Annotated in this window: 216 protein-coding genes and 3 pseudogenes (1 of these 219 running past the window's edge); 124 read left to right on the top strand and 95 right to left on the bottom strand. The window is 68.1% G+C overall.

Features of this window, described 5'->3' with window-relative positions:
- Positions 1–19 precede the first annotated feature (19 nt).
- Entirely contained in the window at positions 20–673 is a 654-nt protein-coding gene (locus ACWDUM_RS08010; RefSeq protein WP_450133555.1) for a serine protease, read from the top strand.
- 6 nt (positions 674–679) lie between these two features.
- Positions 680–1,462: a DUF6319 family protein gene (locus tag ACWDUM_RS08005; RefSeq protein WP_450133554.1), complete on the top strand. Its 783-nt coding sequence runs from the start codon at positions 680–682 to the stop codon at positions 1,460–1,462.
- A gap of 86 nt (positions 1,463–1,548) precedes the next feature.
- Here ACWDUM_RS08005 and ACWDUM_RS08000 read toward each other — a convergent pair whose 3' ends face one another.
- The 5 genes from ACWDUM_RS08000 to ACWDUM_RS07980 form a co-directional block, all read right to left on the bottom strand.
- Positions 1,549–2,574 (bottom strand): adenylate/guanylate cyclase domain-containing protein, encoded by a 1,026-nt coding sequence (locus tag ACWDUM_RS08000; protein WP_450133553.1) that lies wholly within the window; start codon positions 2,572–2,574, stop codon positions 1,549–1,551.
- Entirely contained in the window at positions 2,567–4,264 is a 1,698-nt protein-coding gene (ilvD, locus tag ACWDUM_RS07995) for a dihydroxy-acid dehydratase (protein WP_450133552.1), read from the bottom strand. Before ilvD ends, ACWDUM_RS08000 begins: the two co-directional genes overlap by 8 nt.
- Positions 4,254–4,853, bottom strand: a complete 600-nt coding sequence (locus tag ACWDUM_RS07990; RefSeq protein ID WP_450112039.1) for a TIGR03086 family metal-binding protein — start codon at positions 4,851–4,853, stop codon at positions 4,254–4,256. Before ACWDUM_RS07990 ends, ilvD begins: the two co-directional genes overlap by 11 nt.
- 8 nt (positions 4,854–4,861) lie before the next feature.
- Positions 4,862–5,644 (bottom strand): VOC family protein, encoded by a 783-nt coding sequence (locus tag ACWDUM_RS07985; RefSeq protein WP_450133551.1) that lies wholly within the window; start codon positions 5,642–5,644, stop codon positions 4,862–4,864.
- Positions 5,645–6,095: 451 nt separating this feature from the next.
- Positions 6,096–7,544 (bottom strand): MFS transporter, encoded by a 1,449-nt coding sequence (locus ACWDUM_RS07980; RefSeq protein WP_450133550.1) that lies wholly within the window; start codon positions 7,542–7,544, stop codon positions 6,096–6,098.
- Positions 7,545–7,699: 155 nt separating this feature from the next.
- Here ACWDUM_RS07980 and ACWDUM_RS07975 point away from each other — a divergent pair, with 155 nt between their 5' ends.
- On the top strand, positions 7,700–7,852 hold the full coding sequence (locus ACWDUM_RS07975) for a hypothetical protein (protein WP_450111810.1): 153 nt from the start codon (positions 7,700–7,702) through the stop codon (positions 7,850–7,852).
- Between the two features lie 65 nt (positions 7,853–7,917).
- Here the strand turns inward: ACWDUM_RS07975 and ACWDUM_RS07970 are convergent, their stop codons facing one another.
- Both ACWDUM_RS07970 and ACWDUM_RS07965 read right to left on the bottom strand, forming a co-directional pair.
- The gene (locus ACWDUM_RS07970; RefSeq protein WP_450134181.1) at positions 7,918–8,766 is read right to left on the bottom strand and encodes a 3-hydroxybutyryl-CoA dehydrogenase; all 849 of its coding nucleotides are present in this window, start codon (positions 8,764–8,766) and stop codon (positions 7,918–7,920) included.
- A 51-nt stretch (positions 8,767–8,817) separates the two neighbouring features.
- Complete coding sequence (locus ACWDUM_RS07965) at positions 8,818–10,431, bottom strand: acyl--CoA ligase family protein (protein ID WP_450111811.1); 1,614 nt, start codon at positions 10,429–10,431, stop codon at positions 8,818–8,820.
- Between the two features lie 116 nt (positions 10,432–10,547).
- On the opposite strand from ACWDUM_RS07965, the gene ACWDUM_RS07960 reads away from it, so the two are divergent.
- Complete coding sequence (locus ACWDUM_RS07960; protein ID WP_450133549.1) at positions 10,548–11,411, top strand: response regulator transcription factor; 864 nt, start codon at positions 10,548–10,550, stop codon at positions 11,409–11,411.
- Here the strand turns inward: ACWDUM_RS07960 and ACWDUM_RS07955 are convergent, their stop codons facing one another.
- Positions 11,412–12,032 carry a TetR family transcriptional regulator gene (locus tag ACWDUM_RS07955; RefSeq protein WP_450133548.1) on the bottom strand — a complete coding sequence of 207 codons (621 nt, stop codon included), beginning with the start codon at positions 12,030–12,032 and terminating at the stop codon, positions 11,412–11,414.
- Positions 12,033–12,174: 142 nt separating this feature from the next.
- On the opposite strand from ACWDUM_RS07955, the gene ACWDUM_RS07950 reads away from it, so the two are divergent.
- Genes ACWDUM_RS07950 through ACWDUM_RS07940 form a run of 3 tightly spaced genes read left to right on the top strand, consistent with a single transcriptional unit; the run spans position 12,175 to position 14,602 of the window.
- The gene (locus ACWDUM_RS07950; RefSeq protein ID WP_450133547.1) at positions 12,175–12,426 is read left to right on the top strand and encodes a ferredoxin; all 252 of its coding nucleotides are present in this window, start codon (positions 12,175–12,177) and stop codon (positions 12,424–12,426) included.
- Positions 12,423–13,703, top strand: a complete 1,281-nt coding sequence (locus ACWDUM_RS07945; protein WP_450133546.1) for a cytochrome P450 — start codon at positions 12,423–12,425, stop codon at positions 13,701–13,703. Before ACWDUM_RS07950 ends, ACWDUM_RS07945 begins: the two co-directional genes overlap by 4 nt.
- 59 nt (positions 13,704–13,762) lie before the next feature.
- Positions 13,763–14,602 carry a mycofactocin-coupled SDR family oxidoreductase gene (locus tag ACWDUM_RS07940; RefSeq protein ID WP_450133545.1) on the top strand — a complete coding sequence of 280 codons (840 nt, stop codon included), beginning with the start codon at positions 13,763–13,765 and terminating at the stop codon, positions 14,600–14,602.
- A gap of 84 nt (positions 14,603–14,686) precedes the next feature.
- Here ACWDUM_RS07940 and ACWDUM_RS07935 read toward each other — a convergent pair whose 3' ends face one another.
- The 7 genes from ACWDUM_RS07935 to ACWDUM_RS07905 all read right to left on the bottom strand — a co-directional run bounded on the left by ACWDUM_RS07935 (position 14,687) and on the right by ACWDUM_RS07905 (position 21,041).
- Positions 14,687–15,139, bottom strand: a complete 453-nt coding sequence (locus tag ACWDUM_RS07935; RefSeq protein ID WP_450133544.1) for a MaoC family dehydratase — start codon at positions 15,137–15,139, stop codon at positions 14,687–14,689.
- 54 nt (positions 15,140–15,193) lie between these two features.
- The gene (locus ACWDUM_RS07930; RefSeq protein ID WP_450133543.1) at positions 15,194–15,646 is read right to left on the bottom strand and encodes a nuclear transport factor 2 family protein; all 453 of its coding nucleotides are present in this window, start codon (positions 15,644–15,646) and stop codon (positions 15,194–15,196) included.
- Positions 15,647–15,666: 20 nt separating this feature from the next.
- Entirely contained in the window at positions 15,667–16,482 is an 816-nt protein-coding gene (locus ACWDUM_RS07925; RefSeq protein WP_450133542.1) for a mycofactocin-coupled SDR family oxidoreductase, read from the bottom strand.
- Between the two features lie 64 nt (positions 16,483–16,546).
- Complete coding sequence (locus tag ACWDUM_RS07920) at positions 16,547–16,777, bottom strand: DUF3263 domain-containing protein (protein WP_450111820.1); 231 nt, start codon at positions 16,775–16,777, stop codon at positions 16,547–16,549.
- Positions 16,778–16,831: 54 nt separating this feature from the next.
- On the bottom strand, positions 16,832–18,259 hold the full coding sequence (locus ACWDUM_RS07915; protein WP_450111821.1) for a FadD3 family acyl-CoA ligase: 1,428 nt from the start codon (positions 18,257–18,259) through the stop codon (positions 16,832–16,834).
- Entirely contained in the window at positions 18,256–19,437 is a 1,182-nt protein-coding gene (locus ACWDUM_RS07910) for an amidohydrolase family protein (RefSeq protein WP_450111822.1), read from the bottom strand. The genes ACWDUM_RS07915 and ACWDUM_RS07910 overlap by 4 nt, the downstream gene beginning before the upstream one ends.
- A gap of 38 nt (positions 19,438–19,475) precedes the next feature.
- On the bottom strand, positions 19,476–21,041 hold the full coding sequence (locus ACWDUM_RS07905; protein WP_450133541.1) for an AMP-binding protein: 1,566 nt from the start codon (positions 21,039–21,041) through the stop codon (positions 19,476–19,478).
- A 137-nt stretch (positions 21,042–21,178) separates the two neighbouring features.
- On the opposite strand from ACWDUM_RS07905, the gene ACWDUM_RS07900 reads away from it, so the two are divergent.
- Positions 21,179–21,895 carry an enoyl-CoA hydratase/isomerase family protein gene (locus tag ACWDUM_RS07900; protein WP_450133540.1) on the top strand — a complete coding sequence of 239 codons (717 nt, stop codon included), beginning with the start codon at positions 21,179–21,181 and terminating at the stop codon, positions 21,893–21,895.
- Positions 21,896–21,968: 73 nt separating this feature from the next.
- Here ACWDUM_RS07900 and ACWDUM_RS07895 read toward each other — a convergent pair whose 3' ends face one another.
- Positions 21,969–22,211, bottom strand: coding sequence for a (2Fe-2S)-binding protein (locus ACWDUM_RS07895; protein ID WP_450133539.1), 243 nt, complete (start codon positions 22,209–22,211; stop codon positions 21,969–21,971).
- 23 nt (positions 22,212–22,234) lie between these two features.
- Entirely contained in the window at positions 22,235–23,065 is an 831-nt protein-coding gene (locus ACWDUM_RS07890; protein ID WP_450111826.1) for an SDR family oxidoreductase, read from the bottom strand.
- 80 nt (positions 23,066–23,145) lie between these two features.
- Here ACWDUM_RS07890 and ACWDUM_RS07885 point away from each other — a divergent pair, with 80 nt between their 5' ends.
- The 4 genes from ACWDUM_RS07885 (at position 23,146) to ACWDUM_RS07870 (ending at position 27,235) form a co-directional block, all read left to right on the top strand.
- Positions 23,146–24,723 carry a methylmalonyl-CoA mutase family protein gene (locus tag ACWDUM_RS07885; protein WP_450133538.1) on the top strand — a complete coding sequence of 526 codons (1,578 nt, stop codon included), beginning with the start codon at positions 23,146–23,148 and terminating at the stop codon, positions 24,721–24,723.
- On the top strand, positions 24,723–25,124 hold the full coding sequence (locus ACWDUM_RS07880; protein ID WP_450111827.1) for a cobalamin B12-binding domain-containing protein: 402 nt from the start codon (positions 24,723–24,725) through the stop codon (positions 25,122–25,124). Before ACWDUM_RS07885 ends, ACWDUM_RS07880 begins: the two co-directional genes overlap by 1 nt.
- A 102-nt stretch (positions 25,125–25,226) precedes the next feature.
- Entirely contained in the window at positions 25,227–26,183 is a 957-nt protein-coding gene (locus tag ACWDUM_RS07875) for an LLM class F420-dependent oxidoreductase (RefSeq protein WP_450133537.1), read from the top strand.
- On the top strand, positions 26,180–27,235 hold the full coding sequence (locus ACWDUM_RS07870; RefSeq protein ID WP_450133536.1) for a CaiB/BaiF CoA transferase family protein: 1,056 nt from the start codon (positions 26,180–26,182) through the stop codon (positions 27,233–27,235). The genes ACWDUM_RS07875 and ACWDUM_RS07870 overlap by 4 nt, the downstream gene beginning before the upstream one ends.
- Before the next feature lie 108 nt (positions 27,236–27,343).
- Here the strand turns inward: ACWDUM_RS07870 and ACWDUM_RS07865 are convergent, their stop codons facing one another.
- The 3 genes from ACWDUM_RS07865 to ACWDUM_RS07855 are packed head-to-tail and all read right to left on the bottom strand — an operon-like array spanning position 27,344 to position 29,592.
- Entirely contained in the window at positions 27,344–27,535 is a 192-nt protein-coding gene (locus ACWDUM_RS07865) for a ferredoxin (RefSeq protein WP_450133535.1), read from the bottom strand.
- Positions 27,535–28,302: an SDR family NAD(P)-dependent oxidoreductase gene (locus ACWDUM_RS07860; protein ID WP_450111831.1), complete on the bottom strand. Its 768-nt coding sequence runs from the start codon at positions 28,300–28,302 to the stop codon at positions 27,535–27,537. Before ACWDUM_RS07860 ends, ACWDUM_RS07865 begins: the two co-directional genes overlap by 1 nt.
- 21 nt (positions 28,303–28,323) lie before the next feature.
- Positions 28,324–29,592 (bottom strand): cytochrome P450, encoded by a 1,269-nt coding sequence (locus ACWDUM_RS07855; protein ID WP_450133534.1) that lies wholly within the window; start codon positions 29,590–29,592, stop codon positions 28,324–28,326.
- Between the two features lie 328 nt (positions 29,593–29,920).
- On the opposite strand from ACWDUM_RS07855, the gene ACWDUM_RS07850 reads away from it, so the two are divergent.
- Together ACWDUM_RS07850 and ACWDUM_RS07845 are read left to right on the top strand one after the other, a co-directional pair.
- Complete coding sequence (locus tag ACWDUM_RS07850; RefSeq protein ID WP_450133533.1) at positions 29,921–30,460, top strand: hypothetical protein; 540 nt, start codon at positions 29,921–29,923, stop codon at positions 30,458–30,460.
- Between the two features lie 239 nt (positions 30,461–30,699).
- Positions 30,700–32,328, top strand: coding sequence for an FAD-dependent oxidoreductase (locus ACWDUM_RS07845; RefSeq protein WP_450133532.1), 1,629 nt, complete (start codon positions 30,700–30,702; stop codon positions 32,326–32,328).
- 64 nt (positions 32,329–32,392) lie between these two features.
- Here the strand turns inward: ACWDUM_RS07845 and ACWDUM_RS07840 are convergent, their stop codons facing one another.
- Positions 32,393–33,418 carry a 2Fe-2S iron-sulfur cluster-binding protein gene (locus tag ACWDUM_RS07840; RefSeq protein WP_450133531.1) on the bottom strand — a complete coding sequence of 342 codons (1,026 nt, stop codon included), beginning with the start codon at positions 33,416–33,418 and terminating at the stop codon, positions 32,393–32,395.
- Positions 33,419–33,493: 75 nt separating this feature from the next.
- On the opposite strand from ACWDUM_RS07840, the gene ACWDUM_RS07835 reads away from it, so the two are divergent.
- From ACWDUM_RS07835 to ACWDUM_RS07815, 5 genes are read left to right on the top strand one after another with little or no spacing between them, the layout of a single operon-like run.
- Entirely contained in the window at positions 33,494–34,954 is a 1,461-nt protein-coding gene (locus ACWDUM_RS07835; protein WP_450133530.1) for a class I adenylate-forming enzyme family protein, read from the top strand.
- Entirely contained in the window at positions 34,932–35,837 is a 906-nt protein-coding gene (locus tag ACWDUM_RS07830; protein ID WP_450111837.1) for an acyl-CoA dehydrogenase family protein, read from the top strand. Before ACWDUM_RS07835 ends, ACWDUM_RS07830 begins: the two co-directional genes overlap by 23 nt.
- Complete coding sequence (locus tag ACWDUM_RS07825; RefSeq protein WP_450133529.1) at positions 35,824–36,912, top strand: acyl-CoA dehydrogenase family protein; 1,089 nt, start codon at positions 35,824–35,826, stop codon at positions 36,910–36,912. The genes ACWDUM_RS07830 and ACWDUM_RS07825 overlap by 14 nt, the downstream gene beginning before the upstream one ends.
- 1 nt (position 36,913) lies before the next feature.
- Positions 36,914–37,681 (top strand): enoyl-CoA hydratase/isomerase family protein, encoded by a 768-nt coding sequence (locus tag ACWDUM_RS07820; RefSeq protein WP_450133528.1) that lies wholly within the window; start codon positions 36,914–36,916, stop codon positions 37,679–37,681.
- Between the two features lie 5 nt (positions 37,682–37,686).
- On the top strand, positions 37,687–38,406 hold the full coding sequence (locus ACWDUM_RS07815; protein ID WP_450133527.1) for an alpha/beta fold hydrolase: 720 nt from the start codon (positions 37,687–37,689) through the stop codon (positions 38,404–38,406).
- A gap of 119 nt (positions 38,407–38,525) precedes the next feature.
- Here ACWDUM_RS07815 and ACWDUM_RS07810 read toward each other — a convergent pair whose 3' ends face one another.
- Positions 38,526–39,419, bottom strand: a complete 894-nt coding sequence (locus tag ACWDUM_RS07810; RefSeq protein WP_450133526.1) for a TIGR03619 family F420-dependent LLM class oxidoreductase — start codon at positions 39,417–39,419, stop codon at positions 38,526–38,528.
- Positions 39,420–39,617: 198 nt separating this feature from the next.
- Between ACWDUM_RS07810 and ACWDUM_RS07805 the strand changes: the two genes are divergently transcribed.
- The 3 genes from ACWDUM_RS07805 to ACWDUM_RS07795 all read left to right on the top strand — a co-directional run bounded on the left by ACWDUM_RS07805 (position 39,618) and on the right by ACWDUM_RS07795 (position 42,587).
- Positions 39,618–40,397 carry an enoyl-CoA hydratase/isomerase family protein gene (locus tag ACWDUM_RS07805; protein ID WP_450133525.1) on the top strand — a complete coding sequence of 260 codons (780 nt, stop codon included), beginning with the start codon at positions 39,618–39,620 and terminating at the stop codon, positions 40,395–40,397.
- A gap of 33 nt (positions 40,398–40,430) precedes the next feature.
- Positions 40,431–40,910: a pyridoxamine 5'-phosphate oxidase family protein gene (locus ACWDUM_RS07800; RefSeq protein WP_450133524.1), complete on the top strand. Its 480-nt coding sequence runs from the start codon at positions 40,431–40,433 to the stop codon at positions 40,908–40,910.
- Between the two features lie 240 nt (positions 40,911–41,150).
- Complete coding sequence (locus tag ACWDUM_RS07795) at positions 41,151–42,587, top strand: FAD-dependent oxidoreductase (RefSeq protein WP_450133523.1); 1,437 nt, start codon at positions 41,151–41,153, stop codon at positions 42,585–42,587.
- 70 nt (positions 42,588–42,657) lie between these two features.
- Here ACWDUM_RS07795 and ACWDUM_RS07790 read toward each other — a convergent pair whose 3' ends face one another.
- The 7 genes from ACWDUM_RS07790 to ACWDUM_RS07760 all read right to left on the bottom strand — a co-directional run bounded on the left by ACWDUM_RS07790 (position 42,658) and on the right by ACWDUM_RS07760 (position 51,920).
- Positions 42,658–44,883, bottom strand: a complete 2,226-nt coding sequence (locus ACWDUM_RS07790; protein WP_450133522.1) for an arylsulfatase — start codon at positions 44,881–44,883, stop codon at positions 42,658–42,660.
- Between the two features lie 44 nt (positions 44,884–44,927).
- On the bottom strand, positions 44,928–46,586 hold the full coding sequence (locus ACWDUM_RS07785) for a dipeptide ABC transporter ATP-binding protein (RefSeq protein WP_450133521.1): 1,659 nt from the start codon (positions 46,584–46,586) through the stop codon (positions 44,928–44,930).
- A gap of 29 nt (positions 46,587–46,615) precedes the next feature.
- On the bottom strand, positions 46,616–47,485 hold the full coding sequence (locus ACWDUM_RS07780) for an ABC transporter permease (protein WP_450133520.1): 870 nt from the start codon (positions 47,483–47,485) through the stop codon (positions 46,616–46,618).
- Positions 47,482–48,441, bottom strand: a complete 960-nt coding sequence (locus tag ACWDUM_RS07775) for an ABC transporter permease (RefSeq protein WP_450133519.1) — start codon at positions 48,439–48,441, stop codon at positions 47,482–47,484. Before ACWDUM_RS07775 ends, ACWDUM_RS07780 begins: the two co-directional genes overlap by 4 nt.
- A 7-nt stretch (positions 48,442–48,448) precedes the next feature.
- Entirely contained in the window at positions 48,449–50,023 is a 1,575-nt protein-coding gene (locus ACWDUM_RS07770; RefSeq protein ID WP_450133518.1) for an ABC transporter substrate-binding protein, read from the bottom strand.
- A gap of 80 nt (positions 50,024–50,103) precedes the next feature.
- Positions 50,104–51,069, bottom strand: coding sequence for a TauD/TfdA dioxygenase family protein (locus tag ACWDUM_RS07765; protein WP_450133517.1), 966 nt, complete (start codon positions 51,067–51,069; stop codon positions 50,104–50,106).
- Between the two features lie 44 nt (positions 51,070–51,113).
- Positions 51,114–51,920, bottom strand: a complete 807-nt coding sequence (locus ACWDUM_RS07760) for a TauD/TfdA dioxygenase family protein (protein ID WP_450133516.1) — start codon at positions 51,918–51,920, stop codon at positions 51,114–51,116.
- Positions 51,921–52,119: 199 nt separating this feature from the next.
- Between ACWDUM_RS07760 and ACWDUM_RS07755 the strand changes: the two genes are divergently transcribed.
- Complete coding sequence (locus ACWDUM_RS07755; RefSeq protein WP_450133515.1) at positions 52,120–52,782, top strand: TetR/AcrR family transcriptional regulator; 663 nt, start codon at positions 52,120–52,122, stop codon at positions 52,780–52,782.
- 79 nt (positions 52,783–52,861) lie between these two features.
- Here ACWDUM_RS07755 and ACWDUM_RS07750 read toward each other — a convergent pair whose 3' ends face one another.
- On the bottom strand, positions 52,862–53,518 hold the full coding sequence (locus ACWDUM_RS07750; RefSeq protein ID WP_450134180.1) for a TetR/AcrR family transcriptional regulator: 657 nt from the start codon (positions 53,516–53,518) through the stop codon (positions 52,862–52,864).
- A 162-nt stretch (positions 53,519–53,680) separates the two neighbouring features.
- On the opposite strand from ACWDUM_RS07750, the gene ACWDUM_RS07745 reads away from it, so the two are divergent.
- The 3 genes from ACWDUM_RS07745 (at position 53,681) to ACWDUM_RS07735 (ending at position 56,336) form a co-directional block, all read left to right on the top strand.
- Positions 53,681–53,941: a hypothetical protein gene (locus tag ACWDUM_RS07745; RefSeq protein WP_450133514.1), complete on the top strand. Its 261-nt coding sequence runs from the start codon at positions 53,681–53,683 to the stop codon at positions 53,939–53,941.
- Between the two features lie 139 nt (positions 53,942–54,080).
- The gene (locus tag ACWDUM_RS07740) at positions 54,081–54,596 is read left to right on the top strand and encodes a hypothetical protein (protein WP_450133513.1); all 516 of its coding nucleotides are present in this window, start codon (positions 54,081–54,083) and stop codon (positions 54,594–54,596) included.
- 372 nt (positions 54,597–54,968) lie between these two features.
- Positions 54,969–56,336 (top strand): ABC transporter substrate-binding protein, encoded by a 1,368-nt coding sequence (locus tag ACWDUM_RS07735; RefSeq protein WP_450134179.1) that lies wholly within the window; start codon positions 54,969–54,971, stop codon positions 56,334–56,336.
- 226 nt (positions 56,337–56,562) lie between these two features.
- Here ACWDUM_RS07735 and ACWDUM_RS07730 read toward each other — a convergent pair whose 3' ends face one another.
- A complete protein-coding gene (locus ACWDUM_RS07730) occupies positions 56,563–57,183 on the bottom strand; it encodes a twin-arginine translocation pathway signal (protein WP_450134178.1) in 621 nt (206 codons plus the stop codon).
- Positions 57,183–58,025 (bottom strand): hypothetical protein, encoded by an 843-nt coding sequence (locus ACWDUM_RS07725; protein WP_450133512.1) that lies wholly within the window; start codon positions 58,023–58,025, stop codon positions 57,183–57,185. Before ACWDUM_RS07725 ends, ACWDUM_RS07730 begins: the two co-directional genes overlap by 1 nt.
- A gap of 251 nt (positions 58,026–58,276) precedes the next feature.
- On the opposite strand from ACWDUM_RS07725, the gene ACWDUM_RS07720 reads away from it, so the two are divergent.
- Positions 58,277–58,627 carry a hypothetical protein gene (locus ACWDUM_RS07720; RefSeq protein WP_450133511.1) on the top strand — a complete coding sequence of 117 codons (351 nt, stop codon included), beginning with the start codon at positions 58,277–58,279 and terminating at the stop codon, positions 58,625–58,627.
- A 133-nt stretch (positions 58,628–58,760) separates the two neighbouring features.
- Here the strand turns inward: ACWDUM_RS07720 and ACWDUM_RS07715 are convergent, their stop codons facing one another.
- On the bottom strand, positions 58,761–60,404 hold the full coding sequence (locus ACWDUM_RS07715; RefSeq protein WP_450133510.1) for a 4Fe-4S binding protein: 1,644 nt from the start codon (positions 60,402–60,404) through the stop codon (positions 58,761–58,763).
- Positions 60,405–61,074: 670 nt separating this feature from the next.
- Here ACWDUM_RS07715 and ACWDUM_RS07710 point away from each other — a divergent pair.
- Positions 61,075–61,515 (top strand): hypothetical protein, encoded by a 441-nt coding sequence (locus ACWDUM_RS07710; protein WP_450133509.1) that lies wholly within the window; start codon positions 61,075–61,077, stop codon positions 61,513–61,515.
- Between the two features lie 101 nt (positions 61,516–61,616).
- Here the strand turns inward: ACWDUM_RS07710 and ACWDUM_RS07705 are convergent, their stop codons facing one another.
- Both ACWDUM_RS07705 and ACWDUM_RS07700 read right to left on the bottom strand, forming a co-directional pair.
- Complete coding sequence (locus ACWDUM_RS07705) at positions 61,617–61,892, bottom strand: ferredoxin (RefSeq protein WP_450133508.1); 276 nt, start codon at positions 61,890–61,892, stop codon at positions 61,617–61,619.
- Positions 61,889–63,211, bottom strand: a complete 1,323-nt coding sequence (locus tag ACWDUM_RS07700; protein WP_450133507.1) for an NADH-ubiquinone oxidoreductase-F iron-sulfur binding region domain-containing protein — start codon at positions 63,209–63,211, stop codon at positions 61,889–61,891. The genes ACWDUM_RS07705 and ACWDUM_RS07700 overlap by 4 nt, the downstream gene beginning before the upstream one ends.
- A gap of 73 nt (positions 63,212–63,284) precedes the next feature.
- On the opposite strand from ACWDUM_RS07700, the gene ACWDUM_RS07695 reads away from it, so the two are divergent.
- Complete coding sequence (locus tag ACWDUM_RS07695; protein WP_450133506.1) at positions 63,285–63,758, top strand: hypothetical protein; 474 nt, start codon at positions 63,285–63,287, stop codon at positions 63,756–63,758.
- Positions 63,759–63,796: 38 nt separating this feature from the next.
- On the opposite strand, the gene ACWDUM_RS07690 is transcribed toward ACWDUM_RS07695, so the two are convergent.
- From ACWDUM_RS07690 to ACWDUM_RS07665, 6 genes are all read right to left on the bottom strand, one after another.
- The gene (locus ACWDUM_RS07690) at positions 63,797–64,666 is read right to left on the bottom strand and encodes an alpha/beta fold hydrolase (protein ID WP_450133505.1); all 870 of its coding nucleotides are present in this window, start codon (positions 64,664–64,666) and stop codon (positions 63,797–63,799) included.
- Between the two features lie 16 nt (positions 64,667–64,682).
- A complete protein-coding gene (locus tag ACWDUM_RS07685) occupies positions 64,683–65,075 on the bottom strand; it encodes a Rieske (2Fe-2S) protein (RefSeq protein ID WP_450133504.1) in 393 nt (130 codons plus the stop codon).
- Positions 65,076–66,221, bottom strand: coding sequence for an amidohydrolase family protein (locus tag ACWDUM_RS07680; protein WP_450133503.1), 1,146 nt, complete (start codon positions 66,219–66,221; stop codon positions 65,076–65,078). It abuts the gene before it with no gap.
- Between the two features lie 69 nt (positions 66,222–66,290).
- Positions 66,291–67,379, bottom strand: a complete 1,089-nt coding sequence (locus ACWDUM_RS07675; RefSeq protein WP_450133502.1) for an amidohydrolase family protein — start codon at positions 67,377–67,379, stop codon at positions 66,291–66,293.
- Positions 67,379–68,749: a cytochrome P450 gene (locus ACWDUM_RS07670; protein ID WP_450133501.1), complete on the bottom strand. Its 1,371-nt coding sequence runs from the start codon at positions 68,747–68,749 to the stop codon at positions 67,379–67,381. The genes ACWDUM_RS07675 and ACWDUM_RS07670 overlap by 1 nt, the downstream gene beginning before the upstream one ends.
- Positions 68,750–68,842: 93 nt before the next feature.
- Entirely contained in the window at positions 68,843–69,703 is an 861-nt protein-coding gene (locus ACWDUM_RS07665) for a mycofactocin-coupled SDR family oxidoreductase (RefSeq protein WP_450133500.1), read from the bottom strand.
- A gap of 453 nt (positions 69,704–70,156) precedes the next feature.
- Between ACWDUM_RS07665 and ACWDUM_RS07660 the strand changes: the two genes are divergently transcribed.
- The 19 genes from ACWDUM_RS07660 (at position 70,157) to ACWDUM_RS07570 (ending at position 93,850) form a co-directional block, all read left to right on the top strand.
- Entirely contained in the window at positions 70,157–71,734 is a 1,578-nt protein-coding gene (locus ACWDUM_RS07660) for an AMP-binding protein (protein ID WP_450133499.1), read from the top strand.
- A 265-nt stretch (positions 71,735–71,999) separates the two neighbouring features.
- Positions 72,000–73,685: an FAD-dependent oxidoreductase gene (locus ACWDUM_RS07655; RefSeq protein ID WP_450133498.1), complete on the top strand. Its 1,686-nt coding sequence runs from the start codon at positions 72,000–72,002 to the stop codon at positions 73,683–73,685.
- 70 nt (positions 73,686–73,755) lie between these two features.
- Positions 73,756–74,619: an alpha/beta fold hydrolase gene (locus ACWDUM_RS07650; RefSeq protein WP_450133497.1), complete on the top strand. Its 864-nt coding sequence runs from the start codon at positions 73,756–73,758 to the stop codon at positions 74,617–74,619.
- Between the two features lie 2 nt (positions 74,620–74,621).
- Positions 74,622–76,298, top strand: coding sequence for a bifunctional 3-(3-hydroxy-phenyl)propionate/3-hydroxycinnamic acid hydroxylase (locus tag ACWDUM_RS07645; protein ID WP_450133496.1), 1,677 nt, complete (start codon positions 74,622–74,624; stop codon positions 76,296–76,298).
- Positions 76,255–77,235 (top strand): 3-carboxyethylcatechol 2,3-dioxygenase, encoded by a 981-nt coding sequence (locus tag ACWDUM_RS07640; RefSeq protein WP_450133495.1) that lies wholly within the window; start codon positions 76,255–76,257, stop codon positions 77,233–77,235. Before ACWDUM_RS07645 ends, ACWDUM_RS07640 begins: the two co-directional genes overlap by 44 nt.
- Positions 77,232–79,013, top strand: a complete 1,782-nt coding sequence (locus ACWDUM_RS07635) for an FAD-binding protein (protein WP_450133494.1) — start codon at positions 77,232–77,234, stop codon at positions 79,011–79,013. The genes ACWDUM_RS07640 and ACWDUM_RS07635 overlap by 4 nt, the downstream gene beginning before the upstream one ends.
- A gap of 2 nt (positions 79,014–79,015) precedes the next feature.
- Entirely contained in the window at positions 79,016–80,332 is a 1,317-nt protein-coding gene (locus ACWDUM_RS07630; RefSeq protein WP_450133493.1) for an LLM class flavin-dependent oxidoreductase, read from the top strand.
- A gap of 88 nt (positions 80,333–80,420) precedes the next feature.
- Positions 80,421–81,233 (top strand): coniferyl-alcohol dehydrogenase, encoded by an 813-nt coding sequence (locus ACWDUM_RS07625; RefSeq protein ID WP_450133492.1) that lies wholly within the window; start codon positions 80,421–80,423, stop codon positions 81,231–81,233.
- A 55-nt stretch (positions 81,234–81,288) separates the two neighbouring features.
- The gene (locus tag ACWDUM_RS07620; protein ID WP_450133491.1) at positions 81,289–82,278 is read left to right on the top strand and encodes a cyclase family protein; all 990 of its coding nucleotides are present in this window, start codon (positions 81,289–81,291) and stop codon (positions 82,276–82,278) included.
- Positions 82,279–82,289: 11 nt separating this feature from the next.
- Positions 82,290–82,904 (top strand): NADPH-dependent FMN reductase, encoded by a 615-nt coding sequence (locus ACWDUM_RS07615; RefSeq protein ID WP_450133490.1) that lies wholly within the window; start codon positions 82,290–82,292, stop codon positions 82,902–82,904.
- A gap of 44 nt (positions 82,905–82,948) precedes the next feature.
- The gene (locus ACWDUM_RS07610; protein ID WP_450133489.1) at positions 82,949–83,869 is read left to right on the top strand and encodes an alpha/beta fold hydrolase; all 921 of its coding nucleotides are present in this window, start codon (positions 82,949–82,951) and stop codon (positions 83,867–83,869) included.
- A 5-nt stretch (positions 83,870–83,874) separates the two neighbouring features.
- Positions 83,875–84,711 carry an SDR family NAD(P)-dependent oxidoreductase gene (locus ACWDUM_RS07605; protein ID WP_450134177.1) on the top strand — a complete coding sequence of 279 codons (837 nt, stop codon included), beginning with the start codon at positions 83,875–83,877 and terminating at the stop codon, positions 84,709–84,711.
- Positions 84,712–84,733: 22 nt separating this feature from the next.
- Complete coding sequence (locus tag ACWDUM_RS07600; protein WP_450133488.1) at positions 84,734–84,928, top strand: ferredoxin; 195 nt, start codon at positions 84,734–84,736, stop codon at positions 84,926–84,928.
- 67 nt (positions 84,929–84,995) lie between these two features.
- Positions 84,996–86,237 carry a cytochrome P450 gene (locus ACWDUM_RS07595; RefSeq protein WP_450133487.1) on the top strand — a complete coding sequence of 414 codons (1,242 nt, stop codon included), beginning with the start codon at positions 84,996–84,998 and terminating at the stop codon, positions 86,235–86,237.
- A gap of 431 nt (positions 86,238–86,668) precedes the next feature.
- The gene (locus ACWDUM_RS07590) at positions 86,669–87,838 is read left to right on the top strand and encodes an amidohydrolase family protein (RefSeq protein ID WP_450133486.1); all 1,170 of its coding nucleotides are present in this window, start codon (positions 86,669–86,671) and stop codon (positions 87,836–87,838) included.
- A gap of 39 nt (positions 87,839–87,877) precedes the next feature.
- Positions 87,878–89,113 carry a M24 family metallopeptidase gene (locus ACWDUM_RS07585; RefSeq protein ID WP_450133485.1) on the top strand — a complete coding sequence of 412 codons (1,236 nt, stop codon included), beginning with the start codon at positions 87,878–87,880 and terminating at the stop codon, positions 89,111–89,113.
- Positions 89,103–90,227 (top strand): M24 family metallopeptidase, encoded by a 1,125-nt coding sequence (locus ACWDUM_RS07580; protein ID WP_450133484.1) that lies wholly within the window; start codon positions 89,103–89,105, stop codon positions 90,225–90,227. Before ACWDUM_RS07585 ends, ACWDUM_RS07580 begins: the two co-directional genes overlap by 11 nt.
- A 121-nt stretch (positions 90,228–90,348) precedes the next feature.
- Positions 90,349–91,311: an enoyl-CoA hydratase/isomerase family protein gene (locus tag ACWDUM_RS07575; RefSeq protein ID WP_450133483.1), complete on the top strand. Its 963-nt coding sequence runs from the start codon at positions 90,349–90,351 to the stop codon at positions 91,309–91,311.
- Positions 91,312–91,345: 34 nt separating this feature from the next.
- The gene (locus tag ACWDUM_RS07570) at positions 91,346–93,850 is read left to right on the top strand and encodes a CaiB/BaiF CoA transferase family protein (protein WP_450133482.1); all 2,505 of its coding nucleotides are present in this window, start codon (positions 91,346–91,348) and stop codon (positions 93,848–93,850) included.
- Between the two features lie 85 nt (positions 93,851–93,935).
- Here ACWDUM_RS07570 and ACWDUM_RS07565 read toward each other — a convergent pair whose 3' ends face one another.
- A complete protein-coding gene (locus tag ACWDUM_RS07565; RefSeq protein ID WP_450133481.1) occupies positions 93,936–94,775 on the bottom strand; it encodes a mycofactocin-coupled SDR family oxidoreductase in 840 nt (279 codons plus the stop codon).
- A 39-nt stretch (positions 94,776–94,814) separates the two neighbouring features.
- A complete protein-coding gene (locus tag ACWDUM_RS07560; RefSeq protein WP_450133480.1) occupies positions 94,815–96,017 on the bottom strand; it encodes a cytochrome P450 in 1,203 nt (400 codons plus the stop codon).
- Positions 96,018–96,901: 884 nt separating this feature from the next.
- On the opposite strand from ACWDUM_RS07560, the gene ACWDUM_RS07555 reads away from it, so the two are divergent.
- The 11 genes from ACWDUM_RS07555 to ACWDUM_RS07505 all read left to right on the top strand — a co-directional run bounded on the left by ACWDUM_RS07555 (position 96,902) and on the right by ACWDUM_RS07505 (position 109,643).
- Complete coding sequence (locus ACWDUM_RS07555) at positions 96,902–97,513, top strand: TetR/AcrR family transcriptional regulator (protein WP_450134176.1); 612 nt, start codon at positions 96,902–96,904, stop codon at positions 97,511–97,513.
- Between the two features lie 591 nt (positions 97,514–98,104).
- A complete protein-coding gene (locus ACWDUM_RS07550; RefSeq protein ID WP_450133479.1) occupies positions 98,105–98,914 on the top strand; it encodes an MlaE family ABC transporter permease in 810 nt (269 codons plus the stop codon).
- Between the two features lie 54 nt (positions 98,915–98,968).
- Positions 98,969–99,775 (top strand): MlaE family ABC transporter permease, encoded by an 807-nt coding sequence (locus ACWDUM_RS07545; RefSeq protein WP_450133478.1) that lies wholly within the window; start codon positions 98,969–98,971, stop codon positions 99,773–99,775.
- A gap of 8 nt (positions 99,776–99,783) precedes the next feature.
- The gene (locus ACWDUM_RS07540; protein ID WP_450133477.1) at positions 99,784–100,938 is read left to right on the top strand and encodes an MCE family protein; all 1,155 of its coding nucleotides are present in this window, start codon (positions 99,784–99,786) and stop codon (positions 100,936–100,938) included.
- Entirely contained in the window at positions 100,935–101,960 is a 1,026-nt protein-coding gene (locus tag ACWDUM_RS07535; protein WP_450133476.1) for an MCE family protein, read from the top strand. The genes ACWDUM_RS07540 and ACWDUM_RS07535 overlap by 4 nt, the downstream gene beginning before the upstream one ends.
- Positions 101,960–102,994 (top strand): MCE family protein, encoded by a 1,035-nt coding sequence (locus ACWDUM_RS07530; RefSeq protein WP_450133475.1) that lies wholly within the window; start codon positions 101,960–101,962, stop codon positions 102,992–102,994. The genes ACWDUM_RS07535 and ACWDUM_RS07530 overlap by 1 nt, the downstream gene beginning before the upstream one ends.
- Positions 102,991–104,235, top strand: coding sequence for an MCE family protein (locus tag ACWDUM_RS07525; protein WP_450133474.1), 1,245 nt, complete (start codon positions 102,991–102,993; stop codon positions 104,233–104,235). Before ACWDUM_RS07530 ends, ACWDUM_RS07525 begins: the two co-directional genes overlap by 4 nt.
- Complete coding sequence (locus tag ACWDUM_RS07520; RefSeq protein ID WP_450133473.1) at positions 104,232–105,377, top strand: MCE family protein; 1,146 nt, start codon at positions 104,232–104,234, stop codon at positions 105,375–105,377. Before ACWDUM_RS07525 ends, ACWDUM_RS07520 begins: the two co-directional genes overlap by 4 nt.
- On the top strand, positions 105,374–106,879 hold the full coding sequence (locus ACWDUM_RS07515; protein ID WP_450133472.1) for an MCE family protein: 1,506 nt from the start codon (positions 105,374–105,376) through the stop codon (positions 106,877–106,879). Before ACWDUM_RS07520 ends, ACWDUM_RS07515 begins: the two co-directional genes overlap by 4 nt.
- A gap of 56 nt (positions 106,880–106,935) precedes the next feature.
- Positions 106,936–108,441: an aldehyde dehydrogenase family protein gene (locus ACWDUM_RS07510; RefSeq protein ID WP_450133471.1), complete on the top strand. Its 1,506-nt coding sequence runs from the start codon at positions 106,936–106,938 to the stop codon at positions 108,439–108,441.
- On the top strand, positions 108,438–109,643 hold the full coding sequence (locus tag ACWDUM_RS07505; RefSeq protein WP_450133470.1) for a CaiB/BaiF CoA transferase family protein: 1,206 nt from the start codon (positions 108,438–108,440) through the stop codon (positions 109,641–109,643). The genes ACWDUM_RS07510 and ACWDUM_RS07505 overlap by 4 nt, the downstream gene beginning before the upstream one ends.
- Positions 109,644–109,916: 273 nt before the next feature.
- Here ACWDUM_RS07505 and ACWDUM_RS07500 read toward each other — a convergent pair whose 3' ends face one another.
- Positions 109,917–110,666 (bottom strand): SDR family NAD(P)-dependent oxidoreductase, encoded by a 750-nt coding sequence (locus tag ACWDUM_RS07500; protein ID WP_450133469.1) that lies wholly within the window; start codon positions 110,664–110,666, stop codon positions 109,917–109,919.
- Positions 110,663–111,427: an SDR family NAD(P)-dependent oxidoreductase gene (locus ACWDUM_RS07495; RefSeq protein ID WP_450133468.1), complete on the bottom strand. Its 765-nt coding sequence runs from the start codon at positions 111,425–111,427 to the stop codon at positions 110,663–110,665. The genes ACWDUM_RS07500 and ACWDUM_RS07495 overlap by 4 nt, the downstream gene beginning before the upstream one ends.
- A 53-nt stretch (positions 111,428–111,480) precedes the next feature.
- Between ACWDUM_RS07495 and ACWDUM_RS07490 the strand changes: the two genes are divergently transcribed.
- Genes ACWDUM_RS07490 through meaB form a run of 3 tightly spaced genes read left to right on the top strand, consistent with a single transcriptional unit; the run spans position 111,481 to position 115,059 of the window.
- A complete protein-coding gene (locus tag ACWDUM_RS07490) occupies positions 111,481–112,980 on the top strand; it encodes a class I adenylate-forming enzyme family protein (protein WP_450133467.1) in 1,500 nt (499 codons plus the stop codon).
- Positions 112,973–114,112, top strand: a complete 1,140-nt coding sequence (locus ACWDUM_RS07485; RefSeq protein ID WP_450111855.1) for a thiolase family protein — start codon at positions 112,973–112,975, stop codon at positions 114,110–114,112. Before ACWDUM_RS07490 ends, ACWDUM_RS07485 begins: the two co-directional genes overlap by 8 nt.
- Positions 114,109–115,059 carry a methylmalonyl Co-A mutase-associated GTPase MeaB gene (gene meaB / locus ACWDUM_RS07480; RefSeq protein ID WP_450133466.1) on the top strand — a complete coding sequence of 317 codons (951 nt, stop codon included), beginning with the start codon at positions 114,109–114,111 and terminating at the stop codon, positions 115,057–115,059. Before ACWDUM_RS07485 ends, meaB begins: the two co-directional genes overlap by 4 nt.
- Before the next feature lie 35 nt (positions 115,060–115,094).
- Here meaB and ACWDUM_RS07475 read toward each other — a convergent pair whose 3' ends face one another.
- From ACWDUM_RS07475 to ACWDUM_RS07465, 3 genes are read right to left on the bottom strand one after another with little or no spacing between them, the layout of a single operon-like run.
- Positions 115,095–116,165 carry an NAD(P)H-dependent amine dehydrogenase family protein gene (locus ACWDUM_RS07475; protein WP_450133465.1) on the bottom strand — a complete coding sequence of 357 codons (1,071 nt, stop codon included), beginning with the start codon at positions 116,163–116,165 and terminating at the stop codon, positions 115,095–115,097.
- Positions 116,166–116,192: 27 nt separating this feature from the next.
- Complete coding sequence (locus tag ACWDUM_RS07470) at positions 116,193–116,993, bottom strand: acyl-CoA thioesterase (RefSeq protein WP_450133464.1); 801 nt, start codon at positions 116,991–116,993, stop codon at positions 116,193–116,195.
- Positions 116,994–117,041: 48 nt separating this feature from the next.
- On the bottom strand, positions 117,042–117,695 hold the full coding sequence (locus tag ACWDUM_RS07465) for a TetR/AcrR family transcriptional regulator (protein ID WP_450111859.1): 654 nt from the start codon (positions 117,693–117,695) through the stop codon (positions 117,042–117,044).
- Between the two features lie 181 nt (positions 117,696–117,876).
- Here ACWDUM_RS07465 and ACWDUM_RS07460 point away from each other — a divergent pair, with 181 nt between their 5' ends.
- The 4 genes from ACWDUM_RS07460 to ACWDUM_RS07445 all read left to right on the top strand — a co-directional run bounded on the left by ACWDUM_RS07460 (position 117,877) and on the right by ACWDUM_RS07445 (position 121,563).
- Complete coding sequence (locus tag ACWDUM_RS07460; RefSeq protein WP_450133463.1) at positions 117,877–118,893, top strand: acyl-CoA dehydrogenase family protein; 1,017 nt, start codon at positions 117,877–117,879, stop codon at positions 118,891–118,893.
- Positions 118,884–120,059, top strand: coding sequence for an acyl-CoA dehydrogenase family protein (locus ACWDUM_RS07455; RefSeq protein WP_450111861.1), 1,176 nt, complete (start codon positions 118,884–118,886; stop codon positions 120,057–120,059). The genes ACWDUM_RS07460 and ACWDUM_RS07455 overlap by 10 nt, the downstream gene beginning before the upstream one ends.
- A 10-nt stretch (positions 120,060–120,069) precedes the next feature.
- Positions 120,070–120,855 carry an enoyl-CoA hydratase gene (locus ACWDUM_RS07450; protein ID WP_450111862.1) on the top strand — a complete coding sequence of 262 codons (786 nt, stop codon included), beginning with the start codon at positions 120,070–120,072 and terminating at the stop codon, positions 120,853–120,855.
- A 192-nt stretch (positions 120,856–121,047) separates the two neighbouring features.
- Complete coding sequence (locus tag ACWDUM_RS07445; RefSeq protein WP_450133462.1) at positions 121,048–121,563, top strand: hypothetical protein; 516 nt, start codon at positions 121,048–121,050, stop codon at positions 121,561–121,563.
- An 82-nt stretch (positions 121,564–121,645) separates the two neighbouring features.
- Here ACWDUM_RS07445 and ACWDUM_RS07440 read toward each other — a convergent pair whose 3' ends face one another.
- From ACWDUM_RS07440 to ACWDUM_RS07405, 8 genes are read right to left on the bottom strand one after another with little or no spacing between them, the layout of a single operon-like run.
- Positions 121,646–122,899 carry an amidohydrolase family protein gene (locus ACWDUM_RS07440; protein ID WP_450133461.1) on the bottom strand — a complete coding sequence of 418 codons (1,254 nt, stop codon included), beginning with the start codon at positions 122,897–122,899 and terminating at the stop codon, positions 121,646–121,648.
- Positions 122,900–122,926: 27 nt separating this feature from the next.
- On the bottom strand, positions 122,927–123,661 hold the full coding sequence (locus ACWDUM_RS07435) for an acyl-CoA dehydrogenase family protein (protein ID WP_450112042.1): 735 nt from the start codon (positions 123,659–123,661) through the stop codon (positions 122,927–122,929).
- A 50-nt stretch (positions 123,662–123,711) separates the two neighbouring features.
- On the bottom strand, positions 123,712–124,803 hold the full coding sequence (locus ACWDUM_RS07430; protein ID WP_450111865.1) for an acyl-CoA dehydrogenase family protein: 1,092 nt from the start codon (positions 124,801–124,803) through the stop codon (positions 123,712–123,714).
- Between the two features lie 6 nt (positions 124,804–124,809).
- Positions 124,810–125,235 (bottom strand): nuclear transport factor 2 family protein, encoded by a 426-nt coding sequence (locus ACWDUM_RS07425; protein WP_450111866.1) that lies wholly within the window; start codon positions 125,233–125,235, stop codon positions 124,810–124,812.
- Positions 125,213–126,433, bottom strand: coding sequence for an amidohydrolase family protein (locus tag ACWDUM_RS07420; protein WP_450133460.1), 1,221 nt, complete (start codon positions 126,431–126,433; stop codon positions 125,213–125,215). The genes ACWDUM_RS07425 and ACWDUM_RS07420 overlap by 23 nt, the downstream gene beginning before the upstream one ends.
- A gap of 4 nt (positions 126,434–126,437) precedes the next feature.
- Positions 126,438–126,782: a hypothetical protein gene (locus ACWDUM_RS07415; RefSeq protein ID WP_450111868.1), complete on the bottom strand. Its 345-nt coding sequence runs from the start codon at positions 126,780–126,782 to the stop codon at positions 126,438–126,440.
- On the bottom strand, positions 126,775–128,106 hold the full coding sequence (locus ACWDUM_RS07410; RefSeq protein ID WP_450133459.1) for an aromatic ring-hydroxylating oxygenase subunit alpha: 1,332 nt from the start codon (positions 128,104–128,106) through the stop codon (positions 126,775–126,777). Before ACWDUM_RS07410 ends, ACWDUM_RS07415 begins: the two co-directional genes overlap by 8 nt.
- Before the next feature lie 4 nt (positions 128,107–128,110).
- Positions 128,111–128,701: a carboxymuconolactone decarboxylase family protein gene (locus ACWDUM_RS07405; RefSeq protein WP_450133458.1), complete on the bottom strand. Its 591-nt coding sequence runs from the start codon at positions 128,699–128,701 to the stop codon at positions 128,111–128,113.
- 381 nt (positions 128,702–129,082) lie between these two features.
- Between ACWDUM_RS07405 and ACWDUM_RS07400 the strand changes: the two genes are divergently transcribed.
- The 15 genes from ACWDUM_RS07400 to ACWDUM_RS07330 all read left to right on the top strand — a co-directional run bounded on the left by ACWDUM_RS07400 (position 129,083) and on the right by ACWDUM_RS07330 (position 143,543).
- On the top strand, positions 129,083–130,429 hold the full coding sequence (locus ACWDUM_RS07400) for an ABC transporter substrate-binding protein (RefSeq protein WP_450112043.1): 1,347 nt from the start codon (positions 129,083–129,085) through the stop codon (positions 130,427–130,429).
- Positions 130,430–130,435: 6 nt separating this feature from the next.
- The gene (locus ACWDUM_RS07395; protein ID WP_450133457.1) at positions 130,436–132,559 is read left to right on the top strand and encodes a branched-chain amino acid ABC transporter permease; all 2,124 of its coding nucleotides are present in this window, start codon (positions 130,436–130,438) and stop codon (positions 132,557–132,559) included.
- Positions 132,537–133,250, top strand: coding sequence for an ABC transporter ATP-binding protein (locus tag ACWDUM_RS07390; protein ID WP_450111872.1), 714 nt, complete (start codon positions 132,537–132,539; stop codon positions 133,248–133,250). The genes ACWDUM_RS07395 and ACWDUM_RS07390 overlap by 23 nt, the downstream gene beginning before the upstream one ends.
- Entirely contained in the window at positions 133,247–133,954 is a 708-nt protein-coding gene (locus ACWDUM_RS07385) for an ABC transporter ATP-binding protein (protein ID WP_450111873.1), read from the top strand. The genes ACWDUM_RS07390 and ACWDUM_RS07385 overlap by 4 nt, the downstream gene beginning before the upstream one ends.
- Complete coding sequence (locus ACWDUM_RS07380) at positions 133,951–134,298, top strand: hypothetical protein (protein ID WP_450111874.1); 348 nt, start codon at positions 133,951–133,953, stop codon at positions 134,296–134,298. The genes ACWDUM_RS07385 and ACWDUM_RS07380 overlap by 4 nt, the downstream gene beginning before the upstream one ends.
- A 2-nt stretch (positions 134,299–134,300) precedes the next feature.
- Positions 134,301–134,609: a hypothetical protein gene (locus ACWDUM_RS07375; RefSeq protein ID WP_450111875.1), complete on the top strand. Its 309-nt coding sequence runs from the start codon at positions 134,301–134,303 to the stop codon at positions 134,607–134,609.
- Positions 134,610–134,640: 31 nt separating this feature from the next.
- Positions 134,641–135,960, top strand: a complete 1,320-nt coding sequence (locus tag ACWDUM_RS07370) for an amidohydrolase family protein (protein ID WP_450111876.1) — start codon at positions 134,641–134,643, stop codon at positions 135,958–135,960.
- Positions 135,961–135,982: 22 nt separating this feature from the next.
- Entirely contained in the window at positions 135,983–137,149 is a 1,167-nt protein-coding gene (locus ACWDUM_RS07365) for an acyl-CoA dehydrogenase family protein (protein WP_450111877.1), read from the top strand.
- The gene (locus ACWDUM_RS07360; RefSeq protein ID WP_450111878.1) at positions 137,149–137,916 is read left to right on the top strand and encodes an SDR family NAD(P)-dependent oxidoreductase; all 768 of its coding nucleotides are present in this window, start codon (positions 137,149–137,151) and stop codon (positions 137,914–137,916) included. Before ACWDUM_RS07365 ends, ACWDUM_RS07360 begins: the two co-directional genes overlap by 1 nt.
- Positions 137,916–139,172: a CaiB/BaiF CoA transferase family protein gene (locus ACWDUM_RS07355; protein ID WP_450133456.1), complete on the top strand. Its 1,257-nt coding sequence runs from the start codon at positions 137,916–137,918 to the stop codon at positions 139,170–139,172. The genes ACWDUM_RS07360 and ACWDUM_RS07355 overlap by 1 nt, the downstream gene beginning before the upstream one ends.
- Positions 139,169–140,032, top strand: a complete 864-nt coding sequence (locus ACWDUM_RS07350) for an enoyl-CoA hydratase/isomerase family protein (RefSeq protein ID WP_450133455.1) — start codon at positions 139,169–139,171, stop codon at positions 140,030–140,032. The genes ACWDUM_RS07355 and ACWDUM_RS07350 overlap by 4 nt, the downstream gene beginning before the upstream one ends.
- Positions 140,032–141,174 (top strand): thiolase family protein, encoded by a 1,143-nt coding sequence (locus ACWDUM_RS07345; RefSeq protein WP_450133454.1) that lies wholly within the window; start codon positions 140,032–140,034, stop codon positions 141,172–141,174. The genes ACWDUM_RS07350 and ACWDUM_RS07345 overlap by 1 nt, the downstream gene beginning before the upstream one ends.
- Positions 141,175–141,188: 14 nt before the next feature.
- Positions 141,189–142,337, top strand: a complete 1,149-nt coding sequence (locus tag ACWDUM_RS07340; RefSeq protein ID WP_450133453.1) for an acyl-CoA dehydrogenase family protein — start codon at positions 141,189–141,191, stop codon at positions 142,335–142,337.
- Positions 142,338–142,428: 91 nt separating this feature from the next.
- Positions 142,429–143,046 (top strand): TetR/AcrR family transcriptional regulator, encoded by a 618-nt coding sequence (locus ACWDUM_RS07335; RefSeq protein WP_450111883.1) that lies wholly within the window; start codon positions 142,429–142,431, stop codon positions 143,044–143,046.
- A complete protein-coding gene (locus tag ACWDUM_RS07330; RefSeq protein ID WP_450112044.1) occupies positions 143,043–143,543 on the top strand; it encodes a hypothetical protein in 501 nt (166 codons plus the stop codon). Before ACWDUM_RS07335 ends, ACWDUM_RS07330 begins: the two co-directional genes overlap by 4 nt.
- A gap of 162 nt (positions 143,544–143,705) precedes the next feature.
- Here ACWDUM_RS07330 and ACWDUM_RS07325 read toward each other — a convergent pair whose 3' ends face one another.
- The 5 genes from ACWDUM_RS07325 to ACWDUM_RS07305 are packed head-to-tail and all read right to left on the bottom strand — an operon-like array spanning position 143,706 to position 148,589.
- On the bottom strand, positions 143,706–144,467 hold the full coding sequence (locus tag ACWDUM_RS07325; protein ID WP_450133452.1) for an SDR family NAD(P)-dependent oxidoreductase: 762 nt from the start codon (positions 144,465–144,467) through the stop codon (positions 143,706–143,708).
- Between the two features lie 56 nt (positions 144,468–144,523).
- Positions 144,524–145,492 carry an NADPH:quinone oxidoreductase family protein gene (locus ACWDUM_RS07320; protein WP_450133451.1) on the bottom strand — a complete coding sequence of 323 codons (969 nt, stop codon included), beginning with the start codon at positions 145,490–145,492 and terminating at the stop codon, positions 144,524–144,526.
- A gap of 6 nt (positions 145,493–145,498) precedes the next feature.
- Entirely contained in the window at positions 145,499–146,275 is a 777-nt protein-coding gene (locus ACWDUM_RS07315) for an enoyl-CoA hydratase/isomerase family protein (protein ID WP_450133450.1), read from the bottom strand.
- Positions 146,272–147,261, bottom strand: a complete 990-nt coding sequence (locus ACWDUM_RS07310; RefSeq protein WP_450134175.1) for a phosphotransferase family protein — start codon at positions 147,259–147,261, stop codon at positions 146,272–146,274. The genes ACWDUM_RS07315 and ACWDUM_RS07310 overlap by 4 nt, the downstream gene beginning before the upstream one ends.
- Positions 147,262–147,287: 26 nt before the next feature.
- A complete protein-coding gene (locus tag ACWDUM_RS07305) occupies positions 147,288–148,589 on the bottom strand; it encodes an acyl-CoA dehydrogenase family protein (protein ID WP_450133449.1) in 1,302 nt (433 codons plus the stop codon).
- Between the two features lie 391 nt (positions 148,590–148,980).
- On the opposite strand from ACWDUM_RS07305, the gene ACWDUM_RS07300 reads away from it, so the two are divergent.
- Entirely contained in the window at positions 148,981–149,640 is a 660-nt protein-coding gene (locus ACWDUM_RS07300) for a TetR/AcrR family transcriptional regulator (protein WP_450111889.1), read from the top strand.
- Positions 149,641–149,666: 26 nt separating this feature from the next.
- Positions 149,667–151,190, top strand: a complete 1,524-nt coding sequence (locus ACWDUM_RS07295) for an acyl-CoA synthetase (protein ID WP_450134174.1) — start codon at positions 149,667–149,669, stop codon at positions 151,188–151,190.
- Here the strand turns inward: ACWDUM_RS07295 and ACWDUM_RS07290 are convergent.
- Positions 151,187–151,828 carry a TetR/AcrR family transcriptional regulator gene (locus tag ACWDUM_RS07290; RefSeq protein ID WP_450133448.1) on the bottom strand — a complete coding sequence of 214 codons (642 nt, stop codon included), beginning with the start codon at positions 151,826–151,828 and terminating at the stop codon, positions 151,187–151,189. The two genes, ACWDUM_RS07295 and ACWDUM_RS07290, sit on opposite strands and share 4 nt — an antisense overlap.
- 114 nt (positions 151,829–151,942) lie before the next feature.
- Between ACWDUM_RS07290 and ACWDUM_RS07285 the strand changes: the two genes are divergently transcribed.
- The 5 genes from ACWDUM_RS07285 to ACWDUM_RS07265 are packed head-to-tail and all read left to right on the top strand — an operon-like array spanning position 151,943 to position 157,887.
- Positions 151,943–153,256, top strand: coding sequence for a hypothetical protein (locus tag ACWDUM_RS07285; RefSeq protein ID WP_450133447.1), 1,314 nt, complete (start codon positions 151,943–151,945; stop codon positions 153,254–153,256).
- A 7-nt stretch (positions 153,257–153,263) separates the two neighbouring features.
- A complete protein-coding gene (locus tag ACWDUM_RS07280) occupies positions 153,264–154,658 on the top strand; it encodes an acyl-CoA reductase (protein WP_450133446.1) in 1,395 nt (464 codons plus the stop codon).
- Positions 154,651–155,649 (top strand): aldo/keto reductase, encoded by a 999-nt coding sequence (locus tag ACWDUM_RS07275; RefSeq protein WP_450133445.1) that lies wholly within the window; start codon positions 154,651–154,653, stop codon positions 155,647–155,649. The genes ACWDUM_RS07280 and ACWDUM_RS07275 overlap by 8 nt, the downstream gene beginning before the upstream one ends.
- A 16-nt stretch (positions 155,650–155,665) precedes the next feature.
- Positions 155,666–157,102, top strand: a complete 1,437-nt coding sequence (locus tag ACWDUM_RS07270; RefSeq protein WP_450133444.1) for an aldehyde dehydrogenase family protein — start codon at positions 155,666–155,668, stop codon at positions 157,100–157,102.
- Positions 157,099–157,887 (top strand): SDR family NAD(P)-dependent oxidoreductase, encoded by a 789-nt coding sequence (locus ACWDUM_RS07265; RefSeq protein ID WP_450111895.1) that lies wholly within the window; start codon positions 157,099–157,101, stop codon positions 157,885–157,887. Before ACWDUM_RS07270 ends, ACWDUM_RS07265 begins: the two co-directional genes overlap by 4 nt.
- Before the next feature lie 86 nt (positions 157,888–157,973).
- Here the strand turns inward: ACWDUM_RS07265 and ACWDUM_RS07260 are convergent, their stop codons facing one another.
- The 11 genes from ACWDUM_RS07260 to ACWDUM_RS07210 form a co-directional block, all read right to left on the bottom strand.
- Positions 157,974–158,789: a mycofactocin-coupled SDR family oxidoreductase gene (locus ACWDUM_RS07260; protein WP_450111896.1), complete on the bottom strand. Its 816-nt coding sequence runs from the start codon at positions 158,787–158,789 to the stop codon at positions 157,974–157,976.
- A 120-nt stretch (positions 158,790–158,909) separates the two neighbouring features.
- Entirely contained in the window at positions 158,910–159,707 is a 798-nt protein-coding gene (locus ACWDUM_RS07255) for an NAD(P)-dependent oxidoreductase (protein WP_450133443.1), read from the bottom strand.
- Positions 159,704–160,522: an NAD(P)-dependent oxidoreductase gene (locus ACWDUM_RS07250; protein ID WP_450134173.1), complete on the bottom strand. Its 819-nt coding sequence runs from the start codon at positions 160,520–160,522 to the stop codon at positions 159,704–159,706. Before ACWDUM_RS07250 ends, ACWDUM_RS07255 begins: the two co-directional genes overlap by 4 nt.
- Positions 160,522–161,082: a DoxX family protein gene (locus ACWDUM_RS07245; RefSeq protein ID WP_450133442.1), complete on the bottom strand. Its 561-nt coding sequence runs from the start codon at positions 161,080–161,082 to the stop codon at positions 160,522–160,524. Before ACWDUM_RS07245 ends, ACWDUM_RS07250 begins: the two co-directional genes overlap by 1 nt.
- A 4-nt stretch (positions 161,083–161,086) precedes the next feature.
- The gene (locus tag ACWDUM_RS07240; protein ID WP_450133441.1) at positions 161,087–162,046 is read right to left on the bottom strand and encodes an alpha/beta hydrolase; all 960 of its coding nucleotides are present in this window, start codon (positions 162,044–162,046) and stop codon (positions 161,087–161,089) included.
- Positions 162,043–163,725, bottom strand: coding sequence for a thiolase C-terminal domain-containing protein (locus ACWDUM_RS07235; RefSeq protein WP_450134172.1), 1,683 nt, complete (start codon positions 163,723–163,725; stop codon positions 162,043–162,045). Before ACWDUM_RS07235 ends, ACWDUM_RS07240 begins: the two co-directional genes overlap by 4 nt.
- 19 nt (positions 163,726–163,744) lie before the next feature.
- Positions 163,745–165,112, bottom strand: coding sequence for a cytochrome P450 (locus tag ACWDUM_RS07230; RefSeq protein WP_450111900.1), 1,368 nt, complete (start codon positions 165,110–165,112; stop codon positions 163,745–163,747).
- Between the two features lie 55 nt (positions 165,113–165,167).
- Positions 165,168–165,359: a ferredoxin gene (locus tag ACWDUM_RS07225; protein ID WP_450111901.1), complete on the bottom strand. Its 192-nt coding sequence runs from the start codon at positions 165,357–165,359 to the stop codon at positions 165,168–165,170.
- Between the two features lie 31 nt (positions 165,360–165,390).
- Complete coding sequence (locus ACWDUM_RS07220; protein WP_450133440.1) at positions 165,391–166,251, bottom strand: mycofactocin-coupled SDR family oxidoreductase; 861 nt, start codon at positions 166,249–166,251, stop codon at positions 165,391–165,393.
- Between the two features lie 37 nt (positions 166,252–166,288).
- Positions 166,289–166,993 (bottom strand): SDR family NAD(P)-dependent oxidoreductase, encoded by a 705-nt coding sequence (locus tag ACWDUM_RS07215; protein ID WP_450133439.1) that lies wholly within the window; start codon positions 166,991–166,993, stop codon positions 166,289–166,291.
- On the bottom strand, positions 166,990–167,799 hold the full coding sequence (locus ACWDUM_RS07210; protein ID WP_450133438.1) for a TauD/TfdA dioxygenase family protein: 810 nt from the start codon (positions 167,797–167,799) through the stop codon (positions 166,990–166,992). The genes ACWDUM_RS07215 and ACWDUM_RS07210 overlap by 4 nt, the downstream gene beginning before the upstream one ends.
- Before the next feature lie 207 nt (positions 167,800–168,006).
- On the opposite strand from ACWDUM_RS07210, the gene ACWDUM_RS07205 reads away from it, so the two are divergent.
- The 11 genes and pseudogenes from ACWDUM_RS07205 to ACWDUM_RS07155 all read left to right on the top strand — a co-directional run bounded on the left by ACWDUM_RS07205 (position 168,007) and on the right by ACWDUM_RS07155 (position 180,200).
- Positions 168,007–169,503 (top strand): aldehyde dehydrogenase family protein, encoded by a 1,497-nt coding sequence (locus ACWDUM_RS07205; RefSeq protein WP_450111905.1) that lies wholly within the window; start codon positions 168,007–168,009, stop codon positions 169,501–169,503.
- Positions 169,500–170,729 (top strand): CaiB/BaiF CoA transferase family protein, encoded by a 1,230-nt coding sequence (locus tag ACWDUM_RS07200; RefSeq protein ID WP_450111906.1) that lies wholly within the window; start codon positions 169,500–169,502, stop codon positions 170,727–170,729. The genes ACWDUM_RS07205 and ACWDUM_RS07200 overlap by 4 nt, the downstream gene beginning before the upstream one ends.
- A gap of 18 nt (positions 170,730–170,747) precedes the next feature.
- Positions 170,748–171,941, top strand: a complete 1,194-nt coding sequence (locus tag ACWDUM_RS07195) for an OB-fold domain-containing protein (protein ID WP_450133437.1) — start codon at positions 170,748–170,750, stop codon at positions 171,939–171,941.
- Positions 171,938–173,098, top strand: coding sequence for a thiolase C-terminal domain-containing protein (locus ACWDUM_RS07190; RefSeq protein ID WP_450133436.1), 1,161 nt, complete (start codon positions 171,938–171,940; stop codon positions 173,096–173,098). The genes ACWDUM_RS07195 and ACWDUM_RS07190 overlap by 4 nt, the downstream gene beginning before the upstream one ends.
- Positions 173,099–173,112: 14 nt before the next feature.
- A pseudogene (locus tag ACWDUM_RS07185) lies at positions 173,113–173,526 on the top strand (carboxymuconolactone decarboxylase family protein); the annotation flags it as partial.
- On the top strand, positions 173,500–174,504 hold the full coding sequence (locus ACWDUM_RS07180; protein WP_450134171.1) for an NAD(P)-dependent oxidoreductase: 1,005 nt from the start codon (positions 173,500–173,502) through the stop codon (positions 174,502–174,504). The pseudogene ACWDUM_RS07185 and the gene ACWDUM_RS07180, both read left to right, overlap by 27 nt.
- Positions 174,505–174,693: 189 nt before the next feature.
- Positions 174,694–175,647 (top strand): ABC transporter permease, encoded by a 954-nt coding sequence (locus ACWDUM_RS07175; protein WP_450133435.1) that lies wholly within the window; start codon positions 174,694–174,696, stop codon positions 175,645–175,647.
- Entirely contained in the window at positions 175,644–176,546 is a 903-nt protein-coding gene (locus tag ACWDUM_RS07170; protein WP_450133434.1) for an ABC transporter permease, read from the top strand. Before ACWDUM_RS07175 ends, ACWDUM_RS07170 begins: the two co-directional genes overlap by 4 nt.
- A gap of 40 nt (positions 176,547–176,586) precedes the next feature.
- Positions 176,587–178,155, top strand: a complete 1,569-nt coding sequence (locus ACWDUM_RS07165; RefSeq protein WP_450134170.1) for an ABC transporter substrate-binding protein — start codon at positions 176,587–176,589, stop codon at positions 178,153–178,155.
- 32 nt (positions 178,156–178,187) lie between these two features.
- Entirely contained in the window at positions 178,188–179,162 is a 975-nt protein-coding gene (locus tag ACWDUM_RS07160; RefSeq protein WP_450133433.1) for an ABC transporter ATP-binding protein, read from the top strand.
- Positions 179,163–179,222: 60 nt separating this feature from the next.
- Positions 179,223–180,200 carry an ABC transporter ATP-binding protein gene (locus tag ACWDUM_RS07155; RefSeq protein ID WP_450133432.1) on the top strand — a complete coding sequence of 326 codons (978 nt, stop codon included), beginning with the start codon at positions 179,223–179,225 and terminating at the stop codon, positions 180,198–180,200.
- A 99-nt stretch (positions 180,201–180,299) separates the two neighbouring features.
- Here the strand turns inward: ACWDUM_RS07155 and ACWDUM_RS07150 are convergent.
- The 7 genes and pseudogenes from ACWDUM_RS07150 to ACWDUM_RS07120 all read right to left on the bottom strand — a co-directional run.
- Positions 180,300–180,659, bottom strand: a pseudogene (locus tag ACWDUM_RS07150) (response regulator transcription factor); the annotation flags it as partial.
- A 65-nt stretch (positions 180,660–180,724) separates the two neighbouring features.
- Positions 180,725–181,765: a hypothetical protein gene (locus ACWDUM_RS07145; RefSeq protein ID WP_450133431.1), complete on the bottom strand. Its 1,041-nt coding sequence runs from the start codon at positions 181,763–181,765 to the stop codon at positions 180,725–180,727.
- 80 nt (positions 181,766–181,845) lie between these two features.
- Positions 181,846–183,054, bottom strand: a complete 1,209-nt coding sequence (locus ACWDUM_RS07140) for a sensor histidine kinase (protein ID WP_450133430.1) — start codon at positions 183,052–183,054, stop codon at positions 181,846–181,848.
- 25 nt (positions 183,055–183,079) lie between these two features.
- Positions 183,080–183,301 (bottom strand): annotated as a pseudogene (locus tag ACWDUM_RS07135) (LuxR C-terminal-related transcriptional regulator); the annotation flags it as partial.
- A gap of 189 nt (positions 183,302–183,490) precedes the next feature.
- Positions 183,491–184,570: a hypothetical protein gene (locus tag ACWDUM_RS07130; RefSeq protein WP_450133429.1), complete on the bottom strand. Its 1,080-nt coding sequence runs from the start codon at positions 184,568–184,570 to the stop codon at positions 183,491–183,493.
- Positions 184,567–185,748: a sensor histidine kinase gene (locus ACWDUM_RS07125; protein ID WP_450133428.1), complete on the bottom strand. Its 1,182-nt coding sequence runs from the start codon at positions 185,746–185,748 to the stop codon at positions 184,567–184,569. Before ACWDUM_RS07125 ends, ACWDUM_RS07130 begins: the two co-directional genes overlap by 4 nt.
- On the bottom strand, positions 185,745–186,434 hold the full coding sequence (locus tag ACWDUM_RS07120) for a LuxR C-terminal-related transcriptional regulator (protein WP_450134169.1): 690 nt from the start codon (positions 186,432–186,434) through the stop codon (positions 185,745–185,747). Before ACWDUM_RS07120 ends, ACWDUM_RS07125 begins: the two co-directional genes overlap by 4 nt.
- 565 nt (positions 186,435–186,999) lie before the next feature.
- Between ACWDUM_RS07120 and ACWDUM_RS07115 the strand changes: the two genes are divergently transcribed.
- From ACWDUM_RS07115 to ACWDUM_RS07090, 6 genes are all read left to right on the top strand, one after another.
- Positions 187,000–187,527, top strand: a complete 528-nt coding sequence (locus ACWDUM_RS07115; RefSeq protein WP_450111917.1) for an alternate-type signal peptide domain-containing protein — start codon at positions 187,000–187,002, stop codon at positions 187,525–187,527.
- Positions 187,528–187,699: 172 nt separating this feature from the next.
- A complete protein-coding gene (locus ACWDUM_RS07110) occupies positions 187,700–188,311 on the top strand; it encodes a SipW-dependent-type signal peptide-containing protein (RefSeq protein WP_450133427.1) in 612 nt (203 codons plus the stop codon).
- A gap of 7 nt (positions 188,312–188,318) precedes the next feature.
- Positions 188,319–190,067, top strand: a complete 1,749-nt coding sequence (locus tag ACWDUM_RS07105; protein WP_450133426.1) for a hypothetical protein — start codon at positions 188,319–188,321, stop codon at positions 190,065–190,067.
- Positions 190,068–190,127: 60 nt separating this feature from the next.
- The gene (locus ACWDUM_RS07100; protein ID WP_450133425.1) at positions 190,128–190,655 is read left to right on the top strand and encodes an alternate-type signal peptide domain-containing protein; all 528 of its coding nucleotides are present in this window, start codon (positions 190,128–190,130) and stop codon (positions 190,653–190,655) included.
- A 5-nt stretch (positions 190,656–190,660) separates the two neighbouring features.
- Positions 190,661–191,200 carry a hypothetical protein gene (locus ACWDUM_RS07095; protein ID WP_450133424.1) on the top strand — a complete coding sequence of 180 codons (540 nt, stop codon included), beginning with the start codon at positions 190,661–190,663 and terminating at the stop codon, positions 191,198–191,200.
- Between the two features lie 19 nt (positions 191,201–191,219).
- The gene (locus ACWDUM_RS07090; RefSeq protein ID WP_450133423.1) at positions 191,220–191,921 is read left to right on the top strand and encodes a signal peptidase I; all 702 of its coding nucleotides are present in this window, start codon (positions 191,220–191,222) and stop codon (positions 191,919–191,921) included.
- 558 nt (positions 191,922–192,479) lie between these two features.
- Here ACWDUM_RS07090 and ACWDUM_RS07085 read toward each other — a convergent pair.
- A complete protein-coding gene (locus ACWDUM_RS07085) occupies positions 192,480–193,652 on the bottom strand; it encodes an Ig-like domain-containing protein (protein WP_450133422.1) in 1,173 nt (390 codons plus the stop codon).
- Between the two features lie 551 nt (positions 193,653–194,203).
- Between ACWDUM_RS07085 and ACWDUM_RS07080 the strand changes: the two genes are divergently transcribed.
- From ACWDUM_RS07080 to ACWDUM_RS07050, 7 genes are all read left to right on the top strand, one after another.
- Complete coding sequence (locus tag ACWDUM_RS07080) at positions 194,204–195,274, top strand: magnesium and cobalt transport protein CorA (protein ID WP_450112052.1); 1,071 nt, start codon at positions 194,204–194,206, stop codon at positions 195,272–195,274.
- A 291-nt stretch (positions 195,275–195,565) separates the two neighbouring features.
- Positions 195,566–195,772 carry a dodecin gene (locus tag ACWDUM_RS07075; RefSeq protein ID WP_450111924.1) on the top strand — a complete coding sequence of 69 codons (207 nt, stop codon included), beginning with the start codon at positions 195,566–195,568 and terminating at the stop codon, positions 195,770–195,772.
- Between the two features lie 47 nt (positions 195,773–195,819).
- A complete protein-coding gene (locus tag ACWDUM_RS07070) occupies positions 195,820–196,866 on the top strand; it encodes an ATP-dependent DNA ligase (protein ID WP_450133421.1) in 1,047 nt (348 codons plus the stop codon).
- Positions 196,866–197,942, top strand: a complete 1,077-nt coding sequence (gene ligD, locus ACWDUM_RS07065) for a non-homologous end-joining DNA ligase (protein ID WP_450133420.1) — start codon at positions 196,866–196,868, stop codon at positions 197,940–197,942. Before ACWDUM_RS07070 ends, ligD begins: the two co-directional genes overlap by 1 nt.
- Positions 197,943–198,033: 91 nt before the next feature.
- The gene (locus ACWDUM_RS07060; RefSeq protein ID WP_450111927.1) at positions 198,034–198,621 is read left to right on the top strand and encodes an HdeD family acid-resistance protein; all 588 of its coding nucleotides are present in this window, start codon (positions 198,034–198,036) and stop codon (positions 198,619–198,621) included.
- Entirely contained in the window at positions 198,621–199,832 is a 1,212-nt protein-coding gene (locus ACWDUM_RS07055; protein ID WP_450133419.1) for a serine hydrolase domain-containing protein, read from the top strand. The genes ACWDUM_RS07060 and ACWDUM_RS07055 overlap by 1 nt, the downstream gene beginning before the upstream one ends.
- 612 nt (positions 199,833–200,444) lie before the next feature.
- Entirely contained in the window at positions 200,445–201,392 is a 948-nt protein-coding gene (locus tag ACWDUM_RS07050; protein ID WP_450133418.1) for a L,D-transpeptidase, read from the top strand.
- 70 nt (positions 201,393–201,462) lie between these two features.
- Here ACWDUM_RS07050 and ACWDUM_RS07045 read toward each other — a convergent pair whose 3' ends face one another.
- Complete coding sequence (locus ACWDUM_RS07045) at positions 201,463–202,038, bottom strand: TetR/AcrR family transcriptional regulator (protein ID WP_450111930.1); 576 nt, start codon at positions 202,036–202,038, stop codon at positions 201,463–201,465.
- 78 nt (positions 202,039–202,116) lie between these two features.
- Here ACWDUM_RS07045 and ACWDUM_RS07040 point away from each other — a divergent pair, with 78 nt between their 5' ends.
- Positions 202,117–203,889, top strand: a complete 1,773-nt coding sequence (locus ACWDUM_RS07040; RefSeq protein ID WP_450133417.1) for an ABC transporter ATP-binding protein — start codon at positions 202,117–202,119, stop codon at positions 203,887–203,889.
- Positions 203,890–203,944: 55 nt separating this feature from the next.
- A complete protein-coding gene (locus ACWDUM_RS07035; protein WP_450111932.1) occupies positions 203,945–205,306 on the top strand; it encodes a DUF2252 domain-containing protein in 1,362 nt (453 codons plus the stop codon).
- A gap of 13 nt (positions 205,307–205,319) precedes the next feature.
- Here the strand turns inward: ACWDUM_RS07035 and ACWDUM_RS07030 are convergent, their stop codons facing one another.
- The 6 genes from ACWDUM_RS07030 to ACWDUM_RS07005 form a co-directional block, all read right to left on the bottom strand.
- Positions 205,320–207,287, bottom strand: coding sequence for a M13 family metallopeptidase (locus ACWDUM_RS07030; RefSeq protein WP_450112053.1), 1,968 nt, complete (start codon positions 207,285–207,287; stop codon positions 205,320–205,322).
- A gap of 73 nt (positions 207,288–207,360) precedes the next feature.
- A complete protein-coding gene (locus ACWDUM_RS07025) occupies positions 207,361–208,380 on the bottom strand; it encodes a protocatechuate dioxygenase (RefSeq protein ID WP_450133416.1) in 1,020 nt (339 codons plus the stop codon).
- A gap of 150 nt (positions 208,381–208,530) precedes the next feature.
- The gene (locus tag ACWDUM_RS07020; RefSeq protein ID WP_450133415.1) at positions 208,531–209,220 is read right to left on the bottom strand and encodes a DUF4190 domain-containing protein; all 690 of its coding nucleotides are present in this window, start codon (positions 209,218–209,220) and stop codon (positions 208,531–208,533) included.
- Positions 209,221–209,313: 93 nt separating this feature from the next.
- Positions 209,314–210,219 carry a PaaI family thioesterase gene (locus ACWDUM_RS07015; protein ID WP_450133414.1) on the bottom strand — a complete coding sequence of 302 codons (906 nt, stop codon included), beginning with the start codon at positions 210,217–210,219 and terminating at the stop codon, positions 209,314–209,316.
- 35 nt (positions 210,220–210,254) lie between these two features.
- Positions 210,255–211,025: an SDR family NAD(P)-dependent oxidoreductase gene (locus ACWDUM_RS07010; RefSeq protein ID WP_450133413.1), complete on the bottom strand. Its 771-nt coding sequence runs from the start codon at positions 211,023–211,025 to the stop codon at positions 210,255–210,257.
- Positions 211,026–211,871 (bottom strand): enoyl-CoA hydratase/isomerase family protein, encoded by an 846-nt coding sequence (locus tag ACWDUM_RS07005; RefSeq protein ID WP_450133412.1) that lies wholly within the window; start codon positions 211,869–211,871, stop codon positions 211,026–211,028. It lies immediately after the preceding gene.
- 123 nt (positions 211,872–211,994) lie between these two features.
- Here ACWDUM_RS07005 and ACWDUM_RS07000 point away from each other — a divergent pair, with 123 nt between their 5' ends.
- On the top strand, positions 211,995–212,534 hold the full coding sequence (locus tag ACWDUM_RS07000; RefSeq protein WP_450133411.1) for a TetR/AcrR family transcriptional regulator: 540 nt from the start codon (positions 211,995–211,997) through the stop codon (positions 212,532–212,534).
- A 7-nt stretch (positions 212,535–212,541) separates the two neighbouring features.
- Here ACWDUM_RS07000 and ACWDUM_RS06995 read toward each other — a convergent pair whose 3' ends face one another.
- The 6 genes from ACWDUM_RS06995 to ACWDUM_RS06970 form a co-directional block, all read right to left on the bottom strand.
- Positions 212,542–213,474 carry a hotdog fold thioesterase gene (locus ACWDUM_RS06995; protein WP_450133410.1) on the bottom strand — a complete coding sequence of 311 codons (933 nt, stop codon included), beginning with the start codon at positions 213,472–213,474 and terminating at the stop codon, positions 212,542–212,544.
- Between the two features lie 76 nt (positions 213,475–213,550).
- Positions 213,551–214,327, bottom strand: coding sequence for a pirin family protein (locus ACWDUM_RS06990; protein WP_450111940.1), 777 nt, complete (start codon positions 214,325–214,327; stop codon positions 213,551–213,553).
- Between the two features lie 135 nt (positions 214,328–214,462).
- Positions 214,463–215,209, bottom strand: a complete 747-nt coding sequence (locus tag ACWDUM_RS06985; RefSeq protein WP_450111941.1) for a pirin family protein — start codon at positions 215,207–215,209, stop codon at positions 214,463–214,465.
- Positions 215,210–215,211: 2 nt separating this feature from the next.
- Positions 215,212–216,177: a pirin family protein gene (locus tag ACWDUM_RS06980; protein ID WP_450111942.1), complete on the bottom strand. Its 966-nt coding sequence runs from the start codon at positions 216,175–216,177 to the stop codon at positions 215,212–215,214.
- Positions 216,178–216,260: 83 nt separating this feature from the next.
- The gene (locus tag ACWDUM_RS06975) at positions 216,261–217,016 is read right to left on the bottom strand and encodes an SDR family NAD(P)-dependent oxidoreductase (RefSeq protein ID WP_450133409.1); all 756 of its coding nucleotides are present in this window, start codon (positions 217,014–217,016) and stop codon (positions 216,261–216,263) included.
- Between the two features lie 134 nt (positions 217,017–217,150).
- Entirely contained in the window at positions 217,151–218,092 is a 942-nt protein-coding gene (locus ACWDUM_RS06970) for an NADP-dependent oxidoreductase (RefSeq protein WP_450133408.1), read from the bottom strand.
- A 110-nt stretch (positions 218,093–218,202) separates the two neighbouring features.
- Between ACWDUM_RS06970 and ACWDUM_RS06965 the strand changes: the two genes are divergently transcribed.
- The 4 genes from ACWDUM_RS06965 to ACWDUM_RS06950 all read left to right on the top strand — a co-directional run bounded on the left by ACWDUM_RS06965 (position 218,203) and on the right by ACWDUM_RS06950 (position 221,609).
- Entirely contained in the window at positions 218,203–218,802 is a 600-nt protein-coding gene (locus ACWDUM_RS06965; RefSeq protein WP_450111945.1) for a TetR/AcrR family transcriptional regulator, read from the top strand.
- Positions 218,799–219,449 (top strand): DedA family protein, encoded by a 651-nt coding sequence (locus tag ACWDUM_RS06960; RefSeq protein ID WP_450111946.1) that lies wholly within the window; start codon positions 218,799–218,801, stop codon positions 219,447–219,449. Before ACWDUM_RS06965 ends, ACWDUM_RS06960 begins: the two co-directional genes overlap by 4 nt.
- Before the next feature lie 93 nt (positions 219,450–219,542).
- The gene (locus ACWDUM_RS06955) at positions 219,543–220,865 is read left to right on the top strand and encodes a YhgE/Pip domain-containing protein (RefSeq protein ID WP_450133407.1); all 1,323 of its coding nucleotides are present in this window, start codon (positions 219,543–219,545) and stop codon (positions 220,863–220,865) included.
- A gap of 6 nt (positions 220,866–220,871) precedes the next feature.
- Positions 220,872–221,609, top strand: coding sequence for an SIMPL domain-containing protein (locus tag ACWDUM_RS06950; RefSeq protein WP_450133406.1), 738 nt, complete (start codon positions 220,872–220,874; stop codon positions 221,607–221,609).
- Positions 221,610–221,616: 7 nt separating this feature from the next.
- On the opposite strand, the gene ACWDUM_RS06945 is transcribed toward ACWDUM_RS06950, so the two are convergent.
- The gene (locus ACWDUM_RS06945) at positions 221,617–222,051 is read right to left on the bottom strand and encodes a heme-binding protein (protein ID WP_450133405.1); all 435 of its coding nucleotides are present in this window, start codon (positions 222,049–222,051) and stop codon (positions 221,617–221,619) included.
- Positions 222,052–222,276: 225 nt separating this feature from the next.
- Here ACWDUM_RS06945 and ACWDUM_RS06940 point away from each other — a divergent pair, with 225 nt between their 5' ends.
- From ACWDUM_RS06940 to ACWDUM_RS06920, 5 genes are all read left to right on the top strand, one after another.
- Positions 222,277–223,800 carry an ABC transporter substrate-binding protein gene (locus ACWDUM_RS06940; protein WP_450133404.1) on the top strand — a complete coding sequence of 508 codons (1,524 nt, stop codon included), beginning with the start codon at positions 222,277–222,279 and terminating at the stop codon, positions 223,798–223,800.
- Positions 223,801–223,836: 36 nt separating this feature from the next.
- A complete protein-coding gene (locus tag ACWDUM_RS06935; protein ID WP_450133403.1) occupies positions 223,837–225,378 on the top strand; it encodes an ABC transporter substrate-binding protein in 1,542 nt (513 codons plus the stop codon).
- A gap of 86 nt (positions 225,379–225,464) precedes the next feature.
- Positions 225,465–226,994 carry an ABC transporter substrate-binding protein gene (locus ACWDUM_RS06930; RefSeq protein WP_450133402.1) on the top strand — a complete coding sequence of 510 codons (1,530 nt, stop codon included), beginning with the start codon at positions 225,465–225,467 and terminating at the stop codon, positions 226,992–226,994.
- A 28-nt stretch (positions 226,995–227,022) separates the two neighbouring features.
- On the top strand, positions 227,023–227,970 hold the full coding sequence (locus ACWDUM_RS06925) for an ABC transporter permease (RefSeq protein ID WP_450111953.1): 948 nt from the start codon (positions 227,023–227,025) through the stop codon (positions 227,968–227,970).
- A protein-coding gene (locus tag ACWDUM_RS06920; protein WP_450133401.1) for an ABC transporter permease crosses the window boundary here: on the top strand, positions 227,967–228,102 show its 5' end (the start). Its footprint extends 770 nt past the window's final position; the window shows 136 of its 906 coding nt (coding positions 1–136); its start codon is at positions 227,967–227,969; its stop codon lies off the right edge, out of view. Before ACWDUM_RS06925 ends, ACWDUM_RS06920 begins: the two co-directional genes overlap by 4 nt.

Below are 228,102 nucleotides of genomic sequence, written 5' to 3'. Positions count from 1 at the left end.
TCTCCCGGAGGGTCGGACGATGGCCAAGAAGATTGCATTCGTGTTCGCGGTGGTCGCGGCGATGTTCGGATATCTCGGGGTCGGTGCGTCGGCCGCGGCCTCTCCGGTGGTGCTCGGGGGCGGGTCGGGGATCATCGTCGGCGACGAGGCGCTCTGCACGCTGACGGCGATCGGGCACGACGGTGGGAACCGGCTGGTCGGGATCACAGCCGGCCACTGCGGTGAGCCCGGCTATTCGATCGTGTCCGAGGCGAGACAGGACGCCGGCACGGTCGGTCAGATCGTGGGTAAGAACAGAAGCCTCGACTACGCGGTGATCCAGTTCGATCCGGCCAAGGTGGTGCCCGTCAACCGGGTCGGCGGGGTGACCATCAACGCGGTGGGATCGCCGGCGGCGTTCCCCGACGTGGTGTGCAAGCAGGGGCTCAGAACCGGGAACACCTGCGGGATCGTGTGGGGCGACCTGCTGCAGAGCAACGAGACGTGGACCCAGATGTGTGTGATCGAGGGTGACTCGGGAAGCCCGGTGGTGCGCGGTACTACATTGGTCGGCATGGTGAACGCCTACGTGGGGGTCGCATGTCTCGGCCCCGAACTCGGAACCGACATCGACATAATCATGGCGGACCTGAACGCGCACGGCGGTGTCGGCGCGGGCTTCAGGCCCATCTGATCGCAGATGCCCCCTCGCGCACGACTCGGTGACCGCCTCACCGAGCAGGATCTGATCGACCTGGCCGCCGCACTTTCCGCGGGCAAACGGGCCACCGTGTACCTCAACGAAGCGACCCCGAGCCTCGGCCTGCCCGCCGGATGCTCGGCGAAGGTGGTGTCGGTGGACGGCACCACCGTGCTGATTCGTCCGAAGGGTGTGAACGACGAACTCCCCTTCGAGGCAGACGAATTGCGGTTGACCCGCAATCCGGCGCAGCCCGCTGCGAAGCCGAAACCCAAGCCCGCCCCCGCGGCACCCCGCACCCGCTCCGCGTCGGCCCGGTCCGCGCTGGAGCGTTCGGCCGCCTCGGCCCCGCCGGCGAAGAAGGCCCCGGCTGCGCCGAAGTCCGATGCCCGGCCCGCGCCGAAATCCGATGCCCCGACAACCACACCGAAGGCTGCCGTGACCGCACCGAAAACCGATGTCCCGCCGACCACTCCACCGGCCCCGGCGCCGAAGCGTCCCCGCCGCACGAAGGAACCGTCCGGCATCAGCGTGACCCTGCACGGCGAAGCCGGTGGGGAGTGGACCGTCACCGTCACCCACGGCGCCAAGCGGCCCGGTAAGGCCGCCCCGGTCGCTGCCGACGCCGCCGAGCGGGCCGTTCGCGAACTCGGCGATCCGGCCGCGCAGGAAGCGGTCGCATCCGTGATCTCGGCTGCCCGGGAGGCCGCCGCCCAGCGGGTCGAGGAGCTGAGCCGACAGCTCGAGGAGGCTCGCACCGCCCTGGAATCGCTGGGCGCGTAGCCCGGCACCCATCCTCTGCGGGTTCCCGAATGGCCCATTGGTTCGGCCAGTGCGAACCAATGGGCCATTCGGGAATCGAGGGGAGGTCAGCGGCGCAGGGCGTACGCCTTGAGTCGGCTGAAGCCGCGTACCCGAAGGGTGCGCAGCGGCCGCAGATGGAAGTCGCGGACCGCCCCGAGGGCCTCGGCCACGTTCTCGTCGACCAGCACGGTGCCCGGGCGGGCGGCGCTGGTCAGGCGCGCGGCGATGTTCACCACCGAGCCGTAGACGTCGCCGAATCGCATCAGCACCTCGCCGCGTGCGAGTCCGACCCGCAGGTTCGGCAGCTCCTCGGTGCTCGCCGCCGCGTCCTGCAGCGCCAACGCGATTCGCGCGGCGTCGGCGGGGTCCTCGACCGCGAACAGCACCTCGTCGCCGACGTTCTTGATCACCCAGCCGTGGTTCTGGCTGATCACGTTGGTGACGGTCGACTCGAAGAACTCGAGCAGCTCGGTCAGTTCGGTGATGTCCAGGCGGCGGGTCAGGCTGGTGTAGCCGACCATGTCGGCGAACCCGATCGTCAGGGCGCGGCTGGCGACGTCCTCGCCACGGTTGTCCAGGAAGCGGGCGGCGTTCGACGCCAGGTGCCGCCGCCACACGTACGACTGAAGTCTCTCCAAGGTCGGCAGCATCTGCTCGGCCACGAGCGTCGCCTCCGCGGCGACCGCGTGCACGTCGACCGCCTGGTCGGCGCCGTGGCTGCGGACCCGATCGACGATGTGACTGTTGAGCAGGCTCAGCTGCCACTCGGCCAGACGCGAGAACGACTGCCCGAGGGCGCGGGTCACCGACACCTCGAGGTCGGGGTCGATGATGCCACGGTCCACCAGCGACGTGATCGCCTGCAGGGCAGCGACATCGGCGTCGGTGAACATCGGGGTGCCGGGATCGGAATCGACGGCGAATCCCATCGCCACCCAGAGCCGCTGCGCGCGGGGGAGCGGGACCCCCGAGATCTCGGAGACCTGCTCCCGGGTGTACTTGATCTCGCCGCCGAGGAGGTTCCGCTCGACCTCCGCCTGGATCATCTCGAACTCGCGGGCCTGCCGCCGTTCGCTCGCCCGATCAGCCACACACGGCCCCGTTCGAGGCGGATCCCACCAGCTTCGTGTATTTCGCCAGCACTCCGCGAGTGTATCGGGGCGGCAACGGTTCCCACCCCTGTGCGCGGTGTGTCAGCTCACCCTCGTCGATGACCACGTCGAGCCGGCCGGATGCGACGTCGAGCCGGATGGGGTCGCCGTCCTGCACGAAGGCGATCGGCCCGCCGTCCACCGCCTCCGGTGCGACGTGCCCGACGCACAGGCCGGTGGTGCCGCCGGAGAAACGGCCGTCGGTCAGCAGCAGGACGTCCTTGCCGAGCCCGGCGCCCTTGATCGCGGCGGTGATGGCGAGCATCTCCCTCATCCCCGGCCCGCCCTTCGGGCCCTCGTAACGGATCACCACCGCGTCCCCGGCGGTGATGGTGCCGTCCTCCAGTGCATCCAGTGCGGCCCGCTCGCGGTCGAAAACCCGTGCCGTGCCCGTGAACACGTCGGACTCGAAGCCGGCCGACTTGACCACCGCGCCACCGGGGGCCAGGGATCCGGACAGGATGGTGATGCCGCCAGTCGGATGGATCGGTGCGGTCATCGCCCGCAGTACCTTGCCGTCCGGGTCGGGGGGTGCGATGTCGGCGAGGTTCTCGGCGACCGTGCGTCCGGTGACTGTCAGGCAGTCGCCGTGCAGCAGGCCGGCGTCGAGCAGGGCCTTCATGATCACGGGGACACCACCGATGCGGTCGACGTCCTTCATCACGTACGCCCCGAACGGTTTGACGTCCGCCAGGTGCGGGACGCGGGCCCCGACCCGTTTGAAATCCTCCAGAGTCAACGGAACACCGGCCTCGTGGGCGATCGCGAGCAGGTGCAGCACCGCGTTGGTGGACCCGCCGAACGCCATCACCACCGCGATCGCGTTCTCGAACGCCTCGGTGGTGAGGATGTCGGACGGGGTGATGCCGCGGCGCAGCAACTCGACCACGGCCTGTCCGCTGCGCCGCGCGTAACCGTCGCGTCGGCGGTCGGTGGCCGGTGGGGCGGCCGACCCGGGCAGCGACATGCCCAGCGCCTCCGCCGCACTGGCCATCGTGTTGGCGGTGTACATGCCGCCGCACGCACCCTCGCCGGGGCAGATGGCCCGCTCGATCGCGTCGACGTCCTCGCGGCTCATCAGGCCCCGCGCGCACGCCCCGACGGCCTCGAAGGCGTCGATGATCGTCACGTCCTTCTCGGTGCCGTCGGACAGCTTCGCGGTCCCGGGCAGGATCGAGCCGGCGTACAGGAACACCGAGGCGAGGTTCAGTCGGGCCGCGGCCATCAACATGCCCGGCAGCGACTTGTCGCAGCCGGCGAGCAGGACCGAGCCGTCGAGGCGCTCGGCCTCCATGACGGTTTCGACGCTGTCCGCGATCACCTCCCGCGACACCAGCGAGAAGTGCATGCCCTCGTGGCCCATCGAGATGCCGTCGGAGACCGAGATGGTGCCGAATTCGAGCGGGTAGCCGCCGGCGGCGTGCACGCCGTCCTTGACCGCGCGCGCCAGCCGGTCGAGGGACAGGTTGCACGGGGTGATCTCGTTCCACGACGAGGCGACACCGATCTGGGACTTGCCCCAGTCGTCGTCTCCCATCCCGACGGCCCGGAGCATGCCGCGGGCCGCGGTCTTCTCCAGTCCGTCCGTGACGTCCCGGCTGCGGGGCTTGATGTCGTGCTCACTCGTCATCACGTACCTCCCGGGGCGGCTGGTTGTCGGACGGTCGCGGATCGCGGCCGGTCAGTGCGATGAGGCGGTCCTGCGGTGAGGCGTCCTCGGACACCGGGACGGGATCGGCGAACAGGCCGCTGGCGGCGAGCATGTCCCGTTGCTCGTCCAGGACCTCCCACACCCCGGCGACGAGCCGAGAGTCCAAGCGGTCGTCCAGGCCGGCGGCGCGGGCCAGATCCCAGGCGTGAATCGTCACGTCGGAAACCTGCTCGCGCAGATAGTGTTCCACCGTCACCGTGGCGTAGGACAGGTGCACCGGCGTCGCCGGCGGCGCGGCGTCCCAGGCGGCGATCGCCAACCCGGAGTAGAGGTCCCACTCCGCCGCGAGGTCGTCGCGGAGCGGCCGGATCCGGCCCTCGGCCTCGTCGATCGACAGCCCGCTGAGCAGTGGCGGCACCCACTGCTGTTCGACGATGACGTGGCGCACCAGGGCGGTGACGTTCCACTCGGTGTCCGGGGTCGGGGCGGACCAGTCGGTGACCGCCTCGATGCGAGTGGAGAATTCGTGGTGGGCTCGGCGCAGCAGCGCGAGCCACTCCAGTGCCACGGCCACGCCTACTGTTGTGCGGGGTCGGGTCGCAGGACGCTGAACACGCCTCCGGTCGGGTCCGCGAGCACCGCCATGCGCCCGGCGCTCGGAACGTCGAACGGCGCGACCAGCACCGATCCGCCTGCCGCGGTCGACGTTTCCACCGCGGCATCGGTGTCGTCCGTGGCGAAGTACACGTGCCAGTGGGAGGGGACCTGCGGTGCACGGGGGGTGGAGCAGCCGCCGAAGTTCTCGCCGCCCGCGTGCAGCAGCGTGTACGAACCCTCCGGCATCGGCGCGGAGGTCTGGGTCACGCCGATCACGTCGGCGTAGAACGCGAGCGCCTTCGCCGGTTCCGGGGTGATCAACTCGGACCAGACGAGGGTGCCCGTCTCCTTCTCCAGGGTCGCGCCGATGTGCCTGCCCGCCTCCCAGAGTCCGACGACCGCGCCGGTCGGGTCCGTCACGAATGCCATTCGCCCGGCGTCACCGACATCGTCGGGCCCCATCACCACCTGCCCGCCTGCCGCCGCGACCTTGGCCGTCGTCGCGGTGACGTCGTCGGTGGCGAGGTAGGTGTTCCAGTGCGACGGCGTCCGGGCCGGGGTGCCCGGTGGTTGCCCGCCGACCGCGCCGACGGTGTGGCCGCGCAGGTGGGCCATCGAGTAGACCCCGCCCCCGGGGTTCGGCATGTCCTCGAATTCCCAGCCCAGCAGCCTGGAGTAGTAGTCCTTCGCGGCAGTGGGATCGCTCGCGGACAGGTCGACCCAGCAGGGGACACCCTCCGGGTAGCTCGAACGGATGGGCATGGTGACGTCCTTTCGCGGCGGAAATTCGGTCCAGCGGAACCCCGCCCGCAACCGGTGCCGGGCGAGGTCCACCGCTCACGTTTCCAGCCCGCGGCCCGTTTGGAAAGAGCAGCGGCCGTGACCTGTCCCGATCTCCGCCCGCTACCGGGGGTTCTCGCCCAGCACCAGCGGTAGCGACCGGTCCGCCTCCACGCGGTCGGGGACCCGTCGTACACGGCCGCGTCGGTGCGGCCTCATAGGTCGCCCGCCCCGGTTCGACGGAGTACGGCCCGTCCTTCGCCAGGGTCAGGTGGGTGCTCGAGTCGACTACGACGAGCGCCGGGTCTGCGAGGTGTTCGCGAAGCCAGGCGACGGAGACGGTGTCGGTGAACTGATGGCCCACGATGACCTCCGAGGTTCGGGAAGGCACGGCACTGCGCACGCCGTCGCCGCACCGCGGGGTGAAGCGAGGTCAACGCTCGCCGCGAGCGGAATCCTCCGGTGCGAGCGCCGGCGCAGAGACATCGCAATGTGGTCGGCACTCGATCGAATCCGGCTGTTCCGCAGGGGGCTTCACTGTAGGGACCATCGCTGCGGCGATGGCGGCACCGGCGAGCATCAGTCCGGCACAGATCAGCATCGCGACCCGGAACCCGTCCGAGAACGACGCCGGGTCGCTGTAGCCGGTGATTCCCGCGAGCCCCGGCAGGGCCGCGACCGCGAGGAGTTGAGCGCTGCGGGCCACGGCATTGTTCACACCCGACGCGATGCCGGACCGCTCGGTCGGGACCGAGTTCAGCACGGCCCCGGTCAGCGGGGCCACCAACGTGGACAGGCCGAGCCCGAAGACGAGAACCGCAGGCAGTACCTCCGTGAGATACGAAGCGTCCGGACCGATCCGGAGCATCAGCAGCAGGCCGGCCGCGCCGATCAGCGGACCGGCCGTCATCGGCAGCCGTGGCCCGTGGTGCTGCGCCCAGCGCCCGGCCCGGGCCGACAGGACCAGCATCAGCACGGTGATCGGCAGGGTCGCCAGCCCGGACGCCATCGGCGAGTATCCGGCCACGATCTGCAACTGCAGGACGAGCAGGAAGAACACCCCGCCCAGTGCGGCGTACACCGTCAGCGTCACCAGATTGGCGGCGGTGAACACCCGGGAGCGGAACAGCGACGGTGGGACCAATGGGTCGGGGGAGCGGCGTTCCGCGACGAGGAAGGCCGCGAAGACTGCGATCCCGCCGCCCACGGGAAGAGGTTGCCCGGCGATCAGGCCGTAGGTGAGCGCGGCGAGCGCGACGATGCCCAGCGTCGTCCCGGGCAGGTCGAGCCGGCCGTGCGCCTGCGGGTCGCGGCTGTCGGGGACATGACGCACGGACACCCACACCACCGCGATCGCGAGCGGCACATTCAGCCAGAACACCGCACGCCACGACGCCACCTCGACGAGCCAGCCGCCGACCAGCGGCCCCGCAGCCGACGCCACGCCGCCGAACCCGGACCACAACCCGATCGCCGTGCCCCGGTCGTCGGGGTCGATCGTCGCCGACAGCAGCGCCAGGCTGCCCGGTGTGAGCAGGGCGGCGCCGATGCCCTGCAGGATGCGTGCCGAGACGAGCGTTTCGATGGTCGGCGCGAGCGCGCACGCGATCGAGGCGAGCGTGAACCAGACCGTTCCCCAGACGAACACGCGCCGACGGCCGAGCCGGTCGCCGAGCGCGCCTGCGAGCAGGATCAGGGAGGCGAGGGTCAGGGTGTAGCCGCTCAGGACCCACTGCAGTCCGGAGACCGTGGCGCCGAGGTCCTCACCGATGCGGGGCAGCGCGATGTTGACGACCGTCGCGTCGAGCATCGCCAGCGACGAGCCGAGCACGGTCGCGAGTACGACTGCGCGTCCGGTTGGCGATCGCAGCTGGACCGTCATGGAGTCGAGGCTACGCCGTGAACATTTGCGGCAGCCGGATTCAAACCCGTCACCTGCGGTTACGGGCGAGATTCGTTCTCGGGAGGGCGATTCGGGCCGAGTGGTCCGGTTACATACATCCCGCTCACCCACTCACACATTCGAGGAGTAGTTCAATGGCAGTAGCACGTGCAACCCGCGCCGGTTCGTCGGAAGAGGATCTCGCCCTCATCAAGCAGATCCAGCCCGTCGTGTCCGGTCTGGGCACGATCATCGGTGGCGTGGGCGCGACCCTCGCTGTGGTCGGTGCGCTCTCGGCGTTCAGCTGACTCGCGGCACCTGTGCGCGCTTCTGGTGGTCCCAGCCACCGGAAGCGCGCACAGGCGCGTAACGCCTACTTGTAGTCGTAGAAGCCGCGGCCGGTCTTGCGGCCCAGGCGGCCGGCGTCGACCATGCGGCGCAGCAGCGCCGGCGGGGCGTAGTGCGGTTCGGCGAACTCGGCGTACAGCGACTCCGCCGCGGCCAGCGCGATGTCCAGGCCGACGGTGTCGAGCAGGGTCAGCGGGCCCATCGGGTAGCCGCAGCCACCCTTCATCGCGGCGTCGATGTCGTCGGCGGACGCGTACCCGGATTCGAGCATCCGCACCGCCTGGCACAGGTACGGGATGAGCAGCGCGTTGACGATGAACCCGGACCGGTCACCGGCCTGCACGGTGGTCTTGCCGAGGGTGCTGCTCGCGTAGTCGGTGACCGCGGCGGCGGTCTCCGGGGAGGTGACCAGGGTGGAGATGATCTCCACCAGCGGCATCACCGGCACCGGGTTGAAGAAGTGCACGCCGACGACCTGCTCGGGGCGCGTGGTGGCGCCCGCGACCTTGATCACCGGGATCGAGGAGGTGTTGGTGGCGAGGATGCCGGCCGGCTTGACGATCTTGTCGAGCTTGCCGAAGATCTCGTACTTCAGTGCCTCGATCTCCGGGGCGGCTTCGATGACGAGGTCGCGGTCGGCGAACTCCTCGATGTCGAGGGTGACCCGGACGCGGGCGATTGCCGCGTCGGCCTCTTCCTGGGTGATCTTGCCCTTGGCGACGCCGCGGGAGATCGACGAGGCGATCCGCGTGGTGGCGGCGTCCGCGAACTCCTGCTTCGTCTCGAGCACCAGGACGTCGCTCCCGGCCTTCGCGCATACCTCGGCGATTCCGGCACCCATGGTGCCGCCACCGATCACTCCGATCAGCTGCACAGTCATCTCTCCAAACCTGAAATGCTCGTCATCTTGTCGTGGGCCATTCTGCTACGCGCCGGTAACCGGGCTTCCGCCCGCCCGCAGCTCGTTCTTGCGGATCTTGCCGGTGGGGGTGCGCGGCAGGTCCGACGCGAACGCGATGTCACGCGGCACCTTGTACCCGGCGAGCAGGCTCCGGGTGTGTGCGATCAACTCCTCCGCCGTGAGCTCCGCACCCGGCCGGAGCAGCACGAACGCCTTCGGGCGCTCCCCCCACTTGTCGTCCGGGACGCCGATCACCGCGACGTCCGCGACGGCCGGGTGGGAGACGATCGCCTGCTCGACCTCGACGGTGGAGATGTTCTCGCCGCCGGAGATGATGATGTCCTTCGCGCGGTCCTTGAGCTGGATGTACCCGTCCGGGTGCATGACGCCGAGGTCGCCGGTGTGGAACCAGCCACCGGCGAACGCCTCCGCGGTGGCCTTCTCGTCCCGGTAATAGCCCAGCATCACGTTGTTGCCGCGCAGCACGATCTCGCCGAGGCTCACCCCGTCGGCGGGCACGTCGTTCATCTGGGGGTCCACCACCCGCGCGGTCTCGGCCTGCAGCATGCCGACGCCCTGCCGGGAGATCAGCACCGCCCGCTCCGCCGGATCCAGGGCCGCCCACGACTCCTGCGGCTCGCAGATCGTGTACGGCCCGTACACCTCGGTCAGCCCGTACACGTGTACGACGGTGACGCCGAGCGCCTCGAGCTTGCCGATGATCGTCGGCGACGGCGGGGCGCCTGCGGTGGTGATGCGCATCGGGTGCGCCAGCGGGTGCGCCTGCTCGGCGTCGGCGATGATCGAGCAGACGGTCGGGGCGCCGCACAGGTTGGTGATCCCGAGGGTGTCGATCGCGTCCCAGATCGCGTCCGCGCGTACCGCCCGCAGGCACACGTGGGTGCCGCCGGCCGCGGTGACCGCCCAGGGTGTGCACCAGCCGTTGCAGTGGAACATCGGCAGCGTCCACAGGTACTTCGAGTCCCCGGTGAACCCGTTGTGGAAGGTCTCACCGAACGAATTGAGGTAGGCGCCGCGATGGGAGTACATGACGCCCTTGGGCTTTCCGGTGGTGCCGGAGGTGTAGTTGATCGCGATCGGGGACAGCTCGTCGTCCACCGCCCACGGCAGTTCGGCGCCGTCGACCGCGGTGGCCAGCAGTTCGGCGTACGTGGTGGTCGCGACGCCGGCGACGGGCTCGTCGACGATGTTCGTGGAGTCGGGGATCTCGACGATCTCGCGCACCGTCGGCACCGCCTCCCGGATGGTGGCGGCGGAGCCGAGCAGTTCGGAGTCCACGAAGAGGATCGAGGCCCCGGAGTGATCGAGGATGTACTCCAGTTCCGGGCCCGCCAGGCGCGAGTTCAACGCGATCAGCACACCGCCGGCGAGTGGCACCGCGAAGTGCGCCATCAACATCTCGGGGGTGTTGGGGCACAGGTACGCGATCCGGTCGCCGGGGGTGATGCGGGCCCGCAGCACCCGCGCCAGCCGCTGCACCTCGTCGCCGAACTCGCGGTAGCTGTAGCGGCGGTCGCCGTGGATGATCGCGGTGCGGTCGGGGAACACCGCCGCCGAGCGCTCCAGGAAACGCAGCGGGCTGAGCTGGGAGTGGTTGGGGGCGAGTACGGCGGTCATGGGCGGTTTTCTCCAGGTCCGGACGGTGCCCGTCGGGTGTGACGGGGCTTACAGGCGTTCCCCCCGACGGTAGGGGCCACTGCGGGTGGGCCGCTACCCTACGAAGTGGGTAGGCGATGACAGAGACGACGAGAACGAACGAGGTGCTGCGGCCGAGCGACGAGGACGCGCTGCGCGCCGAGCTGCGGGCACTGAGCACGTCGAGCGCGTTCCCGGTCCTGTTCGGTGGTGCCGTCGCCGAGGGCGCGATGCTGTTGTCCGGGTTCGCGGGCACCCGCAGCTCGATCCTGCGCGGGTTGACCATCGACTTCCGCTGCGGTCTCGGCGGTCGGGCGGTCGCCGAACAGCGGCCCGAGGCCGCTCCGGACTACTTCGACTCCGACCACATCACCCACGAGTACGACGTGCAGGTCGCCGGGGAGGGCATCGAATCGCTGCTGGCGGTGCCGGTGGTCGTGCGCGGCGTCACGCGGGCCGCCCTGTACGGCGGGCTGCGGACCCGGCGGCCGATCGGGGACGCCATGACCGACCCGGTGCTGAGGGCCGCGTCGCGGTTGGCGCGTGAGATCGAGATCCGTGACGAGGTGGACCGGCGGGTCGCGCTGCTCGCGAACGTGGTGCCCCGGGCCCCCCGCACAACGTCGGAGTCGGAACGGATCACCGAGAGCTATCTGGCCCTGCACGAGCTCGCCGACCGGGTCGGCGACGAGACGGTGGCCGCGCAGCTGCGCGAGGTGGAGGCCTCGCTCCGATCGCTCACCACGCCCGTCACGGCAGACGACTCGATCAGGTTGTCTCCCCGGGAATTCGACCTGCTCTCGCACGTCGCGCTCGGTTGCCGCAACGCCGAGATCGCCGAGAGGCTTTCCCTCAGTGTGGAAACCGTGAAGACCTACATGCGCACCCTGATGGCCAAGCTCGAGGTGGGCAGTCGGCAGGAGGCGGTGTTCGAGGCGCGGCGGCGAGGCTTGCTGCCGTGATCATTCGCGTCGAGGCGGCGCAGGCAGTGACGGGTCCCGAAGCGATGCCTGATAGCCGGTGGTCAGCCAGAAGACGGTGCGGTCGATCGTCGGCATGATGTCGGTGACCTCGATCAACCCGTCGCGGCAGCGCCCCACCAGGCCGTAGACGACGCTCGAGAGGATCGATTCCAGGTCGGCGACGAAGTCGGGGTCCACGTCGGACAGGACCGCCATGCCGACCGGCACGACGGCATCGAAGCTACGCACGGCGAAGCCCTCGCCGCCGGGCGCGGCACTCACACGGAAGTACGCGAAGAGCATCGCCGGGTGTTGTTCCCACGGTTCGAAGATGGCCCGGATCACGCGCATCATCGCCGGGTGCAGCGGCTCGTTCGGGTCGCGCGGCTTGGTGACGAGCCCGGAGTGGTTCCCCGCCATCCAGCGTTCGATCGCGGCGAGGATCAGCTCGTCCCGGGTTGCGTACCGCTTGTAGATGGTCGACAGAGACGTGCGGGCGCGGCGTGCGACCTCACGCAGCTGGACCGCGTCGTATCCCTCGTTCTCGAGTAGGTCGACGACGGTGTCGAGGAGTCGGTCTCGAGTCGGGTCCACCCCATCCACAACATCGGAGTTCTCCATTTTTGCGAATTTCCTTGCCGTCGGTGAGTAACAGAGTTACCGTGCTCCCGGTAACACGGTTACTCACAGTACCTCCAGCGGCGGCCGTGGGGTGAATGTCCGCCCCGCCGCTCGAGACCGAATTCACCCTGGGGAGCGCCCGATGACGGGATCACCGAAGCGCCTACACGTCGATCGCGACCTGTGCGAGGCGCATGCACTGTGCGTCGAGATCGCGCCCGAGATCTTCACTCTCGCCGACGACGACGTTGCCGTCTGCGACGAGAGTCCGCCGGAAGCGTTGTGGCCCAAGGCGCGGTCGGCGGTCAGCGCCTGCCCGCGCCAGGCCGTCAGTTTCTTGGAGGACCCACCTGCCACCTCACCTCGTTCACCCGAAAGGCCAGTGATCCCATGACCGATCTCGCATCAGTCGACTACTTCTCCGACGGAGAGGTCGCGCAGAATCCCTTCGAGTACTTCGACCACCTCCGGGGCCGGAACCCCGTCTTCCGTGAGCCGCACCACGGCGTGGTTGTCGTCACCGGCCACGACGAGGTGATCGAGGGGTTCAAGAACACCGAAGCCCTCTCGGCCGTCAACGCGATCGGCGGACCGTTTCCCCCGCTGCCGTTCGTGCCCGAGGGTGACGACATCACCGCTCAGATCGAAGCCCACCGCCACCAGTTCCCGATCTTCGAGCACATCGTCACGATGGATCCCCCCGATCACACGAAGGCCCGGTCGCTGCTGGGGCGGATGCTGACACCGAAACGACTGCAGGAGAACGAGGAATTCCTGTGGACCCTGGCGGACCGCCAGTTCGACGAATTCATCGACAACGGTCGCTGCGAGTTTCTCGGCGAGTACGCGAAACCGTTCGCCACCCTGGCGATCACGGACCTGCTCGGCGTCCCCGAGGAGGACCGCGAGGAGTTCCGCCAGGCACTGGGTGCCGACGCACGACCCGGTGCCCGCGTCGGAGCGCTCGATCACGAGCCGGTCGGGATCAACCCGCTGGAATACCTGGACGAGCGTTTCGGCGGTTACATCGCAGAACGCAGGCGTGAACCCCGCGGCGACATTCTCAGCGGCCTGGCCTCGGCCACGTATCCGGACGGATCGACTCCCGCACTCCTCGAGGTGGTGCGGCCGGCGACCTTCCTGTTCGCGGCCGGACAGGAAACGGTGACGAAGCTCCTCAGCTCGGCGCTGCGGGTCCTCGGTGAGCGGCCGGAGTACCAGCAGATCCTGCGTGAGGATCGCAGTCTCATCCGGGCTTTCATCGAGGAGTCGTTGCGCTTCGACAGCCCGACGAAGGTCGACTTCCGCCTCGCCCGCAAGTCCACCAGAATCGGCGATCTCGACATCCCGGCCGGGACGGTCGTGATGCTGGGTCTCGCTGCCGCCAACCGCGATCCGCGCAAGTTCGACGACCCGAACGAGTTCCGGCTCGACAGGAAGAACGCACACGATCACGTCGCGTTCGGGCGGGGGCTGCACACGTGTGCCGGCGCGCCGCTCGCCCGCGTGGAAGGTCACGTGACCCTGAACCGGCTGCTCGACAGGATGAGCGACATCGGCATCAGCGAGAGCGCGCACGGACCGACGGACGACCGTCGGTACGCGTACGAGCCCACCTTCCTGTTGCGCGGACTCACCGAACTCCACATCGAGTTCAGCCCGACCCGTTAGAGGCAATCCGGCAACACCGCTTCGGGCAGTCGCCCGAAGCGCGACGAGAGAGGCAAGTCATGGCAGGGAGAGTTGAAGGCAAGGTCGCGTTCGTCACGGGTGCGGCCCGCGGTCAGGGGCGCAGTCACGCGGTACGGCTGGCGCAGGAGGGCGCGGACATCATCGCGATCGACATCTGCGGACCGATCAGGGAGAACGCGCAGATCGAGCCGTCCGGACCGAATGATCTGGCCGAAACCGTGGAGCTGGTCAAGGGTCTGGGCCGTCGCATCGTGGCGGCGGAGGTCGATGTGCGTGATTTCGACGCCCTGAAGGTGGCCGTCGACAACGGAGTCGAACAGTTGGGTCGGCTCGACATCATCGTCGCCAACGCCGGGATCGGGACGGGTGGTGTCACCCTCGACCAGACCGACGAGTTCGACTGGCAGGAGATGCTCGACATCAACCTCTCCGGCGTCTGGAAGTCGGTGAAATCCGGTGTCCCTCACATGATCGCGGCAGGAAACGGCGGATCGATCGTCCTGACGAGCTCGGTCGGCGGGCTGAAGGCCTACCCGAACATGGGCCCGTACATCGCCGCGAAGCACGGCGTGGTCGGACTGATGCGCACGTTCGCGGTCGAACTGGGACAGCACTCGATTCGGGTCAACACCGTCCACCCCACGAACGTGAACACCCCGATGTTCATGAACGAGGGGGCGATGAAGATGTTCCGCCCCGACCTCGAGAATCCTGGACCGGAGGACCTCAAGGTCGTCGCACAGCTCATGCACGTACTGCCGGTCGGCTGGGTGGAACCCGAGGACATCAGCAACGCCGTGCTGTTCCTCGCTTCCGACGAATCCCGCTACGTCACGGGCCTTCCCCTCACCGTCGACGCGGGGAGCAACCTCAAGTAGTCACGCGCTGAGAACGACTCGGCACCCGGTCCTGAATCTCGCGGTGGATTCAGGACCCGGTGCCGGCGGTGCAGGCGGTACGGGTCACGACAGGTAGCGCACCAGATTCTCCGCGACGCAGGCAGGTTTCTCGGCGCCCTCGGCGGTGATCGTGACGGTGCGGGTGACCTGGATGCCGCCCGCGACATCGGCGACGTCGGTGAGCTCGACCGTGCCACGGACGCGGCTGCCCACCGGGACGGGCGAGATGAACCGGACCTTGCCGAGTCCGTAGTTGAGCGCCATCCGCGCGCAGCTGACGGTCATCACCTGCTGGGTGATCGGGGCCAACAGCGACAGCGTGAGGAAGCCGTGGGCGATGGTCCCGCCGTACGGTCCGTCGATTGCCCGATCGGTGTCGACGTGGATCCACTGGTGATCGTCGGTCGCGTCGGCGAAGCCGTCGATGCGGTGCTGATCGACCGTGATCCAGTCACTGGTACCCACCGTGGTGCCCACGGCGGTGCGCAGCGTGTCGAAGTCGGCGAAATCGGTCATGGGAGGTTTGGCTTCCTGTTCTGTGTCCTGGACCCGGAATCACCACTGCCGCGCTCACGCGCTGCTCGCGGCCCCCGCCGTTGCGGCCGGCCGGGGCGGCCGGTTGACGAACCAGAGGTTCTCCTCGACGAGGCGCTCGCTGCGCCAGCCGTCCGGGGTCCGCACCACGGTGTGGTGGTAGTTGCCACCGCAGATGCTGAGCCCGTCGAGTCCCGGGAACTGCATGGGGTTGACGAACATCGCGGTCACCTTTGCCCGGTCGCCGTCGAGCTCGACCTGGACGTTCGTCACGAAGTGCTGCTTCATCGTCAGCACGGACAGGGTCGACCCGAACACGGCCGCCATCTGGTGTCGGTCACCCGGCGGGTAGCCGGCCGAGCTGTAGTCGAGGACGGCGTCCTCGGTGAAGACGTCGACGTAGCCCTCCCAGTCATCTGTGTCCACCGCCCGGGCGTATCGGTACAGCAGGTTCTCGATCTCCTGCCGATCGCGAATGTCGTTGTCCAAGTTCGTCTTCTCCTCGGGCGTCAGAACTCGGTGACACCGGCGTCCGGTGCGAGTTCGTGGGCGGTCATGTACTTCGAGTCGTCCGAGGCGAGGAAGAGCACGGTGCCGGAGACGTCTTCGGGTTCGGTGATGTCGACCGGCATCATGTTCATCATCATCGGGCCGAGCCGGGCGTTGTCGGGGAGTGCCTGGGCGATCGCCGGCCCGACCTCGGTGACCATCGGGGTGTTCACTCCGGTCGGGTGCAGGCTGTTGACCCGGATGTGGTGTCGGGCCAGTTCCGCAGCGAAGGCCTTCGCCATGCCGCGCACCGCCCACTTGCTTGTGGTGTACGGAACCATGAACGGCTGCGCCTTGAGCCCGGCGGCGGAGCTGACCAGGATGATCGATCCGCCACCCGCGGTGACGAGATGCGGTGCACCCACCATCATGGTGTTCCAGACGCCGGTGACGTTCGTGCCGACCACGTCCTCGTACATCTGCGGGGTGACCTCGGACCAGGGTGCCGCGACGCAGATGCCCGCATTGGCCACGACGATGTCCAACCGTCCCAGCTGCGAGACGGCGCCGTCGACGATCGAGCGCAGTTCGTCCAGATTCCGGACGTCGACCACTCCCGAAACCGCTCGCTGCCCGGTCTTCTCCACCAGGCGAACGGTCTCCTCGAGGTCCTCGACGGTCGCCGGCGGATAGCGCACGCTGTCCGGAAGCGGCGCGCAGACGTCGACGACGACGACGTCCGCCCCCTCCTCCGCCAGTCGGACTGCGTGTGCCCGCCCCTGTCCGCGTGCGGCGCCCGTTATCAGTGCCACCTTGCCGGCGACCCGCTCACTCATCGATTCTCCTGTGGTTCGTTCCCGCCCGGAACGGCCCCGAGGGACGGGCGGAAGGGCAGGCCGCTCAGCTGGCGTGTGCGGCGGGTGGGGTGATCCGGTTGTTGCACAGCGTCATCAGTTCGACGACGAGGGACGGCTCGAGGCTGTGCCCGCGCGGGTCGGTGAGCATCCGGCGGACCCGGTGGTAGTACTGCTGCGCGGACACCCCGAACTCGACGAAGATGTCCTCGTCGTCCCCGCCGTTCCAGTGCCGCCATTTCAGGGCATGTGCGAGCATCGCGACGTCGTTGGTCATGTGTACCCCCTTCAGGTTGTGGGCCGGGCGGGCGTCGGGCCCGCCCGGCGCCGTTCAGCGCAGCAGGTCCTTGACCACCTTGCCGGTGGCGTTCAGCGGTAGTGCGTCGAGGAATTCGACGAACCGTGGTGCCTTGAAGCCGGCCATCCGCTCGCGACTCCAGGCGATCAGATCATCGGCCGAGACGGGACGTTTCGGCACGACGAACGCCTTGCCGACCTGCCCCAGCCGCTCGTCCGGGACGCCGATGACCGCGACCTGGTCGACGTCGGGGTGCTCGAGCAGGAAACCCTCGATCTCCGCAGGGTAGGCGTTGAACCCGCCCACGATGAACATGTCCTTCTTGCGGCCGACGATGCGGAGCCGCCCGCCGTCGTCCAGGCTGCCCAGGTCGCCGGTGTGCAGCCACCCGTCCGCGTCGATCGCCTCCGCTGTGGCCGCCGGGTCGTCGAGGTAGCCCTGCATGACGTTGTAGCCACGAATCAGCACCTCGCCGTCGTCGGCGATGTGGACTTCGATTCCGTCACAGGGTGTTCCGACGGTCGTCGCGATCTGTTCGAACGTGTCGCCGGGGCGGGACGCGGTGGCGGTGCCGCCCTCGCTGAGCCCGTAGCCGGTCATGATCGTCTGGAACGGCAGCTCCTCGCGGACCCGCCGGATCAGTTCGACCGGGATGTCCGCGGAACCGGTGACCGCCGCGCGCAGGGACGACAGGTCACGACTGCGATCCGCGGCGAGCAGCGACTGGTACAGCGTCGGAGGTCCGGGAAGCATCGTGATGCGTTCGCGCTCCACCAGATCCAGCACCTCGTCGACGTCGAGAACCGGCACCGGGTAGACGGTGGCGCCGCGAATCATCGAGGCGATCAGCCCGGCCTTGTAGCCGAACATGTGGAAGAACGGGTTGACCACCAGGTACCGGTCACCCTGACGCAGGTCGGCCAGGTCGCACCACTCGGCGAACATCCGCAGGGTCTGACGGTGGTTCATCATCACGCCCTTGGGGCGGCCGGTGGTGCCGGAGGTGTACATGATGTCGGCGATGTCATCGCCGTCGATCTCGCACTCGAAGTGCTCACCGGCGGAGAGGAAGTCGGACTTCAGGTCGATCACCGGGACATCGGCGTCGACGGTGTGGTCGAGTCCGAGGAAGCCCTTCTGGGTGAGGACCAGTTTCGCGCCGCTGCGCCGCACGATGTCGGTGGCCTCCTCCGTGCGGTACCGGGTGTTCACCGGTACCAGGACACCGCCGGCGGTGAGCAGGCCGAAGGCGGCGACGATCCACTCGGCGGAATTGGGTGCCCACAGGGCGACCCGGTCGCCCTTGCGAATGCCTGCGTCGGCGAATGATCCTGCGGCGCGGCGGATCCGGTCGGTCAGTTCGCTGAAGGTGATCCGCGTCTGCCCGTCGACGATCGCTTCGGCAGAACCGAAGCGATCGCCGACGCTCAGGACCATCTCGGGGATGGTCTTCCAGGTCATAGGGACATCAACCTCGCGAGGTTGCCGCCCATGATCTTTGCCTGGTCCTCCGCGGGGAGGTGGTCGAGCATGTCCGCGAAGTGGGTCGGCTGGGCGAGCCCCTCGGGGTGCGGGTAGTCGGATCCGAACAGCACACGGTCGACGCCGACCAGTTCGATCAGGTCGGCGACGCCCTCCTCGTAGAACGGGCTGACGTGGATGCTGCGCTTGATCGCCTCGACGGGGTCCTGCATGCCGAAGCCCTCGGGGGCCTTCTTGAAGGTGTCGGCGAGCGAGTCGAGCAGCGGCGGCAGCCAGCTGGCGCCGGACTCGATGACGGCGATCTTGAGGTCCGGGAAGCGGAACAGGGCGCCGTGGCAGACCCAGGAGGCCACGGTGTCCTGCACCGGACGCCACTCGTTGATCATGCTGAAGGTGTTGGTCTGGAAGGGCAGCATCTCGGTGTCGCTGCCGTCCCATTCGGCGGTGTAGCGGGCGTAACCGCTGTCCGAGGAGTGCATCGCGACCAGGATGTCGAGTTCGACGACGCGCTTCCAGAACGGGTCGAACTCGGGCAACGCGAAGGACCGCGGGCCCTTGAACCCGGGAACCGGGGCGGGGCGGATGAGAACGGCGCGGGCGCCGCGCTCGGCGACCCACTCGAGCTCCTCGATCGCCTTGTCGAGGATCGGCAGACTGATCACCGGGGTGGTGAAGATCCGGTCCTTGTAGTTGAAAGACCAGGTGTCGTACAGCCATTCGTTGAGAGCGTGGGTGACCGCGTGGATCAGTTCGGGATCGTGACGCATGCGCTCCTCGACCACGCTGGCGAGTGTTGGGAACATCAGGGTGCGGTCGACCTTGAGTTCGTCCATGAGTTCCAGGCGGGCCGCGGGGTCGCGGAAGGCCGGGATGGCCTTCATCGAGTCGCCGAAGATCTCCCGCCGGCTCTTGCCCTCGGGATTGCCGTTCTTGAAGTACTCCTCCATCGCGCCGGGCCGGGCCACCACCTCGAACGTCGGGTTCGGGATGTACTCGCTGATCTGCCCGTTGATGGCGATCTTCGTCCGGCCGTCGACCTGCACGTACCTGATGGCGTTCTTGTACTTCTCCGGGAGGTATTTCGTCAGGGCCTCCTCGGTCTCGTAGAGGTGGTTGTCGGCGTCGAACAACGGGTAGGGCAGCTTGCTCGCAGGCATGTGATCCTCCTTCTCGATTTATGAGAATACTATTCTCTCTACTTGAGTGTCGCAATATCGTTCCGGACGACGAACTTCTGGATCTTGCCGCTTGCGGTGCGGGGGAAGTCGTCTACCTGGTGCAACTCCTCGGGCCACTTCTGCTTGGCCAGTCCGGCCCGGTCGAAGTGCGTGCGCAGGCCGTCCATCGAGGGGGCTTCGCTTCCGGGGCGCATTCGGACGACGGCCGCCGCGCGTTCTCCGAGTCGGGCGTCCGGAACGGCCACCACCACCGCCTCGGCGACGCCGGGCACGGTGAGCAACACCTCCTCGACCTCGAGCGCGCTGATGTTCTCGCCGCCGCGAATGATGATGTCGGACTTGCGATCCGTGATCGTCAGGTAACCGTCCTCGTCCAGCACTCCGATGTCGCCGGTGTGATACCAGCCGTCCTCGTCGAAGACCTTCGCGGTCAGCTCCGGATCGGTGTACCCCATGCACAGTTCCGGTCCGCGACTGAGGATCTCGCCGTCCTCGGCGAGACGGATCTCCACCCCGGACAGCGCGTCGCCGTCGGTGAACAGCCGCTTGTCGGTCGGGGCGGTGTGCCGGGACCCGGTGATCGACGGGTGCTCGGTGCTGCCGTAGGAGCGGAACACCGTGATACCGAGATCCTCCAGTCGGGTGGTCACGGCCGCGGGCACCGACGACCCGCCGAGGCCGGCGTACCGCATGAACGGCAGGTGCTCGGGGGTGAAGTCCGGGTGGTCGAGCAGGCTGGTGACGAAGTAGGTGGCGCCGCCGCCGACGGTCAGTCCGTCGCTACGCATCAGGGCCAGCGCCTGTGCCGGGTCCCAGACGTCGGTGAGATTGACGGCGGTGCCGTCGAGCACCGGGATCAGGAAGGCGTTCACCATGCCGATGAAGTGCCCGACCGGAGCCGCGGTGAGTTGATGGCCGCGGTCCGGCGGGTATAGGTCGGAGAGCTGACGGGTCTCGTGGCCGAGTGTCTGGTGGCTGTGCACCACACCCTTGGGAGTGCTGGTCGTCCCGGAGGTGAACGCGATCAGCGCCGGCTCCGCCGCATCGACCGGGAGCAGCCCGAGCATCGGCTCGGTGGCGAGCAGGTCGTCGAAGTTGTCACCTCGGGCGGAGCCTCGGGAAATGTTGGAGCCGACCACGCCGACGATCGGCACTGTCGCGCAGAGGTCTTCGTGCACCTCGGTGCGGCCGAAATTCTCGGTGGTGACGAAGACCTTCGGCTTCGTGTCTCCCAGGATGAACTCGAGTTCGCGTCGGCCGTAGAAGTGCACGATGGGTACCACCGCCGCGCCGAGGAAGGACGACGCCCAGAACACCGCCGCCGCCTCCATCCAGTTCGGCAGCTGGAAGGCGACGATGTCGCCGGGGCCGACGCCGCGCTCGCGCAGGCCGGCGGCGAGGCGGCGGGCGACGAGCTCGACGTCGCGGAACGTGCCGGTGTACGGGCGGACCGCGGAGTGGACGCGGAACTCGGTGTCGGGCGCCGCGTCCAGGCCGCGGGTGAGCAGATCGCCGATCGTGTCCTTGGTCCACCACCCCTCCGACTCGTAACGGGTGACCAGTTCGCTGGGGATGTTCCGCATGTGGCGAGCTCCAATGCCTATGTCGGCGCCGCACCCGGGCATCGTGCCGGCGGGGTCGGTCCGGCCGATGTTCCGTCAACTGCGGATAGATTATTCTCGTAGCAAGAGAATGCCAATATCAGTTGGGAGAATGAAAGATGGTCGACCTCGAATTCGACGAGGGGCTGGCGGTCATCACCATCGACCGTCCGCACGCCCGCAACGCCATCGCGCCGGAAACCATGGACCAGTTGGACAAGGCGCTCGACGAGGCGGCGGGCGCGCAGGCCCTGGTCGTCACCGGCGGGGGCGACCGGGCCTTCGTGTCGGGTGGTGACCTCAAGGAGCTGAGCAGGCTGCGGACCGAGGAGCAGGCCGCGGACATGGCGTGGCGGATGCGGTCGATCTGCGACCGGATCGCGAACTTCCCGGCCCCGGTGGTCGCGGCGCTGAACGGCCACGCCCTCGGCGGTGGTGCCGAGGTCGCCGTCGCCGCCGACATCCGGGTCGCCGCGGACGACATCAAGATCGGCTTCAACCAGGTGAGCCTGGCCATCATGCCCGCCTGGGGTGGCGCCGAGAGGCTCGCCGCCCTGGTCGGTCGCGGTCGCGCGCTGATGCTGGCCGGGTCCGGGGCCGTCCTCGGTGCCGACGAAGCTCAGAGCGTCGGTCTGGTGGACCGGGTGCTCCCGCGCGAGTCGTTCGCCGACGGTTGGCGCACGCTGGCGAGGTCGCTGGCCAACCCGTCGTCCGGCGCGATCAAGCAGGTGGTCGGTGGCGCCTCCGAGTCCGAGGCGGTCGCGGCGTTCGCCCGGTTGTGGGTGGCGGACGCGCACTGGGAGGCCGCGGATCGAGTCCTCGCCAAGGGCAAGTGATCCGTCGAGGCGGGTGATCTCGGTGGCGCCCTCCGTTCGGGAGGGCGCCACCGAGCAGGGTCACCGAGCAGGGTCACCGTGCGGGGGCGTGATGCCGCCGGGCATGCGTGGTGGCGATGGTCGCCCCCGCGTCCGCCGCCGGCCCGGTGGCTCCGCCCGCCGCCGCGGCGATGATCGCCTGCACCGTGCGGCGGCACCGTCCGCAGTCCGAGCCCGCGCCGCATGCGGCCGCGACCTCCTTCGAGGTGCGTGCGCCGCGGGAGACGGCCTCGTCGACCGTGTGGTGCGTGATGGCGTGGCACAGGCAGATGTACACGGCTACCTCCCCTGGGGAACGGGTCAGTCGAGGAACAGGTCCAGCTGCGGCTGGTCGCCGCCGCCGTAGCGGGACAGGTCGGCGACCCCGGACTCGGTGAGCACGTCGGCGTCGATGTAGCAGTTGCCGGTCGTCGTGCGCGCGGGCCGGGAGACGATCTCGACCGCGGCGTCCGCCATGATCTCCGGGGACCGCGACGAGGAGAGCAGGTTCTCGCCGTCGACCATGTTCGCGACGGCGGAGGTGGCGATGTAGGTCTGCGGCCACAGGCAGTTCGCGGCGATGCCGGCGTCGGCGAACTCGTCGGCAAAACCCAACGACAGCAAGGTCATTCCGTACTTGGACAGCGTGTAGGCGGGGTGCGCGCCGAGCCATCGCGGGTTCATGTTCACCGGCGGGGCGATGGTGAGCACGTGCGGGTTGGACGATGCGCGCAGGTGCGGCAGGCACGCCTGGGTGAGAAGGAACGTGCCCTTGCAGTTGATGTCCTGCATCAGGTCGTACTTCTTGCCCGAGAGCTGCTCGGTCGGTTCCAGGGCGATCGCGCTGGCGTTGTTGACGCAGATGTCGATGCCGCCGAACCGTTCCACGGCGGTTGCCGCGGTGCGCGCCACGTCCTCCTCGTTGCGGACGTCGCCGACCACCGCGACCGCCTTGCCGCCCGCGGCCTCGATCTCGGCGACCGCGGTGTGGACGGTGCCCTGCAGCCGCGGGTGCGGCTCCGCCGTCTTGGCCAGCAGCACCACGTTCGCGCCCTGCCTGCCCGCGGCCACCGCGATGGCCAGGCCGATTCCGCGGCTGGCCCCGGAAATGACCATGGTGCGGTCGGTGAGGGTGTTCTCTCGGCTGGACATCGTTCTCCCGTCAAGGTCTGATCAGTCTATTCTCGGTGATGATATTGGCATTCTCATTTTCTGCAAGTATCGTTGTCGCCGTGACTGACAACGTTGAGACCTCGTCGGGCATCCCGCTGGAGGCGGTCTACGGGCCGACCGACACCGGTGTCGACCCGCCTGCCCCGGGCCAGTTCCCCTTCACTCGCGGCAACTTCTCGTCCGGCTACCGCGGCCGCCTGTGGACCTTCCGGCAGTACTCCGGCTTCGGCACCGCCGAGGAGTCCAATCGCCGCTACCGCTACCTCCTCGAACAGGGCGGTACCGGGCTGTCGGTGGCGCTGGACCTGCCGACGCAGTGCGGCTACGACTCCGACGACCCCGAGGTCAGCGAGGAGGTCGGCCGGGTCGGGGTCGCCGTCGACACGCTCGCCGACGCCGAGGTGCTGTTCGACGGGATCCCGCTGGACAAGATCAGCACCAGCTTCACGATCAACGGGACCGCCGCGATCCTGCTCGCCTTCTACGTCGCCGCCGCCGAACGCAAGGGCGTGCCGCGCGAGAAGCTGACGGGCACCATTCAGAACGACATCCTCAAGGAATACGCCTCTCGCGGCACCTGGATCTGGCCGCCGGAGCCCTCGCTGCGCCTGATCGCGGACACCATCGAGTTCTGTGCGGCCGAGGTGCCCCGGTTCAACGCGATCTCCGTGGCCGGAGCACACTTCCGTGACGCCGGGGCCAACGCGGTGCAGGAGATGTCCTTCACCCTCGCGGACGGCGTCACCTACTGCGACACCGTGGTCGAGCGCGGCCGGATGACGATCGACGAGTTCGCGCCCCAGATCTCCTTCTTCTTCTACACGCACGGCGACTTCTTCGAGGAGATCGCCAAATATCGTGCGGGACGGCGGCGTTGGGCGACCATCGTGCGCGAGCGGTACGGCGCGACCACCGAGAAGGCGTCGATGTTCCGGTTCGGCTGTGTCGCGGGCGGCGCCTCGCTGTATGCGCCGCAGGCCCAGAACAACCTGGTCCGTGTCGCCTACGAGTCGATGGCCTCCGTGCTCGGCGGCGTGCAGTCGATGTTCACCGCCGCCTGGGACGAGCCGTTCGCGCTGCCCAGCGAGGAGTCGGCAACCCTGGCGCTGCGCACCCAGCAGATCCTCGCGTACGAGACCGGCGTGACGCGTGTCGCCGACCCGCTCGGCGGCTCCTACTTCGTCGAAGCGCTCACCGACGCCACCGAGGCCAGGATCATCGAGATCATGGCCGACCTCGAACAGCACGGCGGCATGGTCCGTGCGATCGAGGACGGCTACCTGCAGGGCCTGATCGCCGACGAGGCGTACAAGCTGCACCAGGAGATCGAGGCCGGCGAGCGCCCGGTCGTCGGTGTCAACAAGTTCACCTCGAACGAGCCCGCACCCGAGATCGGAACGTACGAGCTCGACGCCGAGGGCCGCGAACTGCAGCTCAAGCGGCTCGCGAAAGTCAAGGCCGAACGCGACCCCGAGGCGGTCCGCTCCAGCCTCGCCGCCCTGTCCCGCGCCGCGGAAGGAACCGACAATCTGATGCATTCCCTGATCGACTGCGCCAACGCGTATTGCACCGTCGGCGAGATGGTGTCCGCGCTCAAGGCCGTGTGGGGCGAGTTCGTGCAGCCGGTGGTGTTCTGATGACCGCGCGCATTCTCGTCGCCAAGCCCGGACTCGACGGTCACGACCGCGGCGCCAAGATCGTCGCTCGCGCGTTGCGCGACGCCGGATTCGAGGTGATCTACACCGGCATCCGCCAGCGGGTCGAGGACATCGTCTCGATCGCGCTGCAGGAGGACGTCGCGGTCGTCGGCCTGAGCATCCTCTCGGGTGCGCACGTGGCACTGACCACCCGGGTCGTCGACGCGTTGCGGGCGGCCGACGCCGGAGACATCGACGTGATCGTCGGCGGCACTATCCCGCAGGCCGACGTCCCGCGTCTGCTCGAGGCGGGTGCGGCCGCGGTGTTCCCGACCAGCACGCCGCTGGACGTGCTGGTGACCGAGGTGCGCAAGCTCACCGGGTCCCCGTCCCCGTCCTGACCGAATGTGGGATTCGGTCGGTTCACGTGACCGAATCCCACATTCGGTCAGGGTGGTTTCGCGCAGTGCAAGACAATTCATCTCGTCAAACCTGGAGGTAACGTGCGGATCGGTGTGATGGTCGGGCCGGAGCGGGGGGACTCCGCGCGCAAGGTCGCCCGGATGATGGCCGACGTGGAGTGGGCGGAATCCGCGGGGTTGGACACGGTGTGGGTGCCGCAGGTGCCCAACGATTTCGACGCGTTGACGGCCGTCGCGCTGATGGGTGCACGGACCTCGACGATCGAGATCGGAACCGCGGTGGTGCCGTTGCAGGCGCAGCACCCGATCGCGCTGGCGCGTCAGGCGCTGTCCGTGCACGCCGCCATCGGTGGCCGGCTGTCCCTCGGCGTCGGGCCCTCGCACCATTGGATCGTGCAGGACATGCTCGGCCTGCCCTACGAGAAGCCGGCGGGGTACACCCGCGACTACCTCGAGGTCCTGAACGCCGCGCTGGCGGGATCGGGCAGCGTCGACGTCGAGAACGGCACCTTCGCCGTGCACAATCCGCTCGACCTGCCGCCGGTGGCCCCGATGCCGGTGTTCGTCGCGGCCCTTGGGCCGGTCATGCTCAAGATCGCCGGTGAGCGCGCCGACGGCACCGTGCTGTGGATGGCGGACGACCGCGCGATCGCCGACCACATCGCGCCCAAGATCACCAAGGCCGCCGCCGACGTCGGCCGCCCGGCGCCGCGCATCGTCGCCGGGCTGCCGGTGTGCCTGTGCCGGCCGTCCGAGGTCGACACCGCCCGTGAACGCGCGAACCGTATCCTCGCGGAGGCCGAGGTCTCGCCGAACTACCAGCGTCTGCTCGACCACGGGGATGTCCGGGACGTCGGCGACCTGTGCATCGCGGGGGACGAGGAGGCCATCATGGCCGGCTTCCGTCGGTACGCGGAGGCGGGCGCCACCGACATCTCGATGCGGTTGCTGCCGATCGGTGACACCCGGGACGAGCTCGTCGCATCCAAGTACCGGACCCGGGAAGTGGTGGCGGAGTTGGTCAAGGACCTCCGATGACGACGGCGGGCCCGCTGTCGGGTATCAGGATCCTCGAGGTGGGGCACATCCTGGCCGGGCCGTACGCGACCATGATGCTCGCCGACCTCGGCGCCGAGGTCACCAAGATCGAGCCGCCGACCGGCGATCTCTCCCGGCAGGTGAGCGACGCCTACTTCGCCAGCCTCAATCGGGGCAAGCGAAGCATCTGCCTCGACCTCGGCACCGACGAGGGACAACGCCGGCTCGGCGAACTCGCCGCGCAGTCGCACGGCCTGATCGTCAACCTCAAGCCGTCGGCGATCCGCAAGTACGGGCTCGACTACGGGTCCCTGCGCCGGTGGAACGAGAAGATCGTCTGTGTCGCCCTCACCGGATACGGACTCGACGCCGGCGACGACCCGGCATTCGACTACGTCATCCAGGCGCAGACCGGCGTCGCCGCACTGACCGGTGACCCGGACGGCCCGCCGACGCTGCCCGGCTACTCGGCGGCCGACAACTCCACCGGTCTCACCACCGCACTCGGCCTGCTCGCACAGATCGTGTCCGGTCGCGGCGGGCAGGTGGACGTGTCGCTGCGCGACGTCATGCTGTCCCAACTGAACTACCGCGCTTCGGCATACCTGAACGAGGGAACGACACCGAAGCGAATGGCCAACGGTGCGCATTCCTACTATGTTCCGGCGCAGCTGTTTCCGACCGCCGAGGGTCACCTGGCCCTGTTCGTCACCCACGACGGGTTCTGGCGGTCGTTCTCTGCGGAGGCCGGGATCGACGGATTCCCCACCATGGCCGAACGCGCGCAGCGGAGGGACGAGGTGCTGGCCGTGGTGACCGCCGCCCTGGCCGCCGACACCGCGCTCGGCTGGGAGAAACGCCTGCGGCCGCTGGGGGTTCCGGCGGCGGCGGTGCGGACGCTGCCGGAGGCGCTGGCGGAGACGCCGGAGGTCGTGGTGAGCGCCGGGGACTTCAGACTGATCGGAAGCCCCATCCGGGTCGAGGGTTTCGAGCCGGAGTACGGACCGCCACCGCGCCTCGGCGAGCACGGTGAGGTGCCGACCCGGGCCTGAGCCTCCCAGCGCATGAACACGAAGTGCGGGGCCCGCCGGACGATCGTCGTCCGGCAGGCCCCGCATCGTGTTGTGGCTCAGCTGCTCTCGTGTCCGTTGGTCGCAGTGCTACCCGATCTCGCGAAGGGCCGCTCGGGGACACTGGTTGACGGAGTCCCGGACGGCCCGCTCGAGGTGAGCGGGAACCGGTCCGGGCGCCACCGAGAGTTCTTCGTCGTTGTTCAGGTCGAAGATGTCGGGGGCCAACCCGACGCAGATCGCGTTGGCCTCGCACCGCTCGAAGTCGGCGACGACGCGCATCAGAGGTACCAGCCGCCGTTGACGCCGATGACCTGGCCGGTGATGAATCCGGCGGCGTCCGTGCACAGGAACGCGGTGGCAGCGGCGACGTCGTCCGGGGTGCCGATCCGCCGGACCGGCGTCATCGACGCCAGTGCGTCGAGGTTGATCATCGCGTCGTGCTTCGCCCCTTCGCGCGCCATCGGGGTGTCGATGATCGACGGCGGGATGGTGTTGGCGGTGATGCCGAGCGGTGCCAGCTCGAACGACAGCGCCTTGGTCAGCGCGATGACGCCACCCTTGGATGCGACGTAGTGCGCGCGGTCGGGGGCGCCGGACTGGGCGCTCGAGGACGAGATCGTGACGATCCGGCCCCAACCGCTCTCCTTCATGTCCGGAAGCGCCGACTGCACACTGTGGAACGTGCCGGTCAGGTTGACGGCGAGGACCCGCTCCCAGTCGTCGGCGGCGATGTCGCCGAACGGCGCGGTGGTCTCGATGCCGGCGCTGGTGACCATGATGCGCACGGGTCCGAGCTCGCCGCGCACCTGATCCATCGCCTTGTCGACGGCGCCGCGGTCGGTGACGTCCACCTCGCAGGCCAGTGCGGTGATCCCGTCGCCGCGGAGGCCCTCGGCGGCCTGCTGCAGGGTCTCGCCGGGTAGATCGAACAGGGCGACCGGGTGTCCGGCCTCCCCGAGGTGACGGGCGACGGCCAGGCCGATACCCGAAGCGCCGCCGGTGATCACGGCAACGCGGCCGGCCGCCGCGGTGTTGTCGGTGCTCATGAGGTCCTCTCGTGGGGCGGATCAGGAAACGGGCGTGAACTCGAGGTGGAGTTCGGTCAGGCCACGCAGAATGTAGGTCGGTTCGTAGGTGTAGCGGCGGGAGCCGGCGGGGCCGTGGTGCTCCTCGGAGATCCGGATGTCCTCGGTGCGGTCGAGGAAGCGCTCGATCGTGATGCGGGCTTCGGTGCGGCTCAGCGGACCACCGGGGCAGGAGTGGATGCCCCGGCCGAAGGCGAGGTGCTCGCGGGCGTTGTGCCGGTCGGCATCGAACTCGTGCGGATCCTCGAAGCGGCGCGGATCCCGGTTCACGGCACCGGGATTGATCATCACGGTGGTGCCGGCCGGGATCTCGACCCCGGCGACGGTGGTGGTGCGGCGGGCCAGCCGGAAGTCGCTCTTGACGGTGCCCTCCATCCGCAGCATCTCCTCGACGAAATTCGGGATGCGGGACCGGTCCTCCCTCAACTGCTTCTGCAACTGCTGGTCGTCGCCGATCTTCTGCAGCGAGGCGGTGATCAGCCGGGCGGTGGTGTCCTGGCCGGCGCCGAACAGGAAGGTCGCCAGGCGGACCAGTTCGATCACCTCAGGCATCGAGCCGTCGGGGTAGGTGGACTCGGCGAGGCTGGTGAGGACGTCGCCCTGGGGGGAGTTACGGCGGTCCTCGAGATAGGCGCTGAACTTGCCGTCGAGGAACTCCAGCGGGTTGTGCGCGAGCGCGTTTTCCTCGCTCATCGCGCCGGGCTTCTGCGCGCCGAGGTGGATGCGGAACGCTTCGCGGTCCTCGACCGGCACACCGAGCAGGTCCGCGATCGTCAGCAGCGCGAATGGCTGTGCGTACTCCTTCATCAGTTCGCACCGGCCGTTGGCGAGAAACTCGTCCATCTGCCGGTCGGCCAGGCCCCACAGGAATTCTTCGTTCTCCTGGATCCTCCTCGGCGTCAACAGCTTTCCTAGTAGCGACCGGGTGCGCTGGTGCTGCGGCGGGTCGAAGGTGACCAGGTGCTCGGACATCGGGAACTCGCTGCGATGCGCCTCGATCTGGGCGCTGATGTCGTCGCCCTCCGGCTCGAACGGCAGCGGGGGGAACGGCCCGATCGGCGCGATGATGTTGGAGAAGGTGTCCGCGTCGCGGAAGATCTCGGCGGCCTCCTCGTATCCGGTCACCGCGATCACGTTGTACACCGGCAGTCGCGTCACCGGACATTTGGATCTCAGATGGTCGTAGTAGGGGTGTGGATCCGGTACCAGGGACGGATCCGTGAAGTAGTCGATCGTTTCGAAGTCGGTCACCGCAGCCTCCTGTGAAGTGTCTACGAACCCCCAATGCTGAGCACTCGATCAGCATTTGTTGGGCACATGCTTAGCACCAGCGCCGGTATGTGGTCAAGGACACATTCGCGGCGCCGAGGCGCGGTGACGGTCCGCGCGGCCCGCCCTTTGCCTCGGCGTTCCCCAACTTCGTGGATTTCCTTGCCGCGGGTGGGGCGCCTTGCTACCTTCCTGCGGTAACCCGGTTACTGCCGGTGGCTGAAGGCTCGCGCTTCCTCGGAGAAACGGAGACATGATGGCTGCTCGATCGATCGTCACCTCGCGACGAGGTCTCGACCGTGTTCATTCGGTGGCTCAGTCGACGGCGCACGCCCGTCAGCACAGCCTCAGGAAGCGACTGGTGGTGTTCGGGCCGAGTGTGCGCGATGTGGTGCGACTGGCCGGTGGGTGGATGTTCGATCGGGTGACCTCGGGTTGGGATGTCACGGCCGTCGTCGCCGACCATCCGGATCTTCGTCCGTTTCAGATTCTCGGTGTTCGAACACTGGATCTGGATGCGGCGCTCGCGACGCCGGCAGGTCCGCATCCGCACGAGCTGGCCGTGTCGGTGGACTTGTTCGTCAGCGACGAGCGGGTGCGAAGTGGTCTGCTGGGACTCCTCGAGAAGCAAGGTGACATGAGCATCAGCATGTGGGGTGAGGCGTGGTCGGGGGATCTGGATGAGTGGTTCCGGCCGGGGGAGCATCGGCTCAGCGGTGCCGCTCGGGCGTTCAAGGGTCGGGCCCTCGCCGCGGCGTCGGAGTCGGTCGCAGCGGCGGGGGTGACGGAGTCGATCTGGACAGATCTGCGTCGTGGTCCGGGCGATGTGGGTCTGGCGTCCGCCAGCTGAGGGCGTCGGCGCCAGATCGATACGGCCGGAACGGAAGCGGATTCCAGCGGTCTCGTCGACCAGTGATCGGTGCACGGCTTTGCGCCCGGTTTGTCCGTTGTTCGGGTGAAAACAATGTTCTACAATATCAGAAACGTCATTCTCGCGATTGGTGAGGCAGCGCGGTACGCCGTTGTGGAAGGCGGACCGCAGCCGTTCGAGTCGCGATGCTGATCCTTCCGAGATGCCCAGGATTTCCCATGACCTTCGTTATCACGCAGCGTTGCTGCAACGACGCCAGTTGCGTTCCCGAGTGCCCGGTCGACTGCATCCGTCCCCGGCCGGACGACCCCGATTTCGGCACCACCGAGATGCTCTACATCGACGCGGACACCTGCATCGACTGCGGCGCGTGCACGGAGGCCTGTCCGGTGGACGCGATCTACTCCGATTTCGACCTGCCGGCGTCGCTGGAACGGTTCACCGACATCAACCGCGCGTACTTCGAGAGGCACCCGCTCGACAACTCCCTCCTCGTCCCGCCCTCGGCGCCGCGCCGCCTGCCCGCGGAGCTCGGCACGCTCCGTGTCGCGATCGTCGGTTCCGGTCCGGCGGGCTGCTATGCGGCCGAGCAGTTGCTCCGGTACGGCAACGTCGAGGTCGAGATCTTCGACCGCCTGCCCACGCCGTGGGGTCTGATCCGCAACGGCGTCGCGCCGGATCACCACGAGACGAAGGGGGTCACCGACCGGTTCTCGGCGGCGTTCCGGTCCGATGCGGTGCGGATGCACCTCGGCGTCGAGATCGGCGCCGATGTCACCCTCGACGAGCTGCGCGCACACCACCATGCGGTCGTCTACGCGGTCGGCGCTCCCGGCGATCGGCGTCTCGGCGTTGCCGGCGAGGACCTCGACGGCAGCCATTCGGCAACCGAGTTCGTGGCCTGGTACAACGGCCATCCCGACCACGCGGACCGGCAGTTCGACCTGACCGCGGAACGGGCGGTGATCATCGGCAACGGCAACGTCGCGCTCGACGTCGCCCGGATCCTGGTGATGGACCCGGACGAGCTCGCGCGCACCGACATCGCCGACCATGCACTGAAGGCCCTGCGCGACAGCAACATCCGCGAGGTTGTCGTGGTCGGTCGGCGGGGACCGGCGCAGGCGGCGTACTCGACCTCGGAGTTCCTCGCGCTCGGGCACCTGCCCGGTGTCGACGTCGTCGTCGACGAGACGGAACTGGAGTTGGACGCGGCGAGTGCGGCGATCGTCGATGATCCGGAGGCGGAACCCTCGGTGCGGCTGAAGATGGACCTCGCCCGCGAGTACGCAGCGTCGGGCGGCTCGGGGGCAGGGAAGCGGATCGTGTTCCGATACCTGGCCTCGCCCACCGAACTGCACGGTGACGGCAGGGTCGAGTCGATCACGCTGGTGCGCAACACCCTTGACGAGGATCTGAACGCGGTGCCGACCGGGGAGATCGAGACGATCCCAACCGCGCTGGTGCTCCGGTCGGTCGGCTACCGCGGGCGTCCGGTCGACGGACTGCCCTTCGACGAGGCGCGCGCCGTCCTCCCGAACGACCGCGGCCGGGTCGAGGGGGCGGACGGGATCTACGCCACCGGATGGATCAAGAGGGGTCCGCGCGGCGTCATCGGCACCAACCGGACGGACTCCGAAGAGACGGTCGCCGCGTTGCTGGAGGATTTCCAGGCAGGCAGGCTCACTGCGCCCGAGGGTGACCGGGACGCGCTTGCCGCGCTCGTGACCGGACGGGTGCCGGGCGTGATCGACAAGGCGCGCTGGCAGGCCGTCGACGCGGCCGAGCGGGCGGCGGGCAAGGCCGCGGGGCGCCCTCGTGTCAAGGGTGTCCAGCCGGACGCATGAGACGCAGGCGGGGACACGAAGTCGGGGGCCACCGGACGGTGGCCCCCGACTCGTTCGTTCCGGCTCAGTCCTCGTAGACCACCGTGACCGCCGCGCAGTCCGGGACGGCCTGACAGGTCAGGACGTAACCGTCGGCGATCTCCCCGTCGCTGAGCACGTCGTTGACCCGCATGGTCGCGGTGCCCTCGGTGAGGGTGGCGATGCAGGTGCCGCAGTTGCCGGCCTCGCAGGAGAACGGCGGCGTCAGGCCGCCGCGGCGGGCGCTCTCCAGGATGGTCTCGCCGTCCTGACGCTGGACCGCGACCTTCTGGCGTCCCAGGGTGACGGACACGGTGCCCTGGGCCGATGTCGCGTCGGCGTCGGCGTCGGCGGCGGGCGCGGGGGCCGCGGTCACCGGTTCCGCCGGGGTGCCGAACTTCTCGCTGAACACCCGCCCGGGACCGGGGAGGGCGGACTCGACCAGTGCCATGAAGGGCTCGGGGCCGCACAGGTAGCTGTCCGCGGCCACGTCGTCGCCGACGAACTCCCGCACGGCACCCGCGTCGAGGAATCCGCCGCGATTGTCGAGATGGCGGGTCACCGACAGCCGGTCGGGGTACCGCTCGACGAGTTCGGCGAGAACCGACTCGAAGATGACCGACGCCTCGTCGCGGTCCGCGCACAGCAGCCGGACCCGGCGGTTCGTGGTGGCCAGGGTGCTCTTCGCCAGGGCCAGGATCGGGGTGATGCCGCTGCCGCCGGCGAAACCGAGCAACGGCGCCTCGCTCGGCTGCAACAGGAAGGTGCCTGCCGGGGTGGTCAGTTCCACCTCGTCGCCCTCGACGAGGTTGTCGTGCAGCCAGTTCGACACCCGGCCGCCGGGCACCCGCTTGACGGTGGTCATCAGTTCGTCATCGGTTTCCGGGGCGCTCGACATCGAGTAGGAGCGGTACAGGTCCTGGCCGTCCACGCGCACCTTGAACGTGCAGAACTGCCCGGCCTGGTAGGAGAACGGGCCGTCGTGCGGGGCGAGGACGTACGTACGTGCGTCCGCGCACTCCTTGACGATCCGCGTCACGGTCGCGCGCTGGAACAAAGGGGGTCTCGCCATGGACCGTAGCCTCCTGGTATTAAGGTTCTAGCAATCAGAGAATACTATTCTCTCTGACGAGATAGGATCTTCTCAATGTCGAATTCGAACAACGCGGGCGACGCCTCGGTGGCGGTTCGGCCGGACGATGCGGAAACGGGACCGACGGTGCTCGCGTTCGAGGACCGGGAGTACACGCTCGCCGACCTCGACGCGCTGGCCGACGGACTGGCCGCGACGATGACCCGCGGCGGTGTACGCGCAGGCGACCGGGTCGCACTGATGTCCTCGAATCGGCCGGAGTTCGTGGTGGCCGTGAGGGCGATCTGGCGGCTCGGCGCCGCGGTGGTGCTGATCAGCCCGGCCTGGAAACGCAACGAGGTCGAGCACGCCCTGGCCGTCTCGCAACCCACCTACGCGGTGGGGGACAACCCCGTCCTCGGCGAGCTCGCCCCCATGCTGCACCTCGACGAACCGATCGTCCCCGAGCACGGATCGTTCCCGCAGCCCGACCCGAACGCGGACGCCGTCCTGGTCTTCAGTTCCGGTACCACCGGGATGCCGAAGGCGGTCCGGCACACCTTCGGCTCGTTCGCCGCCGCGGTCGGGCACTGGCGGGAGGCGCTCGACCTGTCGTCGAAGGACCGGATGCAGATCGTCACGCCGCCCTCGCACATCCTCGGCCTGCTGAACATCGCGACCGCGCTGGACTGCGGGGCGTGGCTCCGGCTGCACCGGCGATTCGACCTCGACCGGATGCTGCATCACATCGAGACCGACCGGATCACGGTGGAGATGGCCGTCGCGCCCATCGCGCTGGCGATCGCCTCGCATCCGGACCTCGAGTCGTACGACCTGTCGTCGCTGCGCTACATCATGTGGGGCGCAACACCGGTCACGCCGAGCGTCGCCGAGCAGGTCACGCAGCGGACCGGGGTCGGCTGGATGCCGGCCTACGGCGCCAGCGAACTGCCGGTCATCGCGTGCAATCCCGTCGAGCGCGCCAGACTCGACAGCGTCGGCCGCCCCGTGCCGGGTGTCGAGGTCCGGGTGGCGTCCCTCGAATCCGGGCAGCCCGTCGGCCCCGGCGAGATCGGCGAGATCCAGACCCGGTCCGAGTCGCTGATGGTCGGGTACCTGCCGGACGAGGCGACCGCCGACGCGTTCGTCGACGGCTGGTACCGGACCGGCGACGTCGGCTATCTCGACGCCGACGGCTGGCTGCGGATCACCGACCGGCTCAAGGAAATGATCAAGGTCAAGGGTTTTCAGGTTGCCCCGGCCGAGATCGAGGCCGTCCTGCACGGTCATCCCGCCGTCGTGGACTGTGCAGTGTTCGGCGTACCTGATCCGGTCAGCGGGGAGGCCATCGTTGCCGCGGTCGAGACGGCCGGGGCCATCGACGAGGCCGAGCTGATCGCGTACGCCGGCGAACGGCTGGCCACCTACAAGCGGCTGAGCCGCATCGCGATAGTGCCCGAAATCCCGCGCCTGCCTTCGGGCAAGGTGCTGCGCCGAGAACTCAAGGAGCGCCATGGACGTACGTCTGACGAGTGAACAACGGCAGCTGCGTGACGCGGCCGCCAAACTGGCCGACGACCTCGGACCGGGATCGGTCCTGGATCTGGACGACGCGGCGAGGATCGCCCGGCTGGAGAAGACGGTCGACACCACCGGCTGGCGGTCCCTCCGCTCCGACGGAGCCTCCGGCGTGGAGGTTGCGATCGTGGCCGAAGAGTTCGGCCGTGGCCTGATCGACGTGCCGTTCCTCGGTCCCGTCCTCGCCGACGACCTCTACCGGCACGTTGCCGACGGTCAGCAGTCGCGGGCGATCGGGGTGAACGGCGAGGCCTTCGACGCTCGCGGTCTCGACAGCGTGGTCACGTTGCGGGACAACGTCGTCACCTCCGCCGGGGTCGGCGCGGTGGCCCCCGCCGCCGACCTGACCCGACAGTTCGCCGAACTCGCCGTGCCGTCCGAGCGCCTCGGGGAGGTGTCCGAGGACGACGGACAGCGGTGGTACGCGCTCGCCCTCGTGGCCACCTGTGCCGACCTGGTCGGCACGTCCCGCGGTGCGCAGGCGACGGCCTGCGACTACGTGAAGGTGCGTGAGCAGTACGGCAAGACGATCGGGTCGTACCAGGCGGTGGCCCACCTGCTCGCCGAGAGCGAGGCCCTGATCGAGGGATCGGTGAGTGTGCTGCGGCACGCGGCCTGGGCCGTCGACGAATTGCCGCCGGCCGAGGCGGTGCGCGCCGCGCGGATCGCGAAGCTCTACTCCGCCCGGGCCGCTCGCACGGTGTGCGAGAGCGCCATTCAGGTGCACGGCGGCATCGGCAACACCTGGGAGTGCCTCGAACACGTCTACCTGCGGCGGGCGCTGACGTCCACCGAACTGTTCCCTGTGAGCCTGGAGGAGATCGACCTTGGACTTTCGTGACTCGCCGGACGAAGCCGCATTCCGGGAACGGTTGCGCGCCTGGCTGACCGACAACGCAAAGAAGTTCCCGACCTCCGGGGACGAGTACTGGGCGCGGCAGGGGGAGTGGCACCAGGCGCTGTACGGCGCCGGGTTCTTCGGACTGTCGTGGCCCAAGGAGTACGGCGGACAGGAGCTTCCGCCCGTCTACGACGTGATCCTCGACGAGGAACTCGCGATCGCCGGGGCGCCGCCGCGACCGAGCCTCGGCTACCTCGTCACCGGTCTCGGCCACCACGGCAGCAAGGACCTGGCCGCCCGGTTCCTGCCCGGCATGATCAACGGAACCGAACGCTGGTGCCAGGGCTTCTCCGAGCCCGGCGCCGGCTCCGATCTGGCCTCGCTGACCACGACCGCCACCCGTGACGGCGACGACTACGTCATCAACGGCCACAAGATCTGGACCAGCTACTCCGATGTCGCGGACTGGTGTCTGCTGCTGGCACGCACGGACCCGGATGCGCCTCGGCACAAGGGCATCTCCGGGTTCATCGTCCCGATGAACCAGCCCGGCATCGAGCAGCGGCCACTGAAGATGATCAGCGGTGTCACCAAGGAGTTCGGCCAGGTCCTGTTCGAAGGTGCCCGGGTGCCCGCCGATCAGATGGTCGGCGCGCCCGGTGACGGCTGGAAGCTGGCGATGACCGTCGTCGGGCACGAACGCGAGCCGTCCACCCTCGGCTACGCCGCCCGCTACGGCAAGCTGGTCCGGCAGCTCGCGGCCCGGGTCGACGGCAGGGTTCCGGAGGAACTGGCCTGGGCCGCGGTGCAATCGGAGATGCTCCGGCTGCACGTGCGCCGGCGCCTGTCCGAACAGCTCGACGGGGTCACCCACGGGTCGGAGGGTTCGCTCGACAAGCTGCTCATGACGTGGGTGGACCAGTCGGTCGGGCACGCGGCGCTGACCGTGGGCGGCACCCGGGACGAGGAGATGCTCGGCTCCTACCTCTACAGCCGCGCGCAGTCCGTCATGGGCGGGACCTCGCAGATCCAGAAGAACATCATCGCCTCACGCATCCTCGGATTGGGAGTCTGACATGTACGACATGCCCGCAGAAGTCGACGTCCGCGCCGAGGGCTCGCTCCGGATCATCACGCTGAACCGGCCCGACGCACTCAACGCCGTCAACGACGAACTGCACAGCGGCCTGGCGCGGCTGTGGCCGCAGCTGAGCGCGGACCGCGGGGCGCGTGCCGCGGTGCTGACCGGCAGCGGCAAGGCGTTCTCCGCCGGCGGCGACTTCGCGTACCTCGCCGAACTGGCGGAGGATCCGGACCTGAGGGCCAAGACCATCGCACACGGCCGCGACATCGTGCTCGGCATGGCGCGGTGCCGGATTCCGGTGATCGCGGCGGTCAACGGGCCCGCGGTCGGGCTGGGCTGCAGTCTCGTCGCGCTCAGCGACATCGTGTACATGTCGGACAAGGCCTACCTGGCCGATCCGCACGTGCAGGTCGGTCTGGTCGCCGCCGACGGCGGACCGCTCACCTGGCCGCTGCAGATCAGCCTGCTCCTCGCGAAGGAGTTCGCCCTGACCGGCGCGCGCATCCCCGCGGAGCGGGCCCGGGAACTGGGACTGGCCAATCACGTGGTCGCCGACCCGTTCGCCGAGGCGCTCGCCTGCGCCGAGAAGATCGCCACTCAACCGCAGCAGGCGGTCGAGGCGACCAAGCGGATGCTGAATCTGCACATCGAACGCGCCGTCCTGGCATCGCTCGACTACGCGAACGCCGCCGAGGACCAGTCCTTCCAGACCGAGGACTTCCGCGCCAACATCGCCCGGCTGACCACGGTCAAGAGCTGACCGACATGGCAACGTACGTGCTGGTGCACGGCGGGGGTCACGGTGGGTGGTGCTATCAGCGGGTCGCGCGAATCCTGCGGGCCGCGGGACACGAGGTGCACACTCCGACTCTGACCGGTCTCGGAGAGCGTGCACATCTTCTGGAACCCGGTGTCGATCTGGACACCCACATCCGGGACGTGGGCGCCGTCCTGCACTACGAGGACCTGCACGAGGTGATCCTGGTGGGGCACAGTTACGGGGGTATGGTCATCACCGGTGCTGCCGACAGGACCGTGGACCGGGTTGGTCACCTCGTGTACCTGGACGCGGCGACACCGGTCAACGGACAGTCACTGGTCGACGTCGCAGGGGAGATCATGGCGGCGGCCAGGTTCGACAGCCGGGTCGTCAACGGGGTGGAGTTGGTACTCCATCCATTCGCCGAGGCCGGAATGTTCTACGGAATAACCGATCCCGACACTCTGGCCTGGATGGCGGACCGCCTCACGCCGCACCCCTGGAGCTGTTTCGAGCAGCCACTCGAACTCGCGAACGAGGCAGCGGTGTGGGGTCTTCCGCAGTCGCACATCGTGTGCAGCTCCACCGTGCCGACACGTGATGCGGACCTGGTTGCCAAGGCTCGGCGGGAAGGCAGGTTCTGGGAGATCGACACGGGACACGATCTGATGATCACCGAGCCGCGTGCCGTCGCAGACGCATTGTTGGAGATCGCGCTCCGGTGACCGCTCTGGGCGCCGAGGGTAGGGGTCTCGCGAGATTCGAGGCCCCGACCTGCCGGCCCAGGCAGGTCTCCCAATCCCCGTTTCGCCAGGTGCGTCCGAGAGGGATTGGGAGACACGCCCTAGCCGAACACGGACAGGATCTCGTCCGCGAACTTTTCGATCGGGGCGCGGTACTGCTCGGCGGGTGCCCTGAGGTGGTCGTGGTCACCGGAGTGGGTGAGTTCCCAGTTCGCCCACGGGTTGCACATCACCGAGGTGACACCGATGTCCTCCGCTCGCCGGTACAGGTCCGGCGACGGCCTGTCTCGAAGGCCCATGACGAACTCGAAAGGTTCTCCGTCGCGGCCGTACTCGCGGCGGAGCCGATTGATCCGCCCGATCCACTGTTCGGCATCCTCGAGTGTGTAGGCGGTGCCCACCCAACCGTCGCAGTGGCGTGCCGCCCGCCGAAGTGCGGGAGCGGACTCTCCGCCGCACAGAATGGGGACCGGCGCCGGGGGATGTGGTTCGATCATCAGCTCGGGGATGTCGTAGTGCTCCCCCTTCCACGCGACCCACCCGCCCTTCCACAGGGCCCGCAGCGCCTCGATCATCTCGTCGAGGCGGCGGCCACGATTGTCGAATTCCTGCCCCATCATGTCGAATTCCTCACGCATCCACCCGGCGGACAGTCCGATCGAGACTCGTCCCCCGGACAGTTCGGCCGCCGTCCCGACTTGCTTGGCCACTTCGAGAAGCGGTCGGGCGGGGGCGATGTACACGTTGTTTCCGAACCGGAGACGTTCGGTCACCGCGGCCAAGGCGCCGATGAGCACCCAGGCATCCGGCCACTCGGTATCCGGCTGCCAGTACGGCTTTCCGTCCGCGCTTGCCGGATATCGGGTGGTGAGCTGTCGGGGGTACGTGAGGTGGTCCGAGACCAACATGCCGTGATAGCCGTTCTCGTCCAGCATCTTTGCCACTGTGGGCATCTCCGCCGTCTTCATGAATGCGGTACCGCACCAGAATTTCATGCCGTGGACATCCGTTCACCCTGGCCGTGGTCGTCGTGCGGTTGCCACGGACGTTGGAAGACTGTGGTGTCCCAAGAGAACATGATTTACATTGTGTGGCAATAGGTTGACGTCGGTTCGGTCTCGAATGCGACTAGTGCCTTGCGCCCTGGAGGTCACGGAATGACCGGAATCGGAGAACCTGCTGTGTCGTCAAGTGTGGGAGATGATCTGGGGGCCGCGGGGCTGCGCTTCGAAAGGCAGGGGCCGATCGGCTGGTGTGTCATCGACCGGCCGGCGGCCCGCAACGCGTTCACACCGGCGATGTACTACGGACTCAGACGTGCCGTCCGCCTGGTGAACTCGGATCCGGATCTGGCGGCGCTGATCATCACCGGCACTGGCGACGTGTTCGCGGCCGGCGGTGATCTCGGCGGCCGCGCGGAGCCGGGGGACCGGCTTCCGGACGGGCTCGGGCACGACATCCTGCCGTTCCTGACCATTCGCGACAGCCGGGCGCCGGTGATCGCCGCCGTCAACGGCATCTGCCAGGCGGGCGGGCTGCTGGTGGCGATGATGGCCGACATCGCCGTCGCCAGCGACCGCGCGACGTTCCGAGTGCCGGAGCTGCTGCGAGGCATCCCGGACGCGACGTTCGCGGCCGCGCTGCCCGCCCATGTCGGCATGGCGGTCGCCCGGGATCTGCTGCTATCCGCCCGCCGGTTCGACGCCGCCGAGGCGCAGCGGCTCGGTGTCATCTCCCGGGTGGTGCCGCACGAGGATCTGCGCACGGCGGCGCTCACCGCCGCCCGCGAGGTGCTGCAGACCGCGCCCGAGGCCCGGGTGCAGGTCAAGCGGATGCTCAACGAGCGGTACGGTCTGATCGACTACCAGACCATGAACGCCGCGCTCGAGACGTCGCCGGAGCCTCGAGAAGGCATGCGTGCCTTCATGGAGAAGCGTGAACCGAACTGGGTGCCGGACAATCTTCCCGGTTGACCCGGCGACCGGAACGATCGAGAGGAGCCTGCGATGCCGGTTGGCCTGGGGACACAGCGTCGCGGTCGGGCCATCGCCATGACCGCGGTCGAGATCGACGACTTCCTGGCCGAGGAGCGGACCTGCCGGGTCGCCTCGGTCGACGGCGACGGCCAGCCCCACGTGACGCCGCTGTGGTTCGTGTGGGACGGGACGTACCTGTGGCTCAACTCGCTGGTGCGCAGCCGGCGCTGGACCGACCTGAGCCGCGACCCACGGGTCTCCGTCGTCGTCGACGGCGGCGAGGGGTACGGCGAGCTCCGCGGCGTGGAGATCGTGGGCACTGTGGATGTCGTCGGTGAGACCCCACGTGGGACGGAACCGAACGTGGAACTCGCGGACCCGGAACGCCGGTATGCCCGCAAGTACCAGGGCAGGGACGAGTTCGCCGCCGACGGCAGGCACGGCTGGCTGCGGGTGACGCCGCGACGGGTGGTCAGCTGGGACTTTCGCAAGATCCGGCGCGACCGGTAGCGCTCGGTCGATTCGGCCGAATGACCCACCGGCGCAACGAACCCGCGGACAGGTGGCTGTCGACCCGCGTGCCGAGACCCCGGTCGAAGGTCTGGTCCGGCCTGGCCGCGTCCCGGCGGCCCGTGCGGTGTCCCGTTGTGTGGGAGGCCTCTCGCTCCCCGCATCCCACTCCTCGACAATGGCCTGCATCACAGCGAATCATGGTTGAGATGTGGATCACATGGGTCGAGAGGGGTGAACGTGGGCATTGCGGGTTTCGATGAGGAATTCGATGTGGTCGTCGTCGGATCGGGGGCGGCGGGTTCGGCTGCGGCTCTCGGTGCGCACCAATCGGGAGCGAGCGTTCTGGTCGTCGAGAAGTGTGACGCGGACACCGCGGGCGGGAACACGCGAGTCTCCGGCGGCGGTTGGTGGGTGAACCGCGACCCGGAACGGGCGCGCACCTTCCTGAACTCGCTCAGTGCGCCCTTCCCGGTGGCCGATGACGTCGTCGCGGCGTGGGCCACCGAGACCGCCGAGAACTCGCGATGGCTCGAGGAACTCGGCGCCGACGTCGCGCTGAGCCCCGACTATCACACGGAGCCGGAGTATCTCGAGCTGGACGGCAGCGACTGTTACGCGGGCATGGACACCGTCGGCGGCCGCATGGGCAATGTGCTGCTCTACGACTTCCTGCGCGGCGCGGTCGCCGAGCGTGGCATCGAGACCCGATTCGGGACCGCGGCAGTCGAGCTGATCAGCGACGGCGGTGCCGTCGTCGGTGTCGAGGTCGAGGGCGCCGAGGGGCGGCGTCGGATCGGTGCACGCGGCGGGGTGGTGTTGGCCACCGGCGGATTCCAGGCTGATCCCGCGATGGTTCGCGATTACCTGCGGGTCGAGGACCACGTGCTGTGGGGCTCACCCGCATCGACCGGCGACGGTCACCGCATGGCGCAGGCGGTCGGCGCCGACCTGTGGCACATGGGCAACATGATGACCATCACCGGTGTGCGCGGCGACGACGAGTTCGGCCACTACCTCGCGCTGTGGAACGCGCACAACTACCTGTGGGTGTCCGAGGACGGCCGCCGCTTCGTCGACGAGACGGCCGCCCCCAAGCACGGGCACATCCTCCGGAACGGCGCCTACGAACTGTTCCCGCTGCGTTCGTTCCGTCTGATCTTCGACGAGCAGATGCGCACCGCCGGCCCGCTGAGTCCCACTCCCGATGTCCTGCCGGTCGGATGGAACATGCTCATGAAGGGAACTCGGTGGAGTTCGGACAACAGCGAGGAGATCGAGAAGGGCTGGATCCGGCGCGCGGACTCGATCGCCGAGCTGGCCGAGGTCGCCGGACTGGACGCCGCGACGCTCGAGGCCACGGTCGCGCAATACAACGCGGCCTGTGCGGCAGGCTCCGACGATCACTTCGGGCGCGATCCGCAGACCCTCGGGGCGGTGTCGCAGGCGCCCTTCTACGTCCTCGACGTCACCCCTCTCCTCGGGTGGAGCAACGGCGGACCGCGTCGCGACGGCCGGGCCCGCGTGGTCGACACCCGCGGCGTCGCCATCGACGGCCTGTACGCGGCGGGCGAGGTGAGCTCGACCTACAGCTGGACCAAGGATGGCGGATTCCACATCGCCGACGCCCTCGCGTTCGGTCGGGTGGCCGGCCGCGACGCCGCGTCCCGGGCCTGACGAGTGCCGGTGGTTCGGCCACACGGGCGGAATCACCGGCACTCGGGCTGCGCATTACCCCGACAGCGGACTACTCCACCTGCAGCGCGATCCGCAGATCCGCCTCGTCGAGCGGGGCGGGCCGGGGCGTCTCGACGGTGACCGTGTGCAGCGTTCCGGTCCACGGGAACGGCGGCCGGTAGCGGTCCGAGACCGGAAGTCCGCGGTCGTGGCCGAGGGTGATCGACGTGCCCCCGTGCTGCCAGGCGTGTGGCAGGGCGTGCGGGCTGTCGGTGGCAGCCACCGGCAGGCCGTCGAGGGCGTAGCCGATGCGCAGGCCGCCGTCCGGGCGCGGCTCCAGCTGCCAGGACAGTTCGTGACTGCCCGGTGGAAGCTGCTCGGGGGCGGTCACCGTGATCTCGCCGCCCGCCGAGGCCACGGTGAGCGAGGCGGTCCCGTCGATGACGTAGGCGGCGAACCCGCCGTTGTGGTCACCGAGCGCGAACAGCACACCAGCGGAGCCGTTTTCGGGGACCTCCACCGATGCCCGCAGGGTGCCGCCGGCGTGTAGCCGGGGCAGCGCCTCGTCGGACACCGCGCCGCCCGCCGGGCGCAGAGTGACCGACGGACCCGGCGGGTAGGCGCGCGGCGTGACCCGGACGACGCGCGCGACCAGGTTGTCCGCGAGAGGCCGGACACCGTGCCGCTCGGCCTCGCGCTCCCACTGTGCCTCGAGATCGAGCACGACATCGGGATGCTCGTCGGCGACGTCGTGGGCCTCGGAGAAGTCTTCGTCCGTCCGGAACAACGCCCAACGGTCCTCGGCGAAGTCGCGGCTGCCGGTCATCAGCAGCTCCTCGTCCAGGACCCCGGCGGACACGTGGTCGGTTGTGGCCTTCCAGCCGTCGGCGACGATGGAGCGGGATCCGAGCATCTCGAAGTACTGGCTGGACCGGGGCGCCGGGGCGGCCGGATCGGTGAATGTCGCCAGCAGACTCGCGCCATCCACCGGCTGCTGTGGCACGCCGCCCACGATCTCGGGTGCGGTGACCCCGCACGCCGCCAGCACAGTGGGGGCGATGTCGACCGCATGCGCGAACTGTGTCCGTACCGAACCGGATTCGGCGATGCCGCGCGGCCAGTGCACGACCAGGGGAACACGGGTACCGCCGAGCCAGGTGTACCGCTTCCACAACTGGAACGGGGTGTTGCCGGCCCACGCCCAGCCCCATGCGTAGTGCGGGTACCCGTCGACCCCACCCCAGTCGTCGAGCCGGTCCAGGTTGTCGGCGAGGTCGTCCCGGATGCGGTGGGTGAAACGGTGCTCGTTGTAGGTGCCCGCGACGCCGCCCTCCGCGCTCGCCCCGTTGTCCGACATCACCATGATCAGGGTGTTGTCGGTGACTCCGAGATCGTCGAGAGTGTCGAGGAGCCTGCCGATCTGGGCGTCGGTGTGGGTGAGGAATCCGGCGTACACCTCGTGCATGCGGGCGTAGAGGCGCCGCTCGCCGTCGGTGAGGTCGTCCCATGCAGGCACCCAGGACGGCCGCTCGGTCAGCGTGGTGCCCGCCGGGACCACACCCTCGGCGAGCTGCCGCTCGAAGACCTGCTCCCGCCACCGGTCCCAGCCGAGGTCGAAGCGACCGGAATAGGCGTCGGCCCAGGACTTCTCGACGTGATGGGGGGCGTGCATGGCGCCCGGCGCGAAGTACAGGAAGAAGGGTTTGCCCGGTGCGGACTGCTGCTGGTTGACCACCATCCGGATCGCCTCGTCGGTGAGATCCTCGGTCAGGTGGTAGCCCTCGTCCGGCCCGGCAGGCGGATCGACGTAGGAGTTGTCGCGGACCAGTTCCGGCGCCCAGTGGTTCGCGTCGCCGCGCAGGAAGCCGTAGTAGCGCTCGAATCCGAGCCCGAGCGGCCAGCGGTCGTATGGTCCCGCGGAGGACCTCTCACCGGAGGGCAGCAGGTGCCACTTGCCGACCGCCATGGTGTTCCACCCGGCGTCCCGGAGCACCCGCGGCAGCGCGGCGGCCGAGTCCGGGATCTTCCCGGTGTAGCCCGGGTCGTCGGTGGGGACGTCGCACAGGAAACCCATGCCGACGGAATGGTGGTTGCGCCCGGTGAGCAGTGCGGCGCGAGTCGGTGAGCAGAGCGCGGTCACGTGGAATCGGTTGTACCGCAGTCCGCCCCGAGCGAGACGGTCGATGTTCGGCGTGGCGATGTCGGAGCCGAAGCAACCGAACTGCCCGAAGCCGAGATCGTCGAACAGGATCACGACGACGTTGGGGGCGCCGTCGGGTGCCTTCGTGGTGGTCATCGACGGAGGGGGTCCTTTCACGAGACCGGAGGAGGGGTGGGCGGTCACACCGCGACGGGGCGACGGCCCTCGGTGCGGCCGGATCGCCGGGCCGGGTCGGGGACCGGCACCGCGTCGACCAGGGCGCGGGTGTACGGATCACGCGGGGCGGCGAAGACGGATTCGACCGAGCCCGACTCGACCACGGCCCCGGCGCGCAGCACCGCCACCCGATCCGCGACCTGGTGCACGACCGCGAGGTCGTGGCTGATGAACAGGCACGCGAAGCCGAGGTCGCGCTGGATCTCGGCGAACAGTTCGAGGACCTCGGCCTGGACGGAGACGTCGAGCGCACTCGTGGGCTCGTCCGCGACCAGCAGACGCGGACGCAGGGCCAGAGCTCGCGCAAGGGCAACCCGCTGGCGCTGACCTCCCGAGAGCTGGTGCGGCAGGCGGCCGGCGAAAGCTGCGGGCAGCCGGACGGAGTCGAGCAGGTCGAGGACTCGGCGGCGGCGCTCGACGGGGGAGCCGACTCGGTGCACGTCGAGCGGTTCGCGGATGCTCGCCGCGATCGACAGTCGGGGATCGAGCGAGGTCGCGGGGTCCTGCTGGACGACCGCCACGTCGCGGCGGAGTTCACGCAGCCGGCGGGAACCGACCGTGGCCAGATCCTGGCCCTCGACCAGCACCCGGCCGTCGGTGGGCGACACCAGACCGGCGGCCACCCGGCCCAGGGTGGTCTTGCCGGAGCCGGACTCGCCGACGAGCCCGAGCACCTCGCCGCGCCGGACGGTCAGACCGACCGAATCCACCGCCGGGAAGGCGGAATTGCCGCGAGTTGCGGGAAAGGTGACCGATACCCGGTCGAACTCGAGCACGACGTCCCCGGCGGGGACGGACCCACCGGCCGGCCCCGCGGCCGCCGCGACGATCGGTGACGAGTTCTCGGGCAGCCGCGGTACCGCCGCGAGCAGCGCCCGGGTGTACGGATGGGTCGGGGAGTCGAACAGGGAATGCGTGCTGTCGGCTTCGACGACATCGCCGCCGCGCAACACCACGACACGGTCGGCGTGCTGTGCGACCACGCCCATGTTGTGGGTGATGAGCAGGACACCCATCCCGGTGCGTGCACGCACCCGGTCGAGCAGGGCGAGGATCTCCGCCTGCACGGTCACGTCGAGCGCGGTCGTCGGTTCGTCGGCGATCAGCAGGTCGGGATCGCCCGCCAGCGCGAGCGCGATCGCGACGCGCTGCTTCTGCCCGCCGGAGAGTTGGTGCGGGAAGTAGTCCACCCGGCGCCCCGGGTCCGGGATCTCGACCTGCTCGAGCAGATCGATCGCCGCGGCCCGCGCGTCGGCTCTGGAGATCGTGCGGTGCGCGCGGATCGCCTCGCGCAGTTGCCATCCGATCCGGCGGACCGGGTTCAGGGCGCTCTGCGGTTCCTGGAAGATCAGCGCCACCTTGGTGCCGCGCACCCGATTGAGTTCCACCTCGCTCGCGCCGAGGAGTTCGATGCCGTCGAGCAGGATGGAGCCGCCCGCGGTCGCGGTCTCGGGCAGCAGGCCGAGGACGGCTCGGGCCGTCATCGACTTGCCGGAGCCGGATTCGCCGACCAGGGCGACGATTTCGCCGCGCTCGACTTCGAGGGAGATGTCCTTGGCGGCGGGCCGAGCGCCGCCGAAGTCGATGTTCAGGCCACGGACGGTGAGCAGTGCTGTGGTCACGGGAAGGTCCTTGCCTTTCAGTGGAGGGATCACCGCTGGCGCGACCGGGCGGCCAGTGCTTGCGAGATCAGGAGCAGACCGAGAACGAGGACCAGAACCACGGCCAGCGGCCCGACGACGAAGGCCGGCGAGTGGTAGGCGTTCTGCGTGCCCGCTTTGATCAGCGATCCCAGGGAGGGAGTCGGCGGGGTGACACCGAGGCCGAGGAAGCTCATCGCGCCTTCGATGAACACGCCCACCGACATCGCCAGTGCCAGCTGGACGGTCAACGGCTCCAGGCAGTTCGGCAGCACGTGCCGGCGCAGGATCCAGTTCTCGTCGGCGCCGATCGTCCGGGCCGCCTCCACATAGGGGGCCTGCCTGACCGTCAGCACGGAGGTACGGGTGAGCCGGCCGAACACCGGGACCTCTGCGAGCACGATCACGGCCGCGATCGTCCACACCCCGGGGCCGATCACCATCGTCAGCGCGATCGCCAGGATGATCGTCGGAAACGCCAGGATCAGGTCGAAGGAACGCTGCATCGCGGTGTCGAGCCAGCCGAAGCGGGTCGCGGCGAGGCCGAGCAGGGATCCGATCGCCGCGCCGACCGGCACCGCGAGGAAGATCACCAGCAGATCGATCCGGATGCCGTACAGGGTTCGGGAGAGCACGTCGCGTCCGACGGAATCGGTGCCGAGCAGATGCTCGCCGCTCGGTCCCTGGAGGCTGGCGCCGGGAATCTGCTGGTCCGGTGCGTAAGGCGCGAGCAACGGGGCGAGCAGGCCGGCGAGGACGACGACGCCGACGAGGATCACGCCGACCAGGCCGCGTCCACTGCGCAGGGCCGCCCACCGGCTGTCGCGATCGGCGTCGGTCGAGTCGTCCTCGGCGCGGGAGATGTCGGTTACTGCGCTCATGCCCCACCTCCCAGCCGGATTCGCGGATCGAGCCACGCGTTGACGAGGTCGGTGACCAGCTGGATGACGACGAACAGGGCGACGGAGAACAGCAGCATCACCTGGACCACCGGGTAGTCACGGCTGGAGATCGCGCGTTCGATCAGCTGTCCGAGACCGGGCCAGGCGAAGATTGCCTCGACGAGGACTGCGCCGCCGAGCAGGTGGCCGATCTGGATGCCCAGCACCGTGATCGTCGCGGGCAACGCGTTCGGCAGCGCCTGGGTGAGGACGATGCGGCGCCGCGAGATACCCAGCGCCCGTGCGGTCGTCACGTACGGCTCGGCGAGCTGGCTGCGCAGACCCTCGGTGAGGAACCGGGTGAGCGCGGCCGCGATCGGCAGCGCCAGGCAGAGCGCGGGCAGCACCAGGTACTGCACCGAGATGCCCGGGTCGTCGAGGAAACCCTTGCGGGGGATGCCGCCGGCGGGCAGCACCGCCCACACCACACCGAAGAGCACCACGAGAATCGCGCCGGTGACGAAGTTCGGGATCGCGACCGCGACCGTGCCGAACGCGGTCACCGCCGAATTGAGCCACTTGCGGTCCACGATCACCGACACGGTGCTCAGGGTGAAGGCGATGCCGATGGCGAGCACCAGCGCCGACAGCGCGAGGACGAGGGTGTTGCCCAGCGCATCGAGCAGGAGGGTACCGATGTCGCCGCCGATGATGAGCGACTTGCCGAGGTCGAAGGAGAGTATCCCGCCGATCCACGAGAAGTACTGGGCGATCTGGGATCCGTTCAGGCCCAGATCGTTTCGCAACGCGGCAAGGGCCTCGGGGGACGCGTCCGGGCCGGCAAGCACGAGGGCCGGATCACCGGGCACCAGGCGGAGCAGGGTGAAGATCACCACCGATCCGACGGCGAGGACGATCAGCGCGGACGGCAGCCGCTGCAGGGTGTAGCGCACCATGTCCGGATCACCCGCCCAGATAGGCGTTGCTCAGGTCGAGTTCGGCCTTCTTTGACCACTCGACACCGTGGACGTCGGCGCCGGCCGCGAGCTGCGCCTCGCTGTTGTGCAGGCCGATCACGAAGGCGTTGTCGAGCAGTTCGGTGTTCAGCGTCCGGTAGGCGGCCTCCGCCTCGGCGCTGGTCGGATCGACGATCCTCCACGCCGTCTCGACCGCGCGCTGGTAGTCCGGGTCGACGAAGTTCGAGGTGTTCTTGTTCGCGTTGAACGGGTACGCGCTGGTCGGCAGCGTCACCGGGGTGTACTGGGCGTAGGTGTGGGCGGTGATCCACAGCCCGCCGTAGGTGCCGCCGATGAGGTTCTTGAGGGTCGTCGCCTGGTCCAGTGGAGTCAGCGTCGTCTGGATCCCCACCGCAGCGAGATCCGCCTGGATGATCTGCGCGGTCGCCTCGGATTCGGTGGATCCGGTGGTGTAGGAGATCGGAATGACCGGGACGGTCCCGATCTCGGCGACCAGAGCCTTCGCCCGTTCCGGATCCTTCGTGTAGGTCTTGTCGAGCTCGGCGTCGTACGCCGGGGAGTACTCGGGCCACGGCAGACTGCCGGTGTCACCGTGCCCCTGGTACACGTCGGTGAGGATCCGCTCGCGATCGATGGCATAGGCGATTGCCTTGCGCAGGCGGACATCGCTCAACCCGGGTGCCGCCACATCCGCACCGACGTACCAGGTGCGTTCGACACCGTGCTGGTCGATCACCTGGAAGTTCGGATCCGAGGCGAGTTGGTCCGCGTCCCGCGGCGATGCCGTGAGCAGCAGGTCGAGCTGACCCGAGCGCAGTTGCGAGACACGGGTCTGGGCGTCCGGGACGATGACGTACTCGACGCCGTCCAGGTGGGGTGCGCCGTCCCAGTACTGCTTGTTGGCCTCGAAGGTGATCGACGATCCGGGCTTCCACCCGGTGAAGCGGAACGCCCCGGTTCCGTTGTACGCCTTGCCGGTTTCGAAGTCGGCGATCGTGTTGCGGTCGATGATCGGCACGATGTCGAAAAGGTCGAGCAGGTTCGCGGCGGGCTGGGACAGGGTCAGCACGATGGCGTTCGGGTCGGTGGTGTCGTAGGCGCTGATCAGCGCGGCGGTGCGGGCAAGCTGTCCGGCGCGGCGCGGGTCGGCGTAGTTGCGGAGGCTGAACTCGACGTCCTGGGAGGTGAGCGGCCTGCCGTCGTGGAACGTCACGCCTTCGCGCAGTGCGAGCCGCACCGTCAGACCGTCGGGGGAGATTTCCCAGGACTTCGCCAGATCCGGCTGTGCGTCTAGGCCCTCGGCCGGGTAGCGGATCAGGGTGTCGTAGACCAGCCCGGTGACGGTGGCCTGCGCGAGCGCGCCCGCGTAGATCGTGGCCGGGATCAGGTCGCCGCCGTCGCCGATCCGGAGGACGCCGCCCTCGGTGACCTCGGCGCCGGCATCGGCCGCCGCCTGGTCGACCGCCGAGCTACATCCCGCGACGGCCAGTGCACCGGCGAGGGACATCGCGATCGCACCGAGCACGGGGCGACGCAGGCGGGAGGATGAGCGGCTGAACACGGGAGGGTTCCTTTCGAAGGGTGCGGCACCGGCCGCCACGAGGGGCGGGGCGGCCGGTGCCGCGGATCGGGTGGGGAGGGTCAGGCGTCGAAGCCGGGGAAGCGGTCGGGGGTGTCGACGACCGAGAAGTGCGAGGCGTCGCCTTCGATGATGCGGCTGGTCTCGCCGTCGACGGAGACCGGGACGTCGCCGGCCAGGGTCACCCGGTGCACACTGCGCTTGCCCTCGCCGAAGTCGGCGATGCCGTAGTGCTGGGTGGCGCGGTTGTCCCAGATCACCAGGTCACCCGGGGTCCAGGCCCAGCGAAGGGTGTTCTCCAGCTTGATGATCCGGTCCTGCAGCAGCTGGTACAGCGCGGCCGATTCGTTGGTCTTGAGACCGACGAAGTTCTTCACGAAGTGGCCGACCAGCAGTGCCTTCTCACCGGTCTCGGGGTGCACACGCACGACCGGGTGCTCGGTCTCGAACTTCAGGCGGGTGAAGTTCTGCATCGTCTCGTGACGGTTGACTGCAACGCCTTTGCGATCGGCGTGCACGCCGGCGTAGTCGTACTCGTTCGAGTGCACCGCCCACAGATTGTCGACGAGGGCCTTGAGCGGAGCGGGAAGCTGCTCGTAGGCGGCGGTGGTCGAGGCCCAGGTGGTGGCGCCGCCGTAGGGCGGGATGTCGACGGCCCGCAGGATCGATGCCTTCGGGATCCGGTCGATGAAGCTGACGTCGGTGTGCCAGCTGTTGGCGGCGCCCTCGATGACGAGCGTGCGGTTGTCCTCGGAGGTCAGCGTCGGGTGGGTGGTGGTCTGCGACCCGAGGGTGCCGGCGAACTGGTACTGGATGTCGTCGGTGACGTGGTGCTGGCCGCGGAAGACGACGACCTTGTTCGCGGCGAGGGCGTAGCGGATCGCGAAGGCGGTCTCGGCGGGGATGTCCCCGGAGACGTGCACACCCTCGATCAGGGCGCCGATGTTCTCGCCGAGCTTGGTGACGGTGATGCCCCCGGCCGCGTAGATGTCGGCTGCGGTGGTGGGACGAATCTCGGTGGTGGTCACGGGTTCTCCTGTGTGCGAGCGGGAATGGGAGTGGACGGGCCGATTCAGCGTGCCGGGACGGGCGCTTCGGGGGCGACCTCGATGCGATGGATGCGCCGCGGCGCGTCGCCGTAGTCGTAGATCGCGTTGTGCTGCACGAAATGGTTGTCCCAGATCGCGATGTCACCGACGCTCCAGCGGCGCCGGACGGTGAACTCGGGCCGGATCGACACCGACTTGAGCAGACCGAGCAGCGCGCTGCTCTCGTCGTCGGAGAGTTCGTTGATCCGTGCGGTGAACAGGTCGTTGACGAACAACGCCTCGCGGCCGGTTTCGGGATGGCGGATCACCAGGGGATGGGATGCCTCGGGTACTCCCGGCTGCGGGGCGATCCGGTGTGTGGCGGTCAGCCCGTACAGCGCCTCCCGGATCGGAGCGGACAGCGCGTCCAGTGCGGCGTACTGGTTCGACCACAGGGTGTCGCCGCCTGCCTCCGGCAGAACCTGCATGTGCAGGACGCTGAACCGAGAAGGGGTGGCGCGCCACGCGACGTCACAGTGCCAGCGATTGGCCTGGTAGGCACTGCCGTTGTCGGTGCTGATGACGCTGATCTCGCGGTATCCCGCGTCGCCGAGATTCGCCAGGTGCTCGTGCGGGTACACGATCTCGCCGAAGTGCTGCGAGAAGGCCCGGTGGATGGCGGGATCGGTTCCCTGCCCGGGGAAGAACAGCACGTGGTGGGTGTAGAGGGCGTCCTTGACCGCCGCGATGTCGGCATCGCTCAGGTTGCCGACCTGCAGGCCGTGCACCTCGGCGCCGATCGCGCCGGCCAGCGGCACGATGGTCAGGGTGGGCAGTTCGAGCGTCGTCATCGTCGCGTCCTCGGGTCTCTCGGGCTGGACTGGATGACGCAAAAGTAATCAGCGGGCATTAATTTGCGAACGCATCCGATCCGGATGCGAAGAACCGTTTACAAGTCGTCGGATCTGCGGTAGTGCGCTGGAACGGAGGGTTTTCGGACGGGTTGTTCGGGGGAGGACGGGTTGCGGCGTTGCGATACGGTGGTCGCCCATGACCGCCAGACGTGGCCGCTACAGCGCGGGTGAGGAAACACGGGTGCTGCTGGTCGAGACGGCCGAACGGCTGTTTGCGCGGCGCGGGTACGAGGGCGTCACCCTCGCCGAGATCCGCAGTGCCGCAGGCCAGAACAATGCTTCCGTGATCAGCTACTACTTCGGCTCGAAGGAGAACCTGCTGCGCGCAGTCTTCGAGCACCGATTGCCGGCGATCAGTGCCGACCGGGATGCTCTCGTTCGCCGGATGAGTGCGGGTGCACGCCGGTTGACCCTGCGCGAGGCGCTGTGGGGATTCGTGCAGCCGCTGGCCGACAGCCTTCGGAACGGCAACCACTACGTGGGTCTGCTCGACCGTTTGATCGAAACCGACTTGCTGGGCGACGCCTTCAAGTCTGCGGACCCCACCATGACCGCCAGCGGAATGGCGATCGACCGGGCACTGCAGGCAGCACTCACCGACGTTCCGGAGGAGTTGCGCCGGCCGCGGATCTCGATGGTGTACGAGAGCGCGCTGCGGACGCTGGCCCGCTACGACCGGGCGGGTGGGGCGCCGAGCCGGGCCGAGTTGTCCACACTCGTCGACGCCTGGGAGGGCCTGCTCCGGGCGCCGCTGTCGGAGGAGACGCTCGCCACCCGTCGTGAGGACGCCGAGCGCTGAACTCCGCGTAACGCACCGGCACGCCGGGGCATCCACGTTTCGAACTCGCCGAGCGCCCTCGGTCGTGAGAGCGTCGTTCTCACTTCTCGCCGGAGAAGCCCCTGGAACAGAAGTCCCACACCTCGTGGGCGTCGATGGGGTTGGCGGCTTCGCTGTCCGTGGCGCCGCCGGACTGGGCGATGAACATGGCGGTCTGCATCGTCATGGCCGCAGCCCGTCGCGGGTTGACGCCCGCACGCAACCGACCCGCCGCGGCGACCGCCTCCATCAATTCCGTGAACAGTGTCAGCATTGCCGAGTGCGCGACCTTGACCTCGGCCGGGTGCGTGAGCAGCAACTGCGGAGCGAATTCGGTGAACAGCGGGCGATACGCGGTGGGATCGGGGCGGCACAGGTCGAAAAGCAGCTCGACGGCGACCCGCAGCTGTTCAAACGGGTCCTTCTGACCGAATGCGGCGGCTCGGATCTGGTCGGCCGAACGATCCAGTGCGTCCTCGAACAGTGCGAGGAGTAGTTCGTGTTTGCCGTCGAACTGCAGGTAGAAGCTGCGTAGCGATTGCTTGGAGCGGTCGACGACTTCCTGCACCGTGAAATCGGTGCTTCCCTTCTCCGTGATGATCGCCTGGGCGGCATCGAGGAAGCGCTGCACGCGTTCCTCGGCGCGGAGCTTGGCCGGCCCGATGGACCGTTCGACCGCGCGCTGTTTCCAGGCGGGCTCTTCGCCGGGGCTGGTCATTGCCGAGTAGGCCCCGCTCCGCATGTGGAGAACATGCTTGCACTATAGCGGAGAACGTGCTGCTACCTGCCTGGCGGGGCAACCTCGGGAGATCGATCATATCAGTTGACGAGAATGCTATTCTCCTCGAGTCGTGAATGCAGCTCCGAGAAGGAGATCCGGATGCACTTCGAACTCGACTCTGATCGGTGCCTCTGGCGCGGCGCCGTCCGCGACGTTACGGCCGATGAATGCCCACCCACGCTGAATCGAAACGTTGTCGACCGCGGCGCCGATTCCACCTTCTGTCTCGCATCGATGATCCAGTTCGTTACTCTCACAACAGAATTCGTGACGCCGAGGTTGGCTGGAATGGATCCGGCAGTCCACGAGCCGGGCCGAGTGTCGGCGATGCGCCGCCGGACACGGTTGGTGATCACCTGAATACGTTGTAGACGAATGGGACTCAATGGTCATGCGACCGATATCCGGCGGTGCGAGTCATCGGCCGGCTGCCGAGTCCGCGAAAGTTCGAACACACCAATGCGGACAGAACCCGTCCGTCCACAGGAAAGGATCCGCTATGCGCGAATGGACAACCCGTCGAGTCCTGGCTGTCTGCGCCCTGGTCGTCGTCGCGACTGCCGGTGTCGCAGGATGCAGTGATTCCGACGACAGCGCAGCAGACAGCGCTGCCACGGTGGCGACATCCGTGGCAGCGACCACTTCCGCGGCCGCCGAGGCGTCCGAGGCGACGACAAAAGCCATCACCGACACCTACGTCGCATTCTTCGACGGGACGAACACGCCGGCCGCACGTGCAGCGCTAGTGGAGAGCGGCGAGTCCTTCCTGGCCCCACTCGAGGGAATGGCGGCGAGCCCGAACGGTCAGACCTCCGCGACGGTCTCGTCGGTCACCATGACCGGCGCCGACACCGCGGATGTCAAGTACACGATCTACATGGGTGGTGCTCCGGTGCTTCCCGACCAGACCGGCCAGGCCGTGGAGGTCGACGGCCAGTGGAAGGTCGCTGCGACGACATTCTGTGCGCTCCTGGCGATCCAGGGCGGCGCGGAGGCCAATCCCGCCTGCCAGTAGGGTCGGAATACGGTGATCGTCGGTGTCTGCACCGGATGTGTCCCGTGTGGACGCCGACGATCATCCACTCGCAACATCCGCAGCCGCCTCAGCAGGTGAATGATCAACCGCAGGAATGGCTTCGGTGGTCGGAGTCACGACAGTCGGCAGCACGGGACCGCGCTCCGCTCTGAGCGGTGAGTACCTGAATCGCGCTGTCGTTCTGATCAAAGGGACACGCTGTGTCTCGCGTACAGAGAAGATGGCTCCCCGATACCCAGATCGACTCGGAGAGGCCCGGATCGGACCCTGGGCAGACGCGACAGCGGAGATCTTGCCAGTCCGACGGGCCGATGTAGCCCAGTGGAGGAGGATCACGTGAAACAGCAGCGAATGCTTGTCGCTCTTGCGGCGGTGGCATTGCTCGTCGCGGGATGTAGCGGCCGCGGTGAGAGTGGTGGCGGTGGTGAGGAGGCGTCCGGGGAAGCGGTCGCCTCGAGCTCGTCGGGGGACTTCGGTGATCTGACCGATGTCTGCCAACCCGGCAATGCGGACAGCGCAACCGCTCAGGGAGTCACCGCCGACGAGATCTCGGTCGGCGTCTTCACAGACATGGGGTTCAACAAGAATCACGAATTCGAGGACGCGGCAAAGGTCTTCACCTCATGGTGCAACGACGCGGGCGGCATCAACGGACGCCCACTCGCCTACAAGATGCGGGACGCGAATCTGATGGAGGTCCGCCCGCGGATGGTCGAAGCCTGCCGCGAGGACTTCGCCCTCGTCGGTGGTGGTGCTGCGCTGGACGGGCTCGGAGTCAAGGATCGGCTGAACTGCATGCTGCCGAGTTTCCCCGCGCAGGTCACCCAGGTGCAGGCCGTGGGAGCGGACCTGGAGATCAGCGCGTCACCCAGCCGAACCCCCGGCTACGACCCGAACTTCGGGTTCCGCACCTGGGCGCTGAAGGAGGCGTACCCTGCCTCGGCGGGAGCCGTCGGCCTCATCAACGGAGACTCACCCGTCACCAAGGTGCTCGGCGAAGGGGCCGCGGAGGCCCTCGTGGCCGCCGGCGCAACCATCGTCTACGACGACCTCTACCCGCTGGCGGGGGTCTCGGACTGGACGCCCTACGCCCAGGCCATGAAGGCCAAGGGTGTCAAGGGTCTCGTGTTCTTCGGCGACTTCCGGCAGCTCGCCAAGCTCGAGGACGTTCTCACCTCGATGGACTACAAGCTCGACTGGATCGACGCGAACAACAATTCGTACAACCCGGCGTTCCTCGAACTTCTGGGCCCGTCCGCGGGATTCCAGAACAATCTCGTCGACCTCGGCGGCAGCGCGGCGATGAGCAGCATCGACGAGGTTCCCGCGGTCCAGCAGGTGGCGGACATGTTCGCCGAGTACGCACCGGATGCAACGATCACGTTCCCGGTGATGCGTGCCATGTCGGCGTGGTTGTTGTTCGCGAAGTCGGCCGCGAGTTGCGGAGACGATCTCACTCGCCAGTGCGTGTACAACGCGGCCCGCGAGCAGACTGCGTGGACGGGTGGAGGTCTGCACGCTGCGACCAACATCGCCAATCCGGTTCCGCCGCAGCCGTGCTTCAACATCGAGCAGGCGACACCCGATGGTTGGAAGCCGGCCGACTTCCATCCCGACACCGGGCCCTACCGATGTGACATTCCGCCCTACAAGTACCAGAAGGACTACGGGACGCCGATGACGCTTGCCGAGGTCGGCAAGAGCATGGACGACTTCTGATGACGGCGTAGCGGCAGCTCATCGGTGGGCAGGGCCGGTGTCGGTGGCGGTGGCCTCTCGTGCTGCTGTTCCGGCATCGGCTCTCGCGCCCTGATCGGGCGGTTGATGTGGTCCGATCACCCTCGCCGGCGATGCCCGTCATGGGGCGGATCTCCCTGCTCTGGAACAACATCGCGGTGACCGGTGCTCACGTCATCCTGCTGTTCGGCAGGAGAGCGAAGAGGTGTCAGACCGGATCGAACGACGAGATGAGCCAGCTGTCGTCGTCCTTCGTGAGTGTCACCAACACGCTGCTCGACGTGATCGTGGGATCGGGCTTTTCCGAGCTTGTCGTGGTCTGATTGGTGAAGATCAGCACCTTCGCGGCGTCCTGTTGGAGTTCGGAAACCGCCGACCGAACCACCTCGGCTGTCGTCTTCACCGACTTCTCGCGTGCGGCCGGTGCGACGATCTGTTCCGTGAACTGGGTGTAGTACGTCAGGAAGTCGCCGGTCAGATACGACTTGGCAGAGGCGAAATCATGGTCGAGGGTATCGGGGGCATAGGACAGCAGCGCCGTTGCGCCGTCCACGGCGGCCTCACGCGCCGCCTGCCCCGCGGAGGCGTCGATTCGGGTGTCCGGCCGATACTGGAAGACGTACAGGCCGGCCGCCGTCGCCGTCGAGGCGACGACGAGCAGCGTCAGCAACCCCGCGCCTGGTCTGATCCGGATACGGCGGGTCGCACGTGGGACCGCGCCCGCGGTCTGCTCGGGATCCGGGACTCCCAGAGTGTCCTCGCTCCGCGAGGCCGTCTGTCCGGCGGTGGCATGCTCGACCGTGTCGTCGGAAGGTATGCGGTCTGTGATCACGGTACGAACTCGACTTTCGACATCTTGAGTTGACCCTCGTCTCTCGTCACGGTGACGCTGAGCCGCCATGCGCGCGGTTCCTGTTCCGCACCTGCGGAATTGGTCACCTTGGACGATGCGGCAACGAGAACGACCGCGGAGTCCTCGGTCATCGACTCGACAGCGGCGGCGTTGACCCGGCCCTCGGTCGCGACGTTGGCCTTCTGGATCATGTCGGTGAAATCTCCTGCCCGGGCCTGGAAGTCGTCTCGGAATGCGCCAGTGGAGTTGTCGAGTACGCGTTGGACGTCTGCCTCGGCGTTGTCGGAATCCAGGGTGGTCAATGTGACGACACCCTGCCGTGCCGCTGCGGCGAACTCGGCCGCGCGCTGCTGCTGGTCGGTGACATCGTGGTGATGCCACAACAGGTATCCGCTCGCCGCAAGCGCAGCGCCGGAGACGAGTGCGCAGAGCGCGGCCGGAACTGTCGCGGGCCGAGGCAGACGCCGCCCGCCGTGGCGGGGCCGGGGTCCGTCCGATGGCGAGGGTCCGACTCCCTCGCAGTCCGGAACGTCCTCGTTCTCGGCCTTTCCGGCCGCGGCCGTCGGGAGGTCCCGAGGGGCCGGGCCGTCCGTGGAGTCGAGTGAGCTCTCTCGCGCCCCCGTCGCGGGGCCGGCCTCCGCGGCCAATGCCTGCCGTCGCAATCGTGCGGAACGAGCACGCGCCTGTGCCGCAGCGGTTCTGGCCTCCGCGGCCTCGGCCTCGGCTTCCGCTTCGGCCACTTCCAGGGCCAATGACTCGGCGGTGCGAGCGGTTTCGTTCACGCTGGTCGGCGGCGGGCCGTCACGTCCCTCCCCCATGTCCACCTCCCGGTACCTGTGGCTGGTCCCCCCGGACGAGAACGAAGCTAGCACCATTGCCGGAGATCGGCATCGAAGTGTGATGAATGCGTTCGGTCATGGCGTCCAAATGCGGGGAATTTCCGTCTCGCAACGGAATTGCGGCATCCAGTTGTGGTTGGCGGGGTAGCGTGAAGGTGGCCAAGTCGCTGTCGGACGGCGACTGGCACGGACTTCGTGTACTCCTGTCGACGACCCGAGAAGGTGCGGACGTGACTGATTCGAAGATGCTGGTGTATTCCAATGCTGTCGAGGGGCAGGAGGACGCCTTCAACGATTGGTACGACACGAAGCACATGTCCGATGTCCTGGCCGTCCCGGGCGTGGTGGCCGGACAGCGTTTCGAGGTCGTGCCGGCGGCGGTCCCCGGACGAGCCGCGTCCGATCCGCCGACACACCGGTATCTCGCGGTGTACGAGCTGGACGAGGACGCGGAGTCCGTTTTCAGAGCATTCCGGGAGCGCGCTGCCTCCGGAGAGATCCCGCTCAGCCCCTCGCTCGACCTGACCACCCTCTCGGTGTCGATATGGCGCGCTCACGGCGAGCGGCGAGTCGCCGACTGACTTCGGGCGCGGTCGGTCACCCACGCTCGATTCCACAGCGGATCGGTGTCGAGCAGGGTGAACAGTTTCGGCGGCATTCCGGGAATCGGCATGCCGCTGAAACAGTTCCAGGTTGTCGGTCACGATTGGTGCGCTAACCCCGGGCGGCGGCGAGCATCTCGTCGATCGAGACGAACTTGACCCGCGGGCGCTCCTCCACGGCGCCGCGCCGGCGTTCGGTGGCATCGATGGCGCGCCATCCGCGCCAATCGATCGGGTCCGCCCCACGCTCGATCATCACCCGGCGCAGCGACTCCCTGTCGCCGACGTCCCTGGCCAGCGCACCCTTGTCGAAGTCATCCAGCAGCTGGGCGACCGTCTCCTCTGCACAGCTGCGGTTGGTGCCGATCACACCCCGCGGCCCGCGTTTGATCCAGCCGGTGACGTACACGCCGGTCTCCGGATGGCCCTCCTCGTCGATCACCCGTCCGAGATCGTTGGGGACGATTCCCCTGCTCGCGTCGAAGGGAATGCCGTCGATCGGTCTACCCAGGTAGCCGATCGACCGCAGGACGAGTGACGTGTCCAAGACGTCGGTCCCGTCGGCCGGATCGCGCGCAACGATCGCATCCGTGTCGACGAGGTGGTTGCGAACCACCCGCAGCCCCTCGACGTGCTCGGAACCGACCACCTCGACCGGGGAGGACAGGAAGCGGAAGACGATCCGCTTGTTACCCGGGTGCGGCGTGCGCTGGGCGTATTCCCTCGCAACCTCCAGCTTCAGCGCGGTCTCCACGTCGTCCTCCGGCCGTGGCTCGAGGTCTCCGCCGTCGATGATCACGTCGATCCTGTCGAGGTTCCCCAGCGCGACGAATTCGCCGACGGAGAAGGCGCCTTCGCGAGGGCCGCGCCGACCGAGGATGACAACTTCCTCGATGTTGCTGTCCGCCAATGCGTTCAGAGCGTGCTCGGCGATGTCCGTCCTGGCGAGTTCGTCGGGGCCCTTCAGGAGCACACGCGCGATGTCCAGCGCGACGTTGCCGTTGCCGACGATCACGACCCGTCGCGCTGACAGATCGAAATCGTGCCCCACGTGGTCGGGGTGGCCGTTGTACCAGCCGACGAAGTCGGCGGCGGCATGATGGCCAGGCAGCTGGTCACCCGGAATGCCCAGATCGCGGCTGGCCGGGGCACCGACGCCGTAGATGACTGCATGGTGGTGGGCGAGCAGGTCTGCATGGGTGATCGTGGCGCCGACCTCGACGTTGAGGTGACCGGCGAACCGGCTGCTTGCGAAGGCGTCCTCGAAGATCGAGACAACGGACTTGGTTCGCTGATGGTCCGGCGCGACACCGGCCCGGATCAGGCCGAACGGCGTTGGCAACCGCTCGAACATGTCGACCTCGACACCCTTGATCGTGAGGAGTTCGGAGGCTGCGTAGCAGGCCGCCGGACCGGCCCCGACGATCGCCACCCGAAGCGAGCCGGGCTCCACCGCGGGACGCTGGCGCGGAGGCTCGATGATTCCGGGCTCGAGTGGATGCTTCCGGAAATAGGCGGCATTGATGTCCCGGAACCGCTCCTGCTCCTCCGGTAGGTCCCACTCGGACACGACCGCGTCGACCGGGCATTCGTCCGCGCAGGCCCCGCAGTCGATGCAGGTGTCGGGATCGATGAACAACATCTGTGTGTCGGCTGGTGTGTCGCTCGCGTCCGCACTCGGTCGGATGCAGTCGACCGGGCACACAGCCACACAACTGGCGTCCTTGCAACAGTTCTGCGTGATGATGTATGCCACCGCGGAGCCTCCTCTGTAGACGTGGCTTGTCCGATCTCGACAGGGGAGTGCGTCGCGCTCGGCATCTGGAAATGTGTCGACCCTGAATCGGGGGCACAGGACGCGGCCCCACTGAGGAGCGGTGGTTCGCGCGTGCGGCGTCCGCTGCTCTTCATAGAAGTGTAGTCGATTCTCCATTCAAAAGAATGTGATTATCGCTGGTTACAGGCAGGTTGGTCGTGTCGGGTGAGAGCCTTGTCACATCTCCAAAACCAACCTACTGTGTGTTCACTAGGTTCGTGGGCGACATGGGGGGCTTCGTGGACGCACCTTGGATATGTGACTCTCGTCAAGTGAGGATGCGAATGCCTCTTGCGAAGGGCGCCGTGCTCCTCGCGAGGAGTGCTGTCCGTCCGCGGTGGGTTGGAGAGGTCGTTCGGCGCCGTGTCCCCGTACCGGTGCTCGATTCTGTGTGTGCATGCACGTCGGTTGTGGACCATCGAGGGAATTCGGCCAGATCAGCCAGAAGGGATCCGCTATGACTGTTCGACGCTTCGCCACTGTTCACCGGCAGGACGACGTTCGGGTGGGTACCGACTCGACTGCCCGAACCGCCAAGCCTGCGACGCCCCACCAACTCGACCTCGTCGCCCCCAACATCGCGGATGTGGTCCGACATGCCGGAGGTTGGGTGTTCGATCGGGTGGTTGCAGGGTGGAACGTCACGGTCCTTCTCGCGGAGGACTCCGATCCCAGGCCCCTGGAGATCTTGGGCGCAACGACGGCAGACCTGGAATCCACGTTGGCAGCCAATGGAAGTGGGCGACGCCCCACGACTGTCGCGGTCGCGGCGGCCCTGTACCGAACCGATGCCCGCGTACGTCAAGGTGTGCTCGACGCACTCGGGCATGGGCGGACCGAGGTGACGATGTGGGGTGAAGGGTGGCCTGCCGAACTTGACCGAGACGTCCGCCTCGTCCAGCACCGGTTGAGTATGGCCGCCCGCGCGTTCAAGGTGCAGGCTCTCGCAGCGGCGGCGATGTCGGTGTCGTCGGTCGATCCTGCCGAGACCTTCTGTACGGGGCAGATGTCGCGCCGCACGGTGGTGGCAGACCTGCTTCCTGCCGGCTGAGTAGGGCCCGATCGGCCGGCCCGCAGTGAATGTCCGCACCCGAGCGCCTGCAGGTGGGCCGGGGCGGTCATTCGTGTGCGCGGGCGGTGGCCGACCCGCTCCTATCGATTGCCCGACGGGGCGTCGGGAGGCTGCGCTTCAAGCCGGCCGGAGAACCGACCGGTTGTCGGCGCCGGGTACTCGCCGGTCATTTCGATGATCGCGTGCGCGGGGCAGTCGAGGAGCGCCCGCATGGCGGCATCGTGGTCCTCGGGCGGCACCGATCCGTCACCGATCAGCGTGGCGTATCCCCAGTCGTCGAGCGAAAAGTACTGTGGTGCATGACGGGCGCAGATCCCGAAGCCGTCGCACACGGTGCGGTCGAGGCGAATTCTCATTGGTGTCCCACCGTCTCCACCTCGAAGGGGCGGTCGGCGCTGAACACGCCGACTCGGCATACTTCGCAGTGATCGTCGAGGTGATCCGCGACCGCCTCGGGAAACTGATTCAACAAGCTCGCCGCGATGTTGGCTGCACCGTCGATCGTCGCGCAGGCGCCGCGGCCGCGTAGGACCACGGACCACCGTTCGAGGCGGACGAGGTCCTCCGCGGACGCTGTGCCCTCGCGCAGAGCCCGTACGGCCGTGGCCATCGCGGCCGTCCCGTTGAAGCACGAGCCGCACTGGCCGGCGTTCTCCCGATCGAAGTAGCTCAACACCGAGGCGGCGACGGCGACGGGGCACTCGTCGGTGAGGAGCGAGATCGCCCCACATCCCAGTGCGCTGCCGAACTGCGCCAGTGTCTCGTGGTCCAGGGTTGCGTCGAGGACGTCGCGGTTGACCAATCCCGCGAAGTAGCCACCCATGAGTACGCCGCGGACCGAGTCGGCCGCAACCCCGTGTACGGCGAGTAGCTCGGTGAAAGGCAGGCCGTGCGGAATCTCGTACAGCGCAGCCGGTTTACCTGCTCCCGTGACCGTCGCGAGATATGTCCCCGGTGATGCGGCAGTGCCCTCCGCCCGGAACGCTCCGCCGCCGTGCCGGTGCACGAACGGAAGGTTCGCCAGCGTCTCGACGTTGCTGACGACCGTGGGTCTCCCCGCCACTCCCCGCTCGAAGGGGCGTGGCGGCTTGTCGGTCGGTTTGGCGGGTCCGCCGTCGATCGCGCGGACCGCCGCGGTCTCCTCGCCGGCCACGTACCCGGGCTCGACTGTCACGACGGTGATGCACAGCGAACCGCGGATCGAGTCGTCGAGCTCGTCCAGCGCCGCGTGGATGCTCCGAGCGGACTCGGGATCCGAGACGTAGACGTAGGCCCGGTCTGCGGCGACGATCCGAGCGGCAAGCCGGATCCCGTCCAGCACCAGGTGGGGGCGATTGCGCATCAGCCACTTGTCCTTCGCCGAGGCCGGTTCGCCCTCCTCTCCGTTCGCGACGACGACAGTGCCTCGGCCGTCGCGACCGGCGTCGTGAACCGACCGCAGTTTGACGCTCAGGGGAAACGCCGCTCCGCCGCGGCCACGCAGACCGCTGAGCTCGATCTGTTCGAGCAACGGCTCGGTCGCCGCAATCTCGCGATAGCCGCCCTGGTCGTGATACTCGGAGGAGGTCTCCGGGCGTGGCGGCACGGCGATGCCGGGAGCCCGCAGCAGCCGCGGCGTTCTGCCCGGAAGCACGGCGACGGCAATCTGCGTCGCCGGGTCAAAGGTCGTTGGCATTGCCGCCTCCTCTGGCCGAGATTTCGTTCCGCGAGGGGTATCGGTGACGACCCGCGCGGTTATGCTCGCCCGCATGAGAACTGCCGTGGTACGCGTCGGCGTCGATCCGGGAGACGAACTGACCCCCGGCCAACTTCGCGAGGGCACGGAAATCCTCCGAGCCCTCGCGCGCGATGCCGGTTCCGACCTGATCGATCACGACATCAGCGCACTGCCCGCAGGACGACGCGAGGTGCAGTTGCTGATCGCGGGCGACGAGCAGGAAGAGGTCGAGCGGGCCGCACTTCGACTGTGCGCCGACGCATTCGGTACGTGCCCGATCGTCGGGGTCGTCACCTACGTGAGCCGGGGAACGGACGACGACGCTCACGGTGTGCTGTCCGGATTCGGGCTCACCGCCCACATCGAGCGTGTGCTCGGCGCCGACGGACTCGATGTCGTGCACGTGCGTCTGGCTCGAGAGGACCTGGACCGGGTGCCCGAAAGTCGTGTCCACACCGCACTGGAGGCCGCGCTCAACTGCGAGGTCCGCATCCTGGCGACGTGAGTGCACGTTCGGCGCCGTTCCCGGCCGCGAGTGAGCGGTCATCGGCTTTCCAGGAAGTCCAGGATCGCGGGGGCGGCCAGAACCCACGTGTCGAACATGTTGGGTCGATCCACCTTTCCCGTCGACCGTTCTTCGAACGCTCGTTCCCAGGCATCTTCGGGCCACGGCGGGTCGATGAGCGTGGAACCCTCGATGAGGCAACTGACCTCGAGTGATGTGCGCTTCGGATGGTCCAGATCCTTCGCGCCGCCCCGGATGATCAGGGTCGGAACCTGGATGCGGTCGAACATCTCGTCATCCACGCCGGGGATGGTCTGTCCGGGCCTGGGCACGTAGGAATTCAGCCACCGTAGGGACAACTTGATGAACTCGTCGCGATCAAGATCGAGTAGCCGTTGCTTGTTCGCCGGGTTCTTCTCGATGCGCTCTCGCCACTCGCGCATGTGCAGAAGTCCTTCCACACCCTTGCCTCGCACCACCTGCAGGCTCGGCAACACGTAGTAGGCGCCGAGGTTGAAGGTCCCGTACACGCCCCCGACGATGTTCCACAGGACCAGTCCGGTGACGAGTTCGGGATACAGCATCGCGGTCAGCATGGAATCACGGGCTCCGCCGGAACCTCCCGCGAGGATGCAGGGACCGGCCCCGAGTGACGAAAGGAGGCCGCGAAGTGTCTCCGCTCGCATGTGCGACTCGGACACGCCATAGAACTGCACGTCCGAATCACCGCAATTGGGGCGGTCCCACAACAGAACCGAGTAACCGCCGTCGACCAACGCCTGAGCCAGCGGTCGCAGCCCGGGAACATCCATGCCGAACCTGCCGCCGGGCGTCAGCACCACGAGTTTGCCTGATGTACCGAGAATCTCGTAGACGACGTTCCCGCCGTTCACCTCCACCGAGGGCATGATGTTCTCCTCCGTGTCAGGCCGTCACCAGGACGTCGTCGCCGACGACCCGGACCGGATAGGTGCGAATGCTCCATTCCGGCTTCACCGCGGTTGTCCCGGTCGCGAGCTCGAATCCCCATTGATGCCAGGGGCAGTAGATGAACTCCAGATCGCGAACCATCACCGCGTCCCCCGGCACGCCGGTGTCGACGATGTTGCGTCCACGAGGGCGCCCGGCGCAGAGCGGGCCTCCCTCGTGCGGACAGTAGTTCGCGATGGCGTAGAAGGTGCCGTTGACGTTGTACACGCCGACGCCGTGCCGTCCGATCGGCACCACCTTCGACGAACCGGGGGGAATTTCGTCGACAGTGGCCACGACGTGCTCGCGGCCCTGCGCCAGCCTCGACGGCTGCTGTTCCTCGCTCATTCAGAACACCCGAACCTGGCCGGGCAGTGCGGGCACCGTCTCCGGGAGATGGTAGGTCTCGATGCCGTTCCGGAACATGATCCGCTCGCGGGCGGCCGGCGGCAGGTGCTTGACGAGCCAGCGGGGGTCGTCGAACGTCCAGTGCGGGTAGTCCGAGGAGTACAGCAGGATCTTCTCCGCTTCCATCCACTCGAACGCCCGTGTCAACTCGGTCTTGTCCTCCGGATAGTCCAGCGGCTGCGTGGTGAACTTGATGTGTTCCTTGACGTATTCGGACGGCTTGCGGCCGATGTCCATCCAGGACCTGCGGGCCTCGTAGATCGCGTCCATGCGCCACATCAACGGCAGGATCCAGGTGAATGCGTGCTCGACGAACACCATGCGCAGCGTTGGGAATCGGTCGAAGACGCCGTCGAAGATCAGGCTCATGATCTGATTCGCCGCCAGCAGGGAGTAGCTGACCATGAAATCGTGGTTGTAGCTGGGGAAGCCCACCGGAGGCATCGGCATCGTCTCGAAGGCGCCGCGGCCGAGATGACAGCTGACCGGCATGTCGTACTTGGTGGCGACTGCCCAGATCGGGTCGTAGCGGGGATCGCCCCAGGCAGGTCGAGGTTCGGCCTTGATCAGGATCTGAGACATGTACGGGTGCTCGGCCCAGGTCTCGATCTCGCGGACGGCGCCCTGCGGGTCGTCGACTGCGGCGCAGACCGATCCACGCCAGCGCTGGTGCCAGTTGTTGTGACCGTCGAGCCAGTGGTTGGCCTGCCAGTGATTGATGCCGGTGGCGAAGGCCTGGGTCGCCTCGGGCAGTCGAGCCGCCTTCACGGTCGGTTCGAGGATCACGATGTCCGAGCCCGCCTCGAGGATCAGCTGCTTGAAGGCGAGGTCTGGGTCGCTGCCGGGGAACTCGCCTCCGGACGGGAAGGTGTCGATGCGCATCGCGTAGGAGTGTGCGTAGTCGGGCGCGTCGTAGATGATCGTGTCGCCGACCTTGTGGCTGAGGAAGTACTTGCTTCGGTGCGGCTCGGGGAGGTATTCGGCGAGCTCGCGGCGCCGGGGTACCGGGTGCATGTCGGAGTCCACGACCCGGACGGCGACCAACTCCGTCGACGGCACCCGTTCGTGGATGTGCGAGAGGGTCATCGTGGTCTCCTTCTTGCCGCCGTTCCCGGCGGCTGGGACCGGTCCTCGTCGAGCGACGAGGACGCGGGACTACTGGACGGCCAGGGCCGGAATGTCGATTCCATAGAGCTGGGCGGCATTTCGCCAGCACACCTTCTCGCGCTGCTCGGCGGTCAGGGCCCGGGGCAGGGAGTCGACGTCGCCGCAGTGCCAGTGTGGATAACTCGACCCGAACATCACCATGTCGTCCTTGCCCGTGAATGCCAGCCAGTCTCCGGCGAAGTCGACCTCACCGGGGCCGTCCAGGCCGCCCTGTACGAAATACACGTGACCGGGCAGGTAGTCGCTCGGCATCCGAGGTGCCCACGGTGTCTGCTCGAGGTGCGGACGGCCGAAGCAGTCCATCCGCCAGATGAACGGGGTCACGAGGTCGGCGCCGCCGTCCGCCCACACGAACTTGAGGTCGGGGAGCTGCTCGAACACGCCCTCGGCAATGAGATTCATCAGGTGGTAGACGTAGTTCAGTGACATGAAGCCCAGGTACTGCTCGTACGTCCGTGGGTGGCCCGACGGGGTCGGCGGGAAGCCGACGCTCTCGCCGCACTCGATGTGCGCAGCGACCGGGAGTCCCGCCCCCGCCGCCGCCTCCCAGAGCGGCCAGAACTGCGGCTTGCCGTATGGCTCGCGGGACTGCAGGGGAACACCGATCTGCACGACCCGAGGATGATCGCGCCATCTCTCGATCTCGCGGAGCGCCCCGGGAATGTCCTCGGGGTTGACCCGGATCGTGCCGCGGAAGCGCTCGCCGTGCGCCTCGGGGTCGAGCCAGCGGGTCACCATCATCTCGTTGTGCGCGGAGAGCATCGCGGTGGTCAGGTGCCGGTCCGGCAGGATCCCTCGTGTCATCGGGTGCAGAATCGCCACGTCCACCCCACGATCGACGAACAGATGCTGGGCCACCCGGTCGGGATCCGAGCCGGGATACTCCCGGTTCGGACCCGCTGTGCCCTGGGCATATTCCCCGCCCGGCGCGCCGTACCAGTCCATCTCGACGTCGGGGATTCCACGGCTCTTGAAGGGCTCGCGCAAGTGGGCGCGCATGTCGGTGTTGGATGCGAAGAAGATGTGCACGCTTGCATCGATGATCGGCATCGACGTGCCGTCGGGGAGTCGCTTCATCAGAAGCCCCTGATGTCGGCCGCCTCCCGGCGAACCGTGACCGGAGCGGCGAGTTGCTGTTCGTCGCAGATCTTCTGGAGCTTCTCGAGCGTTTCGTCGAGGCCCGGTCCGAGCCGCCTGCCAGGAGTGAAGGTGGCAGGCAGATGCCGCATGCCCTGGATCACGCCGACCGTGTCGTAATGCACGGCGCCCTCCGGGTCGCAGCGGTAGTCGGGCATCCGGTCAAGGACCTCGGTGAGCATCGACTTGAAGACGGTGCGCGCAACGTTGGAACCGATGCACCGGTGGACGCCGAGGCCGAAGCTGAAGTGCCGGTTGCCCCTGCGATCCAGAATCACTTCGTTCGGATCGGGAAACTCCGCGGGATCCCGGTTGGCCATCGCCCAGGAGAGCCACAGGCGTTCGCCCTCCCTGAATCGGGTTCCGTCGACCTCGCAATCCGCGGCGATCGTGCGACCGTCACCCGGGGCAGGGGTGAAGTAGCGCAGGAACTCCTCGGTCGCCGAGTTGAGGAGGGTGTCCCGCTCGCGGCTGAGTCGATCACGCTGGTCCGGATTCTGCGAGAGCCACTCGAGCGAGTGCGCGGTCAGTGCGGTGCTGGTGTCGAAGCCTCCGCCGATGATCAACCCGAGCATGCCGAGCAGCTCCATGTCCGGAGCCGGCTCGCCGTCGATGCGCAGGTCGACGAGAGCGTTCACCAGTCCCGGACGCGGATTCTCGCGGATGTCGGCCAGGTTGGTCAGCAGGTCGATGCCCATTTCACGGTGCATCTCGGCAACCCGAACCGAATCGGGGGAACTCTCCGGCGTGTACACCGCGGCGTGCGTCGGTTCGCTGTACATCGCCCAGTTCTTCAGCGGGATGCCCAGCATTGCGAGGGTGAGGACCGCGGGGACGATGTTCGCGAGGTCGTCGACGAAGTCGATCGAGCCGGTCTCGATCCTCTCGTCGAGACTGGCACGAACGACCTGGTGGATGAACGGCTCCCAGCGCGCAACCGCCGCCGGAGAGAGATACGGGTTCAGGACCGCGCGATAGGTCCGGTGATCGGGGTCGTCCATCTCGAGGATGCCGCCGCGAACGAGCGCGGCGCGCTTGGCCGTCGGAATGGAGATGCCCTTGTAGCCGCGACGCTGCTTGTTGATGTCGTGGTCGTTCGAGACGTGCGGGCTGCGTGCCAGCTCGAAGACCGCACTGCTACCGCTGGCGACCCAGTGGCCGTCGTACGTGTCCGTCCATGCCACCGGACATTTGGCGTGCATCTCCTCGGTGATTGCCTCGAACTGGTGCCGGTATTCCGGGGTGTGCCGGTCGAAGTGGTACCGATTCTCTTTGCGCCCGTCGTCGGCCACGACGTTGTCAGTGCTCACGATGCTTGTCCCCTCGACTGGTCACGTGCTGAGCTGTTCGAATGCCGAAGCGGCGGCGTGAGACCACTGAGTCACACGCCACCACAATGGGTTTCACTTCTGGTAGTCGTACCACTTGAGGTACCCGCCGCCGTCGACGCGGTGCTGGGTGCCGGTGACGTAGCGGGCTTCGTCGGAGGCGAGGTAGAGGACTGCGTTGGAGATGTCGATGGGTTCGATGTAGGGGATCTTCATGGCTTGTTGGACGCCGAAGGCGGGTTCGGCGTCGGCGCGGGTCGGGTGTTCGAGGTCGGGGCGGAAGGAGCGGTACATGGGTTCGCTCTGGAGCATGGGGGTGTTGCAGTTGGTCGGGTGGATGACGTTGGCGCGGATGCCGCGTGTGGCGAGGTGGGTGGCGAGGTCGTAGACGTAGGCGGAGAGGGCTCGTTTGGAGTGGACGTAGGCGATGCCGCCGAGGTCGGAGCCGGGGTTGGGGACGTTGCTGGTGTCCATGAGAGCGGCGGTGGAGCCGGTGGCGATGATCGAGGCGCCGTCGCTCAGGTGGGGAAGGGCCACCTGGATGGCGTTGATGGTGCCGATGAGGTTGGTGTCGATGACGTCGCACCAGGCTTGGATCTGGGGTTCGCCCTTCATGCCGGCAATGCCGGCCTGGGCGACGACGATGTCGAGTTTGCCGAGTTCGGCGATGCCGGCCTCGAGGGCGGTGCGGAGGGCGTTGACGTCGCGGACGTCGGCTTGGGCGGTGACGATGCGTTGGCCGGTCTTCTCGACGAGGAGTGCGGTTTCATCGAGGTCCTCGGGGCGGGAGAGTGCGTAGCCGAGGGTGGGGATGTCTTCGCAGAGGTCGACGGCGATGATGTCGGCACCTTCTTCGGCGAGTCGGACGGCGTGGCTGCGCCCCTGTCCGCGGGCGGCACCGGTGACGAATGCGACTTTGCCTTCAACACGTCCCACAGGATTCCCTTTCCGTAGCTTCCATGCAGAGGTGGCTCCGGCGCCGTGCGCGGACGCGGGTCCCGGCCCGGAGGTGTAGCGCCCGATTGGGTCATGGCATTCGGAACTTGATGTGCAGCAGTTGTTTTGGCTGGATCGAGTACGGCGTCGGCAGGTGTCCCGTGGCTGACCGGGACACCCCGAGGGCGCCGTGGAATCCCTGTTTTCAGTGTCAAGAATTGCACTTACAGTAGCGAGAACCATACTCTTCACCTATCGGTGCTGCAAGGAGATCGGATCCGGGCGCTCGTCGGACGGCTCCATCTCGTGGGAGCGCAACGGTGCGGTGTACCCCGGGTTGTTCGCGCGAGCGGGGTTGCCGTGAATTCCGGCCCGCTTCCGCTGATCCCATTCCCGGGCCCATCGGTGCGATCTACGCCGGTCCGGCCCCTCGATGCCAATGAGGTAATTCGAATGCGTGCGATACCTGCCGATCTGCGAAAGCGCTACGAGGAGGAGGGCTGGTGGAGCGACGACACGATCGGCGATCTCCTCGCCCGTGGACTGGCGGCAGCGCCGGACACCGCGTTCACCGTGCACTCGGACGTGCGGCCCTGGCACGGCACCTTCGGTGAGGTCGAGTCGGTCGCACGGCGGCTGGCAGCTGGGCTGCGGGCCCGCGGCGTCGGGCCCTCGGACGTGATCGCATTCCAGTTGCCGAACTGGATGGAGGCGGCGGCCACCTTCTGGGCTTCCGCGCTGCTTGGCGCGGTGGTGGTGCCCATCGTGCACATCTACGGTCGGGCCGAGATCGGCCACATCCTCCAGGTGGCGCGGCCGAAGGTGTTCATCACCGCGGACCGCTTCGGCCGGATGGTCCACGACCCGGAGGTCTGTGCGGGCGTGCCGGTGGTGGGCGTGGTCGGCTCCAACATTTCCCGAGGCTCCGCCCGAGGTTGTGACTTCGACGACCTGCTCGCGGCCGAGCCGATGAGCGGCACCGCCGCGGTCGATCCTGCCGGCCCGGCCCTGATCGCCTTCACCTCGGGGACCACCAGCGTCCCGAAGGGGGTGGTGCACAGTCATCAAACCCTGGGTTGTGAGACGCGTCAGCTGGCCGACCGGAACGCGACGGATCGCAGTAAGCAGCTGACCGCGACCCCGGTCGGGCATTTCATCGGAATGGTTGGCGCATTCCTGATTCCGGTCTTGCATGCGAAGCCGGTGAATCTCGCCGACGCCTGGGATCCGGGAAAGGCTCTGGCGTTGATGAAGAGCGACGGCCTTGCCGTCGGCGGTGGCCCGCCCTACTTCGTCACCAGTCTGCTCGACCATCCCGACTTCACTCCCGATCATCTGGCCCATGTCCAGTACGTGGGGTTGGGTGGGGCATCCGTGCCGGTAGCGGTCACGCAACGGCTCGCAGGCCTGGGGATCGTCGCATTCCGCGCGTACGGCAGCACGGAGCATCCTTCGATCACCGCCTCCCCGCATGACGCCCCCGAGCGGATGCGTCTGCTCACTGACGGTCGGCCGATGCCAGGAGTGGAGATTCGATTGGCGTCCGACGGTGAAATCCTTAGCCGCGGACCAGATCTGTGCCTGGGCTACACCGATGACGCCCTGACCGCGCAGGCATTCGACGAGGAGGGCTGGTATCGGACCGGCGACATCGGGGTGATCGACGACGAGGGCTGCCTGACGATCACCGACCGTAAGTCCGACGTGATCATCCGCGGCGGCGAGAACATCAGTGCGCTCGAGCTCGAGGAGGTGCTGCTCGGTGTGCCGGGCGTGGGTGAGGCTGCCGTGGTTGCGGTTCCCGACGTAGTGCTCGGCGAGCGCGCGGCCGCGGTCCTGTGTCTTCTTCCGGGCCATCCGGTGCCCACGCTGGGCGAGGTGTGCACCTACTTCGAGCGGGCCGGTCTGGCCCGACAGAAGTGGCCCGAGCTCGTCGTCGAAATGGCGTCCTTCCCCCGCACGGCAAGCGGGAAGGTGCGCAAGCACCTGATCCGTGGGGCCGTGGCCGAAAGGGTATTGAAGTTTCCGTAGAGCGAGAATATTATTCTCGCACGCCCGGCTTCCGGTCTGGCTCGTGTTCTCGCACAGGACGTGCGACCCCCGAGCCGGCCCGCACTGTTACCGCCGGTGGCAGGTTTCGCTGTGATCGATCGTTCTTGTGGGGTACCAGGGGTACCCGGGGGTGGAGCGAGTCACCTTCTGATGCATCTGTTTCCGGAGAGTTCGTCACCGAAGATTCGCCCCGGGGGTTCGAGACCGGAGCGACCGGCGGTCGGCCGAAAGGATCACGCACGCGATGTCATCGCACCAGCAGAAGTTGTCCGAAGGAGTTCGCGCAGAGGATCTTCCGGTGCAGTCCGCGGAATCCGGATGGGATCACCAGGTCGACGTCGTCGTTCTCGGCAGTGGAGCGGCAGGCCTGACTGCCGCACTCGCGGCCTCGGTCGCCGGGGCTTCGGTGGAGATCTACGAAAAGGCGCCCACCGTGGGTGGAACCAGCGCGGTGTCCGGGGGCATCGCGTGGATCCCCGCGCATCGTCGTGCCCCGGACGGAGAACTGACCGTCACGGACGCGCTGAGCTACCTGCAGGCACAGTCCCTCGACTCGATGGACGACGAACTGGTCGAGACCTTCGTGCGCACCGGTGCGGGAATGGTCGACTTCGTCGAGCAGAACAGCGCGCTGCGCTTCGAGATCGCCAGTGGTTTCCCGGATTACAAGCCCGAGCTGCCCGGAGGCCGGCCCTCGGGCGGGCGGTCACTGAGCCCGGTTCCCTACGACGTGACCCGCCTGGGTGAATGGGGCGGCCGGATCACCTCCTTCCCCGAGGACTGGAGCAATGTCGGCTTCGACGCAGAGACGCGGGCCCGGCTCAACGCCGAGGCCGACGGTCAGGCAGACCTGAGTGTCGCCGGCGCCGCACTGGTCGGCGGACTGCTCGAGGGCCTGCTCGCCCGCGACGTCGTGCCCCGGACCGGGGCCCGTGCCGTGGAGTTGATCGCCGACGCGGCGCAGATCTCCGGTGTCCGCCTCGACGTGGGCGGCGAGACCGTCCGGGTCCGGGCCCGATCCGGGGTGGTTCTGGCCACCGGGGGATTCGAGTGGGACGAGGCGCTGGTCAAGGCATATCTTCGAGGTCCGATGCGGGGGGCGGTTTCACCGCCGAACGACACCGGTGACGGCCTGCGCATGGCGATGGCGCACGGCGCCGACCTGGCGAACATGAGCGAGGCCTGGTGGGTGCCGATCGTGCGCATCCCCGGCGACACGATCGAGGGAAGGCCCCGCAGCCGCAGCGTCCGGCTCGAGCGAACCCGGCCGCGCAGCATCATGGTGAACAGGTCCGGACGCCGCTTCGCCAACGAGGCCGGTGAGTACAACTCCATGGCCGGCGCTTTCCACTACCTCGACCCACGAGGAGGCTACGTCAACGATCCGGCGTGGATTGTGTTCGACTCACTGCATTTCAAACGTTACGGATTCCTCGGGGTGCCGCCGGGCGGCACTGTTCCGGAATGGTTCTCGCAATCGGAGGACCTCGGGGAACTGGCTGCGAGGACCGGAATCGACTCGCGCGGCCTGGCCGCGACGGTCGAGGCATGGAACGCCGCCGTAGCCCAGGAGGTCGATCCGGACTTCGGGCGCGGATCGAGTGCCTACGACGGGTGGTGGGGCGACGAGAACGCCGACACCGTCGCCGGTCGCACACTCGGCCCGATCGACGCGCCGCCGTACTTCGCGGTCCCGGTCACGGTCGGGGCGATGGGGACGAAGGGTGGACCCCGCACCGACCGGGACGGTCGGGTCCGGCACGTCAACGGTGAGGTGATCCCCGGACTCTTTGCCGCAGGCAACGCGATGGGAGGCGTGACCGGCCGCGCCTATGGCGGTGCGGGCGGAACCATCGGCCCCGGGATGGTCTGGGGCTACCGGGCGGGTCATGCCGTGGCGACGGGTTCGTCGGTCCCACTGGGCAACTGATCCGAACCGGCGATCGTGCGACAGCACCACCGGGAACATCCCATCGGTCGGACCGAGCAGGAGGTAGCGAGTGTCGGATTTCGAGAGCATCTGGAGCGATCTCCAGGGTGTGCCGTTCTCACAGGGGTACCTGAACGCTGGGGGAGTGCGGACCCGATACCTGCATGCCGGCGAGGCGGACAAGCCGGCGCTCGTGTTGCTGCACGGGTCCGGTGGCCATGCCGAGGCCTACGTACGGAATCTGCATTCGCATGCCGAGTACTTCTCCACCTGGGCGATCGACATGCTCGGCCACGGGTACACGGACAAGCCGGGGCACCCGCTCGAAATCGACCACTATGTCGACCATCTGATCGCGGTACTCGACGAGATCGGCGCCACACGAGTGCGTTTGAGCGGCGAGTCCCTCGGTGGCTGGGTGGCGGCACGCGCGGCGATCGACCATCACGACCGGATCGACCGTCTCGTGCTCAACACCGCGGGTGGTTCACAGGCCGACCCCGAGGTGATGGCGCGGATCGTCACCCTCTCGATGGCTGCGGCGAGTGAGCCGACCTGGGATACGGTGCAGTCCCGAATCACCTGGCTGATGGCGGACAAGTCGAAGGGATACGACGACATCGTCGCGAGCCGACAGCGCATCTACCGGCAACCGGGGTTCGTCGATGCAATGCGTGACATCATGGCACTGCAGGATCCTGAGATTCGCCATCGAAACCTGTTGGGGCCTGCGGAGTACGGTGCAATCGTCGCGCCGACCCTCGTGCTGTGGACCAGCGACGACCCCACCGCCGACGTGAGCGAGGGCCGGCGCATCGCCTCGATGATCCCGGGTGCCCGCTTCGAGGTCATGGCCGGCTGCGGACACTGGCCCCAGTACGAGGACCCGAAGACGTTCAATCGGATCCACCTCGACTTCCTGCTGGGGCACTGACAGTGTCGGCGCGACGGCGGAGGGCCGGAGACCGGGACTCCTACGAGGTGGTGGTGATCGGGGCGGGTCCGGTCGGCCTGACCCTGGCGAACATGCTCGGCCAGTGGGGAGTTCGAACCCTCGTGGTCGACGAGCGAACCGAACTCATCGACTACCCGCGCGGGGTCGGACTCGACGACGAGTCCCTGCGCACCTTCCAGTCGATCGGGCTCGTCGAACAGGTGCTGCCGCACACGACGCCGAACCAGATCATGCGGTTCGTCGACGGAAGGCGGCGCCTTCTCGTCGAGATCGCGCCGACGGACACCAGTTTCGGCTGGCCGAAGCGCAACGGCTTCGTCCAGCCCCTCGTCGATGCCGAACTGCTCGCCGGACTCGATCGGTTCCCCGAGGTCGATGCCCTGTGGAATGCGCCGATGCTGTCCTGTGCGGACAGCGGTGACGAGGTCGCCGTCGAACTCGCTGTCGACGGGACGCCGAGGACGGTCTTCGCCCGGTACGTCGTCGGGTGCGACGGCGGCCGCAGCGCCACCCGACATCAGATGGGTGTCACGTTCGAGGGCACCACCTCTTCGACCAGATGGCTCGTCGTCGATCTCGCCACCGACCCGCTCGGCCATCCGAACATCGAAGTCGCCGCTGACCCCACCCGTCCGAACGTCTCGGTCTCGATCGCGCACGGCATCCGGCGCTTCGAGTTCATGATTCACGCAGACGAGTCGGACGAACTCGCAGAGGATCCCGCGTTCGTCGCGAGGATGCTCGCCCCGTTCGTCCCTCATCCCGACAGGTTGGACGTGATTCGACGCAGGGTCTACACCCATCACTCCCGGATCGCGGGGGCGTTCCGTTCCGGCCGGATCCTGTTGGCCGGGGATGCAGCGCATCTGATGCCCGTGTGGCAGGGGCAGGGCTACAACAGCGGTATCCGCGATGCCGCCAACCTGGGCTGGAAGTTGGCTGCCGTCGTGACCGGCCGGGCGGAGGACGCGCTTCTCGACACCTACGACCTCGAACGGCGCAAGCACGCGCGGGCGATGATCGACCTGTCCACGATGGTCGGTCGGGTGATCTCGCCAACCAACCGGAAGGTGGCCGCGGTGCGTGACGTCCTCGTCCGCGCTGCAGCGGCGATTCCTCCGGTGAAGAGCTACGTGCTGGGGATGCGCTTCAAGCCGATGCCTCGCTATGACGAGGGGGCCGTCGTCCACACGGGGCCGCGCTCACCGGCTTCCTCGGTGGGCACGCTCTTCGTGCAGCCCACGGTCGACACCCGGGAGCGTGCGGGCGTGCTCCTCGACGACGTTCTCGGCAACTGGTTCGCGGTGCTGTGCTGGAACAACGATCCGCGCCGGGTGCTCGGGGACACCGACTTCGAACGGTGGAAGTCTCTGGGCGCGACCTTCGTCGCCGCTCGGCCGGCGAGCCAGCTGCACTGGACCGGTCAGGACGACCCGGATGTGATCGTCGTCGGTGACCGCAGCGGGAGCCTCAAGCGTTGGTTCGACGCACAGTCCGATTCTGTGCTCTTCCTCCGCCCCGATCGCTGCGTGGCCGGTGCCTGTATCGCCCAACGGGCCCCGGAGCTGAGCCAGGCCCTGTTCGACGCATTGACGTTGAAGGTAGGAGGTCGTGATGACGCTGGCACTCTGCTGCATCTCGCACAGCCCCCTGCTTGACCTTCCCGGACCGCCGGCCGACCTGCTGAAGGAGGTCGCGTCGGCGACCGGGCTGGCTCGACAATTCGTGCGGCACTTCGATCCCGAGTTGGTCGTCGTCTTCTCACCGGATCACTACAACGGCTTCTTCCACCGTCTGATGCCGCCGTTCTGCATCGGCACCGCGGCCCGCGGAGTCGGCGACTACGGGACCTACGCGGGTGCCTTCGACGTCCCGGAACAGCTCGCCGCGGGCTTGGCGCAGGCCGTTCTCGACGCCGGAGTCGACATCGCGGTCTCCGCGGACATGGAGGTCGACCACGGTACCGCGCAACCGCTCGCGCGGCTGTTCGACGACGTGACGGCGGTGCCGATCCTCCCGATATTCGTCAACTCGGTCGCGCTGCCGCTCGGTCCGCTCAGCCGCACCCGCGCGCTCGGGGCCGCGGTCGGACGACACCTCGAGAGTCTGGGCAAGCGGGTGCTCGTGGTGGGGTCCGGCGGCCTGTCCCACGATCCGCCGGTGCCGAGCAGGACAACCGCCACCGGGCGGGTGCTGGACCGGATCGTCCACGGCACCCCGATGACCTCCGGACAGCGTCTCGCCCGCCAGGAGGCGGTGATCGAGGCCGCACGCGAGTTCGCTTCCGGCGGTGGGCAATCGAGACCACTCAATCCGGACTGGGACCGACGGTTCCTCGAGGTTGTCGACGAGGGTCGACTCGACGTACTCGACAGCTGGAGCAACGCCGTGATCTCGAAAGAGGCGGGCAATTCGGCGCACGAGATTCGCACCTGGGTCGCGGCCTACTCGGCGCTCGCAGTCGCCGGGCCCTATCGGACGGACGTGCGCTACTACCGGCCGGCGCCGGAACTCATCGCCGGGTTCGCGGTCCGAACCGCCGCTTCCGAGGCGGCGGGCGTCCGAACATCCACGTACAGCAGGAGCCACTCGTGACACCCACTTCGTCCGATGCCGTCGACCAAGCCCACGACCACACGGTCGACGTCCTGGTCGTCGGATCCGGTGGCGGTGGCATGACCGCCGCACTGACCGCCGATGCCGCGGGTCTGGATGTCCTCGTGATCGAGAAGTCCTCGCATTACGGCGGTTCCACCGCGCTGTCGGGTGGCGGGATCTGGGTTCCGGGCGCACCTGCCCAGCGTCGTGACGGCTACTCACCGTCCCCGGAGGGGGTGGTCGAGTACCTTCGCGCGATCACCGGAGGACTGGTCGACGAGGCCAGGCTCCGTCGGTACGTCGACGCGGCGCCGCGGATGATGGCGTTCCTCGAGGAGTTGAGCCCGCGACTCGAGTTCGTCTGGAAGCCCGGCTACGCCGACTACTACCCGGAGCTACCGGGTGGGTCCGCGCTCGGCAGCACGATCAACGTCCCGCCGATCGATCTGCGTGAGCTGGGCAGCGAGGAAGAGAATCTGATCAAGCCCCTCGCGCTTGCGCCGAAGGGAATCTGGCTGGGCCCGAAGGATCTCCGCTCGTTCTACCAGATCAGACAGTCGTGGCGCGGCAAGGTGGTGCTGCTCAAACTGCTCTGGCGGATGTTCCGGGCACGGGTTTTCGGCGACAGGATCGCAGCGATCGGGCAGTCGCTGGTGGCACGTCTGCGCCTGGCAATGACTGAGCGGGACATCCCCCTGTGGCTGGACGCGCCGATGCAGTCGCTGATCACGGACGCCGCCGGTGCGGTGACCGGGGCGGTGGTGGAGCGGGAAGGCCGGGAGCTGAGGGTCCGCGCCCGGCGCGGGGTGATCCTGGCCAGCGGCGGTTTCGAGCGCGACCTGGCCTGGCGGATGGAGCACCAACCGGTGATCGACCAGGACTGGAGTTTCGGCAATCCCGCCTCGATGGGCGACGGAATCCGTGCCGCAGAGAAGGCCGGGGCGGCCACCGAGCTGATGGACGAGTCGTGGTGGTTTCCCGCGATCCAGTGGCCCGACGGCCGAATGCAGTTCATGCTCAACGAGCGGATGATGCCGTCCCAGTTCGTGGTGAACGGTGCTGGACGGAGGTTCTGCAACGAGGCCGAACCGTACATGGACTTCGGGCACGCGATGATCGAGGGTCAGAAGTCCGGCGTGACCCACATTCCGTGCTGGCTGATCACCGATCAGCGTTCGTGGAAGCGCTATGTCGTCGCCGGACACCTTCCGATACCGAGGATTCCGTGGGCTCCGGTTCCGACGGGCAGCAAGATTCCGCAAGCCTGGCTCGATTCGGGAGTCGTGCACACCGCCGGGAGTTGGGACGAGTTGGCCGAGAAGATCGGCGTTCCGGCAACGGAACTGCGGGCCACTGCGGATCGATTCAACGTGATGGCCGGCAGGGCCATCGACGACGACTTCCGTCGTGGCGAGAGTGTCTACGACAACTACTACGGGGATCCCACCCTGCCCAATCCCAATCTCTTTCCGCTTCAGGGTCCTCCCTATCTCGCGTTCCGCATGGTCTTGGGAGATTTGGGGACTTCTGGGGGAATTCGTACCGACGAGGACGCCCGAGCGCTACGGTCCGACGACACCGTCGTCCCGGGGCTGTACGCGGTTGGGAACACCTCAGCGCCCGTGATGGGACGCAGTTACGCCGGTGCCGGAGCAACCATCGGACCGGCCATGACGTTCGGGTACGTCGCGGCGAGGCACATCGTGGGCCGGGACGAGTCCGGCGACTCCAGCTCCACCCGCACTGATTCGACGCTCGATTCCAATCGGAGGTAGCTATGAAGGTTTCTCTGTTCTACGAGTTCGCCCTGCCCCGTCCCTGGGTCCCGGACGACGAGCGAATCATGTTCCAGGACGGGCTGGACGAGGTCGAGGCGGCCGACAAGGCCGGCTTCTCGACGGTCTGGCTCACCGAGCACCATTTCCTCGAGGAGTACTGCCACTCGACCGCACCGGAGATGTTCCTGGCCGCGGCGAGCCAGCGGACCAAGGACATCCGACTCGGGTTCGGGGTCATGCACCTGCCGCCGGCGATCAACCACCCCGCTCGGGTCGCCGAGCGGGTGGCCACTCTCGACCTGCTGTCCAACGGCCGAGTCGAGTTCGGCACGGGCGAGTCGTCCTCGGTCGGTGAGCTCGGCGGCTTCGGCATCGACCCGGCCGACAAGCGCGGACAGTGGGAGGAGGCCATCGAAGTCGCCATCCGCTGTATGACGGAGGAGCCGTTCACCGGGTTCAAGGGCGAGCACATCGAGATGCCGGCCCGCAACGTCATCCCGAAGCCGATGCAGGCCCCGCACCCGCCGGTGTGGGTGGCGTGTACGCGCCCGTCCTCGGTGCAGATGGCCGCCCAGCGGTGCATCGGCGCGCTGAGCTTCGCGTACACCGGTCCCGGCCCACTCGCCGACCGAGTCCAGGGCTACTACAAGGAGTTCGAGGAGCGCGGCGTTCCCTCCACCCCCGTGATCAACCCGAACATCCTGGCCATCGGTGGAGACCTGTCGATGATGGTCGCGCCCACCGACGAGCAGGCACTGGAGCGTCTCGGAGTGGGTGGCGGCTTCTTCTCGTTCGGGATCATGCACTACTACATGACCGGCGAGCACATTCCCGGCCGGACCGGCGTCTGGGACCGCTACCTCGGCGAGGTGAAGAACGACGAGACACTCGCCTACGGGCCGGGCCGCGGAGCGATCGGCTCACCCGAGACCGTCCGTGAGTTCCTGAGGGGCTACGAGGAGAGCGGCGTCGACGAGATCATCCTGCTCCTGAACCCGCGCAGCCACGAGGCGACGATGGAATCCATCGAGTTGATGGGCAAGGAGGTCCTGCCCGAGTTCATCGAGCGGGACGAGAAGGCGGTTGCGGCGAAGGCCAAGCGGCTCGCCCCGATCATCGAGAAGGTCGAGGCCCGGCGTCCCGTCTCGAACGCCCCGGAGTTCGACGAGAACTACTCCTTCGGTGGCCTGCCGACCGGTCGCGGGGGCAGCTTCACCGCGAGTGAGATCCCCGAGGCGATGGCGGAGATCAACGAGGGCCGGGTGCAGGCGGCCCAGCTCGCGAAGGAACAGGCGGAGCAGGAGCGAGGGGCCTGATCCCGCGCCCGGGTGTGGGGCGAGTGGCCCGCCGCGCACCCCACACCCGTGGCGTCCGTGGCCGGAACGAATGTGAAAGGCGTTGGGAATGACGCGAATTGACGGACTGTGGCGCTACGACGACAGGCGGGTGGTGGTCACCGGATGCGCCTCGGGGATCGGTGCCGAGCTCGCCCTGGAACTCGCGGGGCTCGGTGCCGAGGTGATCGGACTGGACGTGCGCGAACCCACCACGCCGCTCGGGGAGTTCGTGCCGGTCGACCTGTCGGACGCCGACTCGATCGACGGGGCCGTCGCCGCGGTCGGTTCCAGGGTCGACGTGCTGTTCAACGTGGCCGGGGTGTCGTCGGGAATCGGTGACCCGCTGCGCGTCGTGACGATCAACTTCCTCGGCCTGCGACAGCTGACCGAGGCGCTCGTCCCGCGCATGCCGTCCGGGTCGGCGATCGTGAGCGTCTCGTCCCTGGCGGGTTCACGCTACCTCGACAACCGTCCGGAGGTGCTCGGCCTGCTCGACACCGCCACGATGAAGGACGGGATCAGTTGGTGCCGAGAGCATCCGGAGGCGCTGGCGGACGGCGGCTACCGGCTGTCGAAGGAGGCGATCATCCTCTACACGATGAGTCGGGCCGGTGGTCTCGGGGCCCGCGGCATCCGGGTCAACTGCACCGGGCCCGGAGTCACCGAGACCCCGATCCTGGACCAGTTGCGGACGGCATACGGACAGGGCTTCCTCGACGGGGTCACCACTCCGCTCGGTCGCGTCTCGGACCCGATCGAGCAGGCGGCGGCACTGCTGTTCCTGGGCAGCCGCGCCGCGAGCTACGTGACCGGGCAGGTGCTGTGGGTGGACGGCGGCACCGTGGGCAGCCGCGTGGCAGGTGACCCGGCGTACCAGTGACACGAGCGCCGGCCGTCCGGCGGATGCTCATCGACAACGTGGAAAGGATCGAATCGTGGCTTCACTGAACGACTTCAGGCGCGTCGCCGGCGACGTCCGGAACTGGGGACGCTGGGGCGCTGCCGACGAACTCGGCACCCTGAACTTCATCACATCGGAGAAGGTCGCCGAGGCGGCGAGCCTCGTCAAACTCGGGAAGGTCTTTCCCCTCGGAGTCGACTTCGGTTCCTCGGGGCCGCAGGGTGCTTTCAAGTTCCGTCAGAACCCGGTGCACGTGATGACCGTGGACGGCGGCGACGCGCAGACGCTGGTCGAGTACATGCCCAAGTGGACGGAGAACTCCGTCGGTCGGGAGTTGAGTGGATTCTTCGAGGACAACCCGTTCCGCTTCAACGACGACATGATCATCATGCCGCTGCAGGCGGCAACGCAGTGGGATGCGTTGTCCCACGTGTACTACGAGGACAAGCTCTACAACGGATTCCCGGCGAGCTCGGTCACCAGTCTCGGTGCCTATCACTGCGGTATCGACAAGGTCGACGGCAAGGGAATCACCACTCGCGGTGTCCTGTTGGACCTCGTTCGTCATCGGGGCGCCGAGACCTTCCTCGAGATCGGCCGGCCGATCTCGCCGGAGGAACTGGACGACGTCGCCAGGGCGCAGGGCGTCACGATCGGCAGCGGTGACATCGTGCTGATCCGCACCGGATGGTGGGGTCGTTTCCTGGAGAACGGTGACGGCACCGAGCCCGGTGCCGGTCTGGACTGGCGCTGCGCCTCCTGGCTGCACGACCTCGAGGTGGCCGCCGTCGCCGCCGACAACCTGATGGTCGAGGACCCGGTGTCGGGCGTCGAGGGAACCTTCCTTCCGATGCACATGCTCTGCCTGAGGGACATGGGTCTGATGCTCGGCGAGTACTGGGATCTCACCGCGCTGGCGGCGGACTGTGCCGCCGACGGGGTGTACGAGTTCCAGCTGATTGCGCCGCCGCTGCGGGTGGTGGGTGCGGTCGGTTCGCCGGTGAACCCGATCGCCATCAAGTAGGGGTACGGACAATGACCGGAAGCACGATCACCGAGGCGGGGACGGCGGCGCCGTTCGCGGAGGCGCCGCTCGTCGTCGGGCTCGGCGGAACCCTGCGATCGGGCTCGTCCACCGAGCGGGCCCTTCGGGCCTGCCTCGCGGCGGTCGAGCGCCAGGGCGGCCGGACCAGGCTGTACGCCGGCGCGGACATCGACCTGCCGATGTACAGCCCTCACGAGACGAGCCGCAGCGCGAAAGCCGTCGAACTGGTCGAGGCGCTGCGGTCCGCCGATGCGGTGATCGTGGGCTCGCCGGGCTATCACGGCGGCGTCTCCGGTCTGGTCAAGAACGCCCTCGACTACATCGAGGACCTGCGGGAGGGGCCGAGGGTCTATCTCGACAACACGCCCTGGGGATGCATCACCTGCGCGTACGGCTGGCAGGCGGCCGTCGGCACGCTCGGCCAGTTGCGCGTCATCGGCCATGCGCTGCGCGCGTGGCCTACCCCGCTCGGGGTGGCGATCAACTCGGCGGAGCCGGTCTGGGACTCCGCCGGTGAGATCGTCGATGCCGAGGTCCGCGGTCAGCTCGAGATGCTCGCGACCCAGGTCCTCGCGTTCGCGCGGGCCGGTGGGGGTCGCACGTGAGCCCCCACCCCGACGGTCCCGGGACCGACGTGGACAGGACTGTCGTGCCGGAGAGCACCGAACCCGCCGGCACAGAGTCCGGCCGCGTCGAGCGCAGGACCGTCGTGGTGGACGGGCTGTCGACCAGCTATCTGGAGGCCGGCGCCGGAGACCCGGTGGTCCTGCTTCACGGCGGCGAGTTCGGCGCGAATGCGGAACTGGCGTGGGAGAACACGATCGGGGCGCTGTCCGGGTCCTACCGGGTGCTTGCGCCCGACCTGCTCGGATTCGGTCAGTCTGCGAAGGTCGTGGATTTCGTTGACGGGAGGGGGACGCGAATCCGGCATCTGGCCCGCTTCTGCGCCACCCTCGGCGTCGATCGCGCACACTTCGTCGGCAACTCGATGGGGGCGATCATGTTGTTGGTGGACGCCACCTCCGAGGTGCCTGTGCTGCCGGTGCGCAGTCTGGTCGCCATCTGCGGTGGCGGGGAGATCCAGCGCAACGAGCACATGCAGGCACTGTACGACTACGACGCCTCGATGCCTGCGATGCGCCGGATCGTGGAGGCGCTCTTCGACGATCCCGGTTATCCCGCCGACGACGATTACGTCCGGCGCCGGTACGAGTCGAGTACCGCGCCGGGAGCCTGGGAGGCGGTCGCGGCGGCCCGATTCCGGCGTCCGGCCGGATCGGCGGGACCGTTACCGTCGAATAATCTGGCATACCAAAGGATCTCGTCTCCAGCGCTGATCGTCGAGGGTGGACGCGACAAGCTGCTGCCCCGGGGTTGGGCGGCGGAGATTGCCGGACGGATCCGGTCGGCCGGGTCGGCGGTGATCGACCGCGCCGGACACTGCCCGCAGATCGAGAGGGCAGATGAGGTCAATTCGCTACTCCTGGAATTCCTCGCCGGCCAGGCGGTCAGGGACGAGTCGAACTGGTCGGGTGTCGACCCGACGCGAGCACCACAGAGAAGGGGATGACCGAGATGGTCAACGAACTGCACGGCAAGGTCGCCGTCGTCACCGGCGCCGCATCGGGCATCGGCGCCGCCGTCGCCGCGAGGTTCCTCGCCGAGGGCGCCCGGGTGATGATCGCCGACGTGGACCGGGAGCGGGGTGAGGCGCTGGCCGCCGATCTCGGTGGAGACGCGCACTACCTGTTCACCGATGTGGGGGACCCCGAGCAGGTTCGGCGGCTCGTGGCGACGGCCGTCGAGCGGTTCGGCGGACTCGACGTGATCTGCAACAACGCCGGTGTCTCCGGAACCCTGCACAAGAGCATCCTGCTCGATGACCTGACCGATTTCCATCGTGTGATGTCGGTGAACCTGCTCGGCGTGATGGCCGGAACCCAGTACGCCGCAAGGTACATGGCCGACCACGGCGGCGGGTCGATCATCAACATGTCGTCGATCGGGGGAATCCAGGCCGGTGGCGGCGTAATGACCTACCGCGCCTCCAAGGCCGGGATCATCCACTACACCAAGTCCGCCGCCATCGAACTCGCGCAGCACGACATCAGGGTGAACTGCATCGCCCCCGGGAGCATCCCGACCGAGCTGCTCGGCTCGTCGATGTCGAGTCTCGCCGAGGGGGAGGGGGACAAGCTCGCGCGGTCGTTCCGCGGCGTCATGCAGTCCGATCGACCGCTGCCGCGCGAGGGCACACCGGAGGACGTTGCCGAGGCGGCGCTCTATTTCGCCGGCGACCGGTCCCGCTACCTGACCGGGACTGTACTGGCGGTCGACGGGGGGACCTCCGCCGGCAAACCGTTGCGGCGCCGGTCCAGCAGCCCGCCGGCCGCGGCCGCTGCACCCGCCTGAACCCGCACGAGAGAGGTTTCCGATGAAGGTGACTGTCGACCAGACCCGGTGCGTCGGCTCCGGTCAGTGCGTTCTGAACGCGGGGGATGTCTTCGACCAGCGTGACGACGACGGCGTCGTCGTCCTGCTCGACGACAGTCCGCCCGACGACCTCCTCGACGACGTCCGGACGGCGGTCGAGATGTGTCCCGCGTCGGTGATCCACCTTCTGGAATAACCGACCACCGGCCGCGGGCATCGCCCGAGCGGCAGCACCGCCCAACCGACGAACAAGGAGTGAGAACATGTCCGACACGCTGACCGGTGCCGCGGCCGAGACCGCCGCGAAGGTGCCCGAGTATCCGATGGATCGGGAGGCTTCCTGCCCGTTCGCACCGCCCCCCGGTGTGCGTGCCCTTGGCGCGGTCCGACCGCTGAGTCGGGTGCGGATCTGGGACGGCAGCACCCCCTGGCTGGTCACCGGATACACCGAGCTGAAAATGTTGATGTCCGACCCACGTGTCAGCGTCGACGACCGCCGCCCAGGTTTCCCGCACTGGAACGAGGGGATGCTCTCGACCGTGCACAAGCGTCCGCGCTCGGTGTTCACCTCGGACGGAGAGGAGCACGCGCGCTTTCGGCGGATGCTCACCCGGCCGTTCACCCTCAAACGCGTCGACGCGCTGCGCCCGGCGATCCAGCGCATCACCGACGAGCACATCGACGCGATGCTGGCGGGGCCGCAGCCGGCGGACCTGGTCTCGGCGGTCGCACTGCCGGTGCCGTCGCTGGTGATCAGCGAGATGCTCGGTGTGCCCTATGAGGACCACGCGTTCTTCCAGGAGCACGCCACCGTCGGGGTGGACCGGTACGCCACCGCCGAGCAGGCCAACGAGGGTAGGTCCGGGCTCGCCCGCTATCTCGTCAAGCTGATCGAGTCCCGCTTCGATGCGCCCGCCGAGGACGTGGTGACCGAGCTCGCCGAACGGGTCCAGGCGGGTGAGATCAGCATGCGGGAGGCGGCCCAGCTGGGCACCGGACTGCTGATCGCGGGCCACGAGACCAGCGCGAACATGATTTCGCTCGGGGTGCTGGCCCTGCTGGAAAATCCGGATCAGCTGGCGCTGCTGCGCGACACCGAGGATCCGAAGGTTGTCGCGAACGCGGTCGAGGAGCTGATGCGCTACTTGAGCATCATCCAGAACGGTCAACGCCGGGTGGCGACCTCGGACATCGAGATCGCCGGGGAGACGATCCGCGCCGGCGAGGGGATCATCATCGATCTCGCGCCGGCGAACTGGGATCCCAAGGCGTTCCCGGACCCGGATCGTCTCGACCTCTCGCGGCCGGCCCGAACTCAGGTCGGCTTCGGCTTCGGCAGCCACCAGTGTGTGGGCCAGCAGCTCGCCCGGGTCGAACTGCAGATCGTCTACCAGACCCTGCTCCGTAGGATTCCCACTCTGCGCCTGGCGATCCCGTTCGAAGAGGTCGAGTTCAAGCACGACCGGCTGGCATTCGGGGTGTACGCCCTGCCCGTCACCTGGTAGTCGGGGATCTGGCGCGGTCGCCGGATCCGCATCGGTCGAATTCCGCGGTGCCGCAACCGGAATCGGGCCGAAACCGGCGACTCGCCCCGGGGACGACCAAGCCGGAATGGCAACGCGATTCTCCGATTGCAAGTATCATACTCTCGTCGAGTGGTTGCCCCATCGCTCAAGCTCCGGCGGTGCGGTGCCGCGAACGGGCGGCGCCGATCCGACGGGCAGCGGCGGACCGGGCCCGTCCGCAACGCCGGTGGTGGTCGAGGTGTTGCCGGTGCCGTCCGGCCCGTCTCGGCGGATGTTCCGAGAACGAGTCGAATCCCTACTAGTCGAGCCACACGAGTCGATCTCCACCAGCAGGGGCGTCGGTGCCGAGGCCCCGGAGTCGAACCAGCCGAGTCGAACCAACCGAGTCGAATCAACACTGGAGGATCAGGATGTCGGTCGCGAGCAGTAATGCGTCGTTGTACCCGCCCGGGGGATTCGCCCCGCCCAAGGACCGTCGTGGTCACGCAGGCGCGGGTGTGGGGTTGCCGGCCGGGACCAAGGTCTTCTCGGCGGACAACCACATCTCGCTCGCGGAGGACATCTTCTACGAGCGCTTCCCGGAGGACCTCAAGGATCGTGCCCCGCGGGTGTGGTACGAGGACGGCGCCTTCCAGATGGGCAGGAAGGGAAAGTCCTTTCTGCCAGGAGATTTCAGTCATGTTCTGATGCAGTACGATCCGCTCGACGGGTCCGGGAGCAACAAACTCGATGCCCGGATGCGCGATCTGACCGAGGACGGCATCGACATCGAGCTCGCCTTCCCCAACGCCCTCCTGGCTCTGTTGTTTTACCCGGACAAGGAGATTCGCGAACTGTCGTTCCGGGTCTACAACGAGTACATCGCCGAGTTGCAGGACCGATCGGGAGGCCGCTTCTACGGTGTCGGGCTGATCAACTGGTGGGACGGTGACGGCGCGCGGCGCACGCTGGGCGAGCTGAAATCATTCGGCCTCAAGACCTTCCTGATGCCGCTGTCGGCAGGCAAGGACAACGACGGCAATCCCATCGACTACGGAAGCACCGCGATGAGGCCCGTCTGGGAGGCGATCGAGGAGTCCGGGGTGCCGGTCTCGCATCACATCGGAGAGGCGCCGCTCTCGAGTCCGTGCGAGGTGAACAGTGTGGCCGTCGGGATGATGCACAACGTGGCACCTTTCCGGGAGATGTTCGCCAAGTACATCTTCAGCGGAATCCTCGACCACCACCCGGGCCTTCAGATCGGATGGTTCGAGGGTGGGGTGAACTGGGTTCCGTCGGCCATCCAGGACGGCGAGCACCTGCTGGCCTCGTTCCAACACATGCTCGACCACCCGGTCGCGCACGAAGTCCGGGACTACTGGGACAACCACATGCGCGCGTCATTCATGGTGGACCCGCTGGGCCTGGAGATGATCGACAAGATCGGGGTCGACCGGGTCATGTGGTCCTCGGACTACCCGCACAACGAAAGCACGTTCGGCTACTCGGAGAAATCGCTCGCCGCGGTCGTCGAGGCCGTCGGGCCGGAAGACGCCGCTCGCATCGTCAGCGGCAACGTCAAGGAATTCCTCGGCCTGTAGGCCGTGGCCCCGACACTCGAGAAGGTGGCAAGACCTGCGATGACAGCATTGGTATCCGCGGGATCTGCAGACATCGAGATCCCCGAACTGCCGGACCGTGCCAGGATGCGCCGGGAAACCGGTGCGCGGCTGCGGGCATCGATGGCCGCTCAGGGCGTCGACGCGCTGATCCTGCTGAACAACAGCAACGTCGTCTACGCGACCGGCGCGCACTGGCCACTCGGCGATGCCGGTCTGGCACACGTCGAACGTCCGGTCGCGGTCGTGGTGGCGTCGGATCCGTGGCCGCATCTGTTCATGCCCTTTCGTGAGGGTGCCTCCGAGGAATCCGACCTGCCGGCGGACCACCTGCACGGCCCGGTCTACCTCGAGTTCGACGAGGGGATCGAGATCTTCGCGCGGGCGCTCGCCGACCTGATCCCGTCGGGGGCCGCCGTCGCGGTCGACGAATGCACGGGGGCGATGCGGCGTGCGGAGAAGTTGTTGTTCCCGGCCGGCGCGCCGTCAGATGCGGCCGCGGTGATCGGCCCCGCGAAACTGATCAAGACGGTTGACGAGTTGGCGTGTATCCGGACGGCCTGCCGGATCACGGAAGAAGCGATGACGGATGTCCAGGCAGCCCTGGCCCCGGGCATCCGACAGATCGACCTGTCGGCCGGTTTCGTACGACGGGCGTTCGAACTGGGCGCCACGGCGAACATGCTCGACGCGATCTGGCAGGTGATGCCGGAACGTAAGGAGGACGGGGTCTGGACCACCCACGGCGATCTGGCGCTACCCCTGCTGACGACCGAACGGGAGCTGGAGAGGGGGGACGTGCTCTGGACCGACGTCAGCATCACCTTCGGCGGCTACTGCTCCGATTTCGGCCGGACGTGGATCGTCGGTCAGGATCCGACCGAGCGCCAGCAGGCCCAGTTCCGCAAGTGGTGGGACATCCTGAATCCGGTGCTCGGCGCGGTCCGCGCCGGCGCGACCGTGGCAGATCTGACCCGCGCGTCGGTGTCCGCGGCCGGCGGAAGCCGTCCGTGGCTGCCGCACTTCTACCTGGGACACGGCATCGGCGTCAGCGCCGCCGAGATGCCGATGATGGGCACCGATCTCGGCCCCGAGTTCGACGAGAACTTTGTCCTCGAGCCCGGGATGGTGCTCGTGTTCGAACCGGTCGTCTGGGAGGACGGAACCGGAGGCTACCGAAGCGAGGAGATTGTCGTGGTCACCCGAGACGGCTGGAAGAGCCTCACCGACTACCCCTATGACCCTTATGTCTACTGAGGTGGTGCCAGACGAACGCGCTCTGCGCCATGGGCGGCGCGAGCGGGCGATGGCACAGATGGAAGCCCACGACCTCGACATCCTCGTCGTCGGTCGGCAGGCAAACGCCCGTTATGTGTCCGGTGCCCCGCAGTTGTGGGTCGCCGGCACCCGACCGTTCGGGCCGGTGGCAACGCTGGTGCGGAAAACCGGTGCGGTGCATCTGCTCAGCACGTGGGACGAGGGCATTCCCGAGGACATCCCGCACGACCGGCTGTACGGGCTCGCGTGGAACCCGATGACCACCATCGCGATTCTGCGGGACATCGAGGGCGCCTCGACTGCACGTCGAGTGGGGACCGACGCCCTGTCACCGGCTTTCGCGAAGCTACTGCCGATCGCCTTCCCGAACGCCGAACTCGTCGACGGGGAACTCGCCCTGCGGGAGGCGCGTCGCGTCAAGACCGATGAGGAGATCGTTGCGTTGCGGCGTGCGCTGCGGGTCGCCGAGTCCGGTCTGGCCGCGGCGGTGGCGCAACTCCGCGCGGGCATCTCCGAGCAGGAGCTGATCGGGTTGGTCATGGAGGCGACCGCCGCCGGCGGCGTGAGTACTCCGTCCACGCAGGACTGCGCATGGATCACCTCACGCGAGCATCCGTGGCGTGGGGTGATCGGGGATCGCCGGGTTCGGGAAGGTGATCTCGTGGCGTTCTCGTCGGGTGTGCTGGGCGAGGGTTACATCGGCGAAGTCGGACGGACCTGGCCGGTGGGCGAGGGTGTCGGTCCGGCCACCCGCGGGCTCTTCGCCCGGGGGGATGCTCTCTGGGAACGCCTCGTCTCGGCCTGCCGGCCCGGTGCGCACGCGAGCGATCTCCTCGCGGTGTACGAGGAGATCGGAGAACCCCTGCCGCCGATGCCGGTGGCTCGAGGTCTGGGGCTGGGTTTCGATCCGCCGGTCGTCTCGCCCCACCTGCCGGAGACCGCGGCGCGGGAGCGGCTCGAACCGGGCATGGTGCTCTCGCTCACCAGTTACGTCTGGGAGTCCGGAGTCGGCGCGGTGTTCCGACGCGACGCGGTACTCGTCACCGACGGCGCGGCCGAGGTTCTCACGTCCAGCCCTACGTGGACGGCGTGACCGACTGCACCGCCCCGTCATTCTGCCAACCATTGACGCGGCGCATCCGGGCATCGGACCGACCTCGCTCCGAGGCCGTCCGGTGCCCGGGTCGCCGTGGAGCCTGCGAAGGAGCCGTCGAATGACCGACAAGACCGAAGATTCCGCGGAGGACATCGTTCTCTACGAGAAGGATCCGTCGACGAAGATCGCGACGATCACCTTCAATCGGCCCGGCCACCTGAACGCCCCGACCATCGCGGCGCGACTGCGGTACGCCGACCTGCTGCACCGGGCCAACATCGACGACGACGTCAAGGTCCTGGTGATCAGGGGGGTGGGTGACGATCTCGGGACCGGCGCCGACCTTCCGGAGTTCATGGAGGTCCAGAACGAGCAGGGACAGGCCCGGAAACTGGGTGAATACAAGATCGCCGAGGACGAGGTTCGTTATCCCCCCGAGGATTCCATCCGGCACGGCGCGACGATCAATCAGTGGTATGCCAACGCCCAATCCGGTTGCCGCAGTCTGCAGGAGTTCAAGAAGATCAGCATCCTGGAGGTGAAGGGCTACTGCTACGGCTGGCACTTCTATCAGGCAGCCGACGCAGATCTGGTGATCTCGTCCGACGACGCTCTCTTCGGTCACCCGTCATTCCGCTACTACGGCTGGGGCCCGCGAATGTGGACCTGGGCCCAGTCGATGGGGTTGCGGAAGTTTCAGGAGATGGTGTTCACCGGACGTCCTTTCACCGCACAGGAAATGGACGCGTGCAACTTCCTCAACAGCGTCGTGCCCCGGGACGAACTGGAAGCGGAGACCGAGAAGTACGCCCTGGCCTGTGCCCGCACCAGGCCCACCGACACGGTGTTCATGCAGAAGGTGTTCTTCGAGACGATGAAGCAGCATCAGGGCGAGTACATGGGCAGCCTGCTCAGCGCGATGTTCGAGTCTTTCGGTGGGCGGGCCCGGCCCGACGCGGACGATCTGATGCTCGACGACGACACCTTCGACCGCGGACTCGGCGAGTCCGTCAAGGACAACGATCGGCAGTATCCACCCGAGTTCCGTCTGAGCAAGAAGGGCCGGATCGCCGAGTCCTGACCGCCCGAGAGCCGGCGAACACGACAGGAGTGACATGACCCCGAATCAGCCGCAGGACTCGTCACCGGGTGGCGGTGCCGCCGAAGCCGAGCCGAGCGGGGGTGCCCCCGAATCCGAGCCGGGCGGTGGTGCCGTCCAACATCCGCTGAGCGGTTGGGTCGTCGTCGACCTGTCCTCGGGGATCGCCGGCGCGTACTGCACGAAGCTGCTTGCAGACGGAGGTGCCGACGTCGTCAAAGTCGAGCCACCACAGGGTGATCCGCTGCGTTCCTGGTCTGCATCCGGTGCGGAGATCGCCTCCGGCGAGGACGGTGCACTCTTCGGTTTCCTGGCTTGTTCCACGCGCAGCGTCGTCGCCGACCCGAACAGCGCCGGGGCGCTCGATCGGGTCGACGAGATCCTGGCGGCGGCTGACGTCGTGGTGTGGTCCCGAGGATCCGGTGTCGCCGAACACCCTCGGTTCGCTCCCGCCGACATCCTGCGCAGACATCCGCATCTGGTGGTCACCGCGATCACGCCGTTCGGGTTGGAGGGACCGTGGCGGGATCGGCCGGCGACCGAGTTCACGCTCCAGGCATGGTCCGGTGGAATCGTCGGTCTCGGCCGAGGCGCGCCGGACCGGGCCCCGGTGTTCGTGGGCGGGCAGATCGGTGAGTGGCTTGCAGGTGCGTACGCGTCCGCGGCCACGTTGGCGTCGCGGACGGGTGCGGTCCGAACCGGTGTGGGCGAACTCGTCGACCTGTCGATGCTCGAGACTCAGATCCTCTGTCTCACTTACCACCCGGTCACCTTCTTCGAGGCGCTGGGGCGACCGTTCCGGACGGAGCGCCGCCTCACCGTTCCCGGTGTGGCAACCGCCAAGGACGGATTGGTCGCGCTTGGATGCGGGACGGCCCAACAGTGGTTCGACCTCTGTGCGATGGTCGGCCACCCGGAGTGGATCGACGAGGAATCGACGCTGTCGATCACCGAACAGGCCAACCGACTCGCGCCGGAGATATGCGACTGGTTGAAGGACCAGACCGTCGACGAGGTTCGCGAACTGGCCACGGCGTTCAGGATTCCCAACAGTCCGGTCGGCAACGGCGGCAACGTCACCGAGTTCGACCAGTACCGGAGTCGGGACTTCTTCGCGGTGAATCCCCGCGACGGATTCGTCCAACCGGGCCCGCCCTACCGGCTGCATCCCGCGATGCTTCGCGCGCCGCAGCCTGCACCCCGGCTGGATGAGCACGCCGACCACCTACCTCGTACGCGGGTCACGCGCACGGCGGCCACAGGGGATGGTTTCGGGGGCCCGCTGCCGTTCAGCGGTCTTCGGGTGCTGGACATGACCACCTTCTGGGCCGGACCGTCCTGCACCCACTTCCTGGCCATGCTCGGGGCCGAGGTGATCCACCTGGAGTCCACCACGAGACCGGATGGAACCCGGCTCATCGCGGGTGTGCCGGTGACCGAGGACCAGTGGTGGGAACGGTCGCCGATCTTCTCGGGCCTGAACACGAACAAGAAGGGTCTCACCCTGGACCTTCGATCGGAACGTGGTCGAGAGGTGCTCACCCGACTCGTGACAACCTGCGACGTCATCGTCGAGAACTACACCCCTCGGGTGCTGGAGCAGGTCGGACTGGACTTCGCTGCTGTCCGTGCCTTGCGCCCGGACGCCGTCATGGTGCGAATGCCCGGATTCGGGCTCGACGGGCCGTGGCGCGACAATCCGGCGTTCGCCTATGTGATCGAGGATGCTTCGGGTTTGAGCTGGCTCACCGGGCACCCGGACCGGAATCCCGTGGAACCGTACTCCGTGGGCGACCCCAATGCCGGTGTCCACGCGCTCAACGCACTGCTTCTGGCGCTGGAGCACCGGCGGCGAACCGGTCAGGGCGTGTTGGTGGAGGCTGCGATGATCGACGCGGCATTGAACGTCGCAGCCGAGCAGGTGATCGAGTTCTCCGCCTACGGGCGCCTGCTGCAACGGGCCGGGAACAGGGGACCGGCGGCGGCACCCCAGAATCTGTACAGATCGGGCGACATCGACGAATTCGGGCGCCCCGACTGCTGGGTCGCGATCGCGGTCACGACCGACGAGCAGTGGATCGGTCTGACAGGGGCGATCGGATCGCCCACCTGGGCAACGGATCCGAGATTGTCGATGCACGCCGGACGGATGGCGTGTCACGACGTGATCGACGAGCAACTGTCCGCATGGTGTGTCGATCGCAGCTCGGACGAGATCGTCGACCGCCTGTGGGCGGCCGGCGTCCCGGTCGGCAAGGTGATGCAACCTCACCGCCAGGCAGAACTTGACCAGCTGGAATTCCGCGGCTTCTTCGAAGAGGTGGGACATCCCGCGGCCCGTCCGGCGAGGCACAGCACCGTGCCGATGCGGCTGTCACGGGGTCCCGACCGATTTCACGTGCAACATGCTCCCCTTCTCGGGCAGCACAATCACGAGATCCTGACCGGCCTGGGGCTCTCGGTGGCCGAGATCGCCGAGCTCGAGGCGGAGGGAGTCATCGGGCGGTCCCCGGAGCGGTAGCGACCGGGAGGGCCCGGAGACGACGAAAGTCCCTGCCTGGAATCGGTGTTTCGGTTCCAGGCAAGGACTTTCGTCGTCTCAGCTGCTACTTCAGCATGCTGCCCGCGTCCACGGTGAGCTGGAGGCCGGTGACGTAACGGGATTCGTCGGAGGCCAGGAACAGCACCGCATTGCTGATGTCCTCGGGTTCGACCCAGCCGACCGGTAGTACGTGCATGAGCTTGGCGACCAGTTCCATGTCGGCGGGTCCGGGATTCTCCAGGTCCGGCCGGAACATCTTCATCGTGCCCTCGTTCATGAACATCGGGGTGTTCACGTTGGTCGGATGCACCGAGTTGACCCGGATCGAATGCTGTCCGAGCTCGACGGCAAAGGCCCTCACGAGCCCGACCACGCCGTGTTTGGCGGCGATGTACGAGCCGGTGTTCGGGTACGCCTTGAGCCCGCCGACGGAGCTGGTCAGGATGATCGATCCGCCCCGTCCTCCGGAGATCAGGTGTGGGACACCGGCCTTGACCGACTTCCACACACCGGACAGGTTGATGTCGATCATCTCCTGCCAGTCGATCTCCAGTGTCTGATCGAGGGTGTCGCCGCCGTTGCCGATGCCCGCATTCGCGACGATGACGTCGAGGCGGCCGAGCTGGGCCACGCCGTCCGCGACCGTCTCGGTCAGTGCGTCCTGGTTGCGGACGTCGACCTCGGCGGTGACGATCCGGCGTCCGTACGCCTTGACCAGGTTCGCGGTCTCGGCCAGGTCGTCAGGTGTGGAGGGCGCGATCACAGCCCCCTCCCGGATCGGAGCGCAGATGTCGACCGCGATGATGTCCGCGCCCTCCTGCGCCAGCCGTACCGCGTGGCTGCGGCCCTGACCTCGCGCCGCGCCGGTGATGAATGCAACCTTGCCTTCGAGTCGCCCTGCCATGCTGTCCTTCTCTCCCGTGGTGCTGCCGTGATGGGGTGGTCAGTGAGTGAATGCGGGCATGGTCTCCCAGCCGCGCACCGTCGAGGTCGGGGAGAGTCTCGCGTTCGACATGTCGACTTCCCATTCGGGGAATCGCTTGAGAATCTCCTCGAGTGCGATCCGGCCCTCGAGCCGGGCAAGTGCCGACCCCAGGCAGTAGTGGGTACCGACGCTGAAGGACAGGTGCTGGCGGGCGTCGCGGTGAATGTCGAAGACGTCCCCGTCCGGAGCGAACTGGCGATGGTCGCGGTTGGCCGAACCGATCAGGAACATCATCACGCTGCCCTCGGGGACGGTGTGGCCGTGCAGCTCGACGTCGCGGGTGACGTAGCGGGCGACATGCGGGGCCGGCGCCTCGAAGCGAAGCAGCTCCTCGACGGCGTTGGGGATCAGTGAGGGGTTCTCGACCAGCTGTCGCCGCTGATCCGGATGCTCTGCGAGAACCTTTGCCGCCCACCCGATCAGTCTTGTGGTGGTCTCGTTTCCGGCGCCGGAGACCACGTTCACGTAGGTGAGCAGTTCGTCGCGCGTAAGGCGGCGCACAGTGCCGGTCTCGTCCTCGAACTCGACGTTGAGCAGTTCGGTCATGATGTCGTCGGAGGGGTGATCGGCACGCCAGTCGATGTAGGCGCCGAAGATGTCGCCGCTGACCATGCCCTCCGAAGCGGCCTTCATCTGGCCGCCTTCTTCGGTGCGCATCTGGTCGTTCGCGTAGTCCCGGATCGCCTCCTGGTCCTCCTCCGGGATCCCGAGCAACAGGCCGATCGTCCGCATCGGCATCTGTGCACCGATGTCGGCGATGAAGTCGAGCCGGCCGGTGCCGACGTGCGGATCGAGGCTGCGCTCGCAGAACTCGCGGATCTTCGGCTCGAGCGCCATGATCTTGCGGGGGGTGAACATCCGCGCGAGCAGCTTGCGGTGGATGTCGTGAATCGGTGGATCCTCGAAAACCAGTACGCCCGGCGGGATCGCGATGTTCGCCTTGATCAACTCGAGGATGGCGCCGCGGCCGGAGATGAAGGTCTCGTGGTCGACCAGGCCTCGATTGACATCGGCGAAGCGGCTCACGGCATAGAAGTCGTGGGACTCGTTGTAGTACAGGGGTGATTCTTCCCGAAGTCGCTTGAACATCGGGTAGGGATCGGCATTGAGCTCGACGTCGTACGGGTCGTAATAGACGTCGTTGGCTGCGCTGATCGTCACAGGATTCGCCTCTCGCCGGAGCTGTCTCGCTCACCGTGTACGCATGATCCGTCGGAAACAATCGTCAACGGCAAGTCGGTACGGATCACTCGCCGTGCAACTGCAAGTAGTGCTCTCGTTGAATGAGAGTCCTATTCTTAACGGTGAATTCGTTTGCTGCAACCATATTCGTTGTTTTTCCTCGGACTGTCGGCGCGAGAGATCTCGCAAGGACGGTCGTCGCCGACGGCCTTGCCGTAAGGATTACGAGAATGGTATTCTCGTCCAACTCGGCAAACGGCCGGTGCGTCCCGGTCGTGTTCGACCAGGCTCTCGTGTGGCCTGGATGCAGTGTTCTCGCGCTGCCTGGATGTGGTGCTGCCTGGATGTGGTGGTGTCTGGATGTGGTGGTGCAGTGCCGTGTTTCGGCCGAGTGAGCGTGTCCGATCAGTCCTGTCCTGCCGGTCCGGCTTCTCGCCGCCCGGACTCGCACGGTCCGGCGCCGGCCGGAAACGATCGAGGGGTGCACCACGATGACAGTTCCGCTGCAGGATCCGCGTGAACGGGGCGAACTCGCACCCGACTGGATGACGGCGGTCCCTGCCGCCCGGAGACCGAGTCGACGAGATGAACGTCGAGATGCGCGAGGCCGGCACCAATCGCCGCGCGCGCCTGGCGTTGACCTGTGCGGGCGGGGGTGGCCCGGCCACGGTCCGGACATCGCCTGGGGTCTCGCGGAGCGGTAATCGGCGGCCTGTGTCGGTCTCGAAACGCCGGAGGCGTTGGGCGCGATCGCGGATCGACCCGTGTGACGCGCTGTACCGGTTCGGTCGTGACGCTTGTGGCTCGCCGAACGGCCAACCTACTGTGTGTTCATTAGGTTCAGTGTCGACCTAGGGGATTTCATGTACGCACCTCGGCCCTACGGCACCCTGCGCGCCAAGGGTGACGACCGCCGGCAGCTGATCGTGGAATCGGCACAGCGGCTGCTGACGCGGCGAGGCTGGCGGAACACCACACTTGCCCAGATCGCCAAGGAGGCCGGAGTCACCCCGGCTGGTCTGCTGTACCACTTCGATTCGAAAGAGCATTTGCTGCACGCGGTGCTCGACAGCCGCGATGCGGACGAGACGGCGCGGGCCGACCCGGCCGGTGACATCATCGAGGAAATCCGGAAGACCGCCGATCGGATCGAGCAGTCCCCCGAGTTGGTCGGCACTTTCGCAGTGCTGCTCATCGAGAACCTGATGCGGGAGGCGCCCTTGCACGACCGGCTGATCGACCGGTGGCGGTTGTCGGTCGATCTCGTCGCCGAAGCGATCACGCGCTACCAGGAGAACGGGCGCTTCCGGTCCGACATCGATCCTCGGGTGCGCGCGGTGGAGATCATCGCCTTCATCAACGGGATGGAGGTCGCCTGGCTGCTGGATCGGTCGATTCCGCTGGCCGACGTCTTCAACGAGTATGCGAACTCGCTCGCACGCGACTTCGCGGCCGCCTCGGAGGGCGTGGCCTGACCTCGGACGGTCGCCGGGTTCACGCTCCGCCGGTCGTCGCATGACGGTGCGGTCACGCCCTGTGCGGGACGACTGTCGCCAGGGTGTCCGGATGCATCGACGTTCGGTCCAATCCTTGCGTCTATCTTGAGTTTTCGCAATTTGAATGTAGTATTTGCATTTGAGAGAATGGCATTCCGCGGAGTGCTCCGAGGTGATCGTGCAGGGCAGGTTCGCGCGGCGCACGGAGTGCGATTCCGACGAGTCGCCGGCATGGGAACGGGGTGCGCAGTCCGCCCCCGGTTGCAGACCTGCGGTGGTGGTCGGTCGTGGTGGGGGCGCCCGGAAACGGGCGGCGAACAAGGTCCGGTTCCGCGTGGATCCGGGTGGCATGCTTCTTCTGCGTGAACGACGCTGCAGCTTTGCAGCGTTCGAGCATGAGGGTGATCGAGTCGCGGGCATGAGTCGCCGGCGCGAAGTCGACGCGACCGGAGATGTCGTCGCCGGAGACGGACGGTCCCCCGGACAGCTGGAGGATCGTATGAACCTGAAGTCGAACGGATCAAGTTCCCCGCAAAGGGGAGTCGTCTGCAATGCGTACCGGCCGGCGGCGTGACGGCCACCAGGCCGGGCCGACCGGTACCGGGGGGCAGAGGCAACTCTCTCGACTACTCGGGACCCTTCCAGTCCGTCGGAGCTCTGTTCGCGATGTCGGCCGATGCGGTGAAGTTCGCCTTCCGCAGGCCGTTCCAGACGCGGGAGTTCGTCGAGCAATCCTGGTTCGTCGCGCGTGTCTCCCTCGTTCCGACCCTGCTGGTCGCGATTCCGTTCACCGTTCTGGTGAGCTTCACCCTCAACATCCTGCTGCGTGAGCTCGGCGCCGCCGACCTCAGCGGTGCCGGCGCGGCGTTCGGCGCGGTCACCCAGGTCGGGCCGATGGTCACGGTGTTGATCGTGGCCGGCTCCGGTGCGACGGCGATGTGTGCGGATCTGGGATCGCGCACGATCCGTGAAGAGATCGACGCCATGGAGGTGCTAGGGATCAACCCGGTGCAGCGACTGGTGACGCCTCGAATGCTGGCCTCCGCCTTGGTGGCAATGTTGTTGAACAGTCTCGTCTGCATCATCGGCGTCATGGGCGGCTACGTCTTCTCCGTCTTCGTGCAGGATGTCAACCCGGGTGCGTTCGCTGCCGGAATCACGCTGCTGACCGGGATCAACGAAGTGATCATCTCCTCCGTCAAGGCCCTGCTGTTCGGCCTCATCGCCGGGCTGGTCGCCTGCTATCGAGGGCTGACCGTGTCCGGCGGTGCCAAATCCGTTGGGAACGCGGTCAACGAGACCGTTGTCTACGCGTTCATGTCGCTGTTCGTCGTCAATGTCGTGGTCACCGCCATCGGCATCCAGATGACCGTCAGGTGAGCGGGGAGGTTGGCAGTGGCACCGAGCGTCACGTACGGGCGAACGATCCGCCGCATGGCAAGACCGATCTCCAGTCTGGGCCGGATCGGTGACCACACGATCTTCTACTTCAAGGCACTGGCTGGGGCTCCCCGGGCGGCGTGGCACTACAAGCGCGAGACGATCCGCTTGATCGCGGAGACCGGGATGGGGGCGGGGACCCTGGCGGTCATCGGCGGAACCGTCGTGATCGTCGGATTCCTCACGCTGGCAACCGGCGGAACCCTTGCGGTGCAGGGCTACAGCTCGCTGGGCAACATCGGGATCGAGGCACTGACGGGCTTCCTGTCGGCCTTCATCAACGTCCGCATCTCCGCGCCTGTCGTCGCGGGCATCGGTCTGGCCGCCACCTTCGGTGCGGGCGCGACCGCGCAGCTCGGGGCCATGCGGATCAACGAGGAGATCGACGCCCTCGAATCGCTCGGTATCAACCCGGTCTCCTATCTGGTCGGCACCCGGATCGTGGCGGGGATGATCGCGATCGTTCCGCTGTACGCGCTCGCGGTCATCGCCTCGTTCGTCGCCAGCCGACTGACCACCGTGGTGCTCCTCGGACAATCCGCAGGGTTGTACGACCACTACTTCGCGACCTTCCTGAACCCGATCGACCTGTTGTGGTCCTTCGTGCAGGCGATCGCGATGGCGCTGACGATCCTGCTGATCCACACCTACTTCGGATTCTTCGCCAGCGGTGGTCCTTCCGGGGTCGGGACGGCGGTGGGCAATGCCGTGCGTACCTCCCTCATCGCGATCGTCTCGGTCACACTGCTGGTCTCGCTGGTCGTGTACGGATCCAACGGCAACTTCAACCTGTCCGGGTAGGGGGATCGATGGCTCCGGGTGTCGTGCGTCCCCTCGTGGGACTGGGAACGATTGCGTTCGCCGCTCTCGTCGTCTTCGCCGCGGCGACCGCGTTCAGCGGTGGGTTCGCCGACAGCGTCCCGGTGACCGTCCTCTCGCCCCGTGCGGGACTGGTGATGTATCCCGACGCCAAGGTGAAGATGCGCGGAGTGACGGTGGGCAGGGTCGATTCCATCGACACGCTCCCGGACGGCCGGGCCGCGATACAACTGGCCATGGATCCCGACCAGATCGGACGGATACCGTCCGATGTCACGGTCGACATCGCGTCGACGACGGTGTTCGGAGCCAAGTTCGTCGACTTCGTGCCGCCGGCGACACCCTCTCCGGCGCCCATGGAGGCCGGGCAGGTGCTGGAAGCGGAGCGGGTCACGGTCGAGATCAACACGGTCTTCGAGCAGCTGACGACGGTCCTGGACCAGATCGAGCCCGAGAAGCTCAACACGACCCTCGGAGCGATCGCCTCGGCAACGAACGGGCGGGGAAAACAGCTCGGCGAGACCGTCACCGAGCTGAACGCGTTCCTCGCCACCCTCGAGCCCGGACTGCCGGCCCTTCGCAATGACATCGCCCTCGCGCCGACCGTCGCGGGCACCTACGCGGAGACAGCGCCCGCACTGCTCGACACCACCGCGAACGCCACCAGGATCAGCCGAACGGTCGTCGAGGAACAACAGAATCTCGATGCCTTCCTGGTCAGTGTTGTCGGCCTCGCCGACATCGGGAACCAGGTCCTCGCCGACAACAGGTCCGCGCTGGCAACGACTCTCGACGTGCTGTTGCCGACGACGGCAATGACCAACCGGTACAACGAGGCGCTCACCTGCTCGCTCACCGGACTGGCGTACCTCGCCGACTCGAAACCGGTCGACGTGCCCGGACTCGGTCTGTCGGCCAACTTCCTCTGGGGCACCGACGCGTACCGGTACCCGGACAACCTCCCCAAGGTAGCCGCGACCGGCGGTCCGCAGTGCTCGGTTCTGCCGGTCGGCTTCGAGGATCCGCCACCCTTCGTCGTCGCCGACGTCGGGGCGAACCCGTTCGCCAACCCGCGGAAAGGGCTGGAACTGAACAGCATCAGCCTCCCGCAGGCGCTGTTCGGCACGCTCGGAGGTGGCCGATGAACGCGTCCCGCAACGGGCCGGTGTGGAAGCTCGGCGTGTTCGCGGTGGTCATGGTCATCCTGACCGGGTTTCTCGTGCTCGTTTTCGGACAGTACCGAACCGGCTCGACGACAAGCTATTCGGCGCTCTTCGACGACTCCTCCGGACTGCGGAGCGGTGACGTCGTCAGGGTCGCGGGCATCCGGGTCGGCACGGTCGACGGAGTAACCCTGCAGGACGACCACAGGGTCGAGGTGGAGTTCAACGCGGACCGCGATCTCGTGCTGACCACCGGGACGACTGCGGCGGTCCGCTACCTCAACCTGGTCGGCGACCGCTACCTGGAACTGTCGGAGGGGCCGGGCTCGACGCAGATCCTGACCGCCGGTTCACAGATACCGGTCGACCACACGTCACCCGCGCTCGACCTGGACCTGCTACTCGGCGGATTCAAGCCGGTGATCGAGGGATTGAACCCGCAGGACGTCAATGCACTGACCTCTTCGCTCCTGCAGATCATGCAGGGACAGGAAGGGACGGTCGGTTCCCTGCTGTCGAAGACGTCGTCCTTCACATCGACGCTGGCGGACAACGGCGCCGTGGTGCAGCAACTGATCGACAACCTGAGATCGGTGATGGCCACACTGGCCGAGAGCGGAGACGAGTTCACCGCGACGATCGACCGTCTGGACACCCTGGTCGCCCAGTTGTCGCAGGACCGGGACCCGATAGGCGCCGCCGTCGAGGCGCTCGACCAAGGGACGGCGTCGGTTGCGGACCTGCTGACCGAGGCGCGGCCGCCCCTCGCCGGGACGGTTGACGAACTCGCCCGTCTGGCACCGCTGATCGACGACGACAAGGCCCGTCTGGACTCGGCGCTGGAGAAGGCGCCGGAGAACTTCCGGAAGCTCGTTCGGCTCGGCGCATACGGAAACTTCATCCAGTACTACATCTGTGCGGTCACGGTGCGCCTGAACGACTCGTCCGGCGCCGTGGTCGAGATGCCCTGGATCAAACAGGAATCCGGGAGGTGTTCGGACTGATGCTCCGATACCGCGGTCGCCATCTGATTCGCCACGGACTGATCGGCATGGTCCTGGTGGTGTGCATTCTGCTGGTGGGCCTGAACTTCCAGGCCTTCGTCACGATGGCGACGACCGTTCGCTACGAAGCGGTGTTCGGCGAAGCCGGAGGCCTCGCCGCCGGTGACGACGTCATCGTGTCCGGAGTGCCGGTGGGCAGGGTGGCGAAGGTGTCCTTGGAGGGCGGCGATGCACTCGTCGCGTTCGACGTCTCGACGAAGGTGCGGCTCGGGTCCGAAACCACTGCTCACATCAAGACCGGGTCCCTGCTCGGCAAGCGAGTGCTGGCACTGGACTCCGCCGGTGACGATCGGCTGATGCCCACGGACGTGATCCCGATCGCGCACACGTCGTCCCCGTACTCGCTGACCGACGCCGTCGGCGATCTCACCACCAATGTCAGCTCGATCGACACGGATGCGGTCAACCAGTCGCTCGACACGCTCGCGGTGACACTCGACCAGGTGGCGCCGCAGCTGGGCCCGACATTCGATGGACTGACACGACTTTCGAGGACGATCGACAGTCGCAATGCTGCCCTGCGTGACCTGCTCGCCACCACCGGTGACGTGACGGGCATCCTGTCGCAGCGGAGCGAGCAGGTCAATTCCCTCATCCTCAACGCGAACTCGCTCCTCGGTACCCTGGTGGACCGCAAACAGGCGATCGTCGACCTGCTCGCCAACACCACGGCCGTGTCCGAGCAACTGGTGGGCCTGGTCGCCGACAACGAAGCCGAACTGGCACCGGCGCTGGATCGGATGAACGCGGTGGCCGCGATGCTCGAGGAGAACCGGGACAACATCGCCAAGGCGCTGCCCGGGCTTGCGAAGGTCGCGCTGACACAGGGCGAAGCGGTGTCCGGCGGCCCCTTCTACAACGCCTTCGTCGCAAACCTGATCCCCGCCCAGGAGATCCAGCCGTTCCTCGACCAAGCCTTCGGGATCGAGCCGCGCAGCCAGTTCGCGGTGCCGCACGTGGAGGCGCCCCGATGAGTCTTCGCCGTGTCGCCCAGATCGTCGCAGCCCTGCTCGTGGTCGCGCTGGTCACCGCCGCGGGGGTGATCGGGCACCGGGAACTGTTCGGCCCCAGGACGATCACCGCGGTCTTCACCACAACCACCGCGATCTACGCCGGCGACGACGTCCGCGTGTCCGGTGTGAAGGTCGGGAAGATCACGGCGGTTCGGCCCCAGGGCACCACCGCCGAACTGGTGATGGACATCGACCGCGGCGTGCAGATTCCGGCCGACGCGCGGGCGGTGATCGTCGCACCGGGCCTCGTCTCGTCACGGTACGTTCAGCTGACTCCTGCCTACCGGTCGTCCGGCCCGACGATGGACGACGGTGCGGTGGTCCCGGTGGAGCGCACCGCGGTTCCCGTCGAATGGGACGAGGTCAAGAACCAGTTGACCAGGCTTGCAACCGATCTGGGCCCCGACAGTGAACTGTCGAGCAGCTCGGCCGGTCGATTCGTCGACAGTGCCGCGGATGCGATGGCGGGCAACGGCGACAAACTCCGTGAGACGCTAGCGCAGCTGTCCGGCGTCGGCCGGATCCTCGCCGACGGAAGCGGCGACATCGCGGAGACGATCCGGAACCTGCAGAACTTCGTCACGGTGCTTCGTCGGAGCAACGTCGAGATCGTCGAGTTCGAGAACCGCCTGGCCACGCTGTCGAGCGTGCTCGACGACAGCAAGTCCGTCCTGGACTCGGCCCTGACCACCCTCTCGGTCGCGGTGGGGGACGTCCAGCGGTTCGTCGCGAACAACAGGGATCGAGCGAGCGAGCAGGTGCAACGCCTGGCGAACGTGACACAGAACCTGGTCGACAACAGGAAGGACGTCGAGCAACTCCTGCACATCTTCCCGACCAGCCTCGCCAACTTCTACAACATCTACAACCCGGACACCGGCACCGAGGCCGGGGTGTTCGTGGTCAACAACTTCGCGAATCCCGTGCAGTTCATCTGTGCGAGCGTTGCAAGTCTCGAGAACACCACGTCCGCCGAGGCGGCGAAGAAGTGTGCCGACTACCTGGGGCCGGTGTTGAACCTGCTGAACTTCAACTACCTTCCGACCCCGATCAATCCGGTGAAGGGGCCGACGGCCCGGCCCGAGAACATCATCTACACCGAGCCCGACCTGATCCCGGCCGTGGTGGGGCAGCAGGCGCCGGCGAGGGCGCCGATGGACGTGCAGGACCTGATTTTTCCCGCGGGAAGGCCATCGTCATGACAGCTTGGGGCCAGCCGACCCGACGGCGTCTGCGGCTCGTCGCCGCATGTTCGTGTGCGCTCGTCACTGCGACCGGGTGCGCGTGGGAAGGGGTGAACTCGCTACCGCTGCCCGGGGCACCCGGGCGGGGGGACGGTTCGACGGTGTTCCACGTGGAGATGGCCAACGTCGGCACCCTCGAGTCGAATTCACCGGTCATGATGGACGACGTCGTGGTCGGGAGCGTCGGCGCCATGACCGTCGACGGGTGGCATGCCATGGTCGACGTGTCGGTGGGGCCAGGGGTCGTGGTTCCCGCCAACGCCGTGGCCACCATCGGCCAGACCAGCCTGCTCGGATCCAGTCACCTGGCACTGAACCCGCCGGTAGGTGTCGCGCCCGCGGGACAGTTGGAGCCGGGTGCGACGATCCCGCTGACCATGTCATCGACCTACCCGTCGACGGAGAAGACGCTCGCCGCGCTGTCGGTGGTGGTGAACGGCGGCGGGCTCGGCCAGATCGGCGACATCATCAGCAACGTGAACACCGCGTTCGACGGACGGCAGGGTGACTACCGGGAGCTGATCGGCCGGCTCGACACCTTCGTGGGCACACTGGACGAACAGCGCAACGGCATCGTGACCGCCATGCAGGAGCTCAACCGCCTGGCAGGTACGTTCGCCGCGCAGAACGCCGTCGTGACCGAGGCGCTCGAGAAGTTTCCGCCCGCACTCGAGGTGCTCTCCAAGGAGCAGCCCACACTCATGGCCGCTCTGGACAAATTGCGGGCCTTCAGCGACACCGCGAGCGGAGTGGTGTCCGATGTGCAGGCGGACCTGGTGGCCAACCTGCGGAATCTGGAGCCGACCCTCCGGTCGCTGGCCGACGTGGGGCCGGACATCGACAAGGCGCTCGCCTATGCCACCGTGTACCCGTACGGTCAGGGTGTCATCGACCGGGCCGTCCGTGGTGACTACGTGAACCTCTTCGCCACAGTCGATCTCACGGTGCCGCGGCTGCAGCGGGAACTGCTGTCGGGAACCCCGTGGGGTGACCCGAACGCCGCGATCCAGGCAGCGGTCGGCGATCCGGGGCACGCCATCCAGACGAAGGATCCGCTGGGCGTCGGAGTGACGCCGCCGGGCAGCGGAGGCGGCCGATGATCCTGTCGCGCTTCGTTCGCATCCAGCTGGTCATCTTCACGACCCTGTCGATCATCGGCGCGCTCGTGATGGCGCTGGGGTACATCCAAGTGCAGAACCTCCTCGGTATCGGCAGGATCAGCGTCGGCCTGGAGTTGCCCGCCGCCGGGGGCCTGTACCGCTTCGGCAACGTCACCTACCGCGGCGTGGAGGTCGGCAAGGTCGTCGCCGTCGAACTCACGCCGGGCGGTGTCAGGGCGACGCTGTCCATCGACGACGGGCAGAAGATCCCGGCGGACCTCGAAGCCGAGGTCCGGAGCATCTCCGCGGTGGGAGAGCAGTACGTGGATCTGCGCCCGCGCACCGATTCGGCGCCCTACCTGCAGGACGGATCGGTGATCGACGCGAGCGACACCAAGATCCCGCAACCGGTGGGCCCGATGCTGGACAGCCTCAGTGCGCTCGTCGGGAGCATCCCCGAGGACAAGCTGAACCAGCTCCTCGACGAGGTGTACGCCGGCCTGGACGGGGCCCAGTACGACCTGCAGTCGTTGCTGGACTCGTCGGCCACGATCGCCGCCGCCGCGAACAGCGTCGCGGAGCCCACGCGAACGCTGATCGAAGACGCCGAACCGCTGCTCGAGTCGCAGGCGCGCAGCGCCGACGCGATCGAGATCTGGACCCGCAGTCTCGCCGGCGTCACCGGGCAGTTGAACACGAACGACCCGCAGGTGCGGTCGATCCTGCAGTCCGGGCCGGGATTCGCGCACGAGGCCTCCGCGCTTCTCGACTCGGTGAAACTCACGCTGCCGGTGTTGCTCGCGAACCTGACCTCGGTCGGGCAGCTCGGAGTCACGTACAACGCAGGCCTGGAACAGATGCTGGTCCTGCTGCCGCCCGCGATCTCGATGATCCAGACCGTCCAGCCGAAGAACAACGCGTCAGGCCTGGGTCTGGGCACCTTCCGGTTCGGGGGCATCTCGGATCCGCCGGCGTGCACGGTCGGGTTCCTGCCGCCGTCGGCCTGGCGGTCGCCGGCGGAAACCGAAACCCTCGACACTCCGGAGGACCTCTACTGCAAGTTGCCGCAGGACTCGCAGATCGCGGTGCGCGGCGCCCGGAACATCCCGTGCATGGGACAGCCTGGCAAGCGGGCCGCGACAGCCGAATTGTGCAACAGCGACGAGGAATTCCAGCCGTTGGCCACCGAGCAGCCGGTGTTCGGCCCCTATCCGCGGGATCCGAACCTCGAGGCGCAGGGGGTCGCGCCGGACTCCCGGTACTTCGGCCGGCCGCCGTCCGCAGGTGTCGCGGAGCCGATGCCGGCGCCGCAGGGTGATGGCGGGGCGGTCGTCACGACACCGAGTTCGTTCGGCGGCGGGGCGGCCCGGCCGGAGGTGAGCGCGGTGCCCTACGACCCGAACACCGGTCGCTTCGTCGCACCCGACGGCCGGCTGTACCGGAAGTCCGATCTGGTGACCCCGGCCTCCGAGATCACCTGGCGGGAACTGATTCTCAACTAGAAGAAATGTATTGCCACTCCAGCGGATTCGATACCAGTGACCAGTGAGGGGACAGGATGTCATCGCAGGACGATGTGACAACCGCCGTGACAGGCGGGGGCAGCGACGCAGCGGTTCTGGAAGCCGGCCGGCGTCTGCTGATCGACGGGCAACTGGTGAATGCCGAACGGACCTTCGAATCGATCAATCCCGCCACCGGCGATGTCCTCGGCCACGCGCCGGACGCAGGCACCGCCGAGGCCGAGGCGGCCATCGCCGCCGCGCGACGTGCCTTCGACACCACGACCTGGGCGACCGATGTCGCGTTCCGTGTCGAGTGCCTCGACCAGTTGCACCAGGCACTGCTCGACCACGCAGAGGAGTTGCGCGAGCTGACGATCGCCGAGGTGGGTGCCACACGCATGCTGACGCTCGGCAACCAGCTCGACGCCCCGATCGGGATCGTGCGCTACTACGCGGACCTGCTCCGTGCGTACCCGCTGACGGAGGAACTCGGAGAGATCGAGGTTCGCGGCGCGCAACACCGCCGCTGGGTGGAGAAGGAAGCGGCGGGAGTCGTCGCGGCCATCGTGGCCTACAACTACCCGAACCAGCTCGCGCTGGCCAAGCTGGCTCCGGCGCTGGCCGCGGGATGCACGGTCGTGCTCAAGGCCGCACCGGACACACCGCTGGTCACGCTCGCGCTCGGTGAGCTGATCGCCGCCCACACCGACATCCCCGCCGGTGTGGTCAACGTGCTTTCCTCGTCCGAGGTCGCGGTCGGCGAGACACTGAGCACTCACCCCGACGTGGACGTGGTGACCTTCACCGGCTCCACCGCCACCGGCCGCCGGATCATGGCGGCCGGCAGCGACACCCTCAAGCGGGTCTTCCTCGAACTCGGCGGGAAATCGGCGTTGATCGTCCTCGACGATGCGGACTTCGCGATGTCGGCGCTGTTCGCTGCATTCAGCATCTGCTCACACGCCGGACAGGGTTGTGCACTGACCACCCGGCTGCTGGTACCGCGGGCGCACCACGACGAGATCGTCGACCTCGTCGCCACCAACCTCGGGTACATCAAGTACGGCGATCCGGCCAGTCCCGAGACCTACATGGGACCGTTGATCAGCGCTCGGCAGCGCGAGAAGGTCGACGGACTGGTCAAGCGGGCCGTCGCGGCGGGCGCTCGCCTCGTCACGGGCGGCGAGAAGGTGGATCCGGGATACTTCTACACCCCGACCCTCCTGGCGAATGTCGACCCGTCCAGCGAAATCGCACAGGAAGAGGTCTTCGGGCCCGTGCTCTCGGTGATCGCCTACGCGGACGACGACGACGCCGTCCGAATTGCGAACGACTCCGCCTACGGCCTCTCCGGCGGCGTGATGAGTGCGGACGACGACCGGGCGATCGCGCTCGCCCGTCGCATCCGCACCGGCACGTTCAGTATCAACGGCGGCAACTACTTCTCGCCGGACGCCCCGTTCGGTGGGTACAAGCAGTCGGGAATCGGACGTGAGATGGGCCCCGCAGGGCTCGAGGAGTTCCTCGAGCTCAAGACGTTCGCGGCGGTGGTCAAGTGAATCCGCTCAAAGGTTTTCGTGTCGTCGAGGTAGCGATGTACGGGTTCGTCCCGTCGGCGGGCGCCGTGCTCGCCGACTGGGGAGCCGACGTGATCAAGGTCGAGCACGCGGTGACCGGGGACCCGCAACGAGGCCTGCGTCAGACCGGCCAGTTCAAGGTCGAGGGCGACCCGAATCCGAATGTGGAGCACGCGAATCGGGGCAAGCGCAGCATCGGCCTGGACATCTCGACCCCTGAGGGGAAGGAGGTTTTGTTCGGCCTGGTCCGCGGCGCGGACGTGTTCCTGACCAGCTATCTGCCCCAGGTCCGAACCAAGCTGGGCATCGACGTCGACGACATCCGCGCGGTCAATCCGACGATCATCTACGCGCGCGGAAGCGCGCTCGGTCCGCGCGGTGACGAATCCTCCAGGGGCGGTTACGACATGACCGCCTTCTGGGCGCGTGCCGGCGTCGCCGCCACCCTCACGCCACCCGGGGTGGAGGGCATGATCGGGCCGCCCGGCCCGGCCTTCGGGGACACGATCTCCGGCACGAACCTTGCCGGGGGAATCGCGGCGGCGCTGCTGGGGCGCGCACAAACGGGTGAACCGTCGATCGTGGACGTGTCCCTGCTCGGCAGCGGCCTGTGGTCGATGGGACACACCGTCGCGCTGTCCGCGCATCTCGGCAAGCCGATGGTCGCGTCCCCGCCCGGTGCGCACGCGTCACCGGTCAATCCGCTGTCCGGGGTGTATGCGACCTCCGACGACCGGTACCTGGCGTTCGTCATGTTGCAGGCGGCCCGGTTCTGGCCCGACGTGTGCAGGCACATCGACCGGCCGGAACTGATCGAGGACCCGCGTTTCGCGGACGCCGAGTCGATCGCCACGAACACCCTCGAAGCGGTGGCCCTGCTGCGGGAGACGATCGCCACCCGGACCCTGGCCGAGTGGACCGAGCGGTTCGCGACGTTGTCAGGCCCGTGGGCGCCGATCCAGGACTCACTTCAGGTCGTCGACGACGCACAGATCCGCGCCAACGAGTACCTCGTCAAAGCGGGTGAACTCGAGTTGGTTGCCAACCCGGTGCAGTTCGACGAAACCGCCCCCGACCTCCGACCGGGACCCGAATTCGCTGCGCAGACAGAGGAAATCCTGCTCGAGATCGGGTTGGACTGGGATCGAATCATCGCGCTCAAGACCTCGGGGGCGGTCACCTAGGGCAGGTCTCCCAATCCCCGTTTCGGCGCCCCTGGCGCCCAATCGCCGCCCAGCTGCGTTGTCGTCGAGGCCGATACAACAGCGGTATCGGCCTCTCCTTCGCCTTGCCGGACGACGATTGTTTCGCCAGGTGCATCCGAGAGGGATCAGGACCCGCCCCAGGGCATGTCTCCAACGTAGGAGTGCCACGGGCTGCTCTTCGTGAACCGACAGCGGGGATACCTGGGCCATCAGGTGCCGGTATCCCCGCCGGCGGTATCGGTCGACAGGCATTCATGCCTGCGGCACCAGCGTTTCCGATCGCGCAATGGTGCCGGTGACACCGGCACCGTCCTGTGCTGCCAGTAGTACCGCGGCCGCACCCATCGTCTCCACCGGTTCGACCATCTCCGGTGGGATCTCGATCCCGCTGCCACCCGCCGTCCAGCCCTCGGTCAGCACGACCCGGGACGGGCTCACACAGTTCACCGCGATGTTGTCGCCCTTCAGATCCGCGGCCAGCCCGAGGTAGAGGCGTTCGACCGCGGCCTTGGACACCCAGTAGGCATTCGAGCCGCGATCGGTCATGGTGACGCCGGTGGTGGTCACCGCGATCAGGGAGCCGCCCCCGCGCGCCCGCACATGCGGGATCACGGCCTTGGTCACCAGGAACACTCCGGTCAGATTGACGTCCAGACACAGCTGCCACCGTTTGAGCGGGGTGGACTCGATCGGTCCCTGCCAGAGCACTCCGGCGTTGGCGACCAGGATGTCGATCCCGCCGAACTCGGCGACGGTCGCGGCCACCGCGGCCTCGACCGACGCCTCGTCGGTGACGTCGCACGGCACGGCCAGTGCGCGGCCGCCGGACGCGGTGATCCGGTCCGCAACCGCACCGATCGTGCCCGGGATCCGGCCCTCGGTCTCGGATCGGGCGGCCACCGCGACCGCGGCGCCCGCCTCCGCGAGCGCCGCGGCGACGGCCGCACCGATGCCGCGGCTCGCGCCGGCGACGAATGCAACCTTGCCTGCGAGGGGCGTCACTTCGGCGGGAACCGCAGCGCGCCGTCGAGGCGAATCACCTCGCCGTTGAGGTAGTCGTTCTCGACGATGGACGCGACGAGGGTCGCGTACTCGGGGGAGCGGCCCATCCGCTTGGGGTGCGGGACCTGCGGGCCCCAGTACGCCTCGAGCTGGTCGCCGGCCTTGCCGTAGGCCGGCGTGAGGAAGGTACCGGGCGCGATGGTGCACACCCGGATGCCGAGCGGGGACAGGTCGCGGGCCGCGACCAGGGTCATGCCGACGACACCGCCCTTCGCTGCCGAGTAGGGCAGCTGGCCGATCTGGCCCTCGTACGCCGCGATGGAGGCGGTGTTGACGATGACTCCGCGCCCTCCCTCCTCCAGCGGTTCGGTCTTGGCGATCGCGGCCGCGGACAGCCGCATCACGTTGAACACCGAGATCAGGTACGAGTCGATGGTCGTGCGGAATGCGTCGAGCGACATCGGGCTGCCGTCCTTGCCGACCAGCCGTCCGCCGCCGGCCGGGCCGCCGTGGCAGTCCACGGAGATGCGCAGCGGGCCGAGCGACTCCGCTTCGGCTACGGCGGCGCCCACCGACGCCTCGTCCCCGGCGTCGGTGCGCACGTAGCGAACACCCAGCTCCTCCTCGAGCGCCTTGCCCTTGTCGTCGTTGACGTCCGCGACGACCACCTTGGCGCCGGCGGAGTGGAGGCGTCGAACGGTGGCCTCGCCGAGGCCCCCCGTGCCGCCCACGACGATCGCGGAGCTGCCATTGATCTGCATATTGATTTCCCTTCTTGCAACTATTGCTCTCGTGCTGAGAGAATCATGTTCTCATGAACATCAGCATGATTCTAGAAATGGCCGCAGCGGATGGCGATCGGATCGCCGTGACCGGTGCCGGACGGTCGCTGACCTCGGCACAGTTACTGGATCAGGCCCATCGAGCCGCCGCCCGCTTCCGAGACCAGCCGGCGGTGCTCTACCTGGGTGCCAACCATCCGGCCTACCCGGTGGCGCTGTTCGGTGCCGCCCTCGCCGGCGTGCCGTTCGTCCCGCTCAACTACCGACTCGGGGACAACCAGCTCACCGCACTTCGGGACAAGCACCCCGGTGCCCTCGTCCTCGAACCCGGCGACCTCGACGCGTTTCTCGGTGCGCCTGAGTCGGACACCGCCGACGGTGCGCCTGAGTCGGACACCGCCGACGGTGCGCCTGAGTCGCCTGAGTCGGACCCGTCCGCCGCCGAACCGCTGCCGGAGTGGGACGGAGACGCCGTCGCCGCGATCATCTACACCAGCGGGACCACGTCGGACCCGAAGCCCGCGGTGCTGCGGCACCGGCACCTGCTCGCCTATGTGCTGAACACGCTGGAGTTCGGTTCCTCGGACGCCACCGACGCCGCATTGGTCGCGGTGCCGCCGTATCACATCGCCGGGCTGACCAATCTGCTCTCGAACCTGTACACCGGCCGCCGGGTGGTCTACCTGCCCGCGTTCGACCCGACGGAATGGCTCGCCACCGTTCGGCGCGAAGGGGTCACGCACGCGATGCTCGTGCCGACGATGCTGGCGCGCATCGTGAACGAACTGGGTGACGACGACGCGGCCACCCCGACGCTGCACAGCCTCGCGTACGGCGGATCCCGGACCCCGCGCCCGGTCCTCGAGCACGCCCTGCGGGCCTTCCCCGACACCGGATTCGTCAACGCGTACGGGCTGACCGAGACGGCGTCCTCGGTGGCGGTGCTGTCGCCGGAGGATCACCGCGAGGCGTTCGCGTCGAGCGATCCCGCGGTCCGGGACCGCCTCGGATCGGTCGGGAGGCCGCTGCCGGGCATCGAGATCGCGGTGCGGACCGAAAGCGGCGACCCCGTCCCCGCCGGCGAGACCGGACTCGTGTTCGTCCGAGGCGAGCAGATCTCCGGTGAGTACGGCAAGCGCAGCGTCCTCGACGCCGACGGCTGGTTCGCCACCCGCGATCTCGGCCGGATCGACGCGGACGGGTACCTGTTCGTGGAGGGCCGCGCCGACGACACCATCATCCGTGGCGGCGAGAACATCGCGCCGGCGGAGATCGAGGACGTGCTGCTCGCCCATCCGGGAGTCGTCGAGGCCGCGGTGATCGGCGTCGCCGACGCGGAATGGGGGCAGCGCATCGTCGCGGTGCTCGTCGGTGACGCGGACCCGGTCGAGCTCACGAACTGGGTCCGGGAACGGCTGCGCTCCTCGAAGACACCCGACACCATCGTCTTCCGTGCCGATCTTCCCAAGACCGAGACCGGAAAGCTGTTGCGCCGCAATCTTATCGCCGAACTGGAGAATGCCAATGCCTGATGCTGTCATCGTGTCCGCCCTGCGTACGCCCATCGGTACCGCCGGGAAGGGCACCCTCCGTGACACCAGTGCCTTCGACCTGGCGCACCACGTGGTCGCCGCCGCGGCCGAGGGGCTCGACCCTGGCCGCATCGACGACGTGATCCTCGCCGAGGGACTGCACGGCGGCGGCGTGATCGCGCGACACGCCGCGATCACCGCCGGGTTGACGAGCGTTCCCGGTCTCGCCCTCAACCGGCACTGTGCGGCCGGGCAGGGAGCGGTCCAGACCGCGGCCGCGAGCATCCGCGCCGGCATGGACTCGCTCGTGATCGCCGGCGGCGTGAACTCCGCGTCCACCGCACCGCGGTCGTTGACCCGGGTCGGGGACGAGTGGGTGCCGTGGATGTCGCCCACCCACCCCGACCGTCCGGATGCACCCAACCGCGACATGTCGATCACCGTCGGCTGGAACGCCGCGGTGGAAGCGGGGGTGTCGCGCGAGGAGATGGACGCGTGGGCGCTGCGGTCACACCGAAACGCGGTGCAGGCCATCGAGGAGGGCCGGTTCAAGGAGGAGATCGTCCCGATCGACACCCCGCACGGCCTGTTCTCCGTCGACGAGCATCCGCGTCGTGACACCAGCATGGAGAAGCTCGCCTCGCTCAAGCCGCTGCATCCCGAGATCGAGGGGTTCAGCATCACGGCAGGCAACGCGTGCGGCGCCAACGACGCCGCCGCCGCGCTCACCATCGCGAGCTCCGACCTGGGACTGCCCGCGCTGGCCACGGTCCGGTCCTGGGCGTCGGTCGCAGTGGACCCCTCCCGGACCGGTCTCGCCCCGGTCGAGGCGATCCCGAAGGCCCTCGCCCGCGCGGGAATGACCTTCTGCGACGTCGACCTGTTCGAGATCAACGAGGCCTTCGCCGCGATGTGCGTGGCCACCGTCAAACTGCTCGACATCGACCCGGACAAGGTCAACGTCAGTGGCAGTGGGTGCTCGCTCGGACATCCGGTCGCCGCGTCCGGGGCCCGGATGCTGGTCACGCTGGTGCACGAGTTGCGCCGTCGCGGTGGCGGAATCGGTGTCGCGGCCATGTGTGCCGGGGGCGGCATGGGGTCGGCCACGGTGATCGAGGTCCCCGCGCCGTGACAGGTGTCTCCGGGCGGCCCGCGACCGGTGTTCCGGAGCCGGCGGCGGCCAGTGTCCCGGAACTCGTCGCGGCCGCGCGGGCAGGGTCGACCCGGGCGGTCGGGCGGTTGCTGAGCCTGGTCGAGAGCCCGCGCCGGGACGAGGTGATCTCGGTGCTCGACCCGGCCACCACACGGGTTGTCGGTGTGACCGGGCCGCCCGGCGCCGGGAAGTCGACAACCGTCGCCGCCCTGGTCGGCGCCTATCGCGAACTCGGCATGCGCGTGGCAGTACTGGCGGTGGATCCGTCCTCGCCGTACAGCGGCGGCGCCCTGCTCGGCGACCGGATCCGGATGGCACAGCACATCGACGATCCCGACGTGCTGATCCGTTCGGTAGCGACCCGCGGGCACCTCGGCGGTCTCGCCGCCGCGGTGCCCGCGGCCGTCCACCTGCTGGCTGCACTGTCCTACGACCTGATCCTGCTGGAGACCGTCGGCGTCGGACAGTCCGAGATCGAGATCGCCGCCGTTGCCGACCCCACCGTCGCCGTGCTCAATCCCGGTGCGGGAGATACGGTTCAGGCAGCAAAGGCGGGACTGCTCGAGGTCGCCGACCTGATCGTGGTGAACAAGGCGGATCGCGACGGTGCCGACCAGACGGTGCGGGATCTGCGAACCGAGGTCATGGTCCCGATCGTCAAACTCGTCGCCTCCCGGGGCGACGGACTGACCGACCTGGTCGATGCGATCGAGACCCACCAGCAGGCGGACACGCGCGAGCGCCGAATCGCCAAGGCGCTGGCGCAGATCCTCTCACTGGCCCAGTCCCGCCTCCGCAGCGACCCGGACCTCGCCGGCCTCGCCGAGTCCGTCGCGGACGGGGGTCTCGACCCCTACCGGGCCGCGGCGCGTCTCCTCGGCCGGGAACCCGGCACCGATGTGCAGGAGCCGCGACACCGCCGGTGACGGCCCTGCCTTCGCAGTGGCCGTCGCCGCGGCACTCAGTCGAATGTGGCCAGCGCCTGCGGCAGGTCGAGAGTCGAGCGGATCCCCGGCGCCGCTCCGCACACCGCCGCAACGGTATTGACGGCGCGGTTGGCGGTGTAGCCGGGGGAGACCGCGCTCATCCGTTCGAGTGGCACCGGGAACCGGATGTCGATGTCGAGCGGGGCGTCCCCGTCGACCGCGAGATGCCACCCGGTGGCCCGTACGTCCCACTCGATGTCGGTGGTGCAGTACCAGGTGGCACGGAAGCGCAGCAGTTCGCGCCCGTTCCTCATTCCAGAGACGGTAACCCGTTGTGCCGCAACGGTGCCTGCCTCGATAGTGCCCGCAGCGATCGTCGTGGTCTGTCTCGCGACGGCCACCTGCCCGCTCGCCTCGACCGCGTCGAGGGGCAGGCCGAGGCCGTCCGCGAGCAACTGCAGGGACGGCCCGAAACTGGCCCGCAGGTGTGCCGCCCGATGCTGTGAGTCGACGGTCGGGTCGCCGCCGAACCCCATCACCTCGAACAGCATCGCGGGGGAGTCGCGCCGGGAGAGATCGGCGAACTCGTCGATGGCCAGGTGCTCGAGCCGGCGCTGCACCGAGGCCAGGACGAGCGGGACGGCCTCGGTGATGAATCCGGGACTGCTGCCGGTGCTGTGGATCGAGGATCCGCCGAGCTCGCACGCCGCTTCGACACGAGCGCGGACGGCGGGATCCATGCTCGCCGGATGGTGGAACTCGCCGCGAGTGGTGACGATGTTGATGCCCGATGCGAGTAGTCGGCACACCTCGTCGTGGTCGCAGGCGCGCGGCATGTACAGGACGCAGTCGACGGCGGCGTCGACGATGTCCTCGATGCTCCCCGTCGCGAGAATCCCCGTCGGGCCCGTGCCGCACAGTTCGCCGGCGTCCCGTCCCACCTTGTCGGTGCCGTGGACGTACACGCCGGCCAGGGTGAGATTCGGGTGCTCGATGACGCCGCGCAGCGACTTGGCTCCGATGTTGCCGGTGGCCCACTGCGCGACCCGGAGTGAACGGGCCTGCTCGGAACTGCTGCCGCTGTCACGCAACGTATTCGACTCCACTCTGGAAAGGGGTTGGGGGTGCTGCGGTCAGGGCAGGCGAAGGAGCGCTTCCTGGGCGTAGGAGGCGACGAGGTTCCCGCCCGAGGTGAGGACGTCGCCGCGGCCGAAGCACCGGCCGCCGGCCACCAGGGGGCTGTGCTGGCGCAGCAGCAGCCAGTCGTCGGTGCGCAGCGGGCGATGGAACCACAGGGTGTGGGAGGTGACCGCAGAGGTGAAGGCGGTGCCGTTGCCGAGTTGGCACAACCCGTCCACCGACAGCAGGGCGGTGCCGATGAGGTTGAGATCGGTTGCGTACGCGACGAGTGCCGGCCCGAGAGTCGGATCGACTTCCGGTGTGCGCATCCACATTTCGAACTCCGGCGCCGCCGTGCCGGTGGCGTCGAGGTCCGTGGTGGTTCGGGTCTCCCACGGGATCAGGTCGAAATGGGCTCGGTGCCGGTCGGGCAGTACGGCCGAGACGTCGGGGACCCACTGGTGCACCGGGCCGTCCTCGGGAGAGTGCATCGAGATCGTGGCCGTGGCGATCGGCCCCTTCGACTGCCGTGCCACGACGGTCAACGTGGCGAAGGATCGTCCCTCGTGCTGGCGTGTCACCTCGTAGCGGACCGGTTCGTCGGCCCGGCCCTCGCGGGGGAAGAGGACGTGGAGGGACTTGAGGTCCTTGCCCGGACAGGCCAGGGCAGCGGCCCGGGTGAGCTGGCCGAGGATCTGGCCGCCGAAGAGGCGGTGGTATTCGAGGTGCTGGTTGTCTCCCTCGTACACCGCGTGGGTGTCCGCCACCGGGCGCAGGTCGAGGCAGGCGAGTAGGTCGTTCCACAACTCGGACATACCGCCGAGTGTAATCAGAACTCTGCCGAAAAGAGAATGTTGTTCTCGCTAGGAGTGTGCGAACCCCCGTGCACAGAAGGTCCAGACTTCCTCGCCGGTGATGGGCTTGACGGTCGCGTCGTCGGTCGCGCCGCTGGACTGGGCGATGAACATGACCGTCTGCATCGTCATCGCGGCCATGCGGCGGGGGTTGACGTCCTCGCGCAGTTCTCCGGCTTCGTACGCCCGCTCCATCAGCTCCGTGAACAGTGCGAGCAGGGAAGAGTGTGCGACCTTGACCTCGGACGGATGCGAGACCAGCAACTGTGGAGCAAAATCCGTGAACAGCGGGCGCTGGGCGGTCGGGTCGGGGCGGCAGAACTCGAAGAGGAGCTCGATCGAGACGCGGAGCTGCTCGATGGGGTCGGTCTGGCCGGCCGCGGCGGCCCGGATCTGGTCCGCGGAGCGGCTCAGTGCATCCTCGAAGAGGGCGAGCAGCAACTCGTGTTTGCCGTCGAACTGCAGGTAGAAGCTGCGCAGGGATTGCTTCGACCGGTCGACGACCTCCTGCACCGTGAAGTCCGTCGTGCCCTTCTCGGTGATGATCGCCTGTGCGGCGTCGAGGAAGCGCTGGACACGCTGTTCCGCGCGGAGTTTGGCGGTTTTGATGGAGCGTTCGACTGCGCGCGCCTTCCAGGCCGGCTCTTCGTTTGCGCCGGTCACGGTCGGATCTGCGCTCTCTCATTGATGGCGAACATGGAAGCACTGTACCGGAGGGTAAGGCGCAATTGCGCCGCCAGGTCACATGGCGCGGTCTTTTGAGAGACTATTACTTTCATCAAATGAGAATGCTATTCTCGCTCCCATACTGTGCACCGCGCTCTGATGGAGGAGGCAGGTCGGAATGCTCTTCGAGTTCGATTCCGATCAGCGGCTATGGCAGGACACGGTCCGTGACGTCACGGCCAAGGAGTGTTCGCCCACGCTGATTCGTAATGTCGTCGACAACGGTACGGATCCGGGTCCGCTGTGGAAGCGGTACATCGATCTGGGCTGGACCGAGTTGACGGACCCCGAGGCCGCCGTCGAGCTGGCGATCGTTCTCGAAGAGCTGGGGCGCAGCACCGATCCAACGCCCTATCTCGCGACCATGACCCAGTTCGCCCCTCTCGCAACGGCATTTGCCGATCCCGCCCTGTCGGGTACGGCGGTGTACGACGGCATCGCCGTGCACCGGGTCGGCAGCGACTGGGTGCTCGACGGCACGGCCCATCACGTCCTCGACGGCGACCGCGCCGACCGGTTCGCGGTCGTCACCGGGGCCGGCGTGTTCGTCGTCCCCGCCGAGCAGGTGACCGCGACTCGTAGCCCGGTGTTCGATCCCGTCCTGCACCTCGCGGAGGTCCGCTTCGGCGGAGTGCGGATCGGCGACGAGGCCCGCAGCGACGTCGACCCGGCCCGTGCCCGCGAGCTCGCGCTGACCGGTATGGCATTGACGACGGTTGGTGCGTGCCAGCGCATCCTCGACCTCGCGCTCGAACACGTTCGCGGTCGCGAGCAGTTCGGTGCGCCGATCGGATCGTTCCAGGCGGTCCAGCACAAGGCGACCGACATGCACGTCGCCATCGAACGGGCTCGTGCCCTGGCCTACTACTCGGCGTTGACGATCGCGGCCGACGACCCCCGCCGGCGGGTGGCCGCGTCGATGGCCAAGGCTGCGGCGGGCGAGTGCCAGTCCCTGGTGTTCCGGAACGGGCTGCAGTTGTTCGGCGCCATGGGGTTCACCTGGGAGAACGACCTTCAGTTCGCGCTCAAGCGAGCCAAAGTCGGTGAGCTGCTGCTCGGCGGCGCGGCCGAGCATCGAGCGCTCATCGCCGCCGCGCGGGACGCGACCATTGCCAAGGAGTACGCGTGCAACTGACCTTTGACGACGACGTCGAGCGGTTCCGGGCCGAGTTCGTGGCCTTCCTCGACGAGCACCTGCCCACGGATGCCGAGGCGGGCGAACGGTCCCATTCGAGTGCCCACGTCCCGGACTGGGCCAGACGCTGGCAGCGCGTCCAGTTCGACAACGGCTGGCTGCTGCCTGGCAATCCACCCGAGTTCGGCGGCCGGAACGCCACCATCCTGCAGCAGTACGTGCATCTCGAGGAGCTGTCCAAGCGGCGGATCTACCACAGTTTCAATCCGCAGGGGCTCGGCATCATCGCCGCCTCGCTCCTGTCGTTCGGCACCGACGAGCAGAAGGAGCGCTGGGCCGCAAGGATTCTGCGTGCCGAGATCACCGCCGCGCTCGGGATGAGCGAGCCGGGCGCCGGCTCCGACCTGGCGGGGCTGCGCACCCGGGCCGTCCTCGACGGCGACCACTTCGTGGTGAACGGGCAGAAGGTCTGGACCTCCGGCGCCCACGACGCCGACGTGCTGCTGACCTTCGTGCGCACCGACCCGGACGCCCCCAAGCACCAGGGGATCAGCGTGCTGCTCATCCCGACCGACACCCCCGGCGTCACGCGCCGCCCGTTCGCCTCGGTCTGCGCCGAGGACGACCTCGACTTCAACGAGGTGTTCTTCACCGACGTCCGGGTGCCCGCCGAGAACCTCGTCGGGGAGTTGAACAAGGGCTGGCGCGTGGCGACGGGGTCGCTCGGTCACGAGCGCACCCTGCTGTGGCTGAGCTTCGCCGACCGACTGGAAGACCTCATCGAGGACTTCCGTCCGGTGACCGAACTGGACCGCGATCACTACGCCACCCTGGTGATGGACGCCCAGGCGCTGCGGTTGCTCGGCTCCCAGGCGCTCGCTCGCGAAGCGCGGGGCAACCAGGACGTGGCCGCGCTGTCGGTACTCAAACTGCTCGGGTCCGAGGCCGTGCAGAGTGCAGCGGAACACGCATTGAGCGCGGCCGGCTCGGACGGTCTCGTCCATCCCACGACAACCGCGCCGTACACCCCGTGGAATCTCGACAACTTCTCGTCCGGTTGGTTCGAGCGGTACGTCCGCAGCTTCGCCGGGACCATCGCCGGCGGCACCTCCGAAATCCAGCGCACCATCGTCGCCGAGCGCGTGCTCGGCCTTCCCCGAAGCTGAGGAGCGGGTCTTGTACATTCTCTACGAGGTCGCCGACAAGATCGCGACCATCACCCTGAACCGCCCCGAAGTGGCGAACGCCCAGAACAGCGACCTGCTCGACGAGCTCGATGCCGCTTGGACTCGTGCCGCCGAGGATCCCGAGGTGGCGGTCATCGTGCTCCGGGCCGAGGGCAAGCACTTCTCGTCCGGCCACGACCTCAACGACGGCAAGTGGCCCGCGCCCGGGAACATCACCCTGGAGTGGATCATTGCCGCGGAAAGTCGTCGCTATCTCGAGTACTCACTACGTTGGCGCAATGTGCCCAAACCGTCGATCGCGGCGGTGCAGGGCAAGTGCATCGCCGGCGGGCTGCTGCTGTGCTGGCCGTGCGACCTCATCGTCGCCTCGGACGACGCCTCGTTCTCGGATCCCGTCGTGATGATGGGCATCGGCGGTGTCGAATACCACGGCCACACCTGGGAACTCGGTGCCCGCAAGGCCAAGGAGATCCTGTTCACGGGACGCCCGGTGACGGCGGACGAGGCCGAGAAGGTCGGCATGGTCAACAAGGTGGTGCCCCGCGCCGAGCTGGACTCCGAGACCCGGGCGCTGGCCGAGCAGATCGCCGACATGCCGCCGTTCGGACTCCGGCAGGCCAAGCGCGCTGTCAACCAGACGCTCGACGTGCAGGGCTTCTACGCCGCGATCCAGTCGGTGTTCGACGTTCACCAGACCGGACACGGCAACGCGCTGAGCGTCAGCGGATACCCGATCCTCGTGAAGCTGGACGAGATGAAGGCCAAGCTCCGGTAGGCCTCGAGGACAACAGAAGACGTCGACACCCTGGCAGTGAGCAATCCCGCTCCGCTGTCGGGGTGTTGGTGAGTCTGGACTCTTTCTGCCACATGGGCGTGCAGGTTTCGGACACGGACATGGAGAGTCCCAGGCAGTTTCGCAAAACCCAGTGGTGGGCGGCGGGTCCGTTCACCGGATAGGAGATTGATCATGCGGGTTTCGACCTCCCGTCGGGCACTGGCTGCCTGTGGATTCGTGGCCGTCCTGGCCGCGAGCGTCACCGGCTGCAGCAGTGACTCCGACGACGACGCCACGGCGGCGACGACCACGACCAAGGCTGCCGCCACCACCACCGCTGCCGCCGCCGCGGACCCGGCGGCGACCAAGGAGATCACGGACGCATACGTCGCGTTCTTCAACGGGACGACCCCGCCGGCCACCCGGGCCGGTCTCGTCGAGAACGGCGCCACCTTCCAGCCGGCGCTCGAGGCGATGGCCGCCGATCCGCAGGCGTCGGCCACCACCGCCACGGTCGCCAAGGTCGCCACGACCGATGCCACCAACGCCGACGTCACCTACACCCTGCTGATGGGCGGCAACCCGGTGCTTCCGGATCAGGGTGGCCAGGCCGTCAAGCAGGACGGGACCTGGAAGGTCGCCGCGGCCACCTTCTGTGCGCTGCTCTCGATCCAGGGTGGCGGCGGCGCCCTGCCGCCGGGCTGCTGACGACCCCACCCGCGAACGACTGTGGGGCGGCGCCGAATCCGAAACGGATTCGGCACCGCCCCACAGTGCTGTCGGGGTCGGCTCAGCCGGCCTGCTGCGCGTACAGCGCCGCGTACTCCTTGCGCGAGCGCGTCGAGATGTCGACGTCGACGGCCTTGGCCCGCAACGCGCCGACCGTGGCCTCCTCGCGCGGGATGTGCGCGAACGGATCGAAGCTCAGGAACCGGCAGGCGTTCTGCCAGGTGATCTTGTTGATGTCCGAATCGTCGGCACCGGCCGCAGTGAGCTCGTTCAGCACGAACTCGGGGGCGTCCGGCCACAGGGAATCCGAGTGCGGGTAGTCGCACTCCCACGCGATGGTGTCGATGCCGATGTCGTGCCGGAGCTTGAGCGAGGTCTTGTCGGTGACATAGCAGGCGATCACGTGCTCCCGGAAGACCTCGCTGGGCAGCTTCCCGCCGAAGTCGCGGCGCAGCCAGCGCTGATTGGTGTAGTGCCGATCGGAACGGTCCAGGAAGAACGGGATCCAGCCGATTCCGCCCTCGGACAGGGCGACCTTCAGCTTGGGGAACCGCCGCATCGCAGGTCCCCACAACAGGTCCTGAATCGCGATCTGGGACACGCTGGGCGCGAGCACCATCAGATTGTCGATGGGGGAGTCCGGGGCCAGTCGCAGTGCGCCGAAGCCCTGACCGATGTGCAGGTTCATCACCATGTCGTTGTCCGACAGTGCCTGGAGAACCGGGGCCCAGTAGTCCATGTCGTGGTAGCTCGGCAGGCCGTCGATGTGCGGTAGTTCGGGCATGGTGACCGAGTGGCAGCCGAGCTTCGCCACGCGCTCGATCTCGTGCACTGCCAACTGCGGATCCCACAACGGCAGGATCGCGATCTTGATGAACCGGCCGGGGTAGGCGTCGTCCCACTCCTCGAAGTGCCAGTTGTTGTAGGCCTCGATCATCGCGACCGTGATCTCGTCCTTTGCGTGGCTCAGGTGGCCCGCGCTGAACCCGGTGAACGTGGGGAAGCACATCGAGGCGAGGATGCCGTTCGCGTTCATGTCGTCGATCCGCTGGTGGATGTCGTACACCGCGGGCCGCATCTCGGCGTAGCTGGCCGGATCGCGTCCCCACTCCTCGGCGGGCCACGTCACGACCGCGTTGAGTCCTGCGACGCCGGTCGGGCGGTCACGGTAGATCCACCGTTCGATGCCCTTCTCGTCGAGCACGACCTTCGGTGCGTAGTCCTTGTACTTGGCCGGCACGTGTCTGTCGAACATGTCGAGCGGTTCGACAACGTGGTCGTCGATGCTCACCAGGATCATGTCGTCGATGTTCATGTGGACTCCTTTCGTTCTCGCTGTCGCCTACAGGTGCACCAGTCGGGGCGCGGACCCCTGGGTGCGGATGATCGCGCCGGCTTCCCGGGTCAGTTCTCGGGAACTGCCGAGCAGACCGTCGAGTACCAGTGTGCGGCGGACGTGCCGGTGCAGGTCGTGTTCTGCGGTGAACCCGATGCCGCCGAGTACCTGCTGGCAGTGGCGTGCGGCAGTCAGCGCCGCCTGTCCCGCAGCGGCTTTGGCGAGCAGTGAGCCGAGATCGTCGGTCGCGGAGTCGAGGGTGGCCTCCGCTCCCTCGATGGCGACCAGCGTCTCGGCGAGCTTGTGCCGGATCGCCTGAAAACTCGCGACCGGCTTGCCGAACTGAGTGCGATCGAGGGCGTGGGTTCGGGCGAGGGCCAGCATGGCGCGGCTGCTGCCCACCAGCCACCATCCGAGCGCTCTGCGCCCCGCAGCGAGGGGAACGTCGTTCCCCGAGGGAACGATTCGGACCGGAAGCTCACTGTCCAGGCCGGTGTCGTTCGACCCGGTGCGGTCCCACACCACCCAATGCCCGCCCGCTGACGGCAGGGGCACGGTGGACCCGATGGGCAGGCCTGCCGCGGCGAGCACGACGTCGTTGACCAGTGGTGCGTGCGTGCCCGTTTCGCCGAGCAGCCGGAACACCAGCGGCACAGCGACGTCGGGCATCTCCGTGAGCATGTCCGCCCAGCCGAGCTCGGCGAGGGCCTCATAGAGTTCGGCGCCCGTCGCGGATGCCATTGTCTTGCGCAGTGTCTCGTCGAGCAGGTCCAACTCGACGTCGTGAACGGTCACTCCGCCCCCAAACTGAGCAGTCGACGCGCGATGATGTTGCGCTGAATCTCCGCCGTCCCACCGTAGATCGTGGCGGCGCGCGAGTACAGGAATTCCGTCCGCCACTCGGGATCGGTGAACTCGACCGTCGCGGGCAGCACGTCCCGTGCCGTGTCGAACAGTCGCTGTTCGGAGGTGGCGAGCAGCACCTTGTCGATCGAGGTCTCCGGTCCCAGCCGGGCACCGTCCGCCAGACGCCGCTGCGTGGCGTGAGACCGGCAGCGGGCGGTGTGCAGGGCCAGGTAGGCGGCGCCGAGGTCGGCGTCATCCGACTCGGTTGCGACGGCGGCGACCCGGTCGAGTCGGGTGAACAGGTACGCGATCCGATGCCAGAAGCAGGTGGACCGTTCGTGTGGAAGCAGGTCCATCGCCACTCGCCACCCGTCCCCGGGTTTGCCGAGCATCCGGTCGGCAGGCACGACGACGTCGTCGAAGTACACCTCGGCGAACTCGTCGACGCCGTGCATCGTGCGCAGGGGCCGGACGGTGATGCCGGGGGTGTCCATGTCGACGAAGAACGCGGTGATGCCGTCGTGGCCCGGACCGGTCCTGGTGAGCAGCACACAGCGGGACGCATACTGCGCCAGACTCGTCCAGACCTTCTGGCCGCTGACCACCCAGTGGCCGTCGCCGCGGTCGGTGGCGCGCGTGCTCAGCGAGGCGAGGTCACTGCCCGATCCCGGTTCCGAAAAGCCTTGGCACCATTGTTCGCGACCGTTGAGCAGTCGCGGGACCATTTCCGCGGCCAGCTCGGGGCGGGCGTACGAGATCATCGTCGGCGCGAGGACCTCGATCATCGAGTAGATCCCGGGCTCGGCCAGGTCCCGGGTGGCGACCTCCTCGCCGAGAACCGCGCGGAGAACGGCCGGTCCGCCGAGGCCCCCGACCTCGGCGGGCCAGCCGTACCGCATCCAGTCCGCGTCGTGGAGCGCGCGGCGGACGCGGGCCAACTGCGCGACCTGGCCGTCGAGCGAATGATCCGGGCCGGGGGCCAGATCGTTCTCGTCGAGCCACGTCTGCAGACTCGAACGGAATTCGTCGATGTCCATGAACGATCAGGCGCTCGGTCGCTCGAAGGCGTGCGGGATCCCGGAATCGTGCGCGCCGCTGCGACGGATGAACGTCATGGCCCGCGTGCGCAGCCGCCAGCCGTCGGCGGTACGGACGTAGGTGTCGTTGTAGTACCCGATCCGCATGTCGTGGGTGGCCTCCTCGACGAAACAGAGCGGCTGGGTGCCGGTGGCGGTGTCCCCGTCCAGGTCGATCAGCGCGGTGCCGGTCATGAACAGTCCCTTGGGAGCGGCCGCAACCAGTTCCGGAAACTGGTCCAGCGGGAACGCGTCGCCGAACGCACTGTAGGTACCGTCGGGGGTGAAGACGGCGATCACGCCGTCGACGTTGCCGCGGGTCATGTTCACCGCGTACTCGGCGAGCAGTTGATTGATCTCGACCAGGTCGTCAGTTGTCGACGTTGTTGACATAGACCTTCCCGCCTTTCATGACGAATTGAACGTTCTGGGTGACGGTGACGTCCTGCAACGGATCCCCGGGAACACCGATGACGTCGGCGAGCAATCCCTCGGCGAGCCGACCGCGGTCGGGCGCATTGATCAGCTCGGCCGCCACGACCGTGGCCGCGCGGAGTACGGCAAGCGGGGGCATCCCGCGCTCGACCAGCGCGACGAGCTCGTCGGCGTTCTTGCCGTGGGGGATCGCGGGTGCGTCGGTGCCGACCGCGATCTTCACGCCGGCGTCGTATGCCTTCTTCACCGACGTCCGGGCGCGGGGGAACATCAGGGCTGCCTTCTCCTGGAGTTCCTTCGGTGCGTGCGAGACATCCATCGCGTCGGCGAGCCGGGTGGTCGGAACCAGGAAGGCGCCCGCCTCCACCATCTTCTCGATGGCGTCGTCGTCGAGCAGGAAGCCGTGCTCGATGCAGTCGATTCCCGCGGCGATCGCCGCCCGGACGGCATCGGCGCCGTGGGTGTGCGACGCTACGCGGAGTCCCCGCCGGTGTGCCTCGTCGACGATCGCCCGCAGTTCCTCGTCCGAATAGTGTTGTGCACCCGGTGTTCCGGTGTGCGACATGACCCCGCCGGAGACGCAGACCTTGATCAGCTGCGCACCGTGCTTGATCTGGTACCGGACCGCCTTACGCACCTCGTCGACGCCGTTGGCGATGCCCTCTTCGATGGTCAGGTCCAGCACACCGGGGGAGAAGGCCGCGAACATGGTCGGGTCGAGGTGGCCACCGGTCGGGGTGATCGCGTGTCCGGCAGGAACGATCCGGGGACCGTCGACCCAGCCCGCGTCGATCGCCTTGCCGAGCGCGACGTCGAGCAGGTATCCGCCGGTCTTGACGAACAGTCCGAGGTTTCGGACCGTGGTGAAGCCGGCACGCAGCGTGCGGCGGGCGTTGCCCACCGCACGCAGCATGCGCAGTGGAGGGTCGTCCTGCACGGTGGAGTAGACCGGCTTCTCGCCGCGTCCACCCATCAGCAGGTTGACCTCCATGTCCATCAGGCCGGGGACGAGGATCAGGTCGCCCAGATCCACGACCTCGCCCTCGGGTTTGCCGCCGACACCGACGATCCGGTCATCTTCGATCCGCAGAATTCCCGGGCGGACGATCTCGCCGGAGTCGACATCGAGATAGCCGGCCGCCTTGAGTGTCAGCATGGCGTCAGACCACCGGCTCTCGGATGATCTCAACCCAGGCTGCACCGCTGTCGAGCACGCGGGGCTGCTTCCACACCTCGACCGGGAACGACACCATGACCACCGACTGCATCAAGTGCATCAGCCGCTTGGCGTCATCGGGCATGTCGTGCAAGGGGAATCGCGCATCGAGGTAGACCATCACGTCCTCGAGCCGTGCCATGCCGACGTCGTAGAGATCCTGCATCTCCTCCATCGACGAGGCAAGGCGCTTTGCGTAGCGTTCCGGCTCTGTCTGGAGGATCCAGTCACCGAACCGCTCCAGGTCGGCGAACTCGGCCGGCAGCAGGGGAGTCGTCGTCTCAGACATGTGCGACCTTTCCATTGGTCGTGGCGGCGGTGCCGCCGGTCGTGTTGGTCGTGGCGGCAGCCTTGTGCTTGGCCACGTAGTCGCCGGCGGTCTTGTGCAGGTGCCGGAGCAGGATCTCCTGGTCGCACAGCGGGAAGTCGGTGACCGCCCGGGTGCCGATCTGGGTCTGTGTTGCCTCCAGCGTGTTCGCGTCCTGGAGGGCGTATTCCTTGAAGGTGACTGCCGCCAGTTCCTGAGAGAGTCGCTGGCGAGTGTTCTTCGGAGGCACGAAGTAGAGGTTGGCTTCGAAGATGTGCTTGTCCACGGCCGTCGGCCAGTAGTGGTAGGTCAGGTACCAGCCGGGTGCCCAGAACAGCAGGGTGAAGTTGGGGAAGAATTCGAACGAGTCCGTGCCCCAGGTGTTCTGGCGAGCAGGATTGATCGCCGGCGGCAGCTCCTCGGGCAGGATGCCCTTGATGTCGGGGCGGTCCCACGGGCCGAACAGGCCGCTGTGCAGGACCCGCTCGATGGGCTTGACCATGTTCAGGTCCTTCGGCGGGGACATCCCACCCCACGACGAGATCATCGCGTGGTCGTCCTTGATGTCGTAGTGCAGCGCCTCGAACCCGACCTTGGCCAGCTTCTCTGCCTCGTCCTTGGTCGCCTGCTTCATGTGCAGGATCGGTGCGTGGTAGAACTCGGTGAACGCGTCGATGAACAGCTTCCAGTTGGCGTTGATCTCCGAGCGGTAGCTGTAGACCTCGGTCATCTCGTGGAAGGGGTAACCCTCCAGGCCCTTGGCGAAGTCGCCGAGGTAGTCCGCCAGCGGGCCGGCCTCGTCGTCGAAGTTGACGAAGATGAAGCCTTCCCAGACCTCGCACCGCACCGGCTTCAGTCCGTAGGCGCCCTTGTCGAGATCGAAGAACTCGCCTTCCTGCTGAACGAAGGTGAGATCGCCCTTCAGGCTGTAGCGCCACGCGTGGTACTTGCAGGTGAACTGGCGGCAGCTGCCCGCGACTTCCTCGCCGGGATAGTCGTTCCACACCAGCTTGTTGCCGCGGTGCCGGCAGAGGTTGTAGTACGCCCGGACCTCACCGTCGCCGTCCTTGACGATGATGATCGAGGTGCCGGTGCCCACCGACGGCATTTCGCGCGTGAAGTAGCTGCCGGTCTTCGGAAGGCGCTCCACGCGTCCGACATTGAGCCACAGCTTCTTGAAGATCGCCTGCTGTTCGAGCTGCCAGTGCTCCGGGTCGATGGAATCGGAGTAGTCGACGGGCTCGGTCCCGAGTTCGGGCCAGTTCTCGGTCCAGCTACCCACGGCTGGCTTGGTGAAGTGTGACAAGGGTCTACCTTTCGTTTCCGGGCCCGTGGCCGCTGTGCTCGATGTCGCTGTGCGCGAGGTTCTTGTGTGCGATTTCGTCGGGCGCGAGGCCGAATGTGTTGATGGCCATGGCCATGGTCGAGTAGCCGCCGACGGTGAAGACGAAGTCGAGTCGCTGGCGGTCGTCGAGTTGCGCCCCGAGTGCCGCCCAGGTCGCGTCGGTCAGCCGGGACGTGTCGCCGAGCTCGTCCACGGCGCTGAGCACCGTCTGCTCGAACTCGTCGTTCGACTTGCCGAGCCGGGTCGCCTCGATCTCCTCGTCGCTGAAACCGGCTTCCCGGGCGATCTCGGTGTGATGGTGCGACTCGTACGCGCAGTCGTGGCGGTGCGCCACGCGCAGGATGGTCAGCTCGCGCAGGCGCGCAGGCAGTGTCGACCGGTACAGCAGGTGAAGGCTGAACCCGAGGAACGACTTCGTCAGGTCGGGGTGTCGAGCCAGTGTCGACAGCATGGGGCCCGCGCCGTCCGGGTGCTGGCGGTCTCTCGGGAGCATGCCGGCGAATGCGCGGCGAGTGTCGTCGTCCCATTCGTCCGCCGGTAGCGGTGTCAGTCCCATCCGTAACCTCCTCTCATCGAGAGAATAGCATTCTCATTTCTGAGCACAAGGTTTCCACGTCGGGCCCTGATAGTCAACGCCTGGGGGTGACTGCGCTCGGCGACCCGCTGTCGAGGGCTTTTGTCGGCGGTTGGCCGCTTCGCCGCGTTCGGCCTCTCTGCCTGCGGTGCTTGATTCACGGATCAATCAATTCCTGCAGACTCTGTTGATTCTCTCTCAAGGAGAAGCTAGTTTCCCACCAGTGAGAGCAACACTGCCCATCGGGGAGTGACCTGAGTCGAGGTCGGGCGCTCACGCAGATCGCCTGCACCGGCTCGACGACGAGCCCCAGCGGAGGAGGACCAGGTGAAAGCACAGCGAACAGTCGTCGCCCTTGCGGCGATGGCGCTGCTGGTCGCGGGATGTAGTGGCCGCGGCGACAGTTCCGGTTCGGAGGAAGGCGCCGGAGGTGGTGGCACCAGCAGTTCAGCGGCTTCGGGCGACTTCGGTGACCTCACCGATGTCTGCCAGTCGGGTGATGCGAAAAGCGCTTCCGCACAAGGCGTGACGGCCGACGAGATCAAGGTCGGCGTGTTCACCGACATGGGCTTCACCAAGAACTCGGAGTTCGCCGACGCGGCGAAGGCGTTCTCCTCCTGGTGCAACGAGGCCGGCGGCATCAACGGCCGCAAGATCACCGTCAACATTCGCGACACGAAGCTGATGGAGGTCCGGCAGCGGATGCTCGAGGCCTGCCGCGACGACTTCGCCCTCGTCGGCGGCGGTGCCGCCCTCGACGGTCTCGGCGTCAAGGAGCGCCTGAACTGCCTGCTGCCGAGTTTCCCGGCGCAGATTGCCCAGGCCCAGTCCGTCGGCGCGGACCTCGAGGTCAGTGCCGCGCCCACCCAGGTTCCCGGCTACGACCCGTACTACGGGTACCGGAAGTGGCTGATGACCGATGCGTATCCCGCATCGGCGGCCGCTGTCGGCATCATCAACGGCGACTCGCCGGTGACGAAGAATCTCGGCGACCAGGCGGTCGAGGCCACTCAGGCCGGGGGCGGAACGTTCGTCTACAACGACCTGTACCCGGCGGCCGGTGTCGCGGACTGGACCCCCTATGCGCAGGCGATCAAGGCCAAGGGCGTCAAGGGCCTGATCTTCTACGGCGACTTCAAGCAGCTGGCCAAGCTCGAGGACGTCCTGACCGGAATGGACTACAAGCTGGACTGGATCGACGCCAACAGCAACGCCTACAACGAGTCGTTCCTGGAGCTGGCGGGCAACTCGCTCGATGCCCAGAACAACTTCGCCGATCTCGGCGGCGTCGCCCCGCTGGAGAGCGACAACCCGGCGACCAAGCAGGTCACCGAGATGTTCGAGCAGTACGCACCGGGTGCCCAGATCACCCTGCCCGCGATTCGTGCGATCTCGTCGTGGCTGCTGTTCGCCAAGTCGGCCGGCGCCTGCGGTGACGATCTCACCCGGGCCTGCCTGCTGGAGAACGCGAAGAAGCAGACGGAGTGGACCGGCGGGGGACTGCAGGCGCCGGTGGATGTGTCGAATCCGACCGTCCCGCAGCCGTGCTTCAACGTCGAGGAGGCCACGCCCGACGGGTGGAAGGCCGCGGACTTCGAGCCGGACAACGGTCTGTACCGCTGCGACGTCGCGCCGTACAAGTACACGAAGGACTACGGCAAGCCGCTGACTCTCGCCGACGTCGGCAAGAGCATGAGCGACGTCGGGTAACGGACCATGGAGCAGTTCCTCGCCTTCGGGATCGTCGGGCTGAGCGCGGCCGCGATCTACGCGATCATCGGCAGCGGCCTGGTGGTCACCTACACGACCACCGGTGTGTTCAACTTCGCGCACGGTGCGGCGGGCATGATGGCCGCGTTCGCGTACTGGCAGCTCAGCGTCGGCTGGGGGTGGCCGGTGCCGTTGGCGCTGGCCACCGTGCTGCTGGTGCTCGCGCCGGCGTTCGCCCTCCTGGTCGAGCGAGCGATGCGGCCGGTGCAGGCTCTCGGTGAAGCCGAGCGAATGGTCATGACGATCGCGTTGCTCAGCGGTCTCATCGCCCTCGCCCGGTGGATCTGGGATCCCAACACGGCCCGCTCGTTGCCGAAGTTCTTCGCCGACCAGACGCCGCTGCGGATCGGATCGGTGACGATCACGTGGCACCAGGCACTGACCATGATCGTTGCCGTGGCCGTTGCGATCGGTCTGCGAATCCTGCTGACGCGCACCAGAACCGGTGCCGAGATGCGGGCCACCGTCGACGATCGCGGCCTGGTCGGCCTGACCGGCGCCGACCCGGTGCGGGCCAATCGGGTGGCGTGGATGCTCGGTACCGAGCTGGCCGCGATCGGTGGCATCCTCATCGCCCCGACCATCGCCCTCGACTCCACCCAGCTCTCGCTGCTGATCGTCAGTGCATATGCGGCGGCCATTTTCGGCCGACTGCACAGTCTGCCGATGACGTTCGTCGGCGCGATCGTGGTCGGCTGCCTGGAGAGCTACCTGACCGGGTACCTGCCGCAGAACGAGTTCCTTCCCGGGTTGCGGCTCGCGGCTCCCGCGCTGCTGCTCCTCCTCGCGCTGTTGCTGTTCCCGCACGGTCGCCTGCGTGGCCGGGACCGGCAACTCAGTCAGGTTCCGCTGCCCACGATGCGCGGCACGCTCGCCTTCGGCGGGGTGGTCGTCGCGTTCGGCGTCGTCCTCGCCACCGTGTTGGGCGAGGCCGACCTGGTCACCTACGGACAGATCTTCGCCTTCGGCGTGATCGCATTGTCCTTCGTGCCGCTGGCCGGCTACGCGGGGCAGATCTCGTTGTGTCAGTTGAGCATGGCAGGTGTCGGTGCGATCGTGTGCGCCAGGTTCGGTGCGCAGGGACAGTGGTGGGCGTTGATCGTCACCGTGCTGGTCACCGCCGTCATCGGCGCGGTCATCGCGTTGCCTGCGTTGCGGCTGTCCGGAATCTACCTGGCGCTCGGCACCGCGGCCTTCGCCGTGATCCTCGACCGCTGGATCTTCACCCTTCCGTCCTTCAGCATCTTCGGCACCGAGATCACGCTGTTCGACCAGGGATCGGTGGAGTTGGTGGGGCCCAACCTGTTCGGCTTCCAGATCGACACCCCAGCGGAGACCACGGTGTTCGCGGCTGTCTGTCTGGCGCTGGCGACGTTGGCCGTCGCCGCGCTGCGACGCGGACTGCTCGGCAGACGGCTGATCGCACTGCGCGACAGCGAGGCCGCGTACGCGACGCTGGGCGGCAGCCTGCTGATGACCAAGGTGCTGGTGTTCGCCGTCTCGGCCGGAATCGCCGGTCTCGGCGGCGCGCTCTACGGCATGCAGTTGCGTTCCGTCACCGCCGACCAGTTCAACTTCGTCATGGGACTCTCGCTGTTCCTGATCGCGGTGCTCGGCGGCCTCGGCGCCGTGGGCAACGGTCTGTGGACAGGAACCATGCTCGCCGGCCCCTTCAATGCGATCGTCGCGCTCTGGCCGGCAACCCAGAACTTCATCCAGGCGGTGCCCGGTCTCGCCGGCGTCGCGTTCGGTGCTCCCGCCGTCCAGCACGGCGCGATCTCCCTGATGCGCAAGAGCTGGGACGCCACCCTGCGGGACAGACTCGTGATGTCGGTGCTGGGGGGCTGGGCGGTGCTGCTGTGGGTGCTGCGTCTGGCCGACGTGATCAACGGCTACGTCCTGTTCGGAGGCGTGGTGCTCGGAGCGCTCGCCGCGCTCTGGTGGGGCAACGCCCGGCACCGGCCGCCGTCGCAGGCGCCCGAGATACCGGTCGAGTGGTGGGGGCTCGAGCGCCCCTGGCGCCCGGAAGACGAGGAGGAGCTGGATCGTGCCATCGCTGCTCGAAGTTGACGACATCGCGGTCGTCTTCGGAGGACACCGCGCTCTGGACGGGGTCACTCTGACGGCCGAAGAGGGCCACGTCACCGGCCTGATCGGACCCAACGGCGCAGGCAAGAGCACGCTGTTCGACGTCGTCTCCGGTCTGCGCCGTCCCGCCGCGGGGCGAGTGCTGCTCGGCGGCCAGGACGTCACCAGGGCCGGTCCGGCCCGCCGCGCCCGACACGGGCTGGCCCGGACGTTCCAGCGCCTGGAGCTCTTCGGTCGGCTCAGCGTTCGCGACAACCTGCTCGTGGCCGCGGAGCTGGGACCGGAGCGACGTCACGCGTCACGGGTGGTCGACGAGATCATCGGACGGTTGGGTCTGGAGTCGGTCGCCGACACCTGTGCCGACTCCGTGACCACCGGTACCGCCCGCCTGGTCGAGGTGGCACGCGCGCTGGCGGTTCGACCGACCCTGCTGTTGCTCGACGAGCCGGCCGCAGGCCAGGACGCCGCGGAGACCGAGCGGTTCGCGGCGTTGCTGCGATCGCTCGCCGAGGGCGGCACGGCGGTCCTGCTCGTCGAGCACGACATGGAACTGGTCATGAACGTGTGCGACACCGTGCACGTGCTCGACCTCGGGCGGATCATCTCGGTCGGCACGCCCGAGGCGGTCCGAAGCGACGAGGCCGTGCTGGCGGCCTATCTGGGGCAGGCATGAACGCGATACTCGAACTACGCAACGTGCGCGCCGCGTACGACGCGATCACCGTTCTGCACGGCATCGATCTGAGCGTCGAACCCGGGCAGATCGTGGCCCTGCTCGGGCCGAACGGCGCGGGCAAGACGACCGCGTTGAAGGTTGCCGCCGGTGTACACCCGGTCGCGTCGGGGCAGCTGCTGCTCGGCGGCCGTGACGTCACCGGTGCTGCGTCCCGGGATCTGGCCCGAACCGGGGTCTGCCTGATTCCGGAGGGGCGGGGAGTGTTCCCCAACATGACCGTCCGCGACAACCTGCTGATGATGACGTTCACCGGCAAGTCCAGGGCCGAAATCGAGGAGACTGCCTTCAGCCGCTTTCCGATCCTCGGTAAGCGGGCCTCACAGATCGCGGGGACGATGTCGGGAGGCGAGCAGCAGATGCTGGCGCTGTGCCGAGGTCTGGCAACGGATCCCGCGGTGCTGATGCTGGACGAGCTGTCCATGGGCCTGGCGCCCCTGATCGTCGATCAGCTCTACGAGCAGGTCGCCGAGATCGCCCGCCAGGGGGTCTCGGTGCTGGTCGTCGAACAGTTCGCATCGACCGTTCTCGACATCGCCGACCATGCGGCCGTCCTGGTTCGGGGCCGGGTGCAACGTCAGGGCGTCCCCGACAGTGAATTCCGCACCGAACTAGCCGCCCTCTACCTAGGGAGTCCCACATGACATCGACAGAGACCCGCGCGGATCGCTTCACCCGTGAACTCGCCGAACTGAAGATCCCCGACCCGTCCGCCGGCCGGTCGAGCCTGTGGCTGCGCCTCGGCGTGGCGGCGATGGTGCTCGGCCCGGTCCTGGGGGTGGTGGCATTTCTGATGTCGCACAACACCTCCGATCCGCTGGTTCAGCGCGACGCCATCATCATCGCCCTCATCGGGATCGCGGTCGCGGTGGTGGGTGCCGCGGTGTACCTGCGCTATTCACTCACGGGATTTCTCCGATTCTGGATGGCCCGTCAGTCCTTCGACCTCGGTCAGCTCGCGGACCGGGCTTCGGAAAGTGAGGTTTGATCATGTCCACGACACTGCGTCCCGGAGAACAACTCGCCAGCACCACCTGCACCACCCGGGTGGTGGTCGTGCGTGCCCCGTCCGACGGTGCGGCCGAGATCGGTTGCGGCGGAGCTCCGATGGTGGCCGCGACCGGTGGCCGGCCCGCCGGTGGACCCGTCAAGGATGCCGTCACGGTTCTCGGCAAGCGCTACGTCAACGAGGGTGAGTCGGTGGAACTGCTCTGCACCGTTCCCGGGGTCGGCGAACTGACCTGCGACGGCGTGGTGATGACCGTCAAGGCGGCGCGCGCGCTGCCCGCCTCCGACTGATCTCGCTTCTCCCGATTCGAAATGGACGACTATGAATGTCGATGACATGATCCTGATCAGCGTCGATGACCACGTGATCGAGCCGCCCGACATGTTCGTGGGCAGGTTGCCGAAGAAGTACGAGGCCGAGGCGCCGCGGCTGGTCCACCGTGAGGACGGCACCGACGTGTGGCAGTTCCGTGACACGGTGATTCCGAACGCCGCGCTCAACGCCGTGGCCGGCCGGCCGAAGGAAGAGTACGGGATGGAGCCGCAGGGGCTGGACGAGATCCGCCCCGGTTGCTACGACGTCCACGAGCGGGTCAAGGACATGAACGCCGGCGGCATGCTGGCGCAGATGAACTTTCCGTCGTTCCCCGGTTTCGCGGCGAGGTTGTTCGCCACCGAGGACCCCGAGTTCTCGCTGGCACTGGTGCAGGCGTACAACGACTGGCACATCGAAGACTGGTGTGGCGCCTACCCCGGCCGGTTCATTCCGATGGCCCTGCCGGTGATCTGGGATGCCGAACTGTGCGCCAAGGAGATCCGGCGGGTCTCCGAGAAGGGCGTTCACTCGCTGACCTTCACCGAGAATCCGGCGGCGCTCGGTTACCCGAGCTTCCACGACGAGTACTGGACCCCGGTGTGGAAGGCGCTGGTCGACACCGAGACCGTGATGTCGGTACACATCGGGTCGTCCGGCAAGCTGACCATCCCGGCGGTGGACTCGCCGCCCGACGTGTTGATGACCCTGCAGCCGATGAACATCGTCTCGGCCGCCGCGGATCTGCTGTGGTCGAAGCCGATCAAGGACTATCCGGATCTGAAGATCGCCCTCTCCGAGGGTGGCACCGGGTGGATTCCGTACTTCCTCGAGCGGGTCGATCGCTCCTTCGAGATGCACAAGGCGTGGACGCTGCAGGACTTCGGCGGCAAGCTGCCCAGCGAGGTGTTCCGCGAGCACTTCCTGACCTGCTTCATCAGCGACGCGCTCGGTGTGAAGCTGCGGCACGAGATCGGCATCGACAACATCGCCTGGGAGGCGGACTACCCGCACAGCGACTCGATGTGGCCGGACGCGCCGGAGCAGCTGCACAGGGACTTCGCCGCCGCCGGCGCTTCCGATTCCGACATCGACAAGATGACACATCTCAACGCCATGAAGTGGTACTCCTTCGACCCCTTCGCGCACATCCCGCGCGAGCAGTGCACGGTTGGGGCCCTGCGGCAGCAGGCCGAGGGCCACGACGTGAGCATCAAGGCCCGCAGCCACCGCACGATCGGAGCCGAGGAGAAGCTGGAGGGTTACCGCCAGCGGGCCCGCGCGGCCGTCGCCCTGGCGAAGTCCGGTGGCCCGGCCACCCGAGCGTGACTAGGAATTCACAGTGAGTGGAATGAGTTTCGAGCTGACCGAGGATCAGGAACTGATCCGGAAATCGGTCGCCGAGTTGATGACCAGGTTCGACGACCAGTACTGGATGGAGAAGGATCTCGCCCACGAGTTCCCGACCGAGTTCTACCGCGCCCTCGCGGACGGTGGGTGGCTCGGGATCACCATGCCGGAGGAGTACGGCGGGCACGGCCTCGGGATCACCGAGGCGACACTGCTGCTCGAGGAGGTGGCGCGGTCCGGCGGCGGTATGAACGCCGCGAGCGCGATTCACCTGTCCATCTTCGGGATGCACCCGGTCGTGGTGCACGGTTCCGAGGAGCTCAAGCAGCGGACGTTGCCGCGGATCGCCAACGGTGATCTGCACGTGTGCTTCGGCGTCACGGAACCCGGTGCGGGACTGGACACATCGAGGATCACCACGTTCGCCCGGCGCGACGGCGATCACTACGTCGTCAACGGACGCAAGGTGTGGATCTCCAAGGCGATGGAGTCCGAGAAGATCCTGCTGCTGACCCGCACCCAGCGCTTCGACGAGGTGTCGAAGAAGACCGACGGCATGACGCTGTTCCTCACCGACCTCGACCGCGCGCACGTCGACATCCGGCCGATCCGGAAGATGGGGCGCAACGCGGTCACCTCCAACGAGTTGTTCATCGACGACCTGCGGGTTCCGGTGGAGGACCGGGTCGGTGAGGAGGGCAAGGGATTCCAGTACCTGCTCGACGGGCTGAACCCGGAACGGATGCTGATCGCGGCCGAGGCGCTGGGCATCGGGCGGGTCGCACTGGAGAAGGCGGTGAAGTACGGCAATGAGCGGGAGGTCTTCGGTCGCCCGATCGGCATGAACCAGGGCCTGCAGTTCCCGCTCGCGGACTCGCTGGCGCATCTGGATGCGGCGGAACTGGTGCTGCGCAAGGCAACCTGGTTGTACGACAACGGCAAGCCGTGCGGCCGCGAGGCGAACACCGCGAAGTATCTGTGCGCCGATGCCGGCTTCACCGCCGCCGACCGGGCGCTCCAGACGCATGGCGGCATGGGCTACTCGGAGGAGTACAACGTCGCCCGCTACTTCCGCGAGGCCCGCGTCATGCGGATCGCGCCGATCAGCCAGGAAATGATCTTGAACTACCTGGGTTCACACACTTTGGGACTGCCGAGGAGCTACTGATGGCCGACAAGAATGGACTGTTCGATCTGACGGGGCGCTCGGCCCTGGTAACCGGTGCGGCCGGTGGCATCGGCTCGGCGGTCGCCGAGGCCCTCGCAGCGCAGGGGGCGGCCGTGCTCGTCACCGACGTGGACGCCGACGCCGCAGCCGCCGTCGCCGAGCGGATCTGTGCGAACGGCGGCAAGGCCGACTCGGCCGGACTGGACGTGCGGGACCGGAGCGCCGCCGACGCGGCCGTGGCCAAGGCGGCCGGTTTCACCGAGGGCACCCTGCACATCCTGGTCAACAACGCCGGCGCGACCGCGCCGGCGATGTTCGCCGACCTCACCGCGGAGGCGTTCCAGTGGATGCTCGACATCCACCTGCTCGGGGCCTTCCACTGCTCGCAGGCGGCGCTGCCGTTCCTGCCCACCGACGGCACCGGACGGATCATCAACGTCACCTCGTCGGCCGGTATCACCGGAACCCTCGGCCAGGTGAACTACTCCGGCGCCAAGGCCGGCATCATCGGCCTGACGAAGTCGCTCGCCCGTGAGCTGGCTCGCAAGCAGATCCTCGTCAACGCGCTCGCGCCGCTGGCGGCGACGCCGATGACCAAGACAATCCGCACGGACGAGAAGTTCTCGGCGCAGATGATCTCTCGTATTCCGTTGCGTCGCTGGGCGGAACCCGAGGAGGTCGCGGGCGCATTCGTGTTCCTCGCGTCGGACGCGGCGTCCTTCGTCACCGGCCAGGTGCTGCCGGTGGACGGCGGAATGGTCATGTGATGCCGCAGACCACGGCAGCATCCGACCCGACCTCCGCGTCCGGTCCTCTGGCCGGGGTCACCGTCGTGACCCTGGAGCAGGCCGTCTCGGCGCCGATGTGTACTCGCACCCTCGCCGATTTCGGCGCACGCGTCATCAAGGTGGAGAACCCGAAGGGCGGGGATTTCGCCCGCGACTACGACGACGTGGTGAACGGCCTTGCCGCGCACTTCGTCTGGGTGAACCGGGGCAAGGAGTCGGTGACGCTCGACCTGAAGTCGGACGCCGGCATCGAGACGCTGCACCGGTTGCTCGACCGGGCGGACGTGCTGGTGTCGAACCTGGCGCCGGGAGCGACCGCTCGCCTCGGGCTCGCCTCCGCGGACCTGGAGGCACGTCATCCGGACCTGATCGCGGTCGAGATCGACGGTTTCGGTGCGGGCGGTCCGCTGTCCCACAAGCGGGCCTACGACCTGCTGGTGCAGGCGGAGTCGGGGGTGTGCGCGGTGACCGGGCGTCCCGGCGAGCCGGCCAAGCCCGGCCCCCCGGTCGCCGACGTCAGCACCGGTCTGTATGCCGCGCTGTCGATCATGGCCCTGCTCTACGGCCGGGACAGAGCCGGACAGGGGGGTGCGCCCGCGGTCACCGTGAGCCTGTTCGACACGATGACCGAGCTGATGGGCTACCACCTGACCTACACCCGCCACGCGGGTGTCGATCAGCAACCGCTGGGCATGAGTTCACCCGCGGTGGCCCCGTACGGGTCGTATCCGACCGCGGACGGACAGACGGTGGTGCTGGGGACCACCAACGACCGGGAGTGGCAGCGGCTGGCCCGTGAGATCCTGCGCCGGGACGATCTGGCCGACGACGAGCGATTCCGGACCAACTCGGACCGTGTCGCGAACCGTGAGGTACTCGACGCGGAGATCGGCGCGTGGTGCGCCCGGCACGACCTGGAGTTCATCCAGAAGACCGCGGACGCCGCCGCGATCGGCAACTCGCGCTACAACCTGGCGAGCGAGGTGCTCGACCATCCCCAGTTGGCGGCACGGAACCGGTGGCGCCGGATCGACACACCCGCGGGCCCGATCCCGGCGCTCCTGCCGCCGCCGGTCATCGAGGGCTTCGACCCGCCGATGGGCGCGGTGCCCGGGCTCGGCGAGCACACCGACCGGGTGCTCGCGGAGTTCGGGATCGGCGCCGGGGAGATCGCCGACCTCCGCGCCGAGGGGGCGATCGGACCCGAGTACCGCGACGATCGGTCGCCGGCATGACCGGGCCGGCTGTGCTGCTCACCGTCGACCGGGGTGGTGTCCGGACCCTCACCCTGAACCGGACGCACCGCAAGAACGCGATCAATCCGGAACTGTGGGTGGCCCTGCGGGACGCGCTGGAGGCCGTTCGCGACGATCGCGACGTCCGCGCGCTTGTCGTGACCGGTGCGGGTGGTGCGTTCTGTTCCGGAGCCGACCTGGCGGAGCTCTCGGACGCCCATCCCACCGAGAAGATGCGGCTGCTCACGGACGTGGCGTTGCTGCTGCACGACCTGCCGGTACCGACGATCGCGAAGGTTTCCGGGGTGGCCGTCGGCGCGGGCTGGAACCTCGCACTCGGGTGTGACCTGGTGGTGGCCACACCCGAGTCGACGTTCTCGCAGATCTTCGCGCGGCGAGGGCTGTCGCTGGACCTGGGCGGCTCGTGGCTGCTGCCCAAGCTCGTCGGCCTGCAGCAGGCCAAGCGGCTGGCTTTGCTGGCGGAGACGATCGACGCGGCACGCGCCCACGACCTGAACCTGGTCACCTGGGTGGTGGAGTCGGGGGAGATCGACGGTTTCGTGGACGAACTCGCGGATCGGCTGGTTGCGGGACCACCGGTGGCACTGGCTCAGACCAAGGCGCTGCTCAACGAGGGCGCCGATCGAACCCTGCGCGATGCACTCGCCAACGAGTCCCGCGCTCAGGCAATCAATTTCGGAACCGTCGATGCGCCCGAGGCGTACACCGCGTTCGCCGAGAAGCGTCAACCCCGGTTCACCGGGCAGTGGGCTGTGCCTCGCGTTCACGCCGGTGCCACGTCCCCTGGCCCCAGCGTCCGCCGGGACGACATCGACGACAGTGTGAAAGTGGAGAACTGATGCGTGAAGTAGTGATCGCCGAGGCGGTTCGAACCGCCGTGGGCAAGCGGAACGGCGGCCTGTCGGGCGTACATCCGGTGGACCTGTCGGCCGACGTCCTGCAGGCGTTGGTCGAGCGCGCCGGCATCGACCCGGTGGTCATCGACGACGTCGTCTGGGGTTGTGTCTCGCAGGTCGGTGACCAGTCGAGCAACGTCGCCCGGTACGCGGTGCTCGCCGCGGGGTGGCCCGAGAGCATTCCGGGCACGACCGTCAACCGTGCATGCGGGTCGAGCCAGCAGGCCCTCGATTTCGCGGTCCAGGCCGTCATGTCGGGGCAGCAGGAGGTCGTCGTCGCGGGCGGGGTGGAGGTGATGAGCCGGGTTCCCCTCGGCGCGGCGCGCGCCACCGGCATGCCGTACGGCCCGAAGGCGCTGGCCCGGTACGGCAATGCCGGATTCAACCAGGGCATCGGCGCCGAGATGATCGCGGACAAGTGGGGGCTCACGAGGTCCGTGGTCGACGAGTTCTCCGTTCGGTCGCACGAGCGGGCAGCGGCGGCACAGGACGCCGGCGCCTTCGAGGCCGAGATCGTCCCGGTGACAACGGAGACCGGCGTGGTCTCGGTGGACGAGGGCATCCGCCGCGGTACCACGGTGGAGAAGCTGGGCTCTCTCAAACCCGCGTTCCTCGACGACGGTGTCATCCACGCCGGCAACTCGTCGCAGATCTCCGACGGCGCGGCGGCGCTGCTGGTGACCACGCCGGAGCGGGCCCGTGAGCTGGGCCTGACGCCCCTCGTGCGGTACGTGGCCGGAGCCGTCGTCGGGTCGGATCCGGTGCTGATGCTCACCGGACCGATCCCCGCCACCGAGCGGGTGCTGCGCAAGGCCGGCATCGACCTGCGTGACGTTGGCGTGTTCGAGGTCAACGAGGCGTTCGCGCCCGTCCCCCTGGCATGGCTCGCGGAGACGGGCGCCGATCCCGGCCTGCTCAATCCGCTCGGCGGTGCGATCGCCCTCGGGCACCCGCTGGGCGGCTCGGGCGCGGTCCTGATGACCAGGATGATTCACCACATGCGCCGCAACGGGATTCATCGTGGACTGCTGACCATGTGCGAGGGCGGGGGCACGGCCAACGCGACCCTCGTGGAACTGGCCTGAGGACTGGGGAGATCATGCGTCGAGACGTTTTCACCGAAGATCACGAGGCCTTCCGCAAGCTGGCACGTGACTTCATCGAGAAGTACGTTGTGCCCGACTACCCCGCCTGGGAGAAGGCCGGCCGGATGCCCCGCGAGATCTTCCGGAAGCTGGGATCTCTCGGAATGCTGGGGATGGCGATCCCGGAAGAGTATGGGGGAGCGGGCGTTCCGGACTTCCGGTACAACGTCATCCTGCAGGAGGAGGCGGCCCGCGCGCTGGTCACGTTGAGCACGGTGCGCACCCAGCTCGACGTCATCCTGCCGTACTTCCTCGAGTACACGAACGAGGAACAGCGGGCACGCTGGTTCCCGGGCATGGCTGCGGGCGAGTTGCTGACCGCGATCGCGATGACCGAACCGGGCACCGGTTCCGACCTCGCCGGTATCCGGACCACTGCCCGGCGGGAGGGCGACGAGTACGTACTGAACGGGGCGAAGACGTTCATCACCGGCGGGATCCTGGCCGACCTCGTCATCGTGGTCGCGCGGACCTCCACCGACCCCGACAACCGCCGGGCCGGTTTGACCCTGCTGGTCGTGGAGGACGGGATGCCGGGGTTCGTTCGCGGTCGGGTCCTCGACAAGATGGGCTGCAAGGTTCAGGACACGGCGGAACTCTCGTTCGAGGACGTGCGGGTTCCGGTGGCGAACCGCCTCGGTGCGGAGGGCGAGGCATTCCGCTACCTCGGCCGGAACCTGCCGCAGGAACGCATGACGGTGGCCACCGGATCGGTGGCGCAGGCGCGCGCGGCTGTCGCGACGACCATCGACTACGTCAAGGAGCGCAAGGCGTTCGGGACGCCGGTGGCGTCGTTCCAGAACACCAAGTTCGAACTGGCGGCGATGTCTGCCGAGATCAAGGCGGCACAGGCGATGCTCGACCGCGCCGTGCTCGATCTCGTCGACGGCGAGTTGTCGGGTGCCGACGCGGCCCGGGTGAAGTTGTTCTGCACCGAGGTGCAGGGGCGCGTCGTCGACCGCTGCCTGCAGTTGTTCGGCGGGTACGGGTACATGACGGAGTACCCGATCGCGCGGCTCTACACGGATGCGCGGGTCGCGCGCATCTACGCAGGCACCAGTGAGGTCATGAAGGTGATCATCGCGAAGTCGTTAGGCCTGTGAACCAGAGTCGGGTGTGTCACACTGTCGCCGAAATATGACCCTTGTCACAACCGCGAAACCAACCTACTGTGTGCTCAGTAGGTTGGTTTGAATGAAGGAGAGCTCGCCCGTGCAACGGCCGTATGCAGCGCTTCTCGCCAAGGGGGAGGACCGGAAGCAGCGAATCCTGTCCGTGGCTCAGCGGTTGTTGGTACGGAACGGGTGGCGCAACACGTCGCTCGCGCAGATCGCCAAGGAAGCGGGAGTCACCACCGCGGGACTGCTGCACCATTTCGAGTCGAAGGAGCAGTTGCTGAACGCGGTGGCCGATACCCGAGACGCGGACGACATGGCTCGCGTCGACCGGACCGGTGACCTCATCGAGCAACTCGAGCGGGTGCCGCGCCGGTTCGACGAGTCGCCCGACCTCGTCGGCCTGTTCACGGTTCTGCTCATCGAGAACCTCGAACCCGATGCGTTCCTTCACGACCGCCTACTCCACAGATCCCGGGCCTCGGTCGCCACCGTCGAAACAGGAATCCGGCGCGGTCAGCGCGCTGGAAGGTATCGAACCGACGTGGACCCGGCCGTCAAGGCGGTGGAGATCATCGCCTTCTTACACGGAATGGAGACGCTATGGCTGCTCGATCGTTCGATACCGCTGAACGAGGTCTTCGCGGAGTACATACAGTCGCTCAGACGGCAGCTCATGCCCGCCGGCACAGCCTGAGGCATCGACTGGTGATGGTCGGCCCCAGCGTGGTCGACGTTGTTCGTCTCGCCGGTGGTTGGGTGTTCGATCGAGTGACCGCCGGGTGGGACGTCACCGTTGTCGTCGCGGATCATCCCGATGTTCGACCGCTGGAGATCCTCGGGGCCCGCACTCTGGATCTGGATTCCGCACTCGCCGATCAGAATGGGCCGTACCCGCAGGCGCTTGCCGTGTCGGCGGATCTCTTCCGGAACGACGATCGGATCCGGCGGGGTGTCCTCGACACCCTCGAGCGGGGGGACATGGACGTCACGATGTGGGGCGAGACCTGTCCGGCCGAACTCGACGAGCGCTTCGACGCCGGGCAGCATCGGCTCAGCTGTGCGGCCCGAATGTTCAAGGCCCAGGCTCTCGCTGCGGCCGCCGCCGCGGTCGGTCCGGTCGGCGTCACGGAACCGTTCCGCATCGATCGCCTGCGCCCGCCGGGTGGACTTCGCCTCGTCTCGGCGAGCTGACGGAGCTTCCGCGCGGGACGGATCGGGAGCGGAGAAGTCCTTCCCGCTCGCGGCCCGCCCGGACTTCTGGCCGGTGAGCGGTCGCTGAGGCCTTGTTCGGAGGCGACCCTGTCGGGGCGCCTCCGAACGAGTGGCCGGTCGGGCGGTGGCCCGAAGGTGGTGTCAGCGCAGGACGGTGCCGCCGTCGACGTTGACGACCTGACCGTTGATCCACGATCCGTCGTCGGAGACGAGGTAGGCGACCATTCCGGAGACGTCGGCGGGCCGGCCCAGACGCGGGCTCCGGGTGCGGGAAAGCATGCGCTGCTTGGTGTCCGACGGCAGTCCCTGTTCGATCTCCGGGGTGAGGATGAGGCCCGGAGTGACGGCGTTCGCCCGGATCCCGTCCCGGCCCCACCTCGATGCGACGTGGCGGGCCAGGGTGTTGATCCCGGCTTTGGTGGCGGCGTATGCCGGCCGGTCCGGTTCGCCGTTGAACGAGGCGATCGACGACGTGTACACGATCGCGCCGCCGCCACGCTCGAGAAGCCGGGGAACGGCGTGCCGGGTCACGAGCATGTGCCCGCGCAGATTGACCGCCACCGTCCGATCCCAGATCTCGAGGTCGATGTCGACGACATTGGTGTCGTGGCGCACCGCCCCCATGTCCCCGGCGTTGACGTGGACCGCATCCAACCCGCCGTGTTCCGTCACCACCGTGGAGACGAGGTCCCGAACCGAGTCGTCGTCGGAGATGTCGAACTGTGCGGCCAGCGCCTCGCCACCCTCGTCGGCGATGGAGGCCGCGGTGCGTGCGGCCCCGTCCCCGTCCAGATCGCCGACCACCACCTTCGCGCCTTCGCGTGCCAGCCGGCGAGCGGAATCCGCGCCGAGTCCGGTGGCGGCCCCCGCCACGAGCACGACCTTGTCCTTCAGTCCCTGCACAGGTGGATCTCCTTGTTTGGTCGTAATCCATTGGGGTACAGCGTGAGTTGTCCGTTTCAGGGCGTGACGTCGAGCAGAACCTTCCCGATCGCGCGGCCGTCCGCGACCTGCCGCAGCGCGTCGGCGGCGGCGTCCAGAGGGAACACGGCGCCGATGTGCGGGACGACTCGCCCGGTGCGGAGCAGCTCGGTCAGCTCGAGTTCGTTGCGGCGGAACTCGTTCGGCGGAACGTCCTGGAACTGGAAGCCGAGGATGTGTACGCCCTTGACGAGAACCAGGTTGAGCGGGACCCGGGGAATGACGCCGGACGCGTAGCCGACGGTGACGAACCGTCCGCCCCGCCGCAGCGTGCGCAACGCGGGCTCGGAGAGGTCGCCTCCCACCGGATCGATCACGGCGTCCGCGCCGTCGGGCAGGGCGCGGCGCAGACCCGCCCGCAGATCGCCGTCGCGATGGTTGACCAGGTGCCGCGCCCCGTAGGACGCCGCCACGTCCAGCTTGTCGGGGGAGGAGGCCACCGCCGTCACCGAGGCGCCGAGGGCAACCCCGAGTTGCACCGCGGCGAGCCCGACACCCCCACCCGCCCCGAGCACGATCAGCTCGTCGCCGGCCCGGACCCGTGCCACCGACCGCAGTGTGTGGTGGGCGGTGCGGAACGCGACGCCGAACGCCGCCGCGGTGCGCAGGTCGACGCCGACCGGGACCGGGGACAGCCTGGACGCGTCGGCCACGACCGCCTCGGCGAAGGCACCGACCAGACCGGTGAACGTCACCGGGTCGCCGACCGCGACGGCGTCGACGTCGGCGGCGACCTCCTCGACCACCCCGGCGAACTCGCTGCCGGGCACGAACGGGGGAGGAACGCTGATCTGATACCGATCGGCGATCAGCAACACGTCGGGGAAGTTGACGGCCGCGGCCCGCACCCGCACCCGCACCTGGCCGGGGCCGGGTGCGGGCACGGGGCGGTCCTCGACGCGGACGACCTCCGGCGGCCCGTACGACGGGCAGACGACCGCACGCACGTCAGCTCACCTGCCGGTCCACGCGGGTGGCCGCTTCTCGATGAACGCCGCGGCGCCTTCCATGGCGTCCTGACTCGAGAACACCACCGCCTGCCACTCGCTCAGCCGCTCGTCGGCGCGGGCAGGCTGGGCGACCGAGAGGCGGGCGAGTTCCTTGCACGCGGCCAGGCCGAGGGGGGCGTTCGCGGCGATTCGATCGGCGTAGTCCAGCGCGGTGTCGAGCACCGCGTCCGGGTCCACGACGGCATTGATCAGGCCGAGCGCGTAGCAACGCTCGGCGGTGACGGTGTCGCCGGTCAGCGTCAGCTCCAGTGCAGCGCCCAGCGGGATCCGAGTGCCGATGAACGTGCCGCCACCGCCGGGGAACAGGCCCCGCTTCACCTCGGGGAACCCGAACATCGCGGCCGAGGAGGCCACGATGATGTCGCAGCCGAGCAGCAACTCGAGTCCGCCACCGATCGCCGTCCCGTTCGCCGCGCCGACGACGGGGATCGGCACCTCGCCCCGGCCGAGCCGGAGGTAGGCCGCGGTGGCCTCGTCGGTGCCGTACCCGACGTCCTCGCCGTCGGCGAAGGCACGCAGATCCATTCCCGAGCAGAACGCCCGGTCGCCGGTGCCGGTGAGGACGATGGCACGGATCTGCGGATCCGATTCCGCCTCGAGGACGGCGGCACCGATGCCGCGGATCATGGCTCCGGTCAGTGCGTTTCGTGACTCGGGGCGGTCGAGGCGCACGATCAAGACCGGTCCCCGGCGCTCGATCGCCAAGCCTTCGGCGATCATGAGCGGTACCCGGTGGACTCGGCGAGCTCCGCGGCGGACCGCATCAACTCGGGCACGATCGGGCCGAACGACTGCAACTTGAAGTCGTCGCCGGCGCGCTGGAAGCCCTGTTCCAGCACGATAGCGAGCTTCCACTGCGCGAGCACCAGGTAGTAGTCGAGGTCGTCGACCTGACGACCCGACACCTCGGCGTAGTGGGCGACCACCTGTTCGCGCGACGGCATGCCCCGCAGGTCGACGTAACTGGACTCGGATGCCTCCGGGGCGTTCGTGTCCTCGGGCCACCCCTGCAGCATCCAGGCGAGGTCGAGCTTCGGATCGCCCACCGTGCCCATCTCCCAGTCGACGATGGCGGCCAGCCGCGCGGGAGCACCGTCCTTGAACATCACGTTGGCGAACTGGTAGTCGCCATGCATGAGCCCTGGGACGAAGTCGAGTGGCCGGTGCGCGCGCAGCCAGTTCGTGGCGACGTCCATGCCGTCGAGATCGCGGCCCTTGATGCGCTCGAAAAACGTTGTCCAGCGGTCCACCTGGCGTTCGTGGAACCCGTCCGGGCGGCCGAGGTCGTGCAGACCCTTCGCCTTCCAATCCACCTTCGACAGCAGCGCGATGCCCTCCGCAAGCTGATAGGCGAGCCCGGCGCGGGCCTCGAGATCGGAGGTGAACGGCTCCGTCCACTTCTTGTGGTCCATCGGCGACCACCCGTCGATGAAACCCATCAGGTAGAACGGACGGCCGAGGACCGACGTGTCCTCGCAGGCGGCGATCGCCCTGGTGTGCGGCACGTCGGTTCCGTCGAGGGCCTGGATGATCCGCCACTCGCGCAGGATGCCCTCGTCCCGGTTGGCCGGTGCGTGGGGAGGCGGGATCCGGATGACGACGCTTTCGTCGTCGCGGATGATCTCGTAGATCTCGTTCTGCGTTCCGCCGGAGAGGAATCGGGCTTCGAGCGGGGCGCCCTTGCCGGGCAGGCCCATACCGTCCATCCAGGTGGCGAGGCGTTCGGTGTCGATCACAGGTCACCCACTTCGTTTTCGAGGAACTCGGCGTACTTCTCCCGCGCCGCGGCCTGCTTGCGGGGGATCCATTCGGTCGGCCAGATGTCGTCACTGGGCCGGTGGTCGCGCAGGACCTGCTTGGCGACGGTGACCTTGTGGACCTCCGTCGGCCCGTCGGCGAGACCCATCACGGCCGCACCGTTGATCATGCGGAAGAACGGCATCTCGTTGGTCACGCCGAGCGCCCCGTGCACCTGCATTGCGCGCCAGGCGATGTCGTGCAGCACGGTCGGCATGACGATCTTGGCGGTGGCGATGTCCTTGCGGACCTTCTTGTAGTCGTTGTACTTGTCGATCTTCCACGCGGTGTGCAGGACGAAGAGCCGGAACTGCGTGAGCTGCGCGTAGGACTCGGCGATGTAGCCCTGGACGAACTGCTTGTCGGCGAGCTTGCTTCCTGCGGTGGTGCGGCTCAGCGCCCGCTCGCACATCATGTCCAGCGCCTTCTGGGCCAGCCCGATCGTCCGCATGGCGTGATGAATCCGGCCGCCTCCGAGCCTGGTCTGGGCGATGGCGAACGCCTGGCCCTCGCCGCCGAGAAGGGCGTCGGCCGGCACCCGCACGTCCCGGTAGTGGATGAGGGCGTGCGAACCCTCGTTCATGGGCTCCCCGGCGAGGCCGACGTTGCGGACGATCTCGATGCCGGGGGTGTCCGCCGGGACCAGGAACATCGACATCTTGTTGTAGGTGTCGGCGTCGGGGTCGGTCACCGCCATCACGATCAGGAACGACGCGGTACGAGCGTTGGAGGAGAAGTACTTCCACCCGCCCAGGACCCAGTCGTCACCATCGCGGACGGCCCGCGTCTCGAACTGGGCCGGATCGGCTCCGGCCTGCGGTTCGGTCATCGAATAGGTGGAGAACATCTCGCCGTCGAGCAGCGGCTGCAGGTAGCGCCGCTTCTGTTCCTCGGTGCCGTAGTGGGCGATGATCTCCGCGTTGCCGGTGTCCGGGGCCTGGCAGCCGAACACGATCGGGGCCCACTGCGACCGCCCCAGAATCTCGTTGAGCAGTGCCAGTTTCAACTGACCGTAGCCCTGGCCCCCGAGGTCGGGGCCGAGGTGCGTCGCCCACAGGCCCTGCTTTCGTACCTCCTGTTTGAGCGGGTCGATCACCTTGCGGCGGGCGCCGTCCAAGGGCGCGAACTGCTCGTGTTCCCACACCAGGTCGAGGGGTTCCACCTCCTCTCGAACGAACGCATCAGCCCAGTCCAGCTTCGCCTGGAACTCGGGGTCGGTCTCGAAATCCCATGCCATTGCGCCTCCTTCTCTATCGTGAGAATATGCTTCTCGTCACCAAGAATGCAATTCTGAGCTGGATTTGGGAAGTGCTCAATGAACCACCTCGGGTACTGGTCGGACGACGTTGCGGCCGACGCGGCGGAGTTGGCCGCGGCGGGATACGTCCCAGAGGCGACGCGTACCGGGCCCGACGGCATGCCGTTCTTTGCATTTCTCCGTAGCGCAAAGGGCTTTCGGGTCGAACTCGTCACCAGGGCCGCTCGGTCGGGACTGGAGCGGTGCTGGTCCGATCCGAAGTCCGTCTGACACAACCGCACGAAGGGAACACCGATGGCAGACAACCTTCTCCACGTCTCGGCGCGCCGGCTCGCCGATCACCGTCCGCGATCGGGTCGGTAGGTAGGGCATGGACGACTTCGCCAGCCGAATCGCCCAGAGGGCACTGGCAAAACGTGAGGCGAGCTATGCCGGTGAGGTGCGCAGGCTGCTCGACGCGGCACTGGAGGTGATGCGCAACTGCGGAACGGACTCGCGGCCACGCGTCTCCGACATCGTGGCGGCGGCCGGCCTGTCGAACGACGCCTTCTACCGGCACTTCAAGTCGAAAGATGCCTTGGTGGCGGCGATCCTGGAAGACGGGACCGAGCGGTTGACCGCCTATGTCGGTCACCAGATGGCGAAGGAGCCCACGCCGGAAGGGCAGGTTCGGCGCTGGGTCGAGGGCGTGCTGTCCCAGTGCGCCGAAGACGCCGCCACCACCACCCGGGCGGTGCTCTGGAATGCCGGCACCCTGTCCGCTGACGCCATCGGTGGCCCGCCGTCCGCGGCTGGGCCTCTGGCCGCACTGCTGAATGCACCTTTGGCCGAACTGGGCAGTCCGGATCCGGAGTTCGATGCCTCGCTCGCGGCCCATGCAGCGGTCGGCAAGCTCGCCGACTACCTCTGGGGTGGCCGTCAACCGACTGAAGCGGATATTGACCGAATTGCCGCCTTCTGCCTGCGTGCGGCCGCAGCGGGACAGGGCGACACCGCACGGTCCGGAACTACCAGGAGTGATGCCCGATGACGCCCGACCACATGACGCCGAACCCGATGACGCCGACCTGGCATGCTGCCCGGACGCCGGACCATCCGGCGATCGTGATGGCCGGCAGCGGCGAGGTGGTGACCTACCGGCAGCTCGAGCAGCGGTCCGTCGCATTCGCGCGGGTACTGCGGGCACGAGGGCTCCTTCCCGGCGATCACATCGCGATCCTGATGGAGAACAATCGCGCTTACCTGGAAATCGCATGGGCCGCTCAGCGATCCGGCCTCTACTACACCGCGGTGAACCGGCACCTGCAGTCGGCGGAGGTGCAGTACATCCTCGACGACTGCGGGGCGGTGGCGCTGGTGGCGAGCGAGTCCGTGTCCGCCGTGGTCTCCGGTTTGGACCTCACGCGGATGCGGGTCCGGGTGTCCGCTGCCGGTGACCTCCCCGGATTCGAACGCTACGGAGATCTGCTCGCCGTGCAGTCGCCGGGGCCCCTCGGCGACGAGCGCGAGGGCCGGGAGATGCTGTACTCGTCGGGCACGACCGGGCGGCCCAAGGGGGTTCGCAAACAACTCCAGGGGACGTTCTTCGGGGACCCGGGATCGGCTCCGGTGCAGATCGCGCAGGGTCTGCTCGCCACCGGTGACACGGTCGGTGCGGTGTACCTCTCGCCCGCGCCTCTGTATCACGGTGCACCGCTGGTGTTCTCGATGTCCTGGCAGCGGCTGGGTGCGACCGTGATCGTGATGGAGCGCTTCGACGCTCGGCACTGCCTCGACCTCATCGAGAGACATCGCGTCACGAACGCCCAGTTCGTCCCGACGATGTTCGTGCGGATGTTGCGTCTGCCTCCCGCCGAACGCGAAGGGTACGACCTGTCGAGCCTGCGGCAGGCCGTGCACTCGGCGGCCCCGTGCCCCGTCACCGTCAAGCGGCAGATGCTCGACTGGTGGGGCCCGATCATCCACGAGTACTACTCGGGCACCGAGGATGTCGGCACCACCTACATCACGCCCGAGGAGTGGCTCGACCATCCCGGATCGGTGGGCCGGCCGACGGAAGAATGCCACATCGTCGGTGACGACGGAACGGAACTTCCGCCGGGTGCGATCGGCGCCGTCTACTTCGCGGGTGGCCGACCGTTCGAATACCACAACGACCCCGCCAAGACGGCGTCCGTCACCAACGACAGAGGCTGGCGCACGCTGGGCGACGTGGGCTACCTGGACTCCGACGGCTACCTGTACCTCACCGACCGGCAGAGCTTCACCATCATCTCCGGGGGAGTGAACATCTACCCGCAGGAGGCGGAGAACGTCCTCGTCGGACATCCGGCCGTGGCGGACGTGGCGGTCGTCGGGGTCCCCGACGACGAGATGGGGGAGGCCGTGCGTGCAGTGGTGCAACCGGTCGACCCTGCCGCGGTCGGACCCGCTCTCGCGGCGGAGCTGATCGACTGGTGCCGCGCCGAACTGGCGCACTACAAGTGTCCGCGCGCGGTGGACTTCGTCGACGAGCTCCCCCGCGACCCGAGCGGGAAGCTGCACAAGCGGCACGTGCGCGACCGGTACCGTGTCGGCTAGGGATGCAGGCTGCGAAGGAAGAGCTGCACTGCCGCCCGGGTATGCCGCTTCTGGCTCGCAGCGTCACGGACGATCCCGAAGGCGGCCAGCCGGGCCGGGGTCCCGGAGACCAGGCCGAGGAACAGTTCGGCCAGCTCGTCAGGATCCTCGGCGATGATGGCGCCGGTGGCGGCGTGCCGGGCGAGCAGCTCCGCGACGAGTCGCCGGCGCGGCCAGAACCCGGTGCCGTGGGTGTCGCGGGCGAGTTCCGGATAGGCCGAGGCGTGCCCGATCGCGATCTGTTCCAGCCGGATCATCGACGGGTGCAGGGCGCGGCTCAGCGCAGCGTCGGCGATGGCGACCAACGCGCCCTCCAGGTCGTCGAGGTCGGGTTCGGGGGGCTCGGGAACCGGCCAGTCGGATCGGCCAACGGCCCAGCCGAGCACCGCGAGGAACAGCGCCTCCTTCGTCGGAAACCGGTTGTACAGAGAGGGTTTGGTAGTTCCGGCCGCCTCCGCGATCGCCTTCATCGAGGTGCCCTCGTAGCCGTGCTCGAGCAGGGTCTCGAGGGCGCATTCCCGGATCCGGCGATCCAGCTGCGTCGCCTGCTCGCGGGTGGGCCGTCCACCGCGGTTGCGTTCGGGTTCGTCGGCTGTCATGGGCGTCGATTCTGCCGCAGTTGCGCTGATTCGTGCCGAAGTGACCATGGACATAAAACTTGACCCATGGGTATGGTTAATTCGCGCGAACCCCCCACCACGAGCGGAGGCACGATGTCAGGAACGACAGCGGCGGCACGGACCAACGGGCGATCGGACGTCATCGAGATACTGGACCGGCGATTTCAGGAATGGCGAACGCGGGTTCCCGTCCTGGCGCAGCGCGCCGATGCGGAGGGGATCACGGAGATCCGGTCCCGTGAGGACATGATCCCGTTGCTCTTCCCGCACACCACCTACAAGAGCTACCCGGAATCGCTCATTGCCAAAGGGCAATGGGCGCAGATGAATCGGTGGATCGATTCGCTGTCCGCGCACCGCGTCAGCGATGTGGACGTGTCGGCAGTCGAGGATGTCGACGGCTGGATCGCCACCCTCGAGGATTCCGGTCACCTGGTGTCGAGCTCGAGCGGCACCAGCGGCAAGGGGTCGTTCCTCAACAAGTCCCAGCGGGACCGCGACGCAAACCTGCAGAACCTCCTCGACTGCATGACCGAGCTGGGGTTGCCGCCCGAGCCGACCTGGCACGTCATCCCCGTCGGACCGGACACCGGCCAGAGCCAGCACGTCGCGGTGCGAGACCTCATCGTCGATTCCTACACCGGACCTGGTGCCCTCCCCCTCTTCGAGGGCACTCCGCCTGCCGGATTTCACCGGTACATGGCCCGGATGTCCGCGATGCGGCGCGCGATGGCGGACGGCACGGCGGCGCCGGACGAACTCGCCGCGTTCGAGGCGGAGGCGGCAGAGCGCGCCGCGGAACAGGAACGGCGGCTGCATCATTACGCCGAGCAGATCCTCGCTCACCGCACCGAGAAGATTTTCTTCAGTTCCCAGTTCCCGCAGTTGTTCCGGCTCTGCGAGATCCTCGAGGAGATGGGGGCGGCGGAAGGCGACATCACCGGCACGAACGCGCTGACCACCGGTGGGGGCCTGAAGGGAACCTCGCTGCCTGCCGACTACCAGCAACAGATCTTCCGCCTGCTGAACATCACGCCGGAGCGGTTCCTGCACTACTACTCCATGCAGGAGTTGAACGTTCGGCTGCCCAAGTGTGTGGAGGGCCGCTACCACGTACCCGACACGATCGCGTTGTTCGTTCTCGACAAGGAGGGCGAATCGCTGGCCCCGGAGGTCGAGGGCCTGATCCAGGGCCGCGCCGCGTTCTTCGACACAACGGTCGACGGCCGCTGGGGCGGCACGATCTCCGGCGACCGGATCACCGTCGACACGGGTGCCTGCCCGTGCGGGCGGACCGGCGACACCGTCCTGCCCGACATCGTCCGGTACTCCGATCTCGCCGACGACGACAAGATCACCTGCGCCGGAACCATGGACGCCTACGTCCGCGGATTCATCGAGGACTGAGGCGATCATGACTGCAACAGCTACCAAGATCCGGGTTCCCCACTTCGTCCGCGGAAAGCTGGTCTGGGGCGAGGACAGCGAGTACCTCTCACGGGACTTCGGCGTTCCGTTCGTCACGCCACGACTCGAACTCGGTGATCTCTTCGTTCCCCGCACGCAGCCCGGCCCCGCGTTCGACGTTCCCATCTCCGAGATCATCGACTTCCTCGTCGAGACCGCACAGCATCTCACCCTCGAGAAGAACGAGTATCTCCAGGAGTCGCTGGAGATGACGCTTCAGGTGAGCGCGCTGCCGCGCCGCATCATCGAGAACACCTTCGCCCGACCGGGACAGTTCCTGACCAGGCAGGCACTCGAGTACCGGCTCGAGCGGACCTTCGGCGACATCAACCTGCTGGACGGCTGGGTGGAGCGGACCGATCCGAACGGCAACGTCAGCCGCGTCCGGGCGTTCCCGCCGCGGCTGGTGCACATGATGGCCGGCAACTCTCCGAGCGCGGCGATGACCTCGATCGCCGACGCCGCACTCGTCAAGGCCGTCAACGTCTTCAAGATGCCGTCGGCGGACCCGTTCACCACCGTCGCGGTGCTGCGCACGATGGCCGACATAGCCCCCGATCATCCGGTGCTCCGGTCCATGTCGGCCGTGTACTGGCGCGGCGGCGACGCCAAGGTCGAGAACGTGCTGTACCGCTCCCAGTACTTCGACAAGCTGGTCGCCTGGGGCGGTGGGGCCGCCATCGAGAACGCGGCGAAGTACGTCGGACCGGGATTCCAGCTGATCTCGTTCGACCCGAAGGTCTCGATGTCGATCGTCGGCAGGGAAGCCTTCGAGTCCGAGGACACGCTGCGCAAGGTCGCCGAACTCGCCGCTGCCGACGCCACGATCTTCAACCAGGACGCCTGCCTGGCCGCCCGGCACATCTGCGTCGAGGGCGACATCGAGCAGGTCGACCGCTTCTGCGCGCTGCTCCATGAGCGACTCGGGGTCGATCGAGCCTTCACCTCGGCTGTCGGGCCGAAGCCACCCAGTGACATTCGCGAGGCGGTCGACGGAATGCGTTTCCTCGAACCCGACTACCGGATCTGGGGCGGCTACGACGGTCGCGGTCTGGTCGTGCGGTCGCCGGAGATGGTCGACTTCCATCCGACCAACAAGACGGTCAACGTGATTCCCGTCGCCGAGATGAGCAATGCGGCGTCCTACGCGACCGTGGCGACCCAGACGGTCGGCGTCTATCCCACGCATCGCAAGGCCGAGGTCCGGGACGCGCTCGCGACCGCGGGCGTGCAACGCGTCGTCAAGCTCGGCAGCGCGATGACCGGCAGCATGGGCAGCCCGCACGACGGCATGTACCCGCTGCACCGGTTCGTGAACTGGGTGGTGGACGACGATGCCTGAACAGTCATCCATGCCGCTGAGGGTGCTCGGCCGATCCGGCATCCGGGTCAGCGAACTGTGTCTGGGCGCCATGACCTTCGGCACCGAGTGGGGATTCGGGGCGGACGAGGACACCAGCGGCCAGATCTACCGCGCCTATCGGGAGGCCGGCGGCAACTTCGTCGACACCGCCAACAACTACACCAACGGTGCGAGCGAGGAGATCCTCGGGCGCCTCGTCGCCGCCGAACGCGAGGGGGTCGTGCTCAGCACCAAGTACACCCTGCCCACCGACGCCGGCGACCCGAACTCCGGAGGCAACCACCGCAAGAGCCTGCGGCGCAGCGTCGAAACCAGTCTGCGCCGGCTGGGGACCGACTACGTGGACCTGCTGTGGGTGCACGCCTGGGACCGGGGGACCCCGGTCGAGGAGACGTTGCGGGCACTCGACGATCTGGTGCGCAGCGGCAAGGTGCTCGCCATCGGGGTGACCAACACCCCGGCCTGGGTCGTCTCGCGGTCGACGGCCATCGCCGAGCTGCGCGGCTGGAATGCGTTCTGTGCCATGCAGGTCGAGTACTCGTTGCTCGCCCGTACCGCCGACCGGGAATTCCTGCCGATGGCCCGTGAACTCGGCCTCGCCACGTACGCGTGGAGCCCACTTGCGCGGGGGCTGCTGGTCGGCAAGGGGCGCGGGCTCGACCGGCTCGGTCCTGCCGGCCACCGAGCGGTGGAGGCCGTCGCCGAGATCGCGGCCGAGACGGGGGCCACCCCGGCTCAGGTCGCGCTCGCCTGGGTGCGCAGGCAGGGCGTGATGCCGTTGATCGGAGCGCGGACGGTCGCCCAACTCCGCGACAACCTCGGCGTGGTGGGCGTCGCCCTCGAGGATCACCAGGTCGAGAGGCTGGACAAGGCGACACGCATCAGGCTCGGCTATCCGCACGACTTCCTGCACGAGCGACGGGCCCAGCTCTCGCCGTACCAACAGTTCCGGGACGAACACACCGCCTGAAAGTGGGATACACGCGATGGACACACTCGATCACTGGATAGGCGGGACCGCCACGGCGCCGGTGACCGGCGCCTACCTGCCCGTCACAGACCCGGCCACCGGGAACACCGTCCGGCAGCTCGCTTCGGGCGACGCCGCCGTCGTGGACGCCGCGGTGCGATCCGCGACCGCGGCGCTGCCGGCCTGGCGGCAGATTCCCGCGCTCACGCGGGGGCGCCTGCTGACCGATCTGGCGCGGCGGATGAGGGACGAGCTGCCCGCCCTCGCGGCGCTCGAGGTCAGCGAGACCGGCAAACCCGAGAAGGTTGCCATCGGTGAGATCGAGACATCTGCAGCGTATTTCGAGTTCTACGGCGGTCTCGTCGCGATGCCGGCGGGGGAGACCCTGGACGTCGCAGCGGACCAGCACGTCTACACCCGGCGTGAGCCGTTCGGTGTGGTCGGTGTCGTCACCCCGTGGAACGTCCCGTTGAATCAGGCCGCCCGGGCGTGCGCACCGGCCCTGGCCGCGGGCAACACCGTGGTGGTGAAGCCGTCCGAGTTCACCTCGGCCACCACCGTGCGGCTGGCCCGGCTCGCGTCGGAGGCCGGCTTCCCGGACGGCGTGCTGAACGTGGTGCTCGGGACCGGGGCGGGTGCCGGAGCCGCACTGGTCGGGCATCCCGATGTCGCGAAGGTCGCGTTCACCGGTTCCGTCGGCACCGGACGGGTGATCGGCCGGATCGCCGCCGAGCGGATCATCCCGCTGACACTCGAACTGGGCGGCAAGTCCGCGAACATCGTCTTCGCCGACGCCGATCTCGACGCCGCGGTCACCGGCGCGCTCCAGGGGTTCACCGCCAACACCGGGCAGGTGTGCTCCAACGGCACCCGGCTCCTGGTGCAGCGCGAGGTGTACGAGCAGGTGGTGTCCCGCCTGGTGGAGCGCACCGCGCAGGTGCAGGTGGGCCGTGACCTCGGCCCCCTCATCACCCACGACCAGTTCCTCCGGGTGCAGGAGTACTTCAAGATCGCCGAGGCCGAGGGGGCCCGCGCCGAGATCGGAGGAACGGTGTCGACACTCGCCGCCGAAACCGGTGGCTACTACATCGATCCCACCGTTTACACCGGAGTGGACAACTCGGCGCGGATCGCCCGTGAGGAGATCTTCGGTCCCGTGGTGGTGGTGCTCCCGTTCGACACCGAGGACGAGGCGGTCGAGATCGCCGAGGACTCCGAGTACGGGCTCGTCGCCGGGGTGTGGACGACCGACGTCTCCCGCGCGCTGCGGGTCAGCGATCGGCTGCGGGTCGGCCAGGTGTTCGTCAACACCTGGTCCACGGGATCGGTGCAGACCCCGTTCGGTGGTTGGAAGAACAGCGGTTACGGCCGAGAGAAGGGTGTGGAGGCATTGCATCACTACAGCCAGGTCAAGTGCGTGACGATCAAGATTTCTTCGGGAGCGGGCCGATGACCGAACGGAACGGGTCGGAGCACCCCGCAGGGGTCGTCGACCAGAGCCGGCTGTTCTCCCTCGAGGGCAAGGTGGCGCTGGTCACCGGTGGCAGCCGCGGGCTGGGCCGGGAGATGGTGTTGGCCTTCGCGCGGGCGGGAGCCGACGTGGTCGTCTGCAGCCGCAAGATCGAGTCGTGCGAACAGGTGGCACGGGAGGTGGAGGCGCTGGGCCGCAGGGCACTACCTGTCGCCTGCCATGTCGGCAGGTGGCAGGACATCGACGAGTTGGTCGCGGCCAGCTACGAACACTTCGGGGTGATCGACATCCTGGTCAACAACGCCGGGCTGTCGCCGCTGGCGCCGTCGTCGGCGCAGACCTCGGAAGAGCTGTTCGACAAGGTCGTTGCGGTGAACTTCAAGGGCCCGTTCCGTCTGGGTTCGCTGGTCGGTCAGCGGATGGCGGACGGCGACGGCGGAACGATCATCAACATCTCCTCGTCCGGCGCCATCTTCCCCGCACCCGCGTTCGGGCCCTACGCGGGGGCGAAGGCGGCTCTCAACGCGCTCACCGGCGTGTTCGCGCGGGAATTCGGGCCGGCCGTCCGCGTCAACACGATCTCGGCGGGACCGTTCCTGACCGACATCGCCAAGGCGTGGAGCACCGACGCGAAGAAGTCGCTGCGCAGCGCCGCCGGACGTCCCGGGAACCCGGAGGAGATCGTCACCACGGCGCTGTACCTGGCGAGCCCCGCATCGAGCTACACGACGAACTCGTTCATCCGGCTCGACGGCGGCCTGTACTGACCCGATCTCATGGCTGAAGGGCACCTTCACGCGGTCCGACCGTGTGAAGGTGCCCTTCGGTCATGGGGGGACGTGGTGATGTGGGATCAGAACTCGGTGATACCGGCGTCCGGGGCGATCTCGTGGGCGGTGATGTACTTCGACTCGTCCGACGCCAGGAACAGCACGGTGTCGGCGATGTCCTCCGGTTCGGTGATGTCGACCGGCAGCATGTTCATCATCATCGCGCCGAGTCGCTCGTCCCCGGCGATCGCGCCGTGGATCTGCTCCTGCATGTCGCCGCTGCCCATCGGGGTGTTGACCCCGGTCGGGTGCACGCTGTTGACCCGGATGCTGTGCCGCGCCAACTCGGCAGCGAACGCCTTCGCCATCCCGCGGACCGCGAACTTGCTGGTCGTGTACGGCACCATGAACGGCTGTACCTTCAGCCCCGCCGCCGAGCTGATCAGGATGATCGAGCCGCCGCCGGCCTGCACCAGGTGCGGCGCGCCGACCATCACGGTGTTCCACACGCCGGTGACGTTGGTGCTGATCGTGTCCTCGTAGATCTTCGGGGTGACCTGGTCCCACGGCTTCGGCACGCAGATACCGGCATTGGCCACCACGACGTCCAGCCGGCCCAGCTCCGCGACGGCGGAATCGACGATGCCCCGCAGCTTCTCGAGATCACGGACATCGACGATCCCGGACACAACACGGCTGCCGGTCTTCTCCACCAGTCGCACCGTCTCCTGCAGATCCTCCGGTGTCGCAGAGTCGTATGCCACGCTCGGCAGAGGCGCGCACACGTCCACGACGATGACGTCGGCGCCCTCGTCCGCCAACCGGACCGCCTCGGCCCGCCCCTGTCCACGAGCCGCCCCGGTGATCAGCGCGACTTTGCCGGATACTCGACCACTCAACAGAATTCACCGCTTTCGGATTGTCATGCCTGATTGGTACTTGCTACACCCAACCAATGTGGCACAACATCCCCGATCGGTCGAGCCGTCGGGTTCACCCACTCCCGAGGAGCGGAAGATTCAGCGAGTGGACTGGGCGTCGATCGCGTCGTCCAGCAGGCCCAGGGAGCCGCCGAGATCGGCAACGGTCTTGCGCACCACGTCGACGTCCTTTCGCAGAAAGTCCTCGACCGACTTGGTGAACACCGCGACCGAGCCACGACTGGAAACCCCGCTGAGCGCGCGGCTGGCGGCACTGCCGTGGGGGAGGGCGGCAAGGAGAGCGGATTCGTCGACGCCGAGCTGTTCCGCGAGGCGGACCGCTTCGGCCAGCAGACCGATGTTGGCCGCGAACAGCGCGTTGTTGACCAGCTTCACCCGCTGCCCCGACCCGGTGCCTCCGACATGGATCACCGGGTCCGCATAGGACGACAACGCCGGCCGCACCCGGTCGACAACGGAGGCCTCGCCGCCGGCGAACACGGTCAGCGTCCCCGCGGCGATGTCGTGCGGCCCGCCGCTGACCGGGGCGTCGACGACACAGATGCCGTGCAGGCGGGCCCGGGTCGCGACGGCCTCGGCCGTGCGCGGGCTGCCGGTGGTGTGCAGCACCAGCGCGGCCCCCGGAGTCATCTCGGGGAGCAACGGCCCGTCCAGGCAGATCTCCCGGACCTGATCATCGGTGAACACGCACACGATGACGATGTCGGCGTCTTCGGACACCGCGGTGACATCGGCGACCGGACGCGCACCCAATTCCGCGACAGTGGAACGCCGTTCGTCGGACCGTGCGAGTGCGCGCACGTCGTGCCCGGAGTCGAGCAGGCGGCGGACCATCGGCCCGCCCATCCGGCCCGTCCCGATGAACCCGATCCTCATCGGCGGTGATCCATCAGATCGAGGGTCGCGTCCGCGGCGGTGAGGACGATCCCGGGCTGCGCCGCTGCGGCATCGGCGAGATCGGCGACCAGGCCGACGTCCTTTCGCAGCAGGTCCCCGGCATGCTGGGCGATCCGGTCGAGGGTCCCGCCCGCGGACACCACGCGCCCGAGCGCGAAACTGTTGGCGGTTCCGTGCGCGATCACCTCGCCGAGTCGATCGGCGTTGATGCCGAGGGACTTCCCCAGCGTGAGGGTGCTGTGGGCGGTGGAGAGGTTCGCGGTGAAGAGCAGGTTGTTCAGGAGCTTGGTGACCTGTCCCGAGCCGACCCCGCCGAGGTGGACCACCGGGTCGCCGAAGGTCTCCAGAACGGGTCGGCACCGTGCCACCGACTCGTTGTCGCCGCCGACCATGACCAGCAGCTGCCCCGCCTCGGCGGCGGCGGGCCCGCCGCTGACCGGGGCGTCCACCACGGTGACCCCGCGCTCGGCGGCGATCTCGGTCAGTTCGCGGCAGGTGTCGGGATGGATGGTGCTGTGCACCACGATGATTCCGCCGGGCGCCAGCCCGGCGAGGACGCCCGTCTCTCCGGTGACCACCTGGCGCACGTCATCGTCGCCGACCACACAGAGGCACACGACGTCGCTGGCGGCACCGAGGACCGCGGGCGACTCGGCCGTCGCCGCCGCGGTGCCGGCGAACGGTGCGAGGCTCTGCGGACGGCGGGCCCACAGCGTCGTGGGGTGACCTGCGTCGACGATGCGTCGCGCGATGGGTGCGCCCTGCAGTCCCAGACCGATGAATCCAACTCGTATCACTGCGCCTCCACTTCCGCTTCTCCGGCTGCTGTCGATTCCGTCTCCGTCTTCGAGCACACGCTGTCCGTCGGTTCCGGACGCCAGAACGTGGCGAGCAGGCCCGCCGCCGCGCCCACTCCGACACCGAGCGCGATGGCGCCGCCCGTCCAGCCGGCGAGGTCGATCCCGGCGACGACGTCCACCGAGGCTTCGCCCGGCCCGAGCATTGCGAGCGCGAGCGCCACCACCGCGAGCACCAGGACGTATTCGTATCCCTCACGGAAGACGAAGAATCCGTTCGGCCGGTGCGCGAGGAAGCCGGCCACCACCATCACCGAAATGGTGGCCGCGCAGGCGAAGGGGGTGAGCAGGCCGAGGATCAGCAGCACGCCCGCTGCGATCTCGGTGACCACACTCGCCCATGCCTGCAGCGTTCCGTTGCGGAGGCCGAGCCCGCTGAACCAGCGGGCAGTTCCTTCGATGCGGCCTCCGCCGAGCCAATGGTTGATCCCGTGGGCGACCATGGTCGCACCCAGGACCAATCGGATGAGGAGTACGGCGGTGTCGGCGGCTTCCACTGGTTCACTTCCCTTCTCGTGGTCGTGTCGTGCCCCCGGACGCGGGTGCGCCCGAGGTGCCGTGACGTAGGCCGGCCACGCATTCCTCCACGAAGGACAGAACGTTCAGGTGGTAGGCCGGGGCGGTGTGCCCGAGGCTGAGATTGTGGCCACCGTCGAGCTGGGTACGGGTCTCGACGCGCGGTGCGGTGACGAACTGTGTTGCGATGGCGCGCAGGGCTTCCGGGTCGTTGCGCCACACCCGCTCGTGCTCGCCGGCGGTGAAGTGCACCGGTACGCGGACCTGCGCCGCGAGTTCGGGGAAGTTCGTGCGCGGCCACTGCCCGACGACCTCGGTCTCGTACGACGGGGTGGCCGATCCGATGGGTCCCCCACCGAGGAGTTCGCGCGGATACAGGTGCTCGGGCTTCCACAGCAACTCCCGCACGCCGCTCGGGGCCGCGTTGCGCTCGCTGGAGCGGAAGATGCTGTGCGCCCGTGGCTGGTGCTCCCGGCCGGTACCGGAGAGTTCGAGACCGACCAGATTGCGTCCGCGGTCATCGGCTGCGATCCGGGTGCCCAGCTCGCAGCCGACGGAGTGCGCCCACACGAACATCCCCGCCCCCCGATCGCTCCCGCCGAGAATCCGGTCCACCGCGCCGTAGGCGAGGTCGACCCGCCGCTGCGGGGGCGCGACCTCGTCGGCGTGTGGCGCGGAGGCGCCGTAACCCGGCCGGTCGAGCGCGACGACGGTGTAGCCGAGCGCCGCACCGGTACGCAGGAGCGAGTACCGCGGGTGGCCAGGGCAGTCGAAGTACCCGGAGTCGGTGGCGCCGCCGTGGAGGGCGAGGATGACCGCCCGCGGATTCGCCGCCTCGGCGACGAGGGCGGACATGGGTATGCCGTCGACGTCGACGACCCGGTACACGGGTGTGGCCTCGAGCCGTTGTGTCGGCATGTTCAGATCGGAATCGGTTGTGGTCAAGTGTCACTCCGGAGGAGAAGGACGCCGCCCGGGGTGAGACCGCCACTGCTTGCGACTGCGACCCGGGCGTCGGGGATCTGACGGGCACCCGCCTCGCCGCGCAGCTGGGTGATCGCCTCGTGGATCAGACCCATGCCGTGGGTGCGGCCGTGGGAGAGTTGACCGCCGTGGGTGTTGAGGGGGAGCACACCGTCGCGGGCGATGTTGTGACCGCCGTCGAGGAAGTCCTTCGCTTCGCCGATGCCGCAGAAACCGAGCGCCTCGATCCAGGACAGGCAGTTGAAGCTGAACCCGTCGTAGAGCTCGGCGACATCGACGTCGTCGGGACGCAGCGATGTCCGCGACCACAGGTGCGCGGACGGCCCGAGCACCTGCGGTTCGTGGGTGAGCGTGCTCTGGTCCCACTCGATGCGTTCGACGATCTGGGTGCCGACCGCCTCCACGAGCACCGGCGGCTTGGCGAGGTCACGCGCGACGTCCACGGCGGAGACGATCACCGCGATCGAGGCGTCACACGGGACGTCGCAGTCGTAGAGCCCGAACGGGGTGGTGATCGCCCGGGCGCCCAGGTAGTCGTCCATCGTCATCGGATCGCGGTAGATCGCGGTCGGGTTCAGCTGGGCGTTGGCCCGCTGGTTCAACGCGATCCAGCCGAGGGTTTCACGGGTGGTGCCGTATCGGTGGAAGTGCCGCTGGGCGTTCTGTGCGAGGGTGTGCGCGGCGGAGGTGGCGCCGAAGGGCATCAGCCAGCTCGGAGTGCGGCCCGCACCCGACGGAGCCGGGATCCGGCCGAGCTTCGTCAGCTCGCTGTGGGTCGATTCCCACAGGGTCCGGTAGCACAGCACGTGGCGGGCCAGCCCGCTGGCGACGGCCATCATCGCCGCGATCACCGAGCCGCTCGGCCCGAAGGTCTCGATCCCGCCGTTGTGCCAGGTCGGTCGCAGTCCGAGGGCCGCCTCGACCGTGGTGACGCCGCCCTCGCCGAAGCCGCCGACCTGACCGCCGCCCGGATAGCTCGCCAGACCGTCGATGTCGTCCATCGTCAGCCCGGCGTCCGCGACCGCCCGCTCGCACGCCTCCAGCGTGAGGTCCAGCGGTGTTCGCATCAGGCGGCGGCCGATCTGCGACATGCCGATCCCGGTGAGTGCGACCTTGTCCTCGAACTTCGTCCCGGTGGCCATCGGCCGGATGTGTTGCCGGATCTGGTCCGGGGCGATTTCGTCAGTGGGCAGCGGGGCAGGCGTGGGCTGGTCCGCTGTCGGGCGGAACAGGGGGAGCCACACGTCGTCGTCGTGGCGGAACACGACCTCCATGCGCATGCCCAGTGTGAGCTGCGCCGGATCGCACTCGATTGCGTTGGTGGTCAACCGAACACGTGGATCGTCCTCCAGTGCGACCTGCGCCACCACGTAGGGCGCGGGTAGGCCGGGGAGGGCGAAGCGGTGGTTGACCGTGAATCCGATGAGCGTCGCGAACCCGGAGGTGACGCGAACACCCATCTCGTGTCCCCGGCAGTACCGGCAGATCGGCTGTGGGGGGTGGATCAGGGCGTCGCAGGACCGGCACTCCTGGACCCGCAGCCTGCCGTCGGCGCCGGAGGTCCAGAAGAACCGACTCTCCTCGGTGACCAGCGGCAGGGGACGGCCGGACGCGGGGGCCCGACCGTCCTCTGCGCGCATGGTCTCCGTGAGTACCGAGTCAGTCACGAATCCGCGCCGATTCCTTGTGGATGGTGACCGGCTCCGCGAGTCGCTGCTCGTCGCAGATCTTCTGCAGCTCGGCGAGGGTCTCGTCGAGGCCTGCACCCAGGCGCGGCCCGGGGGTGAAGGTGGCCGGCAGCTTCCGCATGCCCTGGATGACGCCGATGGTGTCGTAGTGCACGGTGCCCTCGGGGTCACACTTGTAGTCCGGCATCCGGTCGAGCACCGCGATCAGCATGCGCTTGAACACCATCCGGGCCATGTTCGACCCGATGCAACGGTGGACGCCGAGCCCGAAGCTGAAGTGCCGGTTACCCCGCCGTTCCAGGTCGACGTCGTTCGGTTCGGCGAACAGCGAGGGATCCCGGTTGGCCATCGCCCAGGACAGCCACAGTCGCTCGCCTTCCTTGAACTCCGTGCCCTCGAACTCGGTGTCGGCGCTGAACGTGCGCCCGTCGCCAGGCGCGGGAGTGAAGTAGCGCAGGAACTCTTCGGTCGCGGAGTCCACCAGGGTGTCTCGTTCCCGGCTGAGGATCTCGCGCTGCTCGGGATTCTGGGACAGCCACTCGAGCGAGTGCGCGGTCAGCGCAGTGGTCGTGTCGAAGCCGCCGCCGATGATCAGGCTCAGAATGCCGAGCAACTCCATATCGTCGGGCTTCTCGCCCAGAACCTCGACGTCGGCGACGGCGTTGATCAGCCCGGGGCGCGGATTCTGCCGGATCTCGAAGAGATTGGTCAGCAGATCGATGCCCATCGTGCGGTGCAGTTCGCCGATGCGCGCAATGTCCGGTGAGTCGGGCGGAGTGTAGACCGCGGCGTGGACGGGCTCGTTGTAGATGGTCCACTTCTCGATCGGGATGCCCATCATCGCCAGTGTGAGAACGGCGGGAACGATGTTCGCCAGATCGTCGACGAAGTCGATCTTCCCGCTCTCGATCTTCTCGTCGATGGATGCCCGCACCACTTCGTCCACGAAGGGAATCCAGCGCTGCACGGCCGCCGGGGACAGGTACGGGTTGAGCAGCGCCCGGAACTCGCGATGCTCGGGGTCGTCCATCTCCAGGATGCCGCCGCGCACTCCCGAGGCGCGCTCCATGGTGGGGATCGCGATTCCCTTGTAGTTGCGGCGTTTTCCGTGGATGTCGTGGTCGTTCGAGACGTCAGCCGAGCGAGATAGGGCGAAGACCTCGTTGCTGCCCGCCGCGACCCAGTGGCCGCCGTGGGTGTCCGACCACGCCATCGGGCACTTGGACTGCATCTCCTCGGTGATCGGGAGGAACTGGTCGCGGTACTCCGGTGCGTGCCGGTCGAATTGGAATCTGTTCGTCTTGCGATTGTCGTGCGCTACGACGTCGTCAACGCTCATGCGCGTTGTCCTCCCTGGGGATTCGAGGTGGATGGCGATCTCGGATCGGCGTCGGTCAGGAGAGCGTGATGGCCTGCTCCGGACATGATCGGGCTGCCTCTCGGACAGCCTCCTCCTGGTCGGCCGGGACGTTCTCGTCCACGGGGGTCGAGTGGCCGTCGATGTCACTCAGTTCGAACGAGTCCGGAGCCGCCATCGCGCACAACGTGTGGCCCTGGCAGCGATGGGAATCGACCTGCACCTTCACTGTTTTCCTCCTTGTTGCAGGTGAATTCGGGTCAGATGTGGTAGTCGTACCACTTGAGGTAGCCGCCGGCGTCGACTCGCATCTGCATGCCGGTCACGTATCGGGCCTCGTCGGACGCGAGGAAGAGCACGGTGTTGCTGATGTCCTCGGGCTCGACATAGGGGACCGGCATCGCCTGCATCACGGCGAAGCCCGGCTCGGCGTCCGCCCGCGTCGGATGCTCGAGATCGGGACGGAAGGACCGGTACATGGGCTCGCTCTGCAGCATGTCGGTGTTGCAGTTGGTCGGGTGCACGACGTTCGCTCGGATATGGCGGGGGGCGAGATGTGTCGCGAGCTCGTGGATGTAGTGCGACAGTGCGCGCTTGGAGAACATGTATGCCACGCCGCCGAGGTCCTTGCCGGGGACATCGACCTTGCTGGCGTCCATCATCGCGGCCATCGAGCCGGTCGCGATGATGGACGCGCCCTCGCCGAGATGGGGCAGGGCCGCCTGAACGGCGTTCATGGTTCCGACGAGGTTGGTGTTCACCACGTCGCACCATGCCTGCACCTGCGGCTCGCCCTTCATACCCGCGACTCCGGCCTGGGCGACGACGATGTCGAGCTTGCCCAGCTCCGCGACGCCCTGCTCGACCGCCGCTCGCATCTGCTCGGCCTCGCGCACGTCGCCCTGCACGGCGACGACTCGGCGCCCGTGCTTCTCGATCAGCCGGGTCGTCTCCTCGAGATCCTCCGGAGTCGCCATCGGGTACCCGATGGTCGAGATGTCGGCACAGAGGTCGACCGCGATGATGTCGGCGCCCTCCTCGGCCAGCCGGACGGCGTGGCTGCGGCCCTGGCCCCGCGCGGCACCGGTGACGAATGCGACCTTGCCTTCTACACGACCCACTGTGGTTTCCTTTCGATGATTGGATTCGCCGGTGCGGCTACGTGTTTCGTCCGCCGTTGACGCCGAGGATCTGGCCGTTGATGTAGCCGGCCTCCTCGGAGACGAGGAAGGCGCAGGCGGCGGCGATGTCCTCGGGCCGGCCGACGCGGCGCACGGGCGTCCGCTGGATGTGTTCGTCGACGGTGCCGCCGAGGCGGCCCGCCGCCTCGGCCTTGCGCAGCATCGGGGTGTCGATGAAGCCGGGCGGAACCGCGTTGACGGTGATGCCTTTCGGGCCGAGCTCGAGCGCGAGCGACTTGGTCAGCCCGTTGACTGCGGATTTCGCCGCCACGTAGTGCGACATGAACGGCTGACCGGAGTGGGCGCTGGAGGAGGAGATGTTGACGATCCGGCCCCAGCCGGCGTCGAGCATGTCCGGGATGGCGGCCTGGATGCAGTGAAAGACGCCGTTGAGGTTCACGTTGATCACCCGGTTCCAGTCCTCGAACGGGATCTTCTTGAATTGCCCGTATCCCTCGAGGCCCGCCGCATTGACGAGGATCGACACCGGACCGAGTTGCGCGCGGACCTTGGTCAGCGCCTCCTCGACCTGGTCGCGGTCCGTCACATCGGCCTTGTGCGAGAAGTCGTCGTCGGTGGGATTGAGATCGAGTACCGCGACGTGACATCCGTCCGCGCGCAGGCGATCGGCGATCGCCTGACCGATGCCGGATGCGCCACCGGTCACCACTGCAGTCTTCATGACCAGGCCTCGTCGCCCGCGATCGTCGTGCGGTGCATGGTCCGCTCCGAGGACGGGTCGTAGGGCAGGGCCCGGTGCAGCATTCCGGTGTTGTCCCAGATCACCACGTCGCCCTCCTGCCACTCGTGGGTGTAGGAGAACTGCTCCTGGGTGCACCACTCCTGCAGCTCGTCCAGGAGCGCGCGGCTCTCCGCGGGATCCATCCCGACGATGTGATCGGCGGTGGCGCCGATGACGAAGGACTTGCGGCCGTCGCGGCGGGTCCACACCAGGTCCGACTCGTGGGTGGGCAGCTGGCGGTACGCGGCGAGCTGCTCGTCGGTGGGATCGGGGTGCACCAGGCGCTGGGCGGCCTCGAAGCTGTGCAGCACCCGCAGACCCTCGTACCGCTTGCGGTCCTGCTCGGGCATCGTGTCGTAGGCCGCGTAGGTGCTGGCGAACTGGGTGCCGCCGCCGACCATCGCCGCGTGCCGGCAGGTCAGCATGGTCGCCTTGGCGGGGATGTCATGCGTGGTGTCGTCGATGTGCCAGTGGAACGTGCCCTTGAGGTACTCGGCGGATTGGCTCTTCGCCGGGTCGAGGGAGACGACGAAGATCTCCTTGCCGGGCGCCGGCGTGCGGACCTCGCCGAGCCGGCGGCTGAACGCCAGCTGGGCGTCGTCGTCCAGATTCAGCCCGCGGATGAGCAGGACTCCGCGCCACTTCAGCGCCTCCATGCACTGAGCAATGACCCCTTCGCCTGCGAGGTCTTCCACACCGGTGACTTCCACACCCAACGAGGGGCGAAGCGCCTTCGTCTCGATCACAAGAATCTCCCTTCCAATTGCGAGAACCATACTCTCGCTTTTGTTACGCCCGCAAGACCCGAATGCCCGCTGGATGGCCGGTTGTGGCGCCCGTTCTCCTTCGGATTCGGGGTAGGCAGAAGTCGAATAGGTTGTTAGTGTTCTCGCAGAACGTACTTCAAATTCTCCATCAGGAGAATGGGATTTTCACGACATTGAGGAGACGGGATGTCATCTCAGGACACAGTGGCGGCGACCGGCGGAACGCAGGCGGGTGAGGGAATCCGCAAGGCCCTGCTCATCGGTGGCGAACTCGTCGAGACGGAACGGACGATCACCTCGATCAACCCCGCGACCGGCGAGGTCGTCGGCTACGCGCCCGACGCCGGTGTCGCCGAGGCCGAGGCCGCGATCGCTGCCGCGCGGCGCGCCTTCGACACCACCGACTGGTCCACGAACGTCGAGCTGCGCACCCGCTGCCTCGACCAGCTCCACCAGGCGCTGCTCGACAACATCGAGGAGATGCGGGAGCTGACGATCGCGGAGGTCGGCGCCACCCGGCAGCTCACCTACGGCAACCAGCTCGCCGCGCCCATCGAGATCGTCCGCTACTACGCGGATCTGCTGAAGACCTACCCGCTGACCGAGGACATGGGCGAGATCGAGGTCCGCGGGCAGCGCCACCGCCGGTGGATCGAGAAGGAGTCCGCCGGCGTGGTCGCCGCGATCACCGCGTACAACTACCCGAACCAGCTGGCGCTCGCGAAGCTCGCACCTGCGCTCGCCGCAGGCTGCACGGTGGTGCTCAAGGGATCTCCGGACACGCCGCTGATCACTCAGCTCCTCGGCGAGATCATCGCAAAGCACACGGACATTCCCGCCGGTGTGGTGAATGTGCTGTCGTCATCGGAGATCGCAGTCGGGGAGCTCATGACCACGCACCCGGATGTGGACGTGGTGACCTTCACCGGATCGACCGTTGTCGGCAAGAAGATCATGGCGGCGGCGGCCGACACCCTCAAGCGCGTGTTCCTCGAGCTCGGCGGGAAGTCCGCACTCATCGTCCTCGACGACGCCGACCTCAAGATGGCCGCGCAGTTCGCCGCGTTCAGCATCTGTTCCCACGCCGGGCAGGGCTGCGCCCTCACCACCCGGATGCTGGTGCCCCGCGAGAAGCACGACGAGATCGCCCAGATGGTGGCCGCGTTCCTTCAGCGGGTTCCGTTCGGTGATCCGAGCGACCCCAAGATGTACATGGGCCCACTGATCACCGAACGTCAGCGGGACAAGGTCGACGGCATGGTCCAGCGGGCCGTTGCGGCCGGCGCGCAGCTCGTCACCGGTGGTGAACGGGTGAACCCCGGGTTCTTCTACACGCCCACCCTGCTGGCCGGCGTCGACCCGGACAGCGAGATCGCGCAGGACGAGGTGTTCGGACCCGTCCTTGCGTTGATCCCGCACGACGGCGACGACGATGCGGTGCGGATCGCCAACAACTCGGCGTTCGGCCTGTCCGGCGGCGTCATCAGCAACGACGACGAGCGCGCGATCTCCGTCGGCCGGCGGATCCGCACCGGCACGTTCAGCATCAACGGCGGCAACTACTTCACCCCCGACGTCCCGTTCGGTGGTTACAAGGAGTCGGGCATCGGCCGCGAGATGGGCACCGCCGGACTGGAGGAGTTCCTCGAGCAGAAGACGTTCGCGGCGGCGGTGCAGGAATGACGCCACACGCCGAAGGCGTCACGAGGCCACTCGAGGGCATCCGGGTACTCGAGGTCGCGATGTACGGGTTCGTCCCGTCGGCGGGTGCGGTTCTCGCCGAGTGGGGTGCGGACGTGATCAAGGTCGAGCACGCCGTCACCGGTGACCCGCAGCGCGGGCTCCGGCAGGTGGGCCCGCTGCGTGTCGAGGGTGATCCCAACCCCAACGTCGAGCACGCGAACCGCGGCAAGCGCAGCATCGGTCTGGACATCTCGACCCCGGAGGGCAAGGAGGTCCTGAACGACCTTGCCCGCGAGTCCGATGTCTTCCTCACCAGCTACCTGCCGCAGGTGCGGACCAAGCTCGGCATCGACGTCGAGGACATCCGCGCGGTCAATCCGTCGATCATCTACGCGCGCGGCAGCGCTCTGGGGCCGCGTGGTGCCGAGGCGACTCGCGGCGGCTACGACATGACCGCCTTCTGGGCCCGCGCCGGAATCGCCGCCACCCTCACCCCACCCGGGATCGAGGGGATGATCGGCCCGCCCGGGCCTGCGTTCGGCGACACGATCTCCGGGACGAACCTCGCCGGTGGCATCGCGGCCGCGCTGCTCAAGCGGGAGCGCACCGGTGAACCGTCCGTCGTGGACGTGTCCCTGCTCGGGAGCGGACTGTGGGCCATGGGGCACGGGGTCGCGCTGTCGGTTCATCTGCAGGAGCCGATGGTGGCCCCTGCGCCAGGCGCCCACGGTGCGCTCACCAACCCGCTCTCCGGGGTGTACGCCACCGGCGACGGCCGGTACCTTTCCTTCGTCATGCTGCAGGCGGCGCGCTTCTGGCCCGACGTGTGCCGGCACATCGACCGGCCCGAACTCGCCGACGATCCGCGCTTCGCCGACGCCGCAGCGATCGCAGCCAACACCGCCGAGGCGGTGGCAATCCTGCGCGAGGTCCTCGCCACCCGCACCCTCGCGGAGTGGACCGAGCGGTTCGCGACCCTCGCCGGGCCGTGGGCACCGATCCAGGATTCCCTGCAGGTGGCCGACGACGCCCAGATCCGGGCGAACGAGTACCTGGTCAAGGCCGGGGAAATGGAGCTCGTCACCAGCCCGGTCCAGTTCGACGAAACCGCGCCCGAACTTCGTCCCGGGCCCGAATTCGCCGCGCAGACAGAGGAAATCCTCTTGGAAGCCGGATTGGACTGGGACCGCATCATCGCACTCAAGACCGCGGGCGCGGTCACCTAGATCGACCAGGAGGCAGACATGCCCTACATCGCCTCGATAGGCACGTACCTGCCGTGCTGGGGGACGCCCGAAGGCCGGGTACCCGGTGACGACGAGGACGCGATCACGCTGGCGGTCGAGGCTGGCCGCGCCGCACTGCGCGGCGGCGACCCGGTCTCGTTCGTGGTCCTCGTCAGCCGGGACCTGCCGCTGCTCGAGAGCAGCAACTCGGCAGTGCTGCTGGCCGGTCTCGGACTCGACCCCGAACTCGAGGTCACCGAGCGGCTCGGCGGGGCGCCCGCGACCCTCGACGCGATCGGCTCGGCGCGACCGCGGACACTGGTCATCGGGGTGGACACCGCCCCGGCCGGTGCTGCCGCGGCCGTGACCGCGGAGCGCGGAATGCAGGTGCGGACCGCGGGGCGGGTGTCGCGCAGTCTGCCGGTCCGGACGCGGGGTGAGACCGGTGTGGTGCGCGACTACGGCGACCCGCGTCTGCTGCAGGAGCGTGGATTCCTGGCCTCGCTCAAGGCATCCTGGATGGATACCCCGGTCGCGGTGGCCGGCGTCCGGCACGAGCAGGCCGCAGCCCTCTGTACGGGTAATCCCCCTCCGCTGCCGACGTCAGGCGCGAGCGCGGGACTCTTCGCGCTCGCCGCGATGGCGGAGACCCGGACGACCGGCCCGATGGTGGGCGTCGAGCAGGCCAGCCTGTCGGGCATCACGGTCGCCGAGGGCGACGTGCACATCCACCGCTGCGAACCGGAGGTACGCGAGTACACCGAGTGCACCCACGTCCCCGGTGCGGACATCCCCATCTCGCTCGCGGCGTACGAGCGGGCATTCGAGGCGAAGGTGCGGTGGGAGGCCGGGAAACACCGGGACAGTGAGACGTTGGACTTTCCACCGCGGTACCGGGTGGGAGACGACGGCACGCTCGGCACGGACTACGAGTTGGTTCCGCTGCCGCGCACCGGGACGGTGTACACCGGCGTGACGGTGCACTTCCCGGTGCCGGGGCTGAAAACGCCGTACTCCCTGGCGATCGTCGAACTGGACGGGGTCGGGGTTCGCGCACTGGTGAAGGTGACCGGCGCGGATCCCGGCAGCGTCGACATCGGCGATCGCGGCCGGATGGTGCTGCGACGGGTGGCGGTGCGGTCCGGGGTTCCGGACTACGGCTACTCGTTCGAGCCCGGCACGTTCGATCCAGACCAGGAGGAAGTGGCATGAGGAAGGTCGCGATCGTCGGCGCGGGCATGACCCCGTTCGCCGAGCACTTCGCCCTGGGCATCAAGGACCTGCTGCCGATGGCGTTCTCCGACTGCGCCGCCACTGTCGACAAGGGGCTGGCCAAGTCGGATGTGCAGGCGGCATGGTTCGGCGCGATGGGGACACCGGACGGATTCCCGTCGGGCATTCTCGCCGACACGCTCGGGCTACTGGACATTCCCGTCACTCGCGTCGAGAATTCCTGTGCCACTGGTCATGACGCGGTCCGCAACGCACTGTTCGGTATCGCGTCGGGGGCCTGTGACGTCGCGTTGGTCATCGGGGCCGACAAGGTTCGGGAGACGGCGTCGAAGGACATGCTCTGGGAGTGGGAGGCGATGACCCGGGACATGGCCTGGGACTACCCCCTCGGTCTCGTCGCCCCCGCCGGGTTCGCGCTCCACGTTCGCCGCTACCTGCACGAGTCGCCGGCGACGAGGGAACACCTGGCCATGGTCGCGGTGAAGAACCATCGCAACGGGATGAACAACCCGAAGGCACGGCTGCGTCTGGACCTCACTCTCGACGTGGCACTGAACGCGCCGACCGTGGTCACCCCGTTCAGCGTCTACGACTGTGCACCCCAGAGTGACGGGGCGGCGGCGCTGATCCTCGCCGCAGAGGACGTCGTGGACCGGTACACCGACCGCCCGGTGTGGGTACGCGGGGTCGGGCTCGGTATGGATTCCGTGATGCACCAGCACAAGCGGGACATGACCACGTTCCCCGCGACGGTGCGCGCGGCGAAGCGGGCGTTCGGAATGGCCGGTCTGGCGCCGTCCGACGTGCAGGTGGCGGAGGTGCACGACTTCTTCACCGGCATCGAGTTGATGAGCTACGAGGATCTTGGATTTGCGGAACGCTTCGAGGCGTTCAAGCTCGTCGAATCCGGCGCCACCGATGCCGGGGGGTCGCTGCCGGTGAATCCGAGCGGTGGACTCATCTCCAAGGGGCACCCGCCGGGGGCGACGGGCGTCGCGCAGTGCGTCGAACTGTTCGAGCAGTTGCGTGGCAGTGCGGTCAATCAGGTCGAAGGGGCGCGAATCGGATTGGCACACAACCTCGGCGGTCCCACCGCCGTGGCCGGAGTGACAATTCTGGAGGGGCCGGGTGTATGAGCAAAGGACACAACATGACGGAACCGACTTCGATCGACGCTGCCCACCGCGCCCTCTTCGACGCGGGCCTCGCCGTCCGGCGCGAGGTTCTCGGTGACAGCTACGTCGATGCTGCCCTGACCCAGAATGCGGGGACCGACGGCGAGCCGCTCCAGCAGTTCGTCAGCGAGGTCGCATGGGGGTCGGTGTGGACCCGGCCGGGTCTCGACCGGCGCAGTCGCAGCCTGACCACTCTCGGAATGCTCGTCGCGCTGAACCAACATCGTGAACTGGCCACGCACGTGCGGGCTGCACTCGGCAACGGACTGACCCGCGACGAGATAGTGGAGGTGATCGTTCACGCCACCGCGTACGCGGGGGTGCCGGCCGGGGTTGCGGCGATGAGGGTCGCGCAGGAGGCGTTGACTGCCGCACTCGGACCTCGGGAACCCACCGGTTCGGGGGAGGGATCCGAGCCGGGGCAGGAGGCGCGGGCGACGGCGCCGCTGCCCGGCAAGCGGGTCGGGTTCGTCGGGCTCGGAGCCATGGGCACTCCGATTGCCACCAACCTTCTCGCGGCAGGCCAGCCGCTGCTGGTGCGCGACGCCGATCCGGCGAGCCAGGGGCGCTTCATCTCTGAGCATCCGGATGCCGACGGCGCCACCGACCTGGCGTCGTTCGCGGACTGTGACGTGGTGGTCCTGGTGCTGCCCAACAGTGACATCGTCGACGACGTGGTGCTGGCAGAGGGCGGGTTGCTCGCGCACCTGAGGCCGGGCGCGGTGATCGTCGACATGGGGTCGAGCGTGCCTGCACGCACCCGGGACCTGGCGAAGGCCGCGGCGGCTCGCGGGGTGGATGTGCTGGACGCGCCGGTCAGCGGTGGTGTGGCACGGGCCCGGGCAGGAGATCTCGCGATCATGGTCGGGGGAGACACGGATGTCCTGGACGCTGTTCGCCCATTGCTCGGTTCCGCCGGTCGTGAGATACTGCACATCGGTTCGGTCGGCGCAGGGCATGCCGCCAAGGCACTGAACAACTTGCTTGCCGCAAACGGATTCGTCGCAGCGGCCGAGATGATGCTGGTCGGAAAGAAGTTCGGGATCGACCCCGCCACGTTGCTGGCCGTGTTCAATGCCGGCAGCGGACGAAACCAGGCGACCGAGACGAAGTACGAGAAGTTCGTGTTGTCAAGGTCTTTCGACTCCGGCTTCGCTGCGAGTCTGATGCGCAAGGACATTGGGATCGCGCTCGATCTGGCCCGGGGTGAGGCCGTCTCCTCCGCGCTTGCCGAAACCCTTGGGCGGGTGTGGAACGACGCGGTCGACGACCTCGACCCGGGTGCCGACCAGACCGAGGTGGTGCTCCACCTCGAGCGGCTCACCGGCGTCTCGCTCGCCGACACCCTCGCACAGCCCACCAGCTAGGGAATCCGCCGGTACGGCAAATTCTCTGGGCAGAACTGCATCTGACGTTTCTTCGTTTCCGGCAACAAGGGCATTGTGGCCGGTCGCCCCGACAGCCGTGACGGGTGTCGAGGCGACCGACCGTGCCCGAATCTCCCGGGACTGCCCGTGCCGGTGTCCTTTCGTGCTCTGAAGACAAGGCGGCGTTGAATGGTTCTCACTGTTTCGAAACGAATGGGCCGCAGCCTGCTCGTGGTACTGCTGGTGACCGCAGCGGTGGTTGCGTTGCTGAGTCTGGCCCCGGGATCTGTGTCTCAGGTGATCCTCGGCGAGAACGCCACACCGGACGCGGTGGCCGCAATGGACGCGAAGCTCGGTTTCGACGATCCGGTCTGGATGCAGTACGTCCACTGGCTCGGCAACGCCGTGCAGGGAGACCTGGGTACCTCGCCCCTGACCGGGCAATCGGTCAGCGAAGCCATTGCCGAACGTCTGCCTGTGACAATGCAATTGGCGGTGATGGGGTTGGTGATAGCGCTGTTGGCGGCGCTGGTCATGGGGGTGATCTCCGCGTCCCGTCCGGGCAGTGGACTCGACCGCGGGATCAACGCGCTCTCCGCGGTCTTCCTGTCGGTGCCCGCCTTCATCGCAGGTCCGGTGCTGATCTACTTCTTCGCGATCAAGCTCCAGTTGTTTCCGGTGATGGGATGGTCGCGGATCAGTGAGGGTTTGGGCGAGAACCTGCGCAGCGCCCTGCTGCCGGCCGTCGCGATCGCGCTGACGGAGATCGCGGCGTTCCACAGGCTGCTTCGCACCGACCTCATCGGCACTCTCCGCGAGGACTACATCGCCGCTGCCCGTGCGAAGGGCATGCCCTCCTGGTATGTCATGTTCCGGCATGCGCTGCGGCCGTCGTCGTTCTCTCTGATCACCGTGGCCGGGATCAATCTCGGACGCCTCATCGGCGGCACTGTGATCGTCGAAACGCTTTTCGGGCTACCGGGTTTGGGTCAGCTCATTGCATCCTCGATCACGTCCCGGGACGTGATCATGGTCCAGGGAGTCGTGGTCTTCATCGCCGTCGTGTACGTGGTCGTCAACACCGTGGTCGACCTCAGCTACGGACTGATCGACCCCCGAGTCAGGAAGGTGGCCGCAGCATGAGTGAAGTGGCGGTGGACAACCCGGCCCTCAACGAGGGCGACGGTCACGAGCAGGAGCGGGCCCCGCTGGTTCCACCGGTCCGCAAGCGTCGTCCGGTCCTGGTGTACCTCTCGGTCACCTGGCTGGTGGTCCTGATCCTGGCGGCCGTGTTCGCCGACGTGCTCCCGCTCGCCTCCTATGCGACGCCCGTCGGGGCGCCGCGTCTGAGCCCGCAGTTCGGTTCGCTGGACCTGCTTCTCGGCACGGACACCCTCGGACGATCGATGCTCTCCCGCATCATCTACGGTGCCCGGGTCTCGCTGGTGGTCGGCACGGTGGCGGGGCTACTCGGCTTCGTGATCGGGTCTCTCTTCGGTTTGCTCGCAGGGTATTTCGGCAGGCGCCTCGACGGGGTGGTGACGCTGATCGCGGACGCCATGCTGGCCTTCCCCCCGCTGATCCTGCTGCTGGCCCTGTCGTCCATTCTCACTCCCAGCGTGCAGACGCTGCTGCTCGGCCTCACGCTCCTGGTGATCCCGTCGTTCATCCGGCTGGCGAGGGTCAACACGATGGCCTGGAGTTCGCGGGAATTCGTCAGGGCTGCACGGAACATGGGTGCCGGCAACGGCCGGATCCTGTTCCGGGAGATCCTGCCGAACGTCATCGCACCACTGGCGGCGTACCTGCCGATCATCATGGCCGCGCTGATCGTGGCCGAAGGATCCCTCAGCTTCCTTGGACTGGGAATCCCACCGCCGCAGCCGAGTTGGGGCGGAATGATCAGCGACGGCAAGGACGCGATCGCGACGTCGCCGCACCTGGTGTTCGTCCCGGCGCTCGTCATCTTCTTCACCGTTTTCGCCCTCAATCATGTCGGCGACCACCTGCGCACCAAGTTCGATCGCACCCTGCACGACTGAAATCCGTTCGTATTTCACCATGCACCACGAGAGGTCGATGATGATCAGACACAGACGGCTCTTCGCAGCGCTCGCCGCGGCCTGTTCGGCAGCGCTCGTACTGAGCGCGTGCGGAGGCTCCGGGAGCGGTGGCGATTCCGCAACGCCCGCAGGAGACCCCGTTGCGGGAGGCGAGATTCGGGCGATGCAGACCGGCGAGCCGCGCTCGCTGGACCCGGCCTCCCTGTCGAACACCTGGGCGCACCAACCGACGCTCGGCAATGCCCTGTACGGAACGCTGATGGTCAACAACGTGGAGACGTTGGAGATCGAGTACAAGATGGCCACCGGGTTCACCACCACCGACGGCGGGCGATCGTTCACCCTGACCCTGCGGCCTGGCCTGACCTTCACCGACGGCACCCCACTCGATGCCGCCGCGGTCAAGTTCAACTGGGACCGCCTGCGGGATCCCGCTCTCGGTTCGACCACGGTTCGGCAGGCATCGCAGATCACCTCGTCCGACGTCGTGGATCCGACCACCCTCAAGGTCACCATGGTCGCGGCCAGCCCGCACTTCGCGCAGTCGCTGATCGCAGGCGCCCTGAACTGGATCGCCTCGCCGGCCGCCCTGCAGAAGGGACAGCCCGCGTTCGACGAGAACCCGGTCGGCGCAGGTCCCTTCACGCTGGTGAAGTGGACCCGTCAGGATGCAATCGAGCTCGCCCGCAACCCCGGCTACTGGGACGCGCCGAAGCCGTATGTGGACCGCCTGACCATCCGCACGGTCCCGGACACCAACCAGCGAATCAACGCCGTCTCGACCTCGAGTGTCGACCTGCTGTCGGAGACCAACTGGTCGAGCCTGAACCGGATGGAGGCCGCGGGCTACTCCCACGAGGTGGCCCCGACCGGCGGCGGCCTGTTCGCCGCCATGAACCTGCGCCGCGCCCCCTTCGACGACGAACGTGCTCGCCGTGCGGTGGTACAGGCCATTGACCTGGACGCGCTCAACACCGTCGTCTACAACGGCGAGAACGACGTACCCAGGACCCTGTTCCCGGAACAGTCGCCGTACTACAGCGACATCGCGCTCCCGACCACGAACAAGGAAGAGGCACAGAAGCTGTTCGACGAGCTGGCCGCCGCGGGCAAGCCGGTCAAGTTCACGTTCCTCTCCTACCCCACCACCGAGAGCAAGACCCTCGGAGAGGCGCTGCAGGCACAGCTCAGTGCCTTCGACAACGTGGAGATGAAGGTCGAGGTCGCCGACTTCGGCACCATCACCGCCCGCAACGGTGCCCGCGACTTCGACATGGTCGTGTCCTCCGCGATCGTTCAGGATCCCGACTTCGGGCTGTGGACGGCGTTCCATCAGGACTCGAACGGCAACTTCGCGGGCGTCAAGGACGAAGAGCTCAGCAAGGCACTCGACGCCGGGCGGCTCGCCGAGTCCGACAGCGAGCGCAAGGCCGCCTACGAGACGGTGCAGAAGCGACTCGTCGAACTTAACCCCGGTATCTGGTACACGCGGGCGGTCCCGGCTGTCGCGTACGGCAAGAACGTGCACGGCGTGCAGATCTACACCCTCGGGTCACCGCTTCCGGAAGACATCTGGGTGAGCAAGTAGTTCGCGACGACTGACGAAAGGGGCCAGCCCACATGACGACTCAGCCGCTCCTCCAAGTGCGGAACCTGCGTGCGCACATCGGTACGCCACGCGGCATCGTCCGCGCCGTTGACGATGTCTCCTTCGACCTGGGTGCCGGACAGGCGCTGGGCATCGTGGGGGAGTCCGGGTCGGGCAAGTCGGTGATGGCCCGGGCGATCATGGGGCTGATGCCGGCTCGATCGGGGCGGTCCGGCGAGGTGACCTTCCGGGGCCGAGACCTGCTCGCGTTGAGTGAGAAGGACACTCTCGAGGTCTGGGGAAAACAGATCGCGATGGTGTTCCAGGATCCCGGGCGCTCCCTGAACCCGGTGGTCAAGGTGGAGCGGCAGCTCACCGAGGGGATGCGCCGTCACCTCGGCGTCAGTCGTTCGGAGGCGCGTGATCGGGCACTGAACCTGCTGAAAGAGGTCGGGGTGCCCGACCCGGAGAAGCGGCTCGGCAACTATCCGCACGAGATGTCCGGTGGAATGCGTCAGCGCGTGATGATCGCGATCGCGCTCGCGTGTGAGCCGGACCTGTTGATCGCCGACGAACCGACGACCGCGCTGGACGTGACGATCCAACGGCAGATCCTGGATCTGTTGCGTCGTGTCCAGCGCGATCGGGGGATGTCCCTGATGCTCATCAGTCACGACCTCGCGGTGGTCGCCGGGCGGACCGATCGGGTGTCGGTGATGTATGCCGGCCGGCTCGCCGAAACCGGGTCGACGCGTGCAGTGTTCGATGCGCCACGGCATCGCTACACCCATGCTCTGCTCGGCGCGCCGCCGACCGTCGATCACCCGCGCCACGCGCCGCTGCGGTTGATCGAGGGTTCCCTGCCGGATCCCACGCGGCCGCCGGAGGGGTGCCGATTCGCTCCCCGGTGCGAGCACGCCGACGCCGAGTGTCACGACGGGGGACTACGCCTGCAGACGGTCGGAGCGGACCATCACGCGGCGTGTGCCCACCCCGTTCCCCTCTGACAACCCTTGTCGCTGCGCTCGTGTGTCGCTGCATCGGCCCATTCGGAAAGGTAGGCCCTCATGGCCGGAATCGGTACCGCCCACCTGCGCGGTGAGCAGGCCCTGTTGAGTGTCCAGGACCTCGTCGTGGAGTACCCGACGGCGGCGGGGACCGTGCAGGCGGTCTCGAAGATCAGCTTCGACGTACTCCCCGGCGAGACCCTCGGAATCGTTGGCGAGTCCGGCTGCGGGAAGTCGACGACCGGTCGCGCGGTACTGCGGCTCGACCGGCTGACCGCAGGCCGGATCCGGTTCGGGGAGGACTGGATCGACGGTGCCGACGAGAAGCGGATGCGTGAGCTCCGCCGGGACATGCAGATGATCTTCCAGGACCCGGTGGCGTCACTGAATCCCCGCCGGGCGGTGAAGGACATCGTGGTCGAGGGGCTCGCGGTGGCCGGTGCACCGGCCGAGGAGAGGGCCGCGACGTCGATTTCCGTGCTCGATCAGGTCGGGCTGCGCGGCGACCGGTACGCGGACATGTTGCCCAGGCAGTTGTCGGGTGGCCAGGCTCAACGCGTCGCCATCGCGCGTGCGCTCGCGCTACGCCCACGACTCCTGATCTGCGACGAACCGGTCTCGGCGCTGGATGTGTCCGTTCAGGCCCAGATCCTCAACCTGATCGAGGATCTGAAGGCGGAGTTCTCCCTCACCGTGGTCTTCATCGCACACGATCTCGGCGTCGTGCGCACCGTCAGCGACAACGTGATGGTGATGTACCTCGGCAAGGTCTGCGAGTTCGGCGACTCGGTCGCGGTGTACGACGACCCGGCACACCCGTACACGAGGGCCCTGCTCGACTCGGTTCCGCTGACCGACCCGGAGAAGGGGTTCGCAGGCCCGGCACTCGAAGGCGACGTGCCGTCTCCGCTCGCACCGCCCACCGGCTGCCGCTTCCGGACCCGCTGCCCGGTGGCGGTGGAACGGTGTGCGACGGAGGAACCCGAGATTCGCGAGGTGAAGCCGGGACAGTACGTCGCCTGCCATCAGGCCGCGTAGCCCGGACCGGTCGTCCGGCCGGGGCCGCTGGATGCCGGCGGGTTGCCGAGATCGGTCGACGGCGATTCGGGCGCGTGCCGGGCCCTTCCCGTAGGGCGATCAGAGTTCGTCGAGGGAGATCAGTCCGTCCTGGATGGCGCGGGCGACGAGGGATGCCTTGGTGGGCGCGGGGCGATCCACCTCGGCGTACTTGGCGCGGATCCGGGACAGGTGTGTGTTGACGGTGCCGAGCGACAGGAACAGGTCTGCGGCGACGGTGCTCTTCGAATCGCAGCGCAGCCAGGTGAGCAGAACCTCGACCTCGCGCGGTGAGAGCACCGGTTTGCGCAGCGGTCGGGACACGGCGCGCCGCTGGGCCGGGTGGGCCCGGTCGGCGTCGTGGTTGAGCAGCGCGGTCATCGATGTCCTCGGAGGGTGCGTCGTGATGGCTCCCCCCAAGAGAGGAGTCGCTTGTCTGTGAGGATCCTAAGTGTTTGCCGCGAGTCTGCCGAGACGCGATTTCCAGGGGCATGAACCCCTCTCGTTCACCCGTCGACGATCGCCTGCAGGACCTGGTGGTCGGGGTCTGGTTCGCCGCCGGTGCGCACCTCCACCCGGGTGTGGCCCTCGGCGTCGAATTCGATCCGCCGCACCCGGGTGTCCTCCTCGACGAGGATGGTGGCCACGGTGGCCCGCCCGGCCGGTAGCGCGCGGGCGGTGAGGGTGCCTCCCGCGGTGGCGTCGAGTTCGTCGATCAGCGCCGCCCGGACGCGAGCGGCGAGCGCATCGTCGGTGAGCCCGCCGTCGTCGAGCAGGAGCACCTGGGTTCCTCGGTGCCGGGCCGACGAGGTCGCTCGGCACAGGGCCTCGTCATCGGCGAAGACCGGCGCGCGCAGCGTGTCGCGCAGGCGTTCCTTGAGTACCGCGCACTCGGAGCGGGTCCGCTCGGTGAACGCGGCCCCGGCCGCGGCCGCCTCGAGCAGGGGACGGGCCGACACGTCGAGGGCGGCCAACTGCCTGTCCCGTTCGGCGGTGACGGCCTCGGTCATGGCCTCGTCCGCTGCCCGCTCGGTCTCCCGCTCGCGCAGGGTGAACACCATGAAGGCCATCGGGCGGACGGTGACGGCCACCAGTACCGAGATCAGCACCGGGGCCATGATGACCGCGGACAGTGGCACGGCGGGGGACCACCCCTGGCCGGTCAGCTCGCTCCACAGCGTGAAGGCGGCCATGGTCAGTACGGCCCCGATGCAGGCGTGCGCTGTGCGGCCGCGGATCGAGAGGAAGCAGAGGATGACCGTGACCGTCCGCATGTGCCAGATGTCGCTCATGATCCAGCCCTGTGCGGGGATCTGCGGCAGCACCAGCAGGCAGGTGACCGGGCCGAGTGCAGCCAACGCGGTGGCGACCGGCCACGGCGGGGGGTCGCCGGGGACACCGACGATCGCCAGCGCGCCCGCGGTCGTCAGCAGCAGTGCCGCCAGGATCGGCCAGACGTGGTGGGCGTCGGCGAGATAAGCGGTGGCGCGGAGAGCAGAACTCAGGCAGAACACGATGGCGACCACCTTCGCGATCGGCCGATCCATCCACAGCAGGGTGCGGATGTCCCTCGCGGCGATGTCTCTTCCGCTGACATCCTTCCCGCCCGGGTGTCTCCGATTCGTGCTCACGTCGTCGCCGTCCACGTCAGCGTCACCTGGGTGCCGAGCTCGGGCGCCGAGCGGATTGCCACGGCAGCGCCGTCGGCGGTCGACATCCGTTCGCGGATGCTCATCGTGATCCCCAGCTGGAACCCGGGCACCCGGGCGGGGTCGAAACCGCAGCCGTTGTCGGCGACCACGACGCGCAGGCCTGCGGAGTCCGCGTCGATCACGACGAGCCGGTCGGCGATCCGCGTGGCGGTGTCCGCGTGCCGCACACTGTTGCGCAGTGCCTCGGCGGCGGCGGCCGCGATCGCCCGCGCGGCGGGGCGGGGCACGACGAGGGCGGAGTGCCGCACGTCGACCTCCACCGGGACGTCACCGTCCACCTCGACGAGTGCGGCCCGAATCAAGCCGATCGCGGTGTCCAGGTCGAAGCCCTCCTCGGCCACCGTGCTGTCCCTGAGCTCGTCGAGTTCGGCGATTGCGACCGCGGCCTGTTCGCGCAGTTCGGGGATGTTGCCCTGCCGGGACAGCCCGAGCAGCGTCGACATCACCCGGTCGTGGATGAGGGCGTGGAAGCGGGTTCGCTCGACATCGCGTGCGGCGCCCGCGGCGGCGCTCGCGGAGTGACTCACGGTGGCGGCGATGGTCCGGTCCAGGGTTCGCCCGGTCTGGACCGCGGCGATGGTGGCGACGACGAACAGGCTGCAGAACACGACCACGGAGGCGATCTCCACGGCGAGCACGACGTTCTCCTGCCCCTCCCGGGTGACGTAACGGACGACTTCCGCGGTGCCCGCGCCGACGGCCAGGTAGACCAGGCTCGTCGCAGGCCGCCAGGTCAGGGCCGCGGCCATCGTGACCAGCCCCGGGAAGGTGGTCAGCCAGACGTCGCGATTCGCCGGGATGTGTCCGTCCACGACGAGCAGCCACGACACCAGTGCCGTGAGGTATCCGCCGGCGGCCGCGGTTCCGCAGCGGCGAATCCAGCGCGGGTCGGCGGCATGGCTCGCCGGCCACAGGGACAGCATCGGCAGTAACACGATCACCGCGGCGAAGGGCGTCCACCAGTCGGGGACGATCCGGGAAAGGGCGATCGCGCTCGGCGTGAGGAGGATGCCGAAAAGCAGTGCCGCAGCGCCGATGAACCGGGCAAAGGTGCGGATGATCCCCTCCTCGGCGGCACCGATGCCGGTCGGGGTGTCGATGTCCTGTTCGCTCGCGGTGCTCATCGCGGGCGACCGCACGGTGCGGCGGTCACAGTTCGTCGAGGGAGATCAACCCGTCCTGCACTGCCCGCGCGACCAGTGCCGCCTTTGTCGGCGCGCCCCGGCCGACCTGCCGGTACTTGGCGCGGACACGCGCGAGGTGGGTGTTGACGGTGCCGATGGACAGGTAGAGATCGGCGGCGACGGTGTTCTTGGAGTCGCAGCGCAGCCACCGCAGCAGTACCTCGACCTCGCGCGCCGACAGTTGCGGTCGACGCAGCGCCCTCGGCGCGTTCGCCGTCGTCCCGTGATGGTTCAGTGCAGCGGTCATGTGGTCCCCCGGGAGAATCGTCGGTGGAGGGCTCGACCCCTCGTTGCGGCCCTCGGTGCCTCGAACCTAGGTGTGGACGCGCTGGTTTCACCAGCCGACACTTTCCTGCCCGTGAAAATGGGGGCATCGTTAGCAAGGTGCGGTGGGGTCGGTGGAATCGCCCCGGGCCTCGTCGAACCGGGTGAGCGGTCGGCCGTCGCGACCGAACTCGGTGCGCCGCACACCGTCTGGTGTGCTGCACAGCAGGGTCGCCGCCGCGGCGCGGCCGGGCGGCAGGATCCGGATCGTCACACTGCCGTCGACGGCGTCGGTGAGTTCCACGGAGACGTGGTCGAAGAAGCGTCGCCGGGCATCCACCGGGGCGCCGTCCAACGCCCGGTCGTCGAGCAACGTCACCTCGACCCCCCGAGCCCGCGCTTCCCGGGCGGCGACGATCACGGCGGGGTCGGACAGCGCGGGGGCGCGCACGCTGTCACGCAGGTGCGCTTCGAGCAGACGGCACGCCGTGCGCGCGTCCTCGTCCAAGGGTTCGCCCGCGGCGATTCGGGCGAGCAGCGGGCGGGCCTGCTCGTCGAGTCGGCGCAACTGGCGGTCGCGTTCTTCGAGCACCGCGGAGTCGGCGGCTTCGGCGGCGGCCCGGCGGGTGGTCTGCATGCGCAGTTCGAAGATGTCCCGGGCCGAGGGACGGATGGTGTACGCGAAGAAGGTGGACATCAGCAGCGGCGCCAGATTGATGACCGACATCGCCAGACCGTGCGCGAAACCCTGCCCGGTCAGTGCCGCCCAGACCACACAGGTGGCGATCGTCGACAACATTCCCAGCCAGGCGAACCACGTCCGGCCCCGGACACTCATGAAGGCATAGATCGCGGTGACCGCACCCAGCGGCCACGTCTGCAGCGGACTCGTGACCGGAATCGGCAACACGCCGAGGACGAGAGCGATGGCGACCGGCCCGCTCGCCATCAGAGCAAGAGTCGGACCGAGCGGCATCGGATCGCCCGGAACACGGATCAGGGCCACCGCGCCGAGGCCGACCACGGCGACTGCGACGGCGATCGGCCAGAACGCGCTGACCCCGTCGAGTGAGACCACGGCCATCAGGACGACGGTGGCCACGTAGAACGCGACGATGGCGTTCGCGGCCGGACTCGTCATCCCGATCAGGGACCGGACGTCGCGGGTGTCCCGGCGATCCGCACTGGTCACGATGCGCTCCACACCAGGTGGACGTGGGTGCCCGCGCCGGGCCGGGACACGACCCGGGCGGCCCCGCCGGGCAGCCTGCGCATCCGGCCGATGATGCTGACCGCGAGCCCGAGGCGATGCGCGGGAACGGCTTTCGGGTCGAATCCGGGTCCGGTGTCGGCCACCTCGACCGCGAGGCGTTCGGGCGAGACGGTCACGATCACCGACCGGTCCGCGTCGGGGCCGGCGTGCCGGATGCTGTTGCGCAGGGCCTCGGCGAGCGCGGCGCCGACGGCGCGGGCAGCCTCCGCCGGCATCGTCAGCGCGCCGGATCCGGGGGTACGCCGGACGTCGAGTTCGACGCCGTCGTCCACATCGCCTGCCGCGGTGCGCAGGTGGGTGATGACCTCGGTGACGTCGAAGCGGTCGTCGGGTCCGGGACCGGCCCGCAGCGCGTCGAACCGGCGCAGCGTGAGATCGGACTGCTTGCTCAGGCTCGCGGTGGTGCCCTGCCGCGACGCCGCGAGGAGTGTCGACATCACGCCGTCGTGGATCATCGCGTCGAAGCGCGCGCGTTCGACCGTGCGCGCGTGGCTGGCGGCGGCGGCCGCCGCCGCGGCGTGTGTGTCGGCCAGGGTCGAGTCGAGGATGCGGCCGGTCCGCAGCGCCATCACTGCGGCACCGACGAACAAGGTGCAGAACATGATCGAGAACGCGATGTCGGGGAGCAGCGGACTCGTCATGTGTGGGTCGCGGGCGATCGAATTGAAGACCTGGACGCCGATGCACGCGACGACCATGTGCCCGAACGCGAACGCCGGTGGCCACGCCACCACCGCCGCCAGGCTCGCGACGCCGGGAAACGCGGACAGCCACACACCCTGCCCGTCGGTCAGGGAGGGACCGTTCCATGTCCACAGTCCGGTCGCGACGGCCACCAGGAAGACGGTGGCGGCGACCCCGCCTGCGATCCGCAGCGTGCGGGTGTCGGACGCCAGATACGATAGGCCGAAGGCGAACCCGGACCCGAACACCGCGACCGCCGCCATCGGTGTCCACCAGGATTCGAGGCGGTCGGCCTGTCCGATGATCGACGGCAACAGGAGCAGCAGGTAGAAGAGGTACCCCGCGCTGGTGAACAACGCGAACGTGCGCAGGATCCGGTCGGTGGCGCCCGGTCCGGCGGCCACTGTGGTCATCCGTTGTCGTCGCGTTTGGGGATCGGCAACCAACCGTCCTCCACAGCACGCTTGTACAGGTCGGTCTTGGTGCGGGCGGGACGCCCGGCCTCTGCGTACTTGGCGCGGATCCGGCCGAGGTAGTCGTTGACGGTGTGCGGGGCGAGGCCGGTCAGGCTGGCGACGCGGTTGGCCTTCTCGCCGGACGCGTACAGCGCCAGGACGTCTCGCTGACGCGGGCTCAGTCCGACATCCTGCAATCCGGGATCGCCGTCGATCGCGGCGGCCCACTCGGTGGTCACCACCTGCTCGCCGTTCGCTGCCGAGGTGATCGCGGCGATGACGGTTGCGGTCGGCTCCGACTTGCGCAGCACCCCGAGCACGCCGGCCTTGGCGGCCAGGCGCACCAGGTACGGGTCCTCGGCACTCGTGAAGACGAGAGCCTCCAACCCCGCGGAGCGCAACTGCTCGACGTTCGACTTCGGCGAGGATCCGTCCGCGAGCCGCAGATCGAGGATCACGAGGTCCAATTGCTCACCGGCAGCGAGGAGTTCGGGAACAGTCGGTGCGGCGGCCGCGATGGTCAGGTTCGGTTGGTCGGACAACATCGCCTCGAGCCCCATCACGACGGACTCGTGGTCCTCGACGACGCCGATGCGGCGCAGTCGGACCTCGGCGGTGACCGGCTCGGCGGTGTCCGAAGGGATCTCGGTCAATGTGCTCCTCGCTGTGTGGTGGCCGTGCACCAGCGCGGTCGCCTTCCCGAAACAACAGTGTCGGCGAGAACCGTAGCAGTCCGGACCGACAGGAACGGGGCGTTGACGTCGCGATTGCGGCGCGATAGCTCAACCGTGCCGTACATGCGTTGCGGCGATCGGTGGGCAGGGAACCATACGTGCCTCGATCCGATGCCGGTATCCATCGAATGGAAGACAGAAATGGGTCGTCGAGTAACACAAACCTGCAGGTCTGCAATGCGCGAGGGAGTTCTGGCCGGATGGATGAAGGAACAACTTGGACGACTGCCCAAATTCATTCGGACGGATGACCTGAAATCTCCACGGCGTGATTCGCTGGCGTGGTAAACACTTCGCATCGCGAACCCGGCGTCGGCCAGACGGCCGTTCCTGGGCGCCAGCCACCACCGTCGCGAACCCACGCACGAGCACGGATACGCACGAAGCCGAGCCCACGAACACCTGGGCGCACGTAACTGATCCGAACATCGACTTCCAGGCCCCCCAACGGGGGTCCGACGAAAGCTGAGCACACATGAACAAGCAGACCAAGGGCGCCATCGCAGCAGGCGCGGCGGCGCTCCTCCTCGCCGGCGGCGCCGGGACCATGGCAGCGTGGAACTCCTCGCAGACCGTGGGCGGCGGCGCGGTGAACTCCGGTACCTTGTCGCTTTCCCAGGGAACGCCGGCCGGGTGGACCGATGCCTCCGGCGCGATCGACATCGCGACCTTCAAGGCCGTTCCGGGTGACGTCGTCACCTACAACGCCAACTTCTTGGTCGGAGCCAAGGGCAAGAACCTGCAGGCGACGCTCAAGGCGGACGCCAGCACCATCACCGGCGACGCGGACCTCAAGGCGGCGCTCAGCCCCACCGTCACCGCGACCGTCGATGGTGTCGAACTGCCGAGCGACGGCACCGGCGCGCAGATCACCGAGGCGCAGGACGGCAAGACCGTCGCCGTCCAGGTGAAGTTCACCTTCGACGCGGCCACCGCAGGGACCACTGCGCAGGGCAAGGCCGTGAACCTGTCGAACTTCAACGTCAACCTGACGCAGAACTAGCCACCCGACTGCTCGCTGCCCTCGCGGCGAGCTTCCTGGACGCGCCGGCCGGCCGAACCGAGCCCCCGATCCGGTTCGTACGGCCGGCGCCCCACGAACATCCTTGGAGCCCAACGGCTCACACCCCGGCGCTCCACGCGCAGCTGCACGACCACGCACGAAAGGTCACCGCATGTCCCGTCATGAGGTTCCCAATTCTTCGTCAGGGTTCGGCGCCCGGACGCGCACATTCCTGTCCGGAGGAAGGCCGCGGGCCATTGCCTCGCTCGGGATCGTGCTCGGCCTCGGTGCGATCGGCACCCTCGCCGCGTGGAGCGACTCGGCCTCCGCCACCTCCGGCGTGTTCTCCATCGGCTCGATCGACCTGCAGCTCAACGGGAATCAGGGAAATCCCACGGCGTACGCGTTCACGACATTGAGCAAGTCGGGCATGATTCCGGGGTCGTCGGTGGCCGCGGCCCTGCCGGTCCAGAACACCGGCACGACACCGTTCAACTACACGATGTCGGCGAACTCGACCACGTCGGTGGCCGCGCCGTACCTGAAAGTGATCGTGTCGACCGGTACGTCCAACGGCACGGCCTGCAGCGGTGGGGCCGTGATCGCGAACAACGTTCCCCTGGTCTCCGGTGGTGTGGCCAACCTGATCCCGACGGCGCGGCCGCTGGCCAACGGCGGCAGCGAGACCCTGTGCTTCCAGGTGACTCTCGACTCGGCCGCGCCGACGACGGTGCAGAACCAGACCGTGAACACCTCCTTCAACTTCAACGCGACGAACGCCTGAGCGCGCCATGGCAATTCACGACGCTCCGCTCGCATCGGGCCGCTCGCGCGGTCGCGAGATCGCTCTCAACGTGGGCGCGATCGCCGGCCTGATCTGTGTTCTGGCCGCTGCCGCCTCCTTCTTCTTCGGCATCAAGCCACTGGTCTTCCGCTCCGGATCGATGTCCCCGGACATCCCGACCGGTGCCCTCGCCCTGGCGAGAACCACGCCGGCCGCGGACCTCGCCGTCGGTGACGTGGTCAGCGTCGAGAACGAGCAGGGCACCCGCATCACCCACCGCATCCACGACATCGTCTCCGGCGACAGCACCGGTGCGGTCCTGATCCTCAAGGGCGACGCGAACAGGGACGCCGACATCTCGCCGTACCCGGTGACCGAGGCCGACCGCGTGTTCTTCAGCGTGCCCGGACTCGGTTACGCCGTGTCATGGCTGTCGTCGCCCGCCGCGATCTTCCTCGGTGGCGCCTTCGTCGGCGGCCTCATGGTGCTCGCCTTCGGGCCGGCCTCGAAGAGCAAGGACAACGAGTCGGACTCGGGTGACGGCGGCACTCCCGTAGCTCACCAGTCGATCGAGAAGCAGGTCACACACGCGCACAGCGGTTTCGACGCCCATCCAACGCAGTTCGTCACGCAGCCTCGGCAGACGATGCAGATCCGCAGGCTGATGCCCGCCCGCTCCCTCATTGCGCTCGGCGCGGTCGGTGTCACGGCGCTCGGCTTCACCGCGGTCGGGACCACCGCCGCGTTCACGGACTCGGCGATGGCAACGAGTTCGTTCTCGGCGGCAGCGAACTTCTATCCGACGCCGCTGGTTTCGAACGTTACCTGCTCGACCTCGGGCACCGTCGGCTTGCGAAAGGCCACGGTGTCGTGGACGGCGCCCACGGGCACGCCCCCCCTCGGCGGGGCATGGAACTACCGGGTGATCGTTCGGCGCGACAACAACGCTTCCGAAGTCATCGACACGTACAACCAGACCAGCACCACGGTGTCGGGGTACAGAGCGGGGACCACGGCGAGGGGCTACATCGTCGAGGTCCACACCGTCAACGGACCGAACGTGTCGACGGGGTGGAACGGCCAGGGGCTCTGGTCCGGAGCCGTGCTCGACACCTACTGCTCGGGCGGGGCTTCGGGGCAGCCGAACCCTGCGGGCGAGAACTCGGTGTCCGGCCAGGGAACCGAGACGCAGTCGATGCGCATGGCGTTGGGCGCGAGCCCGTCCCCCGAGGCGGTCGCTCCGAGCGAGACGAGTGCCGCGCCCACGACGACCGACGCGGCTGCGTCCACAACGACCGTCTCGGCCGCGCCGTTGACCACGACGGCAACACCGACCGCGCAGGCCTCCACCACGACGACCGAGTCGACCACAACCGCCACCCCGGCGCCGACCACGACGACTGAGTCGACGACCACCTCTGCGCCCAGCACGACGACTGGGGAAGAGTCTGTCGAGGAGGCAGCGACCGCGCCGTCGGCCGGCGACCTGGCAATCACGAACACCTCGACGTCTGGCGCCTACACCGCAACCGTGAGCGGAACGACCGCGACGATCACCGACAAGGCGGGTGCGCGGGTGTTCACCACCACCGTCGGAAAGAAGGCGATGGTGCAGTGGGAGGCGTCTTCGGATCGGCTGTGGATCATCGACGGCGACACGCTGTCGGTCGTGGACGCCGCTTCGGGTACCGAGACCAGCGTCGACCCGACCTCCGGCGAAGTGCCGGCGGAGGTCGCGGTCCTGGTCGCGAAGTAGAGGTCCCGCAATGTCGTATTCCTCTGCCCTGCAAGGGGTCCTACGAAAGCTGACCAGCAGATGAACGCGAAGACGAAGGGTGCGGTCGCGGCAGCCGCCGCGACGGTTCTGCTCGCGGGCGGCGCCGGCACCATGGCCGCGTACAACGCGGGTGGTGGCGGCGTCGGCGGCTCTGTCGGTGCCGGCAGTCTGGCGCTGACCCAGAGCGGGGCCCCGGCCTGGACCGACCAGAACGGCGCCATCGACATCACCACATACCGGGCGGTGCCGGGGGACACGGTCACCTACACCGCTGCCTTCACGGTGACGGCCAAGGGAACCAACCTGATTGCGAACCTCGGCGCCGACAGTGGCACCATCACCGGCGACCCTGCCCTCAAGTCAGCGATGGCGACAGCGGTCACCGCCTCCGCCAACGGGGTATCGCTGCCGTCGAACTCCGGCGGCGCGGTGATCACCCCCGCGCAGAACGGCAAGACCGTCAACGTCAAGGTGGTGTTCACGTTCGACCCGGCGACCGCCGGGTACGTGGCGCAGACCGCCCGGCTGGATCTGTCCAACTTCAACATCACCCTGAAGCAGGTGTAGTCGCCATGTCGAACAAGACTCGCTGGCTCGCCGTCGGTGGCGCAGCCGTTGCCGGTGTGGCGTTGCTGTCGGTGCAGCAGACCGGAGCGTTGTGGACGCAGAGCCAGACCGTGAACGGTGGCACCATCCACTCCGGTGTCCTCGACCTGTCGGTCGGCGGGAGCGGGATCGGTTCGTTCCCGTTCACCGCACTCGCCGGATCGAGCATGCTGCCCGGCGGCTACGCGCAGGCGCCGGTGACCGTCTACAACTCCGGCAACGTGCTGATGAAGTACCGGCTGCAGAACGGCATCCAGTCAGACAGCGCGGTGCCGCTGGACCTGACGGTGTCGGCCGTCGCCAGCGAAGCGGCCTGCCCGGCGACCGGCAACCCGACGGGTGCGACCGCGCTGTACACCGGCCCGCTGATCGGCGCGTCGTTCGCAGAGCGGACCGTGCAGCCCGGTGCCACCGAGGTGCTGTGCCTGCGCGGCACCGTAGGCGCCAACGCGCCACAGGGCGCGAGCACCACCGCCACCTTCACGTTCTCGGCGCAGTCGCGGTGAGAGACGCGGTGCACGGCTGATGAGTGACACGCCCTCGGGCAACGGCCGGGATCCGGGCGTGTGGAGCTGGGTGAAGAGCATCGTCTCCTGGCTGGTCCTGCTGCTGTTGCTCGTGATCCTTGCCCTGACCATCGTCATTCCCCGGCTGACGGGGTCGACGCCCTACACCGTGCTCACCGGCTCGATGCGTCCCACCCACCCGCCCGGCACGTTGATCGTCGTGAAACCACAGGACCCCACCACGCTCGGGGTGGGAGATGCGATCACCTTCCAGAAGGAATCCGGCAACCCCGAGGTGGTCACACACCGCATTGTCATGACACGGCTGAATTCGCTGGGGGAGCGCACCTTCGTCACCCAGGGGGATGCCAACCCGTCTCCGGACGCCAATCCCGTAGTGATGGAACAGGTGCGGGGCAAGGTCTGGTACAGCGTCCCCTACCTCGGCTACGTCAACAACGTCATCACCGGCAAGCAGCGCGCGTTGCTGGTGACCGTGGTCGTGTCCGGACTGTTCCTGTACGCGGCCGCGATGTTCGTCGGTGCGTTCCGCGACCGTTCCCTCAAGGGCGACGACGGCGCTGCCGGCGCCGCCGCGAGCCCGGTGGCCGAGCCGATCGCTCCGCCCGCCCTCGGGATCGCCGCGGACGCGCGACCCGCGTCGCACGACGCGGACACCATCGTGATGCCCCGCATCGAGGGTCGTCACCGCGCCCCCTGACCGGTTCCCTTCCCGATGCGTTCCGCGCACGTGAACACCCCTGTGCAATGAAAACCGCTGTGCACAAACCTTTTGAAGTGTGCACACGGGGATTCGGCGTGGAGAACCCGTGTGAGTGCTGTGAGGAGTTTGTGCACAAGGGGATTGGCATGCGGTGAGTGCAGGGCGCGGGGTCTCGGATGCCGACCCCTGGACGCGAGAACCGCCGCGAGGGTGCACACATCTGTTGAAGTGTGCACACGGGGATTCGGCGTGGAGAACCCGTGTGAGTGCTGTGAGGAGTTTGTGCACAAGGGGATTGGCGTGCGGTGAGTGCGGGACGCGGGGTCTCGGATGCCGACCCCTGGACGCGAGAACCGCCGCGAGGATGCACACATCTGTTGAAGTGTGCACAAGAGGATTCAGCGCCGAAGACCCGTGTGCGTGCTTCAACGGGAGTGTGCACATGAGTTTTGGTGGGGCGCGACCGCGCGCGTCCCCGGCGCCTTGCGCGCATCACGAAGGCCCCCAGCCGAAAAATCGGCTGGGGGCCTTCGTGTCAGGGCTGCTGTTCGCGGATCAGCCGCCGAGGAGGTCGCTCAGCGAGCCTGTGTCCATCGAGCCGGCCGACCCGCTGCCGCCGGGCTCGGTGACCACGCTCGACACCGTCACGGTGTGGGGCGCGGAGACGGACGACTTGTAGGCGTCGCTGCCGAGATAGGTGGCGATGATGGCGTGGTCACCGTCGACGTTGAACGAGCGGTTGATCTTCGCGACCCCGTTCACGAGGGTCACCGGCGTACCCAGGTTGACACCGTTGTCCGTGAACTGGACGGCACCGGTGGCGGAGTTGGGTGCGACCGCCGCGATCAGCTGGATGTTCGTGCCGTTGTTGGCGGCGTTGCCGCCGGAGATGGTGATGCTGGTGTCCTGCGCCGCGGGGGCCGACACCGCGATGGTATGGGCAGCCGAGGTGGAGGTGGCGAAGCCGGAGTCACCGGAGTAGACGGCGGTGATGTCGTGCGTGCCGGTGGCGGTGAAGGTGTGGTCGTAGGTGGCGACCCCCGCGGTGATCGCGACAGGACCGCCGATGTCCGTCGCGCCGTCCTTGAACTGCACGGTGCCCGTCGCGTCCGCCGGGTCGACGGTGGCGGTCAGCTGGACCGAGGTGCCGACGATCGTGGTCGACACGGCGGTGAGGGTCGTGGTGGTGGCGACGGCCTCGGGGTCGAGTTCGAAGTCGAGCGCGAAGTCGGGGTCCACGGTCCCGCCCTGGGTCTCGTTGCCTGCGTCGGCGGGCATGCCGACCACGAGCAGCACCTTCGCCGACTCGCCGGGGTTCAGGTGGATGCTGTTCAGCTCGGTGCCGGGCACGGCGACGTCGTTGACCAGGTCGACCGTCTGGCCCGACGCGTCGTTGATCTCGGCACGCACGTACGCCTGCATGTTCTCGGACTTAGTCCAGGCACCGAGGTACACCTGCAGACGCCCGCTCTGGGTTCCGTTGTTCTTCGCGTGGAACGTGGAGGTGGTCTCCGCGCCGGGGATCAGCTCGCCGGACAGGGCGGGGATCTGGGTCATGTCGCCCCAGGTGGTGCCGTCTGCGGAGTAGTTGAGGTAGTTCGGGTCCGCCTGCGCGGACGCGGGCATCAGCACAGCAGCGAACGCCGCCAGGAACAGAGCGGCGACCATGCTGCCGACGGCAGTGGCACGCCGCCTGACGCTGCCCTGCGTGTTGATGGTGGAAGTCATTGCGGCAGCGTAGAGGCAGTCAGTGGATCGAGCGTCCAGATTGGCCGAAATTTCCCGGCCGTAGCGATGGCTTTCGGCCGGGCACGTCGTTCGTTCGACGATGTGTTCGGCGAGTCGTCGACGACCCGCCGGGACACCGTCGTGCCGGTCCGGGTCCGCGCGTCGGTCCCGGTCCCGAATGGTGGGACGATTCGGAGGGCGCGAGGCGTCCGATATGCGGCATCTGTGTGATTGGTGGCGGGTGTGGCTCCGGAGTAAGGTGTTCGAGGATTTGCACGCGCCACCGTTGGGTGCGCCCGGGAAGAGGAGGTGAGGCTTGCAGTGAAGAGCCAACCTCCGAGTACCTGCCGAAGTCGTCGCTGAACCGTAGCGGTTCGACCCTTCGCGCAGCGGCGATTTCGCGATAACCACACCGCCCGTCCGTCACGGGCCGTCCGTGTATCCGCCTTACGCGAAAGCCGTCCACCATGCGTGACAAGCGACCCTTCCGCCCGCTGCTGCCCAGCCGCGCCGCCGACCCCACCCGCGACGAGATCGTGCCCGAGCACACGATGGCGCCGCATCACACGCCACCCCCGCCGCGGATCGTCTCGGCGCCGGTGGAATCCAGCGTCGTCAACAGCGCCGTCTACCGCGACGGCTGCCGGATCGAGACGCCGTCCAACCTGTCCGAGGCGTTGCGCAGCCTGCCCGACGCCTCGTCGATGGCGTGGATCGGGCTCTACCGGCCGTCGGAGGAGCAACTGCTCGCCGCGGCCGCGCAGTTCGGGCTGCACGAACTCGCCGTCGAGGACGCGATCGTGGCGCACCAGCGCCCCAAGCTCGAACGCTACGGCGACACCCTGTTCGTGGTGCTGCGTGCTGCCCGCTACGTCGACGAGACCGAACGAGTCGACTTCGGTGAGCTGCACGTGTTCTGCGGTCCGACGTTCGTGCTCACCGTCCGGCACAGCGAATCGCCGGATCTGTCCGCGGTCCGCGCCCGCATGGAGAACGACCCCGACCTGCTGCGACTCGGTCCGGAGGCGGTGCTGTACGCGATCCTGGACGCCGTCGTCGACGGCTACGCGCCCGTCGTGGCCGGCCTGCAGAACGACATCGACGAGATCGAGACCGAGGTGTTCAGCGGCGACCCGAAGGTGTCGCGGCGCATCTACGAACTCACCCGTGAGGTCATCGAGTTCCAGCGCGCCACCAAGCCGCTGCTCGGCATGCTGTCGGGGCTGTCCGCCGGCTTCGAGAAGTACAAGACCGACGAGGAGTTGCAGCGCTACCTGCGTGACGTGACCGACCACGCGACCACCGTCGTCGAGCGAGCGGACGGGTTCCGGCAGCTGCTGGGAAACATCCTCACCGTCAACGCGACGCTGGTGTCGCAGACGCAGAACGAGGAGATGTCGGCGCTGACGCAGGCCAGCTACGCGCAGAACGAGGAGATCAAGAAGGTGTCGGCGTGGGCGGCGATCCTGTTCGCGCCCACCCTGATCGGCACCGTGTACGGCATGAACTTCGACAACATGCCCGAACTGCACTGGGCGGGTGGCTACCCGTTCGCCATCGGCATGATGGCCCTGATCTGCGTCGGGCTGTACACGATCTTCAAACGTCGCGGCTGGCTGTAGCGGCTTCGCCGCCTGTGAGCGAACTTCACCCCCCAATCAGGGTGAAATTCACTCACGGGCGCGGAGCCGTCCTCACCCCTGCGTCTGGTTCTTGCCGGTGATCTTCTTCCACTGGGTGCTGACCAGGTACTTGACCAGCAATCCGTAGTTCTTGAGCTTCTCCATGGGTGTCCCCCTATGTCGATGGATGGCAAAGCGCCGGCGGAAACTTGACCACAGATCACCGCCGCTCGGCAAGGGGCTGCGCATAGGCTGAACGGGTCTGGCATCACCGAAGAGTGAGGAAGACCGATGAGCGATCACGTGTACTCCGTCACCGAGGTCGTCGGGTCGTCGCCGAAGGGCATCGACGACGCCATCGCACAGGCGGTCGCCCGTGCGAACGAAACGGTCCGCAATCTCGAGTGGTTCGAGGTGGTCGACACCCGCGGGCACATCGTCGACGGGAAGGTCGCGCACGTGCAGGTGACCATGAAGCTCGGTTTCCGGCTCGAGTAGGGCTTGTCCCCTCGCGAATCGGTGCCGGCTGGGTCAGGATGGGGGACGTGGACCTGCCCCTGAGCCCGCCGCTGCAGCCGATGCTCGCCAAGTCCGCCGGTGCGGTGCCGCCGCAACCTGCCGGTCAGGATCCGGTGTGGTCGTACGAACCCAAGTGGGACGGCTTCCGGGCCATCGTGTTCCGCGACGGCGACGACGTGGTGCTCGGCTCCCGCAGCGGCAAGGACCTCGGGCGGTACTTCCCGGAGATGCTCGCCGCGATCCGTGCGGAACTTCCCGAGCGCTGCGTCCTCGACGGGGAACTGGTGGTTCCACGGGAAACCGACGGTCGTACCCGCCTCGACTGGGAGGCGCTCTCCGAACGCATCCATCCCGCCGCGAGCCGGGTGGCGCTGCTGGCCGAGCAGACGCCGTCGCAGCTGATCGGATTCGACCTGCTCGCCCTCGGCGACGACGACCTCACCACCCGTCCGTTCGCGGACCGCCGGGCCGCGCTGCTCGGCGCAGTGGGCGGTGGACCCTCGTGCCACGTCACCACCGCCACCACCGACCCGGACGTGGCCACCGAGTGGTTCCACACCTTCGAGGGCGCAGGCCTCGACGGTGTGGTCGCGAAAAAGCTGGCCGGACACTACGCCCCGAACAAGCGGGAGATGATCAAGGTCAAGCACGCGCGGACCGCGGATGCCGTCGTCATCGGTTACCGGCCGCACAAGAGTCAACCGGGGATCGGATCGATGTTGCTCGGCCTCTACGACGGCGACGATCTGCGGATGATCGGCGGGGCGTCCGCGTTCACAGCGGCCCGGCGGGTCGAACTGCAGGAGATCCTCGACCCGCTGCGGGTCGGCGAGGACGTCGTCCACGACGGTGAGGCCAGCCGGTGGTCGGCGGGCAAGGACCGGCAGTGGGTGCCGCTGAACCCGGAACTCGTCGTCGAGGTCGCCTACGACCAGATGGAGGGCGACCGGCTGCGGCACGCCGCGCGGTTCCTGCGCTGGCGTCCGGACCGGGAGCCGCGCAGTTGCACCTACGAACAATTGGAGGTCCCGGTGCGCTACGACCTCGCCGACGTGCTGGCAGGAGAAAGGTGATGGCGGCAGTCGATGGGGTGAAGCGGCCGTCTCAGGGGCGTGCGAAGGCCCCGGCGCTGGAGCTGGACGTCGACGGCATCGCGGTGCGGTTGTCGAGCCCCGACAAGGTGATGTTCCCGCAGCTCGGCGCCGACGGCGGCACGAAACGGCACCTCGCCGAGTATTACCGTGCGGTCGCGCTGTTCGACGGGGGCGGCATCATGACGGCGTTGACCCAGCGGCCGACGCACCTGCAGCGCTTCCCGGACGGCATCGAGGGGGAGGAGGTGTACCAGAAGCGGATTCCCGCCAAGCGGCCCGAGCACATCGGCACGTGCACGGTCACCAACCCCAACGGCCGGACCGCCGACGCGCTGCTCGTGCGGCACCCCGCCGACGTCGTGTGGGCCGCGCAGATGGGCAACGTGACCTTCCACCCGTGGCCGGTGCGGTGCGCCGACACCGACCGGCCGGACGAGCTGCGCATCGACCTCGATCCGCAGCCCGGCACCGGGTTCGCGGAGGCGCGGGCGGTCGCGCTCGACCTGCTCGCCCCGTTGCTCGACGAGCTCGGTCTCGTCGGCTATCCGAAGACGTCGGGCGGCCGCGGCGTGCACGTGTACGTGCGGATCGAACCGCGCTGGGACTTCATCGACGTCCGGCACGCCGCCATCGCGCTGGCCCGGGAGATCGAGCGCCGTGACCCGAACCGCGTCACCACCGCGTGGTGGAAGGAGGAGCGCGGCGCGCGAATCTTCGTGGACTTCAACCAGACCGCGCGCGACAAGACCGTCGCGTCCGCGTACTCGGTGCGCAAGACCCCGCGGGCCACGGTGTCGACGCCGGTCACCTGGGCCGAGCTCGCCGACGTCGAACCGGACGACTTCACCATCGCGACGGTGCCCGATCTGCTCGCCCGTCGGGGCGACCCGTCGTCCGGTATCGACGCCGTCGCGCACTCCCTCGACGGGCTCCTGGACATGGCCGAGCGGGACACCGCGAACGGGCTCGGTGACCTGCCCTACCCGCCGCAGTACCCGAAAATGCCCGGGGAGCCGAAACGGGTGCAGCCCAGCCGGGATCGTGACCGGAAGTAGGCGCGTTCGCCACGCTTTCGGGGCCCGTCGACAGTAGGCTCGCGAACGAGTGGGGCGCAGGGCGGTCCACCCCGAGTCCTGGGAGGTTGCGATGACTGAAAGTCCGACCGTCGGCACCAACGAGGCCATCCTGCGCATTGCGAAGGACGTGTGGTGGGTGCTTCTCGTCCGTGGTGTCGTCGCGATCGCGTTCGGCATCGTCGCCCTTGTCTGGCCGCACGCCACCGTCAAGGTGCTGATCGTCGTGGTCGGCATCTTCTGGATCGTCGACGGCATCGTGTCCGCGATCCGTGCGATCCAGGCCCGCAAGGTCGTGCTGAGCTGGGTGTGGTGGCTGGCGGGTGCGTTGGTCTCGGTGGTCGCCGGTGTCGTCCTGTTCGTGTGGCCGGACCTGACTGCGCTGGCGTTCGCCTACCTGATGGGCTTCTGGGCCATCCTCGTCGGCGTCCTCGAGATCATCGGGGCGTTCCAGGTGATGGCCAACGGCGGACAGTGGCTCGGATCCATGGTTGCGGGCGTGATCGCGCTGCTGTTCGGCCTGTTCCTGGTGATCTGGCCGGGCTCCGGCATCACCGGGCTGATGTGGCTGGTCGGGATCTTCGCGATCGTCTTCGGTGTGCTGTTCATCGTCGGCGCGTTCCAGGTGCGCTCTGCGGCCAAACGCGCCGGCGTCGTCTGATGAGCGAACGGGTGGCACGCGTGCATTCGCTCGAGGACGCCGGCCGGGCTCCGACGCAGATGTACGTCGACCCCCGGTTCCTGCCGTTGGCCGACGCCTTCTTCGCGCTCTACCGCAGCCCGCAGCACGGTGGTGGCGCACTGTCCGCGTACCTCGACGGCGACCTCGTTCTCGACGTCTGGGCCGGGTGGGCCGATCGGGACCGCCGGTGGAATCGGGACACGGTCGCGCTGTCCTTCTCCACAGGCAAGGGTGTCGCGAGCACGGTCGCGCACAGGCTCGCCGAGCGGGGTCTGCTCGACTACGACGAGCCGGTCGCCACCTACTGGCCGGAGTTCGCGGCCGCGGGCAAGGACCGGATCACGGTGCGGGACATGCTCACCCACCGCGCCGGACTGCACAAGGTCAGGGGCCTGGTGCAGGGAAGGCGGACACTGCTCGACTACGACGCGGTGGTCGCCGCGCTCGCCGCCGAGGCGCCCGATCCGCGTCGCTTCGACGGTCCCGGCTATCACGCCGTCACCTTCGGGTGGCTGGTCGCCGAGACCGTCGCGCGCGTGACCGGCCGCGACTTCGTCGACGTGGTGCGCGACGAGATCGCGAGACCGCTCGGAGTCGACGAGTTCTGGTACCGGGTGCCGCAGGATCAGCGGCACCGGATCGCGAAACTGTTCCCGCACATCAACCCCGGCGGCATGCCGTGGGAACTGACGTCGTCGGTGCTGTCGCGGGTGGCGCCGCTGAGCGGGCTCGCCGAGGCCGCGATGCCCGACGGGTTCGACCAGCTGGTCCGTGACCCGGCGGTGCACGATGCGGTGATGCCGGGCTGGAACGGGGTTTTCACGGCCCGCGCCCTGGCGAAGATGTACGGCGCGATCGCGAACAACGGGATGATCGACGGCCGCCGGTTCCTGCAGACGGACACGCTGGAGCGGATGGGAGCCGTGCAGACCCGCCGGCGGGACTACGTGCTGCGCGCCCCGATCCACTGGAGGCTCGGCTACCACCCCGTCTTCCTCGCGAAGCGCGCGCAGCCGAAGCATGCGTTCGGGCACTACGGGGTCGGCGGTTCCGGCGCCTACGCGGATCCCGAGACCGGCCTCTCGCTCGGTTACGTCACGAACCGGATGGGCAACGCCGTCACCGCGCTCGGCGACCTGCGGCTCGCCCGCCTCGGTGCCGTCGCTCAGGGCCTGGTGGCCCGCCCCTGACCCAGGCTCCCCCGGGGCGGTGCCCGGTCGGCTGGTGACCGGGCCGCCCTCCACCCTCCCGAGCAACGTCTCGGAGGGTTCGAAACGGCCGATGTGCCGGTGCGTCGCCTCCTCGCGGATTGTTGCTGCGGTGATGCTGAACACACCGGAGGGCGACAGGATGGACGCGGGGCTGCCGAAGGGGACGGCGGTCCGGTACCGGAAGCCGAGGGGGACACATCAGATGACACCGGACACGCGCACGCCCGGACCGGCGCCGGAACCGACACGCCCCGCGTTGACCGTCCGGGAGGTGGAAGTCCTGGTCGAGTGATTCCGGTCGGACCCGAAATCGGTCGCGTCCGAAGCGCTCTACATCTCTGTCGGGACGCTCGACACCCATCTGGCGAGGATCCGGAACAAGTAGTCGAAGGTCGGCCGGTCCGCATCGACGAAGGCTGCCCCGTTCGCCCGGGCGCTGCAGGACGGGTTCATCCAACTGCCCGAGTGGTGACTTCGGCGTCGGGCAACGGAAACGCGATTCGCGAAATTCCGGCGAATCGTGTGTTAATTGTTGCGCTCGACCATGGGGGTGTCGGGCTGCACTTGGTTGGTCGATGTGATGGGGACGGAATGGGTACGCGCTCGAACGGACGGAACGTCGCTGGGGCTCGCTGGTCGCGGCGGATCGCGGTGGCACTCGCGGGTGCGACGGCGCTCGGTGCTGCGGTGGTCGCGCCGGCGCAGGCGGCGCCGCTGTTCCCGGGCGGCCCGGAGGTCCCCACGTTCGAGCTGCCGCAGCTCCCGGGTGTCGCGCTGCCCCAGATTCCCGGTCTGCCCGTGCCCGTACAGGCCGTGCCGTCGATCGGTCCGGCGAACTTTTCCGCGCCCCGCCTGAATCCGTCCGAGGGCGAGGTCGTCGGGGTCGCGCAGCCGATCATCATCTCGTTCAACGAGGCGATCGGGGACCGGGCCGTCGCCGAGCGCGCCATCCGGATCAGCACCACTCCGAAGGTGGAGGACGGTCACTTCTACTGGACCAGCGACCGTCAGGTGCGTTGGCGGCCGAGTCAGTTCTGGCCCGCGCACACCGAGGTCGTCGTCGAGGCCGGCGGATCCCGCTCCGCGTTCCGGATCGGGGACGCGCTGGTGACGACCGCCGACGACGCCACCAAGCAGATCACCGTCACCCGGAACGGCGAGGTGGTCAAGACGATGCCGACGTCACTGGGCAAGCCGGGCCACGAGACACCGAACGGCACCTACATCGTGGGTGAGAAGCATCGTGACATGTACATGGACTCGTCCACGTACGGCGTGCCGATCGACTCGCCGGAGGGCTACCGCACGTACGTCGAGTACGCCACTCGCATCTCTTACAGCGGCATCTTCGTGCATGCCGCGCCGTGGTCGGTGAACCAGCAGGGCTACAGCAACGTCAGCCACGGATGCCTGAACGTGAGCACCGAGGACGGCAAGTGGTTCTTCGAGAACGCGGGCAAGGGTGACCCGGTGATCGTGGTGAACACCGCCGGCGGCACCCTCGACGGCCGCGACGGCCTCGGCGACTGGAACCTCTGAGGCGGCTTCGCCACCTGTGTGCGCGTCTGTCGGCTCGGGCCACCAGGCGCGCACACAGGCGCGTCAACGCCTATATCGTGCCGGTGAGACGGGCGACCGTCTCGTCGATGGCTTCGAGGGCCTCGGTCCGTGAGTACCCCTCGTGGGCGAATGCCTCCCAGCCGGTGAGCAGGCACCACCACAGCATGCGCCGGATCCACCGGACCTTGAGGGTCGCGGTGAAGGTGCCCTCGGCGATCCCGCGCTCGAGCAGATCGAGCAGCGGTTCGTCGGTGCGGTCGAGGCGCACCCAGAACGCCTCGTTGGAGAACACCTGGACGTCGCCGTAGACCAGTGAGAGCGTCGGCCCGATCTCGAAGCACTCGTGGCTCATTCGGCGGATCGCCTCGTCGGCCGGTCCCTCGGTGGGGCGCGCCCGGACCAGGGCGGCGTCCAGCTTGTCGAGAGCGTGTCCGCCGAGCGCGGCGACGAGGTCGCCCCGCTCGGGGTAGTACCGGTGCAGGGTGCTGCGTCCCACATCGGCGGCGGTGGCGACCTCGCTCAGCGGTGCTCCCGCGTTCTTGCTCAGCACCTCGACCGCAGCGTCGAGGATGGCTCGGCGTGTGCGGGCTTTGGTGCCCGATTCGGTGGCTTCCTCGGTCGTCATGGGTTCACGTTAACAGTGTGAAATTCCGAAAGGGAACATTCGTTGACAAGAATGGGACATGCATGTACCAATACGGGCATGGCTGACTCACCCGCGCAGGCCTCCTGGCCGAACGTCCGTCTGCTCTGGTCCTTCATTCGACCGCACCGCCGAGTGCTCTACCTCGGCCTCGCGGTGGGTCTGACCTTCACGGCTGCGGGCCTCGCGCTCCCGATGGTGGTCAAGGTCATCCTCGACGCCCTCGGGACCGGCGACTCCATCCGCAATCCGGTGATCGTGCTGACGGTGCTGCTCATCTGCTCCGGCACCCTCGGTTTCGTCTACCACAACGTGATGGGGGCCCTTGCCGCCCAGGTCGTGTTCGACGCGCGTGAGTCGATGGTGCGCAACTACTTTCGGGCCACCATCGCGAGCGTGACGCGGCGCCCGTCGGGAGAGCTGGTCACCCGGGTCACCTCGGACACGGTGTTGCTGCGGGATTCGGTGTCCTCGGCGCTGGTCGAACTCGTCACCAGTGCCGTCTCGATCGTCGGAACCCTCGTTCTCATGGCGATCCTCGACCCGGTGCTGCTCGGCACGATGCTCGGTGCGCTGGTCCTGGTCGGGATCGCTGCCGCGGGACTCATGCCGATGATCGGCAAGTCGCAGCGCCTCGCGCAGGAATCGGTCGGTCGGATGGGCGGAGGACTCGAGGGGGCGTTACGCGCGATCCGCACGGTCAAGGCGTCCCGCGCGGAGTCCCGCGAGGCCGAGCGGATCATCGTCGATGCCCGCGACTCCCAGCGACACAGCGTCAGGGCGGCCCGAGCCGCGGCGGTGGTGTGGATGGTCGTGAGCGGCGGAATGCAGCTCGCCATCGCCGGGGTCCTCGCGTTCGGCGCGTGGCGTGTGAGCGTCGGGGCGCTGGCGGTCTCGAGCCTGATCGCCTTCCTGCTCTACGCATTCACGGCCATTCCACCGGTGTCTCAGCTCGCGACGAACTTCGCGATGATCCAGTCCGGCATCGTCGCGGCCTCCCGGATCCGGGAGGTGCAAGAGATGGAGATCGAGGAGCCTCGGTCCCCGCGTGAGGTGGTCGAGCTCCGACCGGTCGCGATTCCCGATGTCCCGGTGCTCGAACTGGTCGACGTGTCCGCTCGATACGCGCCGGGTGCCGCGCCGTCCCTTCAGGAGATCAGTGCGGCGATCCCTGCCCGCGGGCACACCGCGATTGTCGGGCCGTCGGGTGCGGGCAAGACGACGCTGTTCTCCGTGCTGCTGCGCTTTCTGCAGCCCGAGCAGGGGGAGGTCCTGCTCGACGGAGTCCCGTACTCCCAGCTGCAGTTCGAGCAGGTCAGGTCCCGGCTGGCCTACGTCGAGCAGGAGACGCCGATCGTGCCGGGGACCGTGCGGTCCAACGTGCAGTTCACCTACCCGGAGGCCACCGAGGACGAGGTCTGGGCGGCGCTGCGCGCCGTGCACCTCGAAGAGACGGTGCGCGCGATGGAACACGGCCTCGACACCGACCTGACCGCCACCAGCATCTCGGGCGGCCAGCGACAGCGGATCGCGGTGGCGCGGGCCATCGTTCGGCGTCCGGAGGTGCTGCTGCTCGACGAGGCCACCGCGCAGATCGACGGCCGAACGGAGGCCGCGATCCAGGACGTCATCGCCGAACTCGCCCGCACCGGCGCGGTGGTGACCATCGCGCACCGGCTGTCCACGGTCATCGACGCGGACACCATCCTGGTCATGGAGCAGGGCCGGATCCGGGCGCGGGGCACCCATGCCGAGCTGATGGCGTCCGACGAGCTCTACCGCGAGCTCGTCGCCGCACTGCGGATCGCCCCCGACGCCGCGCTGGCCGGCTGAGGACACCGCCGTCGGACGCGCTGCGCGGGCGCTGTCGCGACGGTAGTCTCGGGCGATGGCAGGCGTCGCACCCAACCAGCCGTTACCCGCGGACGAGCGTCGCAGGGCGGGAAAATCCCTGCGGACGACCGTGCCACGCACCTCGCACGCGCAGTGGGAGCCTGCTGCGAGTCGGCCCGACCCCGTCGTGGTCCTCGAACAGCAGAACGCACTGCGGGTTCCCGAACTCGTTCCGCTGCGCTACGAGCGGATGCTGGTCTCCCCGTTCACCTTTCTGCGCGGGACTGCGGCGATCATGGCGTGGGACCTCGCGCACGGGCCACGCACCGATCTGATGGTCGAGGCGTGTGGTGATGCGCACCTGGCGAATTTCGGACTGTTCGCCGCGCCCGACCGCCGACTCGTGTTCGATGTCAACGACTTCGACGAGGTTCATCGCGCTCCGTTCGAGTGGGACCTCAAGAGGCTGGCCGCCTCGCTCGTGGTCGCGGCGATCGACAACGGCTTCACCGCCGACGACGCCCGCTCCGCCGCGCTGTCCGCGGTCGCCAGCTACTGCGAGCTGATGCGGCGCGCGGCGGGGATGACCGCCCTCGACATCTGGTACGCGCGCATCGAGGTGGAGGCGGTCATCGACCAGGTCCGGGGCGAGTTCAAGAAGGCCCAGGTCGGGGTCGCCGAGGCGGCACTCGCCAAGGCCGAGCGCCGCACCCAGTTGGGTGCGCTGAAGAAGTTCGCGTATCAGACCGAGCTCGGGCTGCGGATCAAGGAGGACCCGCCGCTGATCGTCCGGCTGCCCTACGAACGTCACGTCGAGGCGACGCGCATGCTGACCGACGCCTACGCCGACTACCTTTCGACGCTCGCGCCCGACCGTCGCCAGCTCGTCACGCGGTACCGCTTCCAGGACATCGCGCGCAAGGTCGTCGGTGTCGGCTCCGTGGGCACGATGTCCATGATGGCGCTGTTCGTCGGCGACACCATGGGCGATCCGCTCTTCCTGCAGCTCAAGGAGGCGCAGCGGTCCGTGCTTGCGCCGTACGTGCAGGGGTACGACTACGTCGACCAGGGCCAGCGGGTGGTGGAGGGACAGCGCCTGATGCAAAGTGCTTCCGACCCGTTCCTCGGCTGGTTCACCGGCAGCGGGCCGTTGGGGCGGAACTTCTACGTGCGTCAGTTGCGGGACAAGAAGGGCGGATTCGACATCGCCACGATGCGGCCCGCGGGGATGCGGGTCTACGCCCGGCTGTGTGCGGTCGCGTTGGTCAAGGCGCACGCGCGCACCGGTGACCCGGTCGCCATCGCCGGCTATCTGGGATCGGGGACGCCCTTCGAGGAGGCGATCGTCGAGTACGCCGTCGGCTACGAGAAGCAGAACCGCGCCGACTACGAGCGGGTGAAGGCGTCCCGCTCGTAGCCCGCGCGGGACGTCACCAGATCTTCACGCGCCGGTCCGGCTCCAGGTACAGCGCGTCGCCCGGGTTGACGTCGAACGCCTCGTGGAACGTGTCCAGGTTGCGGACGACGCCGTTGCAGCGGAACTCCGGCGGCGAGTGCGGGTCCACGGCGAGGCGACGGATCGCCTCCTCGTCGCGGGCCTTGGTGCGCCACACCTGTGCCCACCCGAAGAACACCCGCTGCAGTCCGGACAGTCCGTCGAGCTCCGGGGCCTCGCTGCCGTCGAGCGCGATCTTGTACGCCTCCAACGCGATCGACAGCCCGCCGAGGTCGCCGATGTTCTCACCGATCGTGAACTCGCCGTTGACGGTGTGTCCGGGCAGCGCCTTCGGCTCGAACGCGTTGTACTGCTCGATCAACGCCTTGGTGCGCTTGCCGAACTCGGTGCGGTCGTCGTCGGTCCACCAGTCGATCATGTTGCCGTCGCCGTCGTACTTGGCGCCCTGATCGTCGAACCCGTGTCCGATCTCGTGCCCGATCACCGCACCGATGCCGCCGTAGTTGGCGGCGTCGTCGGCCTCGGCGTCGAAGAACGGCGGCTGCAGAATCGCTGCGGGGAAGACGATCTCGTTCATCCCCGGGTTGTAGTAGGCGTTGACGGTCTGCGGCGTCATGAACCACTCGTCGCGGTCCACCGGACCGCCGAGCTTGGCGAGGTCCCGGTCGTGTTCGTGCGCGTACCCGCGCCGGAAGTTCCCGACCAGGTCGGTGCCGTCGATCTCCAGCGTCGAGTAGTCCCGCCACTTGTCGGGGTAGCCGATCTTCGGGGTGAACTTCTCCAGCTTGGCCAGGGCCGCGGCGCGGGTGTCCGGGCCCATCCATTCGAGCTCGGAGATGTTGCGGCGGTACGCCTCCTGCAGGTTCGCGACCAGTTCCTGCATCCGCGCCTTCGCAGCCGGCGGGAAGTGCCGGTCGACGTACAGCTTGCCGACCGACTCCCCGAGCAGATCCTGTACGAGGGAGACGCCACGCTTCCAGCGTTCCCGGTTCTCCTCGGTGCCGGACAAGGTCTTGCCGTAGAACGCGAAGTCCTCCGCGACCAGTGCCTCGGTCAGATACGGCGCGCGGGAGTGGATCACCTTCCAGGCCGCCCAGGTCTTCCAGTCGTCGAGGGAACGTCCGGTCCACAGCTCGGTCAGCGACGTCAGGAAGCTCGGCTGGCGGACCACCAGTTCCGCGAACGTCTCCGGGGTGCCGCCGAGCGCGGAAACCCATGCGTTCCAGTCGAACCCGGGGTTCTGTTCGCTCAGGTCGGCGAGGGTGACGAGGTTGTAGCTCAGCTCGGCGTCACGCCGCTTGACGACGTCCCAGTGGCCTGCGGCGATGGCCGTCTCCAGGTCGAGGATGCGTCGGGCGGCGCCTGCCGGGTCGGGGCGGCCGGCCAGGGCGAGCATGGCCTCGACGTGCCGCACGTAGGCGTCGCGGATCTCGGCGTACGAGTCCTCGCGGTAGTACGACTCGTCGGGCAGGCCGATCCCGGACTGGGTCAGGTGGACGAGGTACCGCGCCGAGTTCTTGGCGTCGGTGTCGACGTAGTTGCCGATCGCCCCGCCGACCCCGGTGCGCTGCAGGCGACCCAGCAGGCCCGCCAGCGCGGACAGGTCCGAGACGGCGTCGACGGCCGCGAGTTCGTCGGCGATCGGGTCCAGCCCGGCCCGCTCGACGGCCTCGGCATCCATGAACGACCGGTACAGGTCACCGATGCGCTGGGTGTCGGTGCCGTTCTCGCCGCCACCGTCGGCGGCCTCGTCGATGATCGCCCGCACATCGATCTCGGCCTGGTCGTAGAGGGTGCGGAAGGCGCCGTCGACGGCTCGGTCCGCGGGTATCTCGTAGTTGTCCAGCCACTGGCCGTTGACGTGGACGAACAGGTCGTCCTGGGCGCGGGTGCCCGTGTCGAGGTGGGTGAGGTCGATTCCGGAGCGCGTCATGCTCTCCATCATGGCCGCTCCGCGGCTCGTGCGTGGTTCACGGGTACCGAGGACTCGCAACCACGCACGAGCACGCAGGCGCCTACACGCCGATGTTGACGGCGCCGAGGTAGCCGTCCGCGGTCTTGACGACGGTCACCATGCCCGACTCGTCGAAGATGCTGTCGGTGGCGTTGGTGACGTTGTTCTCGCGGCCGGTGTGCTCGTTGTACGGGCTGGTCGCGTAGATCTCGTCGAGCAGGTCCTCCTCGAAGAACAGCTGCGTGGTCAGCACCGTCTCCTTGTTGACGTGGACCTTCATGTGGATGTGCGTGGTCCGGCTCATGTACCAGCCGGGGAAGATCGTCGTGAACGTCGCGACGCCGTTCGAATCGGTGGTCTGCGCGCCGCGCAGGTAGGTGCCGTCGTCGGTGGTGACGGCCTGGGTGTCGCCGACGGCGTAGGAGCCGTCCGCCGGTTCGCCGGAACCTTCCATGCCTCCGCCCATACCTCCGCCCATACCGCCCTCCGGTGGCGAGCCCATCGGCATCCCGCCCTGCGGGGGTGTGCCGGACGGCGGCGTGCCCATCGGCATCCCGCCCTGCGGGGGTTCGCCGGACGGCGGCGTGCCCATCGAGCCGAACCCGCCTCCGGCGGGCGGAGTCGCGCTGTTGGCGCCGAGCGAGCCCGACTCGAAGCCGGAGTACACCCCGCCCGCGTCGCAGTGCCAGATCTCGACGACGGCGTTTGCGATCCCGCCGCCGCCCTCCGGGGTGCAGGTGGCCGAATCCTGCACGCGCAGAGCCAGTTCGAATGTGGTGCCGGGTCGGTCCTCGCGGATGTCGCTGCGGATCGAGTCGACGTCGAACCAGTACGGGCCCTGCGTCTCCTCCTTGCTCGCCACGCACTGCGGGGCCTGGGCGAGCAGGGCCATCACGTCGTCGCCGGCGGCGGTCGTCCCGCTACCGGTCGTGGTCGCGGTCGCGGCGGAGGTCGTCGAGGTGTCCGACGATCCGCTGCCGGCACATGCCGCGATCAGCCCGGACAGGCCGACCGTGCCGCCGAGGGCGAGGGCCCGCCGGCGGCTGACCCGGGCGCGGCTCTGCTCGATATCCTTGTTCACGCTGAACTCCGATCGATCTCGTTGATGACTCGATCCTGACCTGTCGTGCTGCCAGGCGGCTGGGCTCATCCGGTGAGATCGCTGTGAATCGGCTCCGCGGGCAGTGCGTGAATGTCACTCCGGTGAGGGTGCAATTCACGCACGGGTGCGTCAGCGCGGCGCCGGCGTCAGCGTGATCGAGAACTGGTTCTCGAGGTTCTGCCGGAACTCGTCCTCGCACTGCTGCTGGGCGGCGCGGTTGTTGCCGGCGTCGCGCATGCAGTCGGCGAAGTCGCGGCCGCCGACCTTGTTGAAGATGCCGACGCCGACCACGACCAACACGATCGCGATGACGACGGCCAGGGCGCCGAGAATGATGCCGGCCAGCGACATCCCGCCGTTGGTGGCGCGTTGCTTCTTGAACTGCGAGCGGCCGATGAAGCCCAGGATGATCGCCAGTACACCGAGAACGATGCCGCCGACGATGGTCCAGACGCCGAGGATGGCGAGGACACCGAGGATCAACGCGGAGATGCCGGCGCCGTTGCTCCGGGCAGGCGGCTGCGCCGGGTATCCGGCCGCCGGATAGCCCCCGGTGGGGTACTGGCCCCCGGGGTACTGCTGGCCGGGGTACTGCTGGCCGGGGTACTGCTGGCCGGGGTATTGCTGGCCGGGGTATTGCTGGCCGGGGTATTGCTGGCCGCCGGGGTATTGCTGGCCGCCGGGGTAGGGCTGACCGGGGTATTGCGGCTGGGCGCCGGGGTACTGCGGTGGCGTGGAACCGGGGGGTCCGTACTGCGGCTGCTGTCCCTCGGGTGTCCCCTCGGGCGTCTCCTCGGGATTCGGCGGCTGATTCGTCATGACACTCCTCGGCTGGCACGGCCGCCACTCGGCGTCCACCCTTCGCAGACTAACCCCGGGCCGTCCGATTCGCCGGGATCGGCGCCGGGCGCGTCAGAGCAGTTGGACGCTGGACTGCGTGCGCGTCAGGAGGACGCCGGAGGTGTCGACGAGTTCGGTGTCGATCAACGCCAGGCGTCGCCCGGCCCGCACGACCTCCGAACGGACCCGCACCGGGCCGCCGTCGAGCGCGGGGGACCGGACGAAGTCGATGCGCAGGTCCAGGGCGCGGTAGCCCTGACCCGCCGCGGTGAGCGTCTGCGCGGCGAGACCGGTCATCAGGTCGGACACGGAGATCAGGTTTCCGCCCTGCACGGTGCCGAGGTAGTTCGCCATCCACGGCTGCGGCGCGAACTCGCCGACAACTCGGCCGTGCTCGACGCCGGTCAACTCGACCCCGAAGAGGCCGGCCAGGGGTCCGCGCGCGATGTCGCCCGCCGCGATCGCCGAGACGACGGCGAGCCCGGTGCGGTCCGCGAACTCGGAGGGATCGGTTCCCGGTTCGGCCTCCGGCACGGGCAGCGCCGCTCCGCCGAACACGGTCTCGGCATGGGTGGCGCCGCGGCTGACGGCCACCGAGCGCGACGTCAGCACCGCGTAGGACTCCCCGTCCGGGCCGGTCAGGTCGCCCGCGGACAGGCCGATCCCGGTGTCGAGATCGAGGTGAACGGCGTGTCCGCGGGCCACGATGGCGCCGCGATCGGGCAGCGGTGCGGCCAGCGTCGCGGTGATCTGTGAGAGCACCGTCTGCGTTCCGGCCGGAACGAGGCCCCCGACGGCGCCGCCGGGCACCGAGTCGACGAGCACGCCGACCGACCCGAGGATGGTGCGGCCGCGGTGGTCGTGGAATCGGGGGCCGACCTCCTGGGTGTGCTCGGTGCGGCCGGGTTCGACGGGGCCGGGGCGGGCGCCCATCATCGCCATGAGGCGGTCGACTCGCGGGGCATCGGTGGAGGTCATGACCCTTTGTCTACCAGCGGGCAGGATCAGGGTCGTCAGTGGGCGACCAGTCCACCGTCGGCGACGACCACCTGCCCGGTGATGAAGCTGCCCGCGTCGGAGGTCAGCAGCAGCGCCGGGCCGACCATCTCGTCCGGGTCCGCGATGCGCCGCTGCAGCGAGGCCGACGCCATCGCGTCGACGAACTCCGGCGGGTTCGCCCGGACCATGTCGGTGTTCACCGAGCCCGGTGCCAGGGCGTTGACCCGGATGCCGCGGCTCGCGTACTCGGCCGCCATCGACCGTGTGTACGACAGCAGGGCGGCCTTGCCCGCCGAGTACATCGCCGTCGATGGGGAGAACATGAACGCCCCCGCGGAGATCACGTTGAGCACCGCCGCGTGATCGCTCCTCTCCAGATACGGCAGCGCCGCCTGCACCAGGAACACCGGCCCGCGCAGGTTCACCTCGTACGACTTCGTCCACGCTTCGGGGGTGAACGCGCCGAGAGGTTGGGTGAGCGGGTTCGCCGCGTTGTTGACGACGATGTCGACACCTCCGAACTCGGAGACGGTGGCGTCGACCAGCGAGGTCAGGGCATCGAGGTCGCCGGTGTGGGTCGCGACGCCGATGGCCTTGCCTCCGAGCGTGTTCAGATGGTTCGCGACCGTCGTGCAGGCATCGGGTTTGCGGCTCGCGACGACGACGTTGGCGCCGGACACGGAGTAGGCCTCCGCGATCGAGAGGCCGATCCCGCGGGTGCCGCCGGTGACGATGGCGGTCCGGCCCTTGAGGTCGAAGAGCGAGTCGAGTTTGGTGCGGTTCACTTACCGGGCTCCTTCGGTGTTCCGGGTGCCGGGGGCATCCCGGCGGGTCGACCAGCGCGGCCGACGCTTCTGCATGAACGCGGTGACCGCCTCGGCGAACTCGTCGCCACCGGTCCCGGCGAGGATCTGTGTGCGGTTCTCCAACGCGATCGCCGCGTCCACGTTGGCGGCGTCCGCGTTCGCGTTCAGTACCTGCTTCGTCATGGTCAGCCCGAACGGGCTGTGCTCGCAGAGACTTTCGGCGAGGTCGAGCGCGGCGTCGAGGAGCTCGGCTTCGGGCACGACGCGGGAGACCAGGCCGATCCGCTCGGCTTCGGTGGCGTCGACTCGGCGCGCGGTCAGGATCAGCTCGGACGCTCGGGCGGATCCGACGATCCGCGGCAGGGTATAGCTGATGCCGATGTCGCAGCCGGAGAGTCCGAGCCGGATGAACTGGGTGCCGAAGTGCGCCGTCGCGGAGGCGATCCGAAGGTCACAGGCGGCGGCGAGTGCCATCCCTCCGCCGTACGCGGCGCCGTTGACCGCGGCGATGACCGGCTGCGGCAGTCGCTGGATCCGGGGGACGAGCGACGCGATGAACTCCTGGGTACGCATTCCCGCGGCGGGCCGGCTCAAGGTCTCCGTTCCGGGCGCGGTCGCGGGTTCGGACAGATCGAGTCCCGAGCAGAACCCGCGGCCCGCGCCGGTCAGCACGAGTACCCGGCACGCGGTGTCCGCGGCGACGTCGTCGAGCAGGGTGTGCAGGTCGGAAACGAGGGCGGGGTTCAGCGCGTTGAGGCGCTCGGGCCGATTCAACGTCGCGACGAGGATGTCGGGGGTGGGCCGGTCCAGGACGATCGTGTGCATGTCCCTCCAGAAACTCTGCGGCGCAACCGAACAGAATTAACGTACAGCTTGTAAGGTAAATGTGTGGGCGGAAACGACGAAAAGTCCCCGGGGCGCCCCCGGGATCCGGAACGACACCGGGCCGTGCTCGACGCGACCCGGTCCCTGCTCGCCGAGGAGGGCTACGACGCACTGACGCTGGCCGCCGTCGCCCGCCGCGCCGGGGTCGGCAGGCCCCTGCTCTACCAGTGGTGGGGATCGAAGGCGGCGCTGGTGCAGGAGGCTCTGTTCGCCCGGCAGGCCAGTGGTGCGCGGCCGGACCCGTCGATGTCGTTCGCGGACACCGTCACCGCCATGATCCGGGAGATGGTCGAGCACCAGTCGCGAGCCGAATATCGGCGCGGGCTACCGGGGCTCGTCGCCGACATGGTCGCCGACCCGGAACTGCAGCGCCGGGCGGACGAGGAATTCATCGCGCCGATCCGGGATCGCTACGCGGAGGTGTTCGCGCGCGGTGTCGAGGCGGGCGAGGTGCGGCCCGACGTCGACGGTGCCGCCGTCCTCGACACCCTGCGCGGCGCGGTCATGATGCACACCCTCGCCGGCCCCGTGCTCGACGGTGAGGCGCTGGTGCGACACCTTGCGGACCTGGTCCTGAACGGAGTCCGGCTGCATCGGACGTGATCCCGGTTCAGGGATTGCCCGTCACGCCCTGACGGAGCTGCGCGCTCGAGCCGGACCGGGCCAGGAGTCGCCCGTCCGGGTCGAGCAGCCGCGACTCGATCAGGACGATCCTTCGCCCGGCCCGGACGACCCGCGCCTCGATCGTGATCGACGGCCCGCCGACCGCGGGAGAGCGGACGAAGTCGATGGTCAGGTCCTGTAGGTGATGCTCCTGACCGGGTGTGGTGCGGGTCTGGGCGGCCAGACCCGACGCGAGGGCCGCGGCCGCGAACAGCATTCCGCCCTGTACCGAGCCGACCTGGTTGCTCATCCACGGCTGCGGGTCCAGGCGGGCGGTGACGGTGTCGTCGCCGACGGCGTCGACGGACAGGCCGATCAGCCCGGCAAGCGGTCCGCGGGAGACCGTGCCTGCGGCGATCCCCTCCACGATTGCCCGACCTTCGATGCCTGTCAGTTCGGCGGCCGCAGTCGCCGGTTCCGGCTCGGGGAAGGTGGTGGTGGGTCCGGGAGCGAGGTGCACGTCGTCCTGGGCCGGGCGGCTGACCACGACGCTGCGGGCCAGCAGCTGGACGCAGGTGGTGCCGTCGTCGCTGGTGATGCGGCCTCCCGACAGTCCTGTTCCGGTGGCCAGGTCCAGGTGTTCGGTGCGGGCGCGCGCCGTGACGACGCCGTCGGCCGGAAGGGGTGCGGCGGTGACCGCCGTGAGCTGGGAGACCACCGTCCGGCTGCCGGTCGGCACGGACGCGAAGAACGCCCCCGCGACGGCCGAGTCCGCCAGCACCCCGACCGAGGCCAGTGTGGAGTGACCGCGGTGGTCGTGGAAGCGGTTCCCGGTCTCGCCCTCGAAGTCGGTGCCCGCAGGCGACATCGAGCGCACCCGGACCCCCATCATCGAGTTCAGGGGGTCGACGCCACGGGGCCGGGTCGCGGTTGTCGTCATGACGTCATGCGTAGCAGGCGGGGAATCGCCTGCCCCCGCCCGTCCCGGCCGACGGGATCACGGCACGGAGCTGCACTCAGCCGCCGAGACGGGTGTGCATCTCCCAGACGAGCACCTCGGCGGGTTCGTCGGCGGCGGTGAGCCGCTGCCCACCGGTCGCGGTGAACCGGACCGCGTCGCCCTCGGACAATCGTCCGGCGCCCTCGAGGTCCACGGCACCTTCCGCGACGAACAGGTGCAGGTACGGCGCCTCCGGCAGCGTGATGCTGTCGCCGGGGCGCATCCGGGCGACGGACAGCGCGGCGCCCGCATTGTTGATGGTGATCGCGGACTGTCCGCGATGCTTGCGCATGCCCGACGCCACCGCGACCAGGCCGCCGCCACTCAGTTCGTCCTCGATCTCGAGCTGTTCGTAGCCGGGCGTCACCCCGGCCTCGTCGGGCAGTACCCACATCTGGATGAACCGCACCGGGTCGGCATGCTCGGGGCCCGGCGACCCGGCGAGGCGCCACGAGTCGTTCTTCTCGGAGTGCAGGATCCCGGTGCCCGCGCTCATCCGCTGAGCCAGACCCGGGTAGATCACTCCGGTGTGTCCCATCGAGTCCTGGTGCACCAGCGAGCCCCGCAGCACCCACGTGACGATCTCCATGTCCCGATGCGGGTGGGTGTCGAAGCCCTGACCGGGGGAGACGATGTCGTCGTTGTTGACGAGTAGCGCGCCGTGATGGGTGTTGTCCGGATCGTAGTGCTGGCCGAACGAGAAGGAGTGCTTCGAATCGAGCCAGGCGATCCGGGTTGCGAGCCGGTCGCCGGCGCGGCGGACGTCGACGTGCGGGGTGGTCGGTGCCGTCATGCATGCCTCCTACGTGAACTTCGTCCTTCAACATAGCCAGAGGTGGTGATGTTCCCCTCTGTCGTGACCGGTCCGATGCGTGAACGTTGCCGGAATTCGGACGTTCACGGCACGGACGGGCCCGGTCCGGGTGGGTCACCCGGTGGCGGCGTGCATCTCCCAGATCAGCACCTCCGCCGCCTCGGTCGCGGTGACCCGATTTCCGCCGGAACCGGTGAGCCGCAAGGAATCACCGTGTTCGAGTGGGCCGACTCCCTCGACGTCGACGGCGCCGCGAGCGACGAAAAGGTGCCCATAGGGCGCGTCGGGGATCGTCACCGACCGGCCGGTTTGCAGTCGCGCGGCGTGCAATCCGGCGTGGCGGTTGCGCAGGCCGATTGCGGCGTCGTCACGGTGGCGCGGCAACCCGGAGGCGACGACCACGAGTTTGCCGGCGTCGAGTTCGTCGTCGATCGGCAGTTCCTGGTAGCTCGGTTCGATGCCGAATTCGTCCGGCGGAATCCACATTTGCACCAGGTGAACTGGCTCGGCGGCACGCGACCCGTCGGTGCGCACGCGGTCGTTGCGCTCCGAGTGGAAGATGCCCCGACCCGCGCTCATCCGTTGCGCGAGACCGGGATACACGACACCCGAGTGGCCCTCGGAGTCCTGGTGGACCAGCGAACCGCTGAGTACCCACGTGACGATCTCGGCGTCCCGGTGCTGGTGGGTGTCGAAGCCCTCACCGATGTCGACGACGTCCTCGTTGTTCACCAGCAGCAGGCCGTGGGCGTGGGCGGCGAGGTCGAAGTTCCCCGCGAAGGGGAAGCTCTGACTCGAGTCCAGCCAACCGTAGTTCTGGTGCGCACGGTCGCGCGCACGCTGGACCACGATCCCGGTCACGGTCACTCCAATGTCTCGTGGGCGGCGGGAATCGATCCGAGCCGGCCCGCCTGGAAGTCCTCGAACGCCTGGATGACCTCGGCCTTGGTGTTCATCACGAACGGTCCTGCCATCGCGACGGGTTCCCGGATCGGCCTGCCTCCGAGGATGAACACCTCCAGGGATTCGGTGCGCGAGTCCTGGGTGTCGGCCGCCGCGATCGTGATCGTGTCGCCGCGCCCGAAGACCGTGGTCTGGCCCATGTGCACCGGCCGTCGCTCGGTGCCCACGGTGCCGTCCCCGGCGAGGACGTAGGCCAGCGCGTTGAACTCGGGGTTCCACGGCAGCGTCACGCTCGCGCCGGGGGCGATGGTCGCGTGCAGCAGGGTGATCGGGGTGTACGTGGAGCCCGGACCCCGATGGCCGTCGAGCTCACCGGCGATGACCCGGATCAGTGCGCCGCCGTCCGGGGAGGACAGCAGGGCCACCTTGTTGCCGGTGATGTCCTGGTAGCGCGGTGCGGCCATCTTGTTGTTCTTCGGCAGATTCACCCACAGCTGCACGCCGTGGAACAGGCCGCCGGTCATCACCAGTTGCTCCGGCGGGGCCTCGATGTGCAGGATGCCGCCACCGGCGGTCATCCACTGGGTGTCGCCGCCGCTGATGATGCCGCCACCGCCGTTGGAGTCCTGGTGCTCCATGGTCCCGTCGATCATGTAGGTGACCGTCTCGAACCCGCGGTGCGGGTGCCACGGGGTGCCCTTCGGCTCGCCGGGCGCGTAGTTCACCTCACCCATCTGGTCCATGTGGATGAACGGGTCGAGATACTTCAGGTCGACGCCGGCGAACGCGCGACGAACCGGGAACCCCTCGCCCTCGAAACCGCGCGGTGCGGTGGTCACCGACAGCACGGGACGCGCGTTGGCGTCGGGCGCGGTCTCGGCGATGCGGGGCAGCGCGAGGATGTTGTCGACGGTCACGGCAGGCATGGTGTGCTCCTCCGGTCATATAGTTGATTGTTCAACTACCTCACCGTACCTCAACGCACGCGGCGGAGCGGTATTCCCGCGCCTCAGTCGGTCATGGCCGAGACGCGAGTGAGGACGTCCGGGTGCGGGAGGTGGGCGCCGCCGCCGAGGTCGAGCGTCGCGCCGGTCATCCAGTCGGCCTGCTCGGAGAGCAGGAACGCGACCGCCTGCGCGACGTCGTCCGGGTCGCCGACGCGGCCGAGCGGAGTGTCCTCGACGAACTCCGGCGCCAGGGTCGCGCCCGCGGCCGGTGGGGTGTGCACGAAGCCGGGGGAGAGCGCGTTGACGCGGATGCGACGCGGGCCCAGTTCGAGGGCGGCCACCCGGGTGAGCCTCAGTACCCCGGCCTTGGCGGTGCAGTTCGCACCCGTCGCCGCGCCGGGCCGGTGACCGATGGGTGAGGAGATCGCCACGATCGCGCCGCCGTCCTCCATCACCTTCGCGGCCTCCCGGAGTACGAGGAACGTGCCGGTCAGGCACACGTCCAGCGTGGCCTTCCAGTCGTAGAGGGGGAGGTCGACCAGGGCGCCGGGGTGGGAGACGCCCGCGCAGTTCACCACCGCATTCACCGCGCCGTGCTCGGTGCGAACGGCGTCGAACAGCGCGCGCACGCTGCTCTCGTCGGTGACCTGGACGTGCCTGCCGCTCGCGTGCTCGCCGAGTTCGGTGGCGCACGCGAGGGCCGCATCCTCCGCGACGTCCGCGATCACGACGGTGTCGCCCTGGAAGTGCAGCAGCTGCGCAGTGGCCCACCCGATGCCCGAGGCGCCACCGACGACGACGGACACGCGAGCGGTCATGGTTGCTCCTGACGAATGAGACGTGGGTCACCCTACTAGACAGTTATTCATACAAGTGTCTAGGTGTCAACGGTGGTGAGGACCGGCCTTCGTCGCCATGGCGACCACCGCCGACGCCCGGCCGACCCGGGCGCCTACGGCACCAGGACGAACTTGCCGCGGGGGTGGTGTCCCTGCAGTTCGGCGTGGGCGCGGGCGGCTTCGGCGAGGGGGAAGGTCCTGGCGACGGTCACCTCGAAATCGCCACGGCCCGCGAGGGCGATCAGTTCGATCCGTGCCTCGCGGCGGATGCGAGCGCTGTCGGGGTTGCCGCCGCCGATGGCGCGGAAGCCGTCCCGCTCTGCGCGGTCGAACGCCACGATCGTCACGATCCGGCTCCGGTCGGCGACCAGGGCGAGCGAGGCGTCGATCGCCTCGTCGGTGCCTGCGGTGTCGATCGCCGCGTCGACGCCGTCCGGTGCGAGGGCGCGGAGGCGACCGAGCAGACCGTCGCCGTACTCGACCGGGACGACGCCCTGCGCCCGCAGATGATCGTGGTGTGCCCTGCTGGCGGTGCCGATCACGGTCGCACCGCGGGCCTGGGCCAGTTGGACGACCGCGCCGCCGACGGCGCCGGCCGCGCCGTGGACCAACACGGTCTCGCCCGCGGACACCCGGGCGGTGGTCAGGGCGTCGACGGCGGTGGTTCCGCTGGAGAGCAGTGCGGCGGCCTGTTCGAACGACAGGTTCGGCGGCTTCGCGAAGGTCACGGCGGCGGGCACGGTGATCAGTTCGGTGTAGCCGCGTGCTCCTGGGTTGACGATCACCTCGTCGCCCACGGCTATCTGTCCGGTGGGGCCGACGGCGTCCGCCCCGACGGACTCCACGACACCGGACGCCTCGATTCCGGGCCGGATCGGCAGCCGGTCGGGGTCGGCGCCGAATGCGCCGCTGTACGACTTGTAGTCGAAGGGGTTGACGCCGATCGCCCGAAGACGAACCCTCACCTCGCCGGGCCCGGGGGCGGGTACCGGCTCGTCGACGACAGTGAGGACCTCGGGTCCGCCGAACGCGGTGGCGACCACTGTTCTGCCCATGCCTGCCCCAACCCCGGGGGTGCGGAGCGCTATTCCCGGACGCCCCCTTGTTTGCCTTTGTACCGGGGACAAATTTGTACCGAGTGCAAATACGGACGTAGGCTCGAAGAATGACCCAGACTCACGGGCTGCGTGCGACCAAGAAGCTCGACACCTGGCACGCCCTGCGGGGAGCGGCCCTCGAGTTGGTCACGGCCCGCGGGTTCGACGCGGTCAGTGTCGAGGAGATCGCCGCTGCCGCCCGCGTCTCCAAGAGCACACTGTTCAACTACTTCGACTCCAAAGAGGCGCTGCTGCTCGACCCCGATCCGGAGGATCCGGCGCGGTGGCGTGCACTGGCCGCGGCCCGTCCGGCCGACGAGCCGCTGTGGGAGTCGCTGCGGGAGATCCTCGTCGCGGTCGCCTGCCGGGACGAGTCCAAGCTTCTGCTGCGCAAGGCGATGATGGAGCAGTGCCAGGCGATGCTCGAGCCGGCACTTGCGGCCAGCGAACCGTTCAGGGGGTTCATCCGCGAATGGGTCGGCACCCGCATCCCCGCCGAACCGCTGCTCATCGTGCTCGTGGTCAACACCGCCCTCGCGGTCGTGCACACCGCATACCGCGGCTGGCGGCCCGACGACGGGGTGCCGGCCTTCGAGGAGATGCTGCGCCGCGGGTTCGACCTCGTTGGCCACGGACTGCTCGACCTGCCGAAGGTGGGCCCGGTGTGACCGCCCTGCTGGAGCGGCTTCAGGAACTCGAACCGCTCGTCGTGTATCTCGTCGTCAGCGCATTCGTGTTCGTCGAGGACGCGCTGCTGGTCGGATTCGTGGTCCCCGGGGAGACCGCGGCCATCGTCGGCGGCGTGATCGCCAGTCAGGCTCACGTTCAACTCTGGGCGATGGTCGCGGTGGTCGTGGTGGCTGCAATTCTCGGCGACACCGTCGGCTTCGGACTCGGCAGGCGGGTCGGGCCCCGCATCCTGCGGATACCGTTCCTGGCCGGTGGCCGGCTCGACGGTGCGCAGGAGCTACTGCGCCGTCGCGGCGGCCCGGCGGTGTTCTTCGGCCGATTCGTCGCCTACCTCCGCACCGTGATGCCCGCCCTGGCGGGAATCAGCGGGATGCCCTACCGGCGATTCCTCGCCTTCAACGCGGTCGCCGCGCTGATTTTCGGGACCGGCAACGTGCTGCTCGGTTTCCTCGCCGGAAACTCTTACGAGCGAGTCGAATCCGCGCTCGGCAGCGGAACCTGGCTGCTGGTCGGGGTGGCCGCGATGGTGGCGCTCGGATGGTGGGTGCGCCGCCGTTTCAAATCCGCGTCCAGCGCACCCACGCCGGAGACTGACACCGCGCTCGCTCCGCTCCCCGGGCGCTGACCCCGGCGGACGGTCCGGGCGACGCGGTCCGGGCCAGGGAATTCTCAATCGCGTGCCAGTGCCACGCCAGGAACAGTCCGTACGGTCGGATGTATGGCCGTCTCCGCACTGTCCGAGTCCCGTCTGCGCCGCTGGTGGCCCGTCCTTGCCTTGACCGTGGGGGTGCTCGTGGTCGGCGCCGGACTCGGTCTCGGTCTCCGGTCGCCGGCGCCGTCGTCGCAGGCGGTCGCGATCGTCAACGAGGACACCGGGTCCGCGGGGATGGGGGAGCGGGTGATCGGCACCCTCGAGTCGTCCGGGGACTTCAGCTGGGAGGTGGTGGACGCCGACACCGCAGCGGCCGGGAACTACCTTGCCGCCGTCACCATTCCGGAGGACTTCTCCGACGCCGTCGTCTCGCTCGGGAGCACCACCCCGCGGCAGGCAGAACTGTCGGTGCGGCGCGGCGCCGCGGCCGACGCGGACGCCATGTCGCGGCTGACGGCGACCGTCTCCGAGGTCACCTCGGCCACCGGCATCAGGAACCTGCTGTCGGGGATGGCGTCGGCGCGCGCGCAGTTGCAGCAGGCGATGCTGCCCGCCCAACTGCTGACCACCGCGACCGCGGCCGCGGACACCCAGGCCCGGCAGATGCTCGGCGGCGTCGAGGAGATGCTGCCCTACCTGCAGACCGCGAACGACGGCGCGAACCAGCTCGTGGACGTCGCCGGTCAGGTGTCGGGGATGGTGTCGCAGGCCCGCGGGCCTGCGACCGAACTGTCCACGCGACTGACCGAACTCGGGGTGACGATCGGTGACGTGACGACCGGCGTCGGTCGCCTCGAAACGGGATTGGACGCCGTGGCATCGCGGGTCGTCGGGCTCGACGCGGACGCCGCGCACTCGCTCGAGCGCACGTCGGCCGACCTCGCCGAACTGTCCCGGCAGCTGACCGCGATCACCGGACTGCTCGGCACCGGCGTGGGACCGGACACCGACCTCGGCAGCGCGATCGGCAGCGGCTTCGGGCAGCTCGAGTCGGTGTCCGCCCAGCTCTCCGAGGCCGGAGGCCAACTGCAGTCGGGGATCGGGCCGATCGCCGCGCAGGCCCCGGAACTGTTGGGCAGCACCACGGATCAGATCCTGGCCGGGGTCTCGCAGCTGAAGTCGGTGTCCACGCAGCTCGGTGAACAGCTGACGAAGGGCATCGACGCGATCCCCGCCCGCAGTGGCGTGCAGCAGGACGCGATGTCCACGACGATGGCCGCCCCCGTTGCGGTGATCGAGACCGGTGGCACCGCGGGACCGGGTCTGCTCGACACCCGAAACCTGATGGTTCTGTTCGCCGGTACGACGGTGGCGCTCGGAGCGGCCCTGGCCTGGATCGGGACACGCCGGGCGGGATACCGCCCCGGGACCGAGACCGCTGGGTCATAGTTGGGCATGGCAACCTGGCGGGCAGCACACCCGGCGACCCTGCGGGCGGTGGGTGCGGCGGCCGCGGCGGCGAGTGTGGTCCTGGTGGCGGGCTGCGCCGCGGACACCGCGACCGGTGGTACCGAGTCTCCGCCACCGGGAATCAGCACACAGGGCGTCGGCAAGGTCACCGCCGCACCCGACACCGCCACGGTGGTTCTCGGCGTGCAGACCCAGGCCGCGACCGCCGAAGCCGCCCTCGCCTCGAACGCCGAAAAGGCAACCGCGCTGATCGATTCCCTCAAGTCCAGGGGCATCGAGTCGAAGGACATCGCCACCAGCGGACTCTCGGTGCAGCCGACGTTCGCGCCTGCGTCGACCGACATCACCGGCTACCAGGTGACCAACCAGGTGACCGCCACCGTCCACGACATCGCCGGCGCAGGCGCCCTGATCGACGCGGCGGCCGCCGCGGCCGGCGACGCGGTGCGGGTACAGCAGATGACCTTCTCCATCGGCGACGACAGCGACCTCCGCGCCCAGGCCCGCGCGAAGGCCGTCGAGCAGGCCAAGGCCCAGGCCGGTCAGATCGCCGACGCCGCCGGGGTGGAACTCGGGGGCGTGCGGTGGATCAGCGAGGTCGCCGCCGCGCCACCCGGTCCGCTGCCAGGGCGGATGCAGTCCGATCAGGTCGCGTCGACGCCCGTCGAACCGGGAACACAGGAGCTGACGGTCACCGTCTCGGTGGTCTACGACATCGACTGATCTCCGGTCACGCCGGCGGCTGATCGCCGACTGCCCGGAGCGCGGCCAGACCGGCGCGGGCGAACGCGACGTCCTCGTCGGGGTCGGCGCCGCTGACCCCGATTCCGCCGACCACCACGCCGGCCAGGCGCACCGGCACCCCGCCCGCGAGGGTGGTCATCGGCTGCGCGGTCTGCGCGCCGATCAGGTCGATCAACTCCGGGTGGGCCGCCCGCAGTCCGGCGAGATCGCCGGACGCCGCCCCCATCAGCGCGGCCGTGGCGGCCTTCGCTCGTGCCACGCCCGCGGTGAACCACGGCGCGCCGTCCCCGCGAACCACGAGCACGTCGTGGCCCCGATGATCGACGACGGCGACGCTGATCCGCTTGCCGTCCTGCTGTGCCGCAGCCAGTGCCGCCTCCGCGGCCGCGCGGGCCCGGGTCGAATCCAGTTCGTTCTCCATTCGGGGGACCGTACCCGGCGGGCCGGTCCCGCGGGGTGGGACCGGGGCGCGCCGGTCCTTCGGGAGATCAGGGACGGCGGCTCTCGCGCTCGCTCAGGTCCCACTGAGCGAGACGGGATGAAAGTGCTCCCCGTCACACCGCATACGTTCGCGGCAGACCGACGGATTCGGTGTGTTCCCGCGTGCCTTCACCACGGCACGGGTGCGCCTCGCGAAGGAATGTGTATGTCACGCAGACTTGTTGTTGCCCTTGGCCTCACGGCCGCCCTGCTCGCCGGATGCGGCAGTGCCGACACCTCGCCGTCCACGGCGGCGGTGGACCCGAATGCCACGTTCCACTACGCAACGGTCTTCGGCGCCTCTTCCTTCGACCCGCACAAGACGAAGATCACCAGCGACGCGACCATGCTCAACCTGGTCTACGACCGGCTGGTGCATCGGGACACGGACGCCAATCCGGTTCCGGGACTGGCCGAGTCGTGGGAGGTCGCCGATGGCAAGTTGACGCTGCACCTGCGTGACGGCGTCACCTTCCAGGACGGCACCCCCTTCGACTCCGCGGTGGTCAAGGCGAACCTGGACCGGGCGAAGGAGCCGGACTCGGTGACCGCCGCGATGCTCACGGTGCTCACCGGCGTCGAGACACCCGACCCGCGGACCGCGGTCCTCGCACTGTCGGGGCCGGGCGCCCAGCTGGTACTCACCCTGTCCGACCTGCCCGGGATGATGGTCAACCCCAACGCTTTCGGAACCCCGGAGAAGAACGCGGCGCTGGCACTCACGCCGGCGGGCAGCGGTCGGTACACGGTGGCCCGTTCGCAGCCCGGCGCCGAGTACGAGTTCGAGGCGCGCGACGGTTACTGGGATCCCGAAGCGGTCAAGTCGAAGCGGTTCGTGTGGACCGTGATGACCGATCCACAGACGCGGATGAACGGCGTCGCCTCCGGCGAGCTGTCGGCGTCGATCATCACGCCGTTGACGATCGACGCCGCCGAGCAGCAGGGCCTGACCGTCGAGGCGCCGATCCGGATGGACCACATGGCCATCAACTTCAACCGCACTCGTGGCGAGTTCACGAAACTCGAGGTGCGCCAGGCGCTGGCGTACGCGATCGACCGTCAGGCCATCGCCGACACGGCGATGGAGGGGCACGCCGAGGCGGCGACCCAGAACTTCCCGAAGCAGTACTTCGCGTACGACTCCGGGCTCGAGGACTCCTACCCGTACGACCCGGAGAAGGCCAAGCAGCTGCTGGCCCAGGCCGGACTGCCGAACGGCTTCAGCTTCACCGCGATCCTGCTCAACCTGCCGGAGAACCAGCTCGTCGCGCAGATCGTGCAGCAGCAGCTCGCCGCGGTCGGCATCGACATGCAGCTGCGCCCACTGCCGCCGGCGGACGCCTCCCCGACCTTCAACCGCGGTGACGCCGACGCGATCGTGACCACGTTCACCGGCCGGGCCGATCCGTCGATCCTGCTCACCTCGCTGTACGGGGCCGCGTCGCCGCAGAACCCCTCGCACGCCAACGCTCCCGGCTTCCAGGAGGCGCTCGACGCCGCCAACTCGGAGTCCGACCTGACCGCGCGCGGTCAGAAGATCGGTGCGGTGTCCAGGATCGTCAGCGACAACGCCCTGGCCCTGCCGCTGGTGTTCTTCGCGCTCGGATCGACTCTCGACGACCGGGTCGTCGGCTACGAGCCGAACCTGCTCATCGACGAGTGGCGCGGTGTCGGCCTCGCCGCCGAGTAGCCCGAACCGAGACTCCCCTCCCGTCCCGACCGAAGGATGCCTGTGTTCTCACGAAAGCTGACGGCCGCGCTCGCGGTGTCCGCCGCCCTCGTTGCCGGCTGTGGTTCCACCGATTCCGGTGGTGCCACGACCGCCGACGTCGACCCGACCGCCACCCTCCGTTACGCCACCACCTACGGTGCCTCCTCCTTCGATCCGCACAAGACGAAGATCACCAGCGACTCGACCATGCTGAACCTGGTCTACGACCGCCTCGTGCACCGTGACATCGACGGCAATCCGGTACCCGGACTTGCGAAGTCGTGGGAGTTCGACGCGGGCGGAACCGCGCTGACGCTGAAGCTGCGCGAGGGTGTGACCTTCTCCGACGGCGCCGCGCTCGACGCGACCGCCGTCAAGGCGAACCTGGAACGTGCCCTGGCGCCGGACTCGATCACCGCATCCATGCTCGCCGGCATCGCCGCCGTCGACGCGCCGGACGCACAGACGGTGGTGCTGCGGCTCAGCGGCCCCGGCGCGCAGCTGGTCCTCACGCTGTCCGACCTGCCCGGAATGATGATCAGCCCGAACGCATTCGGCACACCGGAGAAGGACGCGGCCCTGGTGCTCAGCCCGGTCGGGGCCGGCCGCTACACGGTGGTCAAGGCGCAGCCCGGTGCCGAGTACCAGTACACGGCCCGGCAGGGCTACTGGGATCCGGAAGCGGTACGGGCCGCGAACTTCCAGTGGACGGTCATGACCGACCCGCAGACCCGCGTCGGCGGTGTCGCGTCCGGACAGCTCGATGCCGGCATCGCGACCCCCCAGTCCATCGACTCGGCGACCAGCCAGGGGTTGGATGCCCAGGTGCAGACGAGCCTGAACAACTACGTCCTGAACCTGAATCGGACGCGCAGCGAGTTCGGCAAGGTCGAGGTGCGCCAGGCCCTCGCACACGCCGTGGACCGGGACGCCGTCGTCGCGTCCGCGCTGGAGGGCCACGGGGAGGCGGCGAGCCAGAACTTCCCCAAGGGCTACTTCGCGCACGACGACGCGCTCGACGGCCAGTACCCCTTCGACCCTGCCAAGGCGAAGGATCTGCTGACGACGGCCGGTGTCCCCGCGGGATTCTCGTTCACCGCAGGCGTGTCGAACCTGCCGGAGAACACCATGATCGGTCAGATCATGAAGGAACAGCTCGCGAAGGTCGGCATCACGATGGAGATCCGGTCGATGACACCGACCGACCTCAACCCCGCGTTCAACCGCGGCGAACTCGACGCGATCCTGACGACGCTGGTGGGTCGTGCGGACCCGTCGCTGCTGCTGACATCGTTCTACGGTCAGAACTCGGCGCAGAACCCGTCCCACGACGACATCCCGGGATTCCGTGAGGCGATGGACGCCGCGAACCGGGCCACGGACGAGGCGCAGCGGGCCGCGCTGCTCGGTGACGTCAACGAGGTGCTCATGAACCAGGCCGCGATGCTGCCGATCGCTTTCGCACAGCTCGGGGCGATCACCTCGGACCAGGTCGTCGGATACGAACCCAACCGGGTCGTCGACGAGTGGCGCGGCGTCGGGGTTGCCGCGAACTGAACGAATCGCGCGTTCCTCGACCGGTTCGGATCGGGGTTTCCAGAACGACGGTAGGTGAATGGGGGAGAGTGACATTGTCTCGTAGGATGATTGCCGCGATCGGGCTGTCCGTTGCCCTGCTGGCAGGATGTTCGAGTTCGACGGAGACAGCGTCCTCGTCGGGTTCGGTGGAGACCGATCCGACGGCGACGTTCCGCTACGCAACGACGTACGGCACGTCCTCGTTCGATCCGCACAAGACGAAGGTCGCGCAGGACAACATCCTGCTCGCCCAGGTCTACGACCGGCTCGTGCACCGCGACGCGGACGCCAATCCCGTTCCCGGGCTGGCGGAGTCGTGGGAGTTCTCCGCGGACGGGTCGACTCTGATGTTCCACCTGCGGGACGGGGTGGTGTTCCAGGACGGGACGCCCTTCGACTCCGCCGCGGTCAAGGCCAATCTGGAACGGGCGAAGCAGCCGGACTCGATCACCACCACGATGCTGGCGCCGGTCGTCCGGATCGACACGCCCGACCGGCGGACCGTGGTGCTCGGGCTGGATGGTCCGGGTGCCCAATTGGTCCTCACACTGTCGGACCTGCCGGGAATGATGGTCAGCCCCGCCGCCTTCGGCACCCCGGAGAAGGACGCGGCGCTGGTCCTGAACCCGGTGGGCGCCGGCCGCTACACGGTGGCGCGCTCGACCCCGGGCGCGGAATACGAGTTCGCGTCCTGGGACGGTTACTGGGACCCGGAGTCGGTGAAGGCCGACACCTTCCGCTGGACCGTGATGGCCGACCCCCAGACCCGGTTGGCCGCGCTGTCGTCCGACCAGATGGACGCCGCGATCGCGACACCGCTGATCATCGACCCGGCGCAGCAGCAGGGCCTGGAGGCCGAGGTGCAGACCAGCCTCAACCACTATGTGCTGCACTTCAACCGGACGCGCAGCGAGTTCGGCAAGGTCGACGTCCGACGGGCCGTCACCCGGGCGATCGACCGCGAGGTCATCGCGCAGGCCGCGCTCGAAGGTCACGGTGAGGCCGCGAGCCAGAATTTCCCGTCCGGCTACTTCGCCTACAACGACGATCTGGCGGACCGGTACACCTACGACGAGCAGGCGGCCAGGAAGCTCCTCACCGAGGCCGGTGTGCCGAATGGCTTCACCTTCACCGCGGGTGTGATGAATCTGCCCGAGAACCAGCTGATCGCCCAGATCGTGCAGGAGCAGTTGTCGAAGGTGGGCGTTCGGATGGAGATCCGCATCATGACCCCGCAGGAGATGTCGCCGGTGTTCAACCGGGGCGAACTGGACGCCGTCCTGACCACCGTGGTCGGCCGCGCCGATCCGTCACTGTTGCTGACCACCTACTACTCGCCGACGTCACCGCAGAATCCGTCGAAGGACACGATGCCCGGGTTCCAGGAGGCTCTCGACGCCGCGAACCGGGAATCCGATCCCGCCGTCCGCGGTGAGCGGATCGCGGAGGCCTCCGCGGCCGTGATGGAGCAGGCGCCCATGGTGCCTCTGGCCTTCGCGGACCTCGGCGGCATCGTCACCGATCGCGTCGTCGGTTACCAGCCGTACCGGGCGATGGACGAATGGGGCGGCGTCGGGATCGCCGCCGCGCAGTGACCCGCCCACCGACGAGGAGGACCGTTTCGTGTTACGCCTGATCGCCAGCCGGCTGCTGGCGGTGATACCGCTGCTGCTCATCGCGACGGCGATCACCTTCAGCCTGGTCTTCCTCATCCCGGGGGACCCGGCGCACCGCATCGCCGGGGAGTCCGCGACCCCCGACCAGATCGAGATGGTCCGGCAGGAACTCGGTCTCGACCGGCCGGTGGTCGTGCAGTACGTGAACTTCCTGACGGGTCTGCTGCAGGGGGACCTCGGCACCAGCTTCACCTACAAGGCGCCGGTGCTGGACATGATCGTCGACCGGATCCCGGTGACCCTGTCGCTGGCCATCGTCTCGGTGGTCATCGCGCTGCTGATCGGGATTCCCGCCGGCATCGTCGGCGGTAGCCGGCCCGGCAGCTGGCAGGACCGGGTCAGCAGCATCGGCTCGACGCTCGGGGTCGCCACCCCGAACTTCGTTCTCGCGCTTCTCCTGGTGATGCTGTTCGCGATGAACCTGAAGATGCTGCCCGCCACCGGGTACGCACCCCTGAACAAGGGACTGTGGCCGTGGCTGTCGCATCTGCTGCTGCCCGCGATCGCACTCGGTGTCGCGGCCGCCGCGGAGATCGCCCGCCAGCTACGCAGCTCGATGATCGACGTGATGCAGCAGGACTACGTCCGCACCGCGACCGCGAAGGGGCTGCCCCGTCGCACGGTCCTGGTCAAGCACGCGCTGAAGAACGCCTTCATCCCGACGGCCACCGTCCTGGGCATGCAGATCGCCTTCCTGCTCGGCGGCACGGCCGTCATCGAGTCGGTGTTCGGGCTCAAGGGTCTCGGCGACTTCGCGGTTCAGTCGGTGCTGTCCGGAGACCTGCCCGCGATCCAGGGGGTGGTGATCTTCGGTGTGCTCGCCACCGTCGTCATGAGCCTGATCGTCGACATCTCGTACGGCTACCTCAATCCGAAGACCAGGAGGGCGGCATGACCGCACTGGACGAATCCTCGTCGGTCTCTGCGGAATCCGTCGCCGACAGCGTGGAGTCGCCGCGCCGGCGGTTCCTGCGCCGGTTCCGTGGCCGCCGCGCGGCACTGGTGTCGGCGGTGTTCCTGATCGTCA

This window comes from Rhodococcus sp. NPDC003322, from assembly GCF_053589555.1.
The sequence above is the reverse complement of the archived record's forward strand: the minus strand, read 5'-3'. Positions and strand labels throughout refer to the sequence as shown.

Bases quoted from the DNA above. Each gene is read 5' to 3' on its own strand.
- ACWDUM_RS08010 (WP_450133555.1), top strand. From the start codon at position 20: ATGGCCAAGAAGATTGCATTCGTGTTCGCGGTGGTCGCGGCGATGTTC.
- ACWDUM_RS08005 (WP_450133554.1), top strand. From the start codon at position 680: ATGCCCCCTCGCGCACGACTCGGTGACCGCCTCACCGAGCAGGATCTG.
- ilvD (WP_450133552.1), bottom strand. From the start codon at position 4,264: ATGACGAGTGAGCACGACATCAAGCCCCGCAGCCGGGACGTCACGGAC.
- ACWDUM_RS07985 (WP_450133551.1), bottom strand. From the start codon at position 5,644: ATGCCCATCCGTTCGAGCTACCCGGAGGGTGTCCCCTGCTGGGTCGAC.
- ACWDUM_RS07980 (WP_450133550.1), bottom strand. From the start codon at position 7,544: ATGACGGTCCAGCTGCGATCGCCAACCGGACGCGCAGTCGTACTCGCG.
- ACWDUM_RS07975 (WP_450111810.1), top strand. From the start codon at position 7,700: ATGGCAGTAGCACGTGCAACCCGCGCCGGTTCGTCGGAAGAGGATCTC.
- ACWDUM_RS07965 (WP_450111811.1), bottom strand. From the start codon at position 10,431: ATGACCGCCGTACTCGCCCCCAACCACTCCCAGCTCAGCCCGCTGCGT.
- ACWDUM_RS07960 (WP_450133549.1), top strand. From the start codon at position 10,548: ATGACAGAGACGACGAGAACGAACGAGGTGCTGCGGCCGAGCGACGAG.
- ACWDUM_RS07955 (WP_450133548.1), bottom strand. From the start codon at position 12,032: ATGGAGAACTCCGATGTTGTGGATGGGGTGGACCCGACTCGAGACCGA.
- ACWDUM_RS07950 (WP_450133547.1), top strand. From the start codon at position 12,175: ATGACGGGATCACCGAAGCGCCTACACGTCGATCGCGACCTGTGCGAG.
- ACWDUM_RS07945 (WP_450133546.1), top strand. From the start codon at position 12,423: ATGACCGATCTCGCATCAGTCGACTACTTCTCCGACGGAGAGGTCGCG.
- ACWDUM_RS07940 (WP_450133545.1), top strand. From the start codon at position 13,763: ATGGCAGGGAGAGTTGAAGGCAAGGTCGCGTTCGTCACGGGTGCGGCC.
- ACWDUM_RS07935 (WP_450133544.1), bottom strand. From the start codon at position 15,139: ATGACCGATTTCGCCGACTTCGACACGCTGCGCACCGCCGTGGGCACC.
- ACWDUM_RS07925 (WP_450133542.1), bottom strand. From the start codon at position 16,482: ATGAGTGAGCGGGTCGCCGGCAAGGTGGCACTGATAACGGGCGCCGCA.
- ACWDUM_RS07920 (WP_450111820.1), bottom strand. From the start codon at position 16,777: ATGACCAACGACGTCGCGATGCTCGCACATGCCCTGAAATGGCGGCAC.
- ACWDUM_RS07915 (WP_450111821.1), bottom strand. From the start codon at position 18,259: ATGACCTGGAAGACCATCCCCGAGATGGTCCTGAGCGTCGGCGATCGC.
- ACWDUM_RS07910 (WP_450111822.1), bottom strand. From the start codon at position 19,437: ATGCCTGCGAGCAAGCTGCCCTACCCGTTGTTCGACGCCGACAACCAC.
- ACWDUM_RS07905 (WP_450133541.1), bottom strand. From the start codon at position 21,041: ATGCGGAACATCCCCAGCGAACTGGTCACCCGTTACGAGTCGGAGGGG.
- ACWDUM_RS07900 (WP_450133540.1), top strand. From the start codon at position 21,179: ATGGTCGACCTCGAATTCGACGAGGGGCTGGCGGTCATCACCATCGAC.
- ACWDUM_RS07890 (WP_450111826.1), bottom strand. From the start codon at position 23,065: ATGTCCAGCCGAGAGAACACCCTCACCGACCGCACCATGGTCATTTCC.
- ACWDUM_RS07880 (WP_450111827.1), top strand. From the start codon at position 24,723: ATGACCGCGCGCATTCTCGTCGCCAAGCCCGGACTCGACGGTCACGAC.
- ACWDUM_RS07870 (WP_450133536.1), top strand. From the start codon at position 26,180: ATGACGACGGCGGGCCCGCTGTCGGGTATCAGGATCCTCGAGGTGGGG.
- ACWDUM_RS07865 (WP_450133535.1), bottom strand. From the start codon at position 27,535: ATGCGCGTCGTCGCCGACTTCGAGCGGTGCGAGGCCAACGCGATCTGC.
- ACWDUM_RS07860 (WP_450111831.1), bottom strand. From the start codon at position 28,302: ATGAGCACCGACAACACCGCGGCGGCCGGCCGCGTTGCCGTGATCACC.
- ACWDUM_RS07845 (WP_450133532.1), top strand. From the start codon at position 30,700: ATGACCTTCGTTATCACGCAGCGTTGCTGCAACGACGCCAGTTGCGTT.
- ACWDUM_RS07840 (WP_450133531.1), bottom strand. From the start codon at position 33,418: ATGGCGAGACCCCCTTTGTTCCAGCGCGCGACCGTGACGCGGATCGTC.
- ACWDUM_RS07835 (WP_450133530.1), top strand. From the start codon at position 33,494: ATGTCGAATTCGAACAACGCGGGCGACGCCTCGGTGGCGGTTCGGCCG.
- ACWDUM_RS07830 (WP_450111837.1), top strand. From the start codon at position 34,932: ATGGACGTACGTCTGACGAGTGAACAACGGCAGCTGCGTGACGCGGCC.
- ACWDUM_RS07820 (WP_450133528.1), top strand. From the start codon at position 36,914: ATGTACGACATGCCCGCAGAAGTCGACGTCCGCGCCGAGGGCTCGCTC.
- ACWDUM_RS07815 (WP_450133527.1), top strand. From the start codon at position 37,687: ATGGCAACGTACGTGCTGGTGCACGGCGGGGGTCACGGTGGGTGGTGC.
- ACWDUM_RS07810 (WP_450133526.1), bottom strand. From the start codon at position 39,419: ATGAAATTCTGGTGCGGTACCGCATTCATGAAGACGGCGGAGATGCCC.
- ACWDUM_RS07800 (WP_450133524.1), top strand. From the start codon at position 40,431: ATGCCGGTTGGCCTGGGGACACAGCGTCGCGGTCGGGCCATCGCCATG.
- ACWDUM_RS07790 (WP_450133522.1), bottom strand. From the start codon at position 44,883: ATGACCACCACGAAGGCACCCGACGGCGCCCCCAACGTCGTCGTGATC.
- ACWDUM_RS07780 (WP_450133520.1), bottom strand. From the start codon at position 47,485: ATGAGCGCAGTAACCGACATCTCCCGCGCCGAGGACGACTCGACCGAC.
- ACWDUM_RS07775 (WP_450133519.1), bottom strand. From the start codon at position 48,441: ATGGTGCGCTACACCCTGCAGCGGCTGCCGTCCGCGCTGATCGTCCTC.
- ACWDUM_RS07760 (WP_450133516.1), bottom strand. From the start codon at position 51,920: ATGACGACGCTCGAACTGCCCACCCTGACCATCGTGCCGCTGGCCGGC.
- ACWDUM_RS07755 (WP_450133515.1), top strand. From the start codon at position 52,120: ATGACCGCCAGACGTGGCCGCTACAGCGCGGGTGAGGAAACACGGGTG.
- ACWDUM_RS07750 (WP_450134180.1), bottom strand. From the start codon at position 53,518: ATGACCAGCCCCGGCGAAGAGCCCGCCTGGAAACAGCGCGCGGTCGAA.
- ACWDUM_RS07745 (WP_450133514.1), top strand. From the start codon at position 53,681: ATGCACTTCGAACTCGACTCTGATCGGTGCCTCTGGCGCGGCGCCGTC.
- ACWDUM_RS07740 (WP_450133513.1), top strand. From the start codon at position 54,081: ATGCGCGAATGGACAACCCGTCGAGTCCTGGCTGTCTGCGCCCTGGTC.
- ACWDUM_RS07735 (WP_450134179.1), top strand. From the start codon at position 54,969: ATGCTTGTCGCTCTTGCGGCGGTGGCATTGCTCGTCGCGGGATGTAGC.
- ACWDUM_RS07725 (WP_450133512.1), bottom strand. From the start codon at position 58,025: ATGGGGGAGGGACGTGACGGCCCGCCGCCGACCAGCGTGAACGAAACC.
- ACWDUM_RS07705 (WP_450133508.1), bottom strand. From the start codon at position 61,892: ATGAGAATTCGCCTCGACCGCACCGTGTGCGACGGCTTCGGGATCTGC.
- ACWDUM_RS07700 (WP_450133507.1), bottom strand. From the start codon at position 63,211: ATGCCAACGACCTTTGACCCGGCGACGCAGATTGCCGTCGCCGTGCTT.
- ACWDUM_RS07695 (WP_450133506.1), top strand. From the start codon at position 63,285: ATGAGAACTGCCGTGGTACGCGTCGGCGTCGATCCGGGAGACGAACTG.
- ACWDUM_RS07690 (WP_450133505.1), bottom strand. From the start codon at position 64,666: ATGCCCTCGGTGGAGGTGAACGGCGGGAACGTCGTCTACGAGATTCTC.
- ACWDUM_RS07685 (WP_450133504.1), bottom strand. From the start codon at position 65,075: ATGAGCGAGGAACAGCAGCCGTCGAGGCTGGCGCAGGGCCGCGAGCAC.
- ACWDUM_RS07680 (WP_450133503.1), bottom strand. From the start codon at position 66,221: ATGACCCTCTCGCACATCCACGAACGGGTGCCGTCGACGGAGTTGGTC.
- ACWDUM_RS07675 (WP_450133502.1), bottom strand. From the start codon at position 67,379: ATGAAGCGACTCCCCGACGGCACGTCGATGCCGATCATCGATGCAAGC.
- ACWDUM_RS07660 (WP_450133499.1), top strand. From the start codon at position 70,157: ATGCGTGCGATACCTGCCGATCTGCGAAAGCGCTACGAGGAGGAGGGC.
- ACWDUM_RS07655 (WP_450133498.1), top strand. From the start codon at position 72,000: ATGTCATCGCACCAGCAGAAGTTGTCCGAAGGAGTTCGCGCAGAGGAT.
- ACWDUM_RS07640 (WP_450133495.1), top strand. From the start codon at position 76,255: ATGACGCTGGCACTCTGCTGCATCTCGCACAGCCCCCTGCTTGACCTT.
- ACWDUM_RS07630 (WP_450133493.1), top strand. From the start codon at position 79,016: ATGAAGGTTTCTCTGTTCTACGAGTTCGCCCTGCCCCGTCCCTGGGTC.
- ACWDUM_RS07625 (WP_450133492.1), top strand. From the start codon at position 80,421: ATGACGCGAATTGACGGACTGTGGCGCTACGACGACAGGCGGGTGGTG.
- ACWDUM_RS07615 (WP_450133490.1), top strand. From the start codon at position 82,290: ATGACCGGAAGCACGATCACCGAGGCGGGGACGGCGGCGCCGTTCGCG.
- ACWDUM_RS07605 (WP_450134177.1), top strand. From the start codon at position 83,875: ATGGTCAACGAACTGCACGGCAAGGTCGCCGTCGTCACCGGCGCCGCA.
- ACWDUM_RS07600 (WP_450133488.1), top strand. From the start codon at position 84,734: ATGAAGGTGACTGTCGACCAGACCCGGTGCGTCGGCTCCGGTCAGTGC.
- ACWDUM_RS07595 (WP_450133487.1), top strand. From the start codon at position 84,996: ATGTCCGACACGCTGACCGGTGCCGCGGCCGAGACCGCCGCGAAGGTG.
- ACWDUM_RS07590 (WP_450133486.1), top strand. From the start codon at position 86,669: ATGTCGGTCGCGAGCAGTAATGCGTCGTTGTACCCGCCCGGGGGATTC.
- ACWDUM_RS07585 (WP_450133485.1), top strand. From the start codon at position 87,878: ATGACAGCATTGGTATCCGCGGGATCTGCAGACATCGAGATCCCCGAA.
- ACWDUM_RS07580 (WP_450133484.1), top strand. From the start codon at position 89,103: ATGTCTACTGAGGTGGTGCCAGACGAACGCGCTCTGCGCCATGGGCGG.
- ACWDUM_RS07575 (WP_450133483.1), top strand. From the start codon at position 90,349: ATGACCGACAAGACCGAAGATTCCGCGGAGGACATCGTTCTCTACGAG.
- ACWDUM_RS07570 (WP_450133482.1), top strand. From the start codon at position 91,346: ATGACCCCGAATCAGCCGCAGGACTCGTCACCGGGTGGCGGTGCCGCC.
- ACWDUM_RS07565 (WP_450133481.1), bottom strand. From the start codon at position 94,775: ATGGCAGGGCGACTCGAAGGCAAGGTTGCATTCATCACCGGCGCGGCG.
- ACWDUM_RS07555 (WP_450134176.1), top strand. From the start codon at position 96,902: ATGTACGCACCTCGGCCCTACGGCACCCTGCGCGCCAAGGGTGACGAC.
- ACWDUM_RS07545 (WP_450133478.1), top strand. From the start codon at position 98,969: ATGGCAAGACCGATCTCCAGTCTGGGCCGGATCGGTGACCACACGATC.
- ACWDUM_RS07540 (WP_450133477.1), top strand. From the start codon at position 99,784: ATGGCTCCGGGTGTCGTGCGTCCCCTCGTGGGACTGGGAACGATTGCG.
- ACWDUM_RS07535 (WP_450133476.1), top strand. From the start codon at position 100,935: ATGAACGCGTCCCGCAACGGGCCGGTGTGGAAGCTCGGCGTGTTCGCG.
- ACWDUM_RS07530 (WP_450133475.1), top strand. From the start codon at position 101,960: ATGCTCCGATACCGCGGTCGCCATCTGATTCGCCACGGACTGATCGGC.
- ACWDUM_RS07525 (WP_450133474.1), top strand. From the start codon at position 102,991: ATGAGTCTTCGCCGTGTCGCCCAGATCGTCGCAGCCCTGCTCGTGGTC.
- ACWDUM_RS07520 (WP_450133473.1), top strand. From the start codon at position 104,232: ATGACAGCTTGGGGCCAGCCGACCCGACGGCGTCTGCGGCTCGTCGCC.
- ACWDUM_RS07515 (WP_450133472.1), top strand. From the start codon at position 105,374: ATGATCCTGTCGCGCTTCGTTCGCATCCAGCTGGTCATCTTCACGACC.
- ACWDUM_RS07510 (WP_450133471.1), top strand. From the start codon at position 106,936: ATGTCATCGCAGGACGATGTGACAACCGCCGTGACAGGCGGGGGCAGC.
- ACWDUM_RS07495 (WP_450133468.1), bottom strand. From the start codon at position 111,427: ATGCAGATCAATGGCAGCTCCGCGATCGTCGTGGGCGGCACGGGGGGC.
- ACWDUM_RS07490 (WP_450133467.1), top strand. From the start codon at position 111,481: ATGAACATCAGCATGATTCTAGAAATGGCCGCAGCGGATGGCGATCGG.
- ACWDUM_RS07485 (WP_450111855.1), top strand. From the start codon at position 112,973: ATGCCTGATGCTGTCATCGTGTCCGCCCTGCGTACGCCCATCGGTACC.
- ACWDUM_RS07470 (WP_450133464.1), bottom strand. From the start codon at position 116,993: ATGTCCGAGTTGTGGAACGACCTACTCGCCTGCCTCGACCTGCGCCCG.
- ACWDUM_RS07460 (WP_450133463.1), top strand. From the start codon at position 117,877: ATGCTCTTCGAGTTCGATTCCGATCAGCGGCTATGGCAGGACACGGTC.
- ACWDUM_RS07445 (WP_450133462.1), top strand. From the start codon at position 121,048: ATGCGGGTTTCGACCTCCCGTCGGGCACTGGCTGCCTGTGGATTCGTG.
- ACWDUM_RS07440 (WP_450133461.1), bottom strand. From the start codon at position 122,899: ATGAACATCGACGACATGATCCTGGTGAGCATCGACGACCACGTTGTC.
- ACWDUM_RS07435 (WP_450112042.1), bottom strand. From the start codon at position 123,661: ATGGCATCCGCGACGGGCGCCGAACTCTATGAGGCCCTCGCCGAGCTC.
- ACWDUM_RS07430 (WP_450111865.1), bottom strand. From the start codon at position 124,803: ATGGACATCGACGAATTCCGTTCGAGTCTGCAGACGTGGCTCGACGAG.
- ACWDUM_RS07425 (WP_450111866.1), bottom strand. From the start codon at position 125,235: ATGTCAACAACGTCGACAACTGACGACCTGGTCGAGATCAATCAACTG.
- ACWDUM_RS07420 (WP_450133460.1), bottom strand. From the start codon at position 126,433: ATGCTGACACTCAAGGCGGCCGGCTATCTCGATGTCGACTCCGGCGAG.
- ACWDUM_RS07415 (WP_450111868.1), bottom strand. From the start codon at position 126,782: ATGTCTGAGACGACGACTCCCCTGCTGCCGGCCGAGTTCGCCGACCTG.
- ACWDUM_RS07405 (WP_450133458.1), bottom strand. From the start codon at position 128,701: ATGGGACTGACACCGCTACCGGCGGACGAATGGGACGACGACACTCGC.
- ACWDUM_RS07400 (WP_450112043.1), top strand. From the start codon at position 129,083: ATGGCGCTGCTGGTCGCGGGATGTAGTGGCCGCGGCGACAGTTCCGGT.
- ACWDUM_RS07395 (WP_450133457.1), top strand. From the start codon at position 130,436: ATGGAGCAGTTCCTCGCCTTCGGGATCGTCGGGCTGAGCGCGGCCGCG.
- ACWDUM_RS07385 (WP_450111873.1), top strand. From the start codon at position 133,247: ATGAACGCGATACTCGAACTACGCAACGTGCGCGCCGCGTACGACGCG.
- ACWDUM_RS07380 (WP_450111874.1), top strand. From the start codon at position 133,951: ATGACATCGACAGAGACCCGCGCGGATCGCTTCACCCGTGAACTCGCC.
- ACWDUM_RS07375 (WP_450111875.1), top strand. From the start codon at position 134,301: ATGTCCACGACACTGCGTCCCGGAGAACAACTCGCCAGCACCACCTGC.
- ACWDUM_RS07370 (WP_450111876.1), top strand. From the start codon at position 134,641: ATGAATGTCGATGACATGATCCTGATCAGCGTCGATGACCACGTGATC.
- ACWDUM_RS07365 (WP_450111877.1), top strand. From the start codon at position 135,983: ATGAGTTTCGAGCTGACCGAGGATCAGGAACTGATCCGGAAATCGGTC.
- ACWDUM_RS07360 (WP_450111878.1), top strand. From the start codon at position 137,149: ATGGCCGACAAGAATGGACTGTTCGATCTGACGGGGCGCTCGGCCCTG.
- ACWDUM_RS07355 (WP_450133456.1), top strand. From the start codon at position 137,916: ATGCCGCAGACCACGGCAGCATCCGACCCGACCTCCGCGTCCGGTCCT.
- ACWDUM_RS07350 (WP_450133455.1), top strand. From the start codon at position 139,169: ATGACCGGGCCGGCTGTGCTGCTCACCGTCGACCGGGGTGGTGTCCGG.
- ACWDUM_RS07345 (WP_450133454.1), top strand. From the start codon at position 140,032: ATGCGTGAAGTAGTGATCGCCGAGGCGGTTCGAACCGCCGTGGGCAAG.
- ACWDUM_RS07340 (WP_450133453.1), top strand. From the start codon at position 141,189: ATGCGTCGAGACGTTTTCACCGAAGATCACGAGGCCTTCCGCAAGCTG.
- ACWDUM_RS07335 (WP_450111883.1), top strand. From the start codon at position 142,429: ATGAAGGAGAGCTCGCCCGTGCAACGGCCGTATGCAGCGCTTCTCGCC.
- ACWDUM_RS07315 (WP_450133450.1), bottom strand. From the start codon at position 146,275: ATGATCGCCGAAGGCTTGGCGATCGAGCGCCGGGGACCGGTCTTGATC.
- ACWDUM_RS07310 (WP_450134175.1), bottom strand. From the start codon at position 147,261: ATGGACGGTATGGGCCTGCCCGGCAAGGGCGCCCCGCTCGAAGCCCGA.
- ACWDUM_RS07305 (WP_450133449.1), bottom strand. From the start codon at position 148,589: ATGGCATGGGATTTCGAGACCGACCCCGAGTTCCAGGCGAAGCTGGAC.
- ACWDUM_RS07300 (WP_450111889.1), top strand. From the start codon at position 148,981: ATGGACGACTTCGCCAGCCGAATCGCCCAGAGGGCACTGGCAAAACGT.
- ACWDUM_RS07295 (WP_450134174.1), top strand. From the start codon at position 149,667: ATGACGCCGACCTGGCATGCTGCCCGGACGCCGGACCATCCGGCGATC.
- ACWDUM_RS07290 (WP_450133448.1), bottom strand. From the start codon at position 151,828: ATGACAGCCGACGAACCCGAACGCAACCGCGGTGGACGGCCCACCCGC.
- ACWDUM_RS07285 (WP_450133447.1), top strand. From the start codon at position 151,943: ATGTCAGGAACGACAGCGGCGGCACGGACCAACGGGCGATCGGACGTC.
- ACWDUM_RS07280 (WP_450133446.1), top strand. From the start codon at position 153,264: ATGACTGCAACAGCTACCAAGATCCGGGTTCCCCACTTCGTCCGCGGA.
- ACWDUM_RS07275 (WP_450133445.1), top strand. From the start codon at position 154,651: ATGCCTGAACAGTCATCCATGCCGCTGAGGGTGCTCGGCCGATCCGGC.
- ACWDUM_RS07270 (WP_450133444.1), top strand. From the start codon at position 155,666: ATGGACACACTCGATCACTGGATAGGCGGGACCGCCACGGCGCCGGTG.
- ACWDUM_RS07265 (WP_450111895.1), top strand. From the start codon at position 157,099: ATGACCGAACGGAACGGGTCGGAGCACCCCGCAGGGGTCGTCGACCAG.
- ACWDUM_RS07255 (WP_450133443.1), bottom strand. From the start codon at position 159,707: ATGAGGATCGGGTTCATCGGGACGGGCCGGATGGGCGGGCCGATGGTC.
- ACWDUM_RS07235 (WP_450134172.1), bottom strand. From the start codon at position 163,725: ATGCGCGCAGAGGACGGTCGGGCCCCCGCGTCCGGCCGTCCCCTGCCG.
- ACWDUM_RS07230 (WP_450111900.1), bottom strand. From the start codon at position 165,112: ATGAGCGTTGACGACGTCGTAGCGCACGACAATCGCAAGACGAACAGA.
- ACWDUM_RS07215 (WP_450133439.1), bottom strand. From the start codon at position 166,993: ATGAAGACTGCAGTGGTGACCGGTGGCGCATCCGGCATCGGTCAGGCG.
- ACWDUM_RS07205 (WP_450111905.1), top strand. From the start codon at position 168,007: ATGTCATCTCAGGACACAGTGGCGGCGACCGGCGGAACGCAGGCGGGT.
- ACWDUM_RS07200 (WP_450111906.1), top strand. From the start codon at position 169,500: ATGACGCCACACGCCGAAGGCGTCACGAGGCCACTCGAGGGCATCCGG.
- ACWDUM_RS07195 (WP_450133437.1), top strand. From the start codon at position 170,748: ATGCCCTACATCGCCTCGATAGGCACGTACCTGCCGTGCTGGGGGACG.
- ACWDUM_RS07190 (WP_450133436.1), top strand. From the start codon at position 171,938: ATGAGGAAGGTCGCGATCGTCGGCGCGGGCATGACCCCGTTCGCCGAG.
- ACWDUM_RS07175 (WP_450133435.1), top strand. From the start codon at position 174,694: ATGGTTCTCACTGTTTCGAAACGAATGGGCCGCAGCCTGCTCGTGGTA.
- ACWDUM_RS07170 (WP_450133434.1), top strand. From the start codon at position 175,644: ATGAGTGAAGTGGCGGTGGACAACCCGGCCCTCAACGAGGGCGACGGT.
- ACWDUM_RS07165 (WP_450134170.1), top strand. From the start codon at position 176,587: ATGATCAGACACAGACGGCTCTTCGCAGCGCTCGCCGCGGCCTGTTCG.
- ACWDUM_RS07160 (WP_450133433.1), top strand. From the start codon at position 178,188: ATGACGACTCAGCCGCTCCTCCAAGTGCGGAACCTGCGTGCGCACATC.
- ACWDUM_RS07155 (WP_450133432.1), top strand. From the start codon at position 179,223: ATGGCCGGAATCGGTACCGCCCACCTGCGCGGTGAGCAGGCCCTGTTG.
- ACWDUM_RS07145 (WP_450133431.1), bottom strand. From the start codon at position 181,765: ATGGATCGGCCGATCGCGAAGGTGGTCGCCATCGTGTTCTGCCTGAGT.
- ACWDUM_RS07140 (WP_450133430.1), bottom strand. From the start codon at position 183,054: ATGAGCACCGCGAGCGAACAGGACATCGACACCCCGACCGGCATCGGT.
- ACWDUM_RS07125 (WP_450133428.1), bottom strand. From the start codon at position 185,748: ATGACCACAGTGGCCGCCGGACCGGGCGCCACCGACCGGATCCTGCGC.
- ACWDUM_RS07115 (WP_450111917.1), top strand. From the start codon at position 187,000: ATGAACAAGCAGACCAAGGGCGCCATCGCAGCAGGCGCGGCGGCGCTC.
- ACWDUM_RS07110 (WP_450133427.1), top strand. From the start codon at position 187,700: ATGTCCCGTCATGAGGTTCCCAATTCTTCGTCAGGGTTCGGCGCCCGG.
- ACWDUM_RS07105 (WP_450133426.1), top strand. From the start codon at position 188,319: ATGGCAATTCACGACGCTCCGCTCGCATCGGGCCGCTCGCGCGGTCGC.
- ACWDUM_RS07100 (WP_450133425.1), top strand. From the start codon at position 190,128: ATGAACGCGAAGACGAAGGGTGCGGTCGCGGCAGCCGCCGCGACGGTT.
- ACWDUM_RS07095 (WP_450133424.1), top strand. From the start codon at position 190,661: ATGTCGAACAAGACTCGCTGGCTCGCCGTCGGTGGCGCAGCCGTTGCC.
- ACWDUM_RS07090 (WP_450133423.1), top strand. From the start codon at position 191,220: ATGAGTGACACGCCCTCGGGCAACGGCCGGGATCCGGGCGTGTGGAGC.
- ACWDUM_RS07085 (WP_450133422.1), bottom strand. From the start codon at position 193,652: ATGACTTCCACCATCAACACGCAGGGCAGCGTCAGGCGGCGTGCCACT.
- ACWDUM_RS07080 (WP_450112052.1), top strand. From the start codon at position 194,204: ATGGCGCCGCATCACACGCCACCCCCGCCGCGGATCGTCTCGGCGCCG.
- ACWDUM_RS07075 (WP_450111924.1), top strand. From the start codon at position 195,566: ATGAGCGATCACGTGTACTCCGTCACCGAGGTCGTCGGGTCGTCGCCG.
- ligD (WP_450133420.1), top strand. From the start codon at position 196,866: ATGGCGGCAGTCGATGGGGTGAAGCGGCCGTCTCAGGGGCGTGCGAAG.
- ACWDUM_RS07060 (WP_450111927.1), top strand. From the start codon at position 198,034: ATGACTGAAAGTCCGACCGTCGGCACCAACGAGGCCATCCTGCGCATT.
- ACWDUM_RS07055 (WP_450133419.1), top strand. From the start codon at position 198,621: ATGAGCGAACGGGTGGCACGCGTGCATTCGCTCGAGGACGCCGGCCGG.
- ACWDUM_RS07050 (WP_450133418.1), top strand. From the start codon at position 200,445: ATGGGTACGCGCTCGAACGGACGGAACGTCGCTGGGGCTCGCTGGTCG.
- ACWDUM_RS07045 (WP_450111930.1), bottom strand. From the start codon at position 202,038: ATGACGACCGAGGAAGCCACCGAATCGGGCACCAAAGCCCGCACACGC.
- ACWDUM_RS07040 (WP_450133417.1), top strand. From the start codon at position 202,117: ATGGCTGACTCACCCGCGCAGGCCTCCTGGCCGAACGTCCGTCTGCTC.
- ACWDUM_RS07035 (WP_450111932.1), top strand. From the start codon at position 203,945: ATGGCAGGCGTCGCACCCAACCAGCCGTTACCCGCGGACGAGCGTCGC.
- ACWDUM_RS07030 (WP_450112053.1), bottom strand. From the start codon at position 207,287: ATGGAGAGCATGACGCGCTCCGGAATCGACCTCACCCACCTCGACACG.
- ACWDUM_RS07020 (WP_450133415.1), bottom strand. From the start codon at position 209,220: ATGACGAATCAGCCGCCGAATCCCGAGGAGACGCCCGAGGGGACACCC.
- ACWDUM_RS07015 (WP_450133414.1), bottom strand. From the start codon at position 210,219: ATGACCTCCACCGATGCCCCGCGAGTCGACCGCCTCATGGCGATGATG.
- ACWDUM_RS07005 (WP_450133412.1), bottom strand. From the start codon at position 211,871: ATGCACACGATCGTCCTGGACCGGCCCACCCCCGACATCCTCGTCGCG.
- ACWDUM_RS06995 (WP_450133410.1), bottom strand. From the start codon at position 213,474: ATGACGACAACCGCGACCCGGCCCCGTGGCGTCGACCCCCTGAACTCG.
- ACWDUM_RS06990 (WP_450111940.1), bottom strand. From the start codon at position 214,327: ATGACGGCACCGACCACCCCGCACGTCGACGTCCGCCGCGCCGGCGAC.
- ACWDUM_RS06980 (WP_450111942.1), bottom strand. From the start codon at position 216,177: ATGCCTGCCGTGACCGTCGACAACATCCTCGCGCTGCCCCGCATCGCC.
- ACWDUM_RS06975 (WP_450133409.1), bottom strand. From the start codon at position 217,016: ATGACCGCTCGCGTGTCCGTCGTCGTCGGTGGCGCCTCGGGCATCGGG.
- ACWDUM_RS06970 (WP_450133408.1), bottom strand. From the start codon at position 218,092: ATGGGCAGAACAGTGGTCGCCACCGCGTTCGGCGGACCCGAGGTCCTC.
- ACWDUM_RS06965 (WP_450111945.1), top strand. From the start codon at position 218,203: ATGACCCAGACTCACGGGCTGCGTGCGACCAAGAAGCTCGACACCTGG.
- ACWDUM_RS06955 (WP_450133407.1), top strand. From the start codon at position 219,543: ATGGCCGTCTCCGCACTGTCCGAGTCCCGTCTGCGCCGCTGGTGGCCC.
- ACWDUM_RS06950 (WP_450133406.1), top strand. From the start codon at position 220,872: ATGGCAACCTGGCGGGCAGCACACCCGGCGACCCTGCGGGCGGTGGGT.
- ACWDUM_RS06945 (WP_450133405.1), bottom strand. From the start codon at position 222,051: ATGGAGAACGAACTGGATTCGACCCGGGCCCGCGCGGCCGCGGAGGCG.
- ACWDUM_RS06940 (WP_450133404.1), top strand. From the start codon at position 222,277: ATGTCACGCAGACTTGTTGTTGCCCTTGGCCTCACGGCCGCCCTGCTC.
- ACWDUM_RS06935 (WP_450133403.1), top strand. From the start codon at position 223,837: ATGCCTGTGTTCTCACGAAAGCTGACGGCCGCGCTCGCGGTGTCCGCC.
- ACWDUM_RS06930 (WP_450133402.1), top strand. From the start codon at position 225,465: ATGATTGCCGCGATCGGGCTGTCCGTTGCCCTGCTGGCAGGATGTTCG.